Source organism: Micromonospora sp. CB01531 (genome assembly GCF_001905095.1).
Classification (GTDB): Bacteria; Actinomycetota; Actinomycetes; order Mycobacteriales; family Micromonosporaceae; genus Micromonospora.
This window is the reverse complement of the sequence record NZ_LWLS01000002.1, coordinates 56,962-226,257: the sequence shown is the minus strand read 5'-3', so window position 1 is coordinate 226,257 and position 169,296 is coordinate 56,962. Positions and strand designations below refer to the sequence as shown.

The following is a 169,296-nucleotide window of genomic DNA, read 5'->3' as shown; positions in this document are numbered from 1 at the left end:
CTGACCTGGTCGCCCAGCACTGGAACAGCTGACAACACCGATAGCAGCAACCGACCGCTGGCCGGCACCCGAACAAGGGGTGCCGGCCAGCGGCGTTTCCACATCCGTCGGGCGCCTGCTCGGAGATCGCGACCGCGCCCCGCCCTCCAGACGTACCGGAGAAAGCCAGTGACGGACGGGCGGCGAAGGCGCACGACGGGGCTGGGGGCGAGGGTGACCGGCGCAGGGATCAAGCCTGACCGCCCGGAGCCGGTCACCCTCGCCCTCAGCCCGCAACAGCAACCACCTCACAACAGCAACCAGAGCCGCGGTCAGAACCGCCAGGTCCAGGCGTCGGCGACCCGGGTGCCCGGGCCGTAGAGCTGCTCCAGGGTCTTGCGCAGGGTCTCCGCGTGCGGCGCGTCGTCGGTCAGTGCCACGCAGGAGGCGCCCCAGAACTGGACGTCCCGGGCCGCCTGCCGGCGTTGCTCGTCGCCGACCGCGGCGGGCACCCCCCGCTTCGCGACGTCGGCGAGCAGGGCTGAGGTGGGGCGCTTGTAGGTGCCCATGGCCGCCGAGCCGTCCCGGCCGTACGAGCCGATGAAGAAGCCTTCGGGCATACCGAACGCCGCGTCGGCGGCGGTGGCCCAGCGCATCGGCCACGGATCTGCCGGGGTGGCGGCGGGCACCGGGACCAGCACCCCACCGGGCCGTACGCACTGCCGCCAGTGACCGGCCGTGACGAACTCGGGCAGCGCCGGCCGGTCGGCGGTGGGCAGCGGGGTGGGGAAGACGGTGAGCAGGGCCGCGCCGACGGCCAGCGGCACCAGCCGCCGGGCCCGGCCGGATGCCGCCAGCGCCCGGTCCATCGCGAGGGTCAGCACGGTCCCGACCAGCGGCAGCACCGCCAGGGCGAACCGCATCGGCAGCGCGCCGTCCACCACGGGCACCCCGGCCAGCAGGGCGTACGGGGCGGGCAGCCCGGTCCGTTCGCCGGCGACGATGACCTCGGGACCGAGCGACAGCGCCCCCATGACCAGCGCGCCGGCGACGCAGGCGACCACCAGCGGGCGCCGGCCCAGCCAGAGCGCACAGGCGGCGGTGACCAGCAGCAGCGGCCAGCCGAGGAAGGTGTTGTACTCGGCCGGCCCGGTGGTCAGGCGGGACGCATCCGCGCTGCCCAGCACGGACTGTGGGGAGAGGGTCGACCAGCTGGCCAGGTCGGCGGAGAAGTAGTCCGGGCTGAACATGCCGTCGGCGACGCCCTGCGGCCCGGCGAACTGGTACCACAACGGGTATGCCAGCAGGAGGAGCGCCAGACCGGTGGCGACCATCATTCCCCCGCCGAACGACGGCAGCGCCCGGCGCAGCAGGGCCCGGTCGGTCAGCCCGTATGCCAGCGTCATCACCAGCAGGGTGACCGCGGTGAGGAAGAGCACTTCCTCGCCGATGAAGAGCTGGGCGGTGACCGCCGCGGCCAGCCCGACTGCCGAGCTGGCCAGCCGCCAGCGGTCGGGTCCGGCCGGGCGGCCGGCCGGGTCGGCGGCCCGGAGCAGCCGGATGACCAGCCAGACGATCACCGGAACCAGCCACTGGGCGGTCATGTGCAGGTGCCCGTTGCTCTGCGAGACCATGCCTGGCCCGAAGCCGCACAGTGCGGCGCCGAGTCCGGCGGCGAGCCGCCGGGCCCGCAGCGTCCGGGTGAAGAGCAGGTACCAGGCGACCGCCGTGCCGGCCAGGTTGCCGGCGGCCAGCAGGGCGAAGGTGACCGGTGCCCCGAACGCCCAGGTGATCGGGGCGAGGAGCACCCCGAGCGCGATGACCGTGGTGTTGGCCATCAGGTTGACCCCGTCGGGGGCGTTGAGCCGGTCGGTGAGCAGGCTGAAGTCGCCGAGCAGGGCGCGTGAGTCGACGGCCAGGAACCACTCGTAGAGGGTCTGGTCCGCCGCGTTGAGCGCGAGCACCCGCTGCCCCGGGGCCGGCCACAGCCCGTGGGTGAGCCAGCCGGCGAGCAGGGTGAAGAGCAGCCCGGCGAGCAGGTCCGCGCGGTGCCGGTCCGCGGTGGCCAGCAGGCGGGCCGTCCGGGTCGGGCGGGGGGCTGTCGGGTCGAGGCGGAGCGTCTGGTCGCGCTCGGGTCCGGGGGCGGTGCGGGCGGCGCTGGTCACGGCCTCGACCATAGCGGCGGGGGCCCACGGGGTACGCCAGGTGGCGCCGTAGCGGCTACGGTGAGATCTGCACCGCCGCGTGTCGGCGCGCCGGTGTCACCTGCCCGGGTGGTGGAACGGCAGACACGGCCGCCTTAAAAGCGGCTGCCGCAAGGCGTGCGGGTTCGAGCCCCGCCCCGGGCACCAGACTCTCAGCTTTCCCACAGCTTCACTCCCGGCGCGGGGGTGCGCGCCACGTTTACCCTGGAGAGGCACGTTCACGTGCATCGACCCCCTGAGGGAGGCCTGAGAAGTGAAGACCTCGAACCCGGTGCTCGCCCGGCTCGGCCAGGCGGCCGAGCGTGAGCGGGCGGCCGGGTACGCCCAGCCCGGGCCGTACGGTCAGCCCGGATACCCGCAGCAGTACCAGCCGCAGCCGCAGCAGTACCCGACCCCCGGGTACGGCTACCCGGCGGCCGCGCCCACCGTGACCCCCATGACCCTGGACGACGTCGTCGTCAAGACGGTCATGCTGCTCGGCATCCTCGGCGTCTCCGCCGCGGCCGCCTGGGCGCTCGTCCCGGACGCCCTGGTCGGCGTCGCCTGGATCGGTGCCGCGGTCGTCGGTCTGGTGCTCGGTATGATCATCTCGTTCTCGCGGATGGCCAACCCGGCGCTGGTGGTGGCCTACTCGATCGTCGAGGGCGTCTTCGTCGGCATGGTCAGCAAGGCGTTCGAGTCGCTCTACAACGGCATCGTGCTCCAGGCCGTGGTGGCGACCTTCGGCGTGTTCTTCCTGATGGCGATGCTCTACAAGGCGCGGGTCATCCGGGCCACCCCGAAGTTCACCCGGATCATGATCGCGGTCATCGGTGGCCTCTTCGCGGTCATGCTGATCAACCTGGTGCTCGCGCTCTTCGGCGTGCACACCGGCCTGCGCGACAGCGGCCCGCTGGGCATCGGCTTCAGCCTGGTCTGCATCGTGGTCGCCTCGTTGAGCTTCGTCCTCAACTTCGCCCAGATCGAAGACGGCGTGCGGATGGGGCTCCCGCAGCGCTACGCCTGGACCGCCGCGTTCGGCATCGTGGTCGGCCTGGTCTGGCTCTACCTGGAGGTGCTGCGCCTGCTCAGCTACTTCCAGGGCGACGACTGACGGTCCCGCCGCCCGACCTGCGACGCCCGCCTGCCGCGACCGCGGCGGCGGGCGTCCTCGTTTTCCCGCCGCCGCCGGATCACCGGGGGCAGAGTGGGAGCGGGGTACGTCGGCGAGGAGGTCGCGGTGCGGAGTGCCAATCCGGTGCTGACCCGACTGGACGACGTCGGCCGGACCGAGCGCCAGGTGCTCGGTGTCGGGGCCGCCGAGACGATGACCGTGGCCGACGTGGTCAGCCGGACGGTCGGTCTGCTGGTGCTCACCGGCGTCACGGCGGTCGCCACCTGGGTGGTCGTACCGCCGGCGATCTGGATCTCGGCGGCGCTCGTCGGCAGTTCCCTGGCCAGCCTGGCGCTGGTGCTGGTCATCTCCCTCAGGCAGATCACCAGCCCGCCGGTCATCGCCGCGTACGCGGTGCTCCAGGGGCTGCTGCTCGGGGTGGCGAGCCGGGCCTTCGAGATGGTGTATCCGGGGATCGTGGCCCAGGCGGTGATCGGCACCCTCGGCGTCTTCCTCGGGATGGCCCTGCTCTATCGGGCCCGGGTGGTCCGGGCCACCCCACGGCTGGCCCGGCTGGTCGTCGGTGTGCTCCTCGGGATTGTGGCGCTCGGGCTGGTCAACCTGGTCGCGTACCTGCTCACCGGGCGGCAGGCCCTGGAGGCGTACAACCTCACCGGCCAGGTCGGCTGGCTGCCGTGGGTCTTCTCGGTGGTGGCGATCATCGCCGGGGCGTTCAGCTTCATCCTCGACTTCGATCTGGTCGAGCGGTCGGTCCGAGCCGGACTGCCCCGCCGGTACGCCTGGTTCTGCGCGTTCGGGCTGCTGGTCGGGTTGATCTTCCTGTACTGGCAGATCCTCCGCCTGCTCAGCTACGCCCGGCGCTGACCGTTCGACAACTCCAGCTCGGCTGGCGGCCATAATTCGGCCTCCGCGCCGATAGGCGGCGCTCCGGCCGAATGAAGGCCGGTCTGCCGCCGCGCCGCGACCTGGAGCCGTCGTAGACTCGGCCGCGATGAGCGCAGCGGAACTGGACCGGGCGGTGGAGCTGCTGGTCCGACAGGTCGGGCACTGGCAGCAGCCGCGCTGGTCGGCGGTGGCCGCGGGCGGCAACGTGTCGCGGGCCGACCTGGTGCACAAGCTGGTGCAGGAGATCGCCAACCTGGCGGCGGACGCGGAGGGCGAGCCGCGCCGGGAGGTGCCCCGGCTCGGTAACGACCTGGTCCTGCCCGACCAGCTCCGGGTGGTCGCCGCCGACCTGGTGGCGGCCGGTCCACCGGAGTCGGTGCTGGCCGAGGCCGTCGCCGCGGTGGCCGGCACCCGTTCCGCGTTGTAGCCGCGGCAGCGCGGGATCGGGGCGTGCCCAGGAGCCGAAGCACTCCCGGATCAGCCGGGCGCCCGGTCACCGCTGCCGTCAGCCGGTCCGCGTGAGCCAGCGCCGGACCTTCCGCCGCCGGGCCCGGTCCCGCACCCGCAGCAGACCCGGCAGTTCGCGGTCGGCCGCCGCGGCCTGCCGGGCGTGCAGGACACCGTACGTGAAGGTGTTCTCCCCGGCGGCGTACGCCCGCAGCGCCTGGCGGCGCAGCACCTCGCGGGTGACCGTCGAGTCCTGGTGCGCGCCGAGCAGGTCCTGCAGGGCCTTGAGCCGTGCCACCAGTCGGGCGGCGGGCTTCCCGGCGGCCGGCTCGCGCACCTCGACCGCGTAACGGGCCGCCTTGGCCGCCTTGCGCGCCTCGTGCAGGGCGATGTCGGCGGTCCCGCCGGCCCGGTGCCCGGCGGCCAGGGCCCGGTCCAGGCGCTCGTCCGCCCGGCGCACCGCGCGGCGGACCCGGCGGGCCACCCAGCGGGCGTCCACCGCCCGGGCGGGCGGCCCCTCCAACAGCGCGTCCAGCCGGCGCAGCAGCTCGGCGTACCGGCCGGAGTCGAGCGCCGTGCGTAGCTCGTCGAGCGCCGTGGCCAGGTCGGCGGCGAACCGCTCGGCGATCCGCGCCGCGACCGGGCCGAGCACCAGCTCGTCCGGCTCCGCGTGGACGGCGTCGGCGAGCCGGGTGGCCATCACCTGGGTGTCCCGGACCGGCCCGAGCTGCCCGCCCAGCCAGCGCAGCTCGCCGCGCACCAACTCGCTCTCCCGCCGGTCCCACAGCCCGCGGAACGTACGCAGGGTGGAGCGGAGCCGGCGGACGGCGACCCGCATGTCGTGCACCGCATCCTCGTCGCCGCTCCGCGCGCCCGGGTGGTTGCCGATCAGGGCGTCGCGCTGGGCGGCGGCGTAGTCGAGCACCGGCGCCGCGCCGGGATCGGCGGGCGCCGGCCGGGCGGCCGCGAGCCGGCTGGCGAGCGCCCGGTGCGACTTGGACACGGGCACCGGCCGGGCCCCGGCCTCACGCAGCCGCGCCTCCACCGCGTCGAGCAGGGCCTCGTCGCCGTCGACCAGCTCGACCTCGATCTCGTGCCACGCCTGCCGCTCGCCGCCGACCAGGTCGTGGGCCTCGACGCGGTCCTCGGCCACCTCGGCCAAGGTCCGGCCGGCCGGGTCGAGGAGGCGGCGTTCCCGGCGGCGGGTGACGATCCGGGCGGCCGGGGCGACCGGCCGGCCCCGGGACGCGGCCCGGAAGAGCGCGACCAACTCGGGCGGCGGGTCGCCGTCATCCGGCCCGGCGGGGAACTGGTACTCGGTCCGGGGGCCGCCGGTGGCCCCGACCTTGAGGTGCCAGCCCGCGTCGTGCCCGCCGGTACGCCGTCGCAGCGCGAAGCCGCTCCGGGCCAGCCGCAGGTCGGTGGTGTCCAGGTAGACGGCGTCCAGGTCGAGGGCGGTGGCGTCGGACATCGCCGTGACGCCACCGCACCCCGTCAGGTCCGGCAGCCGGAATGCCTCGTCCCCGGAGTACTTGCGCTCGCGTTCCACGACCATCGCCATGGTGCCTCCGCTACCCGGGTCCGTCTCCGTCGAATCAGCTCAGCCGTTCGAGCACCATGGCCATGCCCTGGCCGCCGCCGACACACATGGTCTCCAGACCGATGGTCCGGTCGTGCCACTCCAGGGCGTTGAGCAGGGTGCCGGTGATCCGGGCCCCGGTCATGCCGAACGGGTGCCCGACGGCGATCGCGCCGCCCATGACGTTCAGCTTCTCCTCCGGGATGCCGAGCTGCCGGTACGACGGGATCACCTGCGCGGCGAACGCCTCGTTGATCTCGACGAGGTCGACGTCGTCGATGGTCATGCCGGCCCGCTTGAGCGCCTGCTTCGACGCCTCGACCGGGCCGAGTCCCATGATCTCCGGGGAGAGCGCGGTGACGCCGGTGGAGACGATCCGGGCCAGCGGGGTGAGGCCGAGGTCCCGCGCCCGCTGGGCGCTCATCACGATCACGGCGGCGGCACCGTCGTTGAGCGGGCAGCAGTTGCCGGCGGTGATCCGGCCGTCCGGACGGAAGACCGGCTTCAGGCCGGCGACACCGGCCAGGGTCACGCCCGGCCGCGGGCCGTCGTCGGCGCTCACCACGGTGCCGTCCGGGGTGGTCACCGGGGTGATCTCACGCGCCCAGAAGCCGTCCGCGATCGCCTTCTCGGCCAGGTTCTGGCTGCGGACGCCGAAGGCGTCCATGTCCTCGCGGGTGATGTCGTAGACCTGGGCGAGGTTCTCCGCGGTCTGCCCCATCGCCAGGTAGATGTCGGGGAGTCGATCGGCCTCGCGCGGGTCGGTCCACACCTCGGCGCCACCCTGGGCGCGGACCGCGGACCGCTCGCGCGCCGCCGCGAAGCGGGGGTTCTCCCAACCGCCGCCGACCAGCGCCCGCGCCTCCGGCGGCAGGGTGTCCGAGTTGCCCCGGGCGTACCGGGAGACGGTCTCGACGCCGGCGGAGATGAAGACGTCACCCTCGCCGGCCCGGATCGCGTGCATGGCCATCCGGGTGGTCTGCAGTGAGGAGGCGCAGTATCGGGTCAGCGTGGCGCCGGGCAGGCCGTCCAGGTCAAGCAGGGTGGCGACCACCCGGGCCATGTTGAAGCCCTGCTCGCCCCCGGGCAGGCCGCAGCCCAGATAGAGGTCGTCGATCGTGGTGGGGTCGAGCGCGGGTACCTTGTCGAGGGCGGCCTGGACGATGGTGGCGGCCAGATCGTCCGGGCGGACGTCCCGCAGGGAACCCTTGAACGCGCGACCGATGGGGGACCGGGCGGTGGCGACGATGACGGCGTCGCGGGGCGACTCAATCGGCATGAACCAACGTTAACCCGCGAGTAACTTGCGGCGGAAGCTGGCCGCCGGGCGGGAAATGTCACGCCCGGCGGGCCCGGTCAGTGGTGCCGGGAGGCGACCGCCGCGGCCGCCTCGACTGCGGGGAGCAGGGCGTGCGCCCAGACCCGGTAGCCGTCGGCGGAGGGGTGGAAGCCGTCGTGGCAGAGCGTCCCCGCGTCCGCCCGGAACACCGGGCCGGTCTCGGTGCCCAGGTCGACGACGCTGCCCCCGGCATCCAGCACGGCCGACAGTTGGGCGCGGGCGAGCCGCCGCCCGGACCAGGCGAGCACGTGCCGGAGCGGGGACGCGACCGCGCGGACCGCGCCGAGGTCCGGGCAGGTGCCCACCACCACCTCGACGTGCGCCTCGCGCAGCCGGCGTACCGCCGAGCTCAGGTACGCGGCCGCGTCCGCCGGGCGGACCATCGCGGTCGCGTCGTTGGCCCCGATCAGGATCACCGCCACGTCGGGGCGTTCACCGAGCAGCGCCCGGGCCACCTGGGTGGCCAGGTCGGTGGAGCGGGACCCGGAGACGCCCACGCTGGACAGGTGTACCCGCCGGCCGGTCGGCCCCTCCGCCAGCAGGTGGGCGAGCTGGCCGCCGATGGTCTCCTCGAAGCGCTCCACCCCGACGCCGAGCGCCGACGAGTCGCCGAGCAGCACCAGCCGCAGCGGCGGCGCGTCCGCCCGGCCGACCGTGGCGCGCAGCGCGAGGCTCAGCTCGGGCTGCGCGTACTGGCGGCTGCGGGCGGCGATGGCCTGGCCGGCGAGGATCGCCGCCCCACCAACCGTGCCGGCGACCAGGGAGAGGGCCGCGGCCCGACCCAGCCGGACCACGAACTCGTTACGACCCGTCATGACGACACCTCCCCAGGGCCGACGGCGCACAGGCCGGTCGGCTCGCGAGCCGTGCTCATGTCACGCTCGCGTTGTGCCTGATGATGCCCCCACTGGGCCCGCTCATGCCAGTCCCTCCAGGGTCGGTGACTCGGCGTGGTCACCGGAGTGCGGCACCGCGCCGACGCCGAAGAAGGCACGCCGCCGAAGCTGCGCCCAGCGCCCGCCGGGCCCGTGGTCGCGCCCCCGGACCTGGGTGCCGCTGACCTCGGTGCCCGCGTGCCGGGCCGCCTCGTGGGCCGCCTCCGGGAGCGACCGTACGCCTTCGCGGCCGGGCAGCGGAGGCCGGCGGTCCTGACCGGCGCCGAGCGCGGAGAGCAGGGTGGGCAGCATCGCCGCCGCGGCGACCGCGTACCCCTCGGCGGACGGATGGAACCGGTCCCAGGCGAACATCCGGGCCGGCTCGGCGGCGAACCGGGGACCGAGCAGGTCGCCGAGGGAGACCGTCCGGCCGCCGGCCTCGACCACCGCCACCGTCTGCGCGGCGGCGAGCTGGCGGCTCCAGCGGCGGGCCAGCCAGCGCAGCGGCGGCTGGATCGGCTGGATCGCCCCCAGGTCGGGGCAGGTGCCGACGACCACCTCGCAGCCGGCCGCGCGCAGCGTGAGGACCGCGTCGACCAGGTAGCGCACCGCCACCGACGGTGGAGTGCGGTTGGTGACGTCGTTGCCGCCGATCAGGATGACCGCGATGTCCGGCTCGACCTCCAGGGCCGACTCGACCTGCGGCTTCAGCCCGGCCGACAGGGCGCCCACCACGGCGAACCGGTGCAGCCGGACCGGCCGGTGCAGCCGGCGGGACAGCCCGGTAGCCAGCAGCGCACCCGGGGTCTCCCGGCGGCGGTGCACGCCGTAGCCGGCGGCCGAGGAGTCGCCCAGGATCACCATGGTGACGGGCGGGCCGGGAAGCTTCGCGCCGTAGACCCCGTCGCAGCGGGGCGGGGGTGCCTCGGCCATCGGGATGGTGCGCCGGGCCTGCCGGGCCTGACCGAGCAGCACCCCGCCCGTCGCGACGGTGGCCGCCACGGTGGCGCCCGTGCCGATCGCCGCCAGGCGGGCGATCTGCCGGGCTCGCCGCCAGCCGGCTGGTACGGCGGAACCAGCTTCCCCCATGAACCGACACTATCGCGCCGTTTCGACACCCGCTCTCCGCGATCGTGCGGCTGACGGAGCACGGTTCCGGGTACCTGTTTCCGGGAGCGTGGTGCTCTTGCGCCGGGGCCGCACTCTGGTCGGGCGAGCGGAAAGGGGCGACAAACATGGGTAGGACGTTGAAGCGGAGCGCGGCCTTCGCCGCGCTGGCCCGGGCGCTGGCGAGCGGGTCGCGGGGCGGTCCCTCGCTCGGTGCCCGGCTGGCGGCGCTGCCCCGGATGATCCGGGCCACCGCCAAGGGGCAGTACGACGGCGGTCTGCGGCTGGCTCTGATGGCCGCGGCCACGGCCTACGTGGTCTCGCCGATCGACCTGCTGCCGGAGATCCCGCTGGCGGTCCTCGGCCTGGCCGACGACGCGGTGATGGTCACCTGGCTGGCCGGCAGCGTGCTCGCCGAGACCGAGCGGTTCCTGGAGTGGGAGGCGCGGCAGAGCTCCGTCATCCCGGGACGTCTGGTGCCCTGATGGCACGTACCCTGGGCGACGAATGAACGTCTGCTCGGCCGCCGACGCCGGCGCCGCAACGAAGGGCACAACGAGGTGCAGTACTACGACAACGTCGTCGACCTGATCGGCAACACCCCGCTGGTCCGCCTGCGCAACGTCACCGAGGGCATCCAGGCGACCGTGCTCGCGAAGGTGGAGTACGTCAATCCGGGCGGCTCGGTCAAGGACCGGATCGCGCTGCGGATGGTGGAGGATGCCGAGAAGGCGGGCCTGCTCAAGCCCGGTGGCACCATCGTCGAGCCGACCAGCGGCAACACCGGCGTCGGGCTGGCCCTGGTGGCCCAGCTCAAGGGTTACAAGTGCGTGTTCGTCTGCCCGGACAAGGTCAGCCAGGACAAGCAGGACGTGCTGCGCGCGTACGGTGCCGAGGTGGTGGTCTGCCCGACCGCGGTGGCGCCGGAGGACCCACGTTCCTACTACAACGTCTCCGACCGGCTGGCCCGGGAGATCCCTGGCGCGTGGAAGCCCAACCAGTACAGCAACCCGGCCAACCCCCGCTCGCACTACGAGACCACCGGCCCGGAGATCTGGCAGCAGACCGAGGGGCGGATCACCCACTTCGTCGCGGGCGTCGGCACCGGCGGCACCATCTCCGGCATCGGCCGCTACCTCAAGGAGGCCTCCGAGGGGCGGGTCAAGGTCGTCGGCGCGGACCCGGAGGGTTCGGTCTACTCCGGCGGCACCGGCCGGCCGTACCTGGTCGAGGGCGTCGGTGAGGACTTCTGGCCGGAGACGTACGACCGGAACATCGCCGACGAGATCGTCGAGGTTTCCGACAAGGAATCCTTCGAGATGACCCGGCGGCTGGCCCGGGAGGAGGGCCTGCTGGTCGGCGGCTCCTGCGGCATGGCCGTGGTGGGTGCCCTGGAGGTGGCCCGCAAGGCCGGCCCGGACGACGTGGTCGTGGTGCTGCTGCCGGACGGCGGCCGGGGCTACCTGTCGAAGATCTTCAACGACAACTGGATGGCCCGGTACGGCTTCCTGGACAACTCGGGCGCCGAGCCGACGGTCGCCGACGCGCTCGCCAGCAAGCCGGGCGGGCTGCCCGAACTGGTGCACGTCCACCCGACCGAGACGGTCCGCGACGCCATCGACTACATGCGCGAGTACGGCGTCTCCCAGCTCCCGGTGCTCAAGGCCGAGCCGCCGGTGGTCACCGGCGAGGTGGCCGGCTCGATCGCCGAGAAGGACCTGCTCGACGCGCTCTTCACCGGCCAGGCCCACCTGCACGACACGATCGAGCGGCACATGGCCGCGCCGCTGCCGATGATCGGCGGCGGGCAGCCGGTGAGCGAGGCGGTCGGGCTGCTGGAGAAGGCCGACGCCGCCCTGGTGCTGGTCGACGGCAAGCCCAAGGGCGTGCTGACCCGGCAGGACCTGCTCGCCCACCTCGGCGCGCGCTGAGTCCACCGACGAGGGCCGTTCCCGCCGGGGAGCGGCCCTCGTCGCGTCAGCGGCTCAGCTCCGTTGGCACGGCCACCACGTCGACGAGGGCGCCCCGGCGCAGCACGGTGACCGGCAGCCGGGTGCCGATGGCCGGGCCGAGCATCAGCCGCTGCAGGCCCTGCCCGTCCTGCACGGGCCGGCCGCTGGCGGCGAGGATCACGTCGCCCAGGTAGATCCCGGCCACCCCGGCCGGGCTGCCCGGCACCACCTCCACCACGCGCAGCCCGCGTCGCTGCCCGGTCCGGGCGACGACCTCCGGCGGCAGCGGCACCGGCACACCGGCGACCCCCAGCCAGGCCCGGCGTACCCGGCCGTCGGCGGTCAGGTCGGCGATGATCTGTCGGGTGGTGGCGTTGATCGGCACGGCGAGGCCGAGGCCGTACCCGGCGACTGCCGTGTTCACTCCGACCACCCGGCCGGTGGAGTCGGCCAACGCCCCGCCGGAGTTTCCCGGGTTCAGCGCCGCGTCGGTCTGGATGACGTCCTCGATCAGCCGGGTGACCCGCCCGTCCCGGGCCGGCAGCGAGCGGCCCAGCCCGGAGACCACCCCGGCGGTGACCGAGCCGGCCAGCCCCAGCGGGTTGCCGACCGCGACCACGAGCTGGCCGATCCGTAGGCGGTCCGCGTCGCCCAGCTCCACCGGCGGCACGGTCGTCTCCTCTGCCCGCAGCACGGCCAGGTCGGACAGCGGGTCGGCGCCGACGACCTGGAACCTGGTTTCGACGCCGTCGCTGAAGGCGGCCGAGCCGTTACGGGCGCCCTGCACCACGTGCGCGCTGGTGAGCAGCAGTCCGTCGGGGCCGATCACCACGGCGGAGCCGGCGCCCGCGCCGCGCGCGGTCCGCACCGACAGGGCGGCCACGCTGGGCAGCACCCGCGCGGCCACGCCGGTCACCACCCGGGAGTACGCGTCGAGCGCGGCGTCCTCCGCCCGCTCGGTGTGCTCGGTGTCCATGCCGGTGCCAACGCGCCCGCGCCGACGCCCATGCCCCGATCCGCTCAGAGCGAACGGCGTGCCGTTGGTCCGGAAGAGGTCTTCCTAGGCCGGGCGGGACGGGACCCTCAGATTTCGCGTGCGTAGCGGAGCTGGGAAACGATGGCGGGGCCGATCCGGTCGTCGCGGCGGGCGCCGGTGGCGGTCCAGCCGCCGCGCTCGTAGAACCGGCGGGCGGCCGTGTTCCGCTCCAGCACCCAGAGCACGGCCCGGACCCAGCCGTGCGCCCGCATCGCGCCGAGGGCGTCGACCATCAGCGCCCGCCCGGTGCCGCGGCCCCGCTCGTCGGGCTCGAGGTGGATCGCGTTGAGCAGTCCGGTGGCGGGATCGTCCTCGTCGTCCGGGCCCAGGTAGCTGAAGCCGACGCGCTGGCCGTCGCGCTCGGCGACCGTCATCCGGTGGTCGTCCCGCTCCCACCGCCAGCGCTCGACCCAGTACCGGCCCATCGCCTCCGGCGTCGGCTCGGCCAGCGCCGCCGCCGGCAGAAACGACCCGTATGCCGCCACCCGGGAGCGCTGGTGCAGGGCGCCGACCGCCATCAGGTCGTCCTCGGTGGCGGGGCGCAGGGCGACAGTCACCCGGCCGAGGCTACCCGCCGGGGTGGCACCGGCACGGTCATCAGGTCCTCGGCGATCACCAGCTCCCCGGTGAAGTGCGCGCGGGCCTCGTCGGAGAACCGGCGGGGATCGGCGTACCGCTGGGAGAAGTGGGTGAGCACGAGGGTGCGTACCCCGGACTCGGCCGCCACCCGTGCGGCCTGCGCCGCCGTCAGGTGGCCGACCTCGGCGGCGAGGGCGGCCTCCGATTCCAGGAACGTCGCCTCGATGACCAGCAGGTCGGCGTGCTCGGCCAGGGCCCACACCCCGTCGCAGAGCCCGGTGTCCATCACGAAGGCGAACCGCTGGCCGGGGCGGGTCACGCTCACCTCGTCCCGGGTGACGCGGCGTCCGGCCAGGTCCAGGTGGCCGACGCGGAGCAACTCGCCGACCGCCGGGCCGGCGACGCCGTACGCGGCCAGCTTCTCCGGCAGCATCCGGCAGCCGTCCGGCTCGATGAGCCGGTAGCCGTACGTCTCGATCGGGTGCTGCAGCCGGCGTGCCTCCAGCGTGCCGATGTCCAGGCTGATCCGCTGCCCGTCGACCTCGATCGGCTCCACGGTCAGCTCGGCCGCCTCGTAGAAGCTCGACGCGTGGTGCAGCCGGTGGAAGTACTCAATGCCACCGGCCGGGAAGGTCACGGCCACCGGGTGCGGCACCCGGTCCAGGGAGAGCCGTTGGATCACGCCGGGCAGGCCCAGGCAGTGGTCGCCATGGAAGTGGGTGACGCAGATCCGGGTGAGGTCGGTGGCCGAGATCCCGGTGTGCAGCATCTGCCGCTGGCTGCCCTCGCCCGGGTCGAAGAGGAGCACCTCGTCGTCCCAGCGCAGCAGGTAGCCGTTGTGGTTGCGCTGTCGGGTGGGGGCCTGGCTGGCCGTACCGAGCACCGCCAGCTCACGCATGGACACCGCAACCCCCTGGAGCATGAAGCGACCCCCGGGGCTTCCGCGCTCGCGCGCGGGCCGGCTGGACTGGGCCGGCACCCCGGGGGTCGGGTGGCTGTCGTGGATTCGCCGCACCGCTGCCACACGGTCTCGACGATGGTGCCTGTGCCCGCCTCGCGGCGGACGGGATTTCCTGTCGAGGACAGCGGCTAGCGGACAGCCACCTCACGAGTCCGATTGCTATACAAAGCTGGACCACCTCCTTTCCCGTGTACCGCCACGCTATCCACTTCCCGGCGACCCCGGCAACGGATTTCGATCACAGGCCCGACATCGAGCGCAGCTCGAGCCCGGAGCGCGATCAGTCCAGGCCGATCGGGCCCTCGCGGGGGCCTTCCTCCGAGGCCGGCTGGACGGCCAGCGACGGGAAGTCGGCCAGGTCGCCCTCCGGCTCGGCGTCCCACTCGGGGAAGACCAGTGGGTTCTGCAGGTAGAGGCAGATCAGCTGGGTCAGGTGGCGCAGCCCGTCGAGGTGGGTGCGTTCGTGCCCGTGGGTGGCGTCCACGCCGAAGCCGAGCAGCGCCACGCGGGCGTGCGCGCCGGCCTCGACCGCGGCCGCCACGTCCGACCGGTAGTAGTCGAAGACGTCCCGGACCAGGTCGACGCCGTGCTCCCGGGCGATCGACGCCAGGTTGCGGGTGAGGTGGTAGTCGAACGGACCCACCCCGTCGCCCATGGCCAGGGTGGCCGCGTCCTCCCGGGACTGCTGCCCCGGGGCGACCACCGCCGCGTCCACCGAGACGATCTCCGCCACGTCCGGGTCGAGGCCATGGCTGGCCCCGTGCCCGATCTCCTCGGTGACCGTGACCAGCAGGTGCGCGGTCACCGCCGGGGTGACGCCCGCGTCGACCATCGCCTTGAATGCGGTCAGCACCGCGGCCACGCCGGCCTTGTCGTCCAGGTGCCGGGACTTGACGTACCCGCCCGGGGTGATTGTCGGGTGGGCCAGCAGCGCGACGAAGTCGCCCGCGTCGACGCCGAGGGCCCGCAGGCCGGCGGCGTCGGCGACCGGCTCGTCAACCCGCACCTCGACCAGTTCCCAGCCGACGCCCTGCAGGTCGACCGCCTCGTTGTAGCGGTGCCCGCTGGCCTTCAGCGGCAGCACCTGGCCGGTGATCACCCGGTCCAGGTCGTCGGTGAAGATCCGGACCTGGGCGCCCTCGGCGAACCGGGCACTGTGCGTGCCGATCGGCTTCAGCTCCAGCCGGCCGTTCTCCTTGAGCCCCTTCACCATGCCGCCGATGGTGTCGGTGTGCACCACGATCGCGCGGTCGGCGCCGGTGGCCCGGGGGCCGGGGAGGCTGGCGCTGAGCGCCCCGCGCCGGGTCAGCGTGGAGCTGATGCCGAGCGCGGACAGCCGTTCCCCGACGTACTGCTGGATGTGGTCGGTACGCCCCGACGGGCTGGGGATCTCCAGCAGCTCGACCAGCACCTGGCGCAGGTAGTCGAGGTCCAGCTCCAGGGGCTTCGGGCTCACGCGGCGCCTCCGGTTCCGGCCGGGGACCAGAGCCGCTGCGGTGCCCGGGTGCCGGGGAAGAGCAGGTCGACGAAGCGCTCGGCGGTCGGCTGCGGCTCGTGGTTGGCCAGGCCGGGCCGCTCGTTCGCCTCGATGAACACGTGCTCCGGCCGGTCCGGGGCGGGCACCAGCAGGTCCAGCCCGGTCACCGGGATGTCCAGCGCCCGGCTGGCCGCCACGCACGCCTCGGCGATCTCCGGGTGCAGCTCCGCGGTGACGTCGTGGATGGTGCCGCCGGTGTGCAGGTTGGCGGTCCGGCGGACGGCGAGCACCTGCCCCTCGGGGAGCACGTCGTGCATCCGGTGGCCCGCCTCGGCCACCACCTCACGGGTCATGTCGTCGATCGGGATCCGCGACTCGCCCCCGGTGGCGGCGGCCCGCCGCCGGCTCTGCCGCTCGATCAGCTCAGTGACGTCGTGCAGCCCGTCGCCGGTGATCTGGGCGGGCCGGCGTACGGCGGCGGCCACCACCTCGTGGTCGATGACGATCACCCGCAGGTCGTCACCCTCGCGCAGCTCCTCGATCAGCACGTCCGGGCAGAACCGCCGGGCCAGCGTGACCGCCGCGGCCAGCGCCTCGGGCGTACGCACCCCGACGGTGATGCCGTTGCCCTGCTCGCCCCGGGCCGGCTTGACCACCACCGGGCCGACGTCCGCCAGGAAGGCCAGGTCGTCGGCGTCGCCGGTGGCGGTCCGGCCCCGTGGCACGGAGAGCCCCGTCTGCGTGAGGATCCGCCGGGTGACCCGCTTGTCGTCGCAGCGGCTCATCGCCACCGCCGAGGTCAGCTCGGACAGCGACTCCCGGGTATGTACGGTCCGGCCGCCGCTGGTCAGCCTCAGCTCACCCCAGTGCGGGTCGGTGACCTCCACCCGGATGCCGCGCCGCATCGCCTCGTCGGCGACGATCTTCGCGTACGGGTTGAGTCCGTCGTACCCCTCAGGCGTGGCGGGCAGGAAGAGCCGCTCGTTGATCGGGTTCTTCCGCTTCACGCAGAGCGTCCCGGTGCGGTGGAAGCCCAGCCGCTCGTAGAGCCGGATCGCCCCGGAGTTCTCGGCCAGCACCGAGAGGTCCACGAACGCCCGGCCCCGCTCGTCGAGCCGGTCGGCCAGCGCGGTGAGCAGGGCCTGCCCGGTGCCGGGCGGCGCGGTGTTGAAGTCCACGGTCAGGCACCAGAGGCTGGCGCCCCGCTCCGGGTCGGCGAAGACCGCGACGTGGTCCACCCCGGTGATGGTGCCGACCACCTCGCCGGTGGCCGCCTCGGCGACGAGGTGCAGGAACCGGTCGCTGGCGGCGTTGTCGACCAGCACCTCGACCGGGGCGGTGACCATGCCGTTGCTGGCGTAGATGCGGTTCACCGCGTCGGCGTCGTCGGCGTCGCGCAGCGGCCGGATGGTCAGGCCGGAGACCTCGCCGGCCGCGGTGGCGGCCGGCCGGCGCTCGCCCAGCGGCAGCCGGTAGGTCAGCGACGGGTCGATGAACAGCTCGTCCGGCAGCCGGGAGACCAGCACGTGCGGATCCCGCAGGTAGATGCAGATGTCCCGGGCGCCGACAGCCTCGGAGCGCAGCACGTCGGCAACGGCAACCTGCTCGCCGAACGTCTGCCCGAAGACCAGCCGGCCCCAGCCGCAGTCCAGGACCACCCCGTCCGAGTCGGCGTCGGGACGTGGCTCGGGTGCGCCGGGGGCCACCGGGTCGCCGCCCGGGCCCACGCGTTCCCGGCGGCGACCCAGCATCCGTTCCCGGTCGGTACGGGCCGTGCCGGTGGCGAGGGTGTCCGTCACGGTCAGTCGATTCCGTGGCTCTGGAGCCACATTTCCAGGAGTCCGAGTTGCCACAGCTTGTTTCCGTTCAACGGGGTCAGTTCGGCGTTCGGGTCGGCGAGCAGTGCGTCGACGTACTCCGCGCGGAACAGGTCGCGGCGGCGGGCCTCGGGGGCGGTGAGGGCGTCGCGTACCCGGTCGAGGAGCTTGCCCTCGAGATGGGTGAGGCCCGGCACCGGGAAGTAGCCCTTCGGCCGGTCGATGACCGCGTGGGGGAGGAGCCGCCGGCCGATCTCCTTGAGTACGCCCTTGCCGCCCTGGGCCAGCTTCAGCTCCGGCGGGCAGCTCGCGGCGAGCGCCACGAACTCGTGGTCGAGGAACGGCACCCGGGCCTCCAGCCCGTGCGCCATGGTCATGTTGTCCACCCGCTTCACCGGGTCGTCGGTCAGCATGACCTGGGTGTCGATCCGCAGGCCGGCGTCGACCGCGGTCTGCGCGCCGGGCCGGGTGAGATGCGTGGCGACGAACTCGCGCGCCGGATCGCCGCCGACCAGCCGCGCCGGGTTGAGCACCCGGGCCAGGCCGGCCGCGTCGCGGTCGAAGAACGCCCTCGCGTACGTCTCGAGTGCCCGCTCGCGGTCGATCCCGGCGAGCGGCGGGTACCAGTGGTAGCCACCCAGGATCTCGTCCGCGCCCTGGCCGGACTGGACCACCTTGACGTGCCGGGCCACCTCCTGGCTGAGCAGCCAGAACGCTACGCAGTCGTGGCTGACCATGGGTTCGCTCATCGCCGCGACGGCCGCCTCCAGCGGCGGCAGCAGGTCGCCGGTGGGCACCCGGATCTGGTGGTGGTCGGTGGCGAAGGTCTTGGCGACCAGGTCGGAGTAGACGAACTCGTCGCCGTCCCGGCCGCCGACCGCGTCGAAGCCGATCGAGAAGGTGGCCAGGCCGGACTGCCCCTCCCCGGCCAGGAGCGCGACGACCAGGCTGGAGTCCAGGCCGCCGGAGAGCAGCACGCCCACCGGCACGTCGGCCACCATCCGCCGGCGGACGGCGGTGGTCAGCGACTCCAGCAGCGCGTCCTGCCAGTCCCGTGCGGACCAGCCGGCCCGCTCGGCGGCCCGGGTGAAGGACGGATCCCAGTAGACCCGCTCGTGGCGGGAGCCGTCCGGCTCGTACACCCGGACGGTGGCCGGGGGAAGCTTGGTGACGCCGCGCAGGATGGTCCGCGGCGGCGGCACGATGCTGTGGAAGCTCAGGTAGTGGGCCAGCGCCACCGGGTCGATCGAGGTGTCGACGCCGCCGCCGGCCAGCAACGCCGGCAGGGTGCTGGCGAAGCGGACCAGGCCCGGGGCCTCGGTCAGGTAGAGCGGCTTGATGCCGAGGCGGTCCCGGGCCAGGATCAGCCGTCCGGTGTCCCGCTCGCTGATCGCCACGGCGAACATGCCGATCAGGTGGTCGACGAAGTCGAGCCCCCACTCGGCGTACGCCTTGACCACGACCTCGCTGTCGCCGGAGGAGAAGAAGCGGTGTCCCTTGGCCTGCAGCTCCGCGCGCAGCTCGCGGTAGTTGTAGATGCAGCCGTTGAAGACGCCGGTGAGACCGGCGGCCGAGTCGACCAGGGGCTGGCCGCTCGCTGAGGAGAGGTCGATGATCTTCAGGCGCCGGTGTCCCAGGGCGATGGGGCCCTGTGACCACACCCCGCTGTCGTCCGGTCCTCGGTCACTCATGGTGGCCGCCATCCGCTCCACGGCCGTCACATCGGCGCGTGAACCGTCATGGCGGAACTCCCCAGCCAGTCCGCACATGCCGGCCCATGCTGCCAGAGGACGTTGCGATCCGCCGGTTGAGCTGATGACGACCGGGCGACGCATTGCTATTATTCGCGCCCGCGCCTCCTGCTTCCGATGACGGTTGCTGAACGTGACGCGGGCAGTTGGCTTCTGCGTCGGTGCTGCCGGTATGGCAGGATTCGCCGGGCTCGCTTATGTGACGAATGTCCCAGTGGCGGAAACGGGCTGGCGGCGTGGACGGCGATCGATGCCACTCGGACCGCCGACCGGCCGCCACGCGCGTGGCGGCCGGTGGTACGACGGGACTGGTCAGCCGGCCGTGCGGGCCACGCCCACCGGGCAGCTCAGCCCGTTCGGGCCGTGGTTGCAGTACCCGTTCGGGTTCTTGGTCGGTGCCAGGTACTGCTGGTGGTAGTCCTCGGCGAAGTAGTAGGCGCCGAGCCGGGCGATCTTCGTGGTGATCTCGCCCTTGCCGGCCCGCGCCACGATCGGCGCGAACGCGTCCCGGGACGCCTGCGCGGTGGCGAGCTGGTCGTCGGTGGTGGCGTAGATCGCCGAGCGGTACTGCGTACCGACGTCATTGCCCTGGCGCATGCCCTGGGTCGGGTCGTGGTTCTCCCAGAAGACCTTGAGCAGGTCCTCGTAGCTGATCCGGCTGGGGTCGTAGACCACCTGGACCACCTCCGCGTGCCCGGTCATCCCCGAGCAGACCTCCTCATACGTCGGGTTCGGCGTGTAGCCGCCCGCGTAACCGGCCGACGTGGTGATCACGCCCGGCAGGGTCCAGAACAGCCGCTCGGCACCCCAGAAACAACCCATCCCGAACACGGCGATCTGCGCGCCCTCCGGGAAGGGCCCCTTCAGCGAGGACGGCAGCACCTCGTGCCGGTCGGCGATCGGCATCGCGATCGCGCGGCCCGGCAGGGCCTGGTCGGGAGAGATCATCTCGGCCTTCATGCGGCGAAGGAACACGGTGGGACTCCTCTCTTGGCTTTCCCAGCCTGTGCAACACCGCCGGTCCACGCTTCCTTACCCGCCCGGGGCGAGGTCAGGCCAGCGCGGCGGCGATCCGGTCGGCGTACCCCCGGGCCTCCGCGTCGTCGGTGTAGCGGGTCCGCGGCCAGAAGAAGCCGCGCAGCCCGTCGCCCTTCGTTCGGGGCACGACATGGGTGTGCAGGTGCGGGACGGACTGGGACACCTTGTTGTTGACCGCCACAAACGTCCCACCGGACCCCAGACCGGTCTCCACCGCCACGATGAGCCGCTGCACCAGCCGGAAGTAGCCCGGGATCGCCTCGGCCGGCAACGTGTCGAGGGTGACCAGGTGGGTGCGCGGCACCACCAGCACGTGGCCCTTGAAGACGGGCCGGGTGTCCAGGAAGGCCACCCCGTCCGGCTCGTCGGTCACGGTGAACGCCGGCACCTCGCCGGCCACGATCCCGCAGAACACGCACCCGCTCACCGGGCCAGGCTATGTGCCCCGATGGCACCGCCGCCCACCGGGAGGCCGTGTCAGTCCCAGCTCTCTCCGTCAGGCGTCAGGGCGAGCCGAGGTAGCTGTCCCATTCGCTGTCTGCAACACCTGTCGGCCCGGCCTCCCCGCTGGCCAGACGTGCCCTGATGTTGTCCTCCCACCGTGCTGCCCAGGCCCGCAACTCGCGGATGTGGCCGTCGGAGAGCCGGTAGGACGCGAAGGTGTGGTCATCCAGCTCGTCAACAGCACCAAGTCGGTCGGCCAGTTCCTCCAGGGAGAATCCGACGGTGTGCCGCGCGCCCAGTGCCTCCAGCTCGGTCCAGCTCAGTCGCTCGTTGGCGGCGTGGATGTCGACGTAGTCACGGTGAGCCGCTCGGTCGTGCAGAGCTCTGACTTTCAAGCCGATCGCGTCGTCCAAGGCGAGTACCGGTCCGATGCCCAGGGCTGCCGGCGGCCCGATCGCCTCCTTCAACAGGTCCACCTCGCACGCCGTCGTCTCGCCGGACACCAGCAGCCGGGCCATCCGGCTGCCTGCCTCGATGATTCGGCAACTGAACCCGGCGGCAACGTACGCGTCTGCGAGTCGAGCTGCCACGATCGGTAGCGGTAGCGCGGTGGCAGTGGCGAAGTCGATGTCTCTGGACGGCCGGCTGAGCAACTGGTGTGCTGACAGTGCATACCCACCCGCGAGCACGAGACCGAGATCGTCGCCGGCGGCGAAGCCGATACGCAGCAACCGTCGATGCGTATCGTCCACGATCAGGTGGCTAATTCGGGCAGTCGCTTCTCCCACAGGGCGATCAGCCGACTAGCGGTGAGTCGCCTGATCCGCGGCCAGTCACGGCGCAGCAGCGGTCCGTTGACGTACCGCATGATGTCCTCTCGTTGGCCGCAGTCCATCAGCGTCCGATACAGGGTCAGCCGCTGGCGCGAATCGGTCACGTCGAACTCGCTCAGGCCCGACCAGGCAAGCCGTACCGGCAGACTGACCCGGCCATGATCGGGACCGGTCAGCGCCGACAGTGAGTCCGGGATCCGGTCGGCTGCCCCGGTCAGCCGGGACGGCAGCGGTGCATTCGACGTCACCGAGTCAGTATGGCCTGTTCCACCGACACCACGACCGGTGTGACCCGCGGCGGGGTTCCACGCACTGGGAGGGGCCGGCGGACTAACGTCTCGGGAATGAGTCACGGCTTCGAGACGCTCGCCATCCATGCCGGCCAGGACCCGGAGGCCCGCACCGGCGCGGTGATCCCTCCGATCTACCAGACCAGCACCTACGCCCAGGACGCCGTCGGCGCGCCCCGACAGGGCTACGAATACAGCCGATCCGGTAACCCCACCCGGGACGCGCTCCAGGAGTGCCTGGCCGCGCTGGAGGGCGGGCCGGTCGGGCTCGCGTTCGCCAGCGGCCTGGCCGCTGAGGACACCCTGCTGCGCACCGTCTGCAAGCCGGGCGACCACGTGGTGATCCCGGACGACGCGTACGGCGGCACGTACCGGCTCTTCGCCCGCGTCGCCGAGCGCTGGGGGCTTAGCTACACCCCGGCGAAGGTCTCCGACCCGGACGCCGTGCGGGCCGCCATCCGTCCCGGCGCCACGAAGATCGTCTGGGTGGAGACGCCGACCAACCCGCTGCTCGGCATCGCCGACATCGCCGCACTGGCCGCCGTCGCGCACGACGCGGAGGCGCTGCTGGTGGTCGACAACACCTTCGCGTCGCCGTACCTCCAGCAGCCGATCGCGCACGGCGCCGACGTGGTGGTCCACTCCACCACCAAGTACATCGGGGGACACTCCGACGTGGTCGGTGGCGCGCTGGTCGTCGCCGACACCGGGCTCGGCGACGAGCTGCGCTACCACCAGAACGCGATGGGTGCGGTCAACGGGCCGTTCGACGCCTGGCTCACCCTGCGCGGCATCAAGACCCTCGGGGTACGGATGGACCGGCACTGCGACAACGCGGAGCGGATCGCGGCCTACCTGGACGGTCACGCCAAGGTCGGCGAGGTCCTCTACCCGGGTCTGCCCGCGCACCCCGGCCACGAGGTGGCCGCCAAGCAGATGCGCCGGTTCGGCGGCATGATTTCCTTCCGCGCCGCGGGCGGCGAGGAGCACGCCGTGGCGATCTGCAACCGGGCCAAGCTGTTCGTGCTCGCCGAGTCGCTCGGCGGCGTCGAGTCCCTGATCGAACACCCGGGACGGATGACACACGCAAGCGCTGCCGGCTCGCCGCTTGAAGTTCCCGGCGATCTCGTGCGACTGTCTGTCGGCATCGAGACGGTCGACGACCTGCTCGCCGATCTGGAGCAGGCACTGGGCTGACCGCTGGCTGGGGAGGATGGCCGTGCCGGACATCATGCCGACGACCTGGGTGGGGGCGACCGCCAAGCAGATCGCCCGGGGCGTACGCCGGGGTGACGTCTCCGCCACCCAGGTCGTGGCCGACCACCTGGATCACATCGACCGCGCCGACGCCCACCTCGCCGCGTTCCGCACGGTGCGCGGCGGGGAGTCGATCACCGAGGCGGAGAAGGTCGACGAGCAGGAGGACCTGGCCAACCTCCCGCTGGCCGGGGTGCCGGTCGCGGTCAAGGAGAACACCCCGGTCGCCGGGCTGCCGACCTGGAACGGCTCGGTCGCCGCGCGTACGCCGGTGGCGGAGGCCGACCACGAGGTGGTCCGGCGGCTGCGCGGCGCCGGCGCGGTGATCCTCGGGGTGACCCGGATGCCTGAACTCGGCCTCTGGGCGGTCACCGACGACGAGACGGCGGTGACCCGCAACCCGTGGGACCTGCGGCGCACTCCCGGTGGTTCGTCCGGCGGCGCCGCCGCCGCGGTCGCCGCCGGCCTGGTGCCGATGGCGCATGGCAACGACGGCCTCGGCTCGATCCGCATCCCGGCCGCGTGCTGCGGCCTTGTCGGGCTCAAGCCCGGCCGGGGCGTGATCCCTTACCAGCTCGGCGCGGACGACTGGTTCGGCCTCGCCGAGCACGGCATGCTGACCACCACGGTCGCCGACGCGGCGGTCGCCTTCTCCGTGCTGGCCGGCCGCCGTCCCGACAAGCTGGTGCCGCCGCAGCGGCTGCGGGTGGGCGTGTCGCTGCGCTCGCCGGTCCGTGGCGTCTCGCCGGACGCGCCCAACCGGGACGCGGTGGCCGCTGCCGGCCGGCTGCTCGCCGCCGCCGGGCACGACGCCGTCCCGGCCGAGCCGGTCTACCCGACCGCGCTCGGCCTCAAGGGTCTCGCTACCTGGTTCGCCGCGGCCGCCGCCGACGCGCAGGCTGCCGGGCTCCAGCGGGGCGGGCTCCAGCGGCGCAGCCGCCGGCACATCGCGTTGGGCGAGTGGGCGCAGCGCCGGGGGTACGTCCGCGAGGCGGACCGGGCGGGCTGGCGCGAACGGTCGGTGAACTTCTTCGCCGACCACTCGATCGACCTGCTGCTCACCCCGGCGCTGGCCGGCCCCCCGCCGTCGGCCGACGGCTGGTCCGGCCGGTCCTGGCTGGCCAACATGAAGGCCAACATCCGGTACGCCCCGTACGCCGGCCCGTGGAACATGGCCGGGCTGCCGGCGATCGTGGTGCCGGTCGGCCGCCGCCCGGACGGCCTGCCGGTCGCCGTGCAGTTCGTCGGCCCACCCGGCTCGGAGCTGCTGCTGCTCGGCGTGGCCGGGCAGTTCGAGATGCAGGCGCCGTGGCAGCGGCACGCCCCCGACTACCCCCGGATCGGCACGGGGTCGCCGGCCCACGCTTGATCGTCTAGCGTGTGCGCACCCACGCACCCCTGGACGGTCATCTATGCGCTGCCACACCTGCGGGGACGAGACGTCTCCGAGCGACAACGAGTGTCAGAACTGCCACACCCCACACGGCCAGCCCGCCCTCACCCCGGGCGTGCCGACGTACTCGGTGCGGGGCATCGGCCTGGCGGCGTCGGTCGTGGTCGGTGCGACCGCGCTGCTCTATCTGGTGGTGGCGCTCTTTCCGCTGGTCGGGGCGGTGCTGGCCGGGCGCGCGAGGGAGAGCCAGGACCCGGACGTGCTGCTCGGCGCGGTGCTGATCGAGGTGGTGCTCTCGCTGCCGTTCCTGCTGGCGTACGTGACCGCCGCCATGCTGGTGATCGTCTGGACCTGGCGGGCCCGGAAGAACCTGGACGCCTTCCCGGGCGCGCTGCCCCACCTCGGCGCCGGCTGGGCGATCGCCGGCTGGCTGGTGCCGTTCGCCAACTTCGTGGTGCCCGCCCGGGTGGTCGGCAACCTCGCCCGGGACAGCCTCTGGAAGCGGTTCACCCCGGGGTTGGTCTTCGTCTGGTGGGTGGCGTGGCTGGCCTTCAGCCTGGGGGAGCGCCTCGTCAGCCGGCGCGACGACCAGGCGTACGCCCGCCTGCCCGAGGACCCCGCCTCGGACCCCGAGTTCCAGCGGTATGTCGACTACTACCAGGGGGTGCTCGGGTGGCACCTGGTCCCGCTGGTCGCCTGCCTGGTCGCCGCGGGGTCGCTGATCGTGCTGATCCGGCGGATCTCCGCCGCCCAGGAACAGCGGATCGCCCTCGGCCGGCCGGCCTGGCCCGCCCACCCCGGCTGGCCGGCTCCCGGCGCGCCGCAGGGCTACCCCTACCCGGCGCAGCCCGTCAGCGGGCCGCCGCCGCAGGGCTACCCTTACCCGGCGCAGCCCGTCAGCGGGCCGCCGCCGCAGGGCTACCCTTACCCGGCGCAGCCGGTCACCGGGCCGCCGCCGCAGGGGTGACCGATTCGACGGTGGCGTCGCCGCAGGTTCCGCCGGGGGCGGGTGGCACGATCGGGGCATGACGGAACTGGTCGGTCTCGCCGACGTACGGGCCGCGCGGGAGCTGCTCGCCGGCGTCACCCGCACCACCCCGCTGGAGCCCTCCCGGCCGCTCAGCGCGGCGTTGGGCGGGCCGGCGTGGCTGAAGTGCGAGAACGTGCAACGCGCCGGGTCGTACAAGGTGCGCGGGGCGTACGTGCGGATCTCCCGGCTCTCCGCGGAGGAGCGGGCCCGCGGCGTGGTCGCGGCGAGCGCCGGCAACCACGCGCAGGGGGTGGCGCTCGCCGCCGGCCTGGTCGGCACCCACGCCACCGTCTTCATGCCGGTGAACGCGCCGCTGCCGAAGGTGGCCGCCACCAAGGGGTACGGCGCCTCGGTCGAGTTGGTCGGCAACACGGTGGACGAGTCGCTGGTGGCGGCGCAGACCTTCGCCGAGCGGACCGGAGCGGTGTTCATCCACCCGTTCGACCACCCGGACGTCATCGCCGGTCAGGGCACGGTGGCGCTGGAGGTCCTCGAACAGTGCCCGGACGTGAAGACCATCGTGACCGGGGTGGGCGGTGGCGGTCTGATCTCCGGGATGGCGGTGGCGGCCAAGGCGCTGCGCCCCGACGTACGGGTGATCGGGGTCCAGGCGGCCACCGCCGCTGCCTTCCCGCCCTCGCTCAAGGCCGGCGAGCCGGTCCGCCTGTCGTCGTTCTCGACGATCGCCGACGGCATCGCGGTCGGCCGTCCCGGCGAGCTGACCTTCACCCACGTCCGCAAGCTGGTCGACGACATCGTCACCGTCTCCGAGGAGGACATCTCCCGGGCCCTGCTGATGCTGCTGGAACGCGGCAAGCAGGTGGTGGAGCCGGCCGGCGCGGTCGGTGTGGCCGCGCTGCTGGCCGGGACCGTCCAGGTGGAGGCGCCGGTGGTGGCGGTGCTCTCCGGCGGCAACATCGACCCGCTGCTCATGCTCCGGGTGATCGAGCACGGTCTGGCCGCGGCCGGCCGCTACCTGCGGTTCACCGTGCGCTGCACGGACCGCCCGGGTCAGCTCGCCTCGCTGCTGCACGAGATCGCCGAGCACCGGGCCAATGTGGTCGACGTGGAACACCAGCGGGCCAACCCGCACCTGCGTCTCGGCGAGGTGGAGGTGGCGCTGTCGGTGGAGACTCGCGGCGTGGAGCACTCGGACACGCTGATCAGCGCCCTGCGGGCCAGCGGCTACCAGGTGGTGTTCGCCGGCGAGTCGTGATCCCGCCGCGGGCCTGCGGCGGCGCGACCGGCCCGGCCCGATGATCCGGTCCGGGGCCCGCGAATGCGAAACCGCCCCGGCCTGCTGGCCGGGGCGGTTTCGGTGTGGCTCGGGTCCGAGGAGCCTGTCAGCCTCGGTCGGGTCGGACCCGAGCCATCCGGCGCGGGTCCGGTGGCTGTTAGCCGGAGAACGGCTCGAACTTGACGACCGTCACCTTGATGTCGGCGCCGCTGGGCGCCGTGTAGGTGCAGGTCTGGCCCGCCTTGCCGCCCAGGATCGCCTTGCCGAGCGCGGACTCGGGGCTGTAGACGGTCAGGTCGGTGGTGGAGGCGATCTCCCGGGAGCCGAGCAGGAAGGTCTCCGTGTCGTCGGCGTCGTCGTCGAAGTAGATGGTGACGACCATGCCGGGCGATACCGCGTCGGCGGTCGGCGCCTCGCCGACCTTGGCGGTGCGGAGCAGCTCCTTCAGGTAGAGGATGCGGCCCTCGGCCTTGCCCTGCTCTTCGCGGGCGGCGTGGTAGCCACCGTTCTCCCGCAGGTCGCCCTCCTCCCGCCGGGCGTTGATCTCGGCGGCGATGACCGGCCGGTTGGCGATCAGTTCGTCGAGCTCGGCCTGGAGGCGGTCGTACGCGTCCTGGGACAGCCAGGTGGCGGGCGCCTCGTTGCCATTGGTGGACACAGGCGGTCTCCTCGGTTGTGCGGACTGGCTGACAGGTGAACTATCAAGTTACCAGTGCCGGCCCAGCCGGGGTGTCGCCGATCACCACGGGTGCCGGTGACGGGACCCGTCGTGAGGTGTTCGAGCAGGTGGGGCGGTCGGCTCAGCCGGCCGGCCGGCAGCGCACGACCTCGCCGATGAACGGGCGGGCGGTGGTGGCCACCTCGTGCCGGGCGGTGACGTGCCGCTCACCGGGGCTGGCGGTCACGGTGGCCTCGGCGCGGCCCACCTCGGCACCGTCGTGCGTGCGGGCCCGCAGCACACAGGTCGCCGAGCCGCCCGGGGGCACGGTGACCCGGAAGTCGACCATCACCCGCGAGTCGGTGATCCCGGTGTAAGTGATCACCTGGGCCCGGTACTCGGGGTCGCCGTACTGGGTGTAGAGCTTGGTGGCGACCAGCCCCAGCACCGCCAGCAGGACGGCCACCGACAGCGCCAGCAGGAGCGGACGGCGGCGCCCCGGCTCCCGGCGACGGCCGTACCGGCCGGGCGGGAAGACCGGCGCACCCGGTGCGATTGTGGCGTGCGTCTCGCTCACCGGCGGGTATCTCCTGGCGTTGTTGTCGTGGGCATCGGCAAGAATGGCAGAGTCCATCTTCCCAGCCCGGGCATTACCAAGGATGGCAGGTCGGCGGCGGCGTCGACGGCCGGCACGGGGTTTCCGCGGGCCCGGGGGGAGATTCCGGCAGGTCAGCCGGTCGGCCCGGGCGGGCCCGGCCGGCCGGCACAGACGAGGAGCGCCGAAGGTGGCAGAGCAACTGCGTCTCATGGCGGTGCACGCCCATCCCGACGACGAGTCGAGCAAGGGCGCCGCGACCATGGCGAAATATGTCGCCGAGGGGGTGGATGTCCTGGTCGTGACCTGCACCGGCGGCGAGCGGGGCAGCGTGCTCAACCCCAAGATGGACCGGCCGGACGTCTGGGCCAACATCGGCGAGATCCGCCGCGCCGAGATGGACGCGGCCCGGGCGATCCTCGGCGTCGAGCAGGCCTGGCTCGGCTTCGTCGACTCCGGGCTGCCCGAGGGCGATCCGCTGCCGCCGCTGCCCGAGGGCTGCTTCGGCCAGCAGGACGTCGACGTGGCCGCCGCGCCGCTGGTGCGGCTGATGCGCCAGTTCCGTCCGCACGTCGTCACCACGTACGACGAGGAGGGCGGCTACCCGCACCCCGACCACATCATGACCCACAAGGTGACCGTCGCCGCGTTCGAGGCGGCCGGTGACCCGGAGCGACACCCGGAGCTGGGTGAGCCGTGGCAGCCGCTGAAGCTCTACTACGACATCGGCTTCTCCAAGGGCAAGATCATGGCCCTGCACGAGGCGATGCTCGCCGCCGGGCTCGAGTCGCCCTACGAGGAGTGGCTCAAGCGCTGGGAGGACCGTCCCGACAAGGGGCCGCGGATCACCACCCGGGTGGAGTGCGCCGAATACTTCCCGGTCCGCGACGACGCCCTGCGCGCCCACGCCACCCAGATCGACCCGGACGGCTTCTGGTTCCACGTGCCGATGGAGCTCCAGCGGCGTGCCTGGCCCACCGAGGACTTCCAGCTCGCCCGCTCGCTGGTGGACAGCCCGCTGCCCGAGTCCGACCTGTTCGCCGGGGTCCGCGAGACGTGCGATACCCACTGATCTGCCAGGGGGCTACGCTGGTCGGCAACCGCACATCGGAGGAACACCATGCTGACCACCGCCCAGGTGCTCGCGGAGAACAACTTCGGTGACACCCGTACCGGTGGCCTGGCCGGTCCGATGGGCCTCTTCCTCATCGTGCTGCTGGCCATCGTCACCATCCTGCTGATCCGCAACATGAACGCCCGGCTGCGCCGGCTGCCCGACCGTTTCCCGCAGCAGGCCGGTCCGGCCGAGCGGGACCGGGTCGACTCGACAGTCGCCGATCCGACTGATGGGATCGCCGCGCAGGATTCACCCACGAACGCTCCCAACGGCTCCGAGCAGCGCCGGAACGGGTAGCAAGCACGTGAATCACGTCGAAGCCGGTGCTCGCCCCCTGTTGCGACCACCGGCTTTGGCTTAGCCTTCCGCCGGGGGGACCGAAAGGCCCCAGCCGTGCGCGGAAGGGGGGCGCCGATGTCCGTGGCAGCAGTGGCCGCCAGCCGTGCCCTCGGACCGCCGGCGGACGGGGTGGGCCCGTGACCTCCGGCAGCGACGGTCACCCTCCGGATCGGCTGGGCCTGCGCGGCACCCCGCCCGGGGTGCTCCTGCTGACCGGTGCCGTGGCGGTCACCGCCCTGCTGGCCGCCGTGCTCGGCCTCACCGTGCCCGCCTCCCTCCCGCCGGGCAACCCGCTGCCGGCGCCCGCCCGGTTCGGCATCGCGGTGGCCGCGTTCGCCGTGGCGCAGCTCGCCCGCCTGCGGTTCCGCACCGCCGCCGGAATGGTCAGCATCACCTGGGGCGAGGCGGCCCTGATCGTCTGTCTCTACCTCGTACCGGCCGGGTGGCTGCCGGCCGCGGCCCTGCTCGGCACCGGGGCCGCCTGGACGGCGATGTCCCTGCTCGCCGACCGTCGGCCAGCGCTGGAACTGGTCCGGATCGCCGGTTCGCTGACCGCCGCCACCGCGCTCGCCGCTGCGGTGGCCAGCGCACTCGGCCAGCCGCTGCTCGCCGCCCCTACCCCCGAGCTCGCCCTCGCGCTGATCGCCGGCTCGGTCACCTACCTGCTCACCACCGCCTGGTTCGGCGGGGCCACCCTCGCGCTGCGGCACGGGGTGCCGATCGGGCCGCCGTTGCTCGCGGCGCTCCGGGGCAAGCTGCTCATGTTCGTCGGCAACGTGGCCGTCGGCCTAGTGGTGGTCGCGCTGCTGGAGATCGACGCCCGCTGGCTGCTGCTCCTGCCCCCGCCGCTCTGGCTGCTTCAGCAGACCTACCGCCACCGGCTGCGGGCCGACCAGGAACGGCGCACCTGGCGGGCGTTCGCCGAGGCCACCGCCGCGCTCAACCAGCTCGACGAGCGGGGGGTGGCGACCGCCGCCGTGACCGGGGCGCTAACCCTCTTCGGTGCCGAGCTGGTCGAGGTGGACGTCGCGCGGGGCGACGGCCGGTGGCGGCGCTATCGGGTGGACACCGGCGGCCAGGTACGCGACCGCGAGGTGCAGCCCCCGGCGCGTACCGAGGCGAGCGACCACGAGCTGATCCGGCCGCTGACCGTGGGCAGTGCGGCGGTGGGGCAGTTGCGGGTCCACTTTCCCCCGTCGGCCCCGCCCAGCGCCCGGGAGCGGGACGCCGTCGCCGCGTTCGGCGACGCCCTGGCCGCCGCCCTGCACGACGCGGCGACCCACCGCGAGCTGCGGCTGGTCACCGCCCGTTCGTCGTACGAGGCGGTGCACGACCAGCTCACCGGGCTGCTCAACCGGGCCGCCATGCTCACCAAGGGTGACCAGGCGCTGCGGCAGCTCGCCCACGACCACCCGGTGGCGCTGCTGCTGCTCGACGTCAACCAGTTCAAGGAGGTCAACGACACGCTCGGGCACGCGGCCGGGGACCAGCTGCTGCGGCTGACCGCGAACCGGCTGGCCGCCCTTGCCCGCCCGGGTGACCTGCTCGGCCGGCTGGGCGGCGACGAGTTCGCCCTGCTGTTGACCGAGGTGCCGGTGGTCGACGACCGGACCGCTCCGCTGGCGTACGCGCTGCGCCAGGCCCGGGAGATCGCCGAGCGGATCGCCGCACCGACCGAGGTGGCGGGCGTACGCATGTCCGTCGAGGTGGCCGTCGGGGTGGTGGTCGCCGACGCGGGCACCGCGGACCTGACCGAGCTGCTGCGCCGGGCCGACATCGCCATGTACCAGGCGAAGGAGGGCGGCGGCAGCGTCGCCGCGTACGACAGCTCCCGGGACGCGGCGAGCACCGACCACCTGGCGCTCCTCGCCGAGCTGCGGGAGGCCCTGGAGGCCGACGACCAGTTGGTGCTGGCGTTGCAGCCGGCGGTCGACCTGGCGACCGGTGCCCCGACCGGGGTGGAGGCGTTGATCCGCTGGCGGCACCCGCGGCGGGGCTGGCTCGGGCCGGCCGACTTCATCCGCCCGGTGGAGAACAGCGAGCAGCTCGGCAGCTTCACCCGGTACGTGCTGGACAAGGCGCTGGGGGTGGCCGCCGAGTGGGCCCGTGCGGGGCTGGACGTGCCGATCTCGGTCAACCTGTCGGCGCGCAGCCTGCTCGATCCGCGGCTGCCGGCGGAAATCGGCGAGGCGTTGCGCCGGCACCAGGTGCCGCCGCACCGGCTGGTCCTGGAGATCACCGAGACGGTGGTGATGAGCGAGATGGAGGTCATCGACGAGGTGCTCGCCACCCTGCGGTCGATGGGGGTGCAGCTCGCCGTCGACGACTTCGGCACCGGGTTCTCCTCGTTGGCCTTCCTGACCCGGATCGCCGTCGACGAGCTGAAGGTCGACCGCTCCTTCGTGATCCGGATGGCCGACTCGCCGGAGGCGGCGGCGATCGTCCGGACCACCGTCGGGCTCGCCCACGAGCTGGGCCTGCGGGTGGTTGCCGAGGGGGTGGAGACGGCCGAGCAGCGGACCGCCCTGGCCGAGCTGGGCTGCACCGCCGCCCAGGGCTACCACTTCTTCAAGCCGATGCCGGCCGAGAAGATCGGGGCGGTGCTCGGCTCGCTGCTCGACACCGCCCGCGGCAACGTCTTTCCGCTGCGCGCCGACGGCGCCTCCTGACGGCTCGCCGGCTGTCGATCGGCGGCACCTCGGGCGCGCGGTCCGCGCCGCCGGGGCGCGCTCGATATGGTCGTCGGGTGAACCGACTCGCCAACGCCACGTCGCCGTACCTCCTCCAGCACGCCGACAACCCGGTCGACTGGTGGCCCTGGTGCGACGAGGCGTTCGCCGAGGCGAAGCGGCGGGACGTCCCGGTGATCATTTCGGTCGGGTACGCGGCCTGCCACTGGTGCCATGTGATGGCGCACGAGTCGTTCGAGAACGACGCGGTCGCCCGGCTCATGAACGAGGACTTCGTCTCGATCAAGGTGGACCGGGAGGAACGCCCCGACGTCGACGCCGTCTACATGACCGCCACCCAGGCGATGACCGGCCAGGGCGGCTGGCCCATGACGGTCTTCGCCGCCCCGGACGGCACGCCGTTCTTCTGCGGCACGTACTTCCCGCGGCCGAACTTCATCCGCCTCCTCGGCTCCGTCGCCGCCGCCTGGCGGGACCAGCGGGAGGACGTCCTGCGCCAGGGTGCCGCCGTGGTGGAGGCGATCGGTGGAGCCCAGGCCGTGGGTGGCCTGACCGCCCCGCTCACCGCCGAGCTGCTGGACGCCGCTGCGGACCAGCTCGCCCGGGAGTACGACGAGACGAACGGCGGGTTCGGCGGGGCGCCCAAGTTCCCGCCGCACATGAACCTGCTCTTCCTGCTCCGGCACCACCAGCGCACCGGCTCGGCCCGGAGCCTGGAGATCGTCCGGCACACCGCCGAGGCGATGGCCCGGGGCGGCATCTACGACCAGCTCGCCGGCGGCTTCGCCCGGTACTCGGTGGACGGCCACTGGACCGTGCCGCACTTCGAGAAGATGCTCTACGACAACGCCCTCCTGCTGCGGTGCTACACCCAGCTGTGGCGGCTCACCGGCGACCCGCTGGCCCGCCGGGTGGCCCGGGACACCGCGCGGTTCCTCGCCGACGAACTGCACCGGCCCGGCGAGGGCTTCGCCTCCGCGCTGGACGCGGACACCCAGGGCGTGGAGGGCCTCACCTACGTCTGGACGCCGGCGCAACTGGTCGACGTGCTGGGGGAGGAGGACGGCCGCTTCGCCGCCGACCTGTTCGGGGTGACCGAGTCCGGGACCTTCGAACACGGCACCAGCGTGCTGCGGCTGGCCCGGGACGTGGACGCCGCCGACCCGGAGATCCGGGCCCGCTGGCAGGACGTGGTGGCGCGGCTGCTCGCCGCCCGGGACACTCGACCCCAGCCGGCCCGGGACGACAAGGTGGTGGCCGCCTGGAACGGGCTGGCGATCACCGCGATCGCCGAGTTCCAGCAGGTCGCCGCGCTCTATGCGGCTCCCGAGGACGAGGACGCGAACCTGATGGAGGGCGTCACCATCGTGTCCGACGGCGCGATGCGCGACGCGGCCGAGCATCTGGCGACCGTGCACGTCGTGGACGGCCGGCTGCGCCGGGTGTCGCGGGACAAGGTCGTCGGCGAGCCGGCCGGTGTGCTGGAGGACTACGGCTGCGTGGCCGAGGCGTTCTGCGCGATGCACCAGCTTACCGGCGAGGGGCGCTGGCTGGCGCTGGCCGGCGAGCTCCTCGACGTGGCGCTGGCCCGGTTCGCCGCCCCGGACGGTGGCTTCTACGACACGGCCGACGACGCGGAGCGGCTGGTCACCCGGCCGGCCGACCCCACCGACAACGCCACCCCGTCCGGCCGGTCGGCGATCGTCGCGGCGCTGGTCGCGTACGCGGCGTTGACCGGCGAGACCCGATACCGGGAGGCCGCCGAGGCCACCCTGTCGACGGTCGCGCCGATCGTCGGCCGGCACGCCCGGTTCACCGGGTACGCGGCCACCGTCGGGGAGGCGCTGCTGTCCGGGCCGTACGAGATCGCGGTGGTGACCGACGACCCGGCGGGCGACCCGCTGGTGGCCGCCGCCTGCCGGCACGCCCCGCCCGGTGCCGTGGTCGTGGCCGGTCGGACCGACCAGCCGGGGGTGCCGCTGCTGGCCGAGCGGCCGGCGCTGGATGGGCGCTCCACCGCATACGTCTGCCGGGGGTTCGTCTGCGACCGGCCGGTCACCTCGGTCGACGATCTGGTCGCCCAGCTCGCCGGCTGACTCACTCCGGCGGCCGGCCCGGTTCGTCCGCCGGGCCGGCGTTGCCGCGCAGCGCGGGCGGCAGGTCGGCGAACCAGTCCAGCACCGCCCGCTCGTAGGCCAGCCCGAAGCGCAGCGTCGCCACCGAGTACGGGTCGACGGCCTCCGCGTCGTCCGGAAGCGCGGCGTCGACCTGCTCGTACTCGACCAGCCGGGCGGCGTGGGCGGCCCGCTGCTCGGCGAGGAACGCGACCAGCCGGTCCGCCGGCAGGTGCCGGCCGAAGAGCACGGTGAGCAGCAGTGGGAACCGGATACTCTCCTCCGCCGGTGGCTTGGCGGCCCAGTCGGCGAATGCCGCCCGCCCGGCGTCGGTGATCTCGTACGGCTTGCGGTCGCGGCGTCCGCGCTCGCCGGCGCGCACCAGTCCGGCGGCGGCCATGGCGGTCAGCTCCCGGTAGACCTGGCTCTGTGTCAGCGACCAGAACGCCCCGATCCGCTGCTGGGCGTATTCGACCAGGTCCCAGCCGGTCATCGGGCCGTCGTGCAGGAAGCCCAGCAGGGAGGCGGCGGTGGCGTTGAGCGGCCGTTCCGGCATCGGGGAGCTCCTTCACGTATCGCTTGACATCCCATTGTGTCAGGTCGCACGATGGCAATGGCGACCTCCCACAGTGGGAGGTCTAGGGGGGCCTCATGCACACCGTTCTCGTCGTGATCCACGCCGCCAGCGGCACCGTCGGGCTGCTGCTCGCCCTGCCCGTGCTGCTCGCGCCGAAGCGGCGCGGCAGGCACACGCTCCTCGGCCGGATGTACGCGGGCGCCGCCGTCGGCCTGAGCCTCAGCGCCTTCGGCCTGTTCGCCTACGACCCGGCGCGGCTGTGGGGGCTGGCCCTGCTGGGCGTGCTCACCCTCGGCTGGCTGCTCGGCGGCCTCTGGTTCGCCCGTCGCCGCCCGCTGGGCCTCGGCGGTCGGGGCTGGCGGATCTGGCACCTCAACCTGATGGGCAGCACGGTGATCGCCTTCGTGACCGGCTTCGCGGTGCAGATGAGCGACGGGCACCTGGCCGCCTGGCTGGCGCCCACGGTCGTCGGCTCGGTCCTGATCGCCCGGGCCACCGCCCGCGAGGTGGCCCGAGGGCCGCGTCGGATCGTGGTCACCGGCGCGCGCTGAGCCCCGCCGGCTCCAACGCGACGATGGCACGGTGTCCGGGATCAACCGGACACCATGGCGCCGGTGAGGCGGCTTCGGCCGCCCTCGGGGGTGGGTCGGGTGCCCGCCCGGATAGGCTGGCGGCGCTATGGATTCCCGTACCGGACTGCCTGTCGTCGGCATGGTGGGCGGTGGCCAGCTGGCCCGGATGACCCACCAGGCCGCCATCGCCCTCGGCCAGTCGCTGCACGTGCTGGCCCTCGCCCCGGACGACGGCGCGGCCCTGGTCGCGGCCGACGTCCAGTACGGCGACCACACCGACCTCGCCGCCCTGCGGACGTTCGCCAAGGGCTGCGACGTGGTCACCTTCGACCACGAGCACGTGCCCACCGGGCACATCCGCACCCTCGCCGAGGAAGGGGTGAAGCTCTTCCCGCCGGCCGAGGCGCTGGTGCACGCACAGGACAAGCGGGTGATGCGCGAGCGACTCGGCGAGCTGGGCGCGCCGAACCCGGCCTGGCGCCCGGTCGAGGAGCCCGCCGACCTGGTCGCCTTCGGCGAGGGGACCGGCTGGCCGGTGGTGCTGAAGGCGGCCCGCGGCGGCTACGACGGCCGGGGCGTCTGGCTGGTGGACGACGCCGCCCAGGCCGCCGAGCTGGCCGCGACCCTGCTCGCCGGGGGCACCCGGCTGATCGTGGAGGAGCGGGTCGCGCTGCGCCGGGAGTTGGCGGTGCAGGTGGCCCGTTCGCCGTTCGGGCAGGTCGCCGTGTACCCGGTGGTGGAGACCGTGCAGCGGGACGGGATCTGCGTAGAGGTGCTCGCCCCGGCGCCCGACCTGCCCGAGGAATTGGCGGTCGCCGCCCAGCAGTTGGCCATCGACCTGGCCACCGCGCTCGGCGTGGTCGGCCTGCTCGCCGTGGAGCTGTTCGAGGCGCCCGCCGGCCTGGTGGTGAACGAGCTGGCCATGCGCCCGCACAACTCCGGGCACTGGACCATCGAGGGAGCCCGGACCTCCCAGTTCGAGCAGCACCTGCGCGCCGTGCTCGACTACCCGATGGGGGACACCTCGCTCACCGCGCCGGTCGTGGTGATGGCGAACGTGCTCGGCGGCGAACCGGGCGGGATGCCCATCGACGAGCGGCTGCACCACCTTTTCGCCGCTGAGCCCGGGGCCAAGGTCCACCTGTACGGCAAGCAGGTCCGGCCCGGCCGCAAGATCGGGCACGTCACCGTGCTGGGGAACGACCTGGACGACGTACGGGCCCGGGCCGCGCGAGCCGCCCGCTGGCTGCGGGAGGGGAAGCAGTGAGCACCGTTGGGCTGATCATGGGCAGCGACTCGGACTGGCCGACCATGGAGGCCGCCGCCGAGGCGCTCGCCGAGTTCGAGGTGCCGTACGAGGTCGGTGTGGTGTCGGCGCACCGCACCCCGGCCAAGATGATCGAGTACGGCCGGACCGCCGCCGACCGCGGGCTCAAGGTGATCATCGCCGGGGCCGGCGGGGCGGCTCACCTGCCCGGCATGGTCGCCTCCGTCACGCCGCTGCCGGTGATCGGCGTGCCGGTGCCCCTCAAGTACCTCGACGGGATGGACTCGTTGCTGTCCATCGTGCAGATGCCGGCCGGCGTGCCGGTCGCCACGGTGTCGATCGGCAATGCGCGAAACGCCGGGTTGCTCGCCGTGCGGATCCTGGCCGCGTCGGACCCGGTGCTGCGCGAGCGGATGGTTGCGTACCAGGCGAGCCTGGAGGAGCTGGTCGCCGAGAAGGAGGCGAACCTCCGCGCCTCGCTCGCCTGATCGGTGGTGCCGGGCCTCCCGCGCCAGGCCCGCGCGGGCCTGGCGCGCTGAGCCTGCCCCCCGACGGTGGACGAGCCCCTCCGATTCATCGCATGCCGCGCAGGGCGGTCTGCAGCCGCTCCTGGGCCCGGCGGCGGCGCTCGTTGCTCGCGCCGAGCACCAGCAGGAGGATGCCGACCGGGATCAGCACCAGCCACGGGCCGAGACTGATCAACGCGTGCACCGCGGTCACCGCGGTCACCGTGGCACCCACGATCACCGGCGCCTGCTGCCGGCTGGTCGACCCGAAGATCAGCACCGCCACGGCGCCGAGCAGCAGCAGGACCTGCCGCAGCATGCTGGTGTCGGTGGCCAGCACGATCGCCAGGGTCGGCAGGAACGCGGCGACCAGCGCCGGCCCGTACGCCACCCAGCTCGACAGGTCGGGCCGGTGGCGCAGTTCCAGCACCCCGACCAGCAGGGCGAGCAGGGCGAACGGCAGGGTGTACGCCTCGGGCAGTGCCACGTCGGCCACCCGCATGAGGATCCACCAGGCGGTGATCTCGCAGGCGACCACCGACCAGAACAGGATCCGCCGCTCCACCGGCCGGCGTCCTGGACGTCCGGCCGCCACCCCGAGGACGGCGCCCCAGGCGGCCAGCAGCGCGGCGATGTGCCGGGGCGAGTCGTACGCCAGCGCCAGCGCGATGAGCGCGGCCGCGTACCCGCTCCACTCCACCGTGGCCGACTCCCGGTACGCCTCGGGACGGCGCAGCCGGGGCAGGGTGGCGGCGAAGACCTGGAGCGCCGCCCCTACCGCCAGCACCCCGAACGCCGACCAGACCGCCGCGAGCCCGGCGACCAGGCCGAGGGTGAGCACGAACAGCTCGGCCATCAGTGAGGCGAACAGCCAGCCGAGGATGCGGGCCCGCTGGGTGGTGCCGAAGAGCGCGGCGACCACGCCCACGCCGACCGCCCCGCCCAGCGTGAAGAGGGTCAGCTGCCGGGTGGCGAGGCTGCCGGCCAGCCCGGCGCCCCCGGCGGCCAGCCCGATCGCGAACACCAGCACCCGGGCGATCCGCAGCGAGCGGGCCGGCTCGACCAGCGGCGGGGGTGGGGTCAGCGCCAAGCCGAGCATGGCGATGGTGAAGACCGCCAACCCGGCCAGCGCGGTCTGCGGCCAGCCGTGGCCGAGCGCCACCGGCGTGATCAGCAGGGTGACCGCCGCGCCGGGCAGCACCACCGGCACGGCCCGGGAGCGCCGGCCGCCGCTGAACCCGGTGGCGGCCAGCGCCGCCGTCGCGGTGAGCAGCAGGGCGGTCAGCACGTGCCTCGGGTCCACCGCCGACGCGGGCGGGGTGAGCAGTTCGGGCGGCGCCCCCTGCCAGATCCGCGGCAGCACCCGGAACGGCTCGACCAGGGCCACCAGCAGCGGCGGCGTCAGGGTCACCAGGGCCAGCGCGGTGGGCGGCACCGCCGCCGCGAGGGCGCCGGCGGCGGGGCTCACCCGCCAGCGCAGCTCGGTGCCGTCGTCGGGCAGCCGGCGCATCGCCCCGTCCAGCAGTACCGACCAGCGGCGTACCGGCCGGGCCGACCCGACCGGCGGGGTGGTGGCGGCGCGGACCAGCTCGGCGAGCACGCCGAGCAGCGCCGCCGCGGCGGCGTACACGCCGGAGGGCAGGCGGGTGATCACGGCGGCCACCGCGCTGATCGTCGCAGCGCCCACCACCGCCACGCTCACGTACGGCAGGTACTGCGGGATCTGCCGGCGGGCCGCGGCCACGGCGGCCAGGCCGATGCTGGACGCGGCCAGCGCGGCGGTAAGCACCACCTGCGGGGGGCGGCCGAACTCGGCGGCCAGGGCGGCCACCGCCCCGGGCAGGGCGAGCAGGGCGGCGCCCGCCGCCGCGCCGCCCACCTGCACCAGGTGCGGCGGCATCCCCTCGGTGCGGACGTCCTCGACGAGCGACGGCGCGAGCGCCCGGGCCAGGATGGCCACCACCACGCCGATCAGCACGATGCTGCCGAGCGCTAGCGCGGTGGTCCACGGGCGGACCAGGCCGGCGCCGGCGGCGTGCAGGGCGATCACCCCCGCCACGGTGGCCCGGGACAGCGCGGCCCGGGGGTCCAGCGAAGCCACCGCCGCCATCCCGAAGACCGTCGCGACCATGGCGCCCACCAGCACCGGCGACCACCAGGGCAGGTTGAACGCGGCCGGGGCACCGATGGTGGCGAGCACGACGGCCGCCCCGGCGACGTCGTACTTCCAGGGCGGCGGCAGCAGGATGCTGGCGGCGACCGCCAGCAGCGCCAGCGCGACGGGCGCCTGGCCGGCCGACCCGCCCGTCGGCGCGGCCGGCCAGCCGCTCAGGTCGCCGGCCCAGATCGGGCCGGGCGTGGCCAGCACCCCGACCCCGCCGCGCAGCGCGCTCCAGCCGGCGATCAGACCGATCAGCGTGCCACCGACCGCGATGCCGAGGATCGGCCCGCGTCGCCACTCCTCGGGCATGGCCCGGGCGGCGACGGCGACCACCAACACCAGCGCGGCCGCCACCACCAGCTGACCGCCGGGCGCGAGCACGGCGGCGATCCGGACCAGGGTGGCGATCAGCGCCGCCGTGGTGGCGGCCAGGGCCAGGTCCGACCCGTCCAGGGTCAGGTCGGAGCGGCGGCCGGCGTCGATCCGGGGGGCCAGTGCCAGCAGCGCGGCGGCGAGCAGCAGGAGCCCGCCGACCCAGGCGTCGGCGGTGGTGGCGCCGGGTGCCCCGAACCCGGCGGCGGCGACCGCCACCGCGCCCAGCACGGTGCCGATCGCGTGCGGCGCACTCAGGTGCCGCTGCGCGACCTGGACGAGGGCGGCGTAGCCGAGGCTGACGCAGACGCCGAGGAAGCTCGCCGCCAGGATCGGGACGGTCACCTCGCGCAGGCTCGCCGGGGTGGGCGCCGGGCCGGCCGGCACGGTGGCGGCGACGAACGCGGCCACCGCCCCCGGCAGCGCGAACGCCGCACCGCCGGCCGCCCAGCCGCAGACCGTGTTCGCCACGGCGGCGGCGATCCGGACCCGGGGAGCCAGCGACACCAGCGCGCCGGCCAGGCAGAGGGTGGTCAGCGCGGCGGCGGTGAGCGCCGGCCGGGCGAGCGCGGCACCGGCGCCGATCACGCCCAGCGCGGCGGCGGTGACGGCGTGCACCACGGCCGAGCGCTCGGAGCCGGCGGCCAGTCCCAGGACGCCGATGCCCACCGCGGTCAGCACCATCGGCCAGCAGGCGGCCGCCCAGCCAAGCCCGAGGGAGGCGGGTACGGCGAGGGCGGTCAGCGCCGCCCCGACCACCGCGAAGTCACGCCGGATCTCCGGCGGCAGGGCGACCACCGCGGCGATCGTGAGCAGCAGGGCGCTTGCGGCGAGCTGCCAGCCGGTCGGCCCGACCGCCGCCGCCAGCTCGGCGTGCCACTGACTCAGGTCCGCCGACCAGGCGGGCAGCGCCGCGCGTACCGGTGCCAGCCCGGCGCGTAGCGCGCCCCCGGCCACCACCAGGCCGCTGACGGTCAGCGCCACCGCCGAGGCGAGCTGCGGGCCGCGCCGGGCCTGTTCCGGTACGCCGCGGACGGCGAACCCGGTCAGCGCGATCACCGCGGCGATGAGCAGTAGCGACCGGCCGGGGTAGGCGACCGAGGCGACCCGACCCAGTGCGCCGATCACCGCGAGGGTGACGATGCCCGCGCCCAGGTCCGGCAACGGCGGCCGGCGCAGCACGAGCGTCCCGGCCAGCCCGACCAGCGCGGCGAACAGCAGCACGGCGCCCGCGCCGGCGGCCACCGGTACGGTGGCGGCCCGCAGCAGCGCGGTGACCGCGTACGCCAAGGCGACGGCGACCGTCCCGCCGTGCAGCAGCCAGGTCAGCTCCCGCAGCCAGGGCACCGGGCGGGCCGGCGTGGCGGCGCCCTCGTCGGCCGGCTCCGCGCCGAGCACCTCGGCCGACTCCTCCGGGTCCGTCTCCGGGCGGTCGTCGGCACTGCGCTGCCGGGGCGGGGTGGGTGCCGGCGCCGGGGCGGGCAGGTCCCGCCGGACCGGCCGTTCGAGGACCACCGCCGAGCGGGCCAGCGCGAGGTCGACGACGGCCACCACGGCCAGCACCAGGGCCCAGCCGGCCGGCCCGGTGATCCGCTCGTAGGCCAGCAGCGGCAGCACCGGTTGGGCGGCCAGGACGGTGGCGAAGCGGGGCGCGCGCAGGCCGGTCCAGTGCGCGTACCCGAACGCGATCAAGGCGGTGACCAGGAAGATCGACCCGGCAAAGGTCGAGCCGGAGGTGCCGCCGATCCGGTCGACGGCCCAGAGTGCGTACCCGGCCAGCGGCAGCAGCAGCAGGCCGACCGAGGCGATCGTCTCGGCGGTGGAGGTGAGCCCTCGGCGGGCCAGCACCGGCGGGGCGAGCAGCATCAGCACCGTCGCCACCAGCAGCACGCCGAGCCGGGCCAGCGCGTCCAGCGAGCTGGTGGCGACCGCGGCGAAGACCACCGCGGCGACGCCGAGGAGCAGCGCGCCGAGCCCGAGGGGGATGTTCTGCACCTCCCGGGAGGACGCCTCCGGCGGATGCTCGGGGTTGTCCACGTCGAGCCAGTGCGGCCTGGCCCGGGGCGGAAGGTCGTCCGGGCCCGGCGGCGGGGTGCCCTGGCGGGGCACCCGGGGCGGGGCGCCCGTGGTGGCGGTGGGCGGGCGGCGGCCGGGCCGGCGGCGCAGCACCCGGCGGGGCCGGGTGGACTGCCGGACCCGTTCCTCGCCGGCGTGCGCGAGGATGTCCCGCTGGAAGAGGGCGGCCTGCAGCTTGGCGGCGATCTGCCGCTGTTCGCGGGCGATCTCGGCGTCGCGGGCCTTCATCTCCGCGATCGAGCGTTCGATGTCGCCCAGATGCTCGGCCCACTGTGGCTGGTCCGCCCCGCAGTGCGGGCAGACCACGGCCGGCTTGATCTCCCGTCCGCACGAGGCGCACCTGAAGGACTGCACGACACCCCTCCGTCCGGCCGGCCCGCACTGTGGACCTCCACTGTCGCAGCATGCCTTGACCGGGCGCGGATTTCGACCGTTGCCGGCGCGTTCGGCGCAACAAAAGACCGCCGGGCCGGTCGACCCTGCCGGGTCGCGGCCCGGCGGCGCACGTGTGGAGCCGGGATGGGTGCCGATCGACCGTTCCGGGGCGTGGCGCGGCCGCGCCGAGCCGGAACGGTCCGTGGGTCAGGGGCGACCCATGCCGCGGTACTCCCAGCCCGCCTGCGTCCACAAGGTGGAGTCGAGGCAGTTGCGACCGTCGACCACCTTGCGGCCGTTGACCAGCTCACCCAGGGCGACCGGGTCGGCGTTGCGGAACTCGGCCCACTCGGTGAGCACGCAGACCAGATCGGCGTCGCGCACGGCCTCGGTCATGCTCGCCTCGTAGGTCAGCTCGGGTACCGCCCGGCGCGCGTTCTCGATGCCCTGCGGGTCGAACACGTGCACGTCGGCGCCGGCCTTGCCGAGCAGCGAGGCGACCGCCAGCGCCGGGGCGTCCCGGACGTCGTCGGTGTTCGGTTTGAAGGTGGCGCCGAGCACCGCGATCCGGGTGCCGGAGAGGTCCGGGCCGGCCGGGCCCGACCGGCGGCCGAGCAGCTCGGCGGCGAGCTGGACCACCCGGGTCCGCCGGCGCAGGTTGATCAGGTCGACCTCGTGTAGGAAGCGCAGCGCCTCGCCGGCGCCGAGCTCCTGGGCGCGGGCCTGGAAGGCCCGGATGTCCTTGGGCAGGCAGGCGCCGCCGAAGCCGAGCCCGGCCTGGAGGAACCGGTTGCCGATGCGGGGGTCGTACCCGATCGAGCGGGCCAGCTGGGTGACGTCGCCGCCGGCGGCCTCGCAGACCTCGGCCATCGCGTTGATGAAGGAGATCTTGGTGGCGAGGAAGGCGTTCGCGGCGACCTTGACCAGCTCGGCGGTGGCGAAGTCGGTGACCACCAGCGGCACCTCGCGGTCCTCGGTGGCGGCCAGGTCGAAGACGCCCTTGTGGGCGGCGTAGAGCATCCCGTTGGCCCACTCGCTCTTGACCCCGACCACGATCCGGTTGGGTCGCAGCACGTCGTCGACGGCGAAGCCCTCCTGGAGGAACTCGGGGCTCCACGCCACCTCGACGCCCAGGTCGGCCGTGGTGTGCTTGCCGACCAGCTGCTCCACCCACTCGGCGGTGCCCACCGGGACGGTGGACTTGCCGACGATCAGGGCCTTGCGGGTCAGGTGCTGGGCGAGGCTGGTCACCGACGCCTCGACGTACGACAGGTCGGCGCCCATGCCGTCGGCCCGCTGCGGGGTGCCCACGCAGATGAAGTGCACGTCGCCGAAGTCGGCGGTCTCCTGGATGTCGGTGCTGAACCGGAGCCGGCCGGCGGCCAGGTTGCGCCGGAGCAGCTCGTCCAGGCCGGGCTCGTGGATCGGGACCTCGCCGGCGTTCAGCTTGGCGATCTTGTCGGCGTCGACGTCGAAGCCGAGCACCTCGTAGCCGAGCTCGGCGTAACAGATGGCGTACGTCGCACCGAGGTAGCCGGTGCCGAGGAAGGTCACTCGGGGTCGAGCGGCACCCGAGGGCGGGGTCACCGCGGCGATGGCCGGCACCGGCTGGGTGTTCGGGTAGGGGATCGTCACGCCTGTCTCTCCGCTCGCACTGGCGGCGCTTCCTTGCGTCGCATTCTGCTGCGGCGCCTGGCCGGGCGCCGGTGGGGGGACTTCCTGTGGTGCTGTGGTCATCGCTCGGCTTCGACGCCCATCATGCTCGAGCCTACGCGGCGGTAAGGAGCCCCGAATCCTCGGTCGCTATCCTTGACTCTGTGCGGTCGGCGGCACTCAAAGCGCTCGGCTTGCGCATCTTAGCGGTGAAGGGGAGGGGCCACATGGCCGCGGAGCAGTCGTTCGACGTCTACCGATTGCCGGAGGAGCACGAGGCGATCCGGGAGGCGGTGCGGGAGGTCTGTGCGGCGAAGGTGGCTCCGCAGGCCGCCGAGGCGGATGAGACGGGTGAGTTCCCCAAGGCGTCGTACGACGCGCTGCGGACGGCCGACTTCCATGCCCCGCACATCCCCGTCGAGTATGGCGGCGCCGGCGCGGACGCGCTGGCCACGGCCATCGTGATCGAGGAGGTGGCCCGTGCCTGCGCTGCGTCCTCGCTGATCCCGGCGGTGAACAAGCTGGGCACCATGCCGCTGATCCTGGCCGGCTCCGAGGAGCTCAAGCGGAAGTACCTGACCCCGGTCGCGGCCGGCGACGCGATGTTCTCGTACTGCCTCTCCGAGCCGGAGGCGGGTAGCGACGCCGCCTCGATGACCACGAAGGCGGTCCGGGACGGCGACCACTGGGTGCTCAACGGCGTGAAGCGGTGGATCACCAACGCCGGGGTCTCCGAGTACTACACCGTCTTCGCTATGACGGATCCCACAGCGCGGTCGAAGGGCATCTCCGCGTTCGTGGTGGAGAAGTCCGACCCCGGGGTCAGCTTCGGCGCGCCGGAGAAGAAGCTCGGCATCAAGGGCTCGCCCACCCGTGAGGTCTACTTCGACAGCGTGCGGATCCCGGCGGACCGCATGATCGGCGGGGAGGGCACCGGCTTCGCCACCGCCATGCGGACCCTGGATCACACCCGGGTCACCATCGCCGCTCAGGCGGTCGGCATCGCCCAGGGCGCGCTGGACTACGCCAAGGGCTACGTCCAGGAGCGCAAGCAGTTCGGCAAGCCCGTCGCCGACTTCCAGGGCATCCAGTTCATGCTCGCCGACATGGGCATGAAGCTGGAGGCCGCCCGGCAGCTCACCTACGCCGCCGCCGGCAAGTCCGAGCGGGGTGACGCGGACCTTACCTACTTCGGCGCCGCCGCGAAGTGCTTCGCCTCGGACGCCGCCATGGAGATCACCACGGACGCCGTGCAGCTGCTCGGCGGTTACGGCTACACCCGCGACTACCCTGTCGAGCGGATGATGCGGGATGCCAAGATCACCCAGATCTACGAGGGCACCAACCAGGTGCAGCGCATCGTCATGGCCCGCCAGCTGATGAAGTAGGCGTTGACCTGCGGAACCCCGTCTCCCGTTTGCGGGAGGCGGGGTTCGCTGTCTTCGAGGAGGTCCCCGCGGCGCCACAGTTCCTCGGGCCGCGCATCAACCAGTCGGTGGATTTTCTGGTCAGCAGGATCCCGGGCTGAGCATGGCTGGCAGATCGATTCGCCCCGGCGACAGGCAAAAGATGCTTGAGCCATGGCAGTCATCGAAGTCAACGACCTCCGCAAGGGGTACGCGGACCTGACCGTTCTGGACGGGGTGTCGTTCTCGGTGGAGGAGGGCGAGATCTTCGGCATACTCGGGCCGAACGGCGCCGGCAAGACCACCACCGTGGAGTGCGTGGAGGGGCTGCGGCGGCCCGACGGCGGGTCGATCAGGGTGCTCGGCCTCGACCCGGTGAAGGACGGGCGCAAGGTACGCGAGCAGGTCGGGGTGCAGCTCCAGCACACGCAGTTGCCGGAGAACATCCTGGTGTGGGAGGTGCTCGACCTGTACGCCTCCTTCTATGCCAAACCCCGGGACTGGCGTGGGCTGCTGGAGGAGTGGGCGCTGACGGAGAAGCGCAACGCCCGCTTCGGGAAGCTGTCCGGTGGCCAGAAACAACGGCTGTTCATTGCGCTGGCGTTGGTGGGCAATCCGCAGGTGGCGTTTCTCGATGAGTTGACCACGGGGCTCGACCCGCAGGCGCGCCGCACCACCTGGGAGCTGATCAAGCGCGTCCGGGCGAGCGGCGTGACAGTGGTGCTGGTCAGCCACTTCATGGACGAGGTGGAGGAGCTCTGCGACCGCGTCGCCGTGTTCGACGGCGGCAGGGTCGTTGCGATGGACACCCCGTCCGGGTTGGTCGACGGGATCGATGCCGAGCACCACATGCGGTTCACGGTGATGGCTGGGGACATGGTCGAGCTGGGCGGGCTGCCCGGGGTGACCGGCGTGACCCGGACGGGAAACCGGGTGGTCGTCACCGGCAGGGGTGACTTCGCCACGGCGGTCACCGCACAACTCGCCCGCCACCACGTCCTGGTCAGCGACCTGCGCATCGACAAGCGCACCCTCGACGACGCGTTCGTCGCCCTGACCGGCCGCTCGTTCGACGCCACCCACTGACGGAGGAAGACCATGACCAAGCTCGCCATCGTCGAGCTGAAGTTGCTGACCAGGGAACCTGGGGCGATGTTCGCGCTGCTCATCCCGCTCTTCATCCTGGTGGTCTTCGGCAGCTCCATCGAGCGGGGTGACACCGTGCTCCTGCCGATGGCGCTGGCGATCGCCGTGGGGCTCGTGGGTCTGTACCTGCTGCCGACCACCATGGCCACCTACCGCGAGCGGGGCATCCTGCGCAGGCTCTCCACCACGCCGGTCCGCCCAGGAAACCTGCTGGTGGTGCAGCTGCTCCTGCAGTTCGTCCTCGCCCTGACCGCGTGCGCCCTGCTGCTGGCGGTGGCGGGTACCGTCCTGGGCGCGCACCTGCCCACCCGGGTGCTGCCCGGTGTGCTGGCCTTCCTGTTCGGTACGGCGGCCATGTTCGCGGTCGGCCTGCTCATCGCGGCGGTGGCGCCGAACGGCCGGGCGGCCAACGGGATCGGTGTCCTGCTGTACTTCCCGATGGCCTACCTCGCCGGGCTCATGCAGCCCACGGATCAGATGCCCACTATCGTGGCCCGGATCGGGGAATACACCCCGCTGGGCGCATTCCGGCAGTGCCTGCGGGACGTCTGGGCGGACGCAGCTCCCAGTCCCCTGCTGCTCGGTGTGCTGGCCGCGTACGCCGTGGTCGTCAGCATCGCTGCGGCGAAGTACTTCCGCTGGGAGTGAGCGATGACCAGGCGGCTCGACCGGTGGGAGCGGCTGCTGGAGCGGCAGCTGGCGGCGGCGCCGTACGTCCTGCTGGCGACCTCCACGGTGCTCGCCCTGCTGACCGCCGGCAGGTCGTGGGCCACGCTCGGCCTGGCCGCGTTCGCCGCCGCCTGGATCTGGCTGGTACCGCGCGGTGCGGTCTACGTGGCTGGGCTCGTGGTGCTGATCGGAGTGCTCTGCACCCGAGGGATGTGGTTTGCGAGCTTCTTCGGATTTGTTGGATACCTCCACTCCTGGCAGTACCTGAAGGGATATTGGCGGTTCATCGGGGTGACCGCCACGGCGACGATCAGCGTCGCGGCCTACGGTGGCGGTCTGCCCGATCCGACCCCGTCCGGAATCCTCACCTACCTGTTCTTCATCGCCGCCATCGTGGCGGTGGTCGGCCTGTTCAGCTTCGTCGGCGAGGTCACGGCCGAGCGAAGCGCCGAACGCCAGCGCATGGTGGCGCAGCTCGAGGAGGCGCTGCGGGAGAACGCGGGACTGCACGCCCAACTGCTGGTCCAGGCACGCGAGGGGGGCGTGCTCGACGAACGGCAGCGCATGGCGGCGGAGATCCACGACACCCTCGCCCAGGGACTGACCGGCATCATCACCCAGCTCCAAGCGGCGCAGCAGGCCGAGGACTGGCGGCGCCATGTGGACAACGCGGTACGGCTGGCACGGGAGAGCCTGGCCGAGGCCCGGCGCTCGGTGCACGCGGTGGGACCGGGCCAGCTGGCGGCGGCGCCGCTGCCCGAGGCGCTGCGAGACATCGTCACCGGGTGGGGCGAGCTCAACGGCGTACGGGTGGATTTCGCCACCACTGGTACGGTCCGGCCCATGCATCCCGAGGTTGAGGAGACGCTGCTGCGCACCGCGCAGGAGGCCCTGGCCAACGCGGCCAAGCACGCCGGCGCGTCCCGGGTCGGGCTGACCCTGTCGTACATGGAGGACCTGGTCACCCTGGACGTGCGCGACGACGGCGCCGGGTTCGATCCCGAGCGGGTCCGGGACGGCGGCGGCTTCGGCCTGGCCTCGATGCGCAAGCGGGTCAGCCGGCTGGCCGGCACGCTGGCGATCGAGTCGGAGCCCGGCCTCGGCACGGCGATCTCCGCGAGCGTTCCGGCGGTGGCCCGTGGCTGAGCCTCTGATCCGGCTGCTGATCGTCGACGACCATCCGGTCGTGCGCGACGGCATCCGCGGCATGTTCGCCGGCGACCCGGGATTCGAGGTGCTCGGCGAGGCCGGAGACGGTGCCGAGGCCGTCGCACTCGCGCGGGCGCTGAACCCCGACGTGATCCTCATGGACCTGCGGATGCCCAGGATGGACGGCGTCGCCGCGATCAAGGAACTCGCCGGGCTCGGCATCGCGGCCCGCGTCCTCGTCCTCACCACCTACGACACCGACCGGGACGTCGTGCCCGCCGTCGAGGCCGGGGCCACCGGCTACGTCCTCAAGGACACCGGCCGCGACGAGCTCGTCCATGCCGTCCGTACGGCGGCGCGGGGCGAAGCCGTGCTCTCCCCGTCGGTGGCCACCCGCCTCCTCGGCCAGGTCCGCACGCCCGCCGACCCGCTGAGCTCCCGGGAGTTGGAGGTCCTCCGCCTCATCGCCGAGGGCGCCACCAACCGCGAAGCCGCCGCGCGCCTGTTCATCAGCGAGGCCACGGTGAAGAGCCACGTGCTGCACATCTACACGAAGCTCGGCGTCAACGACCGAGCCGCTGCCGTCGCCGCCGCCTTCCGCCGCGGCCTGCTTACCCTGGAGAACGGCTGACCAGGCCGGCCGCGATGATCGGGCGGGCGGGCCGGGAACCCGGCCCGCCCGCGGTGCTCAACGGGTCTCGGTGGTGCCCTCCGGTCGGCCGGTCGCCCGCGGCGGCGCGGACCACGGCGACTCGCCGGCGCTGCGGCGGGGCAGGGGCTCGGTGGGGGTGGCGTCGGGGTAACCCAGCGTCAGCGGGGCGGTGTCCGTCGTGTCGGCCGGGGGCCAGGCGCTGAACGACTGGGTCTGCTCGATCGGCTTGTCGGCCGAGGTCAGCTCCGCCTCGGCCGCCGGCCGCCCGGGCCACTGCCGCCAGCGCTGCCCGCTGAGCACGGCCATCAGCAGCAGCATGCCGATCAGGAACAGCGTGCCGTTTTCCACCGGCTGGCGCAGTGGCAGCGGGTCCCCGAGCACCTTCCAGCCCTCGGGGATCCGGTCCCGGACGGTGAATGGCGCGACGAACATCCCGAGGTACGGGATGGTCAGCAGCAGCCCGGCCACGAGCGGACCGAGCGGCGAGAAGCGCAGCGTGCCGAGCAGGCCGAGCAGGATGCCGGCGACGCCGAGGTACACGGCCGGCTCGATCAGGTTGGGCGTGCTGTAGGTGCCGATCTCCACCCAGCGGTGCACGGTGCCTGCAGACCCGTCCTGACCGAGGGTGACGAGCACCCAGGTGACGGGCGCCACCACCAACCCGGCGAGGAAGCTCCAGAGATGTCGCATCCGCGCACCGTACCGTTTCCGGCATGACAGATCACCCCTCCACCGGGCCGGTGGGCAAGCCGACCTCGTATTCGCGGGTCACGCTCAGCCGGATCATGACCGCAGTCGATGTCAATCTGTACGGGACCGTGCACGGTGGGGTACTGATGAAGTTCGTCGACGACGTGGCCGGGGCCGCCGCGGCCCGGCACAGCGGTGGCACCGCGGTCACCGCCTCGATCGACGAGATCGTCTTCTCGGAGCCGGTCCGGGTGGGCGACCTGGTGCACGCGCACGCCCAGGTCAACTGGACCGGGCACACCTCGATGGAAGTCGGGGTGAAGGTGGTCGCCGAGCGCTGGGACTCGGCCGAGGACGAGCCGGTCCCGGTCGCCACGGCGTACCTGGTCTTCGTCGGGGTGGACGTGGGCGGCGCACCGCGCCCGGTCCGGCCGGTGCTGCCGGAGACCCCGGAGGACGAGCGCCGCTACCGGGAGGCCGAGATCCGCCGCGCCCACCGGCTGGCCCGCCGCCGGGCGATCCAGGCCCACCGGGCCGGCTGAGGAGGCGCCGAGCATCCCGCCACCGCGCGCGGCGTTGGCGGGACGCCTCCCCGCCCAGCCACACTGTTGGAGGGGTGGAGATGTGGGGCGGGCACGCCCCCTGACCGGCACCCGGTGCGGAGAATGGCGACGCTGGGTAGGGCAAGATGGCGCCACGGCCCATGCACAGTGTCGTGACGGGGCCTCAGGGAGGGTGGAGCAGTGGGTGACGTGCTGTGGACGCCGCCGGCCGACGTGCGCGAGCGGTCCCGGATCGGCGACTACCTGCGCTGGCTGGCCGAGCACCGGGGGCTGGAGTTCGCCGACTACGACGCGCTGTGGCGCTGGTCGGTGACGGACCTCGACGCCTTCTGGCGGTCGATCTGGGACTACTTCGAGGTGGTGGCGCACACCCCGCCGACCGCCACACTCACCGACCCGGCCATGCCGGGCGCCCGCTGGTTCCCCGGCGTGACGCTCAACTACGCGGAGAACGTGCTGCGGATGCCGGGCCGGGGGGACGACGACCCGGTGGTGATCGCGCACGGGCAGACCCGGGCGCCGGAGACGCTGACCGCCGCGGAGCTGCGCGAGCGGGTCCGCCGGGTCGCGGCCGGGCTGCGCAGGCTCGGCGTCGGCCAGGGCGACCGGGTGGCGGCGTACGCGCCGAACATCCCGGAGACCTTCGTACTGCTGCTCGCCACCGCCAGCCTGGGCGCGATCTTCTCCTCCTGCGCGCCGGAGTTCGGCACCCGCAGCGTCACCGACCGGTGGCAGCAGATCGAGCCGAAGGTCCTGGTCGCCGTGGACGGCTACCGGTACGGCGACAAGCCGGTGGACCGGCGGGGCGAGGTGGCCGCCATCCGGGCCGCGCTGCCGTCGCTGGAGCACACCGTCGGCATCGCGTACCTCGACCCGGCCGGCGCGCCGGCAGCGGGCGGGATCTCCTGGGCGGAGCTGGCGGCGGAGACCGACGAGCCGTTGACCTTCACCCCGGTGCCCTTCGATCACCCGCTCTACGTGCTCTACTCCTCCGGCACCACCGGCCTGCCGAAGCCGATCGTGCACGGCCACGGCGGCATCCTGCTGGAGCATCTGAAGATGCTGGCCCTGCACCACGACCTGGGCCCGGCGGACCGGTTCTTCTGGTTCACCACCACCGGCTGGATGATGTGGAACTTCCTGGTCTCCGGTCCGGCGGTGGGCGCGACCATCGTGCTGTTCGACGGCAACCCGGGCCACCCGGACCTGGGCGCGCTCTGGCGGCTGGCGGAGCAGACCGGCACCACCTACTTCGGCACCTCCGCGCCGTTCCTGCTGGCCTGCCGCAAGGCCGGTCTGGCCCCGAAGGAGATCGCCGACCTCGCCGCGCTGCGCGGTCTCGGCTCGACCGGCGCGCCGCTGCCCGCCGAGGGCTTCACCTGGGTGTACGAGAACGTCGGCGAGCAACTCCAGCTCCAGTCGCTGTCCGGCGGCACGGACGTCTGCACCGGCTTCGTCGGGGGCGTGCCGCTGCTGCCGGTGCACGCCGGGGAGATCGCCTGCCGGGCGCTCGGCGCGAAGGTCGAGGCCCGCTCCGCGGACGGCACCCCGGTCATCGGAGAGCTGGGCGAGCTGGTCATCACCGCGCCGATGCCGAGCATGCCGGTGGGCTTCTGGAACGACCCGGAGGGCACCCGCTACCGGGAGGCGTACTTCGAGGTCTACCCGGGCGTCTGGCGGCACGGCGACTGGATCACCGTCAACGAGCGGGGCGGTTGTGTGATCACCGGGCGCTCGGACGCCACCCTGAACCGGGGTGGCGTACGCCTCGGCACCGCCGAGTTCTACTCGGTGGTCGAGGGGCTGGACGAGGTGGTCGACTCGGTGGTGGTGCACCTCGAGGACGACCAGGGTGGGGCGGGTGAGCTGTTGCTCTTCGTAGTGCTGGACCAGGGGCTGGAGCTGGACGACGAGCTGCGGAGGAAGATCTGCCGCGAGCTGCGGACCGCCCTGTCGCCCCGTCACGTCCCGGACGAGATCCACCAGGTCCGGGCGGTCCCGCGCACGCTCTCGGCGAAGAAGCTGGAGGTGCCGGTCAAGAAGATCCTCACCGGCACTCCGGTCGACCACGCCGCGGCCAAGGGCGCCCTGGCCAACCCGGAGTCGCTGACCGCATTCGCGGCCTTCGCCCAGCGTCGCGCCCACACCGACGAGTCCGCCCCCGCCTGAGGTGCGTGCCGGGGAGCGTCCCGGGCGGCCCCCGCTCAGGCGAGGCTGCGGGTGACCTTCTCCGTGGCGGTGCGCGAGTCGAGGCGGGCGGGGTCGAGGTTGCCGCAGAGGACCAGGCTGGCGCCGGCGGCCAGCGGGGCGAGGAGCCAGTCGACCGGGTCGGGGTGCCGCCCGGTGTCGACCAGCAGCCGGTCGCCCGGGGTGAGGCAGAGCTCCGCGCCCCGGGCCTCCGCGCGGGCCAGCAGCTCCGCGTCCCCGTCGCCACCCTGCGGGTACGGCGTGAAGTGGTCGCCGTGGCCGCGTACCGCCGACACGAAATCGGCGAAGCCCGCCGGCACCTGCCGCATCGGCAGGGCGAACGGGTCGAGCGCGAGCGCGTACCGCTCGCCGGCCGACCAGGCAGCCGCCTCGTCGACCCGGTCCGCCGCGGCGAAGAGCACGTCTACGGCACCCGGGGCGTCGACCACGGTCAGCTTCGCCGACCAGCAGCCGAGCAGCACGGCGGCGGTCTGCCAGTGCGGGGGCAGCAGCACGGCCGCCGGGTCGGCGGGGGCGAGGGCCACCTCGTCGACGAGCAGGTTGGCCGTCTTGGCCACCCAGTTCGCCAAGGTCGCCCCGGACAGCTCGGTGCGTTCGCCGGTGGCGTCGTCGTACCAGGTCAGCAGGGGGCGCGTGGGGTCGGTCGCGATCGCGTCGGCGAAGACCCGGGCAATGTTGTCGGCCATCGCCGCGAACGATACGCGCCGGTGGCCCGTACTCGATGGCAAGGACAAGTCGGCGTACCGTCGGGTCGCAGTCACCGCCGGGACCCGGGCCCGGCGTAGGCTTGCCGACAGTGTCGTTCCCCACAGCCGACAGCCTGAGGAGTCGCCCCGTGACCGCCGGTCGCCCGCCCCGCGTGCTCATCGACGCCACGAGTGTCCCCGCCGACCGTGGCGGCGTCGGTAGATACGTCGACGGCCTGCTCGGCGCCCTCGGCCGGGTCTGCGGCTCCGGCGTGGATCTGGTCGTGGTGAGCCTCCGCACCGACCTGGAGCGCTACACCCGGATGCTGCCCGGGGCCGAGGTCATCCCCGCCCCGGCGGCGGTCGCGCACCGCCCGGCCCGGCTCGCCTGGGAGCAGACCGGCCTGCCGCTGCTGGCCCAGCAGGTGGCGGCGGAGGTGCTGCACTCGCCCTTCTACACCTGCCCGCTGCGGGCCGGTTGCCCGGTGACGGTCACCGTGCACGACGCGACCTTCTTCACCGAGCCGGAGCACTACGACAAGTCCCGGCGGACGTTCTTCCGCAGCGCCATCAAGACGTCGCTGCGCCGCGCCGACCGGGTGATCGTGCCGAGCAAGGCCACCCGGGACGAGCTGATCCGCCTGCTGGACGCCGACCCGACCCGGATCGACGTGGCCTACCACGGGGTCGACCAGGCCGCCTTCCACGCCCCGAGCGAGGAGGAGAAGGCTCGGGTCCGCGCGCGCCTCGGGTTGGGCAGCAGCAGCTACGTCGCGTTCCTCGGGGCCAAGGAGCCGCGCAAGAACGTACCCAACCTGATCCGGGGCTGGGCCCGCGCGGTGGCCGACCGGGACAACCCGCCGGCGCTGGTCATCGCCGGTGGCCAGGGGCATGACGACGACATCGACCGCGCGGTGGCCGAGGTTCCGCCGCACCTGCGGCTGCTCCGCCCGGGCTACCTCCGCTACGCCGACCTGCCCGGCTTCCTCGGCGGCGCGCTGGTCGCCGCCTACCCGTCGTACGGCGAGGGGTTCGGGCTGCCGATCCTGGAGGCGATGGCGTGTGCCGCGCCGGTGCTGACCACGCCGCGGCTCTCCCTGCCCGAGGTGGGTGGCGATGCGGTCGCGTACACCAGCGAGGACCCGGACCAGATCGCCACCGACCTGACCGCCCTGCTGGACGACGAGCAGCGCCGGCTCTCCCTGGCCAAGGCCGGTTTCGACCGGGCGAAGGAGTTCACCTGGGAGTCCAGCGCGGAGGTGCACATCGCCGCGTGGAGCCGGGCCCGGGCCTGACCTGTCGGATGCTCGTCCGCCCGACGTGGCGTCCGTACCGTGGTGGTTCGGGCATGATGTGCTGATGTTCTATGCCGTCATCCCGGCGGGGGGCAGTGGCACAAGATTGTGGCCGCTGTCCCGGGCCGGCCATCCCAAGTTCCTCCACCCGCTGACCGGTACCCCGGCCTCGCTGCTTCAGGCGACGGTGGACCGACTGTCGCCGTTGACCACACCCGAGTGCACGCTGGTGGTCACCGGGGCCGCGCACGTCGCGGCGGTGGCCCGTCAACTGGCTGGCCTGCCGGAGGAAAACATCCTGGTCGAGCCCTCGCCGCGGGACTCGTGCGCGGCGATCGCACTGGCGGCGGCCGTGATCGCGGAGCGTGAGCCGACGGCGGTGATGGGCTCGTTCGCCGCCGACCACCTGATCGGCGACGCCGCGTCGTGGGCCGAGACCGTACGGCAGGCGATCCGCGGCGCCGAGCAGGGGCTGCTGATGACGGTGGGCATCACCCCGACCCGGCCGGAGACCGGCTACGGCTATCTGGAGACCGGCGAGCCGACGGGCGACGGTCCGCTGCGTCCGGTGCTCGAGTTCAAGGAGAAGCCCGCCGCCGAGGTGGCCGAGGGATACGTCCGCTCCGGACGGCACCTCTGGAACGCCAGCATGTTCGTCTGGCGGGTGGACGTCTTCCTGGCCGAGCTGGCCCGGCAGCAGCCGGCCCTGCACGCGGGGATCGTCGCGATCGCGGGGGCGTGGGGGACTCCGGAGCAGGACGACGTCCTTGGCACCGTCTGGCCGACCCTGCCGAAGATCTCCGTCGACTACGCGGTGATGGAGGGCGCGGCGACCGCCGGGCGGGTGGCCACCGTACCCGGTGACTTCGGCTGGAATGACGTCGGCGACTTCCACACCCTCGGCGATGTGCTGCCCGCCGACGCGGACGGCAACGTGGTGCTGGGCGCCGACGCCAAGCCGGAAGTCCTGCTGCGGGACAGCAGCGGCCTGGTGGTGGTGCCGCACTCCGGCCGGCTGGTGGCCGCTCTCGGCCTCCGCGACCTGATCGTGGTGGACACCCCGGACGCGCTGCTGGTCTGCCCGCGGGACCGGGCCCAGGACGTGAAGAAGCTGGTCGACGAGCTGAAGGAGCGCGGCGAGGAGGGCCTGGTCTGACCGGGTCGTGCGCCCCCGCCGGGCCGCCGGGTCAGCCGGCGGCCCGGCGGGCCAGGGCGGCGAGGGCCGGCGCGACGAGCTGGACGGTCCCGTCGGCCAGCGGCTCGGGCAGGCGGTCCGGCGGGAACCAGCCCAGCGCCTCGGACTCGTCGCTGACCCGCTCGGTCGCCCCCGGCGGGGCGAGCACGGCGTACCGAACGTCGTAGTGCAGTGACCCGCCCTGGCAGGCGACCGGGTGAATGTCCACGTCGATCGGCTCCGGGTCGACCGTCAGCCCGGCGATCCCGGACTCCTCGCCGGCCTCGCGCAGCGCGGCGGCGGCCAGGGTCGGGTCACCGGGTTCGCAGTGCCCGCCGAGCTGTACCCATTTGCGGAACTTGCCGTGCAGGCAGAGCAGCACCCGCGCGCCGGTGTGGTTGAGCACCAGGGCGCTCGCGGTGACGTGTCCGGCCCGGTGGGCGCGGCTCATCGCCACCGGCCCGGCGGACAGCAGCTCCAGGGTCCGGTCCCGGGCCAGGGCGGCCGCCGGGCTGGTCGGCGTCCAGCGGCTCAGCAGCGCGGTGGCGTCGGCGTGCAGGTCGGCGTACGTCGGGAGGTCGGTGCGGGTCTCGGGCACTCCGACACTCTACGAGCGTGGTCTTCGTACCCTGGCCCGGTGACCCTGCGACTCGTCGAGTTCGTCGTGGCCGGTAACGAGGCCAGCGACCTGTTGCCGGTACGCTCCCCGGCGTTGCTGCGTGCCCACGGCGCCCGCCGGGGTTTTTGGACTGTGCTGGACGAGGGCCCGGTGGAACGCTGCCTGGCCCTGCTGCTGGAACGCGACGACGGCGGGTGGGTGGCGCATCACGTGGCCGCCGACGCCGGTCGGGAGAACGGCCGCACCGAGGACGGCGAGGCCCTCGCCCACCACGACGGCTGGGTGTACGTCTTCGGCTCGCACTTCGGGTCGAAGGCCGGCCCGCTGCGGCCCCGCCGCGCGTTCGTGGCCCGGTTCCGTGAGGAGGACGCCGCCTACGGGGCACTGCCGGTGCACGTGGTCCGCAACCAGTTCCGGCTGCACCGGGCGGTCAACGACGCGCTGGCCGCGGCCCCGCTGACTCCGCTGCCGCCGGGCGACCGGGTCCGGCACCGGTTCATCGTGGAGACCCTGGCCCGGGGCACCGCCCGGGCCAAGAGCTGGGTGCGCCGGCTCGCTGCGGACGACGTGCCGCTCAACGTCGAGGCCGCCGCGTTCACGCCGGCCGGGACGGTGCTGCTCGGGTTGCGTTTCCCGGTCACCGCCGAGGGGGAGCCGATCCTGGTCGAGCTGGCCGGGGTGCCCGACATGTTCGGTGCCCAACCGGGCTGGCCCCGGGCCGTCGGGGCGTACGCCCTGACCGGGGTGACCCCGCCGGGCGCGTTGACCGGCTTCCGGGCCGTCACCCCCACCCCGGACGGCGGGTACGCGGCGGTCATCGGGTCGATCGACGCGTTGGGCAAGGGTTCGGTGCTGTTGGACGACCACCCGCACGGTGGTGCGGTGACCTCGCGGCACGTCCGGTTCCGGTGGGACGTCACGCCGGACGCGCGGGTGGCGGGAAAGCTGGTGGCCGAGCTGGCGCCGTTCCACCACGTGGAGGGGTTGGCCGAGCTGGACGGGCGCTGCTACTACGTGACGGACGAGGACCACCGGGTGGCGCTCTGGATCGACTGAGACGACCGGGCCGGGTCGGACGACCGGATGGCATCTCTGCGGAGAACCCGCCGCAGACCCTCGTGATGCCGTCCGGTCGTCCCCGAGCCCGCGGGTGGGTGCAACCACCGTCCCAAGCCGGATGGGCAAGGGAAGCATGCCCAACCGGCCCCGTCGGCGTCGAGGTTTTTCAGCCCACGCTTAAAGATGGAGATTAGTGCCGCCGGGTACAGTGCCACTGGTGGCGGGCTCTCCCTCTGTCCGCCCCCGGGAGCGCTCCATGCTGAAGATCATCTTCTCGAGCGAGGACATCCTGCGGACCAGGGTGGCACCCGCCGCAGACCCGGTCTGGGAACTGGTCCTCAGCCTGCACCTGCTCCAGGGTCGCGGACGTGACCCGCTGCTGACGCCATGGCGACGCACCGTGGCCAACACCCTCCGGATGGAGGAGAGCGCCGGGGAACGCTTCCGTCTCCTCCTGGCCCTCAACCCACCCCGCGGCTACTTCCCCGACTTCCTCACCCCGTACGCCAGCAAGGACGGCCTGGCGGCGGGGCTGGAAGCGGTCCGGGGCACCCCGGTAGACATGCTGCACCGGGACCTGACCCGGCTGGCCGAGGAGAACGTCCTGCCCGCCCCGGCCGCCGGGCTGGCCCGGGGCGAACCCGAGGTGCTGCGCCACCTCACCGGCTCGATGGCCCGCTACCAGGAACTCGCGGTCACCCCGTACTGGTCCCGGATCCAGGCCGCCGTGGAGGCGGACCGGGCGCGGCGGGCCCGGGCGATGCTCGACGGCGGGGCCGAAGGGCTGCTGGCCAGCCTCCGACCCAGCATGCGGTGGGCGGACGGGGTGCTCGAGGTCCTCGACTATCCGGACACCCGGGAACTGCACCTGGACGGCCGGGGGTTGCTGCTGGTCCCGTCGTTCTTCTGCGCGCGCATCCCGGTCGCGCTGGTCGACCCGGCGCTGCCGCCGGTGCTGGTCTATCCGGTCGACCGGCTCGACGGGCTCATCCCGGCGCCCGGGCTCGGTGCCCGGCGGGACGCCGACGACGCCAGCCGGGAGGCCCTGGCCGCCCTGCTCGGCCGCACCCGCGCCGCCGTGCTAGAAGCCGCCGACGAGGGATGCACCACCGGCGAGATGGCCCGCCGGCTGCGCATCTCCGCCGCCGCGGCCAGCCAGCACACCAGCGTGCTGCGCAACGCCGGACTGCTGGTCAGCCACCGTGACCGCAACACCGTGCTGCACACCCTGACCCCGCTCGGCCGCGCCGTCCTCGACGCCTGACCCACTGCGCCGGGCCCGTTGGCTGCCGCCAGTTCGGAGAGGTGGTGGGGTCAGCGGGATCCGGACCCGCCCGGTCGGCAACGTGGCGCGGCATCAGGGCCCCGCCGGGTCGGTGAGTGGGGGGACGGGGTCCGAGACCGGAGCGGTGGTCAGAGGGCCAGGGCGGCGCTGGCGGTGCTGCCGACCGGCGGCGGGAACACCGCCGAGGAGATGCCCTCCGCGGCCAGCGCGGTCCGCAGGCGCTGCAGGTCGGCGCCGAAGCGCACCAGGTCGCCCTGGTCGACCGGGGCCGGCGGCGCCCCGAGCACGAGCCCGCTCGCGTGCACGGGCCAGCCAGGCACGCCGGCGACCATGCCGGCGCGTACCTCGGCGTCGGTGACCTGGGTGAAGACCGTGCCGGGCGCGACCACCCCGGCGACCGCGGCGATCGCCCGGTCGACCGCGGCCGGGTCGGCCGGCGACGGGCCCGGCCCGTCGGCGAGGAGCGCGGCCTCGCGCAGCCCGGCCGCCTTCGCCTCGGCGGTGCCCAGCGAGAAGAGGTCCAGGGCGGCCTCCCGGACCAGCACCCGGGCACCCTCGCCGTCGTCGGCCCCCGCCACCCCCAGGTAGCCGCGGACGACCGCGACCGGTACCTGGTCGCACTTGCCCTTGATCAGCTCACCGGCGGCGGCCAGCTCGTCCACCACCGCCATCTGGGTCAGCTGTAGCTCGTTGCCGTACGGGTCGATCTCCCCCCGGTGGTCGCGGATCGCCGGCATCCCGGCCACGCCGAGCGCCACGTCGGTCAGGCCGTTGCGCCACGGCCGGCCCATGGTGTCACTGATGATGACCGCCACGTCCAGGTGGTACTGGTCGCGTAGCGCGGCCCGTAGCGCGCGGGCGGACGCGTCCGGATCCCGGGGCAGCAGCACCAGTCGGGTCTTGTCCACGTTCGAGGCGTCGATGCCGGCGGAGGCCATCACGAACCCGTGGTGGGTCTGCACGATCCGGGTGGCACCCCGGGCCGCCACCACCCGTGCGGTCTCCGCCGCGAGCACCTCGTCCCGCGCGGCGAGCCGGTCAGGCCCGTCCGCCGGCACGTCGACCAGCCGGCCCTCCGCCTTCGACACGATCTTGCTGGTCACCACCAGCACGTCCCCGTCGCGCAGCCACGGCGCCGCAGTGGCGATCATCGCCGCCAGGTCGTCGCCCTCGGTCACGTCGCCGATGCCCGGCACGGGCAGGATCTCCAGTCTCACACCAACTCCAACGCGGCCCGGACCATCGCCGCCGTCGCCGCCTCGTCGATCATCCGCAGCGGTGCCGACCGTACGGACGCGTCCGGCACCAGCGTCCCCTCGTCCTCGGGCGCCACCAGCCAGCCGTCGAGCAGGCCGCCCGCCGACCGGCCACCGTAGAGGCCGCCCACCCCGGCCGCGCTGCACTCCACGCCGAGCACGGCGAGGCAGCGGTCGGCCATGCCGCGTACCGGCGCGCCGCCGATGATCGGGGACACGCCGACCACCGGGGCCGGCCCGTCGGTCACCGCGTCGCGCAGACCCGGTACGGCCAGGATCGGGGCGATGCTCACCACCGGGTTGCTCGGCGCGATCAGCACCACGTCGGCGGAGCCGACCGCCTCCAGCACACCCGGCGCCGGCTTCGCCGTATCCGCGCCAACGAAGACGAACCGGTGCGTGGGGATGTCCGCCCGGTACCGCACCCACCACTCCTGGAAGTGGATCGCCCGCTGCCCTTGGTCCCCGTCGACGACGACGTGGGTCTCCAGCCGGTCGTCGGTGGCCGGCAGCAGGGTAAGCCCCGGCTCCCACCGGGTGGCCAGCGCGGCCGTCACGGCGGACAGCGGGTAGCCGGCGTTGAGCATCGTCGTCCGGACTAGGTGGGTGGCGATGTCCTTGTCGCCCAGCCCGAACCAGGCGGGCTCCGCGCCGTACGCGGCCAGCTCGGACTTGACTGTCCAGGTCTCGCCCACCCGGCCCCAGCCCCGCTCCGGGTCGGCGCCGCCGCCCAGCGTGTACATCACACTGTCCAGGTCGGGGCAGACCTTCAGCCCGTGCAGCAGCAGATCGTCGCCGACGTTGACCACGGCGGTCACCTCGGCGCCCACCTCCCGGGCGTACGCCCGGACCCCGAGCAGGAACCGCGCGCCCCCGATCCCGCCGGTCAGTACCACGATGCGCATGGCTCCATCCTTCCCTACGCGCCGCCGTCGCCCGGCCGGTGGCCGGGGGACTGTGAGGGAAGCGGAAGCGAACCGTCCGATCCGCTCAGCTATGAGCAACCAGTAGGAAGCAGGCTAGGCTCGCGTTGGCACCTGTCCGTTTTCGTCCCCAGGGGGAGTTCGTGACCAGCCCCGCCGAGCCCGCGTCCGGCGACGCCACGCAGGCCAGCCAGTTGACCAAGCCACTGCGCGAACTGGCCGCGCTCGTCCTGCTCGGCGCCAATGCCGTGCTGCTTTTCGTCGGCCTGCTGCGCCTGCTGGTGCCGATGGACGGCTACAGCACCTTCAGCGGTCGGGCGGGGAGCGCCTTCTTCATCTTCGTCGGCGTCGAGTCGGCCGTGCTGCCGGTGTTGGCCGTCCTGCTCGCCACCCACGTACGCCCGGCGCTGCCCAAGGCCAAACTGATCACGCAGGCGGCCCTCGGCGAGTACGCCCTCGCCGCGTTCTTCGGCGCGCTGACCTTCCTGGTCTGGCTGGTCGGCCGGCTCGCCGAGGCCGAGGTGCTGGATGCCTTCCTCGGCCTGCTGACCCGGCTGGCCTGGGTGGCGATCTTCGGTGTCGCCGCCTTCGTGGTCTTCAAGGTCTGGCGCACCCTCTACTACGTCCCCCGGCCGAAGCCGCAGCCCGGCGTGTACGGGCAGCCGCAGCCGGGCTGGCCGCAGCCGCCGGCCGGCTACCCGGCGCCGGGCGGTTACTCCGCGCCGGGCCAGCCGGGCGGTTACTCCGCGTCCGGCCAGCCGGGTGGCTACCCCGCGCCCGGCCAGCCGGGTGGCTACCCCGTCCCGGGCGGGTACGCGCCCGGCGGGCCGGCGAACCAGCCCGGTGGCTACCCGCCGCCCGGCCAGCCGGGCCAGCAGCAGTCGGCGCCGCCGTTCAACACCGCCCCGCCGCACGCCCCGCAGTCCGCGCCGCCGTTCGGGGCCCCGCACCCGGCCCCGCCCTTTGGCCAGCCGCCGTCGGCGGACCCGACCCAGGCCATCCCGCGCCAGCCGGCCGAGCCCGGCCAACCGGCCACACCGGACAGCGACCGTACCCAGCGCTTCGACCGCGACGACCCGAACCACCCGCGCTGACCGCTTGAGATCACGGTCAGCACTCTCACGGAAAGGGTGGCCACCCCACGCCGGAGGCCACCCTTTCCGCGAGTCGGCGGCCACGGAGCCGGCCGACGGCGTCCACCGGGCGCGGGCACGGCGTGCGGTGGATGGGCAGCGCATAGGGTGGACGGATGGTTGATCGCACCGGGTCCGTCCCCACCGAGGCGAGCGTCCGGCGGGCCCTGGGCCGGGCCGCGACCGGCCGGGCGCTGGACGTCGACGAGGCGAGCGCCCTGCTCACCGCGCGCGGCGAGGCGCTGGACGAGCTGCTCCGGATCGCCGGCGAGGTACGCGACGCGGGGCTGCGGGAGGCCGGCCGCCCCGGGGTCGTCACCTTCTCCAAGAAGGTCTTCATCCCGCTGACCCGGCTCTGCCGGGACCGCTGCCACTACTGCACGTTCGCCACGGTGCCGCACCGGCTCCCGGCCGCGTACCTGGAGAAGGACGAGGTGCTGGCGATCGCCCGGGAGGGCGCGGCGCAGGGCTGCAAGGAGGCCCTGTTCACCCTCGGCGACCGCCCCGAGGAGCGCTGGCCGGCGGCAAGGCAGTGGCTGGACGAGCGCGGCTACGGGTCCACGCTCGACTACCTGCGGGCCTGCGCGGTGGCGGTGCTGGAGGAGACCGGCCTGCTGCCACACCTCAACCCGGGCGTGCTCTCCTGGTCGGAGCTGCAACGGCTGAAGCCGGTCGCGCCGAGCATGGGCATGATGCTGGAGACCACCGCGACGCGACTCTGGTCGGAGCCGGGCGGCCCGCACTACGGGTCGCCGGACAAGGAGCCGGCGGTCCGGCTCCGGGTGCTCGACGACGCCGGCCGGGTCGGCGTGCCGTTCACCACCGGCATCCTCATCGGCATCGGGGAGACCCTGGCCGAGCGGGTCGACGCCCTCTTCGCGATCCGCCGGGCCATGCGGGAGTACGGCCACCTCCAGGAGGTGATCGTGCAGAACTTCCGCGCCAAGCCGGACACCGCGATGCGTGGCATGCCCGACGCGGAGCTGCAGGACCTGGCCGCCACGGTGGCGGTGGCCCGGGTGCTGCTCGGCCCGAAGGCGCGCATCCAGGCCCCGCCGAACCTCATCGAGGGCGAGTACGCGCTGCTGCTGCGCGCCGGCATCGACGACTGGGGCGGGGTTTCGCCGGTCACTCCGGACCACGTCAACCCGGAACGCCCCTGGCCGCATCTCGACGAGCTGGCCCGGCAGACCGCGCAGGCCGGCTTCACCCTGCGGGAGCGGCTGACCATCTACCCGGAGTACGTCCGGGCCGGCGACCCGTGGCTGGATCCGCGCCTGTTGCCGCATGTCACCGCCCTCGCGGACCCGGCGACCGGGCTCGCCGTCGAGGCGGCCCGCCCGGTCGGCCGCCCCTGGCAGGAGCCGGAGGAGGTGTTCGGTGGGCGTACCGACCTGCACGCCACCATCGACACCACCGGGCGGACCGGGGACCGGCGTGGCGACTTCGACAGCGTCTACGGCGACTGGTCGGCGGTCGCGGGCAAGGTCAGCGTACCGACGGGCGGATCGAGCGACCCTGACCTGCGCGCGGGCCTACGGCTGGCCGCCGAGGACCCGGCGGCGCTGCTCGATCCGGCGCACGAGGCGAAGGCGCTGGCGCTGTTCGGCGCGGACGGGCCGGCGCTGGACGAGCTGTGCCGGATCGCGGACGACGTCCGCCGGGACGCGATCGGCGACGACGTCACGTACGTGGTCAACCGCAACATCAACTTCAGCAACGTCTGTTACGTCGGCTGCCGCTTCTGCGCCTTCGCGCAACGGGAGCGGGACGCCGACGCGTACCGGCTCTCCGTCGATCAGGTCGCCGACCGGGCCGAGGAGGCGTGGGCGGCCGGCGCCACCGAGGTCTGCCTGCAGGGCGGGATCGACCCGAAGCTGCCGGTCACCGGATACGCCGACCTCGTGCGGGCGATCAAGGCCCGGGTGCCGGGAATGCACGTGCACGCCTTCTCCCCGATGGAGATCGTGACCGCCGCCGCGAAGGCCGGCGTACCGGTGAAGGAGTGGCTGCTCCAGCTCCGCGAGGCCGGCCTGGACACCATCCCCGGCACCGCCGCCGAGATCCTCGACGACGAGGTGCGCTGGGTGCTCACCAAGGGCAAGCTGCCGGCCGCCACCTGGGTCGAGGTGGTGAGCACCGCTCACGAGCTGGGCATCCGGTCCAGCTCCACGATGATGTACGGCCACGTCGACCACCCGGGCCAGTGGCTCGCCCACTTCCGGGTGCTGGCCGGCGTGCAGGACCGCACCGGCGGGTTCACCGAGTTCGTCGCGTTGCCGTTCGTGCACACCAACGCGCCGATCTATCTTGCCGGCATCGCCCGCCCCGGCCCGACCTGGCGGGAGAACCGGGCGGTGCACGCGATGGCCCGACTGCTGCTGCACGGCCGGATCGGCAACATCCAGTGCTCCTGGGTGAAGCTGGGTGACGAGGGCACCGTGGCGATGCTCCAGGGCGGCTGCAACGACCTGGGCGGCACGCTGATGGAGGAGACCATCTCCCGGATGGCCGGCTCGGGCAACGGCTCGGCCCGTACGGAGGAGCAGCTCAAGGCGATCGCCGCGGCGGCGGGCCGGCCGGCCCGCAAGCGGACCACCGCGTACGGTCACGCCGGCGCCTGACGTCGAACCTTTTCCGCCCGGCGGCCGTACCAGTGGATGCCGGCGGCGGGTGGCCCGAACTTCTTCGAGTTCGGCGACGACGTCCGGAACGGGATTCACATCGACCACGACGGCGACGGTTATCCGGATGGCACCTGTCGTTTCGAATTCACCACCGAGATCACGATTCCGAGCAGCTTTCTTTACCACACCGGACCGATCTCGTCGCTGAACAGCAGGAACGAGGCCGTCGTGCCGATGTCCAGGGTGGACCTCTGGAACAGGCTGTCCGCCTTCGAAGGACAAGCGGGCCGCCCAGTTCGTCGGGCGTTCCGAGCGGGCCGTGTCGCTGCCCGTGCCGTTGGCGGGTCAGGCGTTCAGCTCGGGACGCGGCGGCGGCCGCGGTCACTCCGGGCTCAGCGCCACCGGCGTGACAGCCGGGCCGACCGGGTCGGGTCGCGCACCCACTCGCGGGCGGGGGAGCGCCACATTCGCGACGGGGTTCCACAGTGCCGCCGACCCGGTATTGGAGGCGGGTCTCTGTACCGTCTGGTGGGACGACCGGACGCCGGCCGGCGCGGTTTCCGTCACCGCCGGCGCGGTCGCCGAGTTCGTCCGGGCGACCAGCGCATCGCCGGGGCGGGCTGATCGTCCGCGTCCCGTTCGCCGTCGCGCTCCGTCCACCATCTGGACGGGGCGCGGTCGGCGATTCCGGGCTCGACGGGCGATACGGCGGGAGCCGCGTTATCTTTGCGCACCAGAATGCTGATCTTGGACGGTGTCGCGACGGCCGCCCGGGTGCGGCCCGCCGGAGCCTCCGCCGGGGGACTCCGGCGGTGTCCACTCCGGTACGCCACGGCAGAAAACTTCGGACAACTCGCCGGAGAAGGCGTTACTCGTCCGGGGTCTGAATCGATAGGGCAGGTTGCGAGGCCCGGACGGCTGAGACGGCCGGCCGGAACGTGTCGGGAGGGCGACTCCATTATCAAGTTCGGCTTGACGGCGCACGCATTACACGCGTGTAATTTGAATGGGGTTGTTCGCACGGAACGCAACAAATTGCGACCGGACGGACAAGCACGCCTTTCGCGTGGGGGGTTGCAGCGGCGATGACGCCGGTGCGCGACAAGGAGGCATCTGATGGACGGCCAGCTCGAGGTGGCCGACCTGCTCGGAAACGCGCCGGAGTGGCAGGAGCGGGCGCTCTGCTCGCAGACCGACCCGGAGGCGTTCTTCCCCGAGAAGGGCGGCTCGACCCGCGAGGCGAAGCGAATCTGCTCGCGGTGTGAAGTCAAGACGGAGTGCCTGGAATACGCCCTGGGGCACGATGAGCGGTTCGGGATCTGGGGTGGGCTCTCCGAGCGGGAGCGGCGGAAGCTGAAGCGGCGGGTCGCCGCCTGACGTGCACCGGGCCTGGGCGGTGGGGGCCGCCCGGCTCGGGCCGACAGCTCGGCCGGTGGGGGCCAGCCGGGGTGCGGCAACGCGGGTGCGGCTCAGGCCAGCTCGTCGGGGTCGACCCCGAGCAGGTTCGCCACCTGCTCGATGATCACGTCGTGCACGAGGTCCGCGAGGTCCTCGCGATCCATGGCGCGGAACTCCAGCGGGCGCCGGTAGAGCACGATCCGGGGTGGCACCTCCTGCCGACCGGGGCGCCCGGGCAGCAGGCGGGCCAGCGGGACCTCGCCGTCCTCCAGCACGTCCGAGTCGTAGACGTTCAGGTCCGGTGGGACGTCCTCGACCGCGAACTCGACGCCGGCCAGTTCCTTGGCGAACCGTCGTTCGAGGCTCTCGACCGTGTCCAGCACCAGGTCGTCGAAGACCTCGGCCTTGGTCCGGGCCAGCGGTACGGTGGCCGGCACCAGCCGCCCCCGCAGCCCGCGGCCGTGGCGGTCGCGGTGGGTGCGCCGGCCGGAGCCGGGGCGGCGGTTTTCCGGACTCGTCATGACGCACAGGGTAGCCCGCACCACCGGCTGGCCCGCCGTTGCGTCGCTGGTGCGGCGTGCCGATGATCCGATCGGATGAATTGTGATCACCAAGACGGGCGTGTCGCAACGCGAAGCGGTGCGCCGGAGCCGGTAATGGAGATACCCTGCCGCCGTGAGGTCACCACGGCGCTGCTCCCGTAACGGCTGCCCCCGGCAAGCGGTCGCCACATTGACCTATGTCTACAACGAGTCGACGGCGGTGGTGGGGCCGCTGGCGGCCTTCGCCGAGCCGCACACGTACGACCTCTGCGAGCCGCACGCCCGGAGTCTGACCGCTCCGCGCGGCTGGGACGTGGTCCGGCACGAGGGCGAGTTCGAGCCGCCGCCGCCCACCACCGACGATCTGGTCGCGTTGGCGGAGGCGGTCCGCGAGGCTGCCCGCCCTGCCCCGCCCCGCCCCCCGGAGGACGACCAGGCGGTGGCCCAGGGCCCCCAGCAGACCGGCCGCCGCGGCCACCTCCGCGTCATCCCCCCCACCCACTGACCCCCTCCGGGCCTCCCGGCCCTGCGCATGCCCTGGTCCCTCCCACCACGCCGTTGATCATGAGGTTGGCGGCAGTGACGGAGATCAAGAACGCCGCCAACCTCATGATCAACGAGCTCGGGCGGGGTGGGTGGGGCAGGGCCGGGGTGGGGGTTAGTGGCCGAGGAGGCGGGAGAAGGCGGCGGCGCGGCGGGACGGGCGGCCGGTGCGGAGTTCGGCCTCGTCGGCGGAGAACATGAGCCTGAGGCCGGCGTTCACGGCGAGCCAGCGCAGCGGCTCGGGCTCCCAGCGCGGGGAGCGGTGGTTGACCCAGGGGAGTTCGGTCAGCTCGCTCGCCTCGCCCCGGATCAGGTCGGCCAGGGTACGGCCGGCGAGGTTGCTGGTGCCGACACCGTCGCCGACGTAGCCGCCGGCCCAGGCGAAGCCGGTCGCCCGGTCCAGCCCCACCGAGGCGGTCCAGTCCCGGGCGACGCCGAGCGGCCCGCCCCAGGTGTGGCTGATCGGCGCTGCCGGCCCGAGCACCGGGAAGAGTTCGCCCAGCACCCGGCGCAGCGCCGCGAAGACCCGGGGCTCCCGGTCGTAGTCGGGGCGGACCCGGGAGCCGAAGTGGTAGGGGGCGCCCCGCCCGCCGAAGGCGAGCCGGCCGTCGGCGGTGCGCTGGCCGTAGATGATGACGTGCCGGAAGTCGGAGAAGGTCTCCCGCTCGGCCAGCCCGATCTCCGCCCAGGTCTCTGCCGGGAGCGGCTCGGTGGCCACCATCAACGAGTAGACCGGCGCGACGGCCCGCCGCTGCCCCGGCAACCCGGGGGTGAATCCCTCCGTCGCGCGGACCACCACCGGCGCCCGGACCACCCCCGCGGGGGTCACGGCCGCGCCGGGGCGCACCGCCGTGACCCGGGTCCGCTCGAAGATCCGTACGCCCCGGCGTTCCACCGCCCGGGCCAGCCCGCGGACCAGCTTCGCCGGGTGGACCGCGGCGCAGTGCGGGGTGTACGTGCCGCCGAGTACCCCCTCGGCCCGGCAGCGTGCGGTGGCCGCGGCGGCGTCGAGCAGCACCAGGTCGTCGTCGGCCAGCCCGTGCTCGCGGGCCTCGGCGACGGCGGCCCGGGCCCGGTCGAGCTGGACCTCCGTGCGGGCCAGCACCACGGTGCCGGCGGCCCGCCAGTCACAGTCGATCCCCTCGGCGGCGACCACCCGGCCGACCTCGCGGACCGTCTCGTGCATGGCCCGTTGCATGGCGAGCGCCCGGTCGCGGCCGTGCCGGCGGGTCAGCGCGGGCAGCGAGGTGGGCAGGAGGGCCGAGCACCAGCCGCCGTTGCGCCCCGAGGCGCCGTACCCGGCGATCTCCTGTTCCAGCACCACGATCCGCAGCGACGGGTCGGCCGCCGCCAGGTAGTACGCCGTCCACAGCCCGGTGTAGCCGGCCCCGACGAGCACCACGTCGGCGTCGGTGTCGCCGGGCAGCCCGGGGCGTGGCGTCAGCGGTTCGTCCACGCTGGATAGCCAGTACGACAGGTCCTGGTAGTGCATCACCACTCCGGCGGGGGCAGGTCGTGCCGCAGCCGCGGATCGGGCTGCGGGGTCCCGTACGCCTCGACGACCGGCACCACCCCGGCCCAGACCGGCCGGTCGAGGTCGTCCTCGAGGTCGTCGGGCGGCCCGGCACTGATCTTCACCGAGCACTCGTCGAGCGGCAGGGCGAGCACCACCGTGGCGGCCAGTTCCTTCGCCGAGGGCGGACGGATCCGCGCCCAGCGGCCGGGCAGCAGGTGCTCGGAGAGCCGTTCCAGGGCGGCCAGCTTCTCGGCGCCGTCGAGCACGGCGAGGCAGCCGAGCACCATGGCGCACCGGTAGTTCATCGAGGACTCGAAGGCGCTGCGGGCCAGCACCAGCCCGTCGAGCAGGGTGACCGTGAGGCAGACCGGGGCACCGGCGGCGAGGTGCCGGAAGAGGCGGCTGCCGGTGGAGCCGTGCACCAGCACCCGCTCCCCGTCCCGGGCGTACGCGACGGGCAGCGCGTACGGCTGGACGCCGTCGGCGATGGCGAGATGGGCGACCCGGCCGGCGTCGAGGACGGCGTGCAGGGCCGCCCGGTCGTGGACGGCGAGGTCGGGCAGCCGGCGTACCCGGGTCCGGTCGGTGCCGCCGACGGCGGCCCGGTCCCCACCGTCCCCGCCGGCGGCCGTGGGGCGGGGCCGGTCCGCGCGGTCGCGAGTCCCGGCCCCGTCCGACCCCGAGCCGGCGGTCAGAGGCGTGCCCATGCCTCGGTCAGCACGGCACGCAGGATCTGCTCGATCTCGTCGAACTGCTGCTGCTCGGCGATCAGCGGCGGGGCGAGCTGCACCACCGGGTCGCCCCGGTCGTCGGCGCGGCAGTAGAGCCCGGCCTGGAAGAGCGCGGTGGAGAGGAAGCCGCGCAGCAGCCGTTCCGATTCGGCCTCGTCGAAGGTCTCCCGGGTCGCCTTGTCCTTGACCAGTTCGATGCCGTAGAAGTAGCCATCGCCGCGGACGTCCCCGACGATCGGCAGGTCGTTGAGCTTCTCCAGGGTGGACCGGAACGCGTCCTGGTTGGCCCGGACGTGCCCGACCAGGTCCTCGCGGGCGAAGACCTCCAGGTTGGCCAGGGCCACCGCGCAGGAGACCGGGTGGCCGCCGAAGGTCACCCCGTGGGCGAACATGCCGGTCTCGGTGAGGAAGGGCTCCATCAGCCGCTCGCTGGCGATCATCGCGCCGAGCGGAGCGTAGCCGGAGGTGATGCCCTTGGCGGTGGTGATGATGTCGGGCTGGTAGCCGTACCGGGTGGCGCCGAAGTATTCGCCGAGCCGGCCCCAGGAGCAGATCACCTCGTCGGAGACGAGCAGCACGTCGTACGCGTCGCAGATCTCCCGGACTCGCTCGAAGTACCCGGGCGGCGGCGGGAAGCAGCCGCCGGAGTTCTGCACCGGCTCGAGGAAGACCGCGGCGACCGTGTCCGGCCCCTCCCGCTCGATGGCGCGGCCGATCTCCTCGGCGGCCCAGCGGCCGAACGCCTCGGGGGAGTCGCCGTGCTCGGGGGCGCGGTAGAAGTTGGTGTTCGGCACCTTGATGCCGCCGGGGACCAGCGGCTCGAAGTCGGACTTGATGCCCGGCAGGCCGGTGATCGACAGCGCGCCCATCGAGGTGCCGTGGTACGCGATGTAGCGGCTGACCACCTTGTGCTTGTTCGGCTGACCGGTGCGCTTGAAGTAGGCCCGGGCCAGCTTCCACGCCGCCTCGACGGCCTCGGAGCCGCCGGTGGTGAAGAAGACCCGGTTCAGGTCGCCGGGGGTCAGCGAGGCGACCTTCTCGGCCAGCTCGATGGCCTTCGGGTGGGCGTACGACCAGAGCGGGAAGTAGGCCAGTTCGGCGGCCTGCTTGGCGGCCGCCTCGGCGAGTTCGGTCCGGCCGTGCCCGGCGTTGACGACGAAGAGCCCGGCGAGTCCGTCCAGGTAGCGGCGGCCCTGCGAGTCCCAGACGTAGGCGCCCTCACCGCGCACGATCGTCGGTACCTCGCCGGCGGAGTAGCTGGCCATCCGGGTGAAATGCATCCAGAGGTGGTCGGTGGCGTTGGCCATGTCAGCCCCATCGGGTTTCGGGCCGGTCAAGGGGTGAAACCGGCCGCTCTGCCCACGGTTATCCCACAGTCCGTGCCGCCGAAGCAAGTGGGATCGGTGGCCCAGTGGCGTCTAGGCGACGGAATTAGCATGCTGTTGGGTGGATGGCAACGGAATCCGTACCCGTACCCCTGTCGTGGCGAGGCTCAGGCCGTGCCCCAGCTGTAGGTCTGCTTGCGCAGCTTCAGGTAGACGAACGCCTCGGTCGCCAGCACACCCGGGACGCTGCGCAGCTTCTGGAGGATCTCCAGCAGGTGCTCGTCGTTGCGGCAGACCACCTCGGCCAGCAGGTCGAACGAGCCGGCCGTGATCACGACGTAGTCGATCTCCTCGAAGTCGGCGAGTCGGTCGGCCACGGCCTCCAGGTCCCCGTCGGTACGCAGGCCGATCATGGCCTGGCGGGGGAAGCCGAGTTGGAGCGGATCGGTCACCGCGACGATCTGCATGACCCCGGCGTCGAGCAGGCGCTGCACCCGCTGGCGGACGGCCGCCTCGGAGAGGCCGACCGCCTTGCCGATGGTCGCGTACGGACGCCGGCCGTCCTCCTGGAGCTGTTCGATGATCTGCTTGGCCACGTCGTCGAGCAGAACGTGACTGGCGCCTTCACGCACGGTGACACGGCGCGCACCGTTTCCGTTCTCCAGTTGCCGGTTGGCCATCGACCGCTCCCCTGTCCGGTTCCTTCGCGCTGAGCGTAGTGCCCGGGCGCAGTCTGGCGTATTTCGTGGTCGCTGGCTAATCCAACAACGGAATCCCTTGTAAGGGAGGTCACATCATGTCAGGATCAGTCGTCCATCGCCATGACCCTCCCGCCGGCGCGCCTCCCCCGTTCCGCCGCCGACGATGCCCCTTAGGAGTCGTCACATGCGTAGTCCCCTCCGGCCCCTCACCCGGCGTGGTCTGCTCACCGGCACCCTCGGGTCGGCCGCACTGCTCGCGACGGCGGGCACGCTGGCCGGCTGCGGCACGAAGGGCGCCCAACAGACCGAGGCCGGCTGCAAGAGCGAGGATCTCTCCGCGACGGAGAAGAAGCTGGCCTTCTCCAACTGGCCGCAGTACATCGACGTCGACGAGAAGGACGAGTCCAAGCGGCCCACCATCGAGGCGTTCATCGCCAAGTCCGGCATCCAGGTGACCTACAACGAGGACATCAACGACAACAACGAGTTCTTCGGCAAGGTGCAGAACCAGCTCGCCGGCTGCCAGCCCACCGGGCGCGACCTCATGGTGCTCACCGACTGGATGGCCGCCCGGATGATCCGGCTCGGCTGGATCCAGAAGCTGGACAAGGCCAGGCTGCCCAACGTCGAGGCCAACCTGCTGCCCTCGCTGCGCAACGCGTCCTTCGACGCGGACCGCCAGCTCTCCGTCCCGTGGCAGTCCGGCCTGACCGCCCTCGCGTACAACGCCAAGGTGACCAAGGAGATCCGCACGGTCGACGAGCTGCTCACCCGCCCCGACCTCAAGGGCAAGGTGACCGCCCTGTCCGAAATGCGGGACACCATGGGCCTGCTGCTGCAGTCCAACGGCCACGATCCCTCGAACTTCACCACCGCCCAGTTCGACGACGCGCTGGCCAAGCTCAAGCGGGCCGTCGACTCCGGGCAGATCCGCAAGTTCACCGGCAACGACTACTCCCAGGACCTGAACAAGGGCGACATCGCCGCCTGCATCGCCTGGTCGGGTGACGTGATCCAGCTCGGCTTCGAGAACGACAACATCAAGTTCGTGTCGCCGGAGTCCGGCGTGATGCTCTGGTCGGACAACATGCTGGTGCCGAACAAGGCCAGCCACAAGGCGAACGCCGAAGAGCTGATCAACTACTACTACGACCCGGCGGTGGCCGCGAAACTCGCCGCGTACGTCAACTACATCTGCCCGGTCAAGGGTGCGCAGGCCGAGATGGAGAAGCTCGATCCGGACCTGGCCAAGAACCCGCTCATCTTCCCCGACGAGGGACTGCTGTCGAAGGCCCGGGGCTTCATGGCCCTGGACGAGCAGCGGGAGAAGGAGTACGAGGCCAAGTTCCAGAAGGTCATCGGGGCGTGACGATGGGACACGAGACACCGGCCGGCGACCTGCGCCTGGCCAACCTGACCAAGCGGTTCGGCGTCTTCACCGCCGTGGACGACCTCAGCCTGACCATCCCGCAGGGCTCCTTCTTCGCCCTGCTCGGTGCCTCCGGCTGCGGCAAGACCACCACGCTGCGGATGATCGCCGGGCTGGAGGAGCCGACCAGCGGGCAGGTGCTGCTCGGCGACCGGGACATCGCCGGGCTGCGGCCGTACAAGCGGCCGGTGAACACCGTGTTCCAGAGCTACGCCCTCTTCCCGCACCTCGACATCCACGAGAACGTGGCCTTCGGGTTGCGCCGGCGAGGCATCCGCAACGTCGGCGACCAGGTCGAGCGGATGCTCGCCCTGGTGCAGCTCGAAGGGTACGGCCGGCGCAGGCCGGCGCAGCTCTCCGGCGGCCAGCAGCAACGGGTCGCGCTGGCCCGCGCGCTGATCAACCACCCGCAGGTGCTGCTGCTCGACGAGCCGCTCGGCGCGCTCGACCTGAAGCTGCGCCGGCAGATGCAGATCGAGCTGAAGCGGATCCAGACCGAGGTCGGCATCACCTTCGTGCACGTCACGCACGACCAGGAGGAGGCCATGACCATGGCCGACACCGTGGCGGTGATGAACGCCGGGCGGATCGAGCAGCTCGGGCGGCCCGCCGACCTCTACGAGTACCCGGCCACCGCGTTCGTGGCGAACTTCCTCGGCCAGTCCAACCTGCTGGCCGGCGAGGCCGCCGGGCGGAGCGGGGACGACGCGCTGGTCACCGCACACGGCCTGCGCTTCTCGGTGCCCGCCGGGCGGGCCCGGGTCGACCGGGGGCCGGTCTTCCTCGGGGTACGCCCCGAGAAGCTGCACCTGGTCGAGCGCCCCGAGCAGGTGCCCGCCGGCCACCAGCACGTCGGCGGCGTGGTGACCGACGCGTCCTACGTCGGCGTGAGCACCCAGTATCTGGTGCGGACGGCGTGGGGCAGCGAGCTGTCCGCGTTCTCGGCCAACAGCGGGGTCGGCGGCCAGCTGCCGCTCGGCGCCGCGGTGGTGGCGCACTGGGACCCGCGGCACGCGTTCCTGCTGCCACGCGAATCCGGTGAGGACGACCAGACCACCCCGCTGCTCGACCAGCCGCCGGTGGGTGTGCTGTCGTGAGCGCGCTGGCCCACGTACCGACCTCGTCGGGGCAGGCGGCAGCGCCGCCGCCCCGCCGGGGGCGTCACACGGCGCTGCCGTACCTGTTGCTGCTGCCGGGTGCGGCCTGGCTGCTGGTCTTCTTCGCCCTGCCGCTGCTCCAGCTCGCCGCGGCCAGCCTCTACGACCCGGGCGGATCCCTCTCCACCGGGTACGCGATGACCTGGGCCGTCGGCAACTACCCGGAGGCGTTGCAGGCGTACTGGCCGCAGTTCGTCCGATCGTTCCTCTATTCGGCGATCGCGCTGGTGCTGGCCCTGCTGATGGGCTACCCGCTGGCGTACGCGATCGCCCAGAAGGCCGGCCGCTGGAAGAACCTGCTGCTGGTCGCGGTGGTCGCGCCGATGTTCACCAGCTTCCTGGTCCGTACGCTGGCCTGGAAGACCATCCTGTCGGACAACGGCTGGGTGGTGGGGCTGCTGCGGGACGTGCACCTGCTCGGGCCGGACGGCCGGCTGCTGGCCACGCCGGTGGCGGTGGTGCTCGGCCTGACGTACAACTTCCTGCCCTTCCTGGTGCTGCCGCTGTACGCGAGCCTGGAGCGGCTGGACCCGCGCCTGCTGGAGGCGGCCAGTGACCTGTACGCGAGCCCGCTGCGGGCCTTCCAGAAGGTCACCCTGCCGCTGTCCATGCCCGGCCTGATCGCCGGCACGCTGCTCTTCTTCATCCCGGCGACCGGTGACTACATCAACGCCGAGCTGCTCGGCACCCCGAACCAGTACATGATCGGCAACGTCATCGACTCGGCGTTCCTGGTCCGGCTGGACTACCCGCAGGGTGCGGCCCTGTCGTTCCTGCTGATGGCGGCGATCCTCGCGATCGTCTTCGTCTACCTGCGCAAGGCCGGCACCGAGGAGGTGCTGTGATGCGCGCGAGGAGCGCAACGCAGCCGGGCCCCGCAGTCGCGAATGAAGGTGAGTTCTGATGCGCCGTTGGCTGGCCGACCGGTGGGTGATGGGCGCGGCCCTGCTCGTCCTCGGCTACCTCTCGCTGCCCATCCTGGTGGTCGCCGGCCTCTCCTTCAACCGGCCGTCCAGCCGGCTGTCCTACGACTTCAACGAGTTCACCCTGGACAACTGGACGCAGCCCTGTGCCACCTCCGACATGTGCGACGCGGTGATCCGCAGCATGGAGATCGGCCTGATCGCCACGGTGGTCTCCACCATCCTCGGCACGCTGATGGCGTTCGCCCTGGTCCGGCACGGCTTCCGGGGGCGCGCCGGGATCAACGGGCTGATCTTCCTGCCGATGGCCACCCCCGAACTGGTGATGGGCACCTCGCTGCTCGCCCTCTTCGTGGCCGCCGGGGTGCCGCAGGGCTTCTGGACCATCGTCATCGCGCACGTGATGTTCTGCGTGTCGTTCGTGGTGGTCACGGTGAAGGCCCGGCTCGCCGGCATGGACCGGCGGCTCGAGGAGGCCGCCATGGACCTGTACGCCAGCGAGTGGCAGACCTTCCGGCGGATCACGCTGCCGCTGGTGCTGCCCGGCATCGTGGCCGCCGCGCTGCTCGCGTTCTCGCTGAGCTTCGACGACTTCATCATCACGAACTTCAACGCCGGCACCACGGTCACCTTCCCGATGTACGTCTGGGGCGCCGCCCAGCGGGGCATCCCGCCACAGGTCAACGTCATCGGCACGGCGATGTTCGTGATCGCGCTGCTGCTCGTCGGGGCCAGCTCGCTGCGCGGCCGGCGAGCTCGGCGGGCGGCCCTCGCGGCCCCCGTCGCGCCCCGCCCATCGGCGATGAGCGGATCATGAAACTCCCGCATACCGGCCGGGCGTTGGCCGACGCCGCGCCCGTCCCGTACTGGCTCGACCGACCGGAACGCCCCGACCCGCTGCCGCCGCTGGCCGGTCCGCACGACGCCGACCTGCTGGTGGTCGGTGGCGGGTACTCGGGGCTCTGGACCGCCCTGCTGGCCAAGGAAGCCGACCCGGACCGGGACGTGCTGCTGGTCGAGGCGGGCACCTGCGGCTGGGCGGCGTCGGGGCGCAACGGCGGGTTCTGCGCCGCCTCGCTCACCCACGGCCTGGCCAACGGCGTCGACCGGTTCCCCGGGGAGATCGACGAGTTGGAGCGGCTCGGCCGGGAGAACCTGGCGGCCATCGCCGCCACGGTGGCCCGGCACGACATCGACTGCGACTTCGAGCGGACCGGCGAGCTGGCGGTCGCCGTCGAGCCGTACCAGCTCGCCGGGCTGGCCGAGGACGCCGAGCTGGCCCGCCGGTACGGCCACGACGTCCGGCTGCTCGACCGCGACGAGGTACGCGCCGAGGTGGACTCGCCGACGTACCTCGGCGGGATGTGGGACCGGGACCGGGTGGCCCTGCTCGATCCGGCGAAGCTCGCCTGGGGACTCCGCCGCGCCGCCCTCGACCTGGGCGTACGCCTGCACGAGCACACCCGGGTCACCGGCCTGCGCCGGGACGGCGGCGCGCTACGCGCGACGACGGCCGGTGGCCCGGACGGGGCGCCCGGCGTGGTCCGGGCCCGGCAGGTCGTGCTCGCCACCAACGCGTTCCCGCCGTTGCTGCGCCGGCTGCGCGCCTGGCTGGTCCCGGTCTACGACTACGCGCTGATGACCGAGCCGCTGACGCCCGTGCAGCGGAAGGCGATCGGCTGGGCGAACCGGCAGGGCCTGGCCGATGTCGGCAACCAGTTCCACTACTACCGGATCACCGCCGACGGCCGGATCCTCTTCGGCGGGTACGACGCGGTCTACCACTACGGCAACCGGATGGCCCCGGAACTGGCGCAGCGGCCGGCCACCTTCACCGCCCTGGCCGAGCACTTCTTCACCACCTTCCCCCAGTTGGCGGGTCTCCGGTTCAGCCACCGCTGGGGCGGGGTGATCGACACCTGCACCCGGTTCTGCGCGTTCTTCGGCACCGCGTACGAGGGACGGCTGGCGTACGCGGCCGGGTTCACCGGGCTCGGCGTCGGGGCGACCCGGTTCGGCGCCCGGGTGATGCTCGACCTGCTCGGCGGGGAGGAGACTCCGCTGACCCGGCTCGACCTGGTGCGCAGCAAGCCGCTGCCGTTCCCGCCGGAGCCGTTCCGCGCCGCCGGCATCAACCTCACCCGTTGGTCGCTCGCCCATGCCGACGCACGCCAGGGGCGGCGCAACGGGTGGCTCCGCACGCTCGATCGTCTTGGACTGGGGTTCGATTCCTGATGCGCATCCTGCTCGTCGGCGCCGGCGGCGTCGGCTCCGCCGCCGTCGCCATCGCCGCCCGCCGCTCCTTCTTCGAGACCATGGTGGTCGCCGACTACGACCTCGGCCGCGCCAGCCGGGCCATCGCGGACCACGACACCCGCTTCGTCGCCGCCCCGCTCGACGCCTCGTCGGCGGAGGCGGTCGCCACGCTCTGCCGCGAGCACCGGATCACCCACGTGCTCAACGCGGTCGACCCGCGCTTCGTCATGCCCATCTTCGAGGGCGCGTTCGCCGCCGGGGCCGACTACCTGGACATGGCGATGTCGCTGTCCCGCCCGCACCCCGCGCATCCGTACGCGGAAACCGGGGTGAAGCTCGGCGACGACCAGTTCGCTCTCGCTGAGCAGTGGTCCGCGGCCGGTCGCCTCGCCCTCTGCGGCATCGGCGTCGAGCCGGGCCTGTCCGACGTCTTCGCCCGCTACGCCGCCGACGAACTCTTCACCGAGATCGACGAGATCGGGGTACGCGACGGGGCCAACCTCACCGTCGACGGCTACGACTTCGCCCCGTCGTTCTCCATCTGGACCACCATCGAGGAGTGCCTCAACCCGCCGGTGATCTGGGACACCGACCGGGGCTGGTACACCACCCCGCCGTTCTCGGAGCCGGAGGTGTTCGAGTTCCCGGCGGGGATCGGCCCGGTGGAGTGCGTCAACGTGGAGCACGAGGAGGTGCTGCTGATCCCGCGCTGGGTGAAGGCCAAGCGGGTGACCTTCAAGTACGGCCTGGGCGACGAGTTCATCGAGGTGCTCAGCACCCTGCACAAGCTGGGCCTCGACTCGACCCGCCCGGTGTCGGTGCGCGGCGTCGACGTCGCCCCGCGCGACGTGGTGGCCGCCTGCCTGCCCGACCCGGCCACGCTCGGCGACCGGATGCGCGGCAAGACGTGCGCCGGGACGTACGTCACCGGCACCGGGGTCGACGGCCGGCCACGGCGGGTCTACCTCTACCACGTGGTCGACAACGAGTGGTCCATGAAGGAGTACGGCCACCAGGCGGTGGTCTGGCAGACCGCGATCAACCCGGTGGTCGCGCTGGAACTGCTGGCCACCGGTGCCTGGTCCGGCACCGGGGTGCTCGGCCCGGAGGCGCTGCCCCCGCGGCCCTTCCTCGACCTGCTGACCGGCTACGGCTCGCCGTGGGGGATGGAGGAGCGGTGACCCGCTACGGCCCGATGTTCGGCCCCGACGTGACGTTCCTCGGGGTGCCCCCGTGCACCCTGGACGAGCCGGTCAGCTACGCGGACGCGGACGTGGTGATCGTGGGCGCGCCCTTCGACGGCGGCACCTCGCACCGGCCCGGCACCCGGTTCGGCCCGTCCGCCATCCGCCAGGCCTGCTACCTGCCGCACGACGGCTCCCGCCCATCCCTCGCGCTGCGGGTGGACGGCCTGCAGGACCTCCGCGTCTACGACGCGGGCGACGTGGAAATGTTCTCCGGCGACATCGAACGTTCGCTGTCCGCGCTGGAATCCGCCGTCTACGCGGTCGCGTCCGCCGGGGCGATCCCGATCGTGCTCGGCGGCGACCACTCCATCGCGCTGCCCGACGCCACCGGGGTCGCCCGGCACCACGGGCTCGGCCGGGTGTCGCTGGTGCACTTCGACGCGCACGCCGACACCGGGGACATCGAGTTCGGCTCGCTGCACGGGCACGGCCAGCCGATGCGCCGGCTCATCGAGTCCGGCGCGGTACGCGGTGACCGCTTCCTCCAGATCGGCCTACGCGGCTACTGGCCCGGCCCGGAGACACTCTCCTGGATGGCCGACCAGCGGATGCGGTCGTACGAGATGACCGAGGTGGTGGCCCGCGGGCTCGACGAGTGCCTGACCGAGGCGTTCGGGATCGCCACCGACGAGTGCGAGGGGGTCTTCCTCTCCGTCGACGTGGACGTGGTCGACCCGGGCATGGCCCCCGGCACCGGCACCCCGGAGCCCGGCGGGCTGACCTCGCGGCAACTGCTCGACGCCGTCCGGCGCTGCTGCTACGAACTGCCCGTAGTCGGGGTGGACGTGGTCGAGGTCGCGCCGCCGTACGACCACGCCGACATCACCGCGTACCTGGGGAACCGGGTGGTCCTGGAGGCGTTGTCGGCGATCGCCCGCCGCCGCCGGGACGCCGCCGGCGGCCCGCCCTGGGACCCGCGCCAACCCCTTCTCGACGGCCGCTGACGGGCCGGGTGATCCCCGTCCGGTCCGCCACGGCCGGTGTCAGGCAGGGCCGGACACCTGGCTGCGCACGATCGCGGTGGACCGCCACCGGCTGACCCGGGAATCGTGGCGAGCAGGGAGCGTCAGCCCGGGGAAGGGGTGGTCCGTCATGCCGCCGGAGGAGACCGCCACACGGATCGACGGGCCGGCCTCCGCTGCCGTGCCGCGTAACCCGCGCCGCCTGCGCCACCCGGACCGGTTCCGCGCCCGGTACGGTCCCTGGGCGCTCGTCACCGGCGCGTCGTCGGGCATCGGGCGGGAGATCGCCGAGGTGCTCGCCGCCGCCGGGCTACACCTCGTCCTCGTCGCCCGGCGGCGGGACGTCCTGCTGACCCTGGCCGACGAGCTCACCGACCGGTACGGCGTCCAGGCCCGGGTGGTCGACGCCGACCTCGCCACGCCAGCCGGGGTCGACGCGGCCGTCGCCGGCAGCACGGATCTCGACGTCGGGCTGCTGGTGGCCGCCGCCGGGTTCGGCACCTCCGGGTCGTTCCTGGACGCGGACCCCTCAGTAGAGGCGGAGATGCTGGACGTCAACTGCCGGTCGGTGCTGGCGCTGACCCAGCGGTTCGGGCGGCGACTGGCCACGCGCGGGCGCGGGGGCGTGGTGCTGCTGGCCTCGCTGGTCGGCTTCCAGGGCACCCCGCACGCCGCCTCGTACGCGGCCACCAAGGCGTACGTGCAGGCGCTCGCCGAGGCGCTGCACGTGGAGTGGAAGCCGCTCGGCATCGATGTGCTGGCGGCGGCGCCCGGCCCGGTGCACAGCGGCTTCGCCGCCCGGGCGGGGATGCGGATGGCACTGGCCGCCGCCCCCGCCGACGTGGCGGCTCCCGTCCTCAACGCGCTCGGCCGCCGGGGCACGGTGCTGCCCGGCGGCCTGGCGAAGCTGCTCACCTGGTCGCTGCGGCCGCTGCCGCGCCCGGTGCGGGTCCGGATGATGAGCGTGGTCATGCGCGGCATGCTCGACGAGAACCGCGCGCCCGGCCCGGCGTGACGCCGCAGCGGAATCCTGCACTGCTGCCTCCATGTTTAGTTAGACGTAGTTGAGGCGTGGGTGCTGCCGGGGATCGTTGGTCGGTCCGGGTCACGGGTGAGGTTCGTCTGTCGCTCCGTGACCTGCGGCAGAGGGATCCAGCGTCGTACGAGAGCGTTCGGGTCGCCGTCGACAAGCTGGCGGAGGTCGGGCCGGGCTTGGACGCCTCTCGTGGACACGTTGCGTGGCAGCAGCATCCGCAACCTGAAGGAACTCCGGCCCCGGTCGGGACGGGACGTCGCGATCCGCGTGCTGTTCGTCTTCGATCCCTAGTCGCAGGCCGTGCTCCTCGTCGCGGGCAACAAGGCCGGGAACTGGACACGGTGGTATCAGCAGAACATCCCAGCGGCGGAGGTCGCGTACAAGACTTGGCTCGACAGTGAGCGCGAGCGAAGGGGGAGTCGTGACCGAGTTCTACTGGGATGAGGTTCGCGCCGAACTCGGCGGTGACGACGCGGCGTACGAGGAGGAGCGGACTCGCACCGAGGCGTGGGTGAGTGCCTTCCACCTCGCCGAGGAGCGGAAGCGACTGGGGCTCACCCAGCGGCAGGTCGCCGACCTCATGGGTGTCACGCCCGGCCGGGTGAGCCAGATCGAGAACGGCGACCTCGACGTCAACGAGGTGGCCACCTTGAGCCGGTACGCGAACGCCCTCGGGGCCAAGCTGCGGATCATCTTCGACTACGGAGATGACCTTCGTCAGATTGCATGAGCCGTGCTGGTACGACCGCAACCGCGACGGCGACGGTGAGCCCTGCGCCGAGCAGCGGCGTAGAATGCGCCGGGTGTTGAACCGGCTGGCCGAGATCGACTGGACGCGGCTCACCCACGCCTACGGGACGGCGGAGAACATCCCGGACCTGTTGTGGGCCCTCGCCTCCGACGACGAGGACGAGGTCGAGGAGGCCCTCAGCGAGATTATCGGCAGCATCTTCCACCAGGGCGACGTCTACCCCGCGACGGTGCCGGCCGTGCCGATCCTCGCTGAGCTGGCGTCGACCGCGCAGCACCGGCGGGCCTGGATCCTCGCCACCGTCGGGATGCTGGCCGACCCGCACCACACATGGGGTGAGGAGGCGGACGAGGTCTGCGAGGCGGTACGCGCGCAGGCGGACCGCTTCCCGTCGCTGCTCAACGATCCCGATCCAGAGATCCGGGCGGCCGCGGCGTACACGGTGGCGCAGTGCGGCGACCGTCTACCAGTCACCCTGCTGCGGGAGCGGTGGCTGACCGAGGATGACCCGACCGTCCGGGCCTCCCTGGCGCTGGCGCTCGGGCTGCGTGACCCGGCCGGCGCCGCCGATCTGCTGGCCGACGCGCTGCACGAGGAGGAACCTCCGGTGCGGGTCGCCGCAGCGGTCGCGATCAGGCGGGCCGGGCTGCCCTGGCCGGTGGGTGCGGCGGAGGCGCTGGCGGGAGCGGTCGGCCCGGAGGCGGAGCTCGACTACGTCTGGGAGCGCCGGGGGGAGGCGTTGGACGAACTGGTGGGCGAGGCGGACGAGGCGTTCGTGGTGGACCTGCTCGGACGTCTGTTCACCGCCGCACCGCCGGCCCGCAAGGCCGCCGCGTACGCGATCGGTGAGCGCTGCCGGCAACTGCGTTCCGCCCCGGCCTTGCTGCTGCCCCTGCTCGGGCCCGCGTTGCACGACCTGGACGAGAGCGTCCGGGACAAGGCGGTCGGTGTGCTGCGTGCCGCTGGTCCCGCCTCGGCGGTGTACGCCGACGACTTGGCACGGGTCGCCGCCGGTTGGCCAGCGGTTGTGGAAGCCAATGGTTTCACCGCGCAGCAGCGGGCGGTGGAGATCCTCGCCATGCTGGCCGACCCGCGCTGGATCGACGTGATCTGCGTGGTCTGGGCCGGCGGGCACGAGGTGCGGCTGCCGGTTGACAAGCCACGCTTCGGCGAGGCCGTGCTAGCCGCGGCCCGGGGGCACCTGGCTGGTGCGGACCACCCGGCGTTGGTCACCGGGCTGGCCACCCTGCTCGAGGAGTGGGGGCCAGCCGCCTCCGCCGCCGTGCCGGAGCTGGTGGCCGCCCTGCCGGTCGCCCCGGCCCGGGTGGCGGCCGCGCTCGCCGCGATCGGGGTGGCGCCTGAGCCGGCGGTGCCGGAGCTGCTGGTGGCGGCCTCCCGGGGCGACGTTCGTGCCGGGGTGGCGCTGTGGCGGGCCACGAATGACGTCGAGCCGGTGGTGACCGCTGTCGTTTGGCAGCTCGACGCGGGACCGGACGGCCACGAATGGCGGCTTCAGCATGCCTTCGACGCGGTACCGGCGCTCGGCGCGCTGCTGCCGAGACTGCGGTCGTACCTGACCGGGGTCGCGCTGGAGACGGAGGCAGAGCGGTACGCGCAGCTGCTTGCGGCCCGGGTGGTGGGCGAGCTGACCGGCGAGCGTGACGTGGTGCTGCCCACCGTTCAGGCGGTACTCGGCACCGGCTGGTGGGCCGCGTCCGCCGCCGCCGACCTGGCGGCCCGGTTCCCCGATCCGGCGTACGGCCCGGCCCTGTGGAAGCTGCTCGACGCACGGGTGGCCCCCCCGGGCCCGGCAGCGCTGGTACGGGCCCTCTGGCGGAGCGGCGTGTCCCCGGACGACCTTGCCCCAGTCCTGGTCCGCCTCATCGAGGAGGCACGGCCGCGCGGCGTGCTCCCGCTGCTGGTGGAGATGGACGCCCGGACTGCGTCGCCGGCGCTGCTGGACCTCGCCGAGCGCGACGCGCGGGTGATCACCGGCGGGGTCGCCGTGGACACCGCCTGGGAGGACGAGCAGCTCCGGCGCGAGCTGCGCGAGGCTGTGGCCGTTCTTGACCGGTAGCGCCGGAGCTACGGACCGCCGGTAGCCGGGGCCTCCCGGCGGTCGGGAGGCCCCGGGCGGTCAGGCGAGTCGGGAGCGAATGAGGAAGCGGACCCCTTCCGGGCCTCGAGGGAGAAGCCGCTGCCCCGGCCGGTGGCCGAGCTACTTCGCCTGGCGGTCCGCCCCGCTCGGCACTGCCGGGCCGGCGCTGGTGACCGCCACCTACTACAGCTTCAGCCCCCGCATGGTCGCCAGGTACGTCCCCGCCGTCTGGACCACCGCCGAGCCGGCCAAGGTGCTACCCGCCCGGCTGTCCGGGATGGACCGCGCGCTGCGCGCCCTGCTCGGCGACCGGGTCGACTCACCCGAGCTGGCCGAGGCCGCCACGCTGGCCCGCCGGGCGGCCCGGGCCGCCGACCTGGCCGGGCGTCCGCTGGCGGCCGCCAACGCCGACCTGCCCTGGCCGGACGCGCCGCACCTCGTCCTCTGGCAGGCCGCCACGATCCTGCGCGAACACCGCGGCGATGGGCACCTGGCGGCCCTGCTCACCGCCGGGCTCGACCCGGCCGAGGCGCTGGTCTCCTTCGCCGCCGTCGGTGCCGCCCCGGTCGAGGTCTTCGCCAGCCGCGGGTGGACGGCCGAGGAGTGGGCCGCCGCCCGGGACCGGCTCGCCGCCCGGGGCCTGCTCGACGCCCGGCGGCGCGGCCACCGACGCCGGTCACCGGCTCCGCGACGAGGTGGAGCGGCGTACGGACGAGTTGGCCGCCGCGCCGTGGCGAGCGCTCGGCCCCGCCGTCGGCCGGCTCGCCCAGCTCGTCGCCCCGCTCACCCGGGCGATCGTCGCCGCCGGCCTGCTGCCCGCGCAGAGCACCCTCGGGATCCGCCCCCCTCGGTGATCCCGAGCTTCCGCTGCGCCGGTTCCGGCGGGCCCTTGGCCCGGCTGCGGGCGGGCGCCTCCGCCCGCAGCCAGCGGCGGGCGGCACACCATGGGCGGCCTGGGGGGATGGCACCCATGGTGTGCCACGAACAGGTGCTGACCGCCGGTCAGCCGAACGCCGCGTCCAGGATGTCCAGGCCCCGGGTCAACTCCTCTTCGGCGATGACGAGCGGCGGCAGGAAACGCAGCACGTTGCCGTACGTGCCGCAGGTGAGGGTGAGCAGGCCGGCGGCGTGGCAGGCCGCCGAGATCGCCGCCGTGGCGGCCGGGTCCGGAGTCAGGCTGCCCGGCTGCACGATCTCCACGGCGAGCATCGCGCCGCGCCCGCGTACCTCGGCGACGCGCGGGTCGCGGGCGGCGATCGCCCGCAGCCGGTCGACCATGGTCGCGCCGATCCGCCGGGCGGCGGCGGCCAGGTCCAGCTCGTGCATAGTCTCGATGGCCGCCAGCGCGGCGGCACAGGCGATCGGGTTGCCGCCGTACGTGCCGCCGAGGCCGCCGACGTGCACCGCGTCCATCAGCTCCGCCCGCCCGGTCACGGCGGCCAGCGGCAGGCCGCCGGCGATGCCCTTGGCCAGGGTGACCAGGTCCGGCTCGACGCCCTCGTGCTGGCAGGCGAACCAGTCCCCGGTCCGGCAGAACCCGGTCTGGATCTCGTCGGCCACGAAGACCACCCCGGTGGCTGTCGCCCACTCACGCAGCGCCGGCAGGAACCCCTCCGCGGGTACGACGAAGCCGCCCTCGCCCTGGATCGGCTCGATCAGCAGGGCGGCCACGTTCTCCGCACCGACCTGCTTCTCCACCAGCTCGATCGCCCGGGCCGCGGCGGTCGCCCCGTCGAGCCCACCGTCGCGCAGCGGGTACGACATCGGCACCCGGTAGATCTCCCCGGCGAACGGCCCGAACCGGTGCTTGTACGGCATGTTCTTCGCGGTCAGCGCCATGGTTAGGTTGGTCCGGCCGTGGTACGCGTGGTCGAAGACCACCACCGCCGGCCGCCCGGTGGCGTGTCGGGCGATCTTGACGGCGTTCTCCACCGCCTCGGCACCCGAGTTGAACAGCGCCGAGCGCTTCTCGAAGCCCCCCGGCGTCAGCGCGTTGAGCTGCTCGCACACCGCCACGTACGACTCGTAGGGGGCGACCATGAAGCAGGTGTGGGTGAAGCGCTCGACCTGCGCCTTGACCGCCTCGACCACACGTGGGGCGGAGTTGCCGACATTGGTGACCGCGATGCCGGCGGCGAAGTCGATCCACTCCTGACCGTCGACGTCGGTGATCGTGCCGCCGCCGGCCCGGTCCACGTACGCCGGGATGACGCTCCCGACCCCACGGGCGACCGCCGCGCCCCGCCGCTTGTGCAGTTCCTCGCTCGACGTCATGGCTCAGCCTTCGATGTTGTGCATGACGTGCTTGATCCGGGTGTAGTCCTCCAGGCTGTAGACCGAGAGGTCCTTGCCGTGCCCGGAGTGCTTGAAGCCGCCGTGCGGCATCTCGGAGATGAACGGGATGTGGGTGTTCACCCAGACGCAGCCGAAGTCGAGCCGACGGGTCATCCGCATCGCCCGGCCGTGGTCCTTGGTCCAGACCGAGGCGGACAGGCCGTATTCGACGCCGTTGGCCCAGCGCACCGCCTCGTCCTCGTCGGAGAAGCGCTGCACCGTGATGACCGGGCCGAACACCTCGTCCTGGATGATCTCGTCGGCCTGCTGCACCCCGGACACCACGGTCGGGGCGTAGAAGTAGCCGCGCTCGCCGACCTGCGAGCCGCCGGTTTCGACCTTCGCGTGGCCGGGCAGCCGGTCCAGGAAGCCCCGTACCCGGGCGAGCTGGTTGGCGTTGTTCAGCGGGCCGTAGAGCACGTCCTCGTCGTCCGGCGCGCCTGTCTTCGTGTTGCGGGCCTGCTCGGCGAGGGCGGCGACGAAGTCGTCGTAGACGCCGGGACCGGCGAGCACCCGGGTAGCTGCGGTGCAGTCCTGGCCGGCGTTGAAGTAGCCGCCCACCGCGATCGCCTCGGCCGCCGCCGCAATGTCCGCGTCGTCGAACAGCACCACCGGGGCCTTGCCGCCCAACTCCAGGTGGGTCCGCTTGAGGTCCGGCGCGGCCGCGGCGGCGACCTCCATGCCGGCCCGGGTCGAGCCGGTGATCGACACCAGCTGCGGCGTCGGGTGGGCGACGAGGGCCCGGCCGGTGTCCCGGTTGCCGCAGATCACGTTGAACACGCCCGGCGGGAAGAACTCGGACGCGATCTCGGCCAGCAGCAGCGTCGACACCGGGGTGGTGTCGGACGGCTTGAGCACCACGGTGTTGCCGGCGGCCAGCGCCGGCGCGATCTTCCAGACCGCCATCATCAGCGGGTAATTCCACGGGGTGACCTGGGCGCAGACGCCGATCGGCTCGCGCCGCACGTACGAGGTGTGACCCGCCAGGTACTCGCCGGCCGAGCGGCCCTCCAGCAGGCGGGCGGCGCCGGCGAAGAAGCGGAACTCGTCGACGGCCGGCGGCAACTCCTCGTCGGCGGTGAGCTGGCGCGGCTTGCCGGTGTTGCGTACCTCGGCGTCGACCAGGTCGGCGGCGCGGGCCTCCACCGCGTCGGCGAGCTTGAGTAGGGCCTTCTGCCGCTCGGCCGGGGTGGTGTCCCGCCACGTCTCGAAAGCCGCGGCGGCGGCCTTCATCGCCGCGTCCACGTCCGCGGCTCCCGAGACCGTCGCCTGGGCGAAGACCTCCCCGGTGCACGGGTCGATCAGGTCGGCGTAGCCGCCGTCCACCGGGTCGACGTACTCGCCGTTGACGAAGTTGCGCAGCTGCTGCTGATCACTCATCAGAAATCTCCGAGGGTGGCCGGGGGGAAGGTCAGCGGAGGTTATCGCAATCTGACTGCCATCTTGGCTACTGAATTCGCAACAGACAAGGGCTAAGGCAACTGTTTCCGCGTGAGGGTGTCGTCGTCTACGCTGCCGGTCGTGGAGCCGAGAGCCTTCTTCGTCGCCGGCCGCCCCGTTCACGGCGAGGGCGAGCTGACCATCACCCACCCGTACGACGGCCGGACGGTCGGGCGTACCACCCTCGCCACGCCCGACCAGGTCGAGGCCGCCGTCGCGGCAGCCACCGGCGTGGCCGCGGCGGCCGCGGCCCTGCCCGCGCACGCCCGCGCGGCGGCCCTCGACCACGTCTCCCGGCGGCTCGCCGAACGCGCCGACGAGGTCGCCGCACTGATCACCGCCGAGAACGGCAAGCCGGTCAAGTGGGCGAAGGCCGAGGTGGGTCGCGCGGTCTCCACGTTCCGGTGGGCGGCCGAGGAGACCCGGCGCTTCTCCGGCGAACTGCAACGCCTGGACACCGACCCGGCGGCGACCGGGCGGATCGCGCTGGTCCGGCGGGTGCCGAAGGGGCCGGTGCTGGGTATCGCGCCGTTCAACTTCCCGCTGAACCTGGTCGCGCACAAGGTCGCCCCGGCCATCGCCGTCGGCGCGCCGATCGTCGTCAAGCCGGCCCCGGCCACCCCGCTGTCCGCGCTGCTGCTCGGCGAGATCCTCGCCGAGACCGAGCTGCCCGAGGGGATGTTCTCGGTGCTGCCGCTGCCCAACGAGCGCGCCGCCGAACTCGTCGCCGACCCCCGGCTGCCGGTGGTGTCGTTCACCGGCTCCGGACCGGTCGGCGCGGCCATCCGCCGGGCCGTCCCCGACAAGCACGTGACCCTCGAACTCGGCGGCAACGCGGCGGCGGTGATCTGCGAGGACTGGAGCTCCGACGAGGACCTGACCTTCGCCGCGCACCGGATCGCCACCTTCTCCAACTACCAGGCCGGCCAGTCGTGCATTGCCGTGCAGCGGGTGTACGTGCACGAATGGCTCTACGACGGCTTCCTACCCCGGCTGGTCGCGGCCGTGGAGGCGCTGCGCACCGGAGACCCGACCTCCGAGCTGACCGACGTCGGCCCGCTGGTCTCCGTCGCGGCGGCCGAGCGGGTCGAGGCGTGGGTGGACGAGGCAGTCGTCGCCGGTGCCACCATCGAGGTCGGCGGCCGGCGGGAGGGCGCGACCTACCCGCCGACCGTGCTGACCGGGGTGCCCTCCTCGGCCAAGGTCAGTGCGGAAGAGGTGTTCGGGCCGGTGCTGGTGGTCACCCGGGTCGAGAGCGACCAGGCCGCGTTCGCCGCCGTCAACGACTCGCCGTACGGGCTGCAGGCCGGCGTCTTCACGCACAACCTGCAGACCGCGTTCCTGGCGTCCCGCACGCTCGACGTCGGCGGGGTGATCGTGGGAGACGTGCCGTCATACCGGGCCGACCAGATGCCGTACGGCGGGGTGAAGGGCTCCGGCGTCGGGCGGGAAGGGCTGCGCAGCGCGATGGAGGACTACACCGAGCCGCGCGTGATGGTCCTGACCGGACTGGCGCTGTAGCTTGCCGGCTCCTTCCGGCCAGAGCCCGGTTGGCGGGCCGAGGTGATGTCCTCCTACCAGGACGCCGGGCATCAGATGGGCTCCTGACTCGGCTCTGGTAGGGGCTCGGCGACCTGGTGGCCGCGACACCGGACCTGGGCACCGAGCACGCCGATCTGCTGCGCGAGCGGTGGGCCGAACAGGCCCGTGCGGACCTCTTCCCGGCCCGATACTGATCCCCTGGCTACCGTGAGGTGGTGACGCGTACGCGGAAGACCGCTCTCTGGGCGACGGGGATCGTGCTGGGCCTGGTGATCGGGCTGCTCACCATCGGTGGCGCCGGAGGCATCGCCATGGGTATCGGGATCGGAGTGGCGTTCGGGATCGCGTTCACCGGCGTCGGCCGGAAATCCGACCAGTCGTGACGGACGGCGGAATCCCGTACCGGCCGCCGGCCGACGTCGCGGAGGCGCTGCGCGTACAGGAGGAGTTGCGGTCGCGGGTGGATCTGGTGGGGCCGGGACCGACCGCGCCCACGAGGGTGACCGGCCTCGACGTCGCGTACGCGGAGGGCGGTGACCGGCTCGCGGCGGCCGTCACCGTGCTGGACGCGGACACCCTGGCCGTGGTCGACGAGGCGGTCAGCGTGGGCCGGCCCGCCTTCGGGTACGTGCCGGGGCTGTTCGCCTTCCGCGAGCTGCCCGCCTTGCTGGAAGCCCTGGACCGGCTGACCGTCCGTCCCGACCTGCTGGTCTGCGACGGGCACGGGTTGGCGCACCCGCGCCGGTTCGGGCTGGCCTGCCATCTCGGCCTGGTCACCGGGCTGCCCGCGATCGGCGTGGGCAAGACCCCGCTGGTCGGCGAGTGGGACGAGCCAGGCCCGGAGCGGGGCGCCTGGACCCCGCTGCGCGACGGCCGTGAGGTGGTCGGCCGGGTGCTGCGTACCCGGGACGGGGTGAAGCCGGTCTTCGTCAGCGTCGGCCATCGGATGAGCTTGGACAACGCGGTCGACCGGGTGCTCGCCTTGACGCCGCGCTACCGGTTGCCGGAGACCACCCGGACGGCCGACCGGCTGTGCCGGCAGACACTGGCCGCCGCTCTCGCCTGACGGTCCGCCACCGCTCGCCAGGCGGCTGTCCGCAGGGCCCCGATCGTCCGTCGCCGGGCGTCCACCGGCGGATGTCGGCGGGCTGCCCTGATCAGCGGGCGTCGAGGGTGTCGGGGCCGGAGGAGGTGTCGCGGCGCACATGTGGAGCGCTCGATGGGCGGGTACCGACCAGGCCCGGTAGTACCCTGACCGCCGGACCCGGACGGGGTGGATGCGGTGAGGTGGAGATGTCGGTGAGGCGGCATGCGGCGCGGCTGGCCATGGTCGGCGTGATGCTGGGCGGCCTGGTGGCCGTCGGTGCGTCTCCGGCGTTCGCCGAGGACGACCGGGTGTCGGTGCGCGTCGGGGACAGCTTCAAGGTCGGCGGATCGCCCGGCACGGTGGCGGTCGAGGTGCGCAAGCGTACCGACGGCTGTGTGCTGCTGCGGACCGCGTTGGGCCTGCGGCTCGACGGCCTCGCGGCCAACCAGGTCGAAGTGCACGTCAACTATGACGGGCGCTGGTGGCCGGTGCCGGTCTCCGGTGGCGGTGACACGGTGCGCACATCGTCCACGTCCCCGGCCAAGCCGAACCTGTGCAAAGGCAAGGAGATCACGGTCCGCTACCGGGTCGCCTTCCTGAACGGCGCGCCCGGCGGGCGGGTGATCGTCGTCGGCGAGGCGACCACCGCGGTCGGCCGGGAAATCGGCCGGGCAGCCGATGAGGCCCGCGTGGTGGGCGGGGCGAAGGCCGTGACGCCCTCCCCGACCCCGTCCCGGAAGCCGTCCCCGACCCCCACTCCGAGCGCCGCGACGACGCCGGCGGGCGAGGCCGACAGCGGGACCGCCGTGGCGGCCGCGCTCGCCCCGACCGCCGGGGCCAGCGCCGCGGCGGCCGAGACATCCTCCGGAGGTTCCCCGATCATGTGGGTCGGTATCGCCCTGGTGCTCGTCGGCGCCGCCCTCATCGTGCTGCTGGTGCGCCGCAACCGGGCGGAGAAGGCCGCCGAGGGGGGCACCGGCTACCCGCCGGTCCCGCTGCCGCGCAGCGCCGGCACCACGTACCGCTCCGGGGCGCCGGCGGGCCAGGTGTACGGGCAGCAGCCGGCCACCTCCACGGTCTACGGCGGGGCCGCGGCGCCCCGCCCGACCGGCAACGTGTACGGCGCTCCCGCCGCGGGAGACCGCCCAGCTGGCGAACCGCCGGCGCCTGCCGGCGGCGACGCCACCACCGTGCTGCCCCGCCCGCCCCGCTGAGCCCGGGCCCGGCCGCCCGCCGGGGGTTACGGTGACGGTGTGTGGTGGCGACATGAGTGGTGTCGCCGCCACGGCGGCCGGTGGGCGTCGACGAGGTCGAGATGATCTCGCTCGGTGGCGCGGTGCCGGCACAGGTTCGCCGATAAGATCGCGTGCGCCGGACGGCACCGCCGACCGGTGAGACCGCATACGTGGAAGGAGCCGCGCCGTGGCCCTGGACCCGCAGTTGCTCGAGATCCTCGCCTGCCCGGACACGCACCACGCCCCGCTCGACTACGACCCGCAGGCGCAGACGCTGACCTGTACGGAGTGCGGCCGGATCTTCGAGGTCCGCGACGACGTGCCGGTGCTGCTGCTGGACGAGGCGCGCGGCGGGCCCGCGGGCGACGACGCGCGTGGCGGTTCGGGGTCGCAGCGGTGATGGAGGGTACGGCCGGCGTCAGCGGCCATCGGCACGCGGACGAGTCGCTGCTGGACAACCCAGATCTGCTCGCCGAGCAGGATCCCGGCGGCATGCTCCGGTTCACCGCCTCGGCCGGCGCCCAGGTACGCGAGTCGGCGGCGCTGGCCGCCGAGGCGAACCTGAGCGTGCTCGCCGACGAGGGGCGGCCGCGGGCAGTGGTCATCGCGGGCATCGGCACCGCCGGGCGGACCGGAGACGTGCTGGCCACGGTCGCCGGGCCGCGCTGCCCGGTACCCGTCATCCCGCACCGCAGCGCCGGTGTCCCCGGCTGGGTGGGCGCGGCGGACGTGGTGATCGCGGTCAGCGCCTCCGGCCGCAGCCCCGAGGCGCTGGGCGCCGCCGAGGCCGCGCACCGGCGGGGGGCCCGGCTGGTCGCCGTCGGCGCCCCGGACTCCCAGTTGCAGTCGGTGGCCGAGCGGGCCCGGGCGCCGTTCATACCGGTGCCCCGACGCGCCCCGGCGCGAGCCAGTCTCTGGGCGCTCACCGTTCCGGTCCTGCTCGCCGCCCGTACGCTCGGGCTGGTGAAGGTCAACGAGGCGGACCTGGCCGAGACGGCGGCCCGGCTGGACGCGGACGCCGACCGGTCCCGGCCTACCGCCGAGTCCTTCGTCAACCCGGCGAAGTCGCTGGCCCTGGGACTGGCCGGGTCGATCCCGATCGTGTGGGGTTCGTCCCCGCTGGCCACGGTGGCTGCCCGCCGGTTCGGTGACACGCTCTCGGCCAACGCCCGCTACCCGGTGACCACCGGGGCGCTGGGCGAGGCGGGCCGGGGCCGGGTCGGCCTGCTCGACGGCGTCTTCGGCGGGCTGGCCGAGGGGGAGCGGGACATCTTCGCCGACCCAGACGAGACCGGCGGCGACGCCACCCGGCTGCGGCTGGTGCTGCTGCGCGACGGCGGCCTGAACGCCGAGGACGACACCGACGAGCCGCTCGCCGTGGAGGAACGCCGGGCCGACGCGGTGCAGACCCTCGCCGAGCGGCGCGGGGTGCGCTGCGACGTGGTCACCGCCGAGGGCGGGTCGGCGCTGGAGCGCCTCGCCTCGCTGATCGCGGTCCCGGACTTCGCCTCGGTCTACCTCGCCCTGGCCCACGGGCTGGACCCGATGGCTGTACCGGCCGTCACGGAGATGAAGGAGCTGGCAAACCCGTGAGCGAGCGAACCATCAGGCCCAGTGGCGCGGCACCTCGCGTCGCCGTGGAGCGAAGCGAGGCGGCGGCGTGAGCGCGAACGGGGGCACGAGGGCGATCGTCGCCGCCCTGCTGGCCAACATCGGCATCGCCGTCACCAAGTTCGTCGCGTTCCTGCTGACCGGCTCGTCGTCGATGCTGGCCGAGTCGATCCACTCGGTCGCCGACTCCGGCAACCAGGGGCTGCTGCTGCTAGGCGGCCGGCGGGCCCAGCGGGAGGCCACTCCGCAGCACCCGTTCGGCTACGGCCGGGAGCGCTACATCTACGCGTTCATCGTGTCGATCGTGCTGTTCAGCCTCGGTGGTCTGTTCGCGCTGTACGAGGCGTACCACAAGTGGTCGCATCCGGAGGCAATCACCAAGTGGCAGGCGGTGCCGGTGATCGTGCTGGTGGTCGCGATCGTGCTGGAGGGCTTCTCCTTCCGTACGGCCATCAAGGAGTCCAACCAGATCCGGGGCCGTCAGTCCTGGGTGCACTTCATCCGCCGGGCCAAGGCCCCGGAGCTGCCGGTGGTGCTGCTGGAGGACTTCGGCGCGCTGGTCGGTCTGGTCTTCGCGCTCTTCGGCGTCGGTATGACGCTGGCCACCGGCAACGGCCGGTGGGACGCCCTCGGTACGGCGATGATCGGCGTGCTGCTGGTGACCATCGCGATCATCCTGGCCGTCGAGACGAAGAGCCTGCTGCTAGGTGAGGGCGCCGAGCCGAAGGACCTGGCCGCGATCGAGCGGGCTGTCACCGCCGGCCCCGAGGTGGAGCGGATCATCCACATGAAGACCCTCTACCTGGGGCCGGAGGAGCTGATGGTGGCCGCGAAGATCGCCGTGCCGCCCTGCGAGACGGCCGAGGAACTGGCCCGGGGCATCAACGCCGTGGAGGCGCGGATCCGCTCCTCCGTGCCGATCGCCCGGGTCATCTATCTGGAGCCCGACATCTACAGTGCGGCAGCGGACCGGGCCGGCACCGGTTCGGCCTCGCACACCGCGGTCGCGCAGCCCGACGAGGCCGGACCGGGCGAGGCGGCCGGGCAGGCCGGGAGCTGACCGTGGAGCTGTTGCAGGGCCGGATCCGGGACTACGCCTGGGGCTCGCGCACCGCGATCGCCGAGTTGCAGGGGCGACCGGTGCCGAGCGACGGGCCGGAGGCCGAGCTGTGGCTGGGTGCCCACCCGGGCGCCCCGGCCACGGTGGATCGGGACGGCAGCCCGGTCAGCCTCACCGAGCTGCTGCTGGCCGAGCCGGCGCACTGGCTGGGCGAGCGGGTGGTCGGCCGGTTCGGCACCCGGCTGCCGTTTCTACTGAAGGTGCTGGCCGCGGACGCCCCGCTCAGCCTCCAGGCCCATCCGGACGCCGAGCAGGCCCGGGCCGGGCACGCGGCCGACACCGACCGGGTCAACTACGTCGACCCGTACCACAAACCGGAGCTGCTGGTGGCGCTCTCCGAGTTCGAGGCGCTCTGCGGGTTCCGGGATCCGGCCGAGTCGGCGGCGGCGCTCGCGGCGTTCGGCGTACCGGTGCTGGAGCCGGTGGTGGCGGCGCTGCGCACCGGGCCGGCGGGGCTGCGGGAGGCCGTCCGCCTGCTGCTGAGCTGGCCGGAGGCGGAGCGGGTCGGGCTGGTGGCGGCCGTGCTGACGGCGGACGTCGCCGGGCCGGATGCGGTGCTGGCCCGGAGCCTGGCGGTCGACTACCCGGCCGACCCGGGGGTGCTGGTGGCGCTGCTGCTGCACCACGTCCGGCTGGTCCCGGGCGAGGCGATCTGGATGCCCGCCGGCAACCTGCACGCCTATCTGCGCGGCACCGGCGTGGAGATCATGGCGGCCAGCGACAACGTGCTGCGCGGCGGCCTCACCCCGAAGCGGGTGGACGTGGACGAGTTGCTGCGGGTGCTGCGGTTCGAGGTGCTCGACGAGCCGGTGGTCGCGCCGGTCGCGGTGGCGCCCGGGGTGGTGACCTGGCCGGTCCCGGTCGAGGATTTCGCGCTGCACCGGGTCGAGGTGACGGCCGGCGGCCCGGGGGCGCGGTTGACGCTGCCCGGCCCGCGGGTGGTGCTCTGCCGCGTCGGCAAGCTCGCGGTGGACGACGGGGTCGGCACGGTGGCGCTGGGGCCGGGCCAGGCGGCGGTGGGCACCGCGGCCGGCGGGCCGCTGGTGATCGGCGGCGAGGGCGAGGCGTTCGTCGCCACCTGTGGGCTGCGCTGACCGCAGAGCCGCCCACCTGGGGCGAGTCCGACTTTCCCGAAATAGCTTGACGCGATAGTCGCCCCAGTGTGACCCTATGAGTACGTAGCGTTGTCGCGACGAAAGGTCCGGTGACGCGCGGGGAACCAAACCGGGGGGATGCACGGGGCGGCCGGACCGTGGGCGGAGAGTCCGTTCACGACCGACCGCCCCGTGCGCTGTCGCCGCGCGGATCGGACGTCATCGGACAACCGGGCACGGGTGAAGAAGGCCACGCGCGTAAGGTAAAGCTGCGCAGCACTTCGTTCGACAGGAGCTTCCATGACCAGCACCCTCCCGGCGACCCCCAGCGGCGCGTCGTCCGAGGCCCGGCCGACCACCCTCGCCGAGGGCGACTACAAGGTGGCGGATCTGTCGCTCGCCGCGTTCGGGCGCAAGGAGATCCGGCTCGCCGAGCACGAGATGCCCGGCCTGATGGCGATCCGGCGGGAGTACGCCGACGCCCAGCCGCTCGCCGGCGCGCGTATCACCGGCTCGCTGCACATGACCATCCAGACCGCCGTCCTGATCGAGACCCTGGTGGCGCTCGGCGCGCAGGTCCGCTGGGCGTCCTGCAACATCTTCTCCACTCAGGACCACGCCGCCGCCGCGATCGTCGTCGGCCCGAACGGCGCTCCCGAGGCCCCCGCCGGCGTCCCGGTCTACGCCTGGAAGGGCGAGAGCCTCGAGGAGTACTGGTGGTGCACCGAGCAGGTGCTCACCTGGCCGGACGGGCAGGGTCCCAACATGATCCTGGACGACGGCGGCGACGCCACCCTGCTCGTGCACAAGGGCTTCGAGTTCGAGAAGGCCGGCGTCGTGCCGCCGGTCGAGTCCGCCGACTCCGAGGAGTATGCGGTCATCCTCAAGCTGCTGCACCGCTCGCTCGCCGAGGACGGCCAGCGCTGGACCCGGATCGCCGGCGGCATCAAGGGCGTGACCGAGGAGACCACCACCGGTGTGCACCGGCTCTACGAGATGCACCGCAACGGCAACCTGCTCTTCCCGGCCATCAACGTCAACGACTCGGTGACCAAGAGCAAGTTCGACAACAAGTACGGCTGCCGGCACTCGCTCATCGACGGCATCAACCGGGCCACCGACGTGCTGATCGGCGGCAAGATGGCGGTCGTGCTCGGCTATGGCGACGTGGGCAAGGGCTGCGCCGAGTCGCTGCGCGGCCAGGGTGCCCGGGTCGTGGTGACCGAGGTCGACCCGATCTGCGCGCTCCAGGCGGCGATGGACGGCTACCAGGTCGCCACCCTGGACGACGTGGTCGAGCAGGCTGACATCTTCATCACCGCCACCGGCTGCTTCAGCGTCATCACCAACGAGCACATGGCCCGGATGAAGCACCAGGCGATCGTCGGCAACATCGGCCACTTCGACAACGAGATCGACATGGCCGGCCTGGCGAAGCGTTCGGACGTGACCCGGGAGAACATCAAGCCGCAGGTCGACGTCTGGCGGTTCGAGGACGGCCACGCGATCATCGTGCTCTCCGAGGGTCGCCTGCTGAACCTGGGCAACGCCACCGGGCACCCGAGTTTCGTCATGTCGAACTCGTTCGCCAACCAGACCATCGCCCAGATCGAGCTCTTCACCAAGACCGCCGAATACCCGATCGGCGTGTACGTGCTTCCCAAGCACCTGGACGAGAAGGTCGCCCGGCTGCACCTGGCCGCGCTCGGCGCCAAGCTGACCACCCTCTCCAAGGAGCAGGCCGCCTACCTCGGCGTGCCGCAGGAGGGGCCGTTCAAGCCGGAGCACTACCGCTACTGAGCCACACCCGAAAGGGACCGGGGTCGACCGCCGCGCGGCCGTCCCGGTCCCTTTCGCGTACGCGGACAATCCCGCCGGCCCCGGCGCGCCGCGCCGGCTCCCGGTCGGGAGGGGGTCGGATGGCCCTGGTGACGCTCGCCACCGGCAGGGAAAGCTTGGCTGACCAGCGCTTGTCCGGTTGCCGTCGATCCGGGTGACGTTCTCCTGAACGACTTGACGGCGGCTCGGATCAGGAGGAAGGTATGGCTGCCCTAAGTTAACTGAGGCGTGCCTAACCAATCACGGAGTACCGATGTTCGCCACGTACCTGATCGGCCTGCGGGAAGGCCTGGAGGCGACCCTCGTGGTCAGCATCCTGGTCGCGTTCCTGGTCAAGTCGAACCGCCGCAACCGGCTGCCGCACGTGTGGCTCGGTGTCGGCGCGGCCGTGGCCCTGTCGGTGCTCTTCGGCTGGCTGATCGAGTACACCTCGACCGCGCTGCTGCGGACGTCGGAGTCGCGGGAACTCTTCGACGCGATCACCTCCGTCGCCGCCGTCGTCTTCGTCACCTGGATGATCTTCTGGATGCGCAAGGCCGCCCGGAGCATCGCCGGTGAGCTGCGCGGCAAGCTCACCGAGGCGCTCGCCGTCGGCGCCTTCGCGGTGATGGGCATGGCGTTCCTCGCGGTCATCCGGGAGGGCCTGGAGACCGCACTGATCTTCTACTCCGCCGCGAAGAGCACCGTCGGCGGTGCCGGCCGGGATGCCATGCTCGCGCTGGTCGGGGGCATCGCCACCGCCGTGCTGATCGGCTTCCTGCTCTACCGCAGCGCCCTCAAGCTCAACCTGAGCAAGTTCTTCACCTGGACCGGCGCGCTGCTGATCCTGGTCGCCGCCGGCATCTTCAAGTACGGCGTGCACGACTTCCAGGAAGCCGGCGTGCTGCCCGGCCTCAACAACCACGCCTTCGACATCTCCTCGGTGCTCGACCCGAGCACCTGGTACGCGACCCTGCTCAGCGGCATGTTCAACATCACCGCCGCCCCGAGCGTGCTCGAGATGGTCGCCTGGGTGGCGTACGCGGTGCCGGTGCTCGTCCTCTTCCTGCGCAAGCCGGCCAAGCCGGCCGCCAAGCCGGCCGAGGCGGCGAAGCCCGCCACCGAAGCGTCCGCCAGCCCCGTGCAGCCCGCCTGATCGCCCGTTTCCTGAGGAGACACACCACCGATGCGTACCACTCGATTCGTCGTGCCCGCCGCCGCCGGGGTGCTCGCCGTCGCCGGCCTGGCCGGTTGCAGTGGTGGCGACGACAAGTCGGACGCGAAGTCCGGCGGGCCGATCGCGGTCAAGGCCACCGACAGCGCCTGTGAGGTGGGCGTCACCGAGCTCGAGGCCGGTCAGGTGACCTTCAAGGTGACCAACTCCGGGTCCAAGGTCAACGAGTTCTACGTGTACGCCACCGGTGACCGGGTGATGGGCGAGGTGGAGAACATCGCCCCCGGCCTGAGCCGCGAGCTGCGGGTCGAGCTGCCCGCCGGGACGTACGAGACGGCCTGCAAGCCGGGGATGAGCGGCCGGGGCATCCGGGGCGCGCTGAAGGTCAGCGGCACCGCCGCTTCCGTCGCTCCCGACGCCGCACTGAGCGAGGCCACCGCCAGCTACCAGCGGTACGTCAACAGCCAGACCGCCGCGCTGCTGGCCAAGACCGAGGAGTTCGCGGCCGCGGTCAAGGCCAACGACGTGGCGAAGGCCAAGGCGCTGTACCCGGTGGCGCGCACCTACTTCGAGCGGATCGAGCCGGTCGCGGAGAGCTTCGGCGACCTCGACCCGAAGATCGACGGCCGGGAGGAGGTCATCGAGGAGGGCATGGCGTGGACCGGCTACCACCGGCTCGAGAAGGACCTCTGGACCGGCGGCGACATCAGCAAGGACGGTCCGATCGCCGACCAGCTGGTCACCGACGTCAAGGCCCTGGTGACGAAGGCCAACGCCGAGAAGCTCACCCCGCTCCAGCTCGCCAACGGCGCCAAGGGGCTGCTCGACGAGGTGGCCAGCGGCAAGATCACCGGCGAGGAGGAGCGGTACTCGCACACCGACCTCTGGGACTTCAGCGCCAACCTCGAGGGCTCCAAGGCGGCGATCGCCGCGCTGCGCCCGGCGCTGGAGCAGCGCTCGCCCGACCTGGTCAACCAGCTCGACACCGAGTTCGCCAACGTGGAGTCGACCCTCGGCAAGCACCGCGCCGGTGACGGCTGGAGGTTCCACACCCAGCTCAGCAAGGCCGAGCTGAAGGAACTCTCCGACAGCATCAACGCGCTGGCCGAGCCGGTCAGCAAGGTGGCCGCAGTCGTCGCCCGATGACGACCGGAGGGAGGCGACGGCATGAGCGAGCGTAGCGAGGCCGCGCCCGGGACCACCCTGTCCCGGCGGCGGGCCATCACCCTGGCCGGGGTCGGCGTGGCCGGCGTGGCCGGAGTGGCGGGCGGAGCGGGCGCGCTGCTCGGCGGCGGCGACCACGCGGCGGCCACCGACAAGGCCGCCGGGGCGGTGCCGTTCCACGGCGAGCACCAGGCCGGCATCACCACCCCGGCCCAGGACCGGCTGCACTTCGTCGCGTTCGACGTGATCACCAAGGACCGGGCGAAGCTCGTCGCGCTCCTGCAGGAATGGACCGCCGCCGCGGCCCGGATGACCGCGGGCAAGGACGCCGGCCTGGTCGGTGCGGTCGGTGGCGTCCCGGAGGCTCCGCCGGACGACACCGGCGAGGCGCTCGGCCTGCCCCCGTCGCAGCTCACCCTCACCGTGGGCTTCGGCCCGACGCTGTTCCGCGACGCACAGGGCAAGGACCGGTTCGGCATCGCCGACAAGCGTCCGGCCGCCCTCGCCGATCTGCCGCACTTCGCCGGGGACGCGCTCCGGCCGGAGATCTCCGGCGGGGACATCTGCGTCCAGGCCTGCGCCAGCGACCCGCAGGTGGCGGTGCACGCCATCCGTAACCTGGCCCGGATCGGCATGGGTGTGGTCAGCGTCCGCTGGTCCCAGCTCGGCTTCGGGCGTACCTCGTCGACCTCGCGGGAACAGGCCACCCCGCGCAACCTGTTCGGTTTCAAGGACGGCACCGCCAACCTGAAGGCCGAGGACGCCACCCTGCTCCGGGAGCAGCTCTGGGCGCAGCCCGGCGACGGGCCGGACTGGATGACCGGCGGGTCGTACCTGGTCACCCGCAAGATCCGGATGCTGATCGAGACGTGGGACCGCAGCTCGCTGGCCGAGCAGGAGCAGATCGTCGGCCGGACCAAGGGCAGCGGCGCCCCGCTGGGCCGGGCCGGCGAGTTCGACGAGCCGGACTTCGCCGCCAAGGGCGACGACGGGCAGCCGGTGATCGCCGAGAGCGCGCACGTCCGGCTCGCCCACCCCGCGCTGAACAACGGGGCGCACCTGCTGCGTCGCGGCTACAACTTCGTGGACGGCTCGGACGGTCTGGGCCGGCTCGACGCCGGGCTCTTCTTCATGGCGTACCAGCGGGACCCGCGCCGGCAGTTCGTGCCGATCCAGACCCGGCTCGCCAGGAACGACGCGATGAACGAGTACCTGCGGCACGTCTCTAGCGGGCTCTTCGCCTGCCCGCCCGGCGTCCGCGACGCCGCCGACTGGTGGGGTCGCGCCCTCTTCTCCTGACCGTACCCGGGCCCGGCGCGGCCTGGCCCGACCGGTCGACCGCTGACGCCTCAGCCACCCGTCCGGCGGCGGGGTCGGGCCGGTCAGCCGTCAGCGATCAACGAGATCCGTTCGGGCCGGCCGGGGCCATGTGGGTGAGGGCTCCGCCTCGACCGGGGTGGGCTGTCCGCGTACCGGATCGGGCTGGGTGGGGACGGCGCGTGCCGGCGTGGCGGGCCGTAGCGGGGCCGCGGCCGGCGCTGCGGGCGGCGGGCTTGCGGGTGGTGGCGTGGCTGCGGTCGGTGGGGCCAGCTCCGGCCAGAGGGCGGCGGTGACCATTCGGGTACGCCCCAGCCGGTAGGCGGCGCGCCGGCCACGCTCGGCCAGCACGGCGGCCAGGTACGCCGGCTCGGGCGCGGCCCACGGCAGAGGCGGCGAGGTGACCGCGGCGACCTCGGCCCAGAGCTGCCGGCCCAGCCGGCTGCGGTCCGGCTCGGCGAGCTGATGCACCCGGCCGAGATACTGCCGCACGGCCAGGGCCAACCCGTCGTCCACCCGGGTCAGGTCGAGGCTCCGCGCCCAGGCGAGCAGCGGCGGCACAGCCGGCGGAGTCGGGCGCCAGCTGCCCGCGCCCCGGGTGTGCACCACCAGCGTGCCGGCCACCAGGTCGCCCAGCCGTCGCCCGCGCGGGTCGGTCAGCATCACCGTCACGCTCGCCACCCAGCTCAGCAGCGGCAGCACCAGGCCCGGCCACTCCACCGCGACGCCCACCAGGGCCCGGGTCAGCGACTGGCCGATCCCCACCGGGCCGCCGTCGGCGCGGACCACCCGCAGCCCCACGGCCAGCTTGCCGAGCGTCCGGCCGCCGACGAAGCGTTCCATCAGCACCGGGTAGCCGACCAGCACGACGATCACCAGCACCGTCTGCAACGCGCCGGACAGCGCGGCGTCCACGATGTCCCACGGCAGGCTGAACAGCACCACCGACAGCCCGACGGCCAGCAGCAGCGCCGCCGCCAGCTGGGCCAGCAGGTCGATCAGCAGGGCCAGCACCCGGGAGCCCAGCCGGGCCGCCCGGACGTCCAGCTCCACCGCCTCGCCGCTGACCAGACCGGCGTCGGTCGAGCGCGCCGGGGAGGGAGGTTGCGCTCTCACCCGGACAGTGAACACTATGAGCGCCGGACGGGGGAGGCAGTGTGGATGTCGACGCGTACGTGGCGGCGCACGGCGCCGAGTGGCGGCGGCTGGAGCAGTTGACCGGGCGGCGGCGGCTCGACGCGGCCGAGGTCGACGAGTTGGTCGTGCTCTACCAGCGGGTCGCCACCCACCTGTCCGCGCTGCGCAGCCGCGCACCCGACCCGGTGCTGGTCAACCGCCTATCCCAGCTGGTGCTGGCGGCCCGGGCGCGGATCACCGGCCGGCCCCGGCCGTCCTGGGCGGCGGTCCGCCGCTTCCTCATCGCCGACCTGCCGGCCGCCCTCTACCGGGCCTGGCCCTGGTGGTGCGGGGTGGCGACCGGGTTCAGCGCGCTCAGCTTCTTCCTCATCTGGTTCGTCGCCGGCCACCCGGACACCGCCGCCGCGTTCATCGGCGAGGAGGCCGCCGGGCAGCTGGTCGACTCGGGCTTCGCCGGCTACTACACCGAGTTCGCCGCGCCGACCTTCGCGTTCCATCTCTGGACGCACAACGCCTGGCTCGCCGCGCAGTGCCTCGCCGCCGGGGTGCTGGTGGTGCCGGTGTTCTACCTGCTGTGGCAGAACGCGCTGAACATCGGCGTGGTCGGCGGCGTGATGATCTCGTACGGCCGGGGAGACGTCTTCTTCGGGCTGATCACCCCGCACGGGCTGCTCGAACTGACCGGGATCTTCGTGGCGGCCGGGGTCGGGCTGCGTACCGGCTGGGCGTGGATTGCGCCGCCCGCGCACCAGAGCCGCGGCCGGGCGGTCGCCGAGGCGGGCCGCTCGGCGATCGTGGTGGCCGCCGGGCTGGTCGGGCTCTTCGCGGTATCCGCGCTGCTGGAAGCGTTCGTGACCCCGGCGCCGCTGCCGGTCGCCGTCCGGGTGGCCGTCGGCGCCACCGTCTGGCTGGCCTTCCTGGCGTACGCCCTGCTGCTCGGCCGCCACGCCGCCACTCGCCGGGCACCCCGCGTCCCCGGCGGCGCTGCCCCGATGGCCCGGCTTTCCGACAATGAGTGGCTATCCGGCGCGGAAAAGCCGCGCGTTTCGTGAAGCTGGCCGGGCCTTGAGCGGACGGTCAGAGTTGGCCGAGGGATTTGAGGCGGAGGTAGGTGTCGGCGACCGTCGGGGCGAGCCGGTCGGCGGGAGCGTCCACCACGGTCACCCCGTGCCGGCCCAGGGCGGCCCGTACCCGGTCCCGTTCGGCCAGCGCCCGCCAGGCCGCCGCCGCCGCGTACGCGTCGTCCGGGCCGGTCGGCGGGGCGACGGTGAGCCCGGTCAGCACCGGGTCGTGGGTCGCCGCGATCACCACCCGGTGCCGGGCGGCCAGCCGGGGCAGCACCGGCAGCAGCCCTTCGCCGAGCGCGCCCGCCTCCAGCGCGGTGAAGAGCACCACCAGGCTGCGTTGCCGATCCCGGCGCAGCACCTCACCGGCGATCAGTTCGAAGTCGGTCTCCACCAGCGCCGGCTGGAGCGGGGCGACCGCGTCCACCAGGCGGGCGAGCAGCGCGGTCCGGCCGCTGCCGGTGACCGTGGCGCGGACGGAGGCGTCGGCGGCGAGCAGGTCGACCCGGTCGCCGGCCCGGGCGGCCAGCGCGGTGAGCAGCAGCGCCGCGTCGATCGCGGTGTCCAGCCGGGGCTCGTCGCCGATGCGTACCGCCGAGGTGCGGCCGGTGTCCAGGACGCAGACCAGCCGACGGTCCCGCTCCGGCCGCCAGGTACGCACCAGCACGTCGGAGCGGCGCGCGCTGGCCCGCCAGTCGATCGAGCGCACGTCGTCGCCGACGACGTATTCGCGCAGGGTGTCGAACTCGGTGCCGTGGCCGCGTCCCCGGGTCACCTGGATGCCGTCGATGACCCGCAGCTTTGCCAGTTTTTCGGGCAGGTGCCGCCGGGAGTCGAAGCGGGGCAGCACGCGTAGCGTCCACGGTGGTGTGGCCGGGTGGCCGGCGCGCTGCCGGAACGCCAGCCGCAGCGGCCCGAGCGAGCGTACGGTCAGCGCCACGGCGGGCCGGTCGCCGCGCCGGGCCGGGGTGAGGCGGACGGGCAGCGCGATCGTCCCGCCCGGCTCGACGGCCAGCACCCGTCCCGGCGGTACGTCCGGCCGGGCTCCCGCGGCGGGCAGCCAGGCGTCGCGCACCTGGGCACGCAGCGGACGGTCGGCGGTGTTGGCCAGGTGCAGGGTGACCGTAGCGGTGCCGCCCAGCCGGATCGCCCGGTCCCCGGTGCGGGTGGCGGTGAGCGCGTGCAGCGGCACCGCGAGGGCCCAGTCGATTGCGACGAGCAGCAGCACGGCACCGGTCATCACGGCGACGCCGAGGAACGGTGCCGGCCAGGCCGGCAGGGTCGCCGCGCCGATGGCGAGCAGCAGCCCCGCTCGCCAGGTCATCGTGGGGTCGGCACGGTGGCCAGCACCGTGTCCAGCACCGCGTCGACAGTCACGCCCTCCAACTCCACCTCGGGGCGCAGCCGGAGCCGGTGCCGCAGGGTCGGCCGGGCCACCGCCTTCACGTCGTCCGGGGTGACGTGGTCGCGTCCGGCCAGCCAGGACCACGCCTTGGCGGTGTTGAGCAGCGCGGTGGCGCCCCGGGGTGAGGCACCCAGCTCCAGCGCCGGGGTGGCCCGGGTGGCCCGGCACAGGTCCACGAGGTACCCGAAGAGCGGCTCGGCCACGTGTACGCGACCGACCGCCTCCCGGGCGGCGGCCAGGTCGGCCGCGGTGGCCACCGGGCGTACGCCGGCCGCGGCCAGGTCGCGCGGGTCGAAGCCGGCGTGGTGCGCGCGGAGCACGCCCAGTTCCTCGTCGCGACTGGGCAGCGGCACGGTCAGCTTGAGCAGGAACCGGTCGAGCTGCGCCTCGGGCAGCGGGTAAGTGCCCTCGTACTCGACGGGGTTCTGGGTGGCGGCGACGATGAACGGGTCGGGCAGCGCCCGCCGCTCGCCCTCGACGGAGACCTGCCGTTCCTCCATCACCTCCAGCAGTGCCGACTGGGTCTTCGGCGGCGTCCGGTTGATCTCGTCGCTGAGGAGCAGGTTGGTGAAGACCGGCCCCTCCCGGAAGGTGAACGCGGCGGTGTGCGGGTCGAAGATCAGCGACCCGGTGACGTCGCCGGGCATCAGGTCCGGGGTGAACTGCACCCGCTTGGAGTCCAGGTCGAGGGCGGTGGCCACGGTCCGGATCAGCAGGGTCTTGGCCACCCCGGGTACGCCCTCCAGCAGCACGTGCCCCCGGCAGAGCAGCGCGATCACCAGCCCGGTGACCACCGCGTCCTGGCCGACGACGGCCTTGGCCACCTCGGCCCGCAGCCGGTGCAGGGCGGCCCGGGCGTCGGGCTGCGGGGCGGCCGGTGCGGCGGCGATGACGGGTCCGGTCACCGGGGGTCTCCTTCGGTCGGGTGGGCGACGGTACGGGTCAGGGTGTCCAGGTCGCGGGCCAGGTCCAGCAGTTCCTGGTCGGTGGTCGGCTCGGCGCCGTGCAGCAGCTCCGCCACCCGCTCGGGATCGGCCCCGGCGTACGCGGCGACCCGGGCGGCCACCTCGGCCGGTGGCGTGTCGGGCGGCAGGTTGAGCCGGGGCAGCAGCCGGTCCAGTGCGGCGGCGCGCAGGGTCTCGGCGGCCGGGCCCCGGGCGCCGGCCCGGCGGTAGAGCCGGGCCCGGCCGAGCACCGTCTCGGCGGAGTGGACGGTCACTGGCAGTGGCTCGGGCACGGGCGGGCCGAGCCGTCGGGCGCGCCAGAGCACCACCAGCAACCCGGCCAGCGAGAGCTGCAGCAGCAGTGCCCAGAACCAGGCCGGGAAGGCGTCCCAGAGTGGGTTCTGCCGCGCCGGTGGGCGGTCCGCGCGGTCGTCGTTGAAGTCCCCGCGGCGGGGTGGGGCGGGGTCGCCGGCGGTGGGGCTCGGCGACCAGCCGGATCCGCTGGGCGCGGGCGCCGGGCCGGGCAGGTCGAGCCAGACCAGCGGTCGGGGGCCGCCGAGCAGGCCGGTGGTGAGAGCCTGGTTGCCCCACTCGTCGATGCGGTTGTTGCGGAACGGGTCGCTGGCCCCGATCACCACCACCTCGGTACGCCCCGGCACCCGGACCAGGCCGCCGGAGTAGCAGCGGTCGACCGGCGCGGCGCTGCGGGCGGCGTACCGCTGGCGGTCGGCGGCGGCTGTGCCGGCGCGGGCGGCCTCGGCCAGCCGGCAGGGGTGGCCGTCGGCGTCCGGGGAGGTGGCCCGGGTGGCCCAGCGGCCGTCGGTGGGCCGCAGCGGCAGGTCCAGCTGTTCCAGCATCCGGCGGGGCGGGTCGACCAGCACCAGCCGGCTGCCGGTGGGCAGGTCGGCCAGGGCGGCGACGGTGGCCGGGTGCACCAGTTCCGGGGCCGGTACGAAGAGCGTGGCCGGGCCCGGCCCGGCGGCCAGCAGCGCCTGGCTGGTGTCGGTCTCCCGGCGTACGGTCACGCCCTGCTCGCGCAGCGCCTCGGCCAGCCGGCTGCCGCCGTCGTCGCCGGTGGTGACCGGGGAGAGGAAACCCTGGTCGGTCGGGTCGGGCTGGTCGACGGCGTGGAACACCAGGGTGGCCACGATCAGCAGCACCGCCAGCCCGAGCGGGATCAGTAGCCGGTGCCGGGGGCGTCGGGGGCGCGGCGGGGCGACCGGGTGGGTCGGGTCGAGGGTGGTGGTCATCGGGGCTCACCGTCCCGGGCCAGCTCGCGGTGCAGGTCGGTGGCGAGGTCGCGCATCCGGCGGTCGTGCTCAGGCGTGGCCGGGCGTTGCGCGTACCAGAGGTCGGAGAAGATCGCGCCGGCGGCGTGCAGCGTGGGCTGCACCCCGGGCCGGACGTGGGCGGCAGCCGTGCTCAGCTCGGTGACGGTCATCCCGGGGCGCGGTTCCACGACCCGCCGGTCGACCAGTGCGCGGACCATGTCGCGCAGCCGCTCCCGGACGGCTTCGGCGTAGCGGCCCTCGGCGGCGAGCCGGTCGGCGAGGCTGGCGAGACCGGGTGCCGTCGGCTCGGGCGACCGGGGCGCGGGCACCGGGACGGCCGGGTCCGCCGGTCGGGCCGCCCGCCGCCGGCGCGGCAGCCGGAGCCGGGGCAGCCGCAATCTGGGTAGTCGCAGCCTCGGTCGGCGTAGCCGGGGGATCCGCAACCGCGGCCGGCGCAGTCGCGGCCGGGGAAGCCGGCGTGGCACCCAGGCCGGGAAGAAATACCAGGCCAGGGCGGCCAGCAGCGCGGCGAGCAGCAGGAGCAGGGCGACCAGCGGCAGCGGTATGACGTCCCCGAGCGCGGCGACCGTCTCGGTCCACCACCGGCTCACCGCTGGACCGCCAGCAGGACGGGTTCCGGGGTGTCGGTCGGGGCGCGGGAGAGGCGGATGTCCAGGCCCTCGGTGCGCATCCGGGTCTCCAGGTGCAGGACCGCGTCGAGGCAGGCGAGTGCGGGGTACGCGAGCGCGTTGACGGCGACCCAGGCGGCCGTGGCGACCGGCAGCGCGTACGCGTCGAGGTCGAACAGGCCCAGCAGCCCGAGGCCGTGGTAGACGCCGAGGCCGATGCCGAGCCGGATCAGCCACCAGCCCAGGTAGCCGAGGAGTCGGATGCCGGCGGCGCGCCCGCCGGCGCGGAACGCGAGCGCGAGCGCCCGTCCCGGCGCCCGGTAGGCGGGCAGCCGGTCCACCACCAGCGCCGGGACGACCGCGCCGAGCAGCCCGTACGCGACGAACCAGGCCGGCCCGGTCAGCCCGGCGAGGCTGACGGCGAGGCCGACCCCCGCGGCGGCGGGCAGGGTGGCGCCCCACCGGGCGCCGCCGGGGCGCAGCAGTTCCCGCGGCCCGGCCTGGCGGCCGAGCAGCGCGGCCCCGGCGCCCCGGGCGGCCGGGTTGCCGAGCAGCGCGATGATCAGCGCCTCGGTCCCGGCGCCGAGCGCGAGCAGCAGCCAGAACCAGCCGAGCCGGTCGGGATCGAGCCAGTACGCCGGCGGGCGCGCGTCGGCCAGCACCCGCAGTGGGTGCAGCAGTGCCTGCTCGGCGAGGGCCAGCAGGACGGCGAGCGGGACCAGCAGCCGGGCCTGGCCGCGCAGCAGCAGGACGGCCGAGTCCAGTAGTTCACCCACCGTCAGCGGGCGGCGTGGGAGCACCGCGGTCGGGCCGACGTCGGGCACGCGTACTCCTGGCGGACGGGCGACGGGTGGCGGGCGGCGACACGCCCGAGGGATCATGGTTGCACGGCAGGTCCGATTCCGGTGGACCCGTCCACTGCGGGCGCGCCACGCTGGGCATCCGCGCGGTCAGCGGTGGTGTCGGGCCGTTTCCGGCAGTACCGTGCCGTGATAACGCCGAACCCTCCTAACCGAACGGGGATGGAACGATAAACCCCATGAGAGCCCGGGTACTGGTGGTCGACGACGACCCCGCGCTCGCCGAGATGCTCGGCATCGTCCTGCGCAGCGAGGGTTTCGTGCCCTCCTTCGTCGCGGACGGGGAACGGGCATTGGCCGCATTCCGCGACAGTCGACCCGATATCGTCCTGCTCGACCTGATGCTGCCCGGTATGAGCGGTATCGACGTGGCCCGGGCGATCCGGGCCGAGTCGGGCGTGCCGATCGTCATGCTGACCGCCAAGAGCGACACCGTGGACGTGGTGCTCGGGCTGGAGTCCGGGGCCGACGACTACGTGGTCAAGCCGTTCAAGCCCAAGGAGCTGGTGGCCCGGATGCGGGCCCGGCTGCGCCGGGGTGAGGACGTCGCACCCGAGCTGCTCACCATCGGCCCGCCCGGCAACCAGATCACCATCGACGTGCCGGCGCACACGGTCACCCGGGACGGCGAGGAGGTGAAGCTGACGCCGCTGGAGTTCGACCTGCTGGTCGCGCTCGCCCGCAAACCGCGTCAGGTCTTCACCCGCGAGGTGCTGCTGGAGCAGGTCTGGGGCTACCGGCACGCCGCCGACACCCGCCTGGTCAACGTGCACGTCCAGCGGCTGCGGGCCAAGATCGAGCCGGATCCGGAGCGGCCGGAAATCATCCTCACAGTGCGGGGCGTGGGCTACAAGGCGGGTACCGGATAGCCTGGTCATCACTGTGGTGACCGCCCTGCCCCCCGACTCGCCGACCGTCGCGTCCCGCCGGCTCCACGCCGCGCGGGCGCTCTGGCGTGTCCTCGCCGCCCGGGCGGGCCGGCTGGCCGCCAGCGCCCACCAGACCTGGCGGCGGTCGTTGCAGCTGCGCGTGGTGACCATCACCCTGGTCGCCTCCAGCCTGCTGGTCGGCGGGTTCGCCTACCTGATCGCCGACAAGATCACCAGCATCCTGCTGGAGAGCGCACAGACCGACGTCGAGCTGCGACTGCAACACGGCAGCGACTACGCGGGCAAGCAGTTCCGGACCTTCAACCAGCCGCAGGAGGCCCAGTTCCAGGACACCCTCGACGGCACGGTCAACTACCTTGCCGGGGGTGACCCGACGCAGACCAACGGCGTGGTGGTGGTCATCACCGGGGCGGGCATCATCGCCCGGACGTCCCCGGCAACCGACATCGGCCCCCTCATCAGCCCGCAGTTGCGGACCTCCGTCGCCGCCGGCAACGTCGCCCACCAGATCGACACCGGGACGCTCGGCGGCCGGCGCACCAAATACCTCGTGTACGGCTCGCCGGTGCCGACCAACTTCGGGCAGGTGGAGCTCTACTACGTCGTACCGCTGGACCGGCAGGACGCCGCGGCCCGAGACGCCCGGGCCACCGTGGTCGCCACGGGCGTGGCGCTGGTGCTCCTGCTCGGCCTGCTCGCCGCCCTGGTCACCCGGCTCGTGGTGACCCCGGTACGGGTGGCCGCCCGGACCGCCCAGCGGCTCTCCGCCGGCCTGCTCGACCAGCGCATGGTGGTCAACGGCGAGGACGACCTGGCCCTGCTCGCCGCCTCGTTCAACCAGATGGCGACGAACCTCCAGCGGCAGATCCTCCGGCTGGAGGAGATGTCCCGGTTGCAGCGCCGCTTCACCTCGGACGTCTCACACGAGCTGCGTACGCCGCTGACCACGGTCCGGATGGCCGCCGACCTGATCTTCGCCGAGCGGGACGGGTTCGACCCGGCCGTGGCCCGCAGCGCCGAGCTGCTCCAGGCCGAGCTGGACCGGTTCGAGGAACTGCTCACCGACCTGCTGGAGATCAGCCGCTTCGACGCCGGCTTCGCCATGCTGGACGCCGAGCCGACCGACCTGGTGCCGGTGGTGCACCGGGTGACCGAGCGGCTGGCCGGGCTGGCCGAGCGGGTCGGGGTGACCATCGAGCTGGACCTGCCGGACCCGCCGGTGATCGCCGAGGTGGACCCGCGCCGGGTCGAACGGGTGCTGCGCAACCTGGTCGGCAACGCGGTCGAGCACGGCGAGGCCAAACCGGTCCTGATCACGCTCGGCGTGGACCAGAGCGCGGTGGCGATCACGGTGCGGGACCACGGCGTGGGGCTCAAGCCGGGCGAGGAGAAGCTGGTCTTCAACCGCTTCTGGCGGGCCGACCCGTCCCGGGCCCGGCAGACCGGCGGCACCGGCCTCGGCCTGTCCATCAGCCTGGAGGACGCCCGGCTGCACGGCGGGTGGCTGGAGGCGTGGGGCGCGCCCGGTAAGGGTGCCCAGTTCCGGCTGACGCTGCCCGCCCGCGCCGGCGACCGGCTGACCACCTCCCCGCTGCGGCTGGTGCCGGCCGACGCCCCGCTGCCGTTCGGTGGCCCCCGCGACGGCGGCCTGCTGGCCATCGGCCCAGGCAGCGACGGGGCGCTGGCGATCGGGCCGGCCGAGAGCGGTGACCGGGCCCAGGTGACCTCGTGAGGCGGCGGCTGCTGCTGACCATGCTGCTGGCCGGCATGCTGCTGCCCGCCGGGCTGGTCGGCTGCGGCATACCGGACCGGACCGAGGTCCTGGTCGACGGCCGGGGCCCGGCGGCCGGGGCCGGCTCGGTCAACGGCAGCGGCAGCCAACCGCCCACCCGCAGCACGACCACCGACGCCAGGGAATACATCAACGACTACCTCGCCGCCGCCGCAGGGGAACGGGACGGGGCGTACGACCGGGTCAAGAAGTTCATCGCGCCCGAGGCACAGCGCCAGCTGAAGAAGAAGCAGCCGGGCGGCGATATCGAGCTGACGGTGGTCCGGCCCCTGCAACCCCTGGACACCAGGGTGCTGGCCGAGGGCATCACACGGGTCACGGTGCGGGTGCAGCAGGTCGGCGTGCTGCGGGCCGACGGCACGCTCGCGGCCCCTGTCGCCGGGGACACCCAGTACGAGTTCAAGCTAGGCCCAGCGGAGCCGGCCGACCAGGGGCTGTGGATCACCGAGCTGCCGGACGTACTGCTGCTCAGCGACACCGCCCTGGGGCGCTACTACAGCACGCACACCATCTACTTCTGGAACACCGACCAGAGCCGGTTGGTGCCCGACTGGCGGTACCTGCCCTCGACGTTGCCGGACGAGCGGCGGGTCACCGAGGTCGTGAAGTGGCTGACCAGCGGCCCGTCCGAATGGCTCGCCCCGGGGGTGAACAAGGTTCCCCCCGGCACCGCCCCAATCAACAACGCCACCGGGTCCGACGGGCGCTGGGAGGTCAACCTGACCATGCCGGCCGCGAACGACGACCGGCTGTCCCGCCTGGCCATCCAGCTCGCCTGGTCGCTGCCAGTGACCGGCCAGCTCGACCTGAAGATCCAGAATCAGAAGCGGCGCACGGTCGACCTGAGGCAGGAGCGGGCGGCGAATCCCGTCTATCCGCCCCTGCGGGCCCCGGAGCGGTTCTGTGTCTACGATGCGGCGATCCATCCGCTCGCCATCGGCAACGAGCCCGTCGGCTCGGTGCCGGTGGCGCCCGCCGCGAACCGGAACGTGGTGTCGGCGGGGCTCAGCCGCGCCGGTGACAAGGTGCTGGCGGCGCTGGTGGTGACCCGGCCGGACCGGAAGCAGCTGCTCATGGTCGGTGCCGGCCCTGCCCCGGTGGCCGAGTTCCACAGCAGCGAGAAGCCGTTCCGGTCGATCGGCCGCCCGATCTGGCTGCGCTCCCTCGACGCGGACCATCCGTTCGGCCTGGTGGTGGCCGACGGCAAGCTCTACCGGTTCGACAGCGGCGCCGGGATGAGTGAAATCCTCGTTCCCGGCCCGGTCACGGCGGTGGCCGCGTCGCTCGACGGTCACCGGATCGCACTGATCATCAATGGCGCGCTCTACGTCGTGCCGGTGAGCGTCGATGGCGGCCTGGTCAGCGTGGGTCAGCCCCGCCAACTGGTCACCCGGCTCACCAACATCACCGCCGTCGACTGGTACGCGGAGAACCAGCTGGTCTTCGCCGGCAGCGACGGGCGCCAGCCGGCGATTTACCAGACCACGGTCGACGGGGCCGTGGAGTACGCGCTCAAGCGGGACACCGGCGCGCCGGTGTCCCACCTCGCCGCCTTCCCGGGCGGCGCGGTCGGTCCGCTGCCGGCCATGTCCTTCATGTACCAGGCCACCCTGGCCTACCGGAACAACCCGTTCGAAAAGATCGAGCGGGAGCAGGTGCGGGACGTGGCGGCCAACGCCAAGGCGTCGGATCCGACCGCCCCCTTCTTCCTCTACTGAGAGGTGCCGGTGCGGGACCTGGGCGGGCTCAGGGCGGACCTGACCGACCTGGTGCGGCCGGCCGCATGCGCCGGTTGCGGCGAGCGGATCCCCGGCCTGCGGCAGGGCTTCTGCCCCCGCTGCGTCGGCGAGTTGACGGCGCTGCGCCCGGCACCGGCCCGTCCCGACCCGACCCGACCTGCCCCCGTGTGTCGCCCTGGGTCCGTACGCGGGCGCGCTGCTCGCCGAGGTGGTGGCCGCGGCGGTGGGCACCGCCGGGCCGGTGACCCTGGTGCCGGTTCCGGACACCGCGCGGGCGGCCCGGGCCCGCTACGGCGACCACCTGGACCGGTTAGCCCGCCACGCGGCGGCTCGGCTGCGTGCCGCCGGCTGGCCGGTGCGTGTGCTCCGGCCGGTGCGGGCGCTGCCGCGGCCGGACTCGGTCGCCCTGGACAGCGCCGGACGGGCCGCCGCGGCCGAGGCGGCGTTCCGGCTGCGCCGGGCCGACGGGGTCCGGGTCGACGGTCCGGTGGTGCTGCTCGACGACATCGTCACCACCGGGTCCACGTTGGCGGCGGTGAGCCGGATCTTGCACAGGGCGGGAATGACGCCAAAGGCGGCCGCGGTGCTCGCCGCAACGCAAAAGCGACGCCTCGGGTGACGCTTCGTGTTTCCTTTTCACCCCTTGGTGTATGAGCTGTGAGAATTCCCAGGCAGGTTTTGACAACGAGGGGTGACTGCCACGCGAACACGGGTTAGCGTTTTCGTGTCGGGGGTAGGAGGTCTTCCCATCCGCCCCCCGGCGGTGAAAGGAGGCGTAGCCGTACGCGACCGGTCGACGCCGAGGGGGGACCCTCCCAGGGCGCGTTGACCGGGGAAAAACCGGACCGAACGACCGTCCGAACAAGGGAGGTCACGTGGACATCGTGGTCAAGGGCCGTAACGTCGAAGTGCCGGACCATTACCGGGTACACGTAGCCGAAAAGCTCGCGAAGATCGAACGCTACGACCACAAGCTCATTCGCGTGGACGTCGAGTTGTTCCACGAGCGCAATCCGCGCCAAGCCGATCACTGCCAGCGGGTGGAGATCACCTGCGTCACGCGGGGCCCGGTGATCCGGGCCGAGGCCTGCACGAATGACTTCTACAGCGCGCTGGACGCGGCCATCGCCAAGTTGGACACCCGGTTCCGCCGGGCGGCCGACCGGCGCCGGGTGCACCGGGGGCGGCACGCGCCGATCTCCGTCGCCGCCGCCACCGCGGACCTGCCGGTCGCCGACCTCAACGGGCCGGGGCTGGCGGCGCTGAACGGTACCGGGACCGCCACCGCGGTCGCCGAACGGCCCGACGAGGACGGCTACGGGGAGTACGACAACCAGCCGTGGCACATCGCGCGGGAGAAGGTGCATCCCGCCGAACCGATGACCGTCGACGACGCCCTGTTCCAGATGGAACTGGTCGGCCACGACTTCTACCTGTTCCAGGACAAGGAGTCCGGGCGCCCCAGCGTCGTCTACCGTCGGCACGCCTACGACTACGGGATCATCTCCCTCGACACCGGACTCTGACCACCCCTTGTGACACCGGCCGAGGAGCCGCGGTGGGCAGCCATCGCGGCTCCTCGCGTCCCTGCCTCGGCCATGCCGCTCAGTGGGTCGGGAGTTCCGACGTGAGCATGCCGAAGACCAGGTCGTCGATCCGGCCGCCGTCCAGTCCGGGCAGCCGGCCGCGCAACAGCCCCTCTCGGCGGAAGCCCACCTTCTCCAGCACCCGGTGCGACGCGGTGTTCTCCGGCAGGGTCCCCGCGGTGAGCCGGGCGATTCCGGGGACGCCGAACGCCCAGCCGGCCAGCAGGCGTACCGCCCGGGTGGCGTAGCCACGCCCACGCCAGGCGGGCAGCAGCGCGTAGCCGACGCTCGCCTCGCCAGCCGCCCGGTCACTGTAGGACAGCCCGCAGCTGCCCACCGGTTCGCCGGTGGCCGCGTCGAGGATCAGCAGCCGGGCCAGGCTGCCGGTGAGCCAGGCGCTCTCCGCCAGCCGGCAGCGCCGTTCGATCGCGGCCCGGGTCGGCGGCACCGGCGGTGCCTGGTTGGCCACCACCTCCGGCCGCGTGTGCAGCCGGAACATCACGTCGGCGTCGTCCGGGCCGAGCCGGCGCAGGGCCACCAGGCCGTCGGTGAGCCAACCGTCGGGCAGGTCGGGCAGGAGCCGGGCGGCCGGACCGGGCGGGTCGTCGGCGAGGCGTACCCAGGCGAGCAGGTCGTGCCGGCCTCCCCCGCGGCTCGGGTTCCCCGCCCGGCGTACCCCCTCGTGGCGGAATCCGGCGGCCAGCGCGACCCGCTGGCTGGCGGTGTTCTCCTCGCTGGTGAGCAGTTCCAGGCGGGCGCAGCCGGCGGCGAAGGCCGACTCGGCCAGCGCCCGGGTGGCGGCCGTGGCGACGCCCCGCCCGCGGGCCCAGGGCGCGACCCAGTAGCCGATCTCCCACTGGCCGCGGGTCGGCACCGGTTGGCTCAGACCGATGCCGCCGAGCAGCCGGTCGGTGGCCGGGTCGGCGATGGCGTACGCGGCGCCGCCGGTGGCCCAGGCCGCGGGGGCGCCCTCGGTGATCCACCACCGGGCGCTCTGCTCGGTGTACGGGGCCGGCAGGCCGGAGATGCCCCGCTGGGTGACCGGATCCGCGCACGCGGCCACGGTGTCCGCCAGGTCGTCGAGGCGGAACGGCCGCAGCCGCACCCCGTTCGCCTCGATCGTCTCCGGCGTCACGCCAGATCCTGCGGGAGCAGCGCGGCCACCCAGACATCCGGGCGCTCGCCTCGCTGCTGGATGCCGCTGCGGGCGGTGCCCTCGAAGGCGAAGCCCGCCTTCTCGGCGACCCGGCGGGAGGCGGTGTTGCCCACGTTGGCCCGCCACTCGATCCGGGCCAGGCCGAGCGTGGTGAATCCCCAGGCGCAGAGTGCGGCCAGCGCGGCGGGCAGGTATCCCCGGCCGCGGGCGTGCGGGGCGGTCATGAAGCCGACGTCGGCGACGAGCGGGTCGGCGGGAGAGATCCGCAGGTCGATCGAGCCGGCGTACCGGTCCTCGGCGTCGGCGACGGCGTAGTTGGCCCCGGTGCCGCGGGCCCACGCCGCCCGGGCGACGTCGCGCAGGTAGCCGTCGGCGTGCTCTCGTTGGTAGGGGTGCGGGACGCTGGTCCAGCGGACGGTCTCCGCGTCCTGGCAGGTCGTCACGACCGTGTCGAGGTCGCGTTCCGCCATTGGGCGTAGCCGCAGTTCGGTGGCGCCCGCCGTGGCGAACAGGACGGGTTGCGGGCGGCCGAAGACGGCGGCCCGTCGGGCCGCGAGGGTGTCCGGGCCGGCTGGGCCGGGCTCGCCCGGGGCGGGTACCTCGCCGGGGAGCAGGGAGCCGAGCCAGCCCTCCGGGCGCCCGTCCACCGCCGGCTGTGCGAGCCGCAGCTCGCCCTCGATCCGGAAGCCGGCCCGCAGCGCCACCAGCCGGGAGGCGTGGTTGCCGATCTCGGCCTGCCAGATCAGCCGGCGCAGCTTGCCTACGTCGAAGGCCCAGCGGGCGACCGCCCGGGTGGCCCGGACCGCGACGCCCCGGCCCCGCGCCCACGGTGCGGTCCAGTAGCCGACCTCGGCGCTGCCCAGGCCCCGGTCGATCGAGACCAGTCCGCAGGAGGCGAGCAACTCGCCGGTGGCGGCGTCGCACACCGCGAACTCGGCACCGCTGCCGTCGGCCCAGGCCGCCGCGCTGCGCCGGGCGACGAAATCGAGCGCGTGTTCGGGCCGGTACGGGCGAGGTACGGTGGTCCAGCGCTGGATGTCCGGATCCTGGCAGGCGCGGTACACCGCGTCGGCGTCCTCCGCCCGCCAGGGTCGCAGCAGCAGGCCGTCCTCGACGATCTCCACGGGCTCCACCGGGCCATCGTGCCGGATCGTTCGCGTTCGGCGTAACCCGATTTGCGCCGGGTCAGCGCGCCAGTCAGGCGGTATGTCCGGTTCGCGGCCCTGGACCGTCGCCACCAGTGACCATCGCCGCGATGGAGCGCCTACGATGGTTCGAGACTGTCAAGGGGAGCGTTGATCCGTGTCGATTCTGGAAAAGGTCCTTCGCGCGGGCGAGGGCCGCATGGTGCGTCGACTCAAGGCGATCGCGGCCGCCGTCAACTCGATCGAGGACGACTACGTCAACCTCACCGACGACGAGCTGCGCGCGATGACCGACCAGTTCAAGGAGCGGCTCGACGACGGGGAGACCCTCGACGACCTGCTGCCCGAGGCGTTCGCGGTGTGCCGCGAGGCGGCCGCCCGGGTGCTCGGCCAGCGGCCCTACGACGTCCAGGTGATGGGCGGCGCGGCGCTGCACTTCGGCAACATCGCCGAGATGAAGACCGGTGAGGGCAAGACCCTGACCTCGGTCATGCCGGTCTATTTGAACGCGCTGTCCGGCAAGGGCGTGCACGTGGTCACGGTGAACGACTACCTGGCCCAGCGCGACGCCGCCTGGATGGGCCGGGTGCACGAGTTCCTCGGCCTCACCGTCGGCGTGGTGCTGCCCAACCGGCCGGCCAGCGAGCACCGGGCCGCCTACGAGTGCGACATCACCTACGGCACCAACAACGAGTTCGGCTTCGACTACCTGCGCGACAACATGGCCTGGTCGAGGGATGAGCTGGTGCAGCGCGGCCACTTCTTCTCGGTGGTCGACGAGGTCGACTCGATTCTCATCGACGAGGCCCGGACCCCGCTGATCATCTCCGGTCCGGCCGAGCACTCCGCCCGCTGGTACCAGGAGTTCGCCGCCGTGGTGGCCCGCCTGCAGCCGGGCACCGACGGCGAGGGCGACTACGAGGTCGATTACGCCAAGCGCACCATCGCCATCACCGAGCGCGGCGTGGCCAAGGTCGAGGACCGGCTCGGCATCGACAACCTCTACGAGTCGGTCAACACTCCGCTGGTCGGCTACCTCAACAACGCGATCAAGGCCAAGGAGCTCTACAAGCGCGACAAGGACTACATCGTCAGCGAGGGCGAGGTCCTGATCGTCGACGAGTTCACCGGCCGCATCCTGCACGGCCGTCGCTACAACGAGGGCATGCACCAGGCGATCGAGGCCAAGGAGGGGGTGGAGATCAAGCAGGAGAACCAGACCCTGGCCACCATCACCCTCCAGAACTACTTCCGCCTCTACGAGAAGCTCTCCGGCATGACCGGTACCGCCCAGACCGAGGCGGGCGAGTTCAACAAGGTCTACAAGGTCGGCGTCGTGACCATCCCGACGCACCGGCCGATGGTCCGGCAGGACCGGCCGGACGTCATCTACAAGACCGAGAAGGCCAAGTTCAACGCCGTGGTCGAGGACATCGCCGAGCGGCACGAGCAGGGCCAGCCGGTGCTCGTCGGCACGGTCTCGGTGGAGAATTCCGAGATCATCTCCCAGCTGCTGCGCCGCCGGGGCATCCCGCACTCCGTGCTGAACGCCAAGTTCCACGCCAAGGAGGCGGAGATCGTCGCCCAGGCCGGGCGCAAGGGCGCGGTCACCGTGGCCACCAACATGGCCGGCCGCGGTACGGACATCCTGCTCGGCGGCAACGCCGAGTTCCTCGCCGCCAACGAGCTGCGCCAGCGCGGCCTCGACCCGGTCGAGCAGCCGGAGGAGTACGCCAAGGCGATGGAGGAGGTCCTGCCCGAGTGGAAGCAGGCCTGCGACGCCGAGGCCGAGGAGGTGGCCGCCGCCGGCGGCCTCTACGTGCTGGGCACCGAGCGGCACGAGTCCCGCCGGATCGACAACCAGCTGCGTGGTCGCGCCGGCCGGCAGGGTGACCCGGGCGAGTCCCGCTTCTACCTCTCGCTCCAGGACGAGCTGATGAAGCGCTTCCGGGCCGGTGCCGTCGAGGCGGTGATGGAGCGCTTCAACATCCCCGAGGACGTGCCCATCGAGTCGAAGATGGTCACCCGCCAGATCAAGAGCGCGCAGGCCCAGATCGAGGGCCAGAACGCCGAGATCCGGAAGAACGTCCTCAAGTACGACGAGGTGATGAACAAGCAGCGCCAGGTGGTCTACGCCGAGCGCCTGCGGGTGCTCAACGGCGAGGACCTCTCCGACCAGGTCCGCAACATGATCGACGACGTGATCAACGCGTACGTCACGGGCGCCACCAGCGAGGGCTACGCCGAGGACTGGGACCTCGACCAGCTCTGGGCCAGCCTCAAGCAGCTCTACCCGGTGGGCGTCACCATCGACGAGCTGGAGGAGGAGGTGGGCTCCCGGGCCGGCCTCGACCAGGACTTCCTGCTCGCCCGCCTCAAGGAGGACGCGCACGGCGCGTACGACCGGCGCGAGGAGCAGCTCGGCGAGGACGCGGTACGCCAGCTCGAGCGGATGGTCCTGCTCCAGGTGATCGACCGCAAGTGGCGCGAGCACCTCTACGAGATGGACTACCTGCAGGAGGGCATCAGCCTGCGGGCGTACGCCCAGCGCGACCCGGTCATCGAGTACCAGCGCGAGGGCTTCGACATGTTCGCCACCATGATGGACGGCATCAAGGAGGAGACGGTCGGCTTCCTCTACAACCTGGAGGTGCAGGTCGAGGAGCCCGAGCCGGAGGCCGAGGAGGTGCAGCTGCTGGAGAAGCCGGTCGAGATCCGCGCCAAGGGCCTCAACCGCGCGCCGCAGCAGCAGGGCCTGCAATACTCCGCGCCCGCCATCGACGGCGAGGCCGGCCGCGGCGCGCCGGCCATCGAGCGGGCCGACGAGCAGGCGCCGGCCCTGGGCATCGGCAACCCGGACAGCACCGCCCGGCCCGCCGCCCCGTCCGCCTCGGGCAAGCCCCGGCGCCCGGCGGCCGCGGGGATGAACGGGCAGGCGGTCGCCGCCAGCACCGCCCGCCGGGCCACCCCTGGCCAGGTGGATGCCGGCGAGGGTCCGTCCCGCAACGCGCCCTGCCCGTGCGGCTCCGGCCGCAAGTACAAGCGGTGCCACGGCGCCCCCAACGGCGGCAACTGAGCCCGCCCGCACCAGCGACGACGGGCCCCGGCCGAACGGCCGGGGCCCGTCCCCGTCCGTGGCCCAGCAATTGCCTTGATCGACTCGCTTTGCGGCGGGTGGCGGTGTGCGGGCTGGTGGAGGGCGCGATGTCCGGCATCCCGAGTCGATCGCGCACGTCCGGGGGCCGGGTTTGCGGCGATCCGGTCGGCGGACACACCGGCGAGGAACTTCTCCCGGGCGGGTGCGAGGTGTATGACGGTCACGGCGTACGGCATGATCGGCGCCCGGGGCCGGCGTCCGCCGGCCGGGCTTGAGCAGGGGAGAGACCGGTGACCGACGAGCTTGTCCGGGTGTACGTGCCGGCGACCGTCCCGCTGCTGGCGCAACTGCGCGAGCAGGGCCTCGCGGTCGGTGAGGCGCACGCGGTCACCCCGGAGCTGCGCGAGTGGTACGCCGAGGGCGACGAGGAGGAGTTGGAGTACGTCGCCTTCACCCGGGCCGCCCAGGACGCGCTGCTGTTGCTCCGGGCCGACCCGGGCGCGCCCCGCCGGCGGGTGGTGGTCTCGGTGGACCTGCCGGCCCGCGCGGTCGGCCGGGTCGGCGGCGAGTTGGGGTCCAGCCTGGTCCGGCTCGACGGGCCGGTGCCCGTCAAGGCGGTCGCCGCGATCCACGTGGACGGCGCGGAGGCGGTCGACGACGTGGCGGCCGCTGCCGAGGTGGTGGTCGAGGCGCAGGCCGGTGACCCGGACGCCCAGTTCACCGTCGACGGTGCCGAGGACCACGAGCTGGAGTGGTATGACGTGACCGAGCTGGACCTGCTGCTGCGCGCGGTCTCCTGACCCGCACCCCGGGGGTCAGGCGGCGACCTGCTCGTCCTCCTCGACGGTGCGTGGCCCGAGGGTGCGGCCGAACGCGATGAGCGTGGTGAGTGCCCCGACGAAGAGCACCCAGATGCTGTTGTCGAGGCGGGAGGTGCCGAGGGAGGTCTGGGCCACCTGGTCCGCCTCGCTGAGCGCGGCGGCCAGGTTGAGCAGGTCGCGCCCGCCGATCCGGATGATCACTTCGGTGAGCAGCAGGAGGAGGCCCGGCCCGGCCCCGGCGACCAGGTACGCGGGCCAGCGCAGCTGCACGGATTCGCCCCGGCGGGCGGCGCGGCGGCGGGCCCAGGTGAGGTAGCCGAACGCCACCAGGCCGGCGATCAGCCCGGCGAGCAGCGACTCGGTGCGGGACACCCACTTCGCGGCGTCGAGCATCGACTGCTGGGTGTCGCCGGCACCGAACAGGTCGGACAGCGGGTCCCGGGTGCGGCTGAACAGCACCACGAAGACCTGCGCGGCCAGCGTCGCGCTGGCGAGCCCGCCCACCACCCGGGCGTTGCGGGCGCCGGCCAGCGCGCCGCCGATGATCGCCGCCGCCGCGGTGGTGCCGGCGATGGTGTTGGTGGTCGCGTTGTCGGCGTAGGTGAGGTTGATCGCGACCGCGGCGGCGAATCCGACCAACAGGCCGGTGCCGACGGCGGCGAGGAAGCGCAGGGTGGCCCGGCCGAGCGGGTTGGTCACCGCCAGGGCGACCGCGGCGCCGGCGACCAGCGCGGCGCAGATCACGCCGGGCAGCGCGTACGCGGAGAGGCTGATCGCGGTGACGCCGGCCGCGGCCGAGCTGATCGCGGCCCGGGTGGACCAGAGCATCGCGGCGAGCCAGCCGACCGTCAGCAGCGCCAGCACCACCGCGCCGGGGGCGTACGCCGGTCGTCCGGTGCCCTCCGGGGTGGCCGGCTCGTCGGCCGGGTCGGTGCTCGGCTGCTCCGGCTCGTCGGCCGGGTCGACCACGGGCTGGTCCGGCTCCGCAGCCGTGGAGCTGCCGGGCTGGTTGCTCATCGTGTTCCCTTCGACGGACGCCGGATCGGCCGCGACGGGCCGGGCAGGTCACCGGTCATCCAGGGTACGCGGCGTCTCGCGCGCCCTTCGGAACCCGCCCGCCGGTCGGTGCCGACCCCGGGCCGGCGCCCGCCAGCGGGTGGCAGCCGGACGCTCGACGGCGCCTGAGACGGGCGGGTGGGCCCGGCGCCGGGGCGGTGCCGACGGGGATCCGCGGCCTCCTCACCGCCCGGCCGACGACGCAGACCGCTGGTGACGGATCGTAGGCAGGAATGGTTGCGGGCTGAGGGATCGTCGGGGCGGAGGCGGTGGCTGCCTACGGTCCGGTGTGTGCCGGTGCGTCCGGGTGTCGGCTGCGGGCGGGGTTCGCCGGGGGCGGCGGGGGTGGAGCGGGGGGTGTCGCATGGAAGAATTGGCCGAGGTCCCGCCGCCGCACCGGTCCGCCGCGCGGTGCTCGGCACCCGGCCGCCCGGTCGGTGCCAGCGGGTCCGATTTCGCCACCGCCGTCGAGATCGCACAGGAGCCGTGATGGACGCCGTGTTCTCCGTACCCGAGCCGCGCAACGAGCCGGTCCACACCTACGAGCCCGGCAGCGCCGACCGAAAGCGGCTCCAGCGGCGGCTGACCGAGCTGGCCGCCGCGCAGATCGAGCTGCCGATGACCATCGCCGGTGAGCAGCGGATGGCCGGCGGTGACCCGATCAAGGTGGTCCAGCCGCACAAGCACGCCCACGTGCTCGGCATCACCGGGCACGCCACCCACGACGACGCCCGCGGCGCGGTCAAGGCCGCCAAGGACGCGGCCCCGATGTGGCGGGCGCTGCCGTTCGAGGAGCGGGCCGCGATCTTCCTGCGCGCCGCCGACCTGCTCTCCGGCCCGTGGCGGGACACGCTCAACGCGGCCACCATGCTCGGCCAGTCCAAGACGGTGGTCCAGGCCGAGATCGACTCGGCCTGCGAGTTCATCGACTTCCTCCGGTTCAACGTGCACTTCGCCCGCAAGCTGCTGGCGGAGCAGCCGATGTCCTCGCCGGGGGTGTGGAACCGCCTCGATCACCGGCCGCTGGAGGGCTTCGTCTACGCGGTCACCCCGTTCAACTTCACCGCGATCGCCGGCAACCTGCCGTCGGCGCCGGCCCTGCTCGGCAACACGGTGGTCTGGAAGCCGGGCCCGACCCAGCAGTTCGCCGCGCACTTCACCATGCGGCTGTTCGAGGCGGCCGGGCTGCCGCCCGGCGTCATCAACATGGTCACCGGGCGCGGCGAGGAGGTCTCCGACGTGGTGCTCGCCGACCCGGACCTGGCCGGCATCCACTTCACCGGGTCGACCAAGGTGTTCCAGCACCTGTGGCGGACGGTCGGCGAGAACATCGCCCGCTACCGGGGCTACCCGCGGCTGGTCGGCGAGACCGGCGGCAAGGACTTCGTGGTCGCGCACGCCAGCGCGGACGTGGACGCCCTGCACACCGCGCTGATCCGGGGCGCCTACGAGTACCAGGGCCAGAAGTGCTCGGCCGCGTCGCGGGCGTACGTCCCGCGGTCGATCTGGGAGGGTGGGCTGCGGGACCGGCTCGCCGCCACCGCCGACTCGCTGGCGTACGGCGACGTCACCGACTTCCGCAACTTCGGCGGCGCGGTCATCGACGACAAGGCGTTCGGCCGGCACCAGGCCGCGCTGGAGCTGATCAGCGGCGACGACACCTGCCGGGTCCTGGCTGGCGGCACCGCCGACGACTCGGTCGGCTACTTCGTCCGGCCGACGCTGTTCGAGTGCTCCGACTCCGCACACGAGACCTTCACCACCGAATACTTCGGGCCGATCCTGGGCGTGCACGTCTTCGAGGACGCCCGGTTCGACGAGGTGGTCGCCCAGGCCGAGGCGATTGCCCCGTACGCGCTGACCGGGGCGATCTTCGCGACCGACCGTCGGGTGGTCGACCAGGTGGCCGAGAAGATGCGGTACGCGGCCGGCAACTTCTACATCAACGACAAGCCGACCGGTGCGGTGGTCGGGCAGCAGCCTTTCGGCGGCGCCCGGGCCAGCGGCACCAACGACAAGGCCGGCTCCTGGCACAACCTGGTCCGCTGGATGTCGCCGCGGACGATCAAGGAGACCTTCGTTCCGCCGACCGACCACGCGTACCCGCACATGGGCTGACCTGCTGATGGTCGCCGGTGGCGCACGGAGCGTCACCGGCGGCCGGCCGGCCGGGGGAGGGTGTGGGCGTCCCCGGCGGACTGTCGTCGGCCGACAGTGCACATCGGACGACCCAACGGGTGGCGAAAACCGGAAATCCTGGACGCCGGGTCGGGCAAAGTGGCAGCTTAGAGGGCATGGCGGAATCCGGAGTCAACCCGACGGCCGCGGCCCTGCTGGGTCTGCTGCACGAAGGACCGATGACAGGCGGCCAGCTGATGGCCGCCGCTGAGCGGCGGCTGGCGCCGTACTGGTCAATGACCCGCAGCCAGGTCTACCGGGAGCTTCCGGTGCTGGCCGAGAAGGGGCTGGTGCGGCTCGGCAAGCCCGGGCCGCGGATGAGCCAGCCGTACGGGCTCACCGCGGCCGGGAAGCGGACATTCTCCCGCTGGCTGGCGGAGAACCCCGGGCGGGACACGATTCGTAACCCGACCGCGTTGCGGATCGCGTTCGGCGACCTGCACTCGCCGAGCCAGCTCAAGAACCTCTACGCCTCGGCGAACGAGTACCACTCCGAGGCCCTCGCGGCGGCGCGTGAGCAGGTCAAGAACGCCAAGAAGGACGGCGAGGCGTACGACGCCAGCGCGCTGGAGTTCGCCGTCGCGTACCACAAGGCGGCGCTGTCCTGGCTCAAGTCCGCCCCGGTCGGCGGATGACCAGCGCGGGTAGAGGCATCTGAGGTGAGCGGACGCCGAGCGGCCAAGTACGCTTGTCTGTCGTGACCGCTGCCGACTACGCCGAACAGCTCAAGGAACTCGACGCCACCCTGCGCAACATCGAGGCCGTCCTCGATCTCGACAAGCTGCGCGAGCAGAAGGGCCGCCTGGAGCAGGAGGCCTCCGCGCCCGACCTCTGGGACGACCAGGCCAAGGCGCAGCAGGTGACGTCGCAGCTGTCGTACGTCAACGGCGAGATCAACAAGCTCTCCGACCTCCGCGCCCGGCTGGATGACGCCGGCGTGCTGCTGGAACTGGCCCAGGCCGAGTCCGACCCGGGCACGCTCGCCGAGGTCGAGGTGGAGATCACCGGGCTGACCAAGGCCATCCAGGAGATGGAGGTGCGGACCCTGCTCTCCGGGGAGTACGACTCCCGGGAGGCGCTGGTCGCGATCCGGGCCGGCGCGGGTGGTGTGGACGCCGCGGACTTCGCCGAGATGCTGCTGCGGATGTACCTGCGCTGGGCCGAGCGGCACGGCTACCCGACCGAGGTCTACGAGACCTCGTACGCCGAGGAGGCGGGTCTCAAGTCGGCCACCTTCACCGTCAAGGTGCCCTACGCGTACGGCACGCTGAGCGTCGAGTCCGGCACCCACCGGCTGGTCCGGATCAGCCCGTTCGACAACCAGGGGCGGCGGCAGACCAGCTTCGCCGGCGTCGAGGTGCTGCCGGTCGTCGAGCAGACCGACCACATCGAGATCCCCGAGAACGAGATGCGGATCGACGTCTACCGGTCCTCCGGCCCGGGCGGGCAGAGCGTCAACACCACCGACTCGGCGGTGCGGATCACCCACATCCCGACCGGCATCGTGGTCACCTGCCAGAACGAGAAGTCGCAGCTGCAGAACAAGGCCTCCGCGCTGCGGGTGCTCCAGGCCCGGCTGCTGGAGCGCAAGCGCCAGGAGGAGCAGGCCAAGCTCCAGGGCCTGAAGACCGACGCCGCTGGCTCGTGGGGCGACCAGATGCGCTCGTACGTCCTGCACCCGTATCAGATGGTGAAGGATCTGCGTACCGAGCAGGAGACGGGCAATCCGTCCTCGGTGTTCGACGGTGAGCTGGACAGCTTCATCGAGGCCGGCATCCGGTGGCGTAAGCAGCAGCAGCTCAGCGCTGACGGTGCGTGATCGGCCTCCGACGGAACGCGTCGTCGATCTCTGTGTGACCGGGTGAATCGATGACGCGACTCGCTTCGGCGGGGCGTGGGGCTTGGCTCGCCAGTTACACCGCGTAGACTCTCGACCCGTGATTCAGCTTGAGCAAGTGACGAAGACGTACCCGAAGGCGTCCCGGCCTTCGCTCGACAACGTGTCCGTCTCGATTGAGAAGGGCGAGTTCGTCTTCTTCATCGGTCCATCCGGCTCCGGCAAGTCCACGATCATCAAGATGCTGCTGCACGAGGTCACCCCCAACAAGGGGCGGGTCGTCGTCAACGGCAAGGACGTCACGTCGATGCGCTCCTGGAAGCGACCCCACTTCCGGCGCTCCATCGGCTGCGTCTTCCAGGACTTCCGCCTGCTGCCGAACCGCACCGCCTACGAGAACGTGGCGTTCGCGCTGGAGGTGATCGGCAAGACCAAGGCGGTCGCCCGCCGGGTCGTTCCGGAGGTGCTGGAGCTGGTCGGCCTCGGTGGGAAGGAGCACCGCTACCCCCACGAGCTCTCCGGTGGTGAGCAGCAGCGGGTCGCGGTGGCCCGGGCGTTCGTGAACCGGCCGCTGATCCTGCTGGCGGACGAGCCCACCGGAAACCTCGACCCGGACACGTCGATCGAGATCATGCGCCTGCTGGACCGGATCAACCGCACCGGCACGACCGTCGTGATGGTCACACACGACTCCAACATCGTGAACCAGATGCGCCGTCGCGTCATCGAGATCGAGAGCGGCCGCATCGTGCGCGACCAGGCTCGCGGCGTCTACGGCTGAGCCGTCGCCCCGCTGACGATCCGTAGATCCTGACGACGAACACCTCACGCCGGAGAGCCGGAGGAATTTCCCGATGCGGATGAAGTACGTCCTTTCCGAGGTACTGGTCGGACTGTGGCGCAACGTCACCATGACCATCGCGATGATCATCACGATGGGTGTGTCGCTGTTCATGCTGGGTGGTAGCGGCCTTCTGTACCAGAAGGTCGGCGACATGAAGGACCTCTACTACGAGAACGTCCAGGTCTCGATCTTCCTGAAGACCGACGTCAACGACCAGCAGCGAGGCGACCTCGAGGCCAAGCTGAAGTCCGACCCGCTGGTCAAGGAGGTCACCTACGTCGACAAGACGGAGGCGTACAAGCGCTTCCAGGAGATGTTCCAGGACGCGCCCGACCTGATCAGCGCGGTCAAGGAGGACAGCCTGCCGCCGTCGTTCCGGATCAAGCTGAACAACCCGGAGCAGTACAAGAGCATCTACGACGAGTACAAGACCGCCGAGGGGATCGACACGATCGTCGACCAGAGCAAGCTCCTCGACAAGGTCTTCAACGTCCTCACCGGCATCCAGAACTTCGCGCTGGCCATCGCCGTGGTGATGGCGGTCGCCGCGTTGCTGCTGGTCGCGAACACCATCCAGGTCGCCGCGTACAGCAAGCGGCGCGAGGTCGCGGTCATGAAACTGGTCGGTGCCTCCAACTGGTTCATCCAGGCCCCGTTCGTGCTGGAGGCCATCGTCGCCGGCCTGATCGGTTCGTTCCTCGGCCTGCTGGCCCTGATCGGCCTGAAGGTCGTGGCCGCGGGCGGGTCGATGGCGGCCGTGGAGGGCCTGATCACGCCGGTCTCCTGGTCCGAGATCTTCCTGATGTTCCCGCTGATGGCCGGCGTCGGCGGCCTGGTCAGCGCGGTCACCGCCTGGGTCACGCTCCGCTTCTACCTGCGGGTCTAGTCAGCGCGACGGCTCTCCGAGGGCCCTCCCGCGCCGGAATAAACGGCGCGGGAGGGTCCTTGTCATTCGGGTAGCATGATCCCGCTCCGCGGCCGGTGGTCGCGGACGAGTGGAAGGGAGGTGGCGCCGATGCCACGGGAAAAGGGCCGCAAGGTGGTCGCCTCCAACAAGAAGGCGCGCCACGACTACGCCATCCTCGACACGTACGAGGCGGGCATGGCGTTGACCGGCACCGAGGTCAAGTCGCTGCGGGCCGGCCGGGCGTCGCTGGTCGACGCGTTCGCCCAGGAACGTGACGGCGAGCTCTACCTGCACGGCATGCACATCCCGGAGTACACCCAGGGCACCTGGACCAACCACGAGCCCCGGCGTACCCGGAAGCTGCTGCTCAAGCGGCTGGAGATCGACCGGCTGATCGGCAAGACCCAGGAGAGCGGTCTCACCCTGGTGCCGTTGCAGGTCTACTTCTCCGACGGCTGGGCGAAGGTGGAGATCGGCGTGGCCCGGGGCAAGAAGGCGTACGACAAGCGCCAGGACCTTGCCAAGCGGGACGCCGACCGGGAGATGGCCCGGGCGGTCGGCCGGCGCGGTAAGGGCATGAACGACTGATCCATCCCTTGGCGTCCGGATCCATGATCCGGCCGCCCTCGGGATGAATCCGGTTGTGGCAGGCGTTAGGCTTGGTGGTGCTGCCGACAGGGGCAGCCCGTCGAGGGGGTGACTGGTTTCGACTTCGTACGTTGCGGCAGGGGAAGCGAGCCGAGGAAGCCGACGTCGTCTCGTGAATCGGTCGTCGGAAACCAATAAGCGCCAAGAACAATCGCGCTGACTTCGCTCTCGCCGCCTGAGGCGAGTAGCAAGTCTGTCGGCCTGGGAGCGCCTTCGACCCAGTTAGCCGGCATCAGCTAGAGGGCTGGCCAATCGGACCCGGTCGCGGGGTCCGTGCGGCGAGATCAATCAGCGACTGGGCCCGTCACACCGACTCGCTCGCGTGATCGGAGGGGCCGAGTAGAGGCACAGCGAGCTGCGCTCGGAGAAGCCCTGACAAGGCGGCGAAGGACCCGGGTTCGATTCCCGGCACCTCCACCACCTGACCTGTGCGCCCCGGTCCACCCGGACCGGGGCGCACAGTCGTCTCCGGCCCCCTTTGGCCGCCGGCATCTATGCTGCCGCGTGTGATGAACGAGAAGGTCCGGCTCTCCGTGGGCGCCGCGCCCGGCCAGCGCGCCTTCGCGGCGGTGGTGGGTGTCCTGTGCACCGCCTTCGGGGCGGTGTTCGTGCTGCTGCCGGTCTTCGCCGACCAGTTGCTGCGCCGGATGACCGGCTACGGTGATCCCTTCCCCTCGTACGACGAGGCGCGGGACCTGCCGCCCGACATGCTCCCACCGGCGCTGAACGACAGCGCTCCGGCAGGGCCGGTCCGGTTCGTCGGGCTCTGCGGCCTGCCGATCGTGCTGCTCGGCCTCTACCTGCTGCTGCGGGTGCTGCGTACCGCCGCCTGGCTGGAGGGGACCCGGGCCTCCGTACGCGGCGCGCTCGCCACCCGCACCGTCGACCTGGCCACCGCCGAGGTGCGGGGCGGGGCGGTCGCCTACCGGGGCGGCAACGACGCGGTGCTGCGGGTGCCGACCGTGGTCGCGCGCGACCGGGAGACCGGCCGACAGGTCACCATCCCGTTGCAGGGCATGGGGCTGGACACCCTGCCGCCGTACGAGCTGCGGGCGCTCGCCGACGCGATCACCGCCGGCCGGCCCGACCAGGGCCGGGACGCCGACGCGCACGTCCTGGCCGGTCAGCTCCGCGACATGGCGGGCAATCCGCTGGGTCGGTGAGGCGTTTGGGACGGCTGGGGCCGCTGGGGCGAATGGGACAGATGAGGCACCGGGTCACTCTGGACAGCCCGCCCGACCAGGTCCACCATCGCTGTACGCGGAAGCGCAGCAGCGGGAGGTGCCCATGGTCACCGGTCCGATCCAGCAGCCGTCCACCGTCGCCGCGGCGGGCCGACCGCCCGCCGCGCGCCAGCCGGGACCCGCGCTCCCCGGCGACCTGCACGCCCTCGCCCGGGTGCTCGCCGGGCCGGCCGAGCAGCCGCGCTGGCGGGAGCATCTGGTCGTCCAGCTCGGCCCGGTCCGGCGCGGTTTCGCCGAGCACGTCCGGCTCACCGAGGGCCCCAGTGGCCTCTACGCCGAACTGCTCCTCCAGGCGCCCCGGCTGGACCGGGGGGTACGCCGGCTGACCCACGAGCACGCCGCCATCGCCGCGGCGCTCCTCGCCCTCCAACACGCCGTCGAGCTGCCTGGCGTGCCCGCCGAGGAGCTGCGCGAACGGGTCGGGCACCTGCTGCGGGCCCTCGACCGGCACCGGCAGCGGGGCGCGGATCTGCTCTGGGAGGCGTACCAGACGGACCTGGGCGGGGAGACCTGACCAGCGGAACCGTGGGCAGGGGCGCGCCGTCCAACCGGCATGCGTCGCACGATCGCTCTGCTGGGGTTGCCGCTTCTGCTCCTCGCCGGCTGTGCCGCGCCCGGCTCCGCTCCTGCCAGGCCGTCGGTCGATCCTCTCGACCACCGCTGGGAGGCGTTCCACCAGCGGGCTGGCGAGGTGGCCGACGCCTGGCGGCCGGGCGAGGTGTGGCGCAGCGGCTACGTGCCGCTCGAGGACGCCACCGTGTTGACCGGGGAGCCGGGCTTCACCGGCGACACCAAGCAGGCGTTCCTCCTCGGCTGGTACCGGGACCAGATCGCCCTGCCCACCGCCACGCCGGCCGACGGGACGATCCGGTTCCCCGACGGCACCCTGCAAGCGCCGCTGATCAGCGCCGCCGACGCGTACGCACAGCTCCACCAGGGGGACCCGCCGACGTGCGACGGGCGGCCGATGGCGCCGCCCACCACCGGGCCGGGGCGGCTCAAGGACGGCGGGCCGACCATCGAGCCGGGACCGGACGGCCTGCTGCCCACCCGCCCGGGGCCGGACAGCCCGGTCGCCACCCACGTGGACACCCCCTGCATTCCGCTGACGGTCACCGGGGTGAAGCTGGGCAGCGCCTCGGTGCGGACCAGCCGGGGCGTGGCCGAGGTGCCGGCCTGGCTGTTCACCGTGGCGGAACTGCGGGTGCCGGTGGCCCGGCTGGCGGTCGCGCCGCGCGCGGTCGGCGCCGAGCCGGAGGCCGTGGCGCCCACCCGGCCGCTGCCCGACGGGGTGGTGGCCGTGCAGACCCTCGACGCCGTGGACGGCGCCCGCCTGGATTACCGGGTTGGGGTGGGCGCGTGCGACAGCGGCGTCACCCCGCTGGTGCTGGAGCGGGACGACGTGGTGGTGCTCGGCGCCGGGGTGGTCCGGTCGACCGGGATCTGCACGGCGCAGCTGGAGCTGAAACCGGTGAGCGTCACCCTGAAGGCGCCCCTGGGTGCCCGGACGGTGCTCGACGTGGGCAGCGGCACCGCCCTCACCCTGGTACGGCGGTGACGCTCACAGGATCCGGGGCAGCTCGGTGCTGATCGGCGCCGGCAGCACCGTCGGCCGGTCGGCGACCAGGGCCGCGTCGAGCGCCTCCCCGAGCCGGTCCAGCGGGTCCACCACGGCGGACGCGCAGCCGTAGCCGTGGGCGATCGCGGCGACGTCCAGCCCGGGCAGGTCCAGCGCGGGCACCCCCGGGGTGTGCTTCAGCTCGGCGAACGCCTTGAGGATGGCGTACTGGTGGTTGACCGGGACCACCACGGCGAGCGGCAGGCGCAGCTGCGCGGCGGTCCACAGCGCCTGCACGGAGTAGTGGAAGGAGCCGTCGCCGACCACGGCCACGACCGGCCGGCCGCGGCCGGTGTCCCGTTCGGCCAGGGCGATCCCGACCGCTGCCGGCAGCCCGAACCCGAGGCCGCCGCTGGCCATGGTGAAGTACGACCGGGGCCGGTTGATCCGCAGCCGGCGGCGCAGCGCGGCCAGGTTGGACGGTGACTCCTGCACCAGCACCCCGTCGGCCGGCCAGTGCCGGGCCAGCGCGGCGAAGAGCCCGTCGGCGCTCGGCGGGCTGGTCGCCTCCGGCGTCTCCGGCTCCGTCCGGGTCGATGGCGCTGGCCGGTCCGCCGGCGGCAGCAGCTCCAGCAGGCCCGCAAGGGCCAGCCCGGCGTCGCCGAGCAGGCTCTCCCCGACCGGGGCGCGGGCCGACTCGTCCGGGTCGTCGGTGACGTGCAGCAGCCGGGCATCGTCCGGCAGGTAATCGCCCGGCACGTGCGGGTAGTAGCGGAACACCGGCGCGCCGACCACCAGCACCGTGTCGTGTCCGCGCAGTGCCCCGGCGAGTGGGCCGATCGCGTACGGCAGGACCCCCCGGAAGTGCGGGTGGTCCTCGGGGAAGACGGCCCGCTCCGGGGCCGGGGCGGCCCAGACCGGGGCGGCCAGCCGCTCGGCGAGCGCCACGGCCGCCGGCCAGGCGTCGGCCCGGTCCACCGCCGCGCCGAGCACGAGCACCGGGGCGCGGCTGGCCGCGAGGGTGGCGGCGAAGCCGTGCAGCCGGTCCGGGTCCGGGGCGGTCCGGGTGGCCACCGTCCGGACCTGCGGGGGCGGATCGGTGGGCTGGTTCCAGTCGTCCATCGGCACGGAGAGGAACACCGGCCCGGCGGGGGGCTGCACCGCCGTGGCGTACGCCCGCATGAAGGCCGCCGGAACGTCCTGCGCGCGGGCCGGCTCGTGGGCCCACTTGACGTACGGCTGGGTCAGCTCCGCCGCCCGCGGGCTGGCCAGCCGGGGTTCGAGCAGCAGCATCTCCCGGGTCTGCTGGCCGGCGCTGACGATCAACGGGGTCTTGTTGTGCCAGGCGGTGACGAGGTTGCCCATCCCGTTGCCGGTGCCCGGGGCGGTGTGCAGGTTGACGTGCGCGGGCCGGCCGGTGGCTTGGGCGTACCCGTCGGCCATGGCCACCGCCGCCGCCTCCTGCAGCGCGTGCACGTAGCGGAAGTCGGCGGGGAAGTCGCGGAGGAAGGGCTCCTCGGTGGAGCCGGGGTTGCCGAAGACGGTGGTCAGCCCCAGGGCGCGCAGCAGGTCGTACGTGGTGTCGCGGACCGTTGCCATCGCCGACTGCCCCCCGTCCCCCAACGGTGCGGGGAGACGGCTCGATGATCAGTTCCCCGACGAACCGAATCTATCCGGCGGTTGCCTGCTTTTCGGGCGCTTCCCGAGTCTCGTGGGGGCGGTGGCCGGGCCGGCCACCGGTCAGGGCAGCGGGAACGGCAGTTTGATCCCGTCGAGGGCGTTCCCGCACGGGCAGTCCCGCTCGGACGGCAGTGCGGCGACCGCATCCAGCAGCACTCCGCGCAGCCGGTCGGTGTTCTCGGCGAAGACCCGGAACACCTCCTCCTGGGTGACCGACTCACCGGCCGTCACGCCCGCGTCCAGGTCGGTGACCAGCGCGATCGACGTGTAGCAGAGGGCCAGCTCGCGGGCGAGCACGGCCTCTGGGTGGCCGGTCATGTTGACCACCGTGCCGCCGATCGAGGCGAACCAGCGCGACTCGGCCCGGGTGGAGAAGCGCGGCCCCTCGACCACCACCACCGTCCCGCCGTCCACCGCCGGCACGTCCCGCCCGGCCGCCGCGTCGAGCAGCGTCCGCCGGCCCACGGGGCAGTAGGGGTCGGCGAACGAGACGTGCACGGCGCCCTGGTCGTAGTAGGTCTGGGTGCGCCCGCTGGTGCGGTCGACGAGCTGGTCCGGCACCACGAAGGTGCCCGGGCCCAGCTCGGGGCGCAGCCCGCCGACAGCGCAGGGGGCGAGCACCTGGCGCACGCCGAGGGAGCGCAGCGCCCAGAGGTTCGCCCGGTACGGGATCAGGTGCGGCGGGTAGCGGTGGTCGCGTCCGTGCCGGGGCAGGAACGCCACCCGGCGACCGCCCACCTCGGCGATGGTGACCGCGTCCGACGGTGCTCCGTACGGCGTCTGCAGGACGTGTTCGGTGGCGCCGTCGAGCAGGGCGTAGAGGCCCGACCCACCGATCACCGCCAGCTCGGCCGTTGGACCCATCGGTGCTCCCTCGATCCTGTCGCGATCACCCGCCCGTCAGACCTTAGTCAGCGGGCGAGCCGCAGGCTAATGTGCGTGGCATGGTGTTGACCGCGCGGATGGTCGGCGACGTCGGATGCGCCACACGGGCGTACGGCTGACGGGTGTCGGACATGCAGGGTGAGGGACAGGCGATCGGTGGCCGAGCCATGGAGTCCATGACCGGGCGGCTGCTGGTCGCGACTCCGGCGCTGAAGGACCCGAACTTCGACCGTACGGTCGTGCTGCTGGTCGCTCATGAGGCCAGCGGCGCCCTCGGCGTGGTGCTGAACCGGGCCACCGAGGTGCCGGTCGCCGATGTCCTCGGCGACTGGAGCGACCTGGCCCGGGACCCGGCGGTGCTCTTCGAGGGCGGCCCGGTGCAGCCCGACTCGGCCATCTGCCTGGCCCGGATGCGCCACCCGGTCAAGCCAGTGAAGGGCTTCCACCGGGTGTCCGGCGCGGTGGGCACCATCGACCTCTCCGTCGACCCCGAGCGGCTGCGCGAGGCAATCGGCGGGATCCGGGTCTTCGCCGGGTACGCCGGCTGGGGCGCCGGCCAGCTCGAGCGTGAGATCGAGGAGGAGTCCTGGTTCGTCCTCGACGCCCTGCCCGGGGACGCGTTCGTCGACCGGCCCGACGACCTCTGGCCCATGGTGCTGCGCCGGCAGGGCGGCATGATGGCGGCGGTGGCCCACTTCCCGCCGGACGTGGCGCTGAACTGAGCGGCGGGTACCCCGCGAGATGACCATGCCGGCCGGCGTGTGTATAGTTCTCTGCGTGCCCGGGCGACCGGGGACGACCGCAAGGGGCCGTGGCGCAGCTGGTAGCGCACCACACTGGCAGTGTGGGGGTCAGGGGTTCGAGTCCCCTCGGCTCCACTTGCGTTTACGCAGGTAAACCGGCATCAGTCATCGACTGGTGTCGGTTTTTTGCGATCTTTGGTCACAGGACCGCCCCACACTGGCCACCTCAAATGCCGAGAGAGGTGACGGCGAAAGCGGCCTCTACCTGCCGATTTGGGCCGTCCGCGTCCTTCCGAGCGGCTTGAGGCGAAAATGTGGGGCGCATTGGTGGTGACGGGCGATGTCGCCGAGTCCATGGCTCGGGACCCGTCCTCGTAGCACGTCGGCGACCCGGCATAGCGTCCACCAGCCCTCATACCGGTCACCGAGCTTGGACGCTGCTCCGCCTGGCAGTGACGACACCGACCCTCCACTCTGTCTTGGTACGAGTATGGGTCGCCGGTCTGACATCTAGGCGTAGCCACGGCCATGAACCAACGTCGACCGGTAGGCCGGGTCGCGACAGTAGGCGTTCCGGTCGTGCCGAGGGCCAACCGGCTGGGCCGGGCGGAAGTAACGAATGGCTGACGGGAACGGTTGGCGGGAGCCGATGGAGGCTGCGGCGTTCATCGCCGCGGCCGGCGCATGGACGGCGAGGCCCGCGATCGCTCACGTGACGGTGGCCTTGGTCGACGTGGCCGTCCCGTCGAGCGTCCTGTATCGCAACGGCGGCGATGGGAGCAATTCGTTCCTATTCCTTCTCTGACTTTCCTCTCCCTTCTCTGACCTGGCCATGATGATGGATCGCGCACGGTAGCCGTACCCATCTAGATAAACGTCCCATCGCAGGGCAAGTCGTACCGCTCCCGTGGACGTGGCTGGTCTGCTACCCAATCTCAGCAGCGCCATGAGCTTCAGGCTGACAGGCATGGCGGGATTGGTTCTACTCCACGTGATCGCCCAAGCGTCGTAGGTGGGCCGCTAGGTCGTGCTGTCCAGCTGCTCGATCGATGCGCAGTAACGTGCCACAGAGGTACGCTTCTGCGCACGAACATGTCGAGGGCTGTGCGCACTAGCGTGCCGGTGAGGTACGCTAGTGCGCATGACTCGCTCGCTGCTGGAAGAACTCGTCGACGTAGCCGTCGATCAGCATGGCTACGTGCGCACGCGAGACGCCACCGCGCGGGGAATCGACGGCGCCAACCTGCGCAAGATGGCCGCCCGGGGGCGCTTGGAGAAAGTTGGCCGAGGGTTGTATCGCGTCCCGTTCCTTCCTCGGGACGAACATGACGAGTACGCCGAAGCGGTCTTGTGGGCCGAGGGGCGCGGGATCATTTCGCATGGCTCTGCACTGGCGCTGCACCAGCTGTGCGACATCAACCCCTCGCGGCTACACCTCACCGTTCCCTCGACGTATACGCCCCGGCGAACCGGTGGCGAGCTGTACCGAGTGTGGCGACGCAGGCTCGATCCGGGCGAGGTAACCACGGTTGACGGGATTCCTGTCGTCACTGCCGAGCGGGCGGTTCGTGACGGCATTGCCTCCGGGATTGATCCCCAGATGCTGACCCAAGCGATCACCACCGCACGCCGGGAAGGACTGCTTACTGCAGCGCAGGCAACGCAGCTTCGACGCCAGTTAACCGCAAAGCTGCACCGCAGGAACGGCCGGTGAAAAGTCACACCCCTGTTGACCGCCCGGTCCCCACAGCTCGCCGTGCCGCATCACCGCCGACCAACCTGCGCTCCCTGCAGGACCGGCTACGCAATATTGCCCGGAGCCAGGGAGCGCTCGTGGGGCGGGTGCAGCGTCAGCTCAGCGCCCTGGTTGTCACCGAAATGCTCTCCCGGGTCGAGCAGCCGATTAGCGGCCCACCACTGCTGGTCAAAGGTGGAACCGCGCTCGAGTTCCGCCTCGGGCTGTCTGCATCGCGCACCTCCAAGGATCTTGACGCTGTCGTGCGTGGCGACCTCGCTGACTTCATGTCCCTCGCGGACGAGGCGGTCAAGATCCCATGGGCCGGCTTCACCGGTCGCGTCACCCGCTATGCCGAGGTAGATATCCCTGGCCTGGCCGTCAAGCCCCGCCGTTTCGAGGTCAAGCTCAGCTTCCGCGGCAAGCCGTTCGCCACCGTCCCCGTCGAAATCAGCGCCGCCGAAGCAGGCGCGGCGGCCGAGTACGACGAAGTCAGTGCGCCGCCGCTTGACGGCCTTGGGTTCGAGCCCGCCGCACCGGTTCCCTGCCTGTCGATCCGCTTCCAGATCGCCCAGAAAATCCACGCCTGCACCGATCCGCTAACCCCCGGTGTGGTGAACACGCGCGCCCGCGACCTGGTGGACCTACTGCTGATAGAACCACTCGTTGCTGATGAGCAACTCTCTGCAGTACGGGAAGCCTGCGAGCAGGTCTTCGCGGCACGCGCACGTCATTCGTGGCCGCCGGTGCTGCAGGTGCCCGCCGTCTGGGTGGACCTATACCCGGCGGCAGCCGAGGGCCTCGAAGACTACGTACCAGCCGATGTGCACCGGGCCGCCGCGGCGGTCCAGCTGCTCATCAACCGCATCGACGCAGCCCAGTCCTGACGACGGCCAACCGGCGGGTGGCCGCTCGCCAGCGGCGTCATTGCGCGCCACCGACCGGGTCAGTTCCCGGGGGCCGACATCAGCTGATGGCCGACCTTGACGACTGGTGCCGGACCCGGAGGCTCGCTGCCCGGCTGATGCGCGCTTGGAGCGTCTTGCCGCAGAGCGCAGCAGCCTGCCGCGGATCGCAGATCATGAGGGTCCTGATGGAATTGAGCCGGCCGTGCCGGGCGCGAGCGGTCTCGACCGGCCTGCCATTCAGCCGAGGTTCCACCTCGGCGCTCCGGCCGGTTCGCGCCCCGCTGGTTCACCTGATCACTGGATATGCAGCGTCCGACACCGACATCGGCCGAGGAACCCAGGGGCGAGATGACGCTGCCGGAGTATCGCGCGGCGGGGGTTCGCGTTTTTCTTCAGCGGCGACCACCGCACCAACGGCGACACAACCAACGTGGTCCGCGCCACCAGACGCGCCAACCGCCGCCCACACGACCTCATCACCGCCGTGACCAGCAGCAACCCCAGAACGCAATGACCTTGGCTGGACGCGGCTCCGACGCCGTGGGCGACGCGGCGTGCGCTCGATCTGAGATTCGCTCTTGTGGACTACCGTCCAGATGCATCACTACACCGGGACAGGAGGATCGGCGGCTTGAGCATTCGGATCCCGGCCATTGAGGCCCGTCTAGGTCAGTCCCTTCAAGATGTAGACGCCCAAGGTGTTCGGAGGCTGCTAGGGCAGGGCGAAAGCGAAGATCTGGACTTTAAGGGCAAGCTCTATGACAACGGCCAAAAGGGCCAGAATGACCTGTCGGTAGATGTGGCCGCCCTAGCCAACCTCCGGGGTGGAGTCATTATGTTGGGGCTGGACGAGCAGAAGAGTGGGACGGCAAAGGTTGCTACCCCGGTTCCGCTGTCTGATCAGGAAGAGTTGCGGATGCGGCAGATCGTTGCATCGAATGTTGTGCCGCTGCCTCGCTGGGAGATCAGGGCGGTGCCAGATCCCTCGTCATCGGGCGGTCATGGATTTTATTTATTGATTGTGGCGCCGAGCGATCAGACGCCCCATGCGGTCAAGCAGAACAATGGCCTGAAGTATCCTGTTCGAGATGGGACAAGCACTCGTTATCTCACAGAACATGAAGTGGCGGATGCGTATAGAAACCGCTTTACTCTTGCACGTGCAAGGATCGACCGCCTCAAAGAGGTGGAGGATCGTGTCGAGTCGAGGTCGCAGAGCGGCTATGTCCCATGGCTGAAGCTGGCCTTGGTTCCTGCGAGTCGATCGTCGCTCCGCATGTCCAATAATGCTGTCAGCATGGTCGGTGGCTGGCTGTCGGAGGTCCTAGAGCGACTGCCTCATGGATCGAACTTCGAAGCCATTCGATGCGACGTGCGAACAGGGCTGCGCTGCTTTGAGCTCAGGAACGCCCTCTTCGATGAAGAGCCAGCGCTCGGAATCAGGAATCCGGAGTGGGCATCCGCTCATCTCGCGTTGGACGGGGCGTCTGGTGTGGGTGTCAATCTCATGCCTGATGTCGATCACCGGGAAACCAAGGTGACGCAAGAGTTCCTTTACGTGCAGGTCTTCTCCGCTCTCCTTATCTCGGTGAGGTATGCAACGGATATCGCGCGAGCTTCCGGGGATGCTCTGCTGCGGTTAAGGCTGCCGTTGCCACCTGGTCATCACGCGCGTAATGCGGTGGATCAGTCCCTCGTCCTGGTTAGCCCAATGTTTGGTACGGACGACATGAGGCGTGTCTCGGGCAGTCGTCCCCTGAATACGCTCACTCTCCGCGAGTTCGTCAGCGAGCAGACGGTGGATCTAGATGTGGCCAGTATGTCAATGGCCGGGCTTGCGACAGCAGTGGTGCGGCCCTACACGGACCTGGTGAATGCGTTTGGTCTGGCTGAGCCGTCGACTATCACGCCCGATGGCCGCCTGAAGTTGGCATTTTGGCACTCGGGATACCAGCAGCACATCCGCCGCTGGGCGGAGCGGTATGACGTCCCAATAGTCTCTTGAGGCCAGCGGTCTGATTCTCCTGCTGCATTTGACGCTGGATGCCGATTCCACAGGGCGCCGCCTGTGGCTCAGCGGCGGACGGCAGTACACCTCTGGCGGCCGGTCATGGTGGCTGGCCGGCAGGGTGGCCCCCACACTGTTGGTGGTCACGGGGTGAGTTACATTGCAAGATCAAAAACCCATCATCGGGTGGCATTGGGCGACAGCCTGCGGCACGGTCGTCCGCCTATTTGCACACCTCACGACACTTTCCGGCATCCGACCGCATTGACCGTGACGAAGGTCACCTTCCTGGCAGTGTGGGGGTCAGGGGTTCGAGTCCCCTCGGCTCCACTTGTGTTTTCGCAGGTAAACCGGCATCAGTCATCGACTGGTGTCGGTTTTTTGTGATCTCTGGTCATATGACCGCCCCACACTGCCCCCCTTGCAACATTGAGGGAAGTGGCGACGGAAACGGGCTCTACCTGCTGATTCGGGCCGCCTGCGTCCTTGGCGTGGCTTGAGGCGAAAATGTGGGGCGCATTTGTGGCATGGGGCGGTGGGGCAGGCTCTGCCGGGGTGAACAGAGCCGTCCGGGCGCGGACCGCCGGTGTTCGACGTGACTGCCGAGAGGCGGTCGGGATGGTTGGCTCAGCGACTTCGGTGATAGCAGGTGCGGTGCGTCGTGTCGCTGTCGGCGTGTCACGCGTTTCGGCATCGTTTGTCCTTACCTGGTCCTCAACGGGAGTTAGGCACCAAGTTGCGTTCCGTGTCCTACGCATGACTGAACGGATAGTCAAGATCTTGATTGTTTGATGCTCGGCCGCCTATGTTCGGCTCGCCTCGACTGGAGGCCCGTACGGGGAGGGCTTGTGCCGATGCATCGCTGGCAGTCTCGTGTGTTCATCACTTTGGCCGGCGGGGCGTTCGCCGGTTGGGTTCGCCGGTTGGCGATCGTGTTGGCGTTGGTGTTGGTGGCGACGTTGTCGGATGTGCCGGCGCGTCCGGCCCGCCCGGCGCAGGCGGCCCCGCCCGTGGCCGCGGCGCCAGCGAAGCCGAGGTGTCCCGATGACCGGGCGGATGAGGTGTCGGCGGCGGTGTCGGCGAAGCTGTGCGGTGCGCGGGTGGAGGTCGCGGGCCGGCGGTCGGAGACGACGCAGGTGTTCGCGAACCCCGACGGCACGGTGACCGAGGAGCGGTCCCTGGCTCCGGTGCGGGTGCGTGACGGCGACCGTTGGGTGCCGGTGGATCTCACCCTGGTGCGTCGGGCGGACGGGTCGGTCGCGCCGAGGGCACACGCCCGGGCGCTGACCTTCTCCGGTGCTGCGTCTGGTGCGGGGGAGCATGAGCTGGTCGCGGTGGGTGAGGGCGACGACCGGTCCGCGTTGGCGTGGGCGGGGCCGTTGCCGGCGCCGGTGCTGGACGGCCGGACGATCACGTACCCGGATGTGCTGCCGGGTGTGGACCTGGTGTTCCATGCGCACGCGACCGGTTTCGAGCAGCATTTCGTGGTGAAGGACCGGGCCGGGTTGGCGCGGGTGCGCAAGCTGAGCCTGTCGATGCGGACCGGCAAGCTGGCCGCGGTCGGTGACGGTATGGGCGGTCTGGTGTTGAAGGACGCCAAGGGCCGGCAGGTGGGGCGGGCGCAGACCCCGCTGATGTGGGACGCCGAGGTGGCGCCGCAGTCTCTGGAGCACGTCAAGCATGGCCGGGTCGGGCTGCGCACCATCGGCAAGGGCGCCGGTCGTACGGTGGTGGAGTTGACGCCGGATGCGGCTTTCCTGGCCCGCGCGGACCTGTCCTTCCCGGTGACGATCGATCCGCCGACCTCGTTGTCGCCGTCGTTCGACGCGTTCGTGCAGACGGACTACTCCAGTGACCAGTCCGGCTCGGTCGACCTGAAGCTGGGGTACTCGGACGATGGTGGTGCGCGGACGGCGCGGTCGTATCTGCGGTTCAACACGACGGGGTTCGCGGGTAGCCGGATCATCACGGCGAAGTTGCGGTTGTGGAACTACCACTCGTGGTCGTGCAGCGCGGCGTCGTGGGAGGCGTGGCGGACTGATTATGTGGATTCGTCGGTGCGGTGGACGAACCAGCCGACGGCGCGGGTGAAGGTGGGCACGTCGACGGAGACGAAGGGTTACAACTCGTCCTGCGCCGACGGTTACGTCTATATCGAGGTCGGCGGGGCGTTGCAGTATGCCGCGGACAACAGTCAGAGCAGCGCGAGTGTGATGCTGCGGGGGACCAGCGAGACGAATCACCTGTCGTGGAAGCGGTTCGACTCGGCCGAGGGCACCCACCCGCCGCTGGTGTCGATCACCTACAACAGTACGCCGGGCACCCCGTCGGCGCTGGCGGTCGCGCCGTGTTACACGTTGTGTGGGGCGGGGGCGCGGACGTCGGCGGTGCGGCCGACGTTGTCGGCGAAGCTGGCGGATGCGGATGCCGGGCAGACGTTGCAGGCCGAGTTCGAGGTGCGGAACAAGGCCACCCAGGCGGCCGTCGCCACGTCGGGGTTGCGGTCGGGTAGTCCGGCGTGGACGAACGGGTCGACCGCCTCCTGGCAGGTGCCGGTCGACCTGGTCAACGACACCGCGTACGAGTGGCGGGTGCGGGCCAAGGACCCGTACGTCTATGGCGCGTGGACCGGGTGGTCGACGTTGACCGTAGACACCGTCAAGCCCGGGGTGCCGTTCGTGTCGGCCACCATCTACCTCAATGACGGGCAGCCGCACGGTGGGGCGGAAGCGCCGGACACGTTCACGTTCACCCCGGCTTCAGGGACGAATGACCTGGCGGCGTTCGTGTACAAGTTCGACTACGAGTCGTCGGCGACGACGGTGGCCGCCACCGGTGCGACGTCGGTGACGTTGCGCCCGCGGGATGGGCATCGCACGTTGACGGTGCAGGCGAAGGACTCCGCCGGGAACCTGTCCAATGCGAACCTGTACGTGTTCGACGCGGGCAACGCGGCGCTGGCGCAGCCGCTGCCCGGGGCGACGATCGTCAAGCGCACCAAGTTGCAGGTCACCACCCCGGTGGCCGGCTACACCCGGGCCTATTTCGAGTATCGGCGGGGTCCGGGTGGGTCGACGCTGGCGGTGCCGTCGGCGAACCTGACTTCGGCGACCGGTGCCCCGATCACCGCCACGGCGGCGAGCCCGGTCAGCCTGTCGTCGTTGGGCGGGTACGCGATCTGGAGCGCCACCGACACCCTCGGCCTGGTCGGCGGTGTGGTCGAGGTGCGGGCGCAGATCTACACCGCCACCGGCGGCACCCCCGCCTACACGACTCCATGGGTGCGGGTGTCGGTCGACTCCAGCGGCGACGGCGCGGCGGGCGACGAGATCGGCCCGGGTTCGGTGAACCTGCTCACCGGCGACTACGCACTGTCGTCGACCGATGCCGACGAGTTGGGTCTGTCGGTGGGCCGGTCGTCGTCGTCCCGCAAGCCCACGGACGGCTACCAGCCGATGGCGCAACTGCTGACCGCGAACCAGCAGCAGGTGTCCACCGACCTGACCGGGTTCACGGTGCCGTCCACCTCGTCGGCCGCGCGGTCGACCGCCCGTGGCCAGGGTGAGGTGACCCCGGTCGCGTCGCTGGAGATCACCCCGGTCACCACCACCAGCAACGACACCTATGTCGCGGTCGGCGGCGACGGCGGCGGGATGCGGCTGGGCATGGCCGCGGGCCGCACATATCGGATGACCGGCTGGATCTACGTGCCGGCCGCCACGGGTCTGGTGCCCGACTACGGCGTGCGTGGTCTGCGGATCGTCGGCTTCTACAAGGTCGGCGCCAACTACACCGAGGTTCCGTCGGCGATGGCGGGCTTCACCGACGGGTGGCAGGAACTGGCGGTCGACATGACCGTCCCGGCGGGGGCGACCGAGGCGTTCTTCCGCCTCTACAACGGCACACAGGGCGGCTCCGGGAAGAAGGTGTACTGGGACAACCTGTCGGTCACCGAGATTCTGGCCCCGTTCGGCACGGCCTGGTCCGGCGGCGCCACCGGCGGCGCGGCCGAGGTCGACTACACCACCGTCACGCTGCCGGAGCCGTCGCTGGCGCAGGTCAACACCATCGGCGGCGGTTGGATCACGTTCGCGAAGAACCCGGACGGGGTCAGCTACACCCCGGAGCCGGGGGCCGAGGGCATGGTGCTGGCCAAGGTCGGCAGTGCGTACCGGCTCACCGAACTCGATGGGACGGTCACCGAGTTCACGGCGCAGAGCGGGATCTGGGCGGCCACGTCGTCGTGGACCCCGGAGTCGGTCAGCACCACCCGGTATCTCTACGACACGGCTGGTAGTCGGCTGCTGTTGAAGAAGGTGATCAACCCGGTCGAGCCGGGGGTCGACGACACGAACAGCTGCACCACCGCGACCCCGGCCCGCGGCTGCGAGGTCCTGGAATACGAGTACGCCACCACCACGAGCCCCGGGTTGAGTCAGAGCGTGTTCGGGGATTACACCGACCGGGTTTCCGGGGTGAAGCTGTGGGCCTGGGACCCGGACGCATCGGCGATGACCGCCGTGCAGACGGCGAAGTACGCCTACGACAACCTGGGCCAGCTCCGCGAGGTGTGGGACCCCCGCGTCACCCCGGCCCTGAAGACGACGTACGAGTACGTCGGGGGCCGGGTTACCAAGGCCAATCCGGCTGGTGAACTGCCCTGGCAGTTCGACTACGGCAACCCGGACGTGGATGCTGCGGCGCTACGGTATGACCTGGACGCCGGTTCCGGCACCACCGTCGTCGACTCCTCGGGCAGTGGCCGCACGGGCACGATGGCCAGCGGGGTCGGCTGGGGTCAGGGCAACGACCCGGACAACCCGGCCGACAAGGCCGCCACGTTCACCGGCGTCTCCGGCCAGCAGATCACCGTCGCCGGGACCGCCCTGTCGAACACCGCCTCCTACACCGTTGCCGCGTGGGTGCGGTTGACCGACAAGTCCGTCAACCGCACCGCGGTGTCCAAGAACGGCTCGTTCACCAGCGGTTTCTTCCTCAACTACGTCCAGGCCACCGACCGGTGGGCGTTCTCCCGGATGGACACAGACAGTTCGACGTCGCTGCCGATCCGCGCCTCGTCCAACACCTCCCCGGTGCTCGGCCGGTGGACCCACCTCGCCGGCGTCTACGACACCGCTACCGGCAAGATGACCCTCTACGTCGACGGCGTCCCGCAGTCGACCACCGCCCCGACCGGCGGCTGGAACGCCACCGGCGGGTACATCGTCGGCCGCGCGCAGTGGAACGGCACCTTCACCAACACCTGGCACGGCGGCATCGACGACGTCCGCATCTACGGCAAGGCCCTCACCGCAGACCAGGTCGTCACCCTCGCCGGAGACGAAAACCCGGGCCGGCTGCTGAAGGTCCGCCGCGCCGCCCTGCAGCAGGGCTCCAAGACCGCCACCGACGGCGAGATCGCCACCAACATCGTCTACAACGTCCCACTCACCCAGGCCGCCGGAGGCCCCTACAACCTCGGCCCGGCCTCCATCGCCACCTGGGGACAGGTCGACCTGCCCACCGACGCCACCGCCGTGTTCGGACCGGAGGACAACCCGGGCCGCAACCGCGCCACCCCCACCTCACCCGGCACCAACGGATACCCGTACGCCACCGTCCACTACCTGAACGCCGGCGGCCAGGAGGTCAACACCGCCACCCCCGGCGGGCACATCGACACCCAAGAATACGACCGGTTCGGCAACGTCGTCCGCACCCTGCAAGCCACCGACCGGGCCCTCGCCCTGGGCACCCTCCCCAACGCCAGCGCCTACCTCGCCGAACTGGGGCTGGCCGGCTCCGACACCGCCAGCCGGGCCCTGGCGCTGTCGACGGTGAACACGTACAGCGCCGACGGCATCGATCTCATCGACAGTCTCGGGCCCACCGTCACCATGGTCCTAGAGAACGACGTCGCCGATCCGGACGGCGCCGGCCCGCTGGAGGCCATCGCGGCCGGTACGACCGTGATAGGCCGGACCCACGTCGTCAACAAGTACGACGAGGGCAAGCCGGACGGCGCGACCTACCACCTGGTCACCACCGAGGCAAAGGGTGCCCAGATCGACGGCTACCCCGACGCGGACGTGCGGGTCAAGAAGTACGAGTACGACCCGCACAACGGCGGGGTCTCCGGCTGGGTGCTGAAGAAGTTCACCAAGATGATCGCCGACGCCGGGCCGGGCGGGACGCAGGTCGCCGCGTACGGGGTGTTCGACGCGGCCGGCAGGTCGTTGAAGTCCTGGGGCTTCGATTCGACCGGGTCGGATGCCCGAGCCAGGGAAACCATCTACTACACGGCCAGCCCGAACGCGCGGGACGCGGCTTGCGGCAGCCGGCCGGAATGGGCGGGCCTGGCATGTGTGGGACGGACCGTCGGCGCGATCACCGGTCACGACCCGTCCCGAATGGCAGGCCAGCTGCCGACCCGGCGGGTGGCGAAGTACAACCAGGCCGGCGGCGTCGAGGAGGTGGTGGAGAGCGCGGCCGGCACGACCCGGACCACCGTTACCACCTATGACAACGCGAACCGGATGGTGTCCACGGCGATCTCCGGCGACGAGGGCGTCGCACTGCCCTCGGTGACGACGGTCTACGACCCGGCGACGGGTGCTATCGCCGAGACGCACATGGCCGGGGCGCAGATCAAGCGGGAGTACGACCTGCTCGGCCGGATGGTGAGGTACACCGACGCCGACGGTGGGGTGACCACCAACGAGTTCGACCGGTACGGCAAGCAGGTTAAGATCAGCGACCCGACCGGCTGGTCCAGCTACGGGTATGACCGGGCGGCGGAGCCGCGCGGGCTGGTGACCAGCGTGACGGACAGTGCCGCCGGCACCTTCTCGGCGAAGTACTCCGCGGATGAGCAACTGGTGGAGCTCAAATACCCCGGTGGTCTCACCCGGACCGATCGGCTCGACGCCAACCAGCAGCCGGTCGAGCGCACCTACACCCGCGATTCCGACGGCGAGGTCGTCTACTCGGAGTCGGTGGTGGAGAACGTCGCCGGTCAGTGGGTGGATCACCAGTACACCGGTGGCAGCAAGTTCTACTCGTACGACCGGCTCGGGCGGCTGACCCGGACCCGGCACGACAGCGCCATGACGGCTGGCTGCGTGACCCGTACCTACGAGTACGACGCTCGCACGAACCGGACGAAGCGTTCGGTGTTCGACCCGGCCGACGACGGCACGTGCGACACGGACGGCGCCGACTCGGTGGAGCAGCATGCGTACGACTCGGCGGACCGTCTTGTCGACGCCGGATACGAGTACGACGCTTTCGGCCGGACCACCGCCCTGCCGGGCGGCCTGAGCAACAACTACTACATCAACGACCTCATCCAGCGTCAGACGCTCGGCGACACGCGCCGGACCTGGACTCTGGACGCGGGGAATCGGCTGCGCGGCTTCACCACCGAGACGCTGGTCGAGGGGACGTGGAGCACCTCCTCGGCAAAGCTGAACCACTACGGCGACGACTCGGACGAGCCCCGGTGGACCGTCGAGGACAGCGCCCTGGGCACCATCACGCGCAACGTGTCGGGTCCGGACGGTGACCTGGTGGCCACCACATCGACCGACAGCGGCGCCCGGCTGCAGTTGACGAATCTGCACGGCGACGTGGCTGCCACCATCGATGTTGCTCTGGCCGAGCCGGAGATGTTCGACTTTGACGAGTTCGGTGTACCGATGGCCGGGCAGGCCAGCCAGCGATATGGCTGGCTTGGCGGCAAGCAGCGCTCGGGTGAGGCGTTCGGCGACCTCATCCTCATGGGCGTCCGCCTCTACAGCCCGGCCCTCGGCCGATTCCTGCAGGTTGATCCGGTCGACGGCGGTAACGCCAACGCATACGACTACTGCTCAGCCGACCCGGTCAACTGTTCTGATCTTGACGGGCGGTTCTGGGGCAAGATCAAAAAGGCGGCCAAGGGTGCCTGGAACTTCGTGAAGGAAAACCCGGCGCTGGTGGCCGCCACGGTCGCCGCGTTCACCCCGCCACCAGTCAACCTCATCGCGGGTGGCCTCGCGATCGGCTTCTCGGCATACTCGGCGTACAAGAATGTGCGTAAGGGCAACTGGGGTGCCGCTGCCCTCGACGTCGTCGGGGCGATTCCGGGGGTCGGCGGAGCAGTCCGGGGCGGGCGCTGGGTGGCGGCGGGCTTCAAGGCGCGCCGGATCAGCAAGGCCATCCCGGCGGCGAAGGGCTTCCGCGGAGCACGGAAGGTTAAGCGGCAGGTCCTCAACCGGATGCACAAGCAAAAGTCCGCGAAGAAGCTGAACGGCAAGAAGATGGACTGGTGGGGCGGCCTGGATCGGAAGACCGCGTTGCCGGCGGCGTGGGCGTACAACCGTTGCGGCAGCGCTAACTGGTGCCGCAACTCGCGTGCGGCCCGTTGGGCGCGGATGTACTAGCAGCCTGTAGCGGCGAAGGAGGGAGGCGGGCCATGGACCTGGTGGTCGTGCCAGCGCGGTGGCTCGCCGAACCCATCGCCCGCGTGTTGGGGGCCGACGGCAGGACGCGACAGGAGCGGCGGGACGAGCTGATGCAGGACCTCACCCTGCCTGGCGACGACATCGACGACCTGGGCCTGCGTCACATCTCCCGGGCGGCGGCGTGGTTCGTGATCCTCGCTGCGGGCTTTTTCCTCTCCATGGCGGTGGCGATCCCGATCTCGCTGTTCATCAAGGAACTGTCCGACCAAGCGTTCTTCGGGGCGGCGCTGTTCAGCTTCTTCCTGTTCTTTATGGCGTGTCTGCACGCCGTCAAGGCGTTGATCGTCCACTACTTGCCAGAGCACTGGTGGAGCCCGCGTAGCCCGGTGTGGCGGGTGGCGATGCTGTCGCAGCTCCCGGATCTTGCGGTCGCCCTGGCGCTCGCGTACTTGGTGGCCGCGTCCGTGATCCGGTGACTGATCCGCGTCGGTTAAGGGTTCGAGTCCCTTCGGGCGCGCTTATCTGACGAGGGGAGATATGGCCATCTTCACTGTCGTCGTGTGATTCACGCCTGTGACACACCTCCTTGGACTCCCGGAGCACCCGTGAGCTGCTGGTTTATGGCGGCGCAGCGGGTTCCTCAGGTAGGCGCGGGCCTGGCGTTGTCCACGGTCAACACGTACAGCGCCGACGGGATCGACATGGTCGACACCCTCGGCCCCACCTCGCTCATGGTCCTGGAAAACGACGTCGCCGACCCCGACGGGGCGGGGCCGTTGGAGGCGATCCCGGTTCGATCACGGGCCATGATTCGGCGCGGATGCCCGGACAGTTGCCGTGCGCAACATTGAGCGGTACAACCGGTGGGAGGATCCGGAGAAGGTCGTCGACCACGTCGAGGGCGCCTACCGGGTCAACACGACCAACTACGATCCGGAGGGCCGGGTCATCTCCACCTGGGTGTCCAACGACCTCGGCGGATCACTCGGGTCGGTGACCACGGTCTACGACACCGCCACGGGCAACGTGGTGCAGACCCTCTTCGACGGCGTCACCATCACCCGCGAGTACGACCTGCTCGGTCGGCTCGCCGCCTACACCGACGCCGACGGCGGGCGGACCGTCAACGAGTTCGACCGGTACGGCAAGCCGTCGAAGGTGTCCGACCCGACCGGCTACTCCACCTTCACCTACGACCGGGCGGCCGAGCCGCGGGGCCTGCTGACCAGCGTCACCGACAGCATCGCGGGCACCTTCAGCGCCAAGTATTCGCCGGATGGGCAGCTGACCGAGCTGAAGTACCCGGGCGGGTTGACCCGCACGGATCGGCTCAACGCGGAAACTGCAACCGGTGGAGCGGACCTACACCCGCGACTCCGACGGGGAGACGATCTACTCCGAGTCGGTGGTGGCGAACACCGCCGGCCAGTGGGTGAACCACTCCTACGCCGGCGACGCGAAGAACTTCGGCTACGACCGGCTCGGCCGCCTGCTGAAGACCCGGCATGACAGCGCCATCACCGGCGGCTGTGTCACCCGCGCCTACAACTACGACGACCGGTCCAACCGCACCCGCAAAGCCACCCATATGCCGGCCGCTGACGGTCGGTGTCAGGAGGACACGGCCGATGCGGAGGACGACCATAGCTACGACACCGCCGACCGCCTCACCGACCCGGGCTACGTGTACGACAAGTTCGGCCGCACCACCGAACTGCCGGGCCGGCTGACCAACACCTACTACGCCAACGACCTGATCAAACAGCAGCAGGTCGGCGACACCCGCCAGACCTGGACCTTGGATCCGGCGTACCGGTTCCGGGCCTTCACCACCGAAACCCTCGTCGACGGGACCTGGACCAACACCACCTCGAAGCTGAACCACTACGGCGATGACTTCGACGAACCCCGCTGGATCGTCGAGGATACACAACCCCTTTGCCGGCCTTCAGCTGAGCTGCTCGGCCAGTCCGACGATGATGCCCTCGGGGCCGCGGACGTAGCAGAGCCGATAGATGTCCTCGTACTGCACCACCTCGCCGACGAGTTCGGCGCCGTGGGTGCGCAGGCGGGCAACGACGTCCTCGATGTCGTCGACGGCGAACATGACGCGACGAATGCCCAGCGTGTTCGCCGGCGCGTCCGTCGGCTCGGGGCTGATTGCCTTCGGCGTGTGGAACATCGCGAGTTCGATTCGACCGTGGCCGTCCGGGGTCCGCAGCATCGCGATGTCCTGTCGGACGTCGTCGATCCCGATGACCCGCTCCACCCAGCGTCCCTCGACTGGCGCCTTGCCCTCCAGCTCCATGCCAAGTTCGACGAAGAACGAAATAACAGCGTCAAGGTCGTTGACAACGATGAGGACGTTGTCCATCCGCTGGATCGTCATGCCGGTTCTCCTTGGTGTGGTACGGCCACGGTGGCCGCGTCCGCCCCTGAGACGGAGTCGCCAGGCCGTTCTCGACATCCTTTGCAACATCTTCTTCGGGAACCTGTTGGCGCGGCCGGGATCTGGCCACGTATCTGCTCTGCCTCCTCAGGCGGCGCGCCACCAGCCGGCGGCGATGGCCTGATCGTGGTCTGGGTGGCGCCTGGTGGCTCGGCGAATGTTCATGGCCGGCCCGCTACTGACCGGACGCGGACGCCGGGCCCAGCAGGCGGGCGGAGATGCTTTCCTGGGCCAGTAGGCGCAGCGCCGCGATGAGTGTTTCGCCGAGGACGGTGCCGATCACGACGCTCTCGGCGATCTGGTCAGGGTCGGCGTGCGACGTGACCGCCGCGAGTTCGAGCTCGGTGAACCGTTCGACGGCTTCCGCGTACGCGTCGAGGTGACCGGCGAGGCTGTCCTGGCCGAGCGCGCGCAGGGCGGTGATGGTTTCGACGAGTGTTGCAATGGCGGGCGCGTCCGGCTCGACGGCCCAGCCGCGCCGCGCTATGAGTTCCCGCACCTGTGCGGTGGCTGCGGCGCGTACGTCGTCGTCGGCGGTCACCTGACGGTGGGGCGTGATAGCGCGGTGCACCGTCCCGATCCGTTCGTGCAGCGACATGGTTTCGGAGTCGAACGCCTGCAGGACGACCTTCACGCTGGCTACGGGGACCTGGGCCAACTCGATCAGGGCGCGAATCAGGCGCAGCCGGCGCAGGTGCCGCTCCCCGTACCTGGCCTGGTTGGGGCTGGTCAGCTCGCCCGGCGGGAGCAGGCCTTCCCGTAGGTAGTACTTGATCGTCGGCACGGCCACCCCCGACCGGCGACTCAGCTCCGCGATACGCATTTGCCGTCCCCTTCGTCTTCATGGATAGTATCAGTATCCGTAAGCGGACAGCGCCGCTATCCATCGGGATGGGAACGCCATGATCGAACTCGTGCTCGCCTCCGCTCTGCTGATCTTCCGCCTCCTGGGCGCACTCGGCGTGCGCCGATTCGCCAGCTGGCCGGCCAGTACGGCGCACGCCCTCGCGATCATGCTGGTCGTCACCGCGAGCGCCCACTTCGTTCCGGCGAGCGTCACCGCGATGCCCAACCACGCCGACCTGGTCCGGATGGTGCCGCCGCTCGTGCCGTTCCCCAGCGCGGTGGTGTACGCCACCGGCGTACTGGAACTGCTGGGCGCCCTGGGCCTGGTGTTGGCGCGGACCCGGTGGGCCGCGGGCATCGCCCTCACCGCGCTGTTCGTGCTCCTGCTCCCCGCGAACGTGTACGCCGCCGTCGCGGACGTGCCGTTCAACGGAGGCGAGCCGACGCCGCTGTGGCCGCGCCTTCTCGAACAGGCCCTCTACGTCGCCGTCGCCGTCTGGGTGACGCGAACGGCGGACAGCACGGCGGTTAGGCGCCTCCTGCGCCCGGCCCGCCCCGCCGCACCGGCATCTCACTAGACCCCGTCACATCCGACCCGAAGGAGACCTCGTGCAGACCCTGGCCCTCAGCACCGAGTCGCGGATCATCGCCGGAGCGGTGCTGCTCACGATCGTCACCATCCAGGTGGGCGGCTGGTTCATGACCCGGATCGCCCGCGGCGAGGTGCCGATGACCGACTTCCAGAAGTCCTTCGCGCGTGCCGGCCATGGTCACGCCGGCGTGCTGGTGCTGCTGAGCCTGGTCGCGCTGCTCTATGTGGACGCCACCGGTCTCAGCGGAGTCTTCTTGTGGATCGCACGGCTCGGCGTGCCGGTCGCCGCGATTCTGATGTCGGCGGGATTCTTCGCGTCGTCCGCCGGAAGGAACGTCACGGCACCGAACCGGTTCGTCTGGGTGCTGTGGGTGGGCGCGCTCGCGCTCGCCGCGGGGGTGGTGTGTCTCGGCGTCGGGCTGCTGACCGCCTGACCGTTGCGGAGCCGGCCGGCACCCACCCCGGTGCTGGCCGTCCGTACGCGCGTCTTCAAGGTCAGCACCTAGATCTCTAATCGCTCGGCCGCGGTCAGAGAGCCCTAGCATGAGCTGATGACCGTAGATCTTTTCGCGGGGATTCCCGTCCGCGACTACACCGCGGCGGCGGCCTGGTACGAGCGGCTCCTCGGCGTCCCGCCGTCGTTCCTGCCCAACGACACAGAGGCGGTGTGGGAGCTCGCCGACCACCGGTACGTGTTCATCGAGGTGCGGCCCGAGCATGCCGGGCACGCCATGCACACCGTCTTCGTCGGCGACTTCGACGCCCGCATCGCCCAGATCGCCGAGCGCGGCCTGGAGCCGGCCGAGCGTGAGACCTACGCCAACGGCGTCCGCAAGGCCATCTTCCGCGACCCGGACGGCAACGAGATCGGCTTCGGCGGCGCGCCGGCCTGAGTGTGGGCCGACATGGCCGGGAAGTTCGTGCTGATCTTGGCGTGGCCGTCGATCCCTACCCGCGCGGGCCGGTCACCCCTGCGAGGGTGAGACGAAGTCCTTTCCGCGAATCAGGAGGAAGGACAGGATCCCGGCGACGATGCTGACGATCGCCGCGAACAGCAGGATGTCGTTCAGGGCGCCGGCGAAGCTGCCGCGGGCGATCTCGACGAGCAGACCGCGCTGCTGCGGTGGGACGGTTGCGAACAGCCGGCTCACGCTGCCGTTGCGCAGTGCTGTCGCGATTTCGGCGCTGTGCGGGGCCAGTGGGGTGCCGGCAGTTCGGGTCTGCACCATGGCGGTCAGCCGGTTGGCGAGCAGGGTGCCCAGCAGTGCGACGCCGGTGGCGATGCCGACCTGGCGGAACGTCAGATTGATCCCGGACGCCATCCCGGAGCGCCTCGGCGGTACGACCCCGACCGCCGTGGAGGCCAGCGGCGGGTTGACGAACCCGATGCCGATGCCCGTCGCGATCAGTCCCGGGATCAGGTGGGTCCACGACGAGGTGGCGGTGAGGCCGCGCATGAGCAGCAATCCGACGCCGATTAGCACCAGCCCGGGGCCGACGAGGGCGCGGACCGGCACCTTCGCGCTCAGCCGTCCCGCCACGCCGCTGGCGACCAGCACGCCGATCGAGAGGAGAAGCAGCCGCAGGCCGGTCTGCAGGGCGGTGTAGCCGAGCACGTTCTGCAGGTAGAGGATCAGGTAGAGCAGCATCGAGAAGATGCTGAAGGAGACGCCGAACGCGGCGATGTCGCCACCGACGAAGGTGGCCACCCGGAACAGTCGTAGATCGAACATCGGGTCCGCGGTGCGGGCCTCGATCACCAGGAAGGCCACGAGCAGTACGGCGGCCGCGGCGAAGCAGGCGATCACCGGTGTCGCGGTGAAGCTGCTGCGTCCCGCTTCGATGAGGGCGTAGACCAGGCAGGCGAGTGCCGCGGAGAAGATCACGAAGCCCGGCCAGTCCGGCCGCGCGCCCTGCTCGTTGCGTGACTCGACCACCTTGCGCAGGGTCAGGGCCAGCGCGACGACACCGATGGGCACGTTGACGAAGAAGATCCACCGCCAGGACAGGCTCGACACCAGCGCGCCACCCACGATGGGCCCGACGGCGACGGCGACGCCGGCCAGGGCACCCCAGATACCGAAGGCCGTGCCGCGTTCGGCGCCGCGGAAGGCGTTGGCCAGCAGGGCCAGCGAGACGGAGAACATGATGGCCCCGCCGATGCCCTGCAGGCCGCGGGACAGTTCGAGCATGAGCGGGGACTGCGCGATGCCGCACAGCGCTGACGCGGCGGTGAAGACGACCAGGCCGATCACGTAGAGCCGGCGGCGGCCGTACAGGTCCGCCAGCGACCCGGCGGTCAGCAGGAGTGCGGCCAGGGTCAGCGCGTAGGCGTCGACGACCCACTGCACGTCGGAGAAGGACGCCCCCAGCGACGCCTGGATGTCGGGCAGCGCGACGTTCACGATCGTCAGGTCGAGCAGCAGCATGAACGTGCCCAGACAGACGGCGGTGAGGGCCCACCATTTCGGGTCGGCCCTTGACGGGGAGGCCCCGTGGGCACCTGAGCTGGCGGTGCCGGGCCGGCTCGGCTCGGTCATAGCCCGGATGCTACCGACGGCTTCGTACCCAAATTCACGTTTGGGCCATATGTACTGGTGGGGATGCCTCCCGGCGGCGGGCCAAGCGAGACACCCTGGTGCGGGGACAAGGCCCCCCACCAGGGTGTCTGTCACTTCTCAGGCGTCAGCAGCCACAGGTGTAGTACAGGATGTCCCAGTGGTTGCCCTCGTCGGTGTAGAGGTTGCCCGACGGGGCTCGCCACTGGTAACCCCAGCCCGATATGTAGCCCACGTATGTGTAGGAGCGGGAGATGTAGTTGTAGACGCAGGTCGTCTTGGCGATGTCGACTTTGTAGCCGTTCCAGTGGCTGTAGGTGCCGCCGGCGTGCCCGGTCTCGGTGCCGCCGGTGATGGTGATGGCGCAGCCACTGGCCCGCTTGAACGTGATGATGCCGTCGATCGTGGCCTGCCGGATTCCCTCGAACGAGGTGCACGTCGGGTTGTTGCGGTCGCTGCAGTTGCCGCTGGAGACCCAGCTGATGCCGGCGGCGCGCAGCTGGGAGGTGGCGCTGGCGTGGCTGATCGCGAAGGCGGGGGTGCTGAAGCCGAGGGCGGTGCCGATGGCCGCGACGCCTGCGAGGAGCAGGGTGAGCATGCGGCGGCGCACTACACGACGGGTCGTTGACATGGCATCTCCTGAATCGCAGCAGGGGCAGATATTTGCGAAGTGGAGGCCGGCCCGTGAAATTTCTACCATGCATCGACGTCTATGGATAGATGTGCGAGCTGTCGGGCACCTCACGCGAAGTCCTCCAACTCGATCTGACCAGCGGAAACTTCCCCTCAAACCCGGTGCCGATCGACCGGCTCGAGTTGCCCTCGACCGGGTCTCGAGCGGCGTTCAGGACGCTTGACGCCGCATGCGGCGTCAAGCCACCGGCACCGACCGTCGCCTGTGGAAGAGCCGACCAGCTGACCTGCGGGCGGACCGGACGGTGACCAACGGCCGCACGCTCCGCGGTGACGCGGACGGCAGGCGCATCGGGTGTCCGGCGGGCATCGCCAACCTCATGATCAAGGACACATGTTCGTGTTCGGCGACTTCGGCCGAGCCAGCGCCGTCGCGGTCGTCCTCCTGCTGGCCATCGTCCCGATCATGGGCTTCAACATCCGTAAGTTCCGTGCCCAGGAGTCGATCAGATGACCACGGTCGCAACGCCCAAGGCGCCCGGCACCCGGGCAGCAGCCACCCGCAAGCCCGCCCGGCCTCGCCGCCGCCGGGTGCTGCACCTGGCGGTCCTCGCCCTGATGGTCATCTGGGCGGTGCCGACGGTCGGCCTGCTGGTGAACGCTGCCGATGACCGCGGCGATCGCGAACCTGGTCAACTCCCTCGACGGCGGCTGGTACCTCGGCGCGGCGGCGCTCGTGTCGATGGCCCTGCCGCTGGCGGTCTTCTCCGGCCTGCAGTGTTACTTCGTCCGCGGCATCGTGGGCGGCGCGGTCAAGGGCTGACCCGGGCCGGGGCCGGGCCGAACTCGCACCCGGCCCCGGGGCGTCAACGGGTGCCGCGGGTCTTGGGCAGGTCGAACTGGTCGGCCTTGCGGCAGTCCTTCTGCCCGCCGATCGCGGCCGGGCCGAGCCGGTCGAGTTCCTGCCGGGCCCGGAACCGGCCCAGGTTCCACGCGTACCAGGGATCGGACTCGGCCAGGTCGTCGGCGATCCAGCTCAACGTGCAACGGCGTACCGGATCGGGGAGCTTGGCCAGGGCCGGGGTGGCGTCCGCGGAGAGCGCCCGCAGGTACCACGCGTCGATCTTCCCGGTCTGCTCATACCGCAGGATGTTGCGCCGCGCGGCGTAGTCCTCGGGGTTGAGCACCGCCAGGCCGAGCAGCATCGCCACGGCCAGTGCCACGGTCGACCCGGGGATCCAACGGCCCTGCCACCGGACGCCCGCCGCCAGGATCATCACGAAGACCACCCCGAGCAGCAGCTCGAACGCCATCACGAAGATCCGCTCGCCGGTGAAGCTGTAGACCTTCTGGTAGGTCCACATCCGTGACAGCGCGGACACCACGATCACCACGCTGAGCGCACTGAGCAGGCCCAGCAGGACGCGCAGCAGGGTGCGTTCGACCGGACGCTCCCGGCTGGCCCACCGGCTCACCGCGGCCAGCACGGCCAGGGTCAGCAGGGTGACGAAGAGCAGCTGCCAGAACCCGCTACGGGCGTACTCGGAGTAGCTCAGCCCGGCGACCTTCTGCACGTGCCGCTGCCCGCCGAAGAGCACGGTGAACTGCACGACCACGAAACCGACGAAGAGCAGCGTCAGCGCCCCGATGGCCGGGGCCCACTCCAGCACGCCGAGCCGGCGGTTGCTCGGCTTGTCCACCGTGGACAGGTCGGGCGGAGCGGCCAGGGTGTAGACCGCCGCGACCGCGATCAGCCCGCCGACGGCGGCCAGGAAGATCCCGCGGAACAACGCACCGGCATCGGTCTCCGGGACGGTCGCGCCGATGAGCTCGGAGAACGCCGCGTCGGCCGAGGCGAGCAGACTGCCGAACACCAGCAGCACCAGCACCGTGGCGACGACCGAGGCGGCGACCCGGCGGACCTTCCCGGCGTCCGGGGAGGCGGTGATGTGCCGGCGTACCCAGGGCAGGCCGCGGAAAGCCGCGAACGGTGCCGCGAGCAGGCCGAACAGGATCGAGCGGACCAACCGCCCGCCGACGATGGCCAGGGTCGCGCAGCCCAGCGCGCCGAGGACACAGAACGTCACCAGCCACCAGGCGTTGCGGAAAGCGAGCACGGCCAGCAGGACCAGGGCGGCCGCCGCCCAGCCGCCCCGGATCAGTCGGTCGGTGCGGGGCAGGTCGGCGGTACGCCGCCGCACCGCCACCAGCACGCCGAGGGTCAGCGTGAGCCAGCCGAGGAACCAGCCGATGCCGACCTGGCTCAGCGGTACGAAGAACGCGGTGCCGAGCGCGCCGGCGAGGACCGCGAGCGGGACGGCCCGCCCGGTGGCCGGCTTCGGCCCGGGCCAGTGCGTGCCGAGGAACGACGTCCGGGGCGCCGGTGGGCGGGGCGCCCAGCCGCCGTCGGGGTGCAGCACCGGCCGCGTCACGACGAACGGCGGCGGATAGCCCGGGGGCGGGGCCGCCGCGGGCGCGGCTGAGGACTGCGGGGCGATCCCGGCCGGCGACGGCGTGGTGCCCGCTGCCAGGGTGCCCTGGGGCGCCGGTCCGTCGGCTGCGTCCTCGTCAGCCGCCGGTCCGCCGGTGGCGCTCCCGCCGGCCGGCGTCCCCCCGGCCGCCGTTTCGCTGGTCGTCGTGGCGGCGTGTTCCGGGCCGGCGGGCGGGCGGTCCGCTGGGTTTACGTCGGTTGACGCGGGCGCCGGAGGGACGGCGTCGGCCGAGGTGGTCGGCTTCGACGCCGGTGCGGTGCCGGTCGTGGTTCCGGTGCCGGCCGGCACCGGCGCGCTCGCCGTGGCCTCGACGGCCGGCGGGGTCGCCTGGGCGGGCACGCCCGGCGCGGGCACCATGATCCGCGAGGCCGTTGGCTGCGCGGGCACCGGTTGGCCGTCGCCCGGCGACACCAGCGGTACGAACAGCGCGTAGCCGCGAGTGCCGGGCGGCACGGTCACCGGGATCGCCCAGGCCGGCTGGCCCTCCTGGCCGGGCCACACCATGCCGGGCGGCGCCCCGTCCACCGTGGGCATGACGAGCAGGTACGGCGTGACGTCGGCGGGGACGTCACCACCGCTCGGTCCGGTCGCCGGGGCGGTCCGGGGAGAATCTGGCGCCGATGGCGACTCGGACACGGCACGCTCCTTGATCGCTTGGTCCCGACACTGTAGGGCCCGACCCCGGTCCGCCGCCGCCCCGCACCGCCCCAGCGCCCCGGTCAGCACGCCCGGGCCGGCCGGTGAACCGCCCCTGCCGCCGGGCTGCCTCGCGGGTTGGGACCGCGCCGCGCGGCCGTCTCGCGACGGAACCTGCGGCGCGGTCCGAGACCCAGGGATCAGCCCAGGGCCCGCTCGATCTCGGCCAGTTCCTCGGCGGTGAAGTCGAGGTTGTCCAGCGCGGCCACGTTCCCCTCCAGCTGGGCTACGCTGCTCGCCCCGATGATCAGGCTGGTCATCCGCGGGTCGCGCAGCGCCCAGGCCAGGGCGAGCTGGGCCAGGGTCTGGCCGCGCCGCTCGGCGATCGTGCCGAGCGCCCGGATGGTCGCCATCCGCTCCTCGGTCAGGTCGCTCTCGTTGAGGAACACGCTGGTGCGCACCCGGGAGTCCGCCGGGATCCCGCCCAGGTAGCGGTCGGTGAGCAGGCCCTGCGCCAGCGGGCTGTACGCGATGCAGCCCGCGCCGACCTTCTCCAGCGTGTCCAGCAGGCTGTCCGTCTCGGTCCAACGGTTGAACATGGAATAGGCCGGCTGGTTGATCAGCAGCGGCGTACCGAGGTCACGCAGGATCGCGGCGGCCCGGGCGCTCTGCTCGGAGTTGTAGTTGGAGATGCCGACGTACAGCGCCTTGCCGGAGCGGACGATGGCGTCCAGCGCGCCCATCGTCTCCTCCAGCGGCGTGTCCGGGTCGAACCGGTGCGAGTAGAAGATGTCCACGTAGTCGAGCCCCAGCCGGCGCAGCGACTGGTCCAGCGACGAGATCAGGTACTTGCGGGAGCCCCATTCGCCGTACGGACCGGGCCACATCAGATAGCCGGCCTTGCTCGAGACGACCAGCTCGTCCCGGTACGGCTTGAGGTCGGTGGCGAGTAGCCGGCCGAAGTTCTCCTCGGCGGTGCCGGGCGGTGGGCCGTAGTTGTTGGCCAGGTCGAAGTGGGTGATGCCGAGGTCGAAGGCGCGCCGGACGATGTCCCGCTGCCGCTCGTACGGCCGGTCCGGCCCGAAGTTGTGCCACAGCCCGAGGGAGATGGCGGGCAGGCGCAGTCCGCTGCGCCCGCTGCGCCGGTAGGTCATCGAGTCGTAACGCTGATCAGCGGCGAGGTAGGTCACCACGCGACCCTAAGCCCTGGCGTGTGACGGGACCGCGATCAGAGGTCGTAGCGCAGGCGGGGGAGGGTGCGGCCGGTGGAGGGGGAGACGGCGGTGCCGGCCGGGACCGCGCCGACGTGCCGGTAGAACGGCTCCGCGTCCGGGTCCGCGTCGAGCCACAGCGCATGGGCGCCCGCGGCGCGGGCCGTGGCCACGGCGTGGTCGAACAGCACCCGGCCGACGCCGGTGCCGATCGCCGGCGGGTCCACGAAGAGCATGTCCAGCTCCAGCTCGGGCGGGATGCCGCCGAGCACCAACAGCCCGACCACCGTGCCGTCCCGTTCGGCCACCGCCACCTGCCGCGTGGCCACGTCCGCCGGGGTCAGCGTCAGCTCGCTGCGGCATCGGGCCAGGAACACGGCGTCGTAGCCCCAGTGACCCTTGGAACGCAGCGCCAGCTCGGTCAGCTCGGCCGCCTCGGCGGGGCGGGCGGCCCGGATGCGGAGATCCATCCGCCCATTGTTCCGCCGTGCCGGAACTGGCGTGCGGTCCCGCTTGTCCGGGTAGCTTCGGTGCCATGCGTTTCGTCCAGCTCGACACCCCCAAGCCGATCTCGAAGATCGGCCTCGGCACGTGGCAGTTCGGCTCGAAGGAGTGGGGCTACGGTGCCGACTACGAGCGCCGGGCGGCGGACATCGTCCGGCGGGCGCTCGACCTCGGCGTCACCCTCTTCGACACCGCCGAGCTTTACGGCTTCGGCCGCAGCGAGCGCATCCTCGGCGCGGCGCTCGGCGCCGATCGGGCCAAGGTCGTGGTGGCCAGCAAGATCTTCCCGGTGCTGCCGGTCGCCCCGGTGGTGCACCAGCGCGCGGTCGCCTCCGCCGCCCGGCTCGGCGTCAGCTGCATCGACCTCTACCAGGTGCACCAGCCCAACCCGGTGGTCGCCGACACCACCACCATGCGGGGCATGCGCGGCCTGCAGGACGTCGGGCTGGTCGGCGAGGTCGGGGTCAGCAACTACCGCCTGCGCCGTTGGCAGGCGGCCGAGGCCGCGCTCGGCCGCCGGGTGCTGAGCAACCAGGTCCGCTACAGCATGGTCGATCGTGGCCCCGAGGAGGACCTGATTCCGTACGCGGAGCAGGCCGGCCGGCTCGTCATCGCGTACAGCCCGCTCGCGCAGGGGTTCCTCTCCGGCCGGTATGACGCGCGGAACCTGCCGGGCGGGGCGGTCCGCCGGGCCAACGCATACTTCCTGCCGGAGAACCTGGAACGCGGCACCCCGTTGATCGCCACGCTGCGCGAGGTGGCCGCCGCGCACGACGCCACGCCCAGCCAGATCGCCCTGGCGTACGTGCTGCGCTCCCCGAACGTGGTGGCCATCCCCGGCGCCTCCGGCGTCGAGCAGATGGAACGCAACGCGGCCGCCGCCGAGATCGACCTGGCCGACGACGAGTACGCCGCCCTGGCCACCGCCGCCCGGCAGTTCCGGCCGGTCACCGGCCTGGCCGCCGTACCCAAGCTGATCCGCGCCCGGACCGGAAAGTGACCACCATGGACGACATCACCGCACTCATCCTCGACGACCACGCCGCCTTCCGTCGCGGCTTCGCCCGGCTCGACGACGCCCGCGACCCGACCGAGTTGCTGGCCATCTGGGAAGCGCTCGCCCTGCACCTGGACATCCACGCCGAGGCGGAGGAGGCCATCCTGTACCCGCACCTGGTCAAGCACGGCGATGACGGCGAGGAGGAGACCGAGGACGCCATCGGCGACCACAACAAGATCCGCGACGCCATCGACGAGTCGAAGCGCCACGAGGTCGGCTCGGACCCCTGGTGGGCGGCGGTGTGGAAGGCCCGCCGGGAGAACAGCGAGCACCTCGCGGAGGAGGAGGACGAGGCGCTGCCCGACTTCCGTCGGCACGCCGGCGTGGAGTTGCGCGCCGAGCTGGGGGCGCGCTGGCTGCGGTTCTACGGCGAGCACAAGAACGGCCGGAACCTGCCGTTCCTGGACAAGGACCCGTCGCGTTACGTGCAGGAGCACCGCTGACGGGTGTGCTGTTGCCGTGGCTCGCGGCCGACGATTCCTTAATGTTGACGCGCCTGCTGGAGCCGGGTAGTGGCCGCCTCTCGGGATCTCCCCAACATGGGGGAGTCGGCGGATGGGACGGGGCGCGAGAATGGCTGGGTGAGTCTCTGGGGGGTGCTGGGGCCGCTGGTGCGCGGGAGCACCTGGCGGCGGGCCGTGTTCCTGCTGCTCGGCGGGGTGCTCGCGCTGCCGTACGCGTTGCTCGCGGCGGCCTTCGCCCAGATGCTGGGCAACGACGACGTACCCCGGGCGGTGGTCTTCGGGCTGCTGCTGGTGGCGGTGGTGCTCGCGGCGGTGCCGGTGTTCCTCGCCGGGAGCCGGGCCCTGGAGATTGCGGCTGCGCGGGCGCTGCTCGCGGTCGACCTGCCCGAGCCGGCGGCTGGCCACCGGATCGACCGGGAGACCCGGGTACGCGCGGCGCTCTGGATCGCGCTGCACCTGCTCACCGGCGGTCTCGTGCTGTTCGCGGCGATCAGCGCCCTGCCGATGGCGCTGGTCTTCCTGGCCGGGCCGATCGGCCTCGACCCGGGCGTGAGCCGGGCCAACGGGTTCGGGCCGCTGATCGCGAACCCGGTCGGTGCCACGCTGACCGGGACGGTGCTGCTGGTCGGGCTCGGCTACGCGGTGGCCGGGCTGGGCGCGCTCGCCGCGTCGATGGCGCCGGTGCTGCTCGGCCCGTCCCAGGGCGAGCGGATTGCCGCGCTGGAGGCTCGGGCCGCCCGGCTGGCCGAGCGGAACCGGCTGGCCCGGGAGCTGCACGACTCGGTCGGGCACGCGCTGACCGTGGCCACGCTCCAGGCCGGGGCCGCCCGTGAACTGCTCGATGTCGACCCGGAGTTCACCCGGCGGGCGCTGCTCGCCATCGAGGAGACCAGCCGGCACGCGATGGACGATCTGGACCACGTGCTCGGGTTGCTGCGGGAGAGCGACGGCGGGCGGACGCGGGTCTCCACCGCACCGCAGCCCACCCTGGCCCGGCTGGACCGGCTGGTCGCCGACACCCGCGCCGCCGGCCTGGCGGTGGAGTCCCGGGTGAGCGGGGCGGTCGGGGAGTTGCCCGCGGCGGTGTCCCGGGAGGGCTACCGGATCGTGCAGGAGGGGCTGACCAACGCGGCCCGGCACGGCTGCGGCCCGGTGACGCTGCGGGTGGACGTGCCGGAGGCGACGGCTCCAGGTCGCGGCGCGGCGCCAGACGCGCCGAGCTGGAATTGCCGCTGGTTGGAGATCGAGCTGCTCAACGGCCTGCGCGGCGCGGCGGGGTCGGGGCGCGGCGGACGCGGCCTGGCCGGGATGCGGGAGCGGGTGCTGCTGCTGGGCGGGCGGCTCACCGCCGGGCCGCAGGGGGACCGGTGGCGGGTGCGGGCGTCGCTGCCGGTGCCGAGGGGGGAGACCGGGTGAGCATCGACGTGCTGATCGTCGACGACGACGAGCTGGTCCGGGTGGGGCTGCGGGCCATCGTGGACGCCCAGCCGGACCTGCGGGTGGTCGGTGAGGCGACGGACGGCGCGGAGGTGCCGCCGCTGGTGGCGAAGCTGCGCCCCCGGGTGGTGCTGATGGACGTCCGGATGCCCGCGATCGACGGTATCCAGGCGACCCGGCGGCTGCTCGCCACCTCCGCCGACCCGCCGCGCATCCTGGTGATCACCACGTTCGCCAACGACGAGTACGTCTACGATGCGCTGCGCGCCGGGGCGAGCGGATTCCTGCTCAAGCGGGCCCGCCCGAGCGAGGTGGTGGAGGCGATCCGGGTGGTGGCGGCCGGTGAGTCGCTGCTCTTTCCGGCGGCGATCCGGCAGCTCGTCGGGGCGTACGGGGGTCGGGGCGGGGACGGGTTGCGGTCGGCGCGGCTCACCGACCGGGAGGCCGAGGTGCTGCGGCTGATGGCCACCGGGCTGTCCAACACCGAGATCGCCGAGCGGCTGGTGGTCGGGGTGGAGACGGTGAAGACGCACGTCGGCAACGTGCTGACCAAGCTCCGGGTCCGGGACCGCACGCAGGCGGTGATCGCCGCGTACGAGTCGGGTTTTGTGGTGCCGACCGGTTGAGTCCCTCCGGCGGGGGAGCGGGTTCACCGTCGTACGGGATGGGCGGGTCATTCGGCCGGCCGAGGCTGGAGCCATGACGACGATCATCGATTCCCCACCCCGCCGGGCCGCCGGGACGCGCCTTCGCCTGGCCGCCCCGCTCGCCGCCGCCTGGCTCGGCTGCTGGGGCCTGCTCGCCGGAGTCTCCTCGCTGACCGGGTCGGGCTACCCGTTTGGCGCCAACGACCCGCACGGCGAGGCAAGCCTGCTCCGGCTGGTCCCGGTCCACCTGGGCGCCCCGCTGTTCGCCGGGGTGCTGCTGCTCGCGGCGGTCGCGGCATTGCTGATGAGCCGCACGGGCGCGGTCCGCGGTCTGCCCCGGGTGCTGCTGCTCGGCTACGGATGGGCGGTCGCCTTCGGGCTGGCGGTGGTGGTGCCGGACGCCCGGGTGCTGATCATCCTCGGCTACCTGCCGATGTTGATCATTGGCGCGCCGTTCGGCTGGCCGCCGGTCGACTACGCCGATGTCTTCGACTGGCCGCTGCTGGCGAGGTGCTGCGCGTTGGTGGGCGCTGTTCTGCTGGCCGGGGCGCTGTTGGTCTGGCAGCGGCGTACCGCCGGGGCCTGCCCGGCCTGCGGCCGCGACGACGACGAGCGGGGCTGGACCTCGCCCGCGGCGGCCGCCCGCTGGGGGCGGTGGGCCGCGTACCCGGCCGTGGTCATCCCGCTCTCCTACGCGGTGGTCCGGTTCGCCTGGGCGGCCGGGATTCCGCTGGGCATCTCCGGGGACTTCCTGCGGGAGTTGCGGGACAGCGGTGCGGTGTGGGCGGGCGCCGGCCTGGCCGCGTTCGCCACCATCGGCGCGATCCTCACCCTCGGCCTGGTAAGGCCCTGGGGTGAACGGTTCCCCCGGTGGATGGTGGGGCTGGCCGGGCGGCGGGTGCCGATCACGTTGGCGGTCGTACCCGCGGCGCTTGTCGCGATCTCGGTGACCGCGGCCACCCTCGGGCTGATCAGTCTCCCCAAGTTCTGGGAGATGAGCGGCGGGCTCAGCCTCACCACCGCACCGATGCTGCTCTGGCCGCTGTGGGGGGTGGCGCTCGGGGCGGCGACGGTGGCGTACCACCTGCGCCGGCGGAGGGCCTGTGCCCGCTGCCGACGGCCCTGGCCCGGCCCGGTCCCCGCCGCCGCTGACCGTGCCGGGTCAGTCGGTGACCCTTCGGGATCAGCCGGTGACCGGGTCCGGATCATCGGCGCCGGCGAAGACGGGCGATTGGTCATCCGGCCGCGCTAGCGTTTACCGGGTGACTGCGCCAACCCAGGTTTCCCCGGTCCCGCCCGCCGACCTGCCCGGCACGCTCGGCGCGTTGCGGGCGGCCGGCCACCACTACCGCACGGTCAAGCAGGAGATCCGCGACAACCTCCTCGCCCGGATGCGCTCCGGGGAGGAGCGCTTCCCGGGCATCGTGGGCTACCAGGACACGGTGCTGCCGGAGGTCGAGCGGGCCCTGCTCGCCGGCCACGACATGGTGCTGCTCGGCGAGCGGGGCCAGGGCAAGACCCGGCTGATCCGGTCGCTCGGCGCGCTGCTCGACGAGTGGACCCCGGTCATTCCCGGCTCGGTGCTCAACGAGCATCCGATGCACCCGCTCACCCCCGCCGCCCGGGCGCTGGTCGCGGAGCGCGGGGACGAGTTGCCGATCGGCTGGCTGCACCGCTCGATGCGGTACGGCGAGAAGCTGGCCACGCCGGACACCAGCGTCGGCGACCTGATCGGGGACGTGGACCCGATCCGGATCGCCCAGGGGCGTACGCTCGGCGACCCGGAGACCATCCACTTCGGACTGGTGCCGCGAACCAACCGGGGCATCTTCGCGGTCAACGAGCTGCCCGACCTGGCCGAACGGATCCAGGTGGCGCTGCTGAACGTGCTGGAGGAGCGGGACATCCAGGTCCGCGGCTATCAGCTGCGCCTGCCGCTCGACCTGCTGCTGGTGGCCAGCGCCAACCCGGAGGACTACACCAACCGGGGCCGGATCATCACTCCGTTGAAGGACCGGTTCGGCGCGGAGATCCGTACCCACTACCCGGTCGACCTGGAGCTGGAGCTGGCGCTGATCCGGCAGGAGGCCGACCTGGTGGCCGAGGTGCCGGAGCACGTGCTGGAGGTGCTCGCCCGGTTCGCCCGCGCGGTCCGGGAGTCGCCGTCGGTGGACCCGCGCTCCGGGGTGTCCGCGCGGTTCGCGATCGCCGCCGCGGAGACCGTCGCGGCGGCGGCGCTGCGCCGCGCCGGCCTGCTCGCCGCTCCGGCGGCCGGCGGCGCCGCTCCCGGTGCCGGCGACTCCGTGGTACGCCTCGAGGCGCCGGTGGCCCGGGTCGGCGACGCGGTCTCGGTGACCTCCACCCTGCGCGGCAAGGTCGAGTTCGAGAGCGGCGAGGAGGGGCGGGAGATCGAGATCCTGGCCCACCTGCTGCGCACCGCCACCGCCGAGACGTTCCGGGGCCGCCTGGCCGGGTTGGACCTGTCCGGGTTCACCGCGCTGGTCGCGGAGGGCGAGGTGATCGAGACCGGCGAGCTGGTCTCCTCCGCCGAGCTGCTGCGCCAGGTCGGCACCGTGCCGGGGCTGGCCAAGGTGCTCGACCGGCTGGGCCTGGGCGACGCGCCCAGCCCGGAGGAGGCGGCCGCCGGGATCGAGTTCGTGCTGGAAGGGCTGCACCTGACCCGCCGGCTGGGCAAGGACGTCACCGACGCTGGGCGCACCGTCTACGGCGGCCGGGACTGAGCATGGCCGGCAACCGGTTCCGGTACGGGCAGTGGCGCGGCGGGCCCGACCCGCTCGCCCCGCCGTACGACGTGCGGGCCGCGGTGGACGCGGTCGGCGCGGAGGTGCTGGGCGGCGGCAGCCTGCGGGATGCGCTGCGGGACCTGCTGCGGCGCGGCCCGCAGGGGCGTGGCGGCCTCGACGAGCTGGCCGCCCGGGCCCGGCGGCTGCGCCGCGAGGCGCTGCGCCGGGGCGACCTGGACGGCGCGGTGACCCGGACGCGGGCGCTGCTCGACCAGGCCCTGGCAGCCGAGCGGGAGGAGCTGCGCGGCCGGGACGGCGACGACGCCCGCTTCGCCGAGGCGGTGCTGGACAACCTGCCCCGCTCGACTGCCCGCGCTGTGGAGGAGCTGTCCGGGTACGACTGGGCCAGCGACGAGGCGCGGGCCACGTATCAGCGGATCCTGGACGGGTTGCGCGGCGAGGTGCTGGAGCAGCGCTTCGCCGGGCTGCGGGACGCGGCGCGGGCCGCCGCGGACCCGGCCGCCCAGCGGCAGCTCGCCGAGATGATGCGCGACCTCAACGACCTGCTCGCCCGGCACGCCCGGTCCGAGGACACCACCGACGCGTTCGCCGAGTTCATGCGTCGGCATGGCGAGTTCTTCCCGGAACGGCCGAAGGACGTCGACGAGCTGATCGACGTGCTGGCCCGCCGGGCGGCGGCCGGCGAGCGGTTGATGCGGTCGCTGTCGGATCGGCAGCGGGAGGAGCTGGCCGGGCTGATGCGCCAGTCCCTCGGCGAGCAGCTGGCCGGGGAGCTGGCGCAGCTGGACGCGCAGCTGCGGGCGCTGCGCCCGGACCTGAACTGGCAGCGCGGCGAGCGGATCCGGGGCGACCGGCCGCTCGGCTACGGCGAGGCGGCCGGGGCGCTCGGTGAGCTCGCCGAGCTGGACGAGCTGCTGGACCAGCTCGACCAAGACCAGCCGGGCGCCACCCTGGACGACGTCGATGTCGACGCGGTGGCCCGAACGCTGGGCCGGGACGCGGCCGACGACGTACGCCGGCTGCGGGAGCTGGAGCGGGAGCTGCGCCGGCAGGGCTGGGTGACCCGGGACGCGGAGGGGTTGACGCTGAGCCCGAAGGCGCTGCGCCGGCTGGCCGGCACCGCCCTGCGGCGGGTCTTCGCCGATCTGACGGCCGGCCCGCGCGGCCAGCACGATCTGCGCTCGGCGGGCGCGGCCGGTGAGGTCAGCGGCGCCTCCCGGCCGTGGGAGTACGGCGACGAGCAGCCCCTCGACGTGGTGCGCACGCTGACCCGTGCGGTACGCCGGGCCGGTCCGGGCGTGCCGGTGCAGCTCGCGGTCGAGGACTTCGAGGTGGTGGAGACCGAGCGGCGGGCGTCGGCGGCGGTGGCGCTCTGCGTCGACTTGTCGTACTCGATGATCTCTCAGGGGCGTTGGGGGCCGATGAAGCAGACGGCGTTGGCGCTGTCGCATCTGGTGGCGACCCGGTTCCCGCAGGACGCGCTGCAGATCATCGGGTTCGGGCGGGAGGCGCTGCCGCTGTCCCAGCAGGAGTTGGCGGCGGTGGAGCCGGATCTGCAGCAGGGCACCAATCTGCAGCACGCGCTGCGGCTGGCCGGCCGGCATCTGCGCCGGCACCCCGGTGCCGAGCCGGTGGTGCTGGTGGTGACCGACGGTGAGCCGACCGCCCACCTTGACCCGGACGACGGGGAGGCGTACTTCCACTGGCCGCCGCTGCCGGAGACGATCGAGGCGACCATCCGGGAGGTGGACCGGCTGACCCGGTACGGCGCGACGCTGAATCTGTTCATGCTCGGTGACGATCCGGGTCTGCGCCGGTTCGTCGACGCGGTGGCCCGCCGGTCGCGGGGCCGGATGTTCACCCCCGATCTCGACGATCTCGGCGAGTACGTGGTCTCCGACTACCTGCGCGCCCGCCACGGCCGCCGCTGACTGGTCGCCGGCTCCCGTCGGGCGGCGGGCCCCTCGCTCGCCCGCTGTCGTGCTGATGTCGGGAACGACTCGCGCTCTGCTGGTGGCCCGCCGAGGGTGTGTGGAGAATCGTCGGGCCGGCGTGTCCGGACAATCCTGAGATCAGGCGGTGGCTCGGGGTGGTCGGCGCTCGTTCGTGGGGCCCGGCTCCCGGGCCTGGTCCGGGTTGCCGGCCCGTCGCCGTGCCCGGCGACCGCGGGCGAGTTCGGTCTCCAGGGCGTCGAGGGGCTGGGCGAAGGGGTCCGCGAAGCGCGCGAGCCAGTCCTGGGCCACGGCGACTCCGGCGCTGTCGACGCCGTAGATGCGGCGGGTGCCCTCGGCGCGTACGGTGACCAGCCCGGCCTCGCGCAGGACGCGGAGGTGCTGGGAGGCGGCGGGCTGGGAGATCCCGAACTGTGCGTGCAGCACGTCCGCGATCGCGCCCGCCGGCCGCTCGCCGAGGCTCAGCAGCTCGAGGATCCGGCGGCGCACGGGATCGCCCAGCGCGTCGAAGACGGCACCCGCCATCAGCCCTCCGGTGCCTCCTCCGGCGCGGTCGTGTAGAACGCGACGGTACGCGTCGCGGCGGCGCGGGCCTGCTCCGGGTCGTCGCCGTCGGCGATCGCGGCCTGGGCCCAGCCTTCGCCGGCGAGCCGGACGAATCGGGTGCCGTCGGGGCTGAGCGGCCAGGCGGCCCCCTCGGCGGGGTCGAGGGCGGCGCCGGCCAGGTGCTGGGCGAGGCCCAGCAGCGCGAGGTCCCAGCCGATGCCGACCGCCCCCGGGCCGAACTGCGCCCACAGGTCGGGGTCGACGTGCGCCTCGTGGACCAGTTCCAGCGTCGTGTCGCCGTCGGTCTCGCCGAGGTGGACCTGCACCCACGAGACCTGGCCGTTGAACTCCCAGGTCACCGCGAAGCTCTCCGGCTCGGTGCAGCGCTCCACGACGCCGCTGGCGTTGCCCTCGAGTTGGTAGTGGCCGCCGACGACCAGGTCGCCGCTGATCGGAAGGAACCAGCGCGGGATCCGCTCGGCGTTGGTGAGCGCGTCCCACACGTCCGGGCGTTCGGCGGCGTACCGGCGGCGGGCTATGGCGATCTTGGTGGGTCGGCCGTCGCGGGTGCCGCGGCGGATTTCGCGGGCCACCAGACCGGCGGCGCGGACGGGATCACTGGTGAGCGTCAAGACTCCTCCTTCATAAGTTGTGGCTTATATTAGCCCGATCGATCGGGTGGGTAAACCCCGTCAGGCGGCCTCGTCCGGGTGAACCCGGCGGGGTAGCCGCAGCGCTGCCGTCCGTAGGCGGGGTTGGATGCGGGCATGGACGACGTGGACGCCGCGGAGCTGCGGCGCGCGTACGAGACGGTGCTCGCGGAGGTGGACGCCGGCGGGTTCGGGCCGCCCGAGGACGGGGAGCTGAGTGCCGAGCAGATCGTCGCCCACCTGGCCGCCAGCGACGAGCTGATGAGCGAGGCGACCGAGGCGGTGCTGGCCGGGTCGCCGTTCGCGTACTACGACCTGGAGACCATCCACCGCCCGCAGCTCGACGCGTTGGTCTCCGAGTGCGGCGGGCTGGACGGGTTGGCCGCGCTGCTCCGGGCTACCAGCCAGAAGCTCTGCTCCCTCGCCGAGCGCCTCGGCCCGGCCGCGGAGACCCCGGTGGAGACGGTGCTGCGGGAGGGCTTCGACCTGGACGTGGCCGACACCCTGCCCTGGGGCCGGACGCTGGACCTGCACACCCGCGTCCACCTGCCGATGCACCTTGCCCAGCTCCGCGCCCTGCGCCGCCAGCCGCACATGGCCTGAGCGAAGACGAGCCGGTGGCGTGGGCGGTGCCCTGCGAAGCTCCTGGGTGAGACGCGCTGCCCGGGGCCCTGCCGGTCCGGCAGCGGGGATCAGGAGACGCGGTGGAAGGTGCGGCGGTAGGCCGTGGGGGCGACGCCGACCCGCTGGTGGAAGTGCTGGCGCAGGGCGGCGGTGGTGCCGAAGCCGGCGTGCCGGGCGATCTGGTCGACGCTCAGGTCGGTGGTCTCCAGCAGCAGCCGGGCGTGCTCGGTGCGCTGCTGGAGCAGCCACTGCGCCGGGCTGAGTCCGGTCTCGGAGCGGAAGTGCCGGGTGAAGGTGCGTACGCTCATCCGGGCGTGCGCGGCCAGGTCGCGCAGCGCCACCGGCTCGTGCAGCCGTTGCCGGGCCCACTGCCGGGTGGCCGCGGTGCCGGTCTCCGCCGCTCGGGGGACCGGGCGCTCGATGTACTGGGCCTGGCCGCCGTCCCGCCACGGCGGCACCACGCAGCGCCGGGCGGACCGGTTGGCCACCTCGCTGCCGTGGTCGGTGCGGATCACGTGCAGGCACAGGTCGAGGCCGGCGGCCACCCCAGCCGAGGTGAGTACCCGGCCGGAGTCGATGAACAGCACATCCGGGTCGAGGTCCACGGCCGGGTGCAGCCGGCGGAAGCGGTCCGCGTACGCCCAGTGGGTGGTGGCCCGGAGGCCGTCGAGCAGGCCGGCGGCGGCCAGCACGAACGCGCCGGTGCAGATCGACATGATGCGCGCGCCGCGCTCGTGGGCGGCCCGCAGCGCCGCCGCCACCTCGGGGGCCAGCGTCCCGTCCGCCAGCGGCGGACCGCCGTGGATGCCGGGCACGATCACCGAGTCAGCGGTGTCGAGCAGCTCCAGCCCGTGATCGGGGACGACCTGGAACCCGGCGGTGCTGCGGACCGGGCCACCGCCGGGGGCGCAGGCGTCGACGGTGTAGAGCTGCTGGAAGTCGCCGGTACGGGCGGTGCCGAAGACCTGAGACGGGGTGCCCAGGTCCAGGCCGACGACCTGGTCGAGGGCGAGCACGGCGATCCGGTGCGGGACGACAACCATGGCCCGATTATTGCGCATGATGGCTTTCCGGCCACTCGTCGTGCGGCCCGCCCGCCCCGAGACTCGGAGCGTGACCCGTTCCCGCCGTCTCCACCCGGCCTGGGCCGTCGCCGCCGTCGCCTTCGTGGCGCTGGTCGGCGCGGCCGGTTTCCGCGCCACGCCCGGGGTGCTGCTGCACCCGCTGCACGCCGA

The 169,296-nt window shown here is 72.5% G+C and carries 146 protein-coding genes, 2 tRNA genes, 1 other RNA gene and 2 pseudogenes (1 of these 151 only partly in view); 98 read left to right on the top strand and 53 right to left on the bottom strand.

Features of this window, described 5'->3' with window-relative positions:
* Positions 1-311: 311 nt before the first annotated feature.
* Positions 312-2,144: a hypothetical protein gene (locus A6A27_RS03495; RefSeq protein WP_241825045.1), complete on the bottom strand. Its 1,833-nt coding sequence runs from the start codon at positions 2,142-2,144 to the stop codon at positions 312-314.
* Positions 2,145-2,246: 102 nt separating this feature from the next.
* Here A6A27_RS03495 and A6A27_RS03490 point away from each other — a divergent pair.
* The 4 genes from A6A27_RS03490 to A6A27_RS03475 all read left to right on the top strand — a co-directional run bounded on the left by A6A27_RS03490 (position 2,247) and on the right by A6A27_RS03475 (position 4,609).
* Positions 2,247-2,330: transfer RNA gene (locus A6A27_RS03490), tRNA-Leu, on the top strand.
* Positions 2,331-2,436: 106 nt separating this feature from the next.
* The gene (locus A6A27_RS03485; protein ID WP_073832880.1) at positions 2,437-3,276 is read left to right on the top strand and encodes a Bax inhibitor-1/YccA family protein; all 840 of its coding nucleotides are present in this window, start codon (positions 2,437-2,439) and stop codon (positions 3,274-3,276) included.
* 126 nt (positions 3,277-3,402) lie between these two features.
* Positions 3,403-4,161 (top strand): Bax inhibitor-1/YccA family protein, encoded by a 759-nt coding sequence (locus A6A27_RS03480; protein WP_073832914.1) that lies wholly within the window; start codon positions 3,403-3,405, stop codon positions 4,159-4,161.
* Positions 4,162-4,288: 127 nt separating this feature from the next.
* Complete coding sequence (locus tag A6A27_RS03475) at positions 4,289-4,609, top strand: hypothetical protein (protein WP_073832879.1); 321 nt, start codon at positions 4,289-4,291, stop codon at positions 4,607-4,609.
* Positions 4,610-4,687: 78 nt separating this feature from the next.
* Here the strand turns inward: A6A27_RS03475 and A6A27_RS03470 are convergent, their stop codons facing one another.
* The 4 genes from A6A27_RS03470 to A6A27_RS03455 all read right to left on the bottom strand — a co-directional run bounded on the left by A6A27_RS03470 (position 4,688) and on the right by A6A27_RS03455 (position 9,511).
* Positions 4,688-6,190 (bottom strand): CYTH and CHAD domain-containing protein, encoded by a 1,503-nt coding sequence (locus A6A27_RS03470; RefSeq protein WP_073832878.1) that lies wholly within the window; start codon positions 6,188-6,190, stop codon positions 4,688-4,690.
* 34 nt (positions 6,191-6,224) lie between these two features.
* Positions 6,225-7,487 (bottom strand): acetyl-CoA C-acetyltransferase, encoded by a 1,263-nt coding sequence (locus A6A27_RS03465; RefSeq protein ID WP_073832877.1) that lies wholly within the window; start codon positions 7,485-7,487, stop codon positions 6,225-6,227.
* 77 nt (positions 7,488-7,564) lie between these two features.
* Positions 7,565-8,362 (bottom strand): SGNH/GDSL hydrolase family protein, encoded by a 798-nt coding sequence (locus A6A27_RS03460; protein WP_073832876.1) that lies wholly within the window; start codon positions 8,360-8,362, stop codon positions 7,565-7,567.
* 102 nt (positions 8,363-8,464) lie between these two features.
* Positions 8,465-9,511, bottom strand: a complete 1,047-nt coding sequence (locus A6A27_RS03455; protein WP_073832875.1) for an SGNH/GDSL hydrolase family protein — start codon at positions 9,509-9,511, stop codon at positions 8,465-8,467.
* Positions 9,512-9,657: 146 nt separating this feature from the next.
* Here A6A27_RS03455 and A6A27_RS03450 point away from each other — a divergent pair, with 146 nt between their 5' ends.
* The gene (locus A6A27_RS03450; RefSeq protein ID WP_073832874.1) at positions 9,658-10,014 is read left to right on the top strand and encodes a YkvA family protein; all 357 of its coding nucleotides are present in this window, start codon (positions 9,658-9,660) and stop codon (positions 10,012-10,014) included.
* Positions 10,015-10,089: 75 nt separating this feature from the next.
* A complete protein-coding gene (locus A6A27_RS03445) occupies positions 10,090-11,460 on the top strand; it encodes a cystathionine beta-synthase (protein ID WP_073832873.1) in 1,371 nt (456 codons plus the stop codon).
* Positions 11,461-11,506: 46 nt separating this feature from the next.
* On the opposite strand, the gene A6A27_RS03440 is transcribed toward A6A27_RS03445, so the two are convergent.
* The 10 genes from A6A27_RS03440 to A6A27_RS03395 form a co-directional block, all read right to left on the bottom strand.
* Positions 11,507-12,457, bottom strand: a complete 951-nt coding sequence (locus A6A27_RS03440; RefSeq protein ID WP_073832872.1) for a S1C family serine protease — start codon at positions 12,455-12,457, stop codon at positions 11,507-11,509.
* A gap of 107 nt (positions 12,458-12,564) precedes the next feature.
* Positions 12,565-13,074, bottom strand: coding sequence for a GNAT family N-acetyltransferase (locus tag A6A27_RS03435; RefSeq protein WP_073832871.1), 510 nt, complete (start codon positions 13,072-13,074; stop codon positions 12,565-12,567).
* Complete coding sequence (locus tag A6A27_RS03430; protein ID WP_073832913.1) at positions 13,071-14,000, bottom strand: ribonuclease Z; 930 nt, start codon at positions 13,998-14,000, stop codon at positions 13,071-13,073. Before A6A27_RS03430 ends, A6A27_RS03435 begins: the two co-directional genes overlap by 4 nt.
* Positions 14,001-14,337: 337 nt before the next feature.
* Positions 14,338-15,513, bottom strand: coding sequence for an osmoprotectant NAGGN system M42 family peptidase (locus A6A27_RS03425; RefSeq protein ID WP_073832870.1), 1,176 nt, complete (start codon positions 15,511-15,513; stop codon positions 14,338-14,340).
* On the bottom strand, positions 15,510-17,333 hold the full coding sequence (gene ngg, locus A6A27_RS03420) for an N-acetylglutaminylglutamine synthetase (RefSeq protein ID WP_073832869.1): 1,824 nt from the start codon (positions 17,331-17,333) through the stop codon (positions 15,510-15,512). Before ngg ends, A6A27_RS03425 begins: the two co-directional genes overlap by 4 nt.
* A gap of 2 nt (positions 17,334-17,335) precedes the next feature.
* On the bottom strand, positions 17,336-19,120 hold the full coding sequence (locus tag A6A27_RS03415) for an N-acetylglutaminylglutamine amidotransferase (protein WP_073832868.1): 1,785 nt from the start codon (positions 19,118-19,120) through the stop codon (positions 17,336-17,338).
* 294 nt (positions 19,121-19,414) lie between these two features.
* Positions 19,415-20,077, bottom strand: a complete 663-nt coding sequence (gene msrA, locus A6A27_RS03410; protein ID WP_073832867.1) for a peptide-methionine (S)-S-oxide reductase MsrA — start codon at positions 20,075-20,077, stop codon at positions 19,415-19,417.
* A gap of 76 nt (positions 20,078-20,153) precedes the next feature.
* Positions 20,154-20,567, bottom strand: coding sequence for an HIT family protein (locus A6A27_RS03405; RefSeq protein ID WP_073832866.1), 414 nt, complete (start codon positions 20,565-20,567; stop codon positions 20,154-20,156).
* A gap of 76 nt (positions 20,568-20,643) precedes the next feature.
* The gene (locus A6A27_RS03400; RefSeq protein WP_158073934.1) at positions 20,644-21,336 is read right to left on the bottom strand and encodes a nucleotidyl transferase AbiEii/AbiGii toxin family protein; all 693 of its coding nucleotides are present in this window, start codon (positions 21,334-21,336) and stop codon (positions 20,644-20,646) included.
* A 2-nt stretch (positions 21,337-21,338) separates the two neighbouring features.
* On the bottom strand, positions 21,339-21,665 hold the full coding sequence (locus A6A27_RS03395; RefSeq protein ID WP_073832865.1) for a hypothetical protein: 327 nt from the start codon (positions 21,663-21,665) through the stop codon (positions 21,339-21,341).
* 96 nt (positions 21,666-21,761) lie between these two features.
* On the opposite strand from A6A27_RS03395, the gene A6A27_RS03390 reads away from it, so the two are divergent.
* The 4 genes from A6A27_RS03390 to ilvA are packed head-to-tail and all read left to right on the top strand — an operon-like array spanning position 21,762 to position 26,603.
* Positions 21,762-22,904, top strand: coding sequence for a cystathionine gamma-synthase (locus A6A27_RS03390; RefSeq protein WP_073832864.1), 1,143 nt, complete (start codon positions 21,762-21,764; stop codon positions 22,902-22,904).
* A gap of 16 nt (positions 22,905-22,920) precedes the next feature.
* Positions 22,921-24,333: an amidase gene (locus tag A6A27_RS03385; RefSeq protein WP_073832863.1), complete on the top strand. Its 1,413-nt coding sequence runs from the start codon at positions 22,921-22,923 to the stop codon at positions 24,331-24,333.
* 43 nt (positions 24,334-24,376) lie between these two features.
* Entirely contained in the window at positions 24,377-25,324 is a 948-nt protein-coding gene (locus A6A27_RS03380) for a DUF4328 domain-containing protein (RefSeq protein WP_073832862.1), read from the top strand.
* 58 nt (positions 25,325-25,382) lie between these two features.
* Positions 25,383-26,603, top strand: coding sequence for a threonine ammonia-lyase (gene ilvA / locus A6A27_RS03375; protein ID WP_073832861.1), 1,221 nt, complete (start codon positions 25,383-25,385; stop codon positions 26,601-26,603).
* Between the two features lie 178 nt (positions 26,604-26,781).
* Here ilvA and greA read toward each other — a convergent pair whose 3' ends face one another.
* Entirely contained in the window at positions 26,782-27,282 is a 501-nt protein-coding gene (gene greA / locus A6A27_RS03370) for a transcription elongation factor GreA (protein WP_073832860.1), read from the bottom strand.
* A gap of 142 nt (positions 27,283-27,424) precedes the next feature.
* Entirely contained in the window at positions 27,425-27,859 is a 435-nt protein-coding gene (locus tag A6A27_RS03365) for a DUF4307 domain-containing protein (RefSeq protein WP_073832859.1), read from the bottom strand.
* 208 nt (positions 27,860-28,067) lie between these two features.
* On the opposite strand from A6A27_RS03365, the gene mca reads away from it, so the two are divergent.
* The 4 genes from mca (at position 28,068) to A6A27_RS03345 (ending at position 34,119) form a co-directional block, all read left to right on the top strand.
* The gene (gene mca, locus A6A27_RS03360) at positions 28,068-28,949 is read left to right on the top strand and encodes a mycothiol conjugate amidase Mca (protein WP_073832858.1); all 882 of its coding nucleotides are present in this window, start codon (positions 28,068-28,070) and stop codon (positions 28,947-28,949) included.
* 48 nt (positions 28,950-28,997) lie between these two features.
* On the top strand, positions 28,998-29,291 hold the full coding sequence (locus A6A27_RS03355; RefSeq protein WP_073832857.1) for a hypothetical protein: 294 nt from the start codon (positions 28,998-29,000) through the stop codon (positions 29,289-29,291).
* Positions 29,292-29,506: 215 nt separating this feature from the next.
* Positions 29,507-32,002 (top strand): putative bifunctional diguanylate cyclase/phosphodiesterase, encoded by a 2,496-nt coding sequence (locus A6A27_RS03350; protein WP_073832911.1) that lies wholly within the window; start codon positions 29,507-29,509, stop codon positions 32,000-32,002.
* 77 nt (positions 32,003-32,079) lie between these two features.
* Complete coding sequence (locus tag A6A27_RS03345; RefSeq protein WP_073832856.1) at positions 32,080-34,119, top strand: thioredoxin domain-containing protein; 2,040 nt, start codon at positions 32,080-32,082, stop codon at positions 34,117-34,119.
* Position 34,120: 1 nt separating this feature from the next.
* Here the strand turns inward: A6A27_RS03345 and A6A27_RS03340 are convergent, their stop codons facing one another.
* Positions 34,121-34,693: a PadR family transcriptional regulator gene (locus A6A27_RS03340; protein ID WP_073832855.1), complete on the bottom strand. Its 573-nt coding sequence runs from the start codon at positions 34,691-34,693 to the stop codon at positions 34,121-34,123.
* Positions 34,694-34,788: 95 nt separating this feature from the next.
* On the opposite strand from A6A27_RS03340, the gene A6A27_RS03335 reads away from it, so the two are divergent.
* The 3 genes from A6A27_RS03335 to purE all read left to right on the top strand — a co-directional run bounded on the left by A6A27_RS03335 (position 34,789) and on the right by purE (position 37,041).
* A complete protein-coding gene (locus A6A27_RS03335) occupies positions 34,789-35,265 on the top strand; it encodes a hypothetical protein (RefSeq protein WP_073832854.1) in 477 nt (158 codons plus the stop codon).
* 127 nt (positions 35,266-35,392) lie between these two features.
* The gene (locus A6A27_RS03330) at positions 35,393-36,553 is read left to right on the top strand and encodes a 5-(carboxyamino)imidazole ribonucleotide synthase (RefSeq protein ID WP_073832853.1); all 1,161 of its coding nucleotides are present in this window, start codon (positions 35,393-35,395) and stop codon (positions 36,551-36,553) included.
* The gene (gene purE, locus A6A27_RS03325; RefSeq protein WP_073832852.1) at positions 36,550-37,041 is read left to right on the top strand and encodes a 5-(carboxyamino)imidazole ribonucleotide mutase; all 492 of its coding nucleotides are present in this window, start codon (positions 36,550-36,552) and stop codon (positions 37,039-37,041) included. The genes A6A27_RS03330 and purE overlap by 4 nt, the downstream gene beginning before the upstream one ends.
* 85 nt (positions 37,042-37,126) lie before the next feature.
* On the opposite strand, the gene A6A27_RS03320 is transcribed toward purE, so the two are convergent.
* A complete protein-coding gene (locus A6A27_RS03320; protein WP_073832851.1) occupies positions 37,127-42,022 on the bottom strand; it encodes an SCO7613 C-terminal domain-containing membrane protein in 4,896 nt (1,631 codons plus the stop codon).
* Between the two features lie 228 nt (positions 42,023-42,250).
* Entirely contained in the window at positions 42,251-43,678 is a 1,428-nt protein-coding gene (locus A6A27_RS03315; RefSeq protein ID WP_073832850.1) for a UDP-glucose dehydrogenase family protein, read from the bottom strand.
* A 245-nt stretch (positions 43,679-43,923) separates the two neighbouring features.
* Here A6A27_RS03315 and A6A27_RS03310 point away from each other — a divergent pair, with 245 nt between their 5' ends.
* The 5 genes from A6A27_RS03310 (at position 43,924) to A6A27_RS03290 (ending at position 48,697) form a co-directional block, all read left to right on the top strand.
* Positions 43,924-45,084: an acyl-CoA dehydrogenase family protein gene (locus A6A27_RS03310; protein ID WP_073832849.1), complete on the top strand. Its 1,161-nt coding sequence runs from the start codon at positions 43,924-43,926 to the stop codon at positions 45,082-45,084.
* Between the two features lie 192 nt (positions 45,085-45,276).
* Positions 45,277-46,188: an ABC transporter ATP-binding protein gene (locus A6A27_RS03305; protein ID WP_073832848.1), complete on the top strand. Its 912-nt coding sequence runs from the start codon at positions 45,277-45,279 to the stop codon at positions 46,186-46,188.
* Between the two features lie 12 nt (positions 46,189-46,200).
* Positions 46,201-46,896, top strand: coding sequence for an ABC transporter permease (locus A6A27_RS03300; protein WP_073832847.1), 696 nt, complete (start codon positions 46,201-46,203; stop codon positions 46,894-46,896).
* Positions 46,897-46,899: 3 nt separating this feature from the next.
* Positions 46,900-48,063 carry a sensor histidine kinase gene (locus A6A27_RS03295; protein WP_073832846.1) on the top strand — a complete coding sequence of 388 codons (1,164 nt, stop codon included), beginning with the start codon at positions 46,900-46,902 and terminating at the stop codon, positions 48,061-48,063.
* Positions 48,056-48,697 carry a response regulator gene (locus A6A27_RS03290; protein WP_143193839.1) on the top strand — a complete coding sequence of 214 codons (642 nt, stop codon included), beginning with the start codon at positions 48,056-48,058 and terminating at the stop codon, positions 48,695-48,697. The genes A6A27_RS03295 and A6A27_RS03290 overlap by 8 nt, the downstream gene beginning before the upstream one ends.
* A gap of 57 nt (positions 48,698-48,754) precedes the next feature.
* Here the strand turns inward: A6A27_RS03290 and A6A27_RS03285 are convergent, their stop codons facing one another.
* Positions 48,755-49,408 carry a hypothetical protein gene (locus A6A27_RS03285; RefSeq protein ID WP_073832845.1) on the bottom strand — a complete coding sequence of 218 codons (654 nt, stop codon included), beginning with the start codon at positions 49,406-49,408 and terminating at the stop codon, positions 48,755-48,757.
* Positions 49,409-49,431: 23 nt separating this feature from the next.
* Here A6A27_RS03285 and A6A27_RS03280 point away from each other — a divergent pair, with 23 nt between their 5' ends.
* Positions 49,432-49,950: an acyl-CoA thioesterase gene (locus A6A27_RS03280; RefSeq protein ID WP_073832844.1), complete on the top strand. Its 519-nt coding sequence runs from the start codon at positions 49,432-49,434 to the stop codon at positions 49,948-49,950.
* A 201-nt stretch (positions 49,951-50,151) separates the two neighbouring features.
* Positions 50,152-52,140 (top strand): acetoacetate--CoA ligase, encoded by a 1,989-nt coding sequence (locus tag A6A27_RS03275; RefSeq protein WP_073832843.1) that lies wholly within the window; start codon positions 50,152-50,154, stop codon positions 52,138-52,140.
* Between the two features lie 35 nt (positions 52,141-52,175).
* Here the strand turns inward: A6A27_RS03275 and A6A27_RS03270 are convergent, their stop codons facing one another.
* A complete protein-coding gene (locus A6A27_RS03270) occupies positions 52,176-52,865 on the bottom strand; it encodes a TIGR03089 family protein (protein ID WP_073832842.1) in 690 nt (229 codons plus the stop codon).
* A 149-nt stretch (positions 52,866-53,014) separates the two neighbouring features.
* Between A6A27_RS03270 and A6A27_RS03265 the strand changes: the two genes are divergently transcribed.
* Both A6A27_RS03265 and A6A27_RS03260 read left to right on the top strand, forming a co-directional pair.
* The gene (locus A6A27_RS03265) at positions 53,015-54,160 is read left to right on the top strand and encodes a glycosyltransferase family 4 protein (protein ID WP_073832841.1); all 1,146 of its coding nucleotides are present in this window, start codon (positions 53,015-53,017) and stop codon (positions 54,158-54,160) included.
* A 64-nt stretch (positions 54,161-54,224) separates the two neighbouring features.
* Positions 54,225-55,316, top strand: coding sequence for a mannose-1-phosphate guanylyltransferase (locus A6A27_RS03260; protein WP_073832840.1), 1,092 nt, complete (start codon positions 54,225-54,227; stop codon positions 55,314-55,316).
* A gap of 31 nt (positions 55,317-55,347) precedes the next feature.
* Here the strand turns inward: A6A27_RS03260 and A6A27_RS03255 are convergent, their stop codons facing one another.
* Entirely contained in the window at positions 55,348-55,932 is a 585-nt protein-coding gene (locus A6A27_RS03255; RefSeq protein ID WP_073832839.1) for an NUDIX hydrolase, read from the bottom strand.
* Positions 55,933-55,971: 39 nt separating this feature from the next.
* Here A6A27_RS03255 and A6A27_RS03250 point away from each other — a divergent pair, with 39 nt between their 5' ends.
* The gene (locus tag A6A27_RS03250) at positions 55,972-57,009 is read left to right on the top strand and encodes a hypothetical protein (RefSeq protein ID WP_073832838.1); all 1,038 of its coding nucleotides are present in this window, start codon (positions 55,972-55,974) and stop codon (positions 57,007-57,009) included.
* A gap of 259 nt (positions 57,010-57,268) precedes the next feature.
* Complete coding sequence (locus A6A27_RS03245; RefSeq protein ID WP_073832837.1) at positions 57,269-58,276, top strand: ArsR/SmtB family transcription factor; 1,008 nt, start codon at positions 57,269-57,271, stop codon at positions 58,274-58,276.
* Between the two features lie 149 nt (positions 58,277-58,425).
* On the opposite strand, the gene A6A27_RS03240 is transcribed toward A6A27_RS03245, so the two are convergent.
* Both A6A27_RS03240 and cofD read right to left on the bottom strand, forming a co-directional pair.
* On the bottom strand, positions 58,426-59,514 hold the full coding sequence (locus A6A27_RS03240; RefSeq protein WP_073832836.1) for a coenzyme F420-0:L-glutamate ligase: 1,089 nt from the start codon (positions 59,512-59,514) through the stop codon (positions 58,426-58,428).
* The gene (gene cofD, locus A6A27_RS03235) at positions 59,511-60,458 is read right to left on the bottom strand and encodes a 2-phospho-L-lactate transferase (protein ID WP_073832835.1); all 948 of its coding nucleotides are present in this window, start codon (positions 60,456-60,458) and stop codon (positions 59,511-59,513) included. Before cofD ends, A6A27_RS03240 begins: the two co-directional genes overlap by 4 nt.
* 161 nt (positions 60,459-60,619) lie before the next feature.
* On the opposite strand from cofD, the gene A6A27_RS03230 reads away from it, so the two are divergent.
* The 4 genes from A6A27_RS03230 (at position 60,620) to A6A27_RS03215 (ending at position 65,613) form a co-directional block, all read left to right on the top strand.
* Positions 60,620-61,570 carry a hypothetical protein gene (locus tag A6A27_RS03230; RefSeq protein ID WP_073832834.1) on the top strand — a complete coding sequence of 317 codons (951 nt, stop codon included), beginning with the start codon at positions 60,620-60,622 and terminating at the stop codon, positions 61,568-61,570.
* A 155-nt stretch (positions 61,571-61,725) separates the two neighbouring features.
* Positions 61,726-64,233 (top strand): bifunctional FO biosynthesis protein CofGH, encoded by a 2,508-nt coding sequence (locus tag A6A27_RS03225; RefSeq protein ID WP_073832833.1) that lies wholly within the window; start codon positions 61,726-61,728, stop codon positions 64,231-64,233.
* 36 nt (positions 64,234-64,269) lie between these two features.
* Positions 64,270-64,860, top strand: coding sequence for a DUF4331 family protein (locus A6A27_RS45615; RefSeq protein ID WP_241825044.1), 591 nt, complete (start codon positions 64,270-64,272; stop codon positions 64,858-64,860).
* A gap of 492 nt (positions 64,861-65,352) precedes the next feature.
* Positions 65,353-65,613: a WhiB family transcriptional regulator gene (locus A6A27_RS03215; RefSeq protein ID WP_013284161.1), complete on the top strand. Its 261-nt coding sequence runs from the start codon at positions 65,353-65,355 to the stop codon at positions 65,611-65,613.
* A gap of 92 nt (positions 65,614-65,705) precedes the next feature.
* On the opposite strand, the gene A6A27_RS03210 is transcribed toward A6A27_RS03215, so the two are convergent.
* Complete coding sequence (locus A6A27_RS03210; RefSeq protein WP_073832832.1) at positions 65,706-66,155, bottom strand: metallopeptidase family protein; 450 nt, start codon at positions 66,153-66,155, stop codon at positions 65,706-65,708.
* A gap of 154 nt (positions 66,156-66,309) precedes the next feature.
* Between A6A27_RS03210 and A6A27_RS03205 the strand changes: the two genes are divergently transcribed.
* Positions 66,310-66,681 carry a DUF3499 domain-containing protein gene (locus tag A6A27_RS03205; RefSeq protein WP_073832831.1) on the top strand — a complete coding sequence of 124 codons (372 nt, stop codon included), beginning with the start codon at positions 66,310-66,312 and terminating at the stop codon, positions 66,679-66,681.
* Positions 66,682-66,834: 153 nt separating this feature from the next.
* Here A6A27_RS03205 and A6A27_RS03200 read toward each other — a convergent pair whose 3' ends face one another.
* The 4 genes from A6A27_RS03200 to A6A27_RS03185 form a co-directional block, all read right to left on the bottom strand.
* Positions 66,835-68,211, bottom strand: a complete 1,377-nt coding sequence (locus A6A27_RS03200; protein ID WP_073832908.1) for an NAD(P)/FAD-dependent oxidoreductase — start codon at positions 68,209-68,211, stop codon at positions 66,835-66,837.
* Positions 68,211-68,942 (bottom strand): pyridoxamine 5'-phosphate oxidase family protein, encoded by a 732-nt coding sequence (locus tag A6A27_RS03195; protein ID WP_083672388.1) that lies wholly within the window; start codon positions 68,940-68,942, stop codon positions 68,211-68,213. Before A6A27_RS03195 ends, A6A27_RS03200 begins: the two co-directional genes overlap by 1 nt.
* Positions 68,927-70,273 carry an aspartate aminotransferase family protein gene (locus A6A27_RS03190; RefSeq protein WP_073832830.1) on the bottom strand — a complete coding sequence of 449 codons (1,347 nt, stop codon included), beginning with the start codon at positions 70,271-70,273 and terminating at the stop codon, positions 68,927-68,929. The genes A6A27_RS03195 and A6A27_RS03190 overlap by 16 nt, the downstream gene beginning before the upstream one ends.
* A gap of 185 nt (positions 70,274-70,458) precedes the next feature.
* The gene (locus A6A27_RS03185) at positions 70,459-70,971 is read right to left on the bottom strand and encodes an Lrp/AsnC family transcriptional regulator (protein ID WP_073832829.1); all 513 of its coding nucleotides are present in this window, start codon (positions 70,969-70,971) and stop codon (positions 70,459-70,461) included.
* A gap of 205 nt (positions 70,972-71,176) precedes the next feature.
* Between A6A27_RS03185 and A6A27_RS03180 the strand changes: the two genes are divergently transcribed.
* The 12 genes and pseudogenes from A6A27_RS03180 to A6A27_RS44780 all read left to right on the top strand — a co-directional run bounded on the left by A6A27_RS03180 (position 71,177) and on the right by A6A27_RS44780 (position 83,705).
* Positions 71,177-72,361 carry an ABC transporter substrate-binding protein gene (locus tag A6A27_RS03180; RefSeq protein ID WP_073832828.1) on the top strand — a complete coding sequence of 395 codons (1,185 nt, stop codon included), beginning with the start codon at positions 71,177-71,179 and terminating at the stop codon, positions 72,359-72,361.
* Between the two features lie 2 nt (positions 72,362-72,363).
* A complete protein-coding gene (locus A6A27_RS03175; protein WP_073832907.1) occupies positions 72,364-73,518 on the top strand; it encodes an ABC transporter ATP-binding protein in 1,155 nt (384 codons plus the stop codon).
* The gene (locus A6A27_RS03170; RefSeq protein ID WP_073832827.1) at positions 73,515-74,423 is read left to right on the top strand and encodes an ABC transporter permease; all 909 of its coding nucleotides are present in this window, start codon (positions 73,515-73,517) and stop codon (positions 74,421-74,423) included. Before A6A27_RS03175 ends, A6A27_RS03170 begins: the two co-directional genes overlap by 4 nt.
* 58 nt (positions 74,424-74,481) lie before the next feature.
* Complete coding sequence (locus tag A6A27_RS03165) at positions 74,482-75,318, top strand: ABC transporter permease (protein ID WP_073832826.1); 837 nt, start codon at positions 74,482-74,484, stop codon at positions 75,316-75,318.
* Positions 75,315-76,736 (top strand): NAD(P)/FAD-dependent oxidoreductase, encoded by a 1,422-nt coding sequence (locus tag A6A27_RS03160; protein WP_073832825.1) that lies wholly within the window; start codon positions 75,315-75,317, stop codon positions 76,734-76,736. Before A6A27_RS03165 ends, A6A27_RS03160 begins: the two co-directional genes overlap by 4 nt.
* Positions 76,736-77,938: a saccharopine dehydrogenase family protein gene (locus A6A27_RS03155; RefSeq protein ID WP_073832824.1), complete on the top strand. Its 1,203-nt coding sequence runs from the start codon at positions 76,736-76,738 to the stop codon at positions 77,936-77,938. Before A6A27_RS03160 ends, A6A27_RS03155 begins: the two co-directional genes overlap by 1 nt.
* The gene (gene speB, locus A6A27_RS03150) at positions 77,935-78,948 is read left to right on the top strand and encodes an agmatinase (RefSeq protein WP_073832823.1); all 1,014 of its coding nucleotides are present in this window, start codon (positions 77,935-77,937) and stop codon (positions 78,946-78,948) included. The genes A6A27_RS03155 and speB overlap by 4 nt, the downstream gene beginning before the upstream one ends.
* Before the next feature lie 148 nt (positions 78,949-79,096).
* On the top strand, positions 79,097-79,981 hold the full coding sequence (locus A6A27_RS03145; RefSeq protein ID WP_083672387.1) for an SDR family NAD(P)-dependent oxidoreductase: 885 nt from the start codon (positions 79,097-79,099) through the stop codon (positions 79,979-79,981).
* Positions 79,982-80,423: 442 nt separating this feature from the next.
* The gene (locus tag A6A27_RS03135; RefSeq protein ID WP_073832822.1) at positions 80,424-80,732 is read left to right on the top strand and encodes a helix-turn-helix domain-containing protein; all 309 of its coding nucleotides are present in this window, start codon (positions 80,424-80,426) and stop codon (positions 80,730-80,732) included.
* On the top strand, positions 80,710-82,830 hold the full coding sequence (locus A6A27_RS03130; protein WP_143193838.1) for a HEAT repeat domain-containing protein: 2,121 nt from the start codon (positions 80,710-80,712) through the stop codon (positions 82,828-82,830). The genes A6A27_RS03135 and A6A27_RS03130 overlap by 23 nt, the downstream gene beginning before the upstream one ends.
* A 79-nt stretch (positions 82,831-82,909) precedes the next feature.
* Positions 82,910-83,449 (top strand): annotated as a pseudogene (locus A6A27_RS47305) (SCO6745 family protein); the annotation flags it as partial.
* Between the two features lie 97 nt (positions 83,450-83,546).
* Entirely contained in the window at positions 83,547-83,705 is a 159-nt protein-coding gene (locus A6A27_RS44780; RefSeq protein WP_198940169.1) for a helix-turn-helix domain-containing protein, read from the top strand.
* A 148-nt stretch (positions 83,706-83,853) separates the two neighbouring features.
* Here the strand turns inward: A6A27_RS44780 and gabT are convergent, their stop codons facing one another.
* Together gabT and A6A27_RS03115 are read right to left on the bottom strand one after the other, a co-directional pair.
* Entirely contained in the window at positions 83,854-85,125 is a 1,272-nt protein-coding gene (gene gabT, locus A6A27_RS03120; RefSeq protein WP_073832820.1) for a 4-aminobutyrate--2-oxoglutarate transaminase, read from the bottom strand.
* 3 nt (positions 85,126-85,128) lie between these two features.
* Positions 85,129-86,565 (bottom strand): gamma-aminobutyraldehyde dehydrogenase, encoded by a 1,437-nt coding sequence (locus A6A27_RS03115; RefSeq protein ID WP_073832819.1) that lies wholly within the window; start codon positions 86,563-86,565, stop codon positions 85,129-85,131.
* A gap of 141 nt (positions 86,566-86,706) precedes the next feature.
* Here A6A27_RS03115 and A6A27_RS03110 point away from each other — a divergent pair, with 141 nt between their 5' ends.
* The 12 genes from A6A27_RS03110 to efeB all read left to right on the top strand — a co-directional run bounded on the left by A6A27_RS03110 (position 86,707) and on the right by efeB (position 99,769).
* Complete coding sequence (locus A6A27_RS03110; protein WP_073832905.1) at positions 86,707-88,146, top strand: aldehyde dehydrogenase family protein; 1,440 nt, start codon at positions 86,707-86,709, stop codon at positions 88,144-88,146.
* Between the two features lie 236 nt (positions 88,147-88,382).
* The gene (locus A6A27_RS44775; RefSeq protein ID WP_198940168.1) at positions 88,383-88,550 is read left to right on the top strand and encodes a hypothetical protein; all 168 of its coding nucleotides are present in this window, start codon (positions 88,383-88,385) and stop codon (positions 88,548-88,550) included.
* Positions 88,547-89,233, top strand: coding sequence for a deoxyribonuclease V (gene nfi / locus A6A27_RS03105; protein ID WP_083672386.1), 687 nt, complete (start codon positions 88,547-88,549; stop codon positions 89,231-89,233). The genes A6A27_RS44775 and nfi overlap by 4 nt, the downstream gene beginning before the upstream one ends.
* A 227-nt stretch (positions 89,234-89,460) precedes the next feature.
* Positions 89,461-90,468, top strand: coding sequence for a hypothetical protein (locus A6A27_RS03100; protein WP_073832904.1), 1,008 nt, complete (start codon positions 89,461-89,463; stop codon positions 90,466-90,468).
* A gap of 208 nt (positions 90,469-90,676) precedes the next feature.
* Positions 90,677-90,889, top strand: a complete 213-nt coding sequence (locus tag A6A27_RS03095; RefSeq protein WP_073832817.1) for a Trm112 family protein — start codon at positions 90,677-90,679, stop codon at positions 90,887-90,889.
* Positions 90,886-92,082, top strand: coding sequence for an SIS domain-containing protein (locus A6A27_RS03090; RefSeq protein ID WP_073832816.1), 1,197 nt, complete (start codon positions 90,886-90,888; stop codon positions 92,080-92,082). Before A6A27_RS03095 ends, A6A27_RS03090 begins: the two co-directional genes overlap by 4 nt.
* A gap of 67 nt (positions 92,083-92,149) precedes the next feature.
* A complete protein-coding gene (locus tag A6A27_RS03085; RefSeq protein ID WP_073832815.1) occupies positions 92,150-93,160 on the top strand; it encodes a cation diffusion facilitator family transporter in 1,011 nt (336 codons plus the stop codon).
* 2 nt (positions 93,161-93,162) lie between these two features.
* The gene (gene manA, locus A6A27_RS03080) at positions 93,163-94,314 is read left to right on the top strand and encodes a mannose-6-phosphate isomerase, class I (RefSeq protein WP_073832814.1); all 1,152 of its coding nucleotides are present in this window, start codon (positions 93,163-93,165) and stop codon (positions 94,312-94,314) included.
* Positions 94,315-94,614: 300 nt separating this feature from the next.
* Positions 94,615-96,114, top strand: coding sequence for an adenosylhomocysteinase (gene ahcY, locus A6A27_RS03075; protein WP_073832813.1), 1,500 nt, complete (start codon positions 94,615-94,617; stop codon positions 96,112-96,114).
* Between the two features lie 292 nt (positions 96,115-96,406).
* Complete coding sequence (gene efeU / locus A6A27_RS03070; RefSeq protein WP_073832812.1) at positions 96,407-97,288, top strand: iron uptake transporter permease EfeU; 882 nt, start codon at positions 96,407-96,409, stop codon at positions 97,286-97,288.
* A gap of 30 nt (positions 97,289-97,318) precedes the next feature.
* Positions 97,319-98,452: an iron uptake system protein EfeO gene (gene efeO / locus A6A27_RS03065; protein WP_073832811.1), complete on the top strand. Its 1,134-nt coding sequence runs from the start codon at positions 97,319-97,321 to the stop codon at positions 98,450-98,452.
* 21 nt (positions 98,453-98,473) lie between these two features.
* The gene (gene efeB, locus A6A27_RS03060; RefSeq protein ID WP_073832810.1) at positions 98,474-99,769 is read left to right on the top strand and encodes an iron uptake transporter deferrochelatase/peroxidase subunit; all 1,296 of its coding nucleotides are present in this window, start codon (positions 98,474-98,476) and stop codon (positions 99,767-99,769) included.
* A gap of 90 nt (positions 99,770-99,859) precedes the next feature.
* Here efeB and A6A27_RS03055 read toward each other — a convergent pair whose 3' ends face one another.
* On the bottom strand, positions 99,860-100,903 hold the full coding sequence (locus A6A27_RS03055; RefSeq protein ID WP_241825043.1) for an RDD family protein: 1,044 nt from the start codon (positions 100,901-100,903) through the stop codon (positions 99,860-99,862).
* 41 nt (positions 100,904-100,944) lie between these two features.
* Between A6A27_RS03055 and A6A27_RS03050 the strand changes: the two genes are divergently transcribed.
* The gene (locus tag A6A27_RS03050; protein WP_083672385.1) at positions 100,945-101,976 is read left to right on the top strand and encodes a stage II sporulation protein M; all 1,032 of its coding nucleotides are present in this window, start codon (positions 100,945-100,947) and stop codon (positions 101,974-101,976) included.
* 25 nt (positions 101,977-102,001) lie between these two features.
* Here A6A27_RS03050 and A6A27_RS03045 read toward each other — a convergent pair whose 3' ends face one another.
* Genes A6A27_RS03045 through A6A27_RS03025 form a run of 5 tightly spaced genes read right to left on the bottom strand, consistent with a single transcriptional unit; the run spans position 102,002 to position 107,061 of the window.
* Entirely contained in the window at positions 102,002-103,312 is a 1,311-nt protein-coding gene (locus A6A27_RS03045) for a DUF58 domain-containing protein (RefSeq protein ID WP_073832809.1), read from the bottom strand.
* Positions 103,309-104,298 (bottom strand): AAA family ATPase, encoded by a 990-nt coding sequence (locus tag A6A27_RS03040; RefSeq protein ID WP_073832808.1) that lies wholly within the window; start codon positions 104,296-104,298, stop codon positions 103,309-103,311. The genes A6A27_RS03045 and A6A27_RS03040 overlap by 4 nt, the downstream gene beginning before the upstream one ends.
* Positions 104,295-105,587 (bottom strand): DUF4350 domain-containing protein, encoded by a 1,293-nt coding sequence (locus A6A27_RS03035; RefSeq protein ID WP_073832807.1) that lies wholly within the window; start codon positions 105,585-105,587, stop codon positions 104,295-104,297. The genes A6A27_RS03040 and A6A27_RS03035 overlap by 4 nt, the downstream gene beginning before the upstream one ends.
* Complete coding sequence (locus A6A27_RS03030) at positions 105,584-106,219, bottom strand: DUF4129 domain-containing protein (protein WP_073832806.1); 636 nt, start codon at positions 106,217-106,219, stop codon at positions 105,584-105,586. The genes A6A27_RS03035 and A6A27_RS03030 overlap by 4 nt, the downstream gene beginning before the upstream one ends.
* Entirely contained in the window at positions 106,216-107,061 is an 846-nt protein-coding gene (locus A6A27_RS03025; protein ID WP_073832805.1) for a hypothetical protein, read from the bottom strand. Before A6A27_RS03025 ends, A6A27_RS03030 begins: the two co-directional genes overlap by 4 nt.
* Before the next feature lie 215 nt (positions 107,062-107,276).
* On the opposite strand from A6A27_RS03025, the gene mtrA reads away from it, so the two are divergent.
* The 5 genes and pseudogenes from mtrA to hpf all read left to right on the top strand — a co-directional run bounded on the left by mtrA (position 107,277) and on the right by hpf (position 113,044).
* On the top strand, positions 107,277-107,966 hold the full coding sequence (gene mtrA / locus A6A27_RS03020) for an MtrAB system response regulator MtrA (protein ID WP_073832804.1): 690 nt from the start codon (positions 107,277-107,279) through the stop codon (positions 107,964-107,966).
* Between the two features lie 13 nt (positions 107,967-107,979).
* Positions 107,980-109,719 carry an MtrAB system histidine kinase MtrB gene (gene mtrB / locus A6A27_RS03015; RefSeq protein ID WP_143193837.1) on the top strand — a complete coding sequence of 580 codons (1,740 nt, stop codon included), beginning with the start codon at positions 107,980-107,982 and terminating at the stop codon, positions 109,717-109,719.
* Positions 109,720-109,739: 20 nt separating this feature from the next.
* Positions 109,740-111,497 (top strand): LpqB family beta-propeller domain-containing protein, encoded by a 1,758-nt coding sequence (locus tag A6A27_RS03010; RefSeq protein WP_073832902.1) that lies wholly within the window; start codon positions 109,740-109,742, stop codon positions 111,495-111,497.
* Positions 111,498-111,506: 9 nt separating this feature from the next.
* Positions 111,507-112,137: pseudogene (locus A6A27_RS03005) on the top strand (ComF family protein).
* A gap of 256 nt (positions 112,138-112,393) precedes the next feature.
* Entirely contained in the window at positions 112,394-113,044 is a 651-nt protein-coding gene (gene hpf, locus A6A27_RS03000; protein WP_073832803.1) for a ribosome hibernation-promoting factor, HPF/YfiA family, read from the top strand.
* Between the two features lie 79 nt (positions 113,045-113,123).
* On the opposite strand, the gene A6A27_RS02995 is transcribed toward hpf, so the two are convergent.
* On the bottom strand, positions 113,124-114,239 hold the full coding sequence (locus tag A6A27_RS02995) for a GNAT family N-acetyltransferase (protein ID WP_073832802.1): 1,116 nt from the start codon (positions 114,237-114,239) through the stop codon (positions 113,124-113,126).
* Positions 114,236-115,393, bottom strand: coding sequence for a GNAT family N-acetyltransferase (locus A6A27_RS02990; RefSeq protein ID WP_073832801.1), 1,158 nt, complete (start codon positions 115,391-115,393; stop codon positions 114,236-114,238). Before A6A27_RS02990 ends, A6A27_RS02995 begins: the two co-directional genes overlap by 4 nt.
* 169 nt (positions 115,394-115,562) lie before the next feature.
* Between A6A27_RS02990 and secA the strand changes: the two genes are divergently transcribed.
* Both secA and A6A27_RS02980 read left to right on the top strand, forming a co-directional pair.
* A complete protein-coding gene (gene secA / locus A6A27_RS02985; protein WP_073832800.1) occupies positions 115,563-118,481 on the top strand; it encodes a preprotein translocase subunit SecA in 2,919 nt (972 codons plus the stop codon).
* 311 nt (positions 118,482-118,792) lie between these two features.
* Positions 118,793-119,302, top strand: a complete 510-nt coding sequence (locus A6A27_RS02980; protein ID WP_073832799.1) for a DUF6912 family protein — start codon at positions 118,793-118,795, stop codon at positions 119,300-119,302.
* A gap of 15 nt (positions 119,303-119,317) precedes the next feature.
* Here the strand turns inward: A6A27_RS02980 and A6A27_RS02975 are convergent, their stop codons facing one another.
* Entirely contained in the window at positions 119,318-120,340 is a 1,023-nt protein-coding gene (locus A6A27_RS02975) for a hypothetical protein (protein WP_073832798.1), read from the bottom strand.
* 528 nt (positions 120,341-120,868) lie between these two features.
* On the opposite strand from A6A27_RS02975, the gene pruA reads away from it, so the two are divergent.
* The 10 genes from pruA (at position 120,869) to A6A27_RS02925 (ending at position 129,595) form a co-directional block, all read left to right on the top strand.
* On the top strand, positions 120,869-122,497 hold the full coding sequence (gene pruA, locus A6A27_RS02970; RefSeq protein ID WP_073832797.1) for an L-glutamate gamma-semialdehyde dehydrogenase: 1,629 nt from the start codon (positions 120,869-120,871) through the stop codon (positions 122,495-122,497).
* A 176-nt stretch (positions 122,498-122,673) separates the two neighbouring features.
* Entirely contained in the window at positions 122,674-123,192 is a 519-nt protein-coding gene (locus A6A27_RS02965) for a PadR family transcriptional regulator (RefSeq protein WP_073832796.1), read from the top strand.
* A 62-nt stretch (positions 123,193-123,254) separates the two neighbouring features.
* Complete coding sequence (gene prfB / locus A6A27_RS02960; RefSeq protein WP_073832795.1) at positions 123,255-124,376, top strand: peptide chain release factor 2; 1,122 nt, start codon at positions 123,255-123,257, stop codon at positions 124,374-124,376.
* A 118-nt stretch (positions 124,377-124,494) separates the two neighbouring features.
* On the top strand, positions 124,495-125,175 hold the full coding sequence (gene ftsE / locus A6A27_RS02955; RefSeq protein ID WP_073832794.1) for a cell division ATP-binding protein FtsE: 681 nt from the start codon (positions 124,495-124,497) through the stop codon (positions 125,173-125,175).
* Between the two features lie 73 nt (positions 125,176-125,248).
* The gene (gene ftsX, locus A6A27_RS02950; RefSeq protein WP_073832793.1) at positions 125,249-126,124 is read left to right on the top strand and encodes a permease-like cell division protein FtsX; all 876 of its coding nucleotides are present in this window, start codon (positions 125,249-125,251) and stop codon (positions 126,122-126,124) included.
* A 129-nt stretch (positions 126,125-126,253) separates the two neighbouring features.
* Entirely contained in the window at positions 126,254-126,733 is a 480-nt protein-coding gene (gene smpB / locus A6A27_RS02945; protein WP_073832901.1) for an SsrA-binding protein SmpB, read from the top strand.
* A 104-nt stretch (positions 126,734-126,837) separates the two neighbouring features.
* Positions 126,838-127,213, top strand: a transfer-messenger RNA (tmRNA) gene (gene ssrA, locus A6A27_RS02940).
* 89 nt (positions 127,214-127,302) lie between these two features.
* Entirely contained in the window at positions 127,303-127,956 is a 654-nt protein-coding gene (locus tag A6A27_RS02935; RefSeq protein ID WP_143193836.1) for a hypothetical protein, read from the top strand.
* Between the two features lie 124 nt (positions 127,957-128,080).
* Positions 128,081-128,551, top strand: coding sequence for a hypothetical protein (locus A6A27_RS02930; RefSeq protein WP_073832791.1), 471 nt, complete (start codon positions 128,081-128,083; stop codon positions 128,549-128,551).
* A gap of 39 nt (positions 128,552-128,590) precedes the next feature.
* Entirely contained in the window at positions 128,591-129,595 is a 1,005-nt protein-coding gene (locus A6A27_RS02925) for a hypothetical protein (RefSeq protein WP_073832790.1), read from the top strand.
* A gap of 3 nt (positions 129,596-129,598) precedes the next feature.
* Here A6A27_RS02925 and mdlC read toward each other — a convergent pair whose 3' ends face one another.
* Complete coding sequence (gene mdlC / locus A6A27_RS02920; RefSeq protein ID WP_073832789.1) at positions 129,599-131,194, bottom strand: benzoylformate decarboxylase; 1,596 nt, start codon at positions 131,192-131,194, stop codon at positions 129,599-129,601.
* 141 nt (positions 131,195-131,335) lie between these two features.
* Positions 131,336-132,139: an S-methyl-5'-thioadenosine phosphorylase gene (locus A6A27_RS02915; protein ID WP_073832788.1), complete on the bottom strand. Its 804-nt coding sequence runs from the start codon at positions 132,137-132,139 to the stop codon at positions 131,336-131,338.
* Positions 132,140-132,291: 152 nt separating this feature from the next.
* Between A6A27_RS02915 and A6A27_RS02910 the strand changes: the two genes are divergently transcribed.
* The 10 genes from A6A27_RS02910 to A6A27_RS02865 all read left to right on the top strand — a co-directional run bounded on the left by A6A27_RS02910 (position 132,292) and on the right by A6A27_RS02865 (position 147,504).
* Positions 132,292-132,882, top strand: a complete 591-nt coding sequence (locus A6A27_RS02910; protein WP_073832900.1) for a YqgE/AlgH family protein — start codon at positions 132,292-132,294, stop codon at positions 132,880-132,882.
* Positions 132,883-132,965: 83 nt separating this feature from the next.
* Positions 132,966-133,038: transfer RNA gene (locus tag A6A27_RS02905), tRNA-Ala, on the top strand.
* Positions 133,039-133,522: 484 nt separating this feature from the next.
* Positions 133,523-133,708: a hypothetical protein gene (locus tag A6A27_RS02900; RefSeq protein WP_073832787.1), complete on the top strand. Its 186-nt coding sequence runs from the start codon at positions 133,523-133,525 to the stop codon at positions 133,706-133,708.
* A 336-nt stretch (positions 133,709-134,044) separates the two neighbouring features.
* Positions 134,045-134,617 (top strand): type IV toxin-antitoxin system AbiEi family antitoxin domain-containing protein, encoded by a 573-nt coding sequence (locus A6A27_RS02895; RefSeq protein WP_073832899.1) that lies wholly within the window; start codon positions 134,045-134,047, stop codon positions 134,615-134,617.
* Positions 134,618-134,736: 119 nt separating this feature from the next.
* Positions 134,737-135,525: a nucleotidyl transferase AbiEii/AbiGii toxin family protein gene (locus A6A27_RS02890; protein WP_083672384.1), complete on the top strand. Its 789-nt coding sequence runs from the start codon at positions 134,737-134,739 to the stop codon at positions 135,523-135,525.
* Between the two features lie 652 nt (positions 135,526-136,177).
* A complete protein-coding gene (locus tag A6A27_RS02885; protein ID WP_073832785.1) occupies positions 136,178-137,551 on the top strand; it encodes an AlbA family DNA-binding domain-containing protein in 1,374 nt (457 codons plus the stop codon).
* 1,076 nt (positions 137,552-138,627) lie between these two features.
* Complete coding sequence (locus A6A27_RS02880) at positions 138,628-145,974, top strand: LamG-like jellyroll fold domain-containing protein (RefSeq protein ID WP_143193835.1); 7,347 nt, start codon at positions 138,628-138,630, stop codon at positions 145,972-145,974.
* A gap of 32 nt (positions 145,975-146,006) precedes the next feature.
* Positions 146,007-146,471 (top strand): hypothetical protein, encoded by a 465-nt coding sequence (locus A6A27_RS02875; RefSeq protein WP_073832783.1) that lies wholly within the window; start codon positions 146,007-146,009, stop codon positions 146,469-146,471.
* 144 nt (positions 146,472-146,615) lie between these two features.
* Complete coding sequence (locus tag A6A27_RS02870; protein ID WP_143193834.1) at positions 146,616-146,846, top strand: hypothetical protein; 231 nt, start codon at positions 146,616-146,618, stop codon at positions 146,844-146,846.
* Positions 146,833-147,504 (top strand): hypothetical protein, encoded by a 672-nt coding sequence (locus A6A27_RS02865; RefSeq protein ID WP_073832781.1) that lies wholly within the window; start codon positions 146,833-146,835, stop codon positions 147,502-147,504. The genes A6A27_RS02870 and A6A27_RS02865 overlap by 14 nt, the downstream gene beginning before the upstream one ends.
* 439 nt (positions 147,505-147,943) lie before the next feature.
* Here the strand turns inward: A6A27_RS02865 and A6A27_RS02860 are convergent, their stop codons facing one another.
* Positions 147,944-148,369: a VOC family protein gene (locus tag A6A27_RS02860; protein ID WP_241825046.1), complete on the bottom strand. Its 426-nt coding sequence runs from the start codon at positions 148,367-148,369 to the stop codon at positions 147,944-147,946.
* 250 nt (positions 148,370-148,619) lie between these two features.
* Positions 148,620-149,267, bottom strand: a complete 648-nt coding sequence (locus A6A27_RS02855; protein ID WP_073832779.1) for a MerR family transcriptional regulator — start codon at positions 149,265-149,267, stop codon at positions 148,620-148,622.
* A gap of 79 nt (positions 149,268-149,346) precedes the next feature.
* On the opposite strand from A6A27_RS02855, the gene A6A27_RS02850 reads away from it, so the two are divergent.
* The 3 genes from A6A27_RS02850 (at position 149,347) to A6A27_RS02840 (ending at position 150,775) form a co-directional block, all read left to right on the top strand.
* On the top strand, positions 149,347-149,868 hold the full coding sequence (locus A6A27_RS02850; RefSeq protein WP_073832778.1) for a DoxX family protein: 522 nt from the start codon (positions 149,347-149,349) through the stop codon (positions 149,866-149,868).
* Positions 149,869-149,899: 31 nt separating this feature from the next.
* Complete coding sequence (locus A6A27_RS02845) at positions 149,900-150,316, top strand: hypothetical protein (RefSeq protein ID WP_073832777.1); 417 nt, start codon at positions 149,900-149,902, stop codon at positions 150,314-150,316.
* Between the two features lie 117 nt (positions 150,317-150,433).
* Positions 150,434-150,775: a VOC family protein gene (locus A6A27_RS02840; protein WP_073832776.1), complete on the top strand. Its 342-nt coding sequence runs from the start codon at positions 150,434-150,436 to the stop codon at positions 150,773-150,775.
* A 72-nt stretch (positions 150,776-150,847) separates the two neighbouring features.
* On the opposite strand, the gene A6A27_RS02835 is transcribed toward A6A27_RS02840, so the two are convergent.
* Positions 150,848-152,422: an MFS transporter gene (locus A6A27_RS02835; RefSeq protein ID WP_083672382.1), complete on the bottom strand. Its 1,575-nt coding sequence runs from the start codon at positions 152,420-152,422 to the stop codon at positions 150,848-150,850.
* 145 nt (positions 152,423-152,567) lie between these two features.
* Positions 152,568-153,071, bottom strand: a complete 504-nt coding sequence (locus A6A27_RS02830) for a hypothetical protein (protein WP_073832775.1) — start codon at positions 153,069-153,071, stop codon at positions 152,568-152,570.
* 669 nt (positions 153,072-153,740) lie between these two features.
* Here A6A27_RS02830 and A6A27_RS42750 point away from each other — a divergent pair.
* A complete protein-coding gene (locus A6A27_RS42750) occupies positions 153,741-153,896 on the top strand; it encodes a hypothetical protein (protein ID WP_198940167.1) in 156 nt (51 codons plus the stop codon).
* A gap of 43 nt (positions 153,897-153,939) precedes the next feature.
* Here A6A27_RS42750 and A6A27_RS02825 read toward each other — a convergent pair whose 3' ends face one another.
* The 3 genes from A6A27_RS02825 to A6A27_RS02815 form a co-directional block, all read right to left on the bottom strand.
* Complete coding sequence (locus tag A6A27_RS02825; RefSeq protein ID WP_073832774.1) at positions 153,940-156,201, bottom strand: DUF4153 domain-containing protein; 2,262 nt, start codon at positions 156,199-156,201, stop codon at positions 153,940-153,942.
* Between the two features lie 200 nt (positions 156,202-156,401).
* Positions 156,402-157,391: an L-glyceraldehyde 3-phosphate reductase gene (gene mgrA, locus A6A27_RS02820; protein WP_073832897.1), complete on the bottom strand. Its 990-nt coding sequence runs from the start codon at positions 157,389-157,391 to the stop codon at positions 156,402-156,404.
* 38 nt (positions 157,392-157,429) lie between these two features.
* Positions 157,430-157,882 carry a GNAT family N-acetyltransferase gene (locus A6A27_RS02815; RefSeq protein ID WP_073832773.1) on the bottom strand — a complete coding sequence of 151 codons (453 nt, stop codon included), beginning with the start codon at positions 157,880-157,882 and terminating at the stop codon, positions 157,430-157,432.
* A 65-nt stretch (positions 157,883-157,947) separates the two neighbouring features.
* Between A6A27_RS02815 and A6A27_RS02810 the strand changes: the two genes are divergently transcribed.
* The 7 genes from A6A27_RS02810 to A6A27_RS02780 all read left to right on the top strand — a co-directional run bounded on the left by A6A27_RS02810 (position 157,948) and on the right by A6A27_RS02780 (position 166,220).
* Positions 157,948-158,916, top strand: coding sequence for an aldo/keto reductase (locus tag A6A27_RS02810; protein WP_073832772.1), 969 nt, complete (start codon positions 157,948-157,950; stop codon positions 158,914-158,916).
* 5 nt (positions 158,917-158,921) lie between these two features.
* Positions 158,922-159,419, top strand: coding sequence for a hemerythrin domain-containing protein (locus A6A27_RS02805; RefSeq protein WP_073832896.1), 498 nt, complete (start codon positions 158,922-158,924; stop codon positions 159,417-159,419).
* Between the two features lie 138 nt (positions 159,420-159,557).
* Positions 159,558-160,856, top strand: a complete 1,299-nt coding sequence (locus A6A27_RS02800) for a sensor histidine kinase (protein WP_083672381.1) — start codon at positions 159,558-159,560, stop codon at positions 160,854-160,856.
* Positions 160,853-161,503 carry a response regulator gene (locus A6A27_RS02795; RefSeq protein WP_073832894.1) on the top strand — a complete coding sequence of 217 codons (651 nt, stop codon included), beginning with the start codon at positions 160,853-160,855 and terminating at the stop codon, positions 161,501-161,503. The genes A6A27_RS02800 and A6A27_RS02795 overlap by 4 nt, the downstream gene beginning before the upstream one ends.
* Positions 161,504-161,576: 73 nt before the next feature.
* Entirely contained in the window at positions 161,577-162,776 is a 1,200-nt protein-coding gene (locus tag A6A27_RS02790) for a hypothetical protein (RefSeq protein ID WP_241825042.1), read from the top strand.
* 10 nt (positions 162,777-162,786) lie between these two features.
* On the top strand, positions 162,787-164,265 hold the full coding sequence (locus A6A27_RS02785; RefSeq protein ID WP_073832771.1) for a sigma 54-interacting transcriptional regulator: 1,479 nt from the start codon (positions 162,787-162,789) through the stop codon (positions 164,263-164,265).
* 2 nt (positions 164,266-164,267) lie between these two features.
* Positions 164,268-166,220 (top strand): vWA domain-containing protein, encoded by a 1,953-nt coding sequence (locus tag A6A27_RS02780; RefSeq protein WP_073832770.1) that lies wholly within the window; start codon positions 164,268-164,270, stop codon positions 166,218-166,220.
* Between the two features lie 141 nt (positions 166,221-166,361).
* Here A6A27_RS02780 and A6A27_RS02775 read toward each other — a convergent pair whose 3' ends face one another.
* Both A6A27_RS02775 and A6A27_RS02770 read right to left on the bottom strand, forming a co-directional pair.
* Positions 166,362-166,766 (bottom strand): ArsR/SmtB family transcription factor, encoded by a 405-nt coding sequence (locus tag A6A27_RS02775; protein ID WP_073832769.1) that lies wholly within the window; start codon positions 166,764-166,766, stop codon positions 166,362-166,364.
* The gene (locus tag A6A27_RS02770; protein WP_073832768.1) at positions 166,766-167,419 is read right to left on the bottom strand and encodes an SRPBCC family protein; all 654 of its coding nucleotides are present in this window, start codon (positions 167,417-167,419) and stop codon (positions 166,766-166,768) included. The genes A6A27_RS02775 and A6A27_RS02770 overlap by 1 nt, the downstream gene beginning before the upstream one ends.
* Before the next feature lie 144 nt (positions 167,420-167,563).
* On the opposite strand from A6A27_RS02770, the gene A6A27_RS02765 reads away from it, so the two are divergent.
* Positions 167,564-168,040, top strand: a complete 477-nt coding sequence (locus tag A6A27_RS02765; RefSeq protein ID WP_073832893.1) for a hypothetical protein — start codon at positions 167,564-167,566, stop codon at positions 168,038-168,040.
* 89 nt (positions 168,041-168,129) lie between these two features.
* On the opposite strand, the gene A6A27_RS02760 is transcribed toward A6A27_RS02765, so the two are convergent.
* Positions 168,130-169,122, bottom strand: a complete 993-nt coding sequence (locus A6A27_RS02760; RefSeq protein WP_073832767.1) for a GlxA family transcriptional regulator — start codon at positions 169,120-169,122, stop codon at positions 168,130-168,132.
* Positions 169,123-169,174: 52 nt separating this feature from the next.
* Between A6A27_RS02760 and A6A27_RS02755 the strand changes: the two genes are divergently transcribed.
* Positions 169,175-169,296: the 5' portion of an MFS transporter gene (locus tag A6A27_RS02755; protein ID WP_073832892.1), read on the top strand. 1,180 nt of this gene lie beyond the right edge of the window; only the first 122 of its 1,302 coding nucleotides appear in the window; the start codon lies at positions 169,175-169,177; its stop codon lies beyond the right edge, outside the window.

Coding starts and splice junctions, on each gene's coding strand:
- A6A27_RS03340 (WP_073832855.1), bottom strand. CDS start 34,693: ATGCCGGAACGGCCGCTCAACGCCACCGCCGCCTCCCTGCTGGGCTTC.
- A6A27_RS03335 (WP_073832854.1), top strand. CDS start 34,789: ATGCACACCGTTCTCGTCGTGATCCACGCCGCCAGCGGCACCGTCGGG.
- A6A27_RS03260 (WP_073832840.1), top strand. CDS start 54,225: ATGTTCTATGCCGTCATCCCGGCGGGGGGCAGTGGCACAAGATTGTGG.
- A6A27_RS03160 (WP_073832825.1), top strand. CDS start 75,315: ATGAAACTCCCGCATACCGGCCGGGCGTTGGCCGACGCCGCGCCCGTC.
- A6A27_RS02815 (WP_073832773.1), bottom strand. CDS start 157,882: ATGGATCTCCGCATCCGGGCCGCCCGCCCCGCCGAGGCGGCCGAGCTG.
- A6A27_RS03165 (WP_073832826.1), top strand. CDS start 74,482: ATGCGCCGTTGGCTGGCCGACCGGTGGGTGATGGGCGCGGCCCTGCTC.
- A6A27_RS42750 (WP_198940167.1), top strand. CDS start 153,741: ATGACCGCGGCGATCGCGAACCTGGTCAACTCCCTCGACGGCGGCTGG.
- A6A27_RS02840 (WP_073832776.1), top strand. CDS start 150,434: ATGACCGTAGATCTTTTCGCGGGGATTCCCGTCCGCGACTACACCGCG.
- A6A27_RS02760 (WP_073832767.1), bottom strand. CDS start 169,122: ATGCGCAATAATCGGGCCATGGTTGTCGTCCCGCACCGGATCGCCGTG.
- A6A27_RS02875 (WP_073832783.1), top strand. CDS start 146,007: ATGGACCTGGTGGTCGTGCCAGCGCGGTGGCTCGCCGAACCCATCGCC.
- A6A27_RS02860 (WP_241825046.1), bottom strand. CDS start 148,369: ATGGACAACGTCCTCATCGTTGTCAACGACCTTGACGCTGTTATTTCG.
- A6A27_RS03010 (WP_073832902.1), top strand. CDS start 109,740: ATGCTGCTGGCCGGCATGCTGCTGCCCGCCGGGCTGGTCGGCTGCGGC.
- A6A27_RS03455 (WP_073832875.1), bottom strand. CDS start 9,511: ATGGGGGAAGCTGGTTCCGCCGTACCAGCCGGCTGGCGGCGAGCCCGG.
- A6A27_RS03330 (WP_073832853.1), top strand. CDS start 35,393: ATGGATTCCCGTACCGGACTGCCTGTCGTCGGCATGGTGGGCGGTGGC.
- A6A27_RS03460 (WP_073832876.1), bottom strand. CDS start 8,362: ATGACGGGTCGTAACGAGTTCGTGGTCCGGCTGGGTCGGGCCGCGGCC.
- A6A27_RS02935 (WP_143193836.1), top strand. CDS start 127,303: ATGAACGAGAAGGTCCGGCTCTCCGTGGGCGCCGCGCCCGGCCAGCGC.
- A6A27_RS03450 (WP_073832874.1), top strand. CDS start 9,658: ATGGGTAGGACGTTGAAGCGGAGCGCGGCCTTCGCCGCGCTGGCCCGG.
- ftsX (WP_073832793.1), top strand. CDS start 125,249: ATGCGGATGAAGTACGTCCTTTCCGAGGTACTGGTCGGACTGTGGCGC.
- mtrA (WP_073832804.1), top strand. CDS start 107,277: ATGAGAGCCCGGGTACTGGTGGTCGACGACGACCCCGCGCTCGCCGAG.
- A6A27_RS03415 (WP_073832868.1), bottom strand. CDS start 19,120: ATGTGCGGACTGGCTGGGGAGTTCCGCCATGACGGTTCACGCGCCGAT.
- A6A27_RS03465 (WP_073832877.1), bottom strand. CDS start 7,487: ATGCCGATTGAGTCGCCCCGCGACGCCGTCATCGTCGCCACCGCCCGG.
- pruA (WP_073832797.1), top strand. CDS start 120,869: ATGGACGCCGTGTTCTCCGTACCCGAGCCGCGCAACGAGCCGGTCCAC.
- A6A27_RS03225 (WP_073832833.1), top strand. CDS start 61,726: ATGGTTGATCGCACCGGGTCCGTCCCCACCGAGGCGAGCGTCCGGCGG.
- A6A27_RS02915 (WP_073832788.1), bottom strand. CDS start 132,139: ATGGGTCCAACGGCCGAGCTGGCGGTGATCGGTGGGTCGGGCCTCTAC.
- A6A27_RS02805 (WP_073832896.1), top strand. CDS start 158,922: ATGGACGACATCACCGCACTCATCCTCGACGACCACGCCGCCTTCCGT.
- A6A27_RS02850 (WP_073832778.1), top strand. CDS start 149,347: ATGATCGAACTCGTGCTCGCCTCCGCTCTGCTGATCTTCCGCCTCCTG.
- A6A27_RS03115 (WP_073832819.1), bottom strand. CDS start 86,565: ATGAGTGATCAGCAGCAGCTGCGCAACTTCGTCAACGGCGAGTACGTC.
- A6A27_RS03145 (WP_083672387.1), top strand. CDS start 79,097: ATGCCGCCGGAGGAGACCGCCACACGGATCGACGGGCCGGCCTCCGCT.
- A6A27_RS02775 (WP_073832769.1), bottom strand. CDS start 166,766: ATGGCGGGTGCCGTCTTCGACGCGCTGGGCGATCCCGTGCGCCGCCGG.
- A6A27_RS03390 (WP_073832864.1), top strand. CDS start 21,762: ATGAGTCACGGCTTCGAGACGCTCGCCATCCATGCCGGCCAGGACCCG.
- ilvA (WP_073832861.1), top strand. CDS start 25,383: ATGACGGAACTGGTCGGTCTCGCCGACGTACGGGCCGCGCGGGAGCTG.
- gabT (WP_073832820.1), bottom strand. CDS start 85,125: ATGACGTCGAGCGAGGAACTGCACAAGCGGCGGGGCGCGGCGGTCGCC.
- A6A27_RS03295 (WP_073832846.1), top strand. CDS start 46,900: ATGACCAGGCGGCTCGACCGGTGGGAGCGGCTGCTGGAGCGGCAGCTG.
- A6A27_RS03285 (WP_073832845.1), bottom strand. CDS start 49,408: ATGCGACATCTCTGGAGCTTCCTCGCCGGGTTGGTGGTGGCGCCCGTC.
- A6A27_RS02830 (WP_073832775.1), bottom strand. CDS start 153,071: ATGTCAACGACCCGTCGTGTAGTGCGCCGCCGCATGCTCACCCTGCTC.
- A6A27_RS03045 (WP_073832809.1), bottom strand. CDS start 103,312: ATGACCTGGCGAGCGGGGCTGCTGCTCGCCATCGGCGCGGCGACCCTG.
- A6A27_RS03245 (WP_073832837.1), top strand. CDS start 57,269: ATGCTGAAGATCATCTTCTCGAGCGAGGACATCCTGCGGACCAGGGTG.
- mdlC (WP_073832789.1), bottom strand. CDS start 131,194: ATGGCAACGGTCCGCGACACCACGTACGACCTGCTGCGCGCCCTGGGG.
- smpB (WP_073832901.1), top strand. CDS start 126,254: ATGCCACGGGAAAAGGGCCGCAAGGTGGTCGCCTCCAACAAGAAGGCG.
- A6A27_RS03385 (WP_073832863.1), top strand. CDS start 22,921: ATGGCCGTGCCGGACATCATGCCGACGACCTGGGTGGGGGCGACCGCC.
- A6A27_RS02925 (WP_073832790.1), top strand. CDS start 128,591: ATGCGTCGCACGATCGCTCTGCTGGGGTTGCCGCTTCTGCTCCTCGCC.
- A6A27_RS45615 (WP_241825044.1), top strand. CDS start 64,270: ATGCCGGCGGCGGGTGGCCCGAACTTCTTCGAGTTCGGCGACGACGTC.
- A6A27_RS03305 (WP_073832848.1), top strand. CDS start 45,277: ATGGCAGTCATCGAAGTCAACGACCTCCGCAAGGGGTACGCGGACCTG.
- A6A27_RS03190 (WP_073832830.1), bottom strand. CDS start 70,273: ATGGCCAACGCCACCGACCACCTCTGGATGCATTTCACCCGGATGGCC.
- A6A27_RS03185 (WP_073832829.1), bottom strand. CDS start 70,971: ATGGCCAACCGGCAACTGGAGAACGGAAACGGTGCGCGCCGTGTCACC.
- A6A27_RS03470 (WP_073832878.1), bottom strand. CDS start 6,190: ATGGCGATGGTCGTGGAACGCGAGCGCAAGTACTCCGGGGACGAGGCA.
- efeB (WP_073832810.1), top strand. CDS start 98,474: ATGAGCGAGCGTAGCGAGGCCGCGCCCGGGACCACCCTGTCCCGGCGG.
- A6A27_RS02870 (WP_143193834.1), top strand. CDS start 146,616: ATGGCGGCGCAGCGGGTTCCTCAGGTAGGCGCGGGCCTGGCGTTGTCC.
- A6A27_RS03440 (WP_073832872.1), bottom strand. CDS start 12,457: ATGGACACCGAGCACACCGAGCGGGCGGAGGACGCCGCGCTCGACGCG.
- A6A27_RS03380 (WP_073832862.1), top strand. CDS start 24,377: ATGCGCTGCCACACCTGCGGGGACGAGACGTCTCCGAGCGACAACGAG.
- A6A27_RS03200 (WP_073832908.1), bottom strand. CDS start 68,211: ATGCACTACCAGGACCTGTCGTACTGGCTATCCAGCGTGGACGAACCG.
- A6A27_RS03475 (WP_073832879.1), top strand. CDS start 4,289: ATGAGCGCAGCGGAACTGGACCGGGCGGTGGAGCTGCTGGTCCGACAG.
- A6A27_RS02855 (WP_073832779.1), bottom strand. CDS start 149,267: ATGCGTATCGCGGAGCTGAGTCGCCGGTCGGGGGTGGCCGTGCCGACG.
- efeU (WP_073832812.1), top strand. CDS start 96,407: ATGTTCGCCACGTACCTGATCGGCCTGCGGGAAGGCCTGGAGGCGACC.
- A6A27_RS03355 (WP_073832857.1), top strand. CDS start 28,998: ATGCTGACCACCGCCCAGGTGCTCGCGGAGAACAACTTCGGTGACACC.
- cofD (WP_073832835.1), bottom strand. CDS start 60,458: ATGCGCATCGTGGTACTGACCGGCGGGATCGGGGGCGCGCGGTTCCTG.
- A6A27_RS02835 (WP_083672382.1), bottom strand. CDS start 152,422: ATGACCGAGCCGAGCCGGCCCGGCACCGCCAGCTCAGGTGCCCACGGG.
- ahcY (WP_073832813.1), top strand. CDS start 94,615: ATGACCAGCACCCTCCCGGCGACCCCCAGCGGCGCGTCGTCCGAGGCC.
- A6A27_RS03130 (WP_143193838.1), top strand. CDS start 80,710: ATGACCTTCGTCAGATTGCATGAGCCGTGCTGGTACGACCGCAACCGC.
- A6A27_RS03175 (WP_073832907.1), top strand. CDS start 72,364: ATGGGACACGAGACACCGGCCGGCGACCTGCGCCTGGCCAACCTGACC.
- A6A27_RS02930 (WP_073832791.1), top strand. CDS start 128,081: ATGGTCACCGGTCCGATCCAGCAGCCGTCCACCGTCGCCGCGGCGGGC.
- A6A27_RS03155 (WP_073832824.1), top strand. CDS start 76,736: ATGCGCATCCTGCTCGTCGGCGCCGGCGGCGTCGGCTCCGCCGCCGTC.
- A6A27_RS03215 (WP_013284161.1), top strand. CDS start 65,353: ATGGACGGCCAGCTCGAGGTGGCCGACCTGCTCGGAAACGCGCCGGAG.
- A6A27_RS02790 (WP_241825042.1), top strand. CDS start 161,577: ATGACGACGATCATCGATTCCCCACCCCGCCGGGCCGCCGGGACGCGC.
- A6A27_RS02965 (WP_073832796.1), top strand. CDS start 122,674: ATGGCGGAATCCGGAGTCAACCCGACGGCCGCGGCCCTGCTGGGTCTG.
- A6A27_RS02975 (WP_073832798.1), bottom strand. CDS start 120,340: ATGAGCAACCAGCCCGGCAGCTCCACGGCTGCGGAGCCGGACCAGCCC.
- A6A27_RS03035 (WP_073832807.1), bottom strand. CDS start 105,587: ATGACCACCACCCTCGACCCGACCCACCCGGTCGCCCCGCCGCGCCCC.
- A6A27_RS03210 (WP_073832832.1), bottom strand. CDS start 66,155: ATGACGAGTCCGGAAAACCGCCGCCCCGGCTCCGGCCGGCGCACCCAC.
- A6A27_RS03310 (WP_073832849.1), top strand. CDS start 43,924: ATGGCCGCGGAGCAGTCGTTCGACGTCTACCGATTGCCGGAGGAGCAC.
- A6A27_RS02895 (WP_073832899.1), top strand. CDS start 134,045: ATGACTCGCTCGCTGCTGGAAGAACTCGTCGACGTAGCCGTCGATCAG.
- efeO (WP_073832811.1), top strand. CDS start 97,319: ATGCGTACCACTCGATTCGTCGTGCCCGCCGCCGCCGGGGTGCTCGCC.
- A6A27_RS03100 (WP_073832904.1), top strand. CDS start 89,461: ATGTCGGTGAGGCGGCATGCGGCGCGGCTGGCCATGGTCGGCGTGATG.
- A6A27_RS02780 (WP_073832770.1), top strand. CDS start 164,268: ATGGCCGGCAACCGGTTCCGGTACGGGCAGTGGCGCGGCGGGCCCGAC.
- A6A27_RS03195 (WP_083672388.1), bottom strand. CDS start 68,942: ATGGGCACGCCTCTGACCGCCGGCTCGGGGTCGGACGGGGCCGGGACT.
- A6A27_RS02910 (WP_073832900.1), top strand. CDS start 132,292: ATGCAGGGTGAGGGACAGGCGATCGGTGGCCGAGCCATGGAGTCCATG.
- A6A27_RS03180 (WP_073832828.1), top strand. CDS start 71,177: ATGCGTAGTCCCCTCCGGCCCCTCACCCGGCGTGGTCTGCTCACCGGC.
- A6A27_RS03270 (WP_073832842.1), bottom strand. CDS start 52,865: ATGGCCGACAACATTGCCCGGGTCTTCGCCGACGCGATCGCGACCGAC.
- A6A27_RS03280 (WP_073832844.1), top strand. CDS start 49,432: ATGACAGATCACCCCTCCACCGGGCCGGTGGGCAAGCCGACCTCGTAT.
- A6A27_RS02900 (WP_073832787.1), top strand. CDS start 133,523: ATGGCTGACGGGAACGGTTGGCGGGAGCCGATGGAGGCTGCGGCGTTC.
- A6A27_RS02810 (WP_073832772.1), top strand. CDS start 157,948: ATGCGTTTCGTCCAGCTCGACACCCCCAAGCCGATCTCGAAGATCGGC.
- A6A27_RS03300 (WP_073832847.1), top strand. CDS start 46,201: ATGACCAAGCTCGCCATCGTCGAGCTGAAGTTGCTGACCAGGGAACCT.